The sequence below is a fragment of the Streptomyces sp. NPDC001750 genome (assembly GCF_042892615.1).
GTDB lineage: Bacteria > Actinomycetota > Actinomycetes > Streptomycetales > Streptomycetaceae > Streptomyces.
Genome location: NZ_JBIAUE010000020.1, coordinates 1 through 165,308, shown reverse-complemented (window position 1 = coordinate 165,308; position 165,308 = coordinate 1). Strand labels below are relative to the sequence as shown.

At 69.1% G+C, this 165,308-nt stretch carries 173 protein-coding genes, 5 pseudogenes and 1 CRISPR repeat array; of the genes and pseudogenes, 93 read left to right on the top strand and 85 right to left on the bottom strand.

Annotated elements, in window-relative coordinates; all coding sequences use genetic code 11:
* Positions 1–1,144 precede the first annotated feature (1,144 nt).
* Positions 1,145–1,765, top strand: a complete 621-nt coding sequence (locus tag ACFYY6_RS27655) for a hypothetical protein (RefSeq protein WP_389195926.1) — start codon at positions 1,145–1,147, stop codon at positions 1,763–1,765.
* 55 nt (positions 1,766–1,820) lie between these two features.
* The gene (locus ACFYY6_RS27650) at positions 1,821–2,240 is read left to right on the top strand and encodes a helix-turn-helix domain-containing protein (RefSeq protein WP_389195923.1); all 420 of its coding nucleotides are present in this window, start codon (positions 1,821–1,823) and stop codon (positions 2,238–2,240) included.
* Between the two features lie 746 nt (positions 2,241–2,986).
* Here ACFYY6_RS27650 and ACFYY6_RS27645 read toward each other — a convergent pair.
* The gene (locus ACFYY6_RS27645; RefSeq protein ID WP_389195920.1) at positions 2,987–3,772 is read right to left on the bottom strand and encodes a hypothetical protein; all 786 of its coding nucleotides are present in this window, start codon (positions 3,770–3,772) and stop codon (positions 2,987–2,989) included.
* Positions 3,773–3,918: 146 nt separating this feature from the next.
* Here ACFYY6_RS27645 and ACFYY6_RS27640 point away from each other — a divergent pair, with 146 nt between their 5' ends.
* The 3 genes from ACFYY6_RS27640 (at position 3,919) to ACFYY6_RS27630 (ending at position 5,905) form a co-directional block, all read left to right on the top strand.
* The gene (locus ACFYY6_RS27640) at positions 3,919–4,680 is read left to right on the top strand and encodes a hypothetical protein (protein ID WP_389195917.1); all 762 of its coding nucleotides are present in this window, start codon (positions 3,919–3,921) and stop codon (positions 4,678–4,680) included.
* A gap of 173 nt (positions 4,681–4,853) precedes the next feature.
* Complete coding sequence (locus ACFYY6_RS27635; protein WP_389195914.1) at positions 4,854–5,378, top strand: hypothetical protein; 525 nt, start codon at positions 4,854–4,856, stop codon at positions 5,376–5,378.
* Between the two features lie 110 nt (positions 5,379–5,488).
* Positions 5,489–5,905 carry a hypothetical protein gene (locus ACFYY6_RS27630; RefSeq protein WP_389195911.1) on the top strand — a complete coding sequence of 139 codons (417 nt, stop codon included), beginning with the start codon at positions 5,489–5,491 and terminating at the stop codon, positions 5,903–5,905.
* A 268-nt stretch (positions 5,906–6,173) separates the two neighbouring features.
* Here ACFYY6_RS27630 and ACFYY6_RS27625 read toward each other — a convergent pair whose 3' ends face one another.
* Positions 6,174–6,617, bottom strand: a complete 444-nt coding sequence (locus tag ACFYY6_RS27625; RefSeq protein WP_389195908.1) for a hypothetical protein — start codon at positions 6,615–6,617, stop codon at positions 6,174–6,176.
* 139 nt (positions 6,618–6,756) lie between these two features.
* Between ACFYY6_RS27625 and ACFYY6_RS27620 the strand changes: the two genes are divergently transcribed.
* Both ACFYY6_RS27620 and ACFYY6_RS27615 read left to right on the top strand, forming a co-directional pair.
* Positions 6,757–7,254 carry a hypothetical protein gene (locus ACFYY6_RS27620; RefSeq protein ID WP_389195905.1) on the top strand — a complete coding sequence of 166 codons (498 nt, stop codon included), beginning with the start codon at positions 6,757–6,759 and terminating at the stop codon, positions 7,252–7,254.
* Positions 7,255–7,373: 119 nt separating this feature from the next.
* Positions 7,374–7,910: a hypothetical protein gene (locus ACFYY6_RS27615; protein ID WP_389195902.1), complete on the top strand. Its 537-nt coding sequence runs from the start codon at positions 7,374–7,376 to the stop codon at positions 7,908–7,910.
* Between the two features lie 71 nt (positions 7,911–7,981).
* Here the strand turns inward: ACFYY6_RS27615 and ACFYY6_RS27610 are convergent, their stop codons facing one another.
* The 3 genes from ACFYY6_RS27610 to ACFYY6_RS27600 form a co-directional block, all read right to left on the bottom strand.
* Positions 7,982–8,245, bottom strand: coding sequence for a hypothetical protein (locus ACFYY6_RS27610; protein ID WP_389195899.1), 264 nt, complete (start codon positions 8,243–8,245; stop codon positions 7,982–7,984).
* A complete protein-coding gene (locus ACFYY6_RS27605) occupies positions 8,242–8,547 on the bottom strand; it encodes a DUF6247 family protein (RefSeq protein WP_389195943.1) in 306 nt (101 codons plus the stop codon). The genes ACFYY6_RS27610 and ACFYY6_RS27605 overlap by 4 nt, the downstream gene beginning before the upstream one ends.
* Before the next feature lie 68 nt (positions 8,548–8,615).
* Positions 8,616–9,623, bottom strand: a complete 1,008-nt coding sequence (locus tag ACFYY6_RS27600) for a hypothetical protein (protein ID WP_389195896.1) — start codon at positions 9,621–9,623, stop codon at positions 8,616–8,618.
* Positions 9,624–9,920: 297 nt separating this feature from the next.
* On the opposite strand from ACFYY6_RS27600, the gene ACFYY6_RS27595 reads away from it, so the two are divergent.
* From ACFYY6_RS27595 to ACFYY6_RS27575, 5 genes are read left to right on the top strand one after another with little or no spacing between them, the layout of a single operon-like run.
* Positions 9,921–10,685 carry a TnsA-like heteromeric transposase endonuclease subunit gene (locus ACFYY6_RS27595; RefSeq protein ID WP_388968490.1) on the top strand — a complete coding sequence of 255 codons (765 nt, stop codon included), beginning with the start codon at positions 9,921–9,923 and terminating at the stop codon, positions 10,683–10,685.
* Positions 10,682–12,946, top strand: a complete 2,265-nt coding sequence (locus ACFYY6_RS27590) for a transposase (RefSeq protein WP_389195893.1) — start codon at positions 10,682–10,684, stop codon at positions 12,944–12,946. The genes ACFYY6_RS27595 and ACFYY6_RS27590 overlap by 4 nt, the downstream gene beginning before the upstream one ends.
* Positions 12,924–14,189, top strand: coding sequence for an AAA family ATPase (locus ACFYY6_RS27585; protein ID WP_389195890.1), 1,266 nt, complete (start codon positions 12,924–12,926; stop codon positions 14,187–14,189). Before ACFYY6_RS27590 ends, ACFYY6_RS27585 begins: the two co-directional genes overlap by 23 nt.
* Entirely contained in the window at positions 14,182–16,029 is a 1,848-nt protein-coding gene (locus ACFYY6_RS27580) for a TniQ family protein (protein ID WP_389195888.1), read from the top strand. Before ACFYY6_RS27585 ends, ACFYY6_RS27580 begins: the two co-directional genes overlap by 8 nt.
* Before the next feature lie 19 nt (positions 16,030–16,048).
* Complete coding sequence (locus ACFYY6_RS27575; protein WP_389195885.1) at positions 16,049–16,759, top strand: hypothetical protein; 711 nt, start codon at positions 16,049–16,051, stop codon at positions 16,757–16,759.
* A gap of 89 nt (positions 16,760–16,848) precedes the next feature.
* Here the strand turns inward: ACFYY6_RS27575 and tpg are convergent, their stop codons facing one another.
* The 4 genes from tpg to ACFYY6_RS27555 all read right to left on the bottom strand — a co-directional run bounded on the left by tpg (position 16,849) and on the right by ACFYY6_RS27555 (position 21,146).
* Positions 16,849–17,406: a telomere-protecting terminal protein Tpg gene (gene tpg / locus ACFYY6_RS27570; RefSeq protein ID WP_389195882.1), complete on the bottom strand. Its 558-nt coding sequence runs from the start codon at positions 17,404–17,406 to the stop codon at positions 16,849–16,851.
* Between the two features lie 3 nt (positions 17,407–17,409).
* Positions 17,410–19,521 (bottom strand): telomere-associated protein Tap, encoded by a 2,112-nt coding sequence (gene tap / locus ACFYY6_RS27565; RefSeq protein WP_389195879.1) that lies wholly within the window; start codon positions 19,519–19,521, stop codon positions 17,410–17,412.
* Between the two features lie 279 nt (positions 19,522–19,800).
* Positions 19,801–20,325: a hypothetical protein gene (locus ACFYY6_RS27560; RefSeq protein ID WP_389195876.1), complete on the bottom strand. Its 525-nt coding sequence runs from the start codon at positions 20,323–20,325 to the stop codon at positions 19,801–19,803.
* Positions 20,326–20,399: 74 nt separating this feature from the next.
* Positions 20,400–21,146, bottom strand: a complete 747-nt coding sequence (locus ACFYY6_RS27555) for a TIGR02391 family protein (protein ID WP_389195873.1) — start codon at positions 21,144–21,146, stop codon at positions 20,400–20,402.
* Positions 21,147–21,507: 361 nt separating this feature from the next.
* Here ACFYY6_RS27555 and ACFYY6_RS27550 point away from each other — a divergent pair, with 361 nt between their 5' ends.
* Positions 21,508–21,915 (top strand): hypothetical protein, encoded by a 408-nt coding sequence (locus ACFYY6_RS27550; protein WP_389195870.1) that lies wholly within the window; start codon positions 21,508–21,510, stop codon positions 21,913–21,915.
* A 173-nt stretch (positions 21,916–22,088) separates the two neighbouring features.
* Here the strand turns inward: ACFYY6_RS27550 and ACFYY6_RS27545 are convergent, their stop codons facing one another.
* The gene (locus tag ACFYY6_RS27545; RefSeq protein ID WP_389195867.1) at positions 22,089–23,036 is read right to left on the bottom strand and encodes a hypothetical protein; all 948 of its coding nucleotides are present in this window, start codon (positions 23,034–23,036) and stop codon (positions 22,089–22,091) included.
* 610 nt (positions 23,037–23,646) lie between these two features.
* Between ACFYY6_RS27545 and ACFYY6_RS27540 the strand changes: the two genes are divergently transcribed.
* Together ACFYY6_RS27540 and ACFYY6_RS27535 are read left to right on the top strand one after the other, a co-directional pair.
* Entirely contained in the window at positions 23,647–23,790 is a 144-nt protein-coding gene (locus tag ACFYY6_RS27540; RefSeq protein WP_389195864.1) for a hypothetical protein, read from the top strand.
* A gap of 126 nt (positions 23,791–23,916) precedes the next feature.
* Positions 23,917–24,306: a hypothetical protein gene (locus ACFYY6_RS27535; RefSeq protein ID WP_389195861.1), complete on the top strand. Its 390-nt coding sequence runs from the start codon at positions 23,917–23,919 to the stop codon at positions 24,304–24,306.
* 254 nt (positions 24,307–24,560) lie between these two features.
* Here ACFYY6_RS27535 and ACFYY6_RS27530 read toward each other — a convergent pair whose 3' ends face one another.
* Positions 24,561–24,962: a recombinase family protein gene (locus ACFYY6_RS27530; RefSeq protein WP_389195858.1), complete on the bottom strand. Its 402-nt coding sequence runs from the start codon at positions 24,960–24,962 to the stop codon at positions 24,561–24,563.
* A gap of 88 nt (positions 24,963–25,050) precedes the next feature.
* On the bottom strand, positions 25,051–26,211 hold the full coding sequence (locus ACFYY6_RS27525; RefSeq protein WP_389195855.1) for a pentapeptide repeat-containing protein: 1,161 nt from the start codon (positions 26,209–26,211) through the stop codon (positions 25,051–25,053).
* A 211-nt stretch (positions 26,212–26,422) separates the two neighbouring features.
* On the opposite strand from ACFYY6_RS27525, the pseudogene ACFYY6_RS27520 reads away from it, so the two are divergent.
* The 12 genes and pseudogenes from ACFYY6_RS27520 to ACFYY6_RS27465 form a co-directional block, all read left to right on the top strand.
* Positions 26,423–27,197 (top strand): annotated as a pseudogene (locus tag ACFYY6_RS27520) (transposase); the annotation flags it as partial.
* Between the two features lie 110 nt (positions 27,198–27,307).
* Positions 27,308–27,931 (top strand): transaldolase family protein, encoded by a 624-nt coding sequence (locus tag ACFYY6_RS27515; RefSeq protein ID WP_389195852.1) that lies wholly within the window; start codon positions 27,308–27,310, stop codon positions 27,929–27,931.
* Positions 27,931–29,163 (top strand): NAD(P)/FAD-dependent oxidoreductase, encoded by a 1,233-nt coding sequence (locus ACFYY6_RS27510; RefSeq protein ID WP_389195849.1) that lies wholly within the window; start codon positions 27,931–27,933, stop codon positions 29,161–29,163. The genes ACFYY6_RS27515 and ACFYY6_RS27510 overlap by 1 nt, the downstream gene beginning before the upstream one ends.
* Before the next feature lie 633 nt (positions 29,164–29,796).
* Positions 29,797–30,306, top strand: a complete 510-nt coding sequence (locus ACFYY6_RS27505; RefSeq protein WP_389195847.1) for a cupredoxin family copper-binding protein — start codon at positions 29,797–29,799, stop codon at positions 30,304–30,306.
* A 59-nt stretch (positions 30,307–30,365) separates the two neighbouring features.
* Positions 30,366–31,253, top strand: a complete 888-nt coding sequence (locus ACFYY6_RS27500; protein ID WP_389195844.1) for a metallophosphoesterase family protein — start codon at positions 30,366–30,368, stop codon at positions 31,251–31,253.
* A complete protein-coding gene (locus tag ACFYY6_RS27495; RefSeq protein WP_389195841.1) occupies positions 31,250–31,708 on the top strand; it encodes a hypothetical protein in 459 nt (152 codons plus the stop codon). Before ACFYY6_RS27500 ends, ACFYY6_RS27495 begins: the two co-directional genes overlap by 4 nt.
* Positions 31,709–32,120: 412 nt before the next feature.
* Entirely contained in the window at positions 32,121–32,285 is a 165-nt protein-coding gene (locus ACFYY6_RS27490) for a hypothetical protein (RefSeq protein ID WP_335937302.1), read from the top strand.
* 4 nt (positions 32,286–32,289) lie between these two features.
* Entirely contained in the window at positions 32,290–32,856 is a 567-nt protein-coding gene (locus ACFYY6_RS27485) for a DUF6529 family protein (RefSeq protein ID WP_351520707.1), read from the top strand.
* A 786-nt stretch (positions 32,857–33,642) separates the two neighbouring features.
* On the top strand, positions 33,643–34,929 hold the full coding sequence (locus ACFYY6_RS27480; protein ID WP_351520709.1) for a vanadium-dependent haloperoxidase: 1,287 nt from the start codon (positions 33,643–33,645) through the stop codon (positions 34,927–34,929).
* Positions 34,930–35,150: 221 nt separating this feature from the next.
* Positions 35,151–36,527: an IS1380 family transposase gene (locus tag ACFYY6_RS27475; protein ID WP_389195837.1), complete on the top strand. Its 1,377-nt coding sequence runs from the start codon at positions 35,151–35,153 to the stop codon at positions 36,525–36,527.
* 297 nt (positions 36,528–36,824) lie between these two features.
* Positions 36,825–38,396 (top strand): HNH endonuclease, encoded by a 1,572-nt coding sequence (locus ACFYY6_RS27470; protein ID WP_389195834.1) that lies wholly within the window; start codon positions 36,825–36,827, stop codon positions 38,394–38,396.
* A gap of 654 nt (positions 38,397–39,050) precedes the next feature.
* On the top strand, positions 39,051–39,725 hold the full coding sequence (locus tag ACFYY6_RS27465; RefSeq protein ID WP_389195832.1) for an HNH endonuclease family protein: 675 nt from the start codon (positions 39,051–39,053) through the stop codon (positions 39,723–39,725).
* A gap of 275 nt (positions 39,726–40,000) precedes the next feature.
* Here the strand turns inward: ACFYY6_RS27465 and ACFYY6_RS27460 are convergent, their stop codons facing one another.
* The 6 genes from ACFYY6_RS27460 to ACFYY6_RS27435 form a co-directional block, all read right to left on the bottom strand.
* Positions 40,001–40,444 carry a hypothetical protein gene (locus tag ACFYY6_RS27460; protein WP_389195830.1) on the bottom strand — a complete coding sequence of 148 codons (444 nt, stop codon included), beginning with the start codon at positions 40,442–40,444 and terminating at the stop codon, positions 40,001–40,003.
* A gap of 171 nt (positions 40,445–40,615) precedes the next feature.
* Positions 40,616–41,050: a hypothetical protein gene (locus ACFYY6_RS27455; RefSeq protein WP_389195828.1), complete on the bottom strand. Its 435-nt coding sequence runs from the start codon at positions 41,048–41,050 to the stop codon at positions 40,616–40,618.
* Positions 41,051–41,102: 52 nt separating this feature from the next.
* The gene (locus ACFYY6_RS27450; protein ID WP_389195825.1) at positions 41,103–41,366 is read right to left on the bottom strand and encodes a hypothetical protein; all 264 of its coding nucleotides are present in this window, start codon (positions 41,364–41,366) and stop codon (positions 41,103–41,105) included.
* A 156-nt stretch (positions 41,367–41,522) separates the two neighbouring features.
* Positions 41,523–41,876 carry a hypothetical protein gene (locus ACFYY6_RS27445; RefSeq protein ID WP_389195823.1) on the bottom strand — a complete coding sequence of 118 codons (354 nt, stop codon included), beginning with the start codon at positions 41,874–41,876 and terminating at the stop codon, positions 41,523–41,525.
* Positions 41,877–43,724: 1,848 nt separating this feature from the next.
* Entirely contained in the window at positions 43,725–44,675 is a 951-nt protein-coding gene (locus tag ACFYY6_RS27440; protein WP_389195820.1) for an ATP-dependent DNA ligase, read from the bottom strand.
* A 16-nt stretch (positions 44,676–44,691) separates the two neighbouring features.
* On the bottom strand, positions 44,692–45,621 hold the full coding sequence (locus tag ACFYY6_RS27435; protein WP_389195817.1) for a Ku protein: 930 nt from the start codon (positions 45,619–45,621) through the stop codon (positions 44,692–44,694).
* 461 nt (positions 45,622–46,082) lie between these two features.
* On the opposite strand from ACFYY6_RS27435, the gene ACFYY6_RS27430 reads away from it, so the two are divergent.
* The 3 genes from ACFYY6_RS27430 (at position 46,083) to ACFYY6_RS27420 (ending at position 49,204) form a co-directional block, all read left to right on the top strand.
* Positions 46,083–46,277 (top strand): hypothetical protein, encoded by a 195-nt coding sequence (locus ACFYY6_RS27430; RefSeq protein WP_389195814.1) that lies wholly within the window; start codon positions 46,083–46,085, stop codon positions 46,275–46,277.
* Between the two features lie 128 nt (positions 46,278–46,405).
* Positions 46,406–47,653 carry a helix-turn-helix domain-containing protein gene (locus tag ACFYY6_RS27425; protein WP_389195811.1) on the top strand — a complete coding sequence of 416 codons (1,248 nt, stop codon included), beginning with the start codon at positions 46,406–46,408 and terminating at the stop codon, positions 47,651–47,653.
* A gap of 213 nt (positions 47,654–47,866) precedes the next feature.
* Positions 47,867–49,204 (top strand): hypothetical protein, encoded by a 1,338-nt coding sequence (locus tag ACFYY6_RS27420; protein WP_389195809.1) that lies wholly within the window; start codon positions 47,867–47,869, stop codon positions 49,202–49,204.
* A 148-nt stretch (positions 49,205–49,352) separates the two neighbouring features.
* Here the strand turns inward: ACFYY6_RS27420 and ACFYY6_RS27415 are convergent, their stop codons facing one another.
* Positions 49,353–49,523, bottom strand: a complete 171-nt coding sequence (locus ACFYY6_RS27415; protein WP_389195806.1) for a hypothetical protein — start codon at positions 49,521–49,523, stop codon at positions 49,353–49,355.
* 213 nt (positions 49,524–49,736) lie between these two features.
* Between ACFYY6_RS27415 and ACFYY6_RS27410 the strand changes: the two genes are divergently transcribed.
* Together ACFYY6_RS27410 and ACFYY6_RS27405 are read left to right on the top strand one after the other, a co-directional pair.
* Entirely contained in the window at positions 49,737–50,009 is a 273-nt protein-coding gene (locus ACFYY6_RS27410; protein ID WP_389195803.1) for a hypothetical protein, read from the top strand.
* A gap of 635 nt (positions 50,010–50,644) precedes the next feature.
* A complete protein-coding gene (locus ACFYY6_RS27405) occupies positions 50,645–52,552 on the top strand; it encodes a SpoIIE family protein phosphatase (RefSeq protein ID WP_389195940.1) in 1,908 nt (635 codons plus the stop codon).
* Here the strand turns inward: ACFYY6_RS27405 and ACFYY6_RS27400 are convergent.
* Positions 52,538–52,867 carry a hypothetical protein gene (locus ACFYY6_RS27400; RefSeq protein WP_389195800.1) on the bottom strand — a complete coding sequence of 110 codons (330 nt, stop codon included), beginning with the start codon at positions 52,865–52,867 and terminating at the stop codon, positions 52,538–52,540. The two genes, ACFYY6_RS27405 and ACFYY6_RS27400, sit on opposite strands and share 15 nt — an antisense overlap.
* Positions 52,868–53,003: 136 nt before the next feature.
* On the opposite strand from ACFYY6_RS27400, the gene ACFYY6_RS27395 reads away from it, so the two are divergent.
* Positions 53,004–53,132: a hypothetical protein gene (locus tag ACFYY6_RS27395; RefSeq protein WP_389195797.1), complete on the top strand. Its 129-nt coding sequence runs from the start codon at positions 53,004–53,006 to the stop codon at positions 53,130–53,132.
* Positions 53,133–53,137: 5 nt separating this feature from the next.
* The gene (locus ACFYY6_RS27390; protein WP_389195794.1) at positions 53,138–53,419 is read left to right on the top strand and encodes a hypothetical protein; all 282 of its coding nucleotides are present in this window, start codon (positions 53,138–53,140) and stop codon (positions 53,417–53,419) included.
* A gap of 21 nt (positions 53,420–53,440) precedes the next feature.
* Here the strand turns inward: ACFYY6_RS27390 and ACFYY6_RS27385 are convergent, their stop codons facing one another.
* Together ACFYY6_RS27385 and ACFYY6_RS27380 are read right to left on the bottom strand one after the other, a co-directional pair.
* Complete coding sequence (locus ACFYY6_RS27385; RefSeq protein ID WP_389195791.1) at positions 53,441–54,433, bottom strand: hypothetical protein; 993 nt, start codon at positions 54,431–54,433, stop codon at positions 53,441–53,443.
* Entirely contained in the window at positions 54,430–55,110 is a 681-nt protein-coding gene (locus ACFYY6_RS27380; protein WP_389195788.1) for a hypothetical protein, read from the bottom strand. Before ACFYY6_RS27380 ends, ACFYY6_RS27385 begins: the two co-directional genes overlap by 4 nt.
* A 169-nt stretch (positions 55,111–55,279) precedes the next feature.
* On the opposite strand from ACFYY6_RS27380, the gene ACFYY6_RS27375 reads away from it, so the two are divergent.
* Positions 55,280–55,807 (top strand): hypothetical protein, encoded by a 528-nt coding sequence (locus ACFYY6_RS27375; protein WP_389195946.1) that lies wholly within the window; start codon positions 55,280–55,282, stop codon positions 55,805–55,807.
* A 148-nt stretch (positions 55,808–55,955) separates the two neighbouring features.
* Positions 55,956–57,509, top strand: coding sequence for a hypothetical protein (locus ACFYY6_RS27370; protein ID WP_389195785.1), 1,554 nt, complete (start codon positions 55,956–55,958; stop codon positions 57,507–57,509).
* A gap of 93 nt (positions 57,510–57,602) precedes the next feature.
* On the opposite strand, the gene ACFYY6_RS27365 is transcribed toward ACFYY6_RS27370, so the two are convergent.
* The 4 genes from ACFYY6_RS27365 to ACFYY6_RS27350 form a co-directional block, all read right to left on the bottom strand.
* Positions 57,603–58,880, bottom strand: coding sequence for a hypothetical protein (locus ACFYY6_RS27365; protein WP_389195782.1), 1,278 nt, complete (start codon positions 58,878–58,880; stop codon positions 57,603–57,605).
* Between the two features lie 272 nt (positions 58,881–59,152).
* On the bottom strand, positions 59,153–59,707 hold the full coding sequence (locus ACFYY6_RS27360) for a hypothetical protein (protein ID WP_389195779.1): 555 nt from the start codon (positions 59,705–59,707) through the stop codon (positions 59,153–59,155).
* Positions 59,708–59,840: 133 nt separating this feature from the next.
* Positions 59,841–60,239 (bottom strand): hypothetical protein, encoded by a 399-nt coding sequence (locus tag ACFYY6_RS27355; protein ID WP_389195776.1) that lies wholly within the window; start codon positions 60,237–60,239, stop codon positions 59,841–59,843.
* Positions 60,240–60,511: 272 nt separating this feature from the next.
* Entirely contained in the window at positions 60,512–60,799 is a 288-nt protein-coding gene (locus tag ACFYY6_RS27350; protein WP_389195773.1) for a hypothetical protein, read from the bottom strand.
* A 139-nt stretch (positions 60,800–60,938) separates the two neighbouring features.
* On the opposite strand from ACFYY6_RS27350, the gene ACFYY6_RS27345 reads away from it, so the two are divergent.
* Positions 60,939–61,196, top strand: a complete 258-nt coding sequence (locus ACFYY6_RS27345) for a hypothetical protein (protein WP_389195771.1) — start codon at positions 60,939–60,941, stop codon at positions 61,194–61,196.
* 175 nt (positions 61,197–61,371) lie between these two features.
* Here ACFYY6_RS27345 and ACFYY6_RS27340 read toward each other — a convergent pair whose 3' ends face one another.
* The 4 genes from ACFYY6_RS27340 to ACFYY6_RS27325 form a co-directional block, all read right to left on the bottom strand.
* The gene (locus ACFYY6_RS27340) at positions 61,372–61,518 is read right to left on the bottom strand and encodes a hypothetical protein (RefSeq protein WP_351518064.1); all 147 of its coding nucleotides are present in this window, start codon (positions 61,516–61,518) and stop codon (positions 61,372–61,374) included.
* Between the two features lie 345 nt (positions 61,519–61,863).
* Positions 61,864–62,295 carry a hypothetical protein gene (locus ACFYY6_RS27335; RefSeq protein ID WP_389195768.1) on the bottom strand — a complete coding sequence of 144 codons (432 nt, stop codon included), beginning with the start codon at positions 62,293–62,295 and terminating at the stop codon, positions 61,864–61,866.
* 17 nt (positions 62,296–62,312) lie between these two features.
* Positions 62,313–63,005 (bottom strand): hypothetical protein, encoded by a 693-nt coding sequence (locus ACFYY6_RS27330; protein WP_389195765.1) that lies wholly within the window; start codon positions 63,003–63,005, stop codon positions 62,313–62,315.
* Positions 63,006–63,194: 189 nt separating this feature from the next.
* On the bottom strand, positions 63,195–63,518 hold the full coding sequence (locus tag ACFYY6_RS27325) for a hypothetical protein (RefSeq protein ID WP_389195762.1): 324 nt from the start codon (positions 63,516–63,518) through the stop codon (positions 63,195–63,197).
* Between the two features lie 224 nt (positions 63,519–63,742).
* Here ACFYY6_RS27325 and ACFYY6_RS27320 point away from each other — a divergent pair, with 224 nt between their 5' ends.
* Positions 63,743–64,210, top strand: coding sequence for a hypothetical protein (locus tag ACFYY6_RS27320; protein ID WP_351518069.1), 468 nt, complete (start codon positions 63,743–63,745; stop codon positions 64,208–64,210).
* Positions 64,211–64,267: 57 nt separating this feature from the next.
* Here ACFYY6_RS27320 and ACFYY6_RS27315 read toward each other — a convergent pair whose 3' ends face one another.
* From ACFYY6_RS27315 to ACFYY6_RS27300, 4 genes and pseudogenes are all read right to left on the bottom strand, one after another.
* Entirely contained in the window at positions 64,268–65,548 is a 1,281-nt protein-coding gene (locus tag ACFYY6_RS27315) for a NucA/NucB deoxyribonuclease domain-containing protein (protein ID WP_389195759.1), read from the bottom strand.
* Positions 65,549–66,941: 1,393 nt separating this feature from the next.
* Positions 66,942–67,061 (bottom strand): annotated as a pseudogene (locus ACFYY6_RS27310) (hypothetical protein); the annotation flags it as partial.
* 133 nt (positions 67,062–67,194) lie between these two features.
* The gene (locus ACFYY6_RS27305; RefSeq protein ID WP_389195756.1) at positions 67,195–67,707 is read right to left on the bottom strand and encodes a hypothetical protein; all 513 of its coding nucleotides are present in this window, start codon (positions 67,705–67,707) and stop codon (positions 67,195–67,197) included.
* 19 nt (positions 67,708–67,726) lie between these two features.
* Positions 67,727–67,879: a hypothetical protein gene (locus ACFYY6_RS27300; protein WP_389195754.1), complete on the bottom strand. Its 153-nt coding sequence runs from the start codon at positions 67,877–67,879 to the stop codon at positions 67,727–67,729.
* A gap of 529 nt (positions 67,880–68,408) precedes the next feature.
* Between ACFYY6_RS27300 and ACFYY6_RS27295 the strand changes: the two are divergent.
* Positions 68,409–68,548 (top strand): annotated as a pseudogene (locus tag ACFYY6_RS27295) (IS701 family transposase); the annotation flags it as partial.
* A 179-nt stretch (positions 68,549–68,727) separates the two neighbouring features.
* Here the strand turns inward: ACFYY6_RS27295 and ACFYY6_RS27290 are convergent.
* The 5 genes from ACFYY6_RS27290 to ACFYY6_RS27270 form a co-directional block, all read right to left on the bottom strand.
* On the bottom strand, positions 68,728–69,345 hold the full coding sequence (locus tag ACFYY6_RS27290; protein WP_389195751.1) for a DUF6461 domain-containing protein: 618 nt from the start codon (positions 69,343–69,345) through the stop codon (positions 68,728–68,730).
* A 307-nt stretch (positions 69,346–69,652) separates the two neighbouring features.
* The gene (locus ACFYY6_RS27285) at positions 69,653–69,889 is read right to left on the bottom strand and encodes a hypothetical protein (protein WP_389195748.1); all 237 of its coding nucleotides are present in this window, start codon (positions 69,887–69,889) and stop codon (positions 69,653–69,655) included.
* Between the two features lie 298 nt (positions 69,890–70,187).
* Positions 70,188–70,703, bottom strand: a complete 516-nt coding sequence (locus ACFYY6_RS27280) for a hypothetical protein (protein WP_389195744.1) — start codon at positions 70,701–70,703, stop codon at positions 70,188–70,190.
* Between the two features lie 31 nt (positions 70,704–70,734).
* Positions 70,735–71,577, bottom strand: coding sequence for a helix-turn-helix domain-containing protein (locus tag ACFYY6_RS27275; protein ID WP_389195741.1), 843 nt, complete (start codon positions 71,575–71,577; stop codon positions 70,735–70,737).
* Positions 71,578–71,788: 211 nt separating this feature from the next.
* Positions 71,789–71,917, bottom strand: coding sequence for a hypothetical protein (locus tag ACFYY6_RS27270; protein WP_266501892.1), 129 nt, complete (start codon positions 71,915–71,917; stop codon positions 71,789–71,791).
* A 703-nt stretch (positions 71,918–72,620) separates the two neighbouring features.
* Between ACFYY6_RS27270 and ACFYY6_RS27265 the strand changes: the two genes are divergently transcribed.
* The 4 genes and pseudogenes from ACFYY6_RS27265 to ACFYY6_RS27250 form a co-directional block, all read left to right on the top strand.
* Positions 72,621–73,250, top strand: a complete 630-nt coding sequence (locus tag ACFYY6_RS27265) for a hypothetical protein (RefSeq protein ID WP_389195738.1) — start codon at positions 72,621–72,623, stop codon at positions 73,248–73,250.
* A gap of 306 nt (positions 73,251–73,556) precedes the next feature.
* Entirely contained in the window at positions 73,557–79,742 is a 6,186-nt protein-coding gene (locus ACFYY6_RS27260) for an RHS repeat-associated core domain-containing protein (protein ID WP_389195735.1), read from the top strand.
* Between the two features lie 113 nt (positions 79,743–79,855).
* Positions 79,856–79,999 (top strand): hypothetical protein, encoded by a 144-nt coding sequence (locus ACFYY6_RS27255; RefSeq protein WP_351635537.1) that lies wholly within the window; start codon positions 79,856–79,858, stop codon positions 79,997–79,999.
* 723 nt (positions 80,000–80,722) lie between these two features.
* Positions 80,723–80,899, top strand: a pseudogene (locus tag ACFYY6_RS27250) (IS6 family transposase); the annotation flags it as partial.
* Here the strand turns inward: ACFYY6_RS27250 and ACFYY6_RS27245 are convergent.
* The 10 genes from ACFYY6_RS27245 to ACFYY6_RS27200 form a co-directional block, all read right to left on the bottom strand.
* Entirely contained in the window at positions 80,899–81,333 is a 435-nt protein-coding gene (locus ACFYY6_RS27245; RefSeq protein WP_389195732.1) for a hypothetical protein, read from the bottom strand. The pseudogene ACFYY6_RS27250 and the gene ACFYY6_RS27245 overlap by 1 nt on opposite strands.
* A gap of 51 nt (positions 81,334–81,384) precedes the next feature.
* Positions 81,385–81,645: a hypothetical protein gene (locus ACFYY6_RS27240; protein WP_351635547.1), complete on the bottom strand. Its 261-nt coding sequence runs from the start codon at positions 81,643–81,645 to the stop codon at positions 81,385–81,387.
* Between the two features lie 122 nt (positions 81,646–81,767).
* Entirely contained in the window at positions 81,768–82,004 is a 237-nt protein-coding gene (locus ACFYY6_RS27235; RefSeq protein ID WP_389195729.1) for a hypothetical protein, read from the bottom strand.
* A 484-nt stretch (positions 82,005–82,488) separates the two neighbouring features.
* Positions 82,489–83,010 carry an HAD domain-containing protein gene (locus ACFYY6_RS27230; RefSeq protein ID WP_351635542.1) on the bottom strand — a complete coding sequence of 174 codons (522 nt, stop codon included), beginning with the start codon at positions 83,008–83,010 and terminating at the stop codon, positions 82,489–82,491.
* Positions 83,011–83,136: 126 nt separating this feature from the next.
* Complete coding sequence (locus ACFYY6_RS27225) at positions 83,137–83,283, bottom strand: hypothetical protein (RefSeq protein WP_389195726.1); 147 nt, start codon at positions 83,281–83,283, stop codon at positions 83,137–83,139.
* 224 nt (positions 83,284–83,507) lie between these two features.
* Positions 83,508–83,783 (bottom strand): hypothetical protein, encoded by a 276-nt coding sequence (locus ACFYY6_RS27220; protein WP_351632300.1) that lies wholly within the window; start codon positions 83,781–83,783, stop codon positions 83,508–83,510.
* A gap of 67 nt (positions 83,784–83,850) precedes the next feature.
* Positions 83,851–84,681: a glycoside hydrolase domain-containing protein gene (locus ACFYY6_RS27215; protein ID WP_351632302.1), complete on the bottom strand. Its 831-nt coding sequence runs from the start codon at positions 84,679–84,681 to the stop codon at positions 83,851–83,853.
* A 172-nt stretch (positions 84,682–84,853) separates the two neighbouring features.
* Positions 84,854–85,123, bottom strand: coding sequence for a hypothetical protein (locus ACFYY6_RS27210; RefSeq protein WP_389195723.1), 270 nt, complete (start codon positions 85,121–85,123; stop codon positions 84,854–84,856).
* Entirely contained in the window at positions 85,120–85,410 is a 291-nt protein-coding gene (locus tag ACFYY6_RS27205; RefSeq protein ID WP_389195720.1) for a hypothetical protein, read from the bottom strand. The genes ACFYY6_RS27210 and ACFYY6_RS27205 overlap by 4 nt, the downstream gene beginning before the upstream one ends.
* 28 nt (positions 85,411–85,438) lie before the next feature.
* The gene (locus ACFYY6_RS27200; RefSeq protein ID WP_389195717.1) at positions 85,439–86,683 is read right to left on the bottom strand and encodes a transcriptional regulator; all 1,245 of its coding nucleotides are present in this window, start codon (positions 86,681–86,683) and stop codon (positions 85,439–85,441) included.
* A 351-nt stretch (positions 86,684–87,034) separates the two neighbouring features.
* On the opposite strand from ACFYY6_RS27200, the gene ACFYY6_RS27195 reads away from it, so the two are divergent.
* Both ACFYY6_RS27195 and ACFYY6_RS27190 read left to right on the top strand, forming a co-directional pair.
* The gene (locus ACFYY6_RS27195) at positions 87,035–88,207 is read left to right on the top strand and encodes a cupin domain-containing protein (protein WP_384422284.1); all 1,173 of its coding nucleotides are present in this window, start codon (positions 87,035–87,037) and stop codon (positions 88,205–88,207) included.
* A 9-nt stretch (positions 88,208–88,216) separates the two neighbouring features.
* The gene (locus tag ACFYY6_RS27190; RefSeq protein ID WP_389195714.1) at positions 88,217–89,026 is read left to right on the top strand and encodes a hypothetical protein; all 810 of its coding nucleotides are present in this window, start codon (positions 88,217–88,219) and stop codon (positions 89,024–89,026) included.
* A 547-nt stretch (positions 89,027–89,573) separates the two neighbouring features.
* On the opposite strand, the gene ACFYY6_RS27185 is transcribed toward ACFYY6_RS27190, so the two are convergent.
* Positions 89,574–90,470, bottom strand: coding sequence for a hypothetical protein (locus ACFYY6_RS27185; RefSeq protein ID WP_389195711.1), 897 nt, complete (start codon positions 90,468–90,470; stop codon positions 89,574–89,576).
* 166 nt (positions 90,471–90,636) lie between these two features.
* Here ACFYY6_RS27185 and ACFYY6_RS27180 point away from each other — a divergent pair, with 166 nt between their 5' ends.
* Both ACFYY6_RS27180 and ACFYY6_RS27175 read left to right on the top strand, forming a co-directional pair.
* On the top strand, positions 90,637–92,568 hold the full coding sequence (locus tag ACFYY6_RS27180) for a hypothetical protein (RefSeq protein ID WP_389195708.1): 1,932 nt from the start codon (positions 90,637–90,639) through the stop codon (positions 92,566–92,568).
* Between the two features lie 207 nt (positions 92,569–92,775).
* Entirely contained in the window at positions 92,776–94,212 is a 1,437-nt protein-coding gene (locus ACFYY6_RS27175; RefSeq protein WP_389195705.1) for a competence protein CoiA family protein, read from the top strand.
* Positions 94,213–94,297: 85 nt separating this feature from the next.
* Here the strand turns inward: ACFYY6_RS27175 and ACFYY6_RS27170 are convergent, their stop codons facing one another.
* Positions 94,298–95,032, bottom strand: a complete 735-nt coding sequence (locus tag ACFYY6_RS27170; protein ID WP_389195702.1) for a ParB/RepB/Spo0J family partition protein — start codon at positions 95,030–95,032, stop codon at positions 94,298–94,300.
* 227 nt (positions 95,033–95,259) lie between these two features.
* Between ACFYY6_RS27170 and ACFYY6_RS27165 the strand changes: the two genes are divergently transcribed.
* The gene (locus tag ACFYY6_RS27165) at positions 95,260–95,607 is read left to right on the top strand and encodes a helix-turn-helix transcriptional regulator (protein WP_389195699.1); all 348 of its coding nucleotides are present in this window, start codon (positions 95,260–95,262) and stop codon (positions 95,605–95,607) included.
* A 56-nt stretch (positions 95,608–95,663) separates the two neighbouring features.
* Here ACFYY6_RS27165 and ACFYY6_RS27160 read toward each other — a convergent pair whose 3' ends face one another.
* The 22 genes from ACFYY6_RS27160 to ACFYY6_RS27055 form a co-directional block, all read right to left on the bottom strand.
* Complete coding sequence (locus ACFYY6_RS27160) at positions 95,664–96,533, bottom strand: DUF6924 domain-containing protein (protein WP_389195696.1); 870 nt, start codon at positions 96,531–96,533, stop codon at positions 95,664–95,666.
* An 83-nt stretch (positions 96,534–96,616) separates the two neighbouring features.
* Positions 96,617–97,636, bottom strand: coding sequence for a NucA/NucB deoxyribonuclease domain-containing protein (locus ACFYY6_RS27155; RefSeq protein WP_389195693.1), 1,020 nt, complete (start codon positions 97,634–97,636; stop codon positions 96,617–96,619).
* Between the two features lie 212 nt (positions 97,637–97,848).
* Positions 97,849–97,980: a hypothetical protein gene (locus ACFYY6_RS27150; RefSeq protein ID WP_389195690.1), complete on the bottom strand. Its 132-nt coding sequence runs from the start codon at positions 97,978–97,980 to the stop codon at positions 97,849–97,851.
* A 3-nt stretch (positions 97,981–97,983) separates the two neighbouring features.
* The gene (locus ACFYY6_RS27145) at positions 97,984–98,454 is read right to left on the bottom strand and encodes a hypothetical protein (RefSeq protein WP_389195687.1); all 471 of its coding nucleotides are present in this window, start codon (positions 98,452–98,454) and stop codon (positions 97,984–97,986) included.
* A 111-nt stretch (positions 98,455–98,565) separates the two neighbouring features.
* Positions 98,566–98,856, bottom strand: a complete 291-nt coding sequence (gene cas2, locus ACFYY6_RS27140; protein ID WP_389195684.1) for a CRISPR-associated endonuclease Cas2 — start codon at positions 98,854–98,856, stop codon at positions 98,566–98,568.
* On the bottom strand, positions 98,856–99,890 hold the full coding sequence (gene cas1c, locus ACFYY6_RS27135; protein ID WP_389195681.1) for a type I-C CRISPR-associated endonuclease Cas1c: 1,035 nt from the start codon (positions 99,888–99,890) through the stop codon (positions 98,856–98,858). The genes cas2 and cas1c overlap by 1 nt, the downstream gene beginning before the upstream one ends.
* Positions 99,887–100,555, bottom strand: a complete 669-nt coding sequence (cas4, locus tag ACFYY6_RS27130; protein ID WP_389195678.1) for a CRISPR-associated protein Cas4 — start codon at positions 100,553–100,555, stop codon at positions 99,887–99,889. The genes cas1c and cas4 overlap by 4 nt, the downstream gene beginning before the upstream one ends.
* On the bottom strand, positions 100,555–101,469 hold the full coding sequence (gene cas7c / locus ACFYY6_RS27125) for a type I-C CRISPR-associated protein Cas7/Csd2 (protein ID WP_389195675.1): 915 nt from the start codon (positions 101,467–101,469) through the stop codon (positions 100,555–100,557). The genes cas4 and cas7c overlap by 1 nt, the downstream gene beginning before the upstream one ends.
* Positions 101,470–101,517: 48 nt before the next feature.
* Positions 101,518–103,314, bottom strand: a complete 1,797-nt coding sequence (gene cas8c / locus ACFYY6_RS27120) for a type I-C CRISPR-associated protein Cas8c/Csd1 (protein WP_389195672.1) — start codon at positions 103,312–103,314, stop codon at positions 101,518–101,520.
* A complete protein-coding gene (gene cas5c, locus ACFYY6_RS27115; protein WP_389195670.1) occupies positions 103,315–104,010 on the bottom strand; it encodes a type I-C CRISPR-associated protein Cas5c in 696 nt (231 codons plus the stop codon).
* A 377-nt stretch (positions 104,011–104,387) separates the two neighbouring features.
* Positions 104,388–106,661 carry a CRISPR-associated endonuclease Cas3'' gene (locus ACFYY6_RS27110; protein WP_389195667.1) on the bottom strand — a complete coding sequence of 758 codons (2,274 nt, stop codon included), beginning with the start codon at positions 106,659–106,661 and terminating at the stop codon, positions 104,388–104,390.
* A gap of 260 nt (positions 106,662–106,921) precedes the next feature.
* A CRISPR array of direct repeats spans positions 106,922–108,652; the repeat unit is 37 nt; unit sequence GTGGCGGTCGCCCTTCGGGGCGACCGAGGATCGCAAC.
* A gap of 106 nt (positions 108,653–108,758) precedes the next feature.
* A complete protein-coding gene (locus ACFYY6_RS27105) occupies positions 108,759–109,532 on the bottom strand; it encodes a hypothetical protein (RefSeq protein ID WP_389195665.1) in 774 nt (257 codons plus the stop codon).
* Between the two features lie 360 nt (positions 109,533–109,892).
* Positions 109,893–110,120: a hypothetical protein gene (locus tag ACFYY6_RS27100; protein WP_389195662.1), complete on the bottom strand. Its 228-nt coding sequence runs from the start codon at positions 110,118–110,120 to the stop codon at positions 109,893–109,895.
* A 125-nt stretch (positions 110,121–110,245) separates the two neighbouring features.
* On the bottom strand, positions 110,246–111,082 hold the full coding sequence (locus ACFYY6_RS27095) for a hypothetical protein (protein WP_389195659.1): 837 nt from the start codon (positions 111,080–111,082) through the stop codon (positions 110,246–110,248).
* 429 nt (positions 111,083–111,511) lie between these two features.
* A complete protein-coding gene (locus ACFYY6_RS27090; protein ID WP_389195656.1) occupies positions 111,512–112,075 on the bottom strand; it encodes a DUF721 domain-containing protein in 564 nt (187 codons plus the stop codon).
* The gene (locus ACFYY6_RS27085) at positions 111,985–112,362 is read right to left on the bottom strand and encodes a hypothetical protein (RefSeq protein WP_389195653.1); all 378 of its coding nucleotides are present in this window, start codon (positions 112,360–112,362) and stop codon (positions 111,985–111,987) included. Before ACFYY6_RS27085 ends, ACFYY6_RS27090 begins: the two co-directional genes overlap by 91 nt.
* The gene (locus ACFYY6_RS27080) at positions 112,362–114,245 is read right to left on the bottom strand and encodes a hypothetical protein (protein WP_389195650.1); all 1,884 of its coding nucleotides are present in this window, start codon (positions 114,243–114,245) and stop codon (positions 112,362–112,364) included. Before ACFYY6_RS27080 ends, ACFYY6_RS27085 begins: the two co-directional genes overlap by 1 nt.
* Before the next feature lie 840 nt (positions 114,246–115,085).
* Positions 115,086–115,364: a helix-turn-helix transcriptional regulator gene (locus ACFYY6_RS27075; RefSeq protein WP_389195937.1), complete on the bottom strand. Its 279-nt coding sequence runs from the start codon at positions 115,362–115,364 to the stop codon at positions 115,086–115,088.
* 119 nt (positions 115,365–115,483) lie between these two features.
* Entirely contained in the window at positions 115,484–116,392 is a 909-nt protein-coding gene (locus ACFYY6_RS27070; protein ID WP_389195647.1) for an NAD(P)/FAD-dependent oxidoreductase, read from the bottom strand.
* On the bottom strand, positions 116,389–116,979 hold the full coding sequence (locus tag ACFYY6_RS27065) for an isochorismatase family cysteine hydrolase (RefSeq protein WP_389195644.1): 591 nt from the start codon (positions 116,977–116,979) through the stop codon (positions 116,389–116,391). Before ACFYY6_RS27065 ends, ACFYY6_RS27070 begins: the two co-directional genes overlap by 4 nt.
* Complete coding sequence (locus ACFYY6_RS27060; protein WP_389195641.1) at positions 116,976–118,145, bottom strand: helix-turn-helix domain-containing protein; 1,170 nt, start codon at positions 118,143–118,145, stop codon at positions 116,976–116,978. Before ACFYY6_RS27060 ends, ACFYY6_RS27065 begins: the two co-directional genes overlap by 4 nt.
* 207 nt (positions 118,146–118,352) lie before the next feature.
* Positions 118,353–119,108: a GntR family transcriptional regulator gene (locus ACFYY6_RS27055; protein WP_389195638.1), complete on the bottom strand. Its 756-nt coding sequence runs from the start codon at positions 119,106–119,108 to the stop codon at positions 118,353–118,355.
* Positions 119,109–119,513: 405 nt separating this feature from the next.
* Here ACFYY6_RS27055 and ACFYY6_RS27050 point away from each other — a divergent pair, with 405 nt between their 5' ends.
* The 24 genes from ACFYY6_RS27050 to ACFYY6_RS26935 all read left to right on the top strand — a co-directional run bounded on the left by ACFYY6_RS27050 (position 119,514) and on the right by ACFYY6_RS26935 (position 134,407).
* A complete protein-coding gene (locus ACFYY6_RS27050) occupies positions 119,514–120,122 on the top strand; it encodes a hypothetical protein (protein WP_389195635.1) in 609 nt (202 codons plus the stop codon).
* Positions 120,123–120,229: 107 nt separating this feature from the next.
* The gene (locus tag ACFYY6_RS27045) at positions 120,230–120,817 is read left to right on the top strand and encodes a WhiB family transcriptional regulator (protein WP_389195632.1); all 588 of its coding nucleotides are present in this window, start codon (positions 120,230–120,232) and stop codon (positions 120,815–120,817) included.
* Positions 120,818–121,003: 186 nt separating this feature from the next.
* Positions 121,004–121,273 carry a hypothetical protein gene (locus tag ACFYY6_RS27040; RefSeq protein WP_389195629.1) on the top strand — a complete coding sequence of 90 codons (270 nt, stop codon included), beginning with the start codon at positions 121,004–121,006 and terminating at the stop codon, positions 121,271–121,273.
* The gene (locus ACFYY6_RS27035; RefSeq protein ID WP_389195626.1) at positions 121,270–121,407 is read left to right on the top strand and encodes a hypothetical protein; all 138 of its coding nucleotides are present in this window, start codon (positions 121,270–121,272) and stop codon (positions 121,405–121,407) included. The genes ACFYY6_RS27040 and ACFYY6_RS27035 overlap by 4 nt, the downstream gene beginning before the upstream one ends.
* Positions 121,408–121,466: 59 nt before the next feature.
* Positions 121,467–121,640: a hypothetical protein gene (locus ACFYY6_RS27030; RefSeq protein ID WP_389195623.1), complete on the top strand. Its 174-nt coding sequence runs from the start codon at positions 121,467–121,469 to the stop codon at positions 121,638–121,640.
* A gap of 160 nt (positions 121,641–121,800) precedes the next feature.
* Positions 121,801–121,965, top strand: coding sequence for a hypothetical protein (locus ACFYY6_RS27025; protein ID WP_389195620.1), 165 nt, complete (start codon positions 121,801–121,803; stop codon positions 121,963–121,965).
* An 11-nt stretch (positions 121,966–121,976) separates the two neighbouring features.
* Positions 121,977–122,177: a hypothetical protein gene (locus tag ACFYY6_RS27020; protein WP_389195617.1), complete on the top strand. Its 201-nt coding sequence runs from the start codon at positions 121,977–121,979 to the stop codon at positions 122,175–122,177.
* Positions 122,178–122,282: 105 nt separating this feature from the next.
* Complete coding sequence (locus tag ACFYY6_RS27015) at positions 122,283–122,537, top strand: hypothetical protein (RefSeq protein ID WP_389195614.1); 255 nt, start codon at positions 122,283–122,285, stop codon at positions 122,535–122,537.
* Positions 122,538–122,540: 3 nt separating this feature from the next.
* Positions 122,541–123,809, top strand: coding sequence for a hypothetical protein (locus ACFYY6_RS27010; protein WP_389195611.1), 1,269 nt, complete (start codon positions 122,541–122,543; stop codon positions 123,807–123,809).
* A 325-nt stretch (positions 123,810–124,134) separates the two neighbouring features.
* Complete coding sequence (locus ACFYY6_RS27005) at positions 124,135–124,335, top strand: hypothetical protein (protein WP_389195609.1); 201 nt, start codon at positions 124,135–124,137, stop codon at positions 124,333–124,335.
* 80 nt (positions 124,336–124,415) lie between these two features.
* Positions 124,416–124,697 carry a hypothetical protein gene (locus tag ACFYY6_RS27000; protein WP_389195606.1) on the top strand — a complete coding sequence of 94 codons (282 nt, stop codon included), beginning with the start codon at positions 124,416–124,418 and terminating at the stop codon, positions 124,695–124,697.
* A 269-nt stretch (positions 124,698–124,966) separates the two neighbouring features.
* The gene (locus tag ACFYY6_RS26995; protein WP_389195603.1) at positions 124,967–125,332 is read left to right on the top strand and encodes a hypothetical protein; all 366 of its coding nucleotides are present in this window, start codon (positions 124,967–124,969) and stop codon (positions 125,330–125,332) included.
* The gene (locus ACFYY6_RS26990; protein WP_389195600.1) at positions 125,329–125,559 is read left to right on the top strand and encodes a hypothetical protein; all 231 of its coding nucleotides are present in this window, start codon (positions 125,329–125,331) and stop codon (positions 125,557–125,559) included. The genes ACFYY6_RS26995 and ACFYY6_RS26990 overlap by 4 nt, the downstream gene beginning before the upstream one ends.
* The gene (locus ACFYY6_RS26985) at positions 125,556–126,056 is read left to right on the top strand and encodes a hypothetical protein (protein ID WP_388969016.1); all 501 of its coding nucleotides are present in this window, start codon (positions 125,556–125,558) and stop codon (positions 126,054–126,056) included. Before ACFYY6_RS26990 ends, ACFYY6_RS26985 begins: the two co-directional genes overlap by 4 nt.
* Positions 126,057–126,091: 35 nt before the next feature.
* Entirely contained in the window at positions 126,092–126,616 is a 525-nt protein-coding gene (locus ACFYY6_RS26980) for a hypothetical protein (protein ID WP_389195597.1), read from the top strand.
* A gap of 139 nt (positions 126,617–126,755) precedes the next feature.
* Positions 126,756–129,206, top strand: coding sequence for a hypothetical protein (locus tag ACFYY6_RS26975; protein ID WP_389195594.1), 2,451 nt, complete (start codon positions 126,756–126,758; stop codon positions 129,204–129,206).
* 488 nt (positions 129,207–129,694) lie between these two features.
* The gene (locus ACFYY6_RS26970) at positions 129,695–130,537 is read left to right on the top strand and encodes a hypothetical protein (protein ID WP_351521489.1); all 843 of its coding nucleotides are present in this window, start codon (positions 129,695–129,697) and stop codon (positions 130,535–130,537) included.
* 161 nt (positions 130,538–130,698) lie between these two features.
* Positions 130,699–131,586, top strand: a complete 888-nt coding sequence (locus tag ACFYY6_RS26965) for a DUF6919 domain-containing protein (RefSeq protein WP_351521488.1) — start codon at positions 130,699–130,701, stop codon at positions 131,584–131,586.
* Positions 131,587–131,603: 17 nt separating this feature from the next.
* Positions 131,604–131,939 carry a hypothetical protein gene (locus ACFYY6_RS26960; protein ID WP_389195590.1) on the top strand — a complete coding sequence of 112 codons (336 nt, stop codon included), beginning with the start codon at positions 131,604–131,606 and terminating at the stop codon, positions 131,937–131,939.
* Positions 131,940–132,063: 124 nt separating this feature from the next.
* Positions 132,064–132,660: a hypothetical protein gene (locus ACFYY6_RS26955; RefSeq protein WP_389195587.1), complete on the top strand. Its 597-nt coding sequence runs from the start codon at positions 132,064–132,066 to the stop codon at positions 132,658–132,660.
* Between the two features lie 273 nt (positions 132,661–132,933).
* A complete protein-coding gene (locus ACFYY6_RS26950) occupies positions 132,934–133,332 on the top strand; it encodes an ATPase (RefSeq protein WP_389195935.1) in 399 nt (132 codons plus the stop codon).
* 84 nt (positions 133,333–133,416) lie between these two features.
* Positions 133,417–133,608 (top strand): hypothetical protein, encoded by a 192-nt coding sequence (locus ACFYY6_RS26945; protein ID WP_351521483.1) that lies wholly within the window; start codon positions 133,417–133,419, stop codon positions 133,606–133,608.
* A 92-nt stretch (positions 133,609–133,700) separates the two neighbouring features.
* Positions 133,701–134,000, top strand: a complete 300-nt coding sequence (locus ACFYY6_RS26940; protein ID WP_351521482.1) for a hypothetical protein — start codon at positions 133,701–133,703, stop codon at positions 133,998–134,000.
* Positions 133,997–134,407 carry a hypothetical protein gene (locus ACFYY6_RS26935; protein ID WP_351521481.1) on the top strand — a complete coding sequence of 137 codons (411 nt, stop codon included), beginning with the start codon at positions 133,997–133,999 and terminating at the stop codon, positions 134,405–134,407. The genes ACFYY6_RS26940 and ACFYY6_RS26935 overlap by 4 nt, the downstream gene beginning before the upstream one ends.
* Before the next feature lie 70 nt (positions 134,408–134,477).
* Here ACFYY6_RS26935 and ACFYY6_RS26930 read toward each other — a convergent pair.
* Both ACFYY6_RS26930 and ACFYY6_RS26925 read right to left on the bottom strand, forming a co-directional pair.
* Positions 134,478–134,720: pseudogene (locus tag ACFYY6_RS26930) on the bottom strand (transposase family protein); the annotation flags it as partial.
* Positions 134,721–134,821: 101 nt separating this feature from the next.
* On the bottom strand, positions 134,822–135,625 hold the full coding sequence (locus ACFYY6_RS26925; RefSeq protein WP_351521479.1) for a class I SAM-dependent methyltransferase: 804 nt from the start codon (positions 135,623–135,625) through the stop codon (positions 134,822–134,824).
* A 369-nt stretch (positions 135,626–135,994) separates the two neighbouring features.
* Here ACFYY6_RS26925 and ACFYY6_RS26920 point away from each other — a divergent pair, with 369 nt between their 5' ends.
* The 8 genes from ACFYY6_RS26920 to ACFYY6_RS26885 all read left to right on the top strand — a co-directional run bounded on the left by ACFYY6_RS26920 (position 135,995) and on the right by ACFYY6_RS26885 (position 139,826).
* Positions 135,995–136,582, top strand: a complete 588-nt coding sequence (locus tag ACFYY6_RS26920; RefSeq protein ID WP_351521478.1) for an AAA family ATPase — start codon at positions 135,995–135,997, stop codon at positions 136,580–136,582.
* Positions 136,583–136,739: 157 nt separating this feature from the next.
* Entirely contained in the window at positions 136,740–136,934 is a 195-nt protein-coding gene (locus ACFYY6_RS26915; protein WP_351521476.1) for a hypothetical protein, read from the top strand.
* A gap of 38 nt (positions 136,935–136,972) precedes the next feature.
* A complete protein-coding gene (locus ACFYY6_RS26910) occupies positions 136,973–137,743 on the top strand; it encodes a hypothetical protein (protein WP_351521516.1) in 771 nt (256 codons plus the stop codon).
* A gap of 119 nt (positions 137,744–137,862) precedes the next feature.
* Positions 137,863–138,216: a hypothetical protein gene (locus ACFYY6_RS26905; RefSeq protein WP_351521474.1), complete on the top strand. Its 354-nt coding sequence runs from the start codon at positions 137,863–137,865 to the stop codon at positions 138,214–138,216.
* A gap of 92 nt (positions 138,217–138,308) precedes the next feature.
* Complete coding sequence (locus tag ACFYY6_RS26900; protein ID WP_351521473.1) at positions 138,309–138,968, top strand: GGDEF domain-containing protein; 660 nt, start codon at positions 138,309–138,311, stop codon at positions 138,966–138,968.
* Complete coding sequence (locus ACFYY6_RS26895) at positions 138,965–139,402, top strand: hypothetical protein (protein ID WP_351521471.1); 438 nt, start codon at positions 138,965–138,967, stop codon at positions 139,400–139,402. Before ACFYY6_RS26900 ends, ACFYY6_RS26895 begins: the two co-directional genes overlap by 4 nt.
* On the top strand, positions 139,399–139,644 hold the full coding sequence (locus ACFYY6_RS26890) for a hypothetical protein (protein ID WP_389195580.1): 246 nt from the start codon (positions 139,399–139,401) through the stop codon (positions 139,642–139,644). Before ACFYY6_RS26895 ends, ACFYY6_RS26890 begins: the two co-directional genes overlap by 4 nt.
* Positions 139,645–139,661: 17 nt before the next feature.
* Entirely contained in the window at positions 139,662–139,826 is a 165-nt protein-coding gene (locus ACFYY6_RS26885; RefSeq protein WP_351521470.1) for a hypothetical protein, read from the top strand.
* A gap of 612 nt (positions 139,827–140,438) precedes the next feature.
* Here ACFYY6_RS26885 and ACFYY6_RS26880 read toward each other — a convergent pair.
* Positions 140,439–141,035, bottom strand: a complete 597-nt coding sequence (locus tag ACFYY6_RS26880; protein WP_351521468.1) for a TetR family transcriptional regulator — start codon at positions 141,033–141,035, stop codon at positions 140,439–140,441.
* Positions 141,036–141,099: 64 nt separating this feature from the next.
* On the opposite strand from ACFYY6_RS26880, the gene ACFYY6_RS26875 reads away from it, so the two are divergent.
* Complete coding sequence (locus ACFYY6_RS26875) at positions 141,100–141,978, top strand: SDR family oxidoreductase (protein WP_389195576.1); 879 nt, start codon at positions 141,100–141,102, stop codon at positions 141,976–141,978.
* 452 nt (positions 141,979–142,430) lie between these two features.
* Here the strand turns inward: ACFYY6_RS26875 and ACFYY6_RS26870 are convergent, their stop codons facing one another.
* From ACFYY6_RS26870 to ACFYY6_RS26850, 5 genes are all read right to left on the bottom strand, one after another.
* A complete protein-coding gene (locus ACFYY6_RS26870; RefSeq protein WP_389195573.1) occupies positions 142,431–142,898 on the bottom strand; it encodes a hypothetical protein in 468 nt (155 codons plus the stop codon).
* Between the two features lie 294 nt (positions 142,899–143,192).
* Positions 143,193–144,524 carry a ParB/RepB/Spo0J family partition protein gene (locus ACFYY6_RS26865; protein ID WP_351521458.1) on the bottom strand — a complete coding sequence of 444 codons (1,332 nt, stop codon included), beginning with the start codon at positions 144,522–144,524 and terminating at the stop codon, positions 143,193–143,195.
* A complete protein-coding gene (locus tag ACFYY6_RS26860; RefSeq protein WP_351521456.1) occupies positions 144,521–145,672 on the bottom strand; it encodes a ParA family protein in 1,152 nt (383 codons plus the stop codon). The genes ACFYY6_RS26865 and ACFYY6_RS26860 overlap by 4 nt, the downstream gene beginning before the upstream one ends.
* Positions 145,673–145,939: 267 nt before the next feature.
* The gene (locus ACFYY6_RS26855) at positions 145,940–146,365 is read right to left on the bottom strand and encodes a hypothetical protein (RefSeq protein ID WP_389195569.1); all 426 of its coding nucleotides are present in this window, start codon (positions 146,363–146,365) and stop codon (positions 145,940–145,942) included.
* Positions 146,359–146,619 (bottom strand): hypothetical protein, encoded by a 261-nt coding sequence (locus ACFYY6_RS26850; RefSeq protein WP_389195566.1) that lies wholly within the window; start codon positions 146,617–146,619, stop codon positions 146,359–146,361. Before ACFYY6_RS26850 ends, ACFYY6_RS26855 begins: the two co-directional genes overlap by 7 nt.
* 501 nt (positions 146,620–147,120) lie before the next feature.
* Here ACFYY6_RS26850 and ACFYY6_RS26845 point away from each other — a divergent pair.
* Positions 147,121–147,888 (top strand): hypothetical protein, encoded by a 768-nt coding sequence (locus tag ACFYY6_RS26845; RefSeq protein WP_389195563.1) that lies wholly within the window; start codon positions 147,121–147,123, stop codon positions 147,886–147,888.
* A gap of 427 nt (positions 147,889–148,315) precedes the next feature.
* On the opposite strand, the gene ACFYY6_RS26840 is transcribed toward ACFYY6_RS26845, so the two are convergent.
* From ACFYY6_RS26840 to ACFYY6_RS26830, 3 genes are read right to left on the bottom strand one after another with little or no spacing between them, the layout of a single operon-like run.
* A complete protein-coding gene (locus tag ACFYY6_RS26840) occupies positions 148,316–148,717 on the bottom strand; it encodes a DUF6009 family protein (protein WP_351521449.1) in 402 nt (133 codons plus the stop codon).
* Positions 148,714–150,240 carry a phage/plasmid primase, P4 family gene (locus ACFYY6_RS26835; RefSeq protein WP_389195560.1) on the bottom strand — a complete coding sequence of 509 codons (1,527 nt, stop codon included), beginning with the start codon at positions 150,238–150,240 and terminating at the stop codon, positions 148,714–148,716. The genes ACFYY6_RS26840 and ACFYY6_RS26835 overlap by 4 nt, the downstream gene beginning before the upstream one ends.
* Positions 150,237–151,235, bottom strand: coding sequence for a bifunctional DNA primase/polymerase (locus ACFYY6_RS26830; RefSeq protein WP_389195932.1), 999 nt, complete (start codon positions 151,233–151,235; stop codon positions 150,237–150,239). The genes ACFYY6_RS26835 and ACFYY6_RS26830 overlap by 4 nt, the downstream gene beginning before the upstream one ends.
* 682 nt (positions 151,236–151,917) lie before the next feature.
* On the opposite strand from ACFYY6_RS26830, the gene mobF (ACFYY6_RS26825) reads away from it, so the two are divergent.
* The 9 genes from mobF (ACFYY6_RS26825) to ACFYY6_RS26785 all read left to right on the top strand — a co-directional run bounded on the left by mobF (ACFYY6_RS26825) (position 151,918) and on the right by ACFYY6_RS26785 (position 161,805).
* On the top strand, positions 151,918–153,774 hold the full coding sequence (gene mobF, locus ACFYY6_RS26825) for a MobF family relaxase (protein ID WP_389195929.1): 1,857 nt from the start codon (positions 151,918–151,920) through the stop codon (positions 153,772–153,774).
* A gap of 498 nt (positions 153,775–154,272) precedes the next feature.
* Positions 154,273–156,084 carry a MobF family relaxase gene (mobF, locus tag ACFYY6_RS26820; RefSeq protein ID WP_389195557.1) on the top strand — a complete coding sequence of 604 codons (1,812 nt, stop codon included), beginning with the start codon at positions 154,273–154,275 and terminating at the stop codon, positions 156,082–156,084.
* Positions 156,085–156,188: 104 nt separating this feature from the next.
* Entirely contained in the window at positions 156,189–156,773 is a 585-nt protein-coding gene (locus tag ACFYY6_RS26815; RefSeq protein WP_389195554.1) for a hypothetical protein, read from the top strand.
* Positions 156,774–156,818: 45 nt separating this feature from the next.
* Complete coding sequence (locus ACFYY6_RS26810; protein ID WP_389195551.1) at positions 156,819–157,562, top strand: hypothetical protein; 744 nt, start codon at positions 156,819–156,821, stop codon at positions 157,560–157,562.
* A 196-nt stretch (positions 157,563–157,758) separates the two neighbouring features.
* Entirely contained in the window at positions 157,759–157,953 is a 195-nt protein-coding gene (locus ACFYY6_RS26805; protein WP_389195548.1) for a hypothetical protein, read from the top strand.
* 742 nt (positions 157,954–158,695) lie between these two features.
* Complete coding sequence (locus ACFYY6_RS26800) at positions 158,696–159,109, top strand: hypothetical protein (protein WP_389195545.1); 414 nt, start codon at positions 158,696–158,698, stop codon at positions 159,107–159,109.
* Between the two features lie 428 nt (positions 159,110–159,537).
* On the top strand, positions 159,538–160,785 hold the full coding sequence (locus ACFYY6_RS26795) for a replication-relaxation family protein (protein ID WP_389195542.1): 1,248 nt from the start codon (positions 159,538–159,540) through the stop codon (positions 160,783–160,785).
* Positions 160,786–160,882: 97 nt separating this feature from the next.
* Positions 160,883–161,410: a hypothetical protein gene (locus tag ACFYY6_RS26790; protein WP_389195539.1), complete on the top strand. Its 528-nt coding sequence runs from the start codon at positions 160,883–160,885 to the stop codon at positions 161,408–161,410.
* Between the two features lie 92 nt (positions 161,411–161,502).
* A complete protein-coding gene (locus ACFYY6_RS26785; protein WP_389195536.1) occupies positions 161,503–161,805 on the top strand; it encodes a hypothetical protein in 303 nt (100 codons plus the stop codon).
* Positions 161,806–161,864: 59 nt separating this feature from the next.
* Here the strand turns inward: ACFYY6_RS26785 and ACFYY6_RS26780 are convergent, their stop codons facing one another.
* The gene (locus ACFYY6_RS26780; RefSeq protein ID WP_389195534.1) at positions 161,865–162,122 is read right to left on the bottom strand and encodes a hypothetical protein; all 258 of its coding nucleotides are present in this window, start codon (positions 162,120–162,122) and stop codon (positions 161,865–161,867) included.
* A gap of 211 nt (positions 162,123–162,333) precedes the next feature.
* Here ACFYY6_RS26780 and ACFYY6_RS26775 point away from each other — a divergent pair, with 211 nt between their 5' ends.
* A complete protein-coding gene (locus ACFYY6_RS26775; RefSeq protein ID WP_389195531.1) occupies positions 162,334–164,286 on the top strand; it encodes a helicase HerA domain-containing protein in 1,953 nt (650 codons plus the stop codon).
* Positions 164,287–164,403: 117 nt separating this feature from the next.
* A complete protein-coding gene (locus ACFYY6_RS26770; protein ID WP_389195528.1) occupies positions 164,404–165,222 on the top strand; it encodes a hypothetical protein in 819 nt (272 codons plus the stop codon).
* Positions 165,223–165,308: the final 86 nt, after the last annotated feature.

The following is a 165,308-nucleotide window of genomic DNA, read 5'->3' as shown; positions in this document are numbered from 1 at the left end:
CCCCGCGGAGCGGGATATGCCCCGGCAAGCCGGGGCATAGAGGCGCGAATTGCGCAAGCGCAATTCGGATTCCGGCGCAAGCGCCGGAATGGAATTCCGTTTACGGAATTCCGACAGGGCGTCAATTCGCGCAAGCGCGAATTGCAGGCACCCGCGCAAGCGCGGTCGCCGAGGCTAGCGGCAAGGGGAGGTGCATCACGCGCGGGCCTGTGTAGGGCTTGGGGTTCCTAGGCACCACCCCCGCAACGAGAGTGACGGAGCATCGGCCTGACGGAGTGCCGGCCCCACCGCAGTGACGGGCTCCGCTGCGCTCCACCCGAACCCCTCCCCCACCCTCGAAACCGGCCGCTCACGTTCACCAATGCTCCGCCAGCATACATGCTTAACCCGCCAGGTGGCACAGAATCCACCACCGCATCACCCGAGCGAGCGAACCCGCTGCCGGAGTGATGCATCACGCTGCCTGACTGTGTAGCGTTTGGGCCCTTGCTCCACTACCCAAAATCCCAGCGAAAAACTACCGGAAGAATTCACGATTGCGCGGCCGTTAATTGCCGAGCCACAGAACGGAAGCCCCGATATGCGAGCGCCGAAATTCGATGGGCGGAGGCACCGGAGCCGAACGGCCCCCCGGGGCCGGGGCGGCGGAACTGTCCACCGGCACCAGCCACGCCTCCGTGCTTTTGAGCGTCACGGCCGGCACCACCCGAGACTCAGCTCCGCTGCTGCTGTCCACGACCCGCACCGGGGCGCGGCGCCGCACGCGAAGCGAGCTCAGCCACGGGGGTCGGTCTCCCCCATCCGGTGGTTGTCGACGGCAACACGCCCGCTGCTGTCGGCTGCTCGTGCCGCGCACCGCGCCGCGTGTCGGCGGGGGTTCGTGTGACAGCCGGGCTCTAGTGACACATAAGAGCGTTCCGCCTCGAAACCGGCTTTGACCTGCGGTGATCCGAAACCGTTTGTTCTAGGTTTCCAGAACAAACGCGTCGCGGGTGTTCTGGAGATCCAGAACAAACACCCTCCAAAGCTGACGGGCCGTCAGGTGACTGTGAGGCATCGTTTGTTCTGCCCCTCCAGAACAAGCCGGTTTACCTAGTGCTACCGTGCTCCTCGAAACGTTGATCATCTCTGGAGGACTGTGCTGATGGAACAGCTGCCGATCGTCCGCCCCGGCGAGCGCGTTGTCGCGCGGTCGGACGGCAAGGGCGGCTTGATCCTGGGCGTCGAGAAGATCAAGGGCCGCGAGTTCGCCGCGAGCGCGGAGTGCAGCGGCTACGTGCTGGACGCCCGGCTGCTGATGGACGTCCTCGGCAGTCTCAGGATGCCCGGCTCCTGGTTCCAGGTCTGGTGCAAGCTCGTGGCGCTGCAGAACGCCAACCGCGCCGACGACAGCCTCCGGGCCGCCGCTCGCGGCTTCGTGAAGACGAACCAGCGTGACCTCCAGGCCCGGTGCAACCTGTCGGCGGCCTCGGTGAACGAGGCGTCGCAGTTCTTCGCGCACATCGGCTGGATGCGCACCGCCAAGCGCGGGATCCTGCAGCTGAACCCGTGGCTCACGGTGGCCGGCACCTCCGGAGAGCAGGAGAAGTGGCAGGCGCTGTGGAACAGCGCGGAGGGTCCGGCCTGCATCATTCCGCACTCCGACTACCCCACCGAGTGGCGCCAGGCCCGCGAGGCGGAGAAGAAGGCCGCCGAGTCGGCCCGCCGCAAGGAGAAGGTCGTCACGCTGCGGCAGCGTCGGCCCGTGCGCAAGGCGAGCGCATGACCGCGCGCGGCATATCCTCGTTACACGTCAACCGGATCGGAAGTGGTGAGGCTCCGTGAGTAGCTCTTACGTCCCCAGCCCTCCCACCGAGGCACCCGTCACGATCACTCGTGAGGTCCTGCGCCTCCTGGCTCTGGTCGACGTCTCCACCGCCGGCCGCCGCGTCCTGGACCAGCTGCTGTACCTCAGCGACCCGGAGACCGGCACCGCCGAGATCAGCCAGAACGAGATGGCGCGCGAGCTGGGCGCGAGCAAGCCGACAGTGAACCGCGGCTTCAAGGAGCTGCGCGAGTGCGGACTCGCCTGGGGTCTCGAGGACGGCCGCTACCAGCTCCACCCGCTGCTGACCGGCGGTGCGGTCTCCTCCCCCGTCATGGCGGTGCCCGAGATCAAGGCCGCTGACCCCGAGAGCTTCACCGAGCAGCGACGGGCCCGGTTCGCCGCCCAGGTGGCCAATCTCGCCGCCACCGGCTAACAACCCCACCGAGGGCTCTGAACGGCCCTCCAGCGGCCTCCTGGCCCCCGCGAAGACACACAGGCGCTGCACCTCCGGGTGCGGCGCCTCCTTCGTGCCAGCCCGCGATCAAGTCGGTAGCACTACGTAAACCGGTTTGTTCTGGGAGAGCAGAACAAGTGCCAGCCGCTCCGACTCCCTCGCCCGTGTTGAGCACCGGGCGGCCGGTAGCACTAGGTGAACCGGATTGTTCTGGAGGAGCAGAACAAACGACGGCCCCTCGGAGTGCGGGCGCTGTATGCAGCAGCCGTGCATGGATCTCCTGCCGGACATGGCAGATCTGCGCTGTCATGCAGCAGCCGGGATGGGCCCGTGGTCCTGCTGCTTGCCCTGGGAGCAGCGGACGTCGGCTGGGTAGCAGCGGGGTCCGAGCAGCGTGCAGCAGCTGGTCGTGCTGCACCGGCCGGGGCCGGCCTGCTACCCGAGCAGCACCCGTGCCGCTTGGCCTATGCAAATGCTGCGCTGCACCCGCGACGCCGCCCTGCTACACCCCGAGGACCACCACCAGGACCATGAGCAGCACCCCGGTGACAACCGCTGCTGCCCGCCGGGTAGCAACCTGCTGCCCACCACGGCGAGCAGCACGACCAGGAGCAGCAGCAGCCCGTCGGCGCAGGCCCTCGCCTCACACCTCACACCCTCATACGCACCTCGCCCACCTGGGGAAACGGGCTGTGTGCCTCACAGGAGCAGCCGGGATCGGCGCTCTATAGGACGGTGCCGTGCAGGGCGCGGCGGTCGCCGGACATGGCGTAGCGGCGGGCGGCGAGGCCGTGTTCGAGGGGTTCGCCGATCTGGTCGCACAGCAGCGCCAGGGTGTCGGCGGCCTCGGTGTCGGAGAGGTAGGCCGGGGCGACTCCGAGCATCAGCTCGCCGATCGCGTGGGTGCTGGCGGCGAGGTCGTCGACGACGGCGCGCAGCGCGGCGACGGTCGGGTCCGCCGGTGGATCTGCGGGCGGTGGCGGCGGGGCGGTGCGGACGTCGCGGACGGCCTGGCGGACCACGGCGCGCACCGTGGCGGTGTCGAGGGCCTGGAGGCCGCTGTGGGCGAGCGTGGCGAGGCGGCGGGTGATCAGCTCCGCGACGTCCTCCGCGCGGCTGGAGACGGCGATCAGGGCGCGCTGGGACAGGCCGTAGTCGAGCGCGGCTGCGGCGGCCAGGTTGGTGTCTCGCGTGCGAGACGGATCGGCGTGGGCGGCGACGGCGCCGTGGATTGCGGTGAGGGTGCGGGCGACGTCCAGGAGCCGGTACGCCTGGGCGCGGCTGATGCCGAACTCCGCGGCGCAGTACGAGTCCCAGCTGCTGTGCCCGAGCGGGAGCCAGACGCGGGCGGCGTGCGCGTCGCGGACCCAGGCGGCGAGCACCGCCACGGAGCGCCGGACGTCGTCCATCGCCTCGCGCAGCGCGGCCGTCATCTCCCGGGCGCGGGCCACGGTGAGCGGCGGCCGCGCCGGTTCGACGGCGTGCTCCTGGTCCTGGCTGTGCTCGCCCACGACTTCATTGTCCGGCACGTGTCGACGGGCTGGACCAGGGGCGTGGCCGCTGGATGCACAGGCCTGTCACAGGAGCGGAGTGGCCCAAACGTGGGAACTGGGCTGTGGTGCCGCGTCGTGTACTCGTCGTTTGCGTTCTTCAGAGCATGAATCTGGTAGTCGAAGAGGCCGCGGTAACTATCAAGACGCTGTCGGTGGGTGGCAAGCGGATGTCGAAGGCGATCTACAGTCAGTTGCCTCGGCGCAGCCCCTTGAACGGTCGCGACTGCACGGTGCAGGGCCAGCTCTGGGGAACGGTGATCGATCCCAAGTGCTGTCACCGCATGAGCGGTGGGGAGCACTGGCACGTCGTGTATGAGCACAGTGGCGAGCTGGCGGTGTGGTGGGTGCGGCAGGGGGCGAAGAACGCGCCGTACAACCTGATCGCTGGTGGCCCGTACGAGCCGGGGTCCCATGTGGACAGGGATTTCCTGGATGCCTGCGCGTTGGACACGCACCGAGGCTCTGCTGGCTTCTTCCAGGGCCGGGTTTTCGATCTGATTCGTGAGGATCAGGTCGCAACGACGATCGAGGAGACCAAGGTCTACCTGACGTGCTCGGCTGCCATGCTGCGGCTGCGGACCGCCCGAAGGGAGCACGCCTCCGCTGAGGAAAGGGCCGCCGGTCTCGGCTGGCCCCGGCGTGAGGGCATGCCCGACTGGCGTGCCGAAGCTGTCGACAAGGCCAGGCAAGAACTGACGGCTGCCGAGGATGGCCTGGCGCGGATGTGCGAGGGGCGCGGGCGCAGCGCTCAGGAGCTGTATGCCGATCTCGTTGAGGATGTTCGTCGTATCAAGCAGGCACGGGAGAACTATGAGGCGGCCTTGAAGGCTGTTGAGCAGCTGCCGCAACTGTTCCTGGGCGCCTGATTCGTGTCCTTGGTTCCTGGAGTGTGAGGATGCGTGTGTTGCGCCGAGAGAGCCACTCGCCCCTGGTGGTCGTTCACGGGGACGTGGTCCTCGATACTGAATTGAGCGTCACCAGTCGCTTGCTCTACGTCGTTTTGCAGGCCCGAGTGGATGACGGCTTCAGCGTGGGGGACATGGTCCCGTTGGTTGGGCTGGAGAACGAGCAGCAGCTGCGGCCGTTCTTGGACGAGCTGGTCGAAGCCGGGCTCCTGGAGACTCGCCCTCACCTCGGCCGGCCGCCGAGCGTCCTGGTCTACCGCACCCCTCTGCCGCAGGAACGCCGTATCCACGGGTGCGTCCCATGCGAGCGGTGCGGGGAGTGCTCCTGCGAGTACACCAAAGGGCTCTGCCGCATCTGTGACCAGATTGGCCGCGTCGAGGAGGGGGCCCGGAAGGACGTCGAACGTTGGAAGAAGCGGCTCGACGAAGGAGCCACCTATGCCGTGGGACGGGGCGCGGCCCGGCTGCACCGCTGGGACTGCCCGAGTTTGAACTCCCCGGAGAAGAGCCTGGAACAACTGGAGCTCTCACGCCGCCATGCCCGCAAGGCCGGCGGACTGTACTGGCCTGGTTTGCCCGACCTGTACACCGCGCAGGAACTGCGGCTGAAGGGCTGCCGGAAGCGTCTGTGCGGCATGTGCGGGCCGGACCCGCTGTAGAACGCGCGGGGCCGCTCAGATGGCGCCGCCTTTCTCGTTGTCCTGATGCAACAACCCCGACATGATGCCGGTGGCGTCGCCCCGGTACCTGAGGCGAAACGGACCCGCCCGTGACATCTACCCCGGCCGCCGAAGCAGTGCAGTACGCCAGCGACGTCACTCTCGCCGACGTCGACGCGATGTGGTCCTTCCTTGAAGAGCGGACCAGCGGGCTGTTGCTCCGCCACGACAGCGGCTCCGCCGAGCGCCGGATTGCGAAGGCCCTGGACGCTGCAGCGTTCCATCACTTCTACGCCGCGCAGAAGGTCTTCGATGTGGACGACGGGTCTGCCGAGATGCTGCGCGCCCGGCAGCAGCGCTGGAACGAGCTGTGCCGAATCCTGGCACCGTGGCGGGACACCGAGGGCTACGACACCGCCCGTTGGCAGCAGGTGCGCCACTGTGACGAGCGACATGCCTCCGAGATGGCAGCGTACGAGGCCGAGCGGAAGGCCGAGATGGCGGCGTACTACCGGGAGCGGCTGTGACGACGGGCCTTCCCCGGACTCCGGCTCTGGGCTGATCGCTCAGGCCTCCGGCCGGCCTGCCCGTGTGGCAGTGGTCAGGGGCAAGGAGATCGGCGGCGATCAGCCGGGCTTCCAGACGCAGGGCTGTGGCTGCGCGCAGGGCGTCGGACAGGGTGAGTACGCGGCCGGCCTGGGCGCCGATGTGGGAAGGTCGAGCATGCCTGCGGGGCCCGCACAGGGGCACTCCTGGGCGTGGCTACGTCGTCTGGGAGTTGCCGCAGGCGGGTCGTTAGCGGCGCCTTCGGCCGTGGCCGGGCAGGCCGGCGGGGATCGCGTACACGCTGGAGCCACCGGTGCTGGGGACCGGCTCCGCCCGCCACCCCTGGGCCGGTGCGGGCGCCACCATGCGCAGCAGTCCGTCCACGGCGGGGCGGGCGGCGGGGGTCCGTATCGGTTCTCCGGACAGTGGGCACCTTTCGCCTTCGGGCATGAGGTGCTGGGCGAGTGTCTTCTTATGGGTGATGCGGGCCCAGGTGCCGCAGGCACACTCGTAGTTGCCCGTCAGCTCCTTGCCGGACAGGACGACTTGCCTGGACTTCGGGCACGGGTCGGGAAGGCCGGGCACCGGATGCTCGTAGAGGCGGCCGCTGCTCAGGCTCGCCTTGGTCCTGGCGCCACACTCGGGGCAGACATATGCCTTCGTCTTCGTCGGTGCATGAGCGTGCCTGGGCATGTCGTCACCCTTCACTCCGCCGTGGCCCCTGCCCTGTCCGTCAACTCGCCGCGCAGGTAGAACGGTGAGGTTCTCCCCCGCCCGGCCGCCGCCCACACTCGACAACCACACCACCGGCGTGCAGGCAAGGAGAAGCGTGATGTCCAAGAAGACCGACCCCGACAACCCGTACGGCTACGCCCCGGAGACCGACACCGTCCGAGTCGGGCGGCACGACCTGGCGCGCCTGCTGCTGGAGTTCCGCTCGCTGGTCCGCAAGCAGGAGCCGGGCAGTTGGGACCACATGGACGACTACGACCTGTCCTTCGAGCGCCTGGCCGACGTCGTCGACGCTGGCGCCAAGGCCCGGCGGGGCACCCGCTGGGAGGGCCCCGACCTCCGGCTGCGCTGCACCACTACCGAGGACGTCTACGAATGGCCGGAGGGCGCCCCCTACGACGGCGGGATGACGGTCACGTGGAACGTTCCGGGCTACGGTTCCCACGCCACCGGAGACGACTTCACGGACCTGCCTACCTCGCTGTGCGGCTTCCGGTGGTCGGCGAAGGAAGGCCGGCGGGTGAAAGGCCTGCCGGACTGCCTCGAGTGCCTGCGCGAGGTTCAGCTCGGTGCCGACCGCCCCCGCGGCCGCTGGTGAGGACCGCATGGAGCACAGCCGGATGGCGCAGCACCTCGACGTGCTCCTGACCGATGAGGCCCTCGCCTTGATGAAACGGTTGGTTCGGCTCGGCCCTCTGTACGGCAACAAGCAACAAGGTGCCGAAGGCAGCCCTGTATCTGGACGATCTGATCGACACCGGCCAGCTGCCGATCTTCGGGGACGGCGAGAAGGGCACGCTCCTACCCCTCGCAGAGGCTGCGGCGAGGTTCGGTTCCCAGGACGGCGACCTTCGCGCGTCGCTCCACAACCTGCATGCGGCGGGAATGCTGCTCCTGGACACGGACAACGACCACGACATCGCCGTCATCCGCGTGGTTGCCCAGAAACCCGGGGAACCCGGAGGTCCCTGGCGGTTCCAGGGAGACCCTGACGCGGTCACCGCGAAGACTTGTATCCCGGATGGCATCTGGGAGGATCTGCCCGCTGAGGTTGCCGGGGCCGTGATGTACCTGCGAATGTGCCGGTCCCAGTTGCAGGAGCCCGACCCCAAGAAGTTCGGCCAGCACGAGGGAGTGAATGGCATTGCGCACGCCAAGAAGCTGTTCGCCGCGGCGCTGGAGTCCGGTGCTGTCGACGAGAAGGGGTGCGAGGCGTGTCCGGCGGGCCACCTGTGCACCCGCACTGAGGACTGAGCGCGAGCGAGTGGAATGGGGCCGCGACCCCGGCAGTTGCGATGCCGGGGTCAGGGCGTTGTCACCGGTGGCTATCCGAGCCAGGTAATGGTGAGGACGGAGATGCGGCGCAGGGGCCGGTTCACCCAGTAGGTGAGGGAGAGCTGGCCGACGGAGGCGTGGCGGACGTCCTCGCCCTCGGGATCGTCGGCGTTCCACTGCCGGAAGCCCCACGGGTTGCCGGCGGCGGCGTCCAAGACGTCCCACACCATGTCTTCGACGTGCTCGGGCAGGGTGTCGAGGACCTTTGCGGCCGGGGCGGAGAAGCGGACCGCGTACGGCTGCTGTGCGGTCACCGGCGCCTGCCGCGGAGCTCCGCGATGTCGATGAAGTCGCTGTCGTCGTAGCCGGAGGCGACGAAGGCGTCGACGGCCGGGGCGGAGGCGAGGCGGCCCTGCCAGTCCTGGATGACCTCGTACAGCCCGCCGAGGGAGAACGTGCGCCGCGATTCCTCGAGTGCGGCCGCCCACTCCCGCTCGAAGGCCGGCGCCCACTGTGCGGCGCGCGGGTCGGCGCGCAGCTGGGCGAGGAGTTCGGCCGGAGCCCCGGGCGCGGGGGCGTAGGACGGGGTGGGCGTGTGCTCGGGCTGGGCGCTCATGGGCTCCTCCAGGCGGGTCTCATCGCCACGGTAGCGAGCGTCGGGGTGCAGGGAGAGGGGTTCGGCACTCATGGGAGTTCTCTCTCCCTTGCCAAGGCTGTCGTGCAGGGTGGGGGAATGTCGGGCAGCGATGGGGCGGGTTCGTTGTACACGTCGTGGACTTGGCCGTCCGTGCTCAGCAGCCAGGCGCGGTGAAGGGCATCAGGGTGGGTCGCCGTCAGCCTCGTCAGGACCTCGCGCACCAGTGGTGCCGGAAGGTCGAAGATGGGCGGAGGCGGCTTGCGTGGAGGCTGTCCGGGCGTGACGGGCCTCGGCGGCTCCCACCCCAGTCGCCCATCGATGAGGAGCGCGGTGTTCAGTCCGAGCTGACGCGCTCTCCTCAGTTGGCCCGGACGCCCATTCTGCTTTGCTTCGTTGATCTTCTCGACGATCGGGGCACCGACAAAGCCGCGAACGTGCGTTGCGTCGTGTCGCCAGCCCCATGGTGTGGGCAGCACGGGCCAGCGAAGGGCGTCAGCGGGGGCGAGGGCGATCGTCAGTTCCACGCGCTCGTCAGGGCCTGGGGGCTGCCAGGGTTCTGCCACGGGATAAGGGAGATCCGGATTGAAGTCGGGCGCGTCTGGGTCGTAGACAGGACGACCCGTGATGGCAGCCCGGTGGCCGAACGCGACGAGACGGTCGAAGTAGCGGCGCCGGTCCTTCTTGCTGCCGGTGTGCGGGGTGACCGTGACACGCAGACCACCAGTCGGACTGAGCAAGGCGGCGCCGGCCAGCTCCCGGTTCAGCTCGTCGTGTGCGGCCCGGATGGCGGCCGGCAGGTTGTTGCCGCCGGGCGCCCGCAGCGTGGTGTGATCCACGTAGAACTCTTGGCCGTCGACGCTGACGTGTGCATCGACCGTCAGCACCTCCGCCTCAAGGCCAAACCGTTCCGCGTAACGCCTGGGTTGGACATCGGGGAAGCCGAGCGGTACCACGGTTCGCCCCTGGGCCTCCAGGCCAGCCGCCCAGGCTCGGAAGGCGGATTCCTCCTGCGGATGCCCGGCCAGCATCCGCCAGGGGCTGAGGTCATGAGACATGGGGCACCACGTGAACCTCTGTGAGCCGAAGCTCAGGAGTTGTCACCAGCGGGACCAGCTGAGCTGGCGAACGGGGACGGTCGAGGCAACCTGGTTGTCACCCACGAGGCATCTGACTTGTCACAGACGCTCATTCAGCAGTCTTTCTGTCACCAGAAACGAAGATCGGGAGCCTGGGGACCTCCTCGGCGCTTCCATGGGCCCATGGCCGCTACACGTGCTGGGTCGGGAAGGGTAGTCGAAGCCGCTGACACCGGGTCCGTCTGGTCGCATCAGTGCAGCTGGGAGGACCTTTTCGTGCCGACGGACGTCGACGCGGGCAGGTCCGGCCTGGATCTGGGCGACGGCTGGACGAGACGGTGGACGGTCTCGTGGCGGGCAGGCGGGGACGATGCGTCCTGCTCGGTGCACGATCTCGTACAGGAGCCGGTGCTCACGAGCGACCCGATGCGGCACTTCACCTGGCGCCGGGACCAACGGCACCGTCCTGGCCTGCAGTTCCTGACCAGCACCGGTCGGCACCACGGCGCGGAGAGCCTGGAGGAGAGCCGGGTGCTGCTGGCCCTGGACTTTGCCGGCGACGTGGTCGACGTCGTCTCGCAGCCGCTGAAGATCTCCTTCGCAACCTGCGGGAAGCGCCGCGCCCACACCCCTGACTACCTCTCGGTGACCCGCCGCGGCGTCTGGCTGATCGACGTACGCCCCGAGCCGCTGATCAAGGAGCCGGACCGGGAGTCGTTCGCCGCGGCCGCCGAGGTCGCCGTCGCCTGCGGCTGGCGCTACGCGGTGGCCGCCCGCTGGCGCGAGCACGCCTTCGCGGGCCTGGACGCGATGGCATCGCGGCGCCGGCTGAGGTCCGATCCGCTGGGGCTTCGGCCGGTGCTGCTCGCCGAGGCCGGCGGCGGGCGGAGGTTCGGTGAGCTCGCGGCGGCGACGGGCTGCGAGCCGGTCGCCCGGGCCCAGCTGCTGCACCTGCTGTGGTCCCGGCAGCTGGGCGTCGATCTGGCCGGCCCGCTTGGGGACCGCTCGCTCGTGCTGCCCGCCGGGGAGGCGGGCCGGTGACCGCGGCGGCGGTGCTGGACCTTTCCCCGGGCGCCGGGCTGGTGCTGGACGGGACGGAGTGGACGGTCGAGCGCCGCGAACCGCACCTGGGCCGGGTGCAGTTGGTGAAGGACGACGGCACCCGCGAGCGGGTGACGTTCCGGTTCCTGGCCAACCATCCGCAGTGCCGGCCGTCGTCGCGGACGTCGGCGGCGGGGGCCGACCGGGGCCGCCAGCGCAAGGCGTCCGAGGACCTGAACGCGGGCCGGCTGGAGCTGACCGGGCTGCGGATGGCCCACCTGCTGGAAGTGGCGACCGGGTTCCGCTCCGGCGACCCGTTCCACCCGGGCCCGGGCGAGCCGAAGCCTGAGTACGACCCGAGAAGGACGACGCTCACCGAGCGCCGGCACGCGAAGGTGGCGGAGCTCGCGGCTCTGGACCCGCAGCACGCGAGGCTGCTGGGGCTTGGCTCGGTCGGCTACCGGACGCTGATCCGGTGGGAGAACGCCCGCCGCCGGTTCGGGCTGGTCGGCTGCGCGGACGACCGGTGGCTGCGCCGCAGCGGCGGGACCCGCACGGTTTCGGAGCCGGTGCGGGAGGCGGTCTGGGCGGTCCGCGAGGAGACGCAGCGGATGGCGAAGGTGTCGATGCGGACGAAGGACCGCATGATCCGCCAGTACGTCCGCGAGGAGTTCGGGCCCGAGACGAAGGTGCCCAGCTACGACACCCTTCGCCGGCTCTGGCAGGAGTGGTTCGGTCCCGGCGGCGCCCGGCAGCGCTACGCGCGGTCGGCCGACTTGCCGGAGTCTCAGGGGCACGTCCTGGTGCACCGGCCGGGCCAGGTCGTCGCGCTGGACACCACGGTGCTGCCGGTCATGGTCCGCGAGCACGTCTTCGGCGATCCGGTGAAGATGCACCTCACCCTGGCCCTGGACGTCTGCACGCACTCGCTGGTCGCCTTCCGGCTGACGCTGGTTTCCGACACCTCGGTGGACGTCGCGATGGTGTTGCGGGACGTGACGATGCCGCTGCCGATGCGGGCGGACTGGGGCGAGGACCTGGAATGGCCCTACCCCGGCCTGCCCGCCGCGGTGGTGGCCGAGTTCGCCGGGCACGCGGTGGCCGGCCTGCCGTTCTTCACCCCGGAGACGGTGACCACCGACCACGGATCGGTCTATCGCAACCACCACCTGGTCGAGGTCGAGCGTGTGCTCGGCTGCCAGGTCCTGCCTGCGCGGGTGCTGCGGCCGACCGACAAGGCCGCCGTCGAGCGGGCCTTCGGCGTGATCAGGCAGCTGCTGTTCGAGCACCTGGTCGGCTTCACCGGCGTCGACGTCGCCGACCGCGGGGCCGATCCGGCCGCGGACGCGGTGCTGACGGCCGACCAGCTCGAGCACCTGATCGCGACGTGGATCGTCGGCGTCTGGCAGAAGCGGGAGTTGGGCGAGTACGCCCCGGCCTGGGATCCGGACGGCTCGCACAGCCCGAACTCGCTGTTCGCGGCGTCGTTCGCGCAGACCGGCTTCGCGATGGACATCCCCTCCCCGGAGCTGTTCTACGAGCTGCTTCCGGCCCACTACGTCCGCATCGACAAGCGCCGAGGGGTGAAGATCCGCGGACTTTGGTACGACGACCCGGACGTCCTGCGGGACTACCGCGGCGAGCTGTCGACGCGGGGCGGCAAGCACAAGGGCAAGTGGCTCATCCGCCGCGACCCTCGGGATCGGCGCCAGGTGTTCTTCCAGGACCCGCTCAGCCATGCGTGGCACCCGCTGCCCTGGACGGGCATGCCCCGAGCCGGGCAGATGCCGGCCTTCGGGGACGCGCGGGCCAGCGCCCTGCTCGCGAAGGCCGCCGCGGCCGGGCTGAAGCCGAAGTCGGACACCGAACTGCTGCCGGTGCTGCTGGAGCTGATCGGCTCGAACATTCCGGTCAGCAAGTGGCCGACCCAGATGAAGAAGTCCCAGCGCACCGAGCATGCCCGCGAGACGCACCAGGCCAGGGCCGCGCAGGCCGACCGGCCGCCGAGCACGGCGGCCGCGGCCCCACCACCCGCCCCCACTCCCGCTGGGGAGGAGACGGCGACGGTGCTCAGCTGGCCGGGCCGGGCCCGCCAGATGCAGGACGCGGTCGCCGGGGAACGACGCCAGCGGCGGGAGGACGTCCGGCCCGCGCCCGTCCCGCCGCCCGAGCTGGGCCACAGCTTCCGGGCCCGCAGCGTGTTCGTCCTGCCCGAGGACGACCTGGAGGAGGACCGTGGTGGACCAGACAACGCCGGATGAGCACGCGGTCGTCCCCTTCCTGCGGGCCGGCCCGCCGCCGGACCGCACCCGCTGGGAGGGCTGGCAGCAGTGGCGGAAGATCCGCGGCACCTTCGTGCCCGCACCACGGCTCACGCCGGCGGATTACCAGAGCCTGAGCCCCCGGCGCCGGGCTCTGCACGACCTGCACCGCACCGCGACGCACGTCAACATGCGGCTGCAGGAGACGCCGATGAGCGCGCGGGTCGCGAACATGATGCGCGGCCGGCTGCAGAACAACGCGGTGAAGTTCATGCCCGGCACCCGCGACGGCCTGATGATCAACGGCGGCGGGTTCCAGGGCAAGACCGAGACCGCCTGCGACGCGGCGGCGTCCTTCGAGGACCTCTGGCGCGAGGTCCACCACCAGCTGCTGCCCGCATCGACCCCCGGCACCCGGGACGTGTTCGTCCCCGTCGCCTACTGCCGCCTGCCGGTCCGCGCGACACCCAAGGGACTCTGCAAGGCGATCTTGAACGTCTATGGCAACCCGCACCCCGGAACGCTGGACGACCTGGTCAGAGCGGTGCGGGACGCGATCCGGGACCATCACACCACCGCCCTGCTGATCGACGACATCACCCGGCTCCGGCTCCACCGTGAGGACGACCAGGACACCCTTGACCTGATCCGCGAACTGATGGACCTCAACGTCACCCTGATCCTGATCGGCGTGGACATCCCCGGCTCCGGCCTCCTGCGCGGCGCCTACGTCGACCAGCGCACCGGGCAGTGGGTCTTCCCCGACAACGGGCGGGGCGGGCGGCACCACGTCGCGGCCGCCACGCAGACCGGCCGCCGGTTCGACATGGTCGATCTCGATCCGTTCGACTACTCCACCCCGTCCGGCATCACCGCCTTCCTCGACCACCTGGCCGGCGTCGAGGACCAACTGCGGCTCCTGCGGTCCTTCGAAGGCATGCTGACCACCGGCGAGATGCCCGAGTACCTCTTCGGCCGCACCCGCGGCGTCGTCGGCCTGCTGCGGAGGCTGATCGAGGACGGCTGCACCGAGGCGATCCTCACCGGCGAGGAATGCCTCACCCCGGAACTGCTCGCGAAGACCACGATCCACCTCGGCAACCTGGACGACCTCGACCCCGGGGCCGGCGAGGTCCCCGACATCCCGCAGAACACCACCTCGCCCACGAAGCCCAAGCCCCGCCGGCGCGGACGCAACACGGTCCTCGACGACCGCGGGAACAGGCCGGCCGCGGGTGACTGACGCGACCGCCGGGCTGCGGCCCTTCGGACTCAGCCTCGATCCGCTGCAGGGCGAGTCCCTGGCCGGCTTCGTCCTGCGTCTGGCCCACCGCCTGCACGTCTCACCCAACGAGCTCGCCCGGCAGACCGGCCTGACCGAACAGGACCGGCTCGGCCGGGCCCGGGCCTCGCTTTCGACGTGGCTGAGCCCCAGCGAGGTCAGCAGCTTCGCCCTCACCACCCGGCTGGACCCCCGCGAAGTGCGCGCGATGACCCTGGAACCCTTCGCCTCCCGCTACCCGCCGGCGGCCCGCAGCATCGCCGACGTCCGGGCCGGGCGGGTCTACTCCATGCACACGGACCGATGGCTGTTCCCCACCACCGCCCGCTACTGCCCTCACTGCCTCGTCGGCGACGGCTCCGACATCCAGCACGCCCACGGCGGCCCCTGGCAGATCCTTTGGCGCCTGCCCGTCGTCTTCGCCTGCCCGCTGCACAAGGTGTTCCTGGAACACCTCTGCCCCCACTGCCGCAAGCCGATCAACTTCAGCAGCAGAACACAGCTGGTCCCCCGCCCCGCCGCCACCGGGGTCCACCCCGCCCACTGCCGGTCCTCCCTGACCCAGGACGTCCCGACCACCCGGCCGGGCGACCCCTGCGGGGCACCGCTCGCGCACGACCCACGGCACCACCAGCCTGGACCCGCCCTGCTCGAGCTCCAGCACAAGATCCTCGGCCTGCTCGGCCCCGGCCGGCCCAAACGGCAAGCACAGCAGTACTTCACCGAACTCATCCTGCTCGCCGGGCTCGTCATGATCAGCTGGCCGCGCATCCAGCCGGTCGGCACCACCCGCCCCCTCGCCGCCGCCGTCGACCGGCACCTCGCCATCCACGACGGAGTCGACTCCCGCCCCTACCGCTCCACCGCGGCACCCGTCGACGCGCTCGCCTGCGCCGCCCTCCTCCAGGTCACCGATCGCATCCTGACCGCCGACGACCTGCGCGAAGCGCTCTCCCCGCTCGCACCCGAGGAGAACCGGAACCGCAGCGGAATCGTGCCCACACGGCATCTGATCTGGGACAACGTCTTCAAGAAACAGCGCAACGCATGCTCCGAGCGCTTCCAACAGGCCGCCGACACGATCGTTCCCACCTTCAGACGCACTGGGAAAGGCGGACTCCGCCTCCCCTCCACCGGCGTCGGCCTGCGACCCGAACACATCCCTGCGTGCTTGCCCCACGACCTTGCCGAACGCCACCTCGGCTTCCTCTCGGACACCACGCCCAAGATGCGCCGACGCGCGGCCGCGGTCTTCCTCGTCCAGCGCGCACGCGGCGGTGGCTTGGACAAAGCCGCACAGTTCCTCGGGATCAATCCCGAGAACAAGAGGCTCGGTTACACCCAGCTGCTGAACCGCCGCCTCCGCACCAGCGGCATGGCCCGCGACTTCGAACAGGCCCTCGACGCCATCACCGCCGAACTCCTCGCCGGCCCGGTCATCGACTACCAACACCGACGCGAAACCCTCGCCACCTGGACGCTGGAACCCGAGAGCTGGCAGCACATGCTCGCCCGGCTCCCGGACCTCACCAGCCACCGAAAGCCCCTCAGCGACGACCGCCGGCGCCTGGCCGTCAGCGCCTACATCTGGACCCGCGTCACCGAAGGCGAGCCCGACTTCGCACCCTGCCCGCCGCACATCGCCCCCGACCCCGCACTACGCGCCGTCTGGACCCGGGAGCGACACAACGTCTTCCACTGGCTCCGCACAACTGACCATCAGCCCTACTACGGCGCCCTCAAGCCGCTGCTCGAAGACCACGCCGAGCGCCTGGCCAAGGCGACCGACCACCGTCAGTGACGGCATGCACAATGCGTTCATGAGTCACGACTACAGGCCCGGTGACGTGCTGTTGCTGGAGTGCCCGTTCACTGAGACCGCCGTCACCGGGGTCACCCCTTACTACGTATCCGTGCGGTGGCCGTGGTTGGAAGTGGACCCCCAGGCCGAGAACATCAGGTGGAACGGCCAGAGGGCGCTTCCAACGCCCGTGGCCCGCGAGTGGGAGATCTTCCGAACAGAACCGGCGGAGACCACCCTGAAGCCGGGCGATACCTGCCTGGTGGGAATCCCCACGACCGTGGTGCACGTCCAGGCGGTCCACCGCTTCGATCCGCCCCTGGTCACCGGCATGCTGCCCCGGCCCGCGTCCTACCTCGAGGTCCTGCAGCAGGGTGAGACCCACGACCCTTCCCTCGAAGACCAGGGCTACACGATCGATCCGGCCGGCGGCGAACCCATACGCATCGAGCTGTTCTTCCGTCCGTACGCCTTCCTCGAACTGGGTGATGAGGTTGCCGACAGGAACGGGCGCGCCTGGCGGTTCGATGCGGCCTGGAACTGGCACCCCTTCGACGGCGAGCAATCGGGCACTCCGACCTGGCCCCTGAAGTTGATCACCCGCCGTGGTGAGCCGACACCGAAGGAAGCCGAAGAGGTCGCCCGGGCAACAGCGGCCGGCAGCCACTCGGACGAACTGGAGCGGTGGAGCGTACTCACTCACGCGCAACCAGCCGCCCATCAGCAGTAGGCCCCGCAGGTGACAAGAAGCCTGCCTATGTGACAACTATCTTGCTTCGGCTCACTCTGGCACGAGTTTCTCGCTTAACGGGGGCACGGTCAGAATTCCAGGTCCAGGTAGTCGATGTCGTTGATTTCGACGTCCGTGAGTCCCATGGCGCGGCCTCCGCTGTCCTGGAAATAGACGTCCTTTAGTCCTTCCGCGATGATTCCACGCATTTCCTGGTCGCTGGCGCCCGTGTCGCGGGCGTCGAACAGGCGCTGCGCGTAAGCCGGAGGGAGGTGCACGGTGAGTCGCCGGAACCGCCCGTCGTCGGTCGTACCGACCGGCGCGGTGTACCCGAACCGGGCCCTGGTCTCCACGGTGATCCCGCCCGTGGTGGCGGCCTGGCGCTGCCGGCGCTTGCGCACCAGCGGCTGCCAGCGGGACCGGACGGCGCTGTCGATCTTCGCTGCGATGTCCTTCGGTGGGTGCTTGCGCTCGCCCTTGCGGTACCGCTCCACCGATCGCTGGCTGACCCCGAGCTCCGCCGCAACGGCCTTGGTCGTCTTGAGCTGCTTCAGCAGAAAGTTGATGCGGCCCTGGAGGGTCTTGGGCGGCTCCCGGGTGAATGCCTCGCGGTCGGCGCGCTCGATCGCGTCGTCAATCTCCCCCACGGCCTACTCCCCTTCGTCCAGGACAGCGTCGCCGCCCTTGATGTGGCGGGCCGGGTTCAGCCCCTTCTCCATGAGGTCGATCGCCCAGAGCATCTCCTGAACGCCTTCCAGCTTCGCCAGGCCCGGGGTGGGCCCGAGGCGGAACCCGCCCGGCTGCGGCTTGCCCGAGGCCGCGTACGGCAGGAAGTCCAGCGGGCTGTCGCCGGGGCTCGGGTAGACGACGCAGTCGGAGAGCACGGCGAGCGGGAACAGCCCGGTCATCTTCGCCATGTTGTTGAGCTTGCGGTGCATGTTGACCCGGGCCTTGCTGATGACGGCGGCCCGGATGTCGGGGCGCCAGGTCGGCCGCTCCAGGGCCGGCCACCGCTCGCCCTCCTTGTAGTGGCGTCCCTGGGGGCGTTCGCGGAGCTTGCCGACGCCACCCTTGACCGTGGCCTTGATGGCCGCGAGGACGGCGGCCAAAGCCGGGTCGACCTGCTTGTGTTGCTCCATCGCGGCGAGGAACTGACGGTCGTCCAGGCCCTTGGTGACGCCAAGGTCGGCGAGGGTGTCGACGTACGCCGTCTTGAGCCTGTCGTGCCACGGATCCAGATACGCCCCGGTCTCACGCCGCAGGTACGCCTCGATCGGGTGGACGTCGTAGCCGAGCTCCTGGGCGTAGGCGACAGTGTGCGTCTGGTACCAGGCCGGGCCCGTCGGACGGGAACCGTCCGGCGTGAACGGCGAGGGCAGCCGCGGGTCCAACTCGATGTGGGAGAGGTCGACCAGCCAGCTTCCAGGGATCTTCGGGTTGAACTTCACGTTGTGGAAATGGTCGGGAGCGGACAGACCGACGACCAGGCGGGCCGCGGCGGCCAGGAACGCGGTGTTGAGGTCGAGGCCGACCGCGAAGGGGAGCATGCACTCCTCATCCGAGAGCGTGTCCACCGACCGCACCCACTGGTACGCCTCCTCATTGAGGAACCCGCCGGACCAGCCGGACTGAACGACGACCGGGTGCTCCGGGGTGGCCTCCGGCGGCGCCGGGTCCATCGGCTCCGTCCCCAAGCTGCCGGAGTTGTAGCCGGAGATCCAGTTGCCGGTCTCCTCATCGCGCTCCGGCTTCGTCGGCGGGCGCATGGCCGTCATCAGCTCCAGCCCGGACACGGCGGTGGAGCCGCGCGGGGTGATGACCCGCTGGGCGTAGATGCCGAGGACGCGGGCGATGTCGGCTGGCTCCATCTCCGCAACGCCGGGCCAGGACCGCTCATCGAGGGCGTCCCAGGACAGGATCGCCAGCTGCACGCACTGCCGCTCGCGGCCCTGCGCCTTGCGGTAGATCCGCGCCCACGGACCGAAACCGCGCTGCGTCAACTGCCACTTCGCCTTCGCGACCTGCTTGACGACCGGGTGATCCTCCGGCAGGCGCAGGGAACGGCGCTGCTCGTGGCCCTCCAGGCGCTCGGGCAGCCCGAGCTTCACGGCGGCCGCCGCGGTGAGCACGATCAGCGGGTCGCTGTCCTTGCCGTAGCGGTGGAGCTTCGGCGCGCCGATGCCGGACTCGCGCAGCGTCCACTCGACCAGCTCGGGCACCGTGGTCGCCGGGCAGTCCAGCACGATCCCGCCCGTGCCGTACGCGGATCCGTCACCGTCCAGCACGGCGAGCGGGCCGTGCGGGAAGCGCGGGTCGACGGCGGGCTTGGCGGCCTTCTTCGCGGCCGGGCGCGAAGACGTTGCCGGGCGTGCGGCCGTGGCCGACCGGGCGGGGCGGCCCTGGGCGGCCGGAGCGGCGGGGACCTGCGCCGGTGCGGCGGCCTCCGTCTGCTCGGGGGCGGCCGGACCGGTGAACGCGGCCGGGGCCGGGGCGGGGGCGGCGGGGGCGCCGTGGGCGGGGTACTTCGCCGCCCACCCCTTCAGCAGCCGCTGGTACGCCTCCAGGCGCGGCGGCTTCGGCTCGGACCGGCCGTTCTCGTAGTTCTTGACCGTCTGCACGGTCGACTTCAGCGCGGTCGCGAGACGGGCCTGGGTGATGCCGGCGGCCTCGCGGAGGCGGGCGCGCTCCGCCGGGGGCGGGAGCTGCGGCTCCTCCGCCAGCAGGGCGTCGACCGACGCGAACAGCTCTTCCTCGGTTGCCATGTGGATCTCCTCTCGTGCCACCACCCTAACATCATTTACCTCAACTTTTAACCCACTTATTTAACCCGTTCGAACTTTTCTCGAAGGGGTGAAACGCCTGAAGGCCGCCCGGCGGGTGCCGGACGGCCTTCACGGAGAAGTCTCAACCCTGGGTGTGTGACCTGCCCTTTGACGGACTGCCAGGGACGGGTCCAAGGTCTTCGCCCCCAGCGTACCCGCGTGGCACGCCCTTGCGCAGGAAGCTCCGGCTGGCGCCGCTGAACCCCCATCAGGCGCTCGTCAGGTACTGGTGCTGGCGCTCGGGGACGTCTCGGGGCCGGCAGGGGCGACCGCGTCGTCCACGGTGGCCGCCGGGACCTCGGCGGGCGGGGCACCCTTCCGGATCCGGTCGACCACGGGCGCGATGGCCTCATACATCCGCCGCGACATCGGCTCGACGCTGCCCCTGCCGAGCAGTCCGCCGCTCATGTCCTCGTTCAGCTGCTTGAGGTAGTCCACGAGTTGCGAACCGGTGAGCGTGACTTCCACCAGCCCCCGTTCCCCGGCCGCGCCGCCGGACCTGCGGGGCTTGGCGTCCTGGAACGAGTCGATCGGCTTGTCCGGCAAGGCAGTGGTGCGTTCCCACATGTCCTTCGCGCAGGTGATCTTGAACGCGGCGACACCGGCGGCCTTGTGGAGACGCTCCTCGTGACCGGCCGGTGGATCGTCCGTGCAGCCGGTCACCAGGGCGAGGAGGGAAACGAGGGTCAGCGCCGTTCGGGCCGTGCGACGGTCGCGGCTGCGGGAAGGGGGCTGGGTGATCACCCGCCGATCATCGGTGCGCCCGTCGCGAGGGCGGAGCCTTTCGGCAGGTGATCACCGGAAAGGGTGAGGCCGGGTCACGTTCCTGACTGCGGGTTCTGGCGGTTCCTGGCCCGTTCGACCTGCCGCAGGAGCAGGTCGGCGAGCTGGATGATCTCCGCCGCCTCCAGCGGATCGTCGAAACTGACGGTGCGGTGGCTGGACGGATTCTTGTAGGCGCCCATGGCGCCGGCGAACAGGGAGGAGGCGGCTTCCTGCTCGCCGGGTTCGGCTCCGGCGTCGGCGAGCGGGCCCCCGCCCTTGCCGTCCTTGTAGGGGTGGAACGCCCTGCGCATCAGCCCCACGCCGACCAGGGAGCTGTCGAGTCCCGAGGCGTCCCGGACGGCAACCTCGACGGCCTTCATCGCGGCGAAGCAGGCCGTCTCGTAGTCGCCCAGATGGAAGTTGGTGCGCACCGTTCCGTCCAGGGCGGGGTGCAGCGGACCGGACAGCCGTCCGCGGGCTTCGAACTGTGCCAGGCCCTGCGGGTTCTGCGCCAGGTGTCTGCCGTCGCGGGAGAGCTGCCGGAAGCCGTCCGACTGACCCGGTGCCCGGGACAGCAGAGCGTGCGCCTCCAGCCAGGACCAGGCGTCGGACAGGCGGCTCAGGAGCGCAACGCTGTCCGGCTCCCCCCGGAACGCCTCCCGTGCTGTACCGATCGTCGCCCCGTACTGCGGGAAGCTGTCGGCCTTGGCGAGGTACTGCAGCAGAACGAGTGCGGCATCCCGGGTGGGCAGCTCCCGGAGTTGGTCCGCCGGAACCGCAGGTATGTAAACATATCGCATTTGCTAACTGTACGTCATCACTCGAATGCTGTATGTAATTTCCTGTGGTTGCGGTGAACGGCCCTCGTCCGTCGGTGATGTCTCCGTCCAGGGGGCCGTGACGCGCCAGCCGCCTTGCTCCAGGGCCCGACCTGGCGGCGTCGGAGTCGAACGGGAGGTCGGGGCCGATGCCGGGGCAGCAGCCGAGCGGACCGAGTTGCCAGGAGACGGCTCCTTCCGGCTCGCGTGCTCGCTACGGTGGCGGCCATGGCGGAGGGCAGCGGCCCCGGGAGGGGTGATCGCGTCGTCCGTTATCCGGACCGACAGGACGGCCATGACGTCCATCACCAGCAGTAGTCCGAACACGAGGAGACACCCCGTCATGCCGATCGATCTCCGTGCTGTCCCTTCCGCCCCCGAGGACCCGGCGTTCACCGTCGACCAACTCACCCCGGAGGACTTCGCCGCCATCACGGCGTTCCTGGACGCACGCCTGGAAGAGCTGGTTGCCGACGGCCACGCCGCTGCGGCTACGGCGCTCGCCATGGCCCTGGACCCGCAACTGGATACGCTCCGCGGGTCCTTCGAGTGGGAGGCCGACCGTCCCTCCGAGCCGGTACCGGACAACTGGCTGTCCGAGCGGCAGTTCGCATGGCAGCAACTGGCCATTGTGCTCTGGTCCGGGTGGTGCGATGCCGAGGGCTACGACACGGTCCGATGGACAGTGCCATCCCTGCGCAGGAAGCAGCCGGCTCCCGGAAGGGACCGCGTGTCACGAGCCGTCGAGTAGCCGGAAGCCCACGACCGGCGACGTCGGTCTCGTGAGTGCGCGCCCCGTGCCCGCTTGGGCCCGGGGCGCGCAGGAGGCGGATCAGCGGGTGCGGGGCGGGGTCATGCGGGCGTGGAGCAGGGTGGCGCGGGTGAGTTCGGCGCCCTGCTTGTGCTCTTCATTGAACAGGGCGGTCAGGCCCTTGGGAGCATCCCAGTGCTTGTGCAGGTCGACGGTGGCACCGAGGTCGTCCAGGAGCTGGTCGACGACGGCTGCGGCCTCGCTGGCCCGGTCGCCCCCTCCGTCTCCCCACCACGGGTGCTCGGTCGGCGTGCATGGCGCAGGGTGGACCTGGCCGTCGCTGGTGAGCACCCACAGGGTGTGGTGCAGGACAACCGAGGTGAGTTCCGCGCTGCCGGCCGGGAGGGACAGCGGTGCGTAGAACCGCCACACCTGCTTGCCGCCGTCGCCGAGGGTGCGCCGGCGGGCATGTCGGTGAGCGGGTCGATGAAGAACGCCTCCACCTTGGCGTCCTGGGCGAGGACGGCGTGGGCGGCGGTCGGGTCGCACATCGTCAGCCGGTGGGTCCACCGGTCGCTGACGGTGCCGTGCTGGGCGGGGATCTCGGAGACGGCCCCGAAGGGCAGCAGGTCCGGATCGCGGCCGACAGCAATCTCGAGCGCGGCCACGGCGTCGGGGTGGGTGTCCAGGGCGAGCCCCAGCCAGCCGGCCTGGAGAGCCTCGCGGTCCCCGTCGCAGGGCAGCGGGTGCTGGCTGGTGTCGGGCACGGCGCCGGGGACGACCTGGTTCGGCGTGTCGCCGTACCCCTCTTTGCAGAAGATCTCGATCTCGTGGCTCGTGGTGTCGATCCGGTTGTTGCGGATGCCGTTGGCCATGTCCATCGCGGCCGCCCGCGAAGTGACGCCGAAGCTCTCGTTGGCCGCGGCCCGGCGCAGGATCTTCTCGTTGCCGTTGGCCGGGACCTCGACCACCGCCGCCTGGGCACCGGGCCTCCACTCACGGACCAGGCTCGAAAGGCGCAGCAGGTCGGGCCACCAGGGCAGCACCTGGCCGACGTAGGCCGCGACGTCGTCCCAGCCGGCCTCGTACTCGATGCCCGGGTGCGCGGTATCGGCGGCCACCCAGCGCCGGCCCTCCGAAGCCCATGTCTCCGTACAGCGCGCACACGGTGACGACGCCGTCCTTGTTGCCGCCGCTGACGACGGCGGAGGCGACATCGGTCGCGGCCTTGGAGTCGTCACAGTGCACGAGGCGGATCACACCGATGTCGGTATGCCAGTCCAGGGCCGGCCCTCGCAGGGTGTCCCGATATCCGAGCCAGCGGCCCGGAGCCGGGTTCTCGGGCGCGGGGCGCAGCAGGACCGCGCCGCGGTGGGCGAACTCCGCCGTCCCGGCCGCCCATGAGTACACTTCAGTGCCGCCCCATACCTCCTCGGGCTCCGGCCGGTTGCGGTTGAACGGGCTGTACGGCCTCTCGTCCGGCTTCGGGAACTTGTCGTACTTCCGCGCCAGCCGCCACATCCCCTCGGCCACAGCCACCGCAACGCGACCCTCCACGACGGTCTGCACGCCGTCCTCGCCGCCCACGCCTCCCTGCAAGCCTCCCGTAATGGCGCCACTACGGCCGTCCCATCTCTCATCGACCTTGGTGCAGCTTGATCACCTTGTCCGCCACCGAAGGGGCGTGCTCGGTATTCCTTCGGCCATGTCCACTCCCTGCATGCCCAGGGCTTGCTCCTCATCGACGACGACGGCTCCGTATGGATGTCCGTGCCGCCCAGCACGCCGTACTCCGCACCGAACGGCGAGTGGGCCCTGGTGGAGAAGAAGATTGAGGCGCCTCCGGAGCTCCGCGAGGCAGCACTACATCCCTGAGCCTTCTACCCATCCCGGGCGAGACGGCACCGCCGCAGCGGGGCGGCCGACTCGGGCGCGCGTCGGCTCCACCTGCCGAGTGGCGGCGGCCGAGCACCCCTTGGACCACACCACCAGGAGGAACCAGTGTCATACCCGCAACTGCTCACCCCCGAGGAGAGGCTCACCGACGCGAAGAAGCTGTTGAGCCTCCCGCGTATCGTCGTGATCTGCGGCTCCACCCGCTTCATGACCGAGATGAACGAGGCCGATCTGCGGGAGACCAAAGCCGGAAAGATTGTCGTCAAACCGGGCTGTGACATGAAGTCGCCGCACGAACTTTGGTCCGATCCTGTCGAGGCCGAGGCGCTGAAGGTACGACTCGACGATCTGCACCGGGCGAAGATCCGGCTCGCTGATGAGGTGCTCGTAGTCGGCGACTACATCGGAGACAGCACCCGAGCCGAAATCGCCTACGCCCGGTCGCTGGGCAAGCCCGTGCGGTTCACGCACCCCGAAGTCGACCCTGACGCCTGACCGCCCGCTGCCACCTCAACAACCAGGGCCGGCAGCCCGCCGCCTGACCGTCTCGCGGTGGCTTCGGCCGCCGCCCACCCCACACCCTCCGCAGGCATCCTTTGGCTTTATCGACGTCACACGACAGCAGTCGTCGACGACCTCGGGAGGCACTCACAGCGCCCGGATCTCGATGTCGACGAGAACGGGAGGCACCCGCTGGCACTCGGCAACGGCGGGACGACGGCTGCCATTTGCGCCCGTAGCCAGCGTTTCTATCCCGGGCCCCGGCCGAGCGGCACACGGCGTCCTGCCCGTCGGCACCGAGCTGCTGTCCGAAGCCATCCACGTTCGACGCGGGCAGCGCCTCCCGAACTGCCCGAGAAACGCTGCTCTTCGTCACCGACAGAGCCAGCCGCCTTGAGCAGGTCCAGGGCGCCGCGGCCGAGGCGCTTCATCTCGTGCACCACCAAGGTCACCTTTGCGCCCGTGGCCCGGTACTCCCAGGCTGCGGCGAGCGCGGCCTTCATCTCGGGCCGCTCGCGGACGCGGGTGCTGACGTGCTCCTGGAACAACCGGTTGATGTTCGCCGCAGTGAGGGCGTCGATCTGAGACTGGATCTCCTGCTGCTTCGTGGAAACGCGGGCGTACCCGATGCGGATCTCGGCATCGAGCACAGGGCCGGTCGATGTCGGGGCCGACAGCTCTCGCTAGGTGGCCCCAGGATGGCGGACCACCTATGAAACTGGGCCCCCTATCTGGCCCCTACGGATGCCATGCAGAAGGAACCACCAGTCCGGTCGGCAGATGTGATCCACCGGACAGCAGACCGAGCGGTGCTGAACCGTGAGCGTCTGTGAAGTCGACCATGCTTCCGGAGAACGTCGCTCCGCCGAAGTCGACGGTTCCTCCAGAGAGCACCACGTGGCGGAAGTCGACAGTGCCTCCGGAGAACGTCACGCTTCTGAAGTCGACCCTGCCCTCGGTGAACGTCGCGCGGTTGAAGTCGACCAGGCCGTCGGAGACGGTTGCCCCGCCGAAGACGACCACGCTCCCGTCGAACGTTGCCTCGTCGAAGCTGGCCCTGCCGCCGGAGAACCTCACTCTGTCGAACTCGACCAGGCCGTTGGAGAACACCGCCTCGAAGAAGTTGAGCATGCCGTCGGAGACTGTCGCCCCACGAAAGTCGACCCTGCTCCCATCGAACATCGCCCCGTGGAAGCTGACCCTGCTTCCGGAGAATGTCGCACCATTGAAGATCGCTGTACCACCGGAGAACCACGTCTCGTCAAAGTTGACTTCGCCACCGGAGAACACTGCTCCGCTGAAGTTGACTGTGCCACCGGAGAACCTCGCCGCCGAGAGGTCCCCGCCGTCGAATGTGACCTCGGTCAGGTCAAAGTCGTGACCCTGCCAAGAATGCTGATGCTCATGGGGTAGCCGGAGATGGTCACGGATGAGCCGGATGACAGTCAGGCGGACTTCCCGCAAGGCCAGATAGGTGTGTCGGGCTTCCGCGTCGCCCGCTGGTAGGTCGGCCTCGGCGATGTAAGGCAGGCGGAGATAGGCGCACAGAACGTCGATACAGGTCTGCCGCAGGGCGCGAGTGGGGGCGTCGTCGGCGAGGCCAGCCAGAGCGTGCACGCCACCGAGGCGGACGGCTGCGGAGTCGTTGCCGAGCTGAGTAACGGCAGTGGTGAAGCGCTCGGTGTGCAGACGGGTGGCCTCGCGCAGGGCACCGTCCTCGTCCACGCGCTGGCGCCGGTAGGCGACAACCAGGGCGACCAGGGCGCCGGCACCGGCGACCACCCCGAAGGACAGCTTTACCAGGTCGAAGAGGGTCTTGGAGCCGATGCGACGCTCGGGCTTGAGCTCGCGGGCGCCGAGAAGGTCCCAGCCGGTATAGAACACCGCGGCGGCGACCAAGATCGCCGTGGTGAAGGTCAGGCTAACCTCGTGCTTTCACGAGCGGCTGCGTCCACTGCTTGATCAAAGACGCGAGGAGTGCTCCTGACCTGCAACGATGGGACTCGTCTAGGGTCCTGTTCGTCGCATGGGAAGAAGTACTCCTCAGGTGAAGAAGCGAATCGGCTCGTGTCCGCGTTGAGGGCGGTGGTCATGGGGTGGTCTCACAGGCCGGCGCGGTCCTGCTGGTGGAGACGGCCCGCCGTCCGCCGACCACATTGAAGCCGCCCGCCTGGCCCTGGCCCAGCTGCCCAAGAAATACCGGCGCGGAAGCTGGACACTGATCCGCACCGACTCCGGCGGCGGGACACACGAGTTCCTGAAGTGGCTCACCCAGCGGGGGCGGCGGCTGTCGTACTCGGTCGGCATGACCATCACCGACGCCATCCACCAAGCCGTGCTGAAGGTCCCGGCCGGCGCGTGGCCCCCCGCCGTCGAGCCGGACAGCGAGATCCGCGACGGCGACTGCCTCAAAGGTGGCCCAAGGGGATGCGGCTGATCGTCCACAAGGAACAGCCCCCACCCCGGCCTCCAGTTGCGCATCACCGACGCGGACGGGATACGGATCACCTGCTTCGCCACCAACGCCGAGAACACCCCGATTGCACAGCTGGAGCTGCGACACCGCCAGCGCGCAAGAGCTGAGGACCGCATCCGGGCTGCCCGTGACACCGGCCTGCGCAACCTCCCTCTTCACGCCGCCGCACAGAACCAGCTCTGGCTGGAGATCGTCCAGATCGCACTCGACCTGCCGGCCTGGATCCCAATGCTCGCGCTGACCGGCCAGGCTCGGCGGTGGCAGCCCAACCGCTACGGCAGCTTTCCGCTGCCGCACAGCTGGTCACCACCGGCCCCGCTGCTGCCTGCGGCTCGCCCGTCACTGGCCCTGGGCCGACATGACCACCAGCACGTTCGAGCGACTGCGAGCCCTGCCGAACCCTGGATGATCAGCAGAGAGGCCGACAGGGTTCGACGTGCGCCGCCCTGCTTGATGGGCGAGCCTTGACCCAAGGAGCCTTTCGCGCCTCGCCACGCCCGTGCCCGGGTAAGGAGGCACATGGTGTCCGACACTCTCGCCCGGCTCTCCGCGCCCGGGGTGTCGATCTGGTTGGACGACTGGCGGGTCTCGATCGGGGTCGCCCCGCGGCTGGCACATGACACCGCGCGCACCATCGCCGAGGCCCGGGCACTGTGGTGGCTGGCGGACCAGCCCAATCTGTTCGTCAAGATCCCCGCGGTCAAGCAGGGCCTGGGAGCGATAAGCGGATGTCTGGCCGAAGGCCTCAGCATCAATGTCACGCTGCTGTTCTCCCTGGACCGCTACGAGGCGGTGGCGGAGGCGTTCCTGACCAGGATGGAACGCGCACAGGACGCCGGGCGCGACCTGTCCAGGATCGCGTGGGTGGCGTCGTTCTTCGTCTCGCGGGTGGATACCGAGATCGACCGGCGGCTTGACCGGTTGGGCGGCGTCCGGCCCGCCGCGCTGCACGGGCGCGCGGCCATCGCCAACGCCCGCATCGCGTACGAGCACTACGCCGACGTGGTGCAGGTGCTGGAGGACGAGGGCGTGGAGAGGGTCGACGCCAGCTGGAATGAGTCGGTTGAGAAACTCGCGGTCAGCCCGCACGAATCCGACAGCGGCCGGCCCCACGGCACAGACCGCAGCGGGGAGAAGGTGTGATGGTGCAATCCACGTTCGTGATCGTCGGAGCGAGTTTGGCAGGAGCCAAGGCCGCTGACGCGCTACGGGAGAACGGCTTTGAGGGCCGGATCCTGCTCATCGGGGACGATCCGGACCCACCGTATGAGCGTCCGCCGCTGTCCAAGGGCTACCTGATGGGCAAGCAGGACCGCGAAACGATCTTCGTCCACCCGTCGCAGTGGTATGCCGATCAGGGCATCGATCTGCGGCTGAACACCGTCGTCACGGCCATCGACCGTGATCGGAAGGCGGTCACCGTCTCCGGTGGCAAGACGATCGGCTACGACAAGCTGCTGCTGGTCACCGGTGCCTCCCCGCGCCGCCTGGCCGTAGCGGGTGCGGACCTCGACAGCGTGCTTTACCTGCGCCGTGTAGGCGACTGCGAGCGCATCCAGCGTACCTTCCGCTCCGCGTCCCGCATCGTCCTCGTCGGCGGGGGCTGGATCGGCCTGGAGGTGGCCGCCGCCGCACGGGAGGCAGGCGTCGAGGCCACTGTGCTGGTGGCAGGCGAAGTGCCGTTGCTGCGCGTCCTGGGCCCGCAGATCGCGCCCGTCTTCGCCGACCTCCACCGTGAGCACGGCGTGGACCTGCGGCTCGGTGCGCGGGTCAGCGAGATCGTCGGCGAGGGAGGGAAGGTCGCGGGCGTCCGGTTGGCTGACGGCACCCGCATTGACGCGGACGCGGTGGTGGTCGGTATCGGCGCCACTCCCAACATTCAGCTGGCTGCCGAATCCGGTCTGCAGGTCAACAACGGCGTCGTGGTCGACGCCTCCCTGCGGACCTCCGACCCGGACATCTACGCGGCCGGCGATGTGGCCAACGCCCTTCACCCGATGTTGGGCAAGCACATCCGTGTGGAGCACTGGGCCAACGCCTTTCACCAGCCTGGGACGGCCGCGCGGTCGATGCTGGGCAAGCCCGCGTTCTACGACCGTGTTCCGTACTTCTTCACCGACCAGTACGACCTGGGCATGGAGTACGCGGGCTATGCCGAGCCCGGTAGTTACGAGGACGTGGTGGTGCGCGGTGATCTCGCAAGCCGGGAGTTTATCGCCTTCTGGCTGGCCGGCGGTCGCGTTCTGGCCGGCATGAACGTCAACATCTGGGATGTCAACGACGCGATCCAGCACCTGGTCCGTTCCGGCGAGCAGATCGACCGGGACAGGCTCGCCGACCCGGATGTGCCGCTGGAACTGCTGACTGCCGGGTGACGTACGGCCGCGGGCCGCTTCACGGGCTCGTCGGGCGCCCGCCCGCAGGGGTGGGCAAGCCGGCGATGCCCCAGCGAGGCTGAGTCCCCTGTTTCCTGCCCTCGCGCTCCGGCCGGTCGCGGCGCTTCAGTCAGCTCCGCATCGGTCAGGTCCGACGGACCCCGGCGTTGCTGATTCGGACGGTTGCCCGTGTTCCCATACCCGATGTGAGCCGCTGAGCCCTCGGATCACATGACCGGGGGCGTCGGATCGACAGGCGATCGCGGCTCCGGCGCGCATGCCGCCACTGGTGCGGGTGTCGGCTGAGGGTGCAGCAGGTCTTCGGTCGGGTCGAGGTGCAGTCTTTGTCCGTCTTTGCCTGCGGTCCAGTATGGACACCGCAGAAACTTTCCTGGCTCCAGGCGTACTGCTACCCGCCGTCGCAGTGAAACAACGAAGACTTCGCTGTGGGATTCGTTTCGCTGAATGGAATCCACTGTTTGCCCACTTAAAGTAACCCACCGGGTTACGCCCTTTCGAATACCCCCGGGTGGCGTAGCCCGGTCGCCTATCTGCCTGAAACAGGCCGATCGCGGATCGGTCTTGGATCACACCCGCCCGTGCGATGGGGAATGCGTAGAAGGAACGATGGCCATGAATGCGAACTTCTCTGTGCTGGTCCGGCGGTCGCGCACGTGCCTGGCTGCTGTCGCCGTTGCCGGAGCACTGGGACTGCTCAGCGCGTGCGGCGGATCGTCATCCAAACCAGCAGGAGCACTGAGTCCCGGCACTGGCCAGACCCTGCCCGGAACGCCCGGTGCCTCCGGAACGGGCGGTACGGTCACCCCACCACCAGGCACGCCCTCGACCTCACCGACCGCCGGCCAATCGTCCGCTCCGGCCTCGGCCAACGCGGTGACGATCAAGAACTTTGCGTTCTCCCCGGCCAAACTGACGGTCAAGGCGGGCACGAAGGTGACCTGGACCAACACGGACCCCGACACTCACACCGTCACCAGCAAACAAGGATCGGGCGGGCCGCTGAAGTCGGCAGGCCTGGCCACCAACGCCACCTACAGCTACACCTTCACCAAGCCCGGCACCTACGCCTATTACTGCAGCATCCACCCGTTCATGACCGCCACCGTGGAGGTGACCCCATGACCGAACCCACACGAGACTCCGACGGCGACGGCGAGCACGGTATGAACCGCCGTCAGCTCATGCGGCACACCGCCTGGTTCGGTGGCGCCGTCATCCTGACAGTCACCGGGGGAGAGGTGATCAGCCATATCGCCGGTTCGCCGGACCCCACCCCGGCGGGCAGCACAGACCTGCGATTCGTGCAGGTCTCCGACAGCCACATCGGCTTCCACGGCCCGCCCAACATGAATGTCACCGGAACATTCAGTGCAGCCCTCACCCAGATCAACTCCCTCGGGTTCCGACCCGACTTCGTCATGCACAGCGGCGACCTGACACACCTTTCCACCCCCGCCCAATTCGACCAGGTCAAGCAGATGCTGTCGCAGCTGCGCACGGACCGGATCTTCACCGTGCCGGGTGAGCACGACTCGATCGGAGACAACGGACGCGCATACCGACAGGCCTTCGCCAAAAACACCCTCGGCGACGGCTGGTACAGCTTCGACACCCATGGTGTGCACTTCATCGCGCTGGTCAACACTCTGCACCTCGAGCAACTCGGCCACCTGGGCAGCGATCAGATCGACTTCGTCCGCAAGGACATCGCCGGCCTGTCATCGGACACCCCTATCGTCGTCTTCAGTCACATCCCGTTGTTCGCGATGTATCCGAAGTGGGGCTGGGGCACCGACGACGCGGTGAAGGTGCTGTCGATGCTGCGCCGTTTCTCCTCAGTCACGTGCCTCAATGGGCACGTCCACCAGCTGTTCACCAAGACCGAGGGCAACATCACCTTCCACTCGGCCGCCCCCACCTGCTATCCGTTTCCCAAACCCGGCCACGGCCCCGGCCCCATTCCGCAGGTGCTGCCCGCCGGACGCCTCAAGGACGCACTCGGCATCCGCACCGTCAACTACCGGCAGGGCAGCCACGCACTGGCGGTCAAGGACGAGAAACTCACTTGAACCCCCAGAGCCTGCCCGCCCTCGCACTGCGCTTGGTCCTCGCCGCCACGCTCGCCGCAAGCGGATACATCCACGCCCAGCTCTACATCAACGGATACCGCTTCATCCACGTCATCGGCCCGTTGTTCCTGCTGCAGGCCGCCGCAGCCTTCGCAGTTGCCGCACTTCTCCTGTTGGCGGCACCCCTGCTGCTTCGAATCGCCGCCGCCGCGATCGCCATTGGCGCGCTCGCAGGGTTCGCCACATCCCGCACCATCGGGTTGTTCGGGTTCACCGAACGCGGTCTGCAGCCCGCCCCGCAGGCGCTGCTCAGCCTCATCGCCGAGACGCTCACCCTGCTGATTGTCGTGGTCTGGCAGGCGTTCGAGGTCCGGCGACACCGTAGCGCCCGGCCGCACCATGACGCGACCGGCCGAGTGCGGCCCGACCTCCGCACCATGGCACCGGACAGATGAACCAGACACCGACGCGCCTCCGCCCGCACAACGCGCTCCGATCGCCGTCGTGCACCTGCGAAGGGCCGCACTTCGGCGATGTCCGCCCGCTCGCGCTCGTCGTCCCGGCCGGTGCCGTAGGCGGTCCGACGACTCGGACACGTATGGCTCTACGGACCCGGCCTCTCCGTCACCTGGGTCGGCATGTCGCTCTCATCGGCCGTCCGGTCCAACCGCTCTCCTTGATCCGCGTACCTGCTGGCGCGCCGACTGGACCCGGACGGGACTGTTCGGACGTACTGGCGAGATCGGCCCGCAACGCCTGGAGAACCTGTTGAGAAACCCTCGCCTCGCGACCGGCTCGGTCGCCGCTGACGCCCTGCGTGCCACGGTGGACATCGGTTGCTCCGGTAGCAGAAGGACGACGATCGGCGTGAGCCCGCAGCCTGCACCGGCGGCAGTCGCATCCGCCCGCACCGATCCTCGCTTTGTCTCCGGGCCGTCGGACCGCACCACCGGCACTCCCAGCGCCGCGCTCGGCACCACGTGGAGTGCCCTCCAGCTCCAGGGCGGCAAAAACGAGAGCGTGGGCGGCTGATCACGTGGACGGTCTCGCTCACCCTGCCAACCACCGACGGCGCTACGGCGTCCTGTGGATGCTCCTGCCCGTGGCGGTCACGGCCGGCCTCTACTGGTACGGCCGGGTACACACCCCCGCCTACGAGAACAGCCTCTTCGGGCAGCGCGGCGACGACGCCAGACTGCTCAAAGCCCAACTCGGCTCCGCACTGCTGGGCCTGGCGCTGATTCAGCTACTTCTCGCCCTCTGGATGTACGGCCGCCTGCCCGCACTGCGAACCGCACCGCACCGGGTCCACACGACGCACCGCCTCATCGGTCTGACCGCCTTCCTCCTCTCCCTCCCCATCGCTCAGCACTGCATCACCACCTACGGCGTCCAGCTGACCGACACCCGCGTGGCGGTGCACTCGCTCACCGGCTGCTTCCTCTACGGGGCCTTCGTCGCCAAGGTCATCGTGGTCCGCCACCGCCACTGGCCCGGCTGGGCGCTCCCGCTGGCCGGAGGCACCCTCGTCACCGCGATCGCCCTGATCTGGTACGCCGCCGCCTTCTGGTACCTGAACGGCTTCCAGGCCCCCGGCCTGTGAGCAGAGCACGAGACGTCTCTTCCAGCAGCCAACGGCGGCCCCGGCCGGACCGACAACACCACGGTGAGCGACACACTGCCCAGCGACCCCCCAGCACAATCGTGGCCGCGGTGGCCGCGGCCTCTGCCGGGGTGGTCATCTGCTTCGTCTACAGCCACCACGCCGGAGGCAGGCTTCTGCGAAGGGCCTGCGGACCAACCATGCCCGTCTCCGACCCAAGCGTTTCTCCGCTGCCCGCTCTGCGGGAAGCCGGCCGCCGGCTCGTGCCCGAGTGGAAGCGGCCGTAGGCGGCGCTTTGACCTTGCCGTCGTACCAGTGCGAAAGGCGGGGCTCGGCGGGCACCGACCAGCAACCGGCGCAGCTGGCTGTAGCCAGATGGCCACAGTCCGGAGTTGCGGCGTGCTTCCGGAACCCGCAGGCTGTATCTGGCAAGCGACCTTGATGACGCAAAGAGGTGATCAGGTTGCAGGACCACTCGCGCCCGGTCAACCCCTCGAAACATGGGCGCGGGTGACGCGCGCCGCCTCAAGGGCCGGTACCCCGGTGAGTCCAGTCGCAATACTCCGACGACCGCCCCGGCACGGGACTCAGGCAGACGGAACTGGCTTCATACCCCAGTCGGACTCCCGATCAGGTGCCCGGAGTACTTCTTTGCGGCACACGCTGCGGACTCCCCTCTCGCTCAGTGGTGCCCGTTGACCGTCTGGCCCGAAGCGGCCCACGTGGTCGAGGTGTAAGACCCACCGGTTGCCCCAGCCCACCACCCACCACAGGGAGCCACAGCACATGGACGGAAAGCACAAGATACTCGCTGCACTGACCGGAACTGCGCTGACAGCCGGACTCACTGGCCTGACCCTCGGGCCCACCGCCACCACACCTGCTCACTCCCCAACCCTGCGCGCCGCCGCCGGGCCCTCTGGGATGTCGGTCGTGGAGTGGAACCGTGAGCTCATCACCGTCCTGAGCGATCCGAAGGCCCAACCGCCCACCGTCCACCCCACGCGCAGCTTCGCGCTCCTTCAGGCCGCCGAGTACGACGCGGTGGTATCGGTCACCCGGGCCGGCCCTGCCTACATGTTCTCGGTGTCGGCGCCGCGAGACGCCCGTGCAGACGCAGCAGCGGACCAAGCAGCCCACGATGTGCTGGTGGCCCTGTACCCGGCCAAGCGCGCAAGCATGGACCGACGGCTGAGCAGCCAGTTGTCCGCGATTCCCAACGGCCCTGGCAAGCAGGCGGGCATTCGCGTGGGAGCCGAGGTCGCCCGCCGGCTGGTCAGCCTGCGATCCCATGATGGGTCCTCGACCAAGCCGCCGCCGTTCAGTCCCCGCAACGTGGCCGGCGGCTACCGGCCCACACCGCCCGACTTCCCCACACCGGTGTTCACCAACTGGGGCTCGGTCAAGCCGTTCGTGCTTGCCAAAGGAAGCCAGTTCCGCCCGGCGCCGCCGCCGGCCGTCAGCACCGCCGAGTACGCCACAGCCTTGAATGAGGTCAAGAGCCTGGGGAGAAAGACCAGTACCACCCGCACCCCCGATCAGACCGCAGCCGGGAAGTTCTGGGCGGCAGCGCCCGTCTGGAACGTCTGGAATCAGATCGCGCAGGGCCTCGTCACCTCCCAGCACGCAAGCCTGGAGAACGCGGTGAAGGTCTTCGCCCAGCTCAACCTGTCCCTCGCCGACACCGCGATCGCGATGTACGACGCCAAGTACACATACCGCGTATGGCGGCCCGTGACCGCCCTCCGGCTCGGTGGTACGCACTACAACCCGCGCATCGCCGGCGATCCCAACTGGACCCCCCTGCTGCCGACCGCCCCGGATCCGTCCTACCCCGCCGCCCACGGCGCTCTCAGCCAGGCGGCGGCAACGACGCTCACCAGGTTCTACGGTGCGCAGCACCACCTCGTGGTGACGTCGAAGGGCGTCACCCGAACCTTCGCCGGCTTTCAACGCGCCGCCACCGAAGCGTGGCTCAGCCGGATATGGACCGGCCAGCACACCTCCATCGACAACCGGGCAGGCCAACAACTCGGCACGCAGGTAGCCGATTTCGTGGCGCAACACATCTGACTGCCCGCACCCGTGCAGCGCCAACGCGACGCATGGCTGTGGCCAAGGAGCCAGCTGTACCCAGCATATCGGGTACAGCTGGCCCGAACCTTGTGCTAACCACGGGCTTTCATGTGGGCGGGTGTCCGAGGTGTGATCGGAAATGCGAAGAGTGCTCCTGACCAGCAACGATGGGACTTGTCTAGGGTCCAGGTCGTCGCATGGAAAGAAACACTCCTCAAGTGAAGAAGCGTATCGGGTCGTACCCGCGTGTCCGCATCGAGGGCGGCGGCCGGGCGGTGGTCTCGCAGGCCGGGGGCGTGCTGCTGGTCGATACCGTCCGCAAGGCTGGCTTGGACACCGCGATATCAGCGGCGCTGACGCCGTGGCGGAAGGCTCGGGCGGTGCACGATCCGGGCAAGGTCCTGCTGGACGTGGCCCTCGCGGTCGCCCTTGGCGGGGACTGCCTGGCAGATGTCGGGGTGCTGCGGGCCGAGCCGGCCGTGTTCGGGCTGGTGGCCTCCGACCCGACGGTCTCCCGCCTCATCGATAACCTCGCAGCCTCCGAGGAGAAGGCCCTGCGGGCCATCCGTGCCGCGCGGGCTGAAGTCCGCCAACATGTCTGGCGGTTGGCCGACCGGGAAGCGCCTGACGCGGGCGGGACGGTGACCGTGGACCTCGACGGGGTGCTGGTCATCGCGTACTCGGACAAGGAGGACGCCGCACCCACGTGGAAGCGAACCTACGGCCACCACCCGCTGATGGGGTTCGTCGACCACGGACCGGGCGGCACGGGTGAACCGGTCGCGGCCCTGCTCAGACCAGGCAACGCGGGATCGAACACGGCGGCCGACCACATCACCGCCACCCAACTGGCCTTGGCCCAGCTGCCGAAGAAGTACCGGCGCGGGCGCCGGACCCTGATCCGCACCGACTCCGCGGGCGGCACCCACGACTTCGTCGCCTGGCTCGCCCAGCGGGGACGGTGGCTGTCCTACTCGGTCGGCATGGTGATCACCGAGGCGATCCACCAGCACGTGCTGAAGGTTCCGGCATCGGCCTGGACGGCGGCCGTCGAGGCGGACGGCGAGATCCGCGACGGCGCCTGGGTCGCTGAACTCACCGGCGACGTCCTGGACAGCTGGCCCAAGGGCATGCGGCTGATCGTCAGGAAGGAACGACCGCACCCCGGGGCCCAGTTGCGGCTCACGGATGCGGACGGCATGCGGCTGACTTGTTTCGCCACCAACACCTTGGGCCGGCCGATCGCCGAGCTCGAGCTCCGTCACCGGCTGCGGGCCCGGGCCGAGGACCGCATCCGCGCCGCCCGTGCCACCGGCCTGCGCAACCTGCCCCTGCACCGCACGGCCCAGAACCGGATCTGGCTGGAGATCGTGCAGATGGCTCTCGACCTGCTGGCCTGGATGCCGATGCTCGCCCTGACCGGCAAGGCCCGTCTCTGGGAGCCCCGCCGCCTGCGGCTCCGCCTGTTCACCGCGGCCGGACAGCTCGTGACCACCGGCCGTCGGCGAATCCTCCGCCTGGCCCGGCACTGGCCCTGGACCGGTCACATCACCGCAGCCCTCGACCGGCTCACCCAACTGCCCGACCCTGGCTGACCAGCGGATTCCCCGTCCCTACGACAGCACCTCAACACCCGGAGCAGTGGAACCCGGCGCCACCCCGAGGCGACACTCGGGCCCTCGGCCTGCACAGCCTCAGCCCACGGCACGAAAACGGTCCACCGACCCCGTCGGCGGACCGTCACGAAACTTCGAGGCTAAGTGCGATTCCGACAGGCCAGAGGCGCAGGCCGCGCCGATCAGTTCGGCGTTGGGGCGGATGAAGGCTCACCGTTAACAAGACAGTCGAGGCACACGAATGGTTGCGGTCGGTCCGACTGCCGCTGACCTTTCATGAAACAGGCCCGGGTGCACTCTCAACGCCCAGTCCGCGCACCACGCCCCCCTCCGTCGAGCAGACCGACCGGGCCGTCGGGCCCCCGCCATCCACTCCAGACACGCATGCAGCGGCACACCGTCCGCCTCGCCTCCGTTGTCTGCCGACAGGAGCACAATGCTCTCCACGGCGGACGAGGAGGGGTGGGCATGCCTGTTGGACAGCGGCTTCGGTACGAGATCTTGCGGCGGGATGATCACACATGCAGGTACTGCGGCGCGAAGGCGCCAACTGTGAAGCTGGCTGTGGACCATGTGGTGCCTCAGGCGCTGGGTGGAACAGATGAGCCATCGAATCTGGTGACAGCATGCGAGGAGTGCAATAGCGGCAAGGCGTCCGTACCGCCAGACGCAGACATCGTCGCGGACGTTGCCAAGGACGCTGTGCGCTGGGCGACAGCAATGAAGGAAGCCGCTGCAGCTGCCCGTGAGGACTACAGCACGCGCCTCGCCTACCGGGACGGCTTCACGGCTCTCTGGGAGGAGTGGACGTACGGAGCGGACAACAAGACCTTTCCGCTGCCGGATGGTTGGGAAGGCAGCATCGACTCCTTTCGCGCAGCCGGCCTTGAAGCCTTCGCCTTCGAAGACGCTATCCGACTCGCGATGAGCAACACCAAGGTCACCGGCGCCAACAAGTTCCGGTACTTCTGCGGAGTGGCCTGGACACGAGTGCGGCAGCTGCAAGATCACGCCCGAGCCATCCTCGCCTCCGGCGGGGGGCCCACAAACAGCGCCGGGCCCGACCAGGAATATCGCCCGCAACACTCCTGGGCCGATTGCTTCTCGCTGACGGCAACGGCGATATGGCTCGCAGGTCGCCGGGGGCAACCGACGGTGGCGACGGACAACGAGGACGTGGAGCGGATCGTTCAAGCCACTGCACAGGGCACCAGGATCGGCGCTGTCTTGGAGGACAAGAATCAATGGCACCGACTCCACGAAGTGATGGCAGCGGTCCACGACGCCACATCCCGGTACCAGGTCGACCCGAACGAGCTTCTCCCCGACGTCCCGACCGGCGCAGACGCCGCACAGGTCACCAGCCTGGCTGATGAGTTCATTAGCCTGTGGTGGAGCGCCCATCAGGCACAGGGTGTTAGCCGGCTCACCGGCACAGGCGACGACAATGTCAGAGCAACGGCCACTGCCGAGATATGCGGCATGATCAACAGCCACTACTCGCCTGAAGAGATCACGGCAGCCTCGGCTCGTGCCGTCGGCGAGTTCAGCACACAGGTGTCTTCCTACACCGACGGCTCAGGCAACGTCCTCCACGACATCACCGCAGTGTGGCTTCACGCCTGGCGAAACGCACCCAAGGACACCGCCGGGCTTCAACGCCCCTGGGTGCCCCACCCCTCCGTGGAGAACTGGGCTTCCTTTACGAGTGAGGCCAGGGATCTCATCCGCAAGGGCCACGATCACCAGGAACTGGTACGCATGGCCCAGTCCTCCGGCAGTGATCAACTTCCCGGCCTATGGCTACACGGCGTGGATGACTTCCGGTGGCCTCCTCACCTCGGATGAAAAGCCCACTGTGGTGCAGCGGGACAGGCCCGGGGTGCTGCGCCTCTCGGACATCTCATCGAGCTGTCGGCGTACGAGTGGAGGAACTCGTACGCCGACACGCGTCAGCCTTCGGACTTCGGCCCCCGGCAAGGTCAGTTTGGTGAGAACTCTCCGTGCCAGTGGCTGGCGCCCAGAACAGGGAGTAGGCAATGGCGAAGACTGAACCCGCGAGAGTGATGACGCGGAGCGCTCGGCGTGCGGCAGGCGCGGCCGCTGATTCCTCAGTCATGCAACGGGCTCCCCCGGCAGCGCATCGTTCGGAACGACGTCGGGCTCGAGGATCTCGCGGAGGCGGAGCTCGCGCATCGCCCGGTTCTGGTGCTTCGCCGCCTTCGCGATGTCCGGGCCTGCCCGCGACGGCGACGGCACAGCAGGGCCCTGCGGGGTCCCTCCCCGGCACGTTAGACGCGTCGGCGGGCGCCGGTACGACCGTGGCGAAACACCGACCGTCCGAATGCGGCTGACATTCATTTCCGATGACGAAGACACCGGCCAGTCTGGTGTCGGCCCTCCTTCGGGGAATCGTTTCTCCGGTGAACCTGTTCACTCTTGCGGCTGATCACCGAGTGGTCCGGGTCGGGTGAGGGTCCGGCAGGGGCTATCACGGCGTGCGTGATCAAGAATCTGGTACGCGGTCTTGCGGCGCTCTCCCTCACCCTCGCCCCGCTCGCGGTCACCACCCCGGCCGCCCGCGCCCAGGCGGCCGAGCCGACCGTGCTGCCGATCGGCGCCGCGGTCTCCGCGCTGTCGCTGGGCACCGAGTCCCGCGACGGCTACACCCGCAGCGCCTTCCGCCACTGGAACGCCGGCGCCAACCCGGGCGACGGCTGCAACACCCGTGCCGAGGTCCTCATCGCCGAGGCCGTCACCCCGCCCACCGTCGGTGCCCGGTGCAAACTGACCGGCGGCACCTGGTGGTCGTACTACGACGGGAAGACGGTGACTTCCGCGAGTGGGCTGGACATCGACCACATGGTCCCGCTCGCCGAGGCATGGGATTCCGGGGCCTCGGCCTGGACCGCGGCCCGCCGTGAGGCCTATGCCAACGACCTCGGCCAGGACGCCAGCCTCGGCGCGGTCACCGGCAGCTCCAACCGGTCCAAGTCCGACCAGGACCCCGACGAATGGCTCCCCTCTGCCCCCGGAGCACTGTGCCGCTACGCGGCGGAGTGGACCGCGACCAAACTCCGCTGGGACCTGGCCGTCGACGAGCTCGAGAAGGACCGGCTTCTGGACATCGCGGCCGGCTGCGGCGGAACCCCCGTCACCTACACCCCCGCCCCCTGACCCAACACCCCACGAAACGGGGCCCGGCGTTCTGCCGGGCCCCGTTCCCACAACCAGCCGTTGACGCTACGCGGCGAAGCCGATGCTGGTGACGTGTACTCGTACTGGCCCCCTGATCAGCACCGACCGGTTCGCCCCGTACCTGGCCGCCTGCGGCGACGGGACGGCTGCGCTTGCGCTGTACCGGGGGACGATGCAGGTTCCCCGCTTGTGGCGGATCCGCCACAAGCGGGGACTGGAACAGCGAGGCCGCGGCCGCCTTCTAAGCCGGACAGTCAGCGGCGAACGGCCTTGCCGTTCTCGACCCGGGTGCGGCCATGCATCTTGTTCAGGAGGTCGCCGAGAACGGAGAGGGATTCGGAGTCGGCGTTACCGATCTGGTCCGTGACCGTAAGTGCCTGGAGGGCAGGGGCGATCTGCTGGGTCAGGGCGAGAGCGTCAGGAAGCTCGGCAGCGTACATGGCCTGCCCGTACGAAGGGCCGTCCAGGCCGATCAGGTACCGCGGTTCCGGGTGGGGGTGACACCGGAAGTAGACGTTCACGTGGAGCGGGGTGTTGTAGAGCTTGCCGGCGCCGAACCAGTGCACGAATCCGGCGGCTTTGAGGGAGTCCTCGTATCGGTCGCCTTTCTCCGAGCGGACCGGGTCGTGGTCCAGGCGGGTCCAGGTGCCGTTGGAGTACAGCCAGGGGCATGGGTGCTGCTGCTCGTTGTCGGGCATGTGGTTTTCCTTCGTGGTGCTGTCGGGCGGTTGCGGGCGTCTTCAGGAGAGGGCGATTGACGTGCGGGGCGGTGGAACGGCGCGCAGCGGCTTCCACCGTGGGCGTGAGCCGGCCGCCCACGCCAAGTCGTCTTTGCAGGGCACGACCCACGCCGAATCACACCGGGTGGGTCAGTCCTTTTCGGGTTCGCCGAGGGTCCAGCCGCTGATCTCCGAGATCGGGCCGCGCCAGGTCGGCAGGGTGTGGGTGGTGCGGCCGGAGCGGTAGGTCACATCCTGCAGGTGGAGGAAGCGCTGGTCGGTCTCGCGGGGGCGCCGGCGTTTCTCGGCGGCCTCGTCCAGGTGCCCGATCGCGTGGCGGGCGACCCGGCGCAGGGTGTCGTCGTGGTCACCGAGCTGGCGCAGATGCAGGCGTTCCCAGGTGTCGGTGGAGGCCAGTGTGCCGGTCACCAGCGCGCCGCCCAGGGCCAGGGTCACCACGATGTCCTCGGCCTCGATGTCCTCGTGCTCCGCGCCCAGGCGCAGGATCTCCAGGTGCGGGTCGATCCGGGTCTCGGGCTGGAGCAGCATCCGCAGGGCCGGCTGGACCGCGTCCTTCCACGACAACGTACTTCTCCCTTTCCTGAACCTGGACGTCCTGCTCGGCTTGTGCCTCTGGCTATGCGTCAGCCGTCTTCTCGGCCGTCGCCGTGAACAGCGCTTCGGCTGTCGGGGGTGTCGGGGTCCAGTGGCCGGTGACGCGCCAGCCGTCCCGCTCCAGGGCCCGGTTGGCGGCGTCGGGGTCGAACGGCTCGTCGGGTCCGGTGCCGGTGCAGTAGCCGAGGGGGCCGCGGTCGGGGTCGTCGATGTAGACGTGCCAGTCGGTGTCGTACTCGGCCCGCGCGGTCAACGCGGCTGTGGTGGTGGGGCTTCCGTGTGTCATGCCGACACCGTAGGACCGGCGACGGAACGCCTCACCGAACTTGCTGGTTCTGGCACACACCGGCTCGTTATGTGCTCAGGGGCTTGATGATCCGGGAGCGCGGGCACGACCGTCTGGTCGTGCCCGTCGTAGCGGCGATCCGGCCGATCCGCAGCATCAGGCCGTCGGAACGGCCTCGAGCCGGGTGGTTGCCTTCAGTTCCATCCGCCGCTTCACCAGGTCCTCGCCGGTGAACGAATCCCAGTACGGGTGTGTACCGACGGTCTCCGACAGGGCCAGGCACTCCTCACGGAGCTGGTCGACGTCCTTCTTCTCCTCGTCCGTCCAGCCAGGCGACGGCGGCCGACCACCCGTGACCTCACCGGTATGCGCATGCTCCTTGCCGGGCCAGCCCTCGTGCGGCTCCACCGACCAGGGCAGGGTCCGCCCGAGCGCGGCGAGCTCCGCGGCGGCCCGATGCAGGCGGACCTGCGCGGCGCGAAGATCATCGGGGAACGTCGTCTCAGCCATACCCGAACGATACGCGTGTTCGATTTTCGGGCTGGGGAGACACCGCTGGGGAAATGGGGGCTCGTCTACCGTCATCGCCGTTGGTGATGTCTCGGTGACGGTTGGCTGAGAGGATACGGGAGGCACGAACGGCCACGCCCCAACTGGCCACGCCCCAACTGGCCGGGCCGGAACCGACGACTGCACCGGGACCGGTGGAACGCGGGCAGCGGGAGCGGCCAGCGTCGTGTCGACGGTGGTAGGCGAAGGCATGGTGGCCGGTCGGCATGTGGGAGCACGGTGGCTGGCGCCCGTGGGAAGTTCTCGCTCCCCCTCCGGGCTGGCAGGCAGAAGAACTGGCCTTCCGTTGTTGTGGTCATCGAGGCGGTCCCGGTCCGTGTCCGTTACCCAGAACCGGTGCGTGCGTGTCCCCGTCCGGTGCTCGACTGGCACGATCAGCCCGGCCGCCGTCTTACGCACCAGGTCGTCGAAGAACACGTCCCGTGGCTTCGGCGTGACGTGCCACTTGCCGCACCGGTTCGAGGTGTCTGGGCATCGGTACAAGGCCCGGATATCGCACCGCCAGAAGTCCAGCACTCGGAAGCCCGAAACAACACGCAGGTCACCCGACTTCGCGATCACCTGCGTCGGCAGGTCGTCGCTCCGCGTCCAGTGTGTGTCGCTTCGGCTCGCATAGTCCGAGCGGTCCGTGTGCCACGCTGGCGTGATCCCGTACTTGGATGCTTTGTTCGCACGCGCTCGCACGCTCCGCGGCCCTTCGTGTCCGGCAGACGAAAGCTGAATCTCCCACCCGATCCGGATCCCGTTCGCACCCTCGACAAGTGTGTCGGTCTGGATCCACGATCGAGGCCCCACGGCCGTACGCACCTCGCTCGCAGCCCGATGCCCGTCCCCCTCCGACACTCGCACGATCCGCTCCTGGTACGCCTTGTGCTCGTCCGACAACGCCGCCTGGTGCCGTTCCTCATCCTCGGACCGCTCGTGCACAGCCTCCCGGCGCCCGTTCCGCTCCCGCAGATACATCCACGCGACCACGCCCGCGTCCCGGCACACCCCACCGCATTGCAGGCCCCGCTCAGGCACTGGCACGCCTCTGTCGGCGTACAGCCGATCCGTTTGATAGAGCAGCTCCCATAGGCCAGGCCTGCTCTCCCAGCCGAGATCGTCACGGGTCAGATCCAGCTCGATGCGCAGCTTCTCGTGCCAGACGATGTTTGCCAACGTGCACCGCCTTTCACCATCGGAGAACTATTTCCTCGACGGTAGAACCGGGCACTGACATCCCGTCAGGAATATTTGATCAGCCGCTCGAAGCAGGGTGTTCTGTTCGGGCGGGTGCGGAAGTAGCTGCGAGGAGAAATGCCCCACCCCTTTGTCGGCGGGGCGTTCTTGCGGGCGGCTGCCCGATCCAGATCACGGTAGCCACTGTGAGGTTCGCGGAAGAGGGGTTCGGGTGCCGCGGCCAGTCGATGGCGTCTCGTAAGACAGGTGCGCACCGAGTACCTGGATGGTGTACGGGCGCCCCCGGCCGGACCCGCCCCCGGTCTCCCTGCCGGGGCCCGGCCGTGGTGTGAGGGATCTTCTCCAGACCCGTGCCCGCTATGAGGAGTACGCCAGGAGCCTGCCGTGGTCGATCGAGCCCCTGCCCGGCTGGGAGGGCGAGAAGCAATTCCACAGCGGCTACCGGTCCGGCAAGGCCGACAGCCCCGGCTCGTCGACGCGCGCATGGCGCTCAAGCACATCCACGAAGACAAGGCGTAGCTGAGGCCCGGAGGGCGTCCAGCCTGGACGGGAACCGGGTTGGCTGAGCCGGACGTCAAGAGTGCTGCCCCTTGGCTGCGGGCCTGGTCACAGGATGTCGTCCGGGGTGAGGTCGGGGCGCAGGCGGTGCCAGGTGGGTTGGCGAAGGAGGCCGGCGCGGGTGCGGGTCGCGTAGCGGACTTCGCCGACGAGTCGGGGGAGCACCCATCGTGCTCCGGTCACGGCGGGTGGGGTGTCGAAGGGGCAGGTGTCCGTTGCAGCGGCCCGGAGGAGGTGAGCGAGAACGGCGCGTTGTTTGTCGCTCCATCCGGTGCCGATGCTGCCCGCGTACCGCAGGCGTCCGTGCTGGGGCTGGCCGACGAGGACGGCGCCGGGCAGGCCGGTGAGCCGGCCGCGGCCGGGGACCCACCCGCCGACGACCACGTCGGCGACCTGCAGGTTGCGGATCTTGATCCAGGCGCGGGAGCGGACGCCGGGTTCGTAGACGGAGGTGAGCCGTTTCGCGATCAGCCCTTCCAGGCCAGCGGTCCGGGTCATCTCCAGGGCCTGCGCTCCGTGCCCGGTGACGGCTGACGGTGTCGACCAGAAGGCTCCCTGCAGTTCGAGGCTCTCCAGCACGGCGCGGCGTTCGGTGTACGGCGCCCGCACCAGGGAGTCCTGTCCCAGGTAGACGGCATCGAACAGGACCAGATGCACGGGCACCGAGGCCGCCATGCGGGCCGCTTTCGTGGGGGATCCGGTCAAGCCCATCCGGGACTGGAGCCGCTCGAAATTGCTGCGCCCCTCGGGGTCCAGGGCCACGATCTCCGCGTCGAGAACCGCGGACTGGCTGAGAGCGGACCCGAGTTCCGCGAGCTCCGGGTAGGCGGAGGTGATGTCCGTCCCGGAGCGGGCCCGCAGGAGGACGGTGCCGTCGGCGGGCAGGTAGACCATGGCCCGCTGGCCGTCCTGCTTCACCTCGAACGCCCAGTGCTCGTCCCGGGCCGGCAGCGGGCCGGGGGTGGCGAGCATCGGCTCGATCCGCGGCAGTACAACCATGGCGGAGGGGACTCTGTCAGGATGCGCTGCGCTTCTTTGCGGCCGTCTTTTGGGCGGTGGTCTTCTTCGCCGCGGTCTTCCTGGCCGGGGCCGCCTTCGGCCCCGTCTTCTTGCCGGGCCGCATCTCGTGCACCGCCCCCTCCTTCGCCGCCTGGTCGACCGGCTCGCCGCGCGCCTCCCTGGCCGCCTTCACCGATGCGTTCAGGGCGGCCATCAGGTCCACGACCTTGCCCGGCTGCCGCTCCTCTGCGGCTGGGGCGGGGGGCCGCTTGCCCTCCGCCTTCGCTTCGATCAGCTCCTCCAGGGCGTCGCGGTACTCGTCCCGGAAGCCGGCGACGTCGTCCTGGGCCATGGTCTCGGCGAGCTGGACGGCCTGGTCGACCTCGGCCTCTTCGAGGTCGACGGACTTCGGGGCGAGGGAGGCGGGGCTGCGGATCTCGTCCGGCCACCGCATGCCGTGCAGCACGATCGCACCTTCCCGCACCCGCAGCAGCCCGAGCCGCTCCCGGCCGTGCCACGCGAATTTCGCAACCGCGACCTTGTCCGCCCGCTCCAGCGCTTTACGGAGCAGGGTGTACGGCTTGGCGGCGACCTGTCCGTCGACCGCAAGGTAGTAGCTGTCGCCGATCCGGACCGGGTCGATGCTGTCCGCGTCGACGAACGCGACGATCTCGATCGCCTTCGCGGTCGGCAGAGGGATCTCGGCGAGTTCCTCGTCTGTGACCGGCACCATCTCGTCCCGGGTGAACTCGTACCCCTTGCCGATCTCGTCCTGCGGCACAGTCTCGCCGTCGATCTCGCACACCTTCCTCGTACGCACGCGGCCCATGTCCTCCAGGTGGACCTGATGGAACCGGACCGAACGGTCCTCGGTCGCGGAGACGACCTTCACCGGAATCGTGACCAGGCCAAAACTGATCGCGCCGGTCCACACGGGCCTTGGCATACCGACCAACCTCCAGCCCCCGCACACCTTCTACCCCGATCCTGATCCCGGCCCGGACCGTACGCATCTGGATCAGCTGGCCGCACCAGTCATAGTCGTCTCCGCCCTGGTTCGGGGCCCGGCGACGCGATCGGCATGGCGGAGGTCATACCAAGATCACTCCCAGTATGGGTGTTCTTTTCGAGATTGCGTGCCGATTGCCCGTTGGGTGCCGACGGAACTGTCCGATCAGGACGGACTTATATAGAAGATGGGAGCAAATGCCCGAATGGCATTGGTCAGAGCGTGTCACTACGCTCACGGAGCGCGAACCCCGCTCTTCTCACGGACCAGGGGTTCGCGCTCCCAATGTGATGACGACCCAGGAGGTCGCAATGCCTTCGTCCCCGGATCACTCCCGAGCCAAACGCCCCTGGCATCGGCTCAGGGGTGACAGTAACAAACTGGCTGCGGGCGACAACATGCCTGTCAACAACAAGGAGTTCGCAGGCAACACCGCCCGTCGTTCCTCCGCCGCCGCCGGTGTCGCTCTCCCGCCGGTGTTCATCGTTCCCGGCTCGCCCGGATACGCAGCCCTGGCTCTCATGCTGGCCCCGGTGGCCCTCTGGGCGCTCGTCGTATGGCTGAGCAGCCGCAGCGGACCGACATCCGGCTGACGGCCTCTCAGCCGTGAATCGGGCCGCCTCGCCTACGAAACGGTCAGGCGGCACCACTTTTGAACACGCCACCCGGGCGACGGAAGCCCCTTTCGTCGCCCGGGCCCGACCTGGCAGAGAGCAGCACCATGGGGAACACATTTTCGTCAGACAACTGTAAATGGTGTGGCGGCGACCGAACACCGAAGCACACCGGGCGGCCTGGGCAGTACTGCAGCACGAAATGCCGTCAGGCGGCCCACGCCGAACGGCACAAGGCACCGCCGCCCGACACCTCCGTCTTCGACCACTTCCTTCACGGCGAACTGGAGGCGGCCCGCGCGGACATCCGCGCTCTTCAGCACGAGCTGGCCTCCCCTGCCTTACCAGCTGAGCAGCCGCTGGAGCGGCTGCTCAGCCTGCAGCGGCGCATCGAGCAACTCGTGCCGGCGACGGTGGGCCGCACGAAGCAGGCGGGCAAGTCCTGGGAGGACATCAGCCAGATGCTCGGCCTGAACAAGGACACCGCCCGCAAGAAATACAACCCCTCGGCCGTGCAGCGGTCGCTGTCCCGCCCGCACACCAAGGGACCCGCGGCCCGGCCGGCGCCGCGAACCACCCCGGCGTCCTCCGCACCGCCGGGCCCCCTCCCGCCCATCCCGGCCGCACGGCCCTCCCCTGCCGACGACGGCCCCCGCACCGAGGCGATCGTCGAAGAACCATCGGACAGAACCGCCGCCCCCGACCCGACCGACTTCGCCTGCGTGCTGAGCAGCCTCCAGCGTGCCTCCCGCCACAGCCTGCGCACGCTCAGCAAGAAGGCCAGGCTCTCCCCGAGCTTCCTGTCGCGGACGATGAACGGCGAGCGGTTCCCGAGCTGGGAGGCGACGGTAGCGATCGCCTACGCCTGCGGCGCCGACCCCGAAGCCCTCAGAAAGGTCTGGGAAGACGCCGACGCCCGCCGCCGCAAGGCCACGCCCCAGGACCTCGCCTGCGCCCTGCGCTACCTCCACCAGCGCGCAGGCAACCCCGCCCTTTGGTCGATATCCGTCACCAGCGGGTACGCCCTGCACCAGAACCACATCGCCGCCCTCCTCAACGGCACCACCCCCGGAACCTGGGAAGACGTCCAGAAACTCGTCCAGACCCTCGATGGAGAATGCTCCTACTTCGAACCTCTCTGGCAGCAGGCCGCCGCCAAGCAGCCACCCATGCCTCCGCCCGCCCCGACAGCCACCCGGGGAACCGCCACCCGGCTCGAAGACCTCATCGCCGCCTTCGGGAAGGTCCTCAGCACCACCGGCCGCCCCACCACCCCGCGGCGCTTCCTTCCCACCCCCATCGAGGCCGCCACCGCCTGGTACAGGACCACCCCCCGCCCCCACCCCACCGCATGAACCGGCAACCCAGACCGCGCGGGTGACACTCCGCCCGCGCGGTCAGCATGTCCGTGTCGTGGCCGTCGGCCCCACCGCTCTCCGGACACGGTGCGCGCCGCCGCGCCGTCCTTCATCCTTGATCGGCTGTTTTGCGGCACTGTTGGCCGGATGATGCCGCCCGGGGAACGAGTTCCTCCGTATCGACCGTAGCCGTCAACGGAGTTGGGCAGCATGCGCATTGAACTCACACAACTACTGCATGCAACCACTGGGGGGCAGATGGTACGGCCGAAGGAAACCGACTACACCGGCACGCTGACGATGCTGCACACCGCCGTGACAAGCACGGGGACCGATCTGCGGGACGCGATCGGCAAGGGCATCGAGAAACTGGAAGCGAGCGGTCAGGCCGCCCAGGAGACCACGAAACAAGCCGTGGTCGACGAGCTCAGCCGGATGCGCACAAACCTGCGGGAGGCCCGGGACCGGCTGACGGCCGGCGGGGAGATGCTGAACGCGGAGGTACATTGGGCCGTCGCCGAGCTCCGGGACGAGATGCGCGAGGTGCGGGAAGCAGTCGAAGCTCTTACCCCACCCGGCCCGGCTGAGCCGACGGCTCCCTTCACCGCCGACGGGTCCGGGCCGTTTGTGCACGAGGCTCCGCCGCCGGAGACCACCGGGTCCCTCACCGTCGCAGCCGGACCGGCCCCGGCGGCCGTGGCCGTCCAGAACACCACGCCGCAGAGCACGGCGACCGCCACGGTCCCGGAACAGCGCAACGGCAACGACACGGGCGACGCGGACAATCCGGTGGTACCGGTGGAGGAGATCCGGCGCGCCGTCCGCGAGGCCATGACCGAGGAGCTCGCGACGCTGCGATCAGCCCTGGAGAAACAGTCCCTCGCGTCGCTGACCAGTGTCCGTGACGACGTGCGGGCGCAGCTGGGCGGGGCGGTCGGTGTGCTGCGAGGGCAGTTGGAGGCGGCGCGGGAGGAATCGCGTGCCGGGCTCGCTGCTCTTCGTGAGGAGGCGGCCAAGTGGCGGGCGGAGGCGGAGCAGAAGGCGGCCGCGGAGCCAGAGGCGGTCAAGGTGACCGAGGCGCACAGGGCGCTGCTGCGGGAGGCGGCCCGAGTGTCGTCGGCGACGGTGTTGTGTCATCGGGACGCGTGGGAGTTCATCACGGCCCACGCGGGAGGGCAGCCGCACTTCCGGGCGCCGACGCAGGTTCTCGACCAGGGTGAAGAGCGTGTCCGTGCGGCGCTCTCCGGGCGATCGCTGATCGCTCTGCTGATCGCTCTGTACTCGGTCAGGGAGACCGCGGTCGAGGGGGACGGCGACCAGGAGCTGGCCACCGCGCTCTACGAGCGGGTCCAGGAGAGCCTGTCCGACCTGTCCACGGCGGGCCACCCCGTCACCATCACGCTGGACGACCGCGTTCCGGCCGAGGACGCAGCGCCGTCCGTGGAACCCGATGCCCCGGCCCCGGGCCCGGCGGGTGCGGATGAGCCGCAGGCCGGGCCCAGCCGCGGCACCGGTGAGCCAGACGGCGTCGAGGGCGAGAAGGAGTAGCCGGCCGCCTTCGGTCCGACGACGCCAGGAATGGGAGGGCCCGTGCGGATCACGTATCTGTACGGGCCTTCACGCGGGAGCTGTGGTGGTCGCCGCCGTGCCTACCAATCGTCAGCGACCTCCTCGCTCGTTCCGGGGCCCTCGGGCTCTACAGGTGCTGCTGGATCCACCAGAAACCGAGGCCGACGAGTCCCGCACCGGTGGCGTATGCGGCACCGCGAAGGGCGCTGGAGAGCAGGGCGTGGCGTCGGCGTACGAGCCAGTGCTTCGTGTGGTGGATTCGCTTGGTTGAGGCTGCGGTGCGGGGGCTACTCTGCACGAGGCGCTCCGTTCTTTCGGGTGCTGTGTTGAGGTCCGGCGGGGGCTGGGCGGCGTAGGAACCTTCGGCCCCGGCCGGACCTTCGCTGGTTGAGGGATGCCCGACGCTGGGCTATTTGAGGATCCACCTGCGGCGGGCATTCACGCGCGGGTTGGATGTTGTTCTGCTGACAACGCCGGGTTGTTCGCAATAATCCTTGAAGGAACGTCAAGAGTGAGTGGGACCAAGCGGCCGGGCCGCCCGTGGGCGGCTGCGAAGGGGCACTGCTCCGAGATCAATGATCTTGTCGGCATCGTCAGGTCGTGGCTGGATGAAGCAACGATGAACGTTTCGCAGTTGCACGCCCGACTCGTTCCGGACCACTTTCACGACAAAGCGGTCCCCTCGCTTCGGAAGCTGCGTGAGCGGCTTGCCGGCGACGGACTGACATGGGACCTGGTCGAGGCGGTCGCGGACACGTGCTTTCCCACGAGCCCCAAACAGTGACGAATCATCGCTTAGGTCCCGCCCGTGCCTTGTGGGACGCCGCTCAGGCGCACCCCACCGTGCTCGCTTTCGACGGCGAGCCAGCAGTATCCGCCCGCGAGGTCTTCCAGGCCCAGGAGCGAACCCTCAACGCGCTGGAGGAGCTCAACCGAGTACGACAGGCCTACGAAGCCAGCGAGCGTGCACGTAACCAGTCGCTGCAGGTTGCCACGGTCCTCTTCAATCTGCTGGGCCAGGCGCAGGCTCAGATCTCCGGGCTCACACGCCGCCTGGACGCCCTGACCGCAAACCCAGACCCCGACACCACAGATGTCGGCTCCCTGCGGCACCGTCTGGGACGGGCCACGGCGCAGAAAGGAGACCTGGAACTCCAACTCGCCCGTGCGGAAACCGAACGAGCAAAAGCACAGGCTGTCGCAGACATGGCAGCACGCCGGATCCTCGTACTGGAAGCCGAGATCCAGGAGCTCCGCACCACAGGCAATCCGGGCGCCTCACCCCAGCCGGACCCAAGCATCCAGCTTCCTCAGCAGCTCACCGGCCTCCACGACGAGGACACCACACTCGACCGAGTAGACGAAGCGCTCCAGACCGCCCGATTCGTACTCGACCGTGAGCATGACACGGTCAAGGAAATCGCCGACGAGCTCGGGTGGAGCGGCTCCCTTGCGGCCCCACGAGAGACGAGGCAGGAAGTCCCGGCCTCTGGCGAGCTTAGAGAGGACAGCTGGGGTGCCGTCACAGGGTTGTCCGGAACAACCCCGAACAACCCTCCCAGCAGGAGCGAAGGGCCGGGAGCCGAGCTGGTCGCGCGGGGGGAATCAGACCGATTTCGCTTCGTCGGGGCCGCGACTCGGCGCATCGCTCGCGGGATCGACCTCGACGAGATCATGCTGGGGCTGTGCCGGGCCAGCGTGCCGACGTTCTCCGACGCCATACTGGTCTACCTCCGCGACCCGCTGCCAGTCGGTGACGAGCGGCCGGTCTCCCCGTTCGTGCTGCGGCTGCGCCGCTCGGACGGCCTGCAGCTGGACGAAGACGAGGCAGATACCCTGGCCGAGGCCGAGCGGCTGGGCCTGCCGATCGTCGCCCCGCACAGCGACCTGCCACTCCCTGTCGAGCTGTGCGAGGTCCGCTCGGGCGGCGCGCTGGCAGAGGTGCTGCGCGGGGTACGGCCGGTCTTCGGGGACTCCGCGGCGGCCCGCGCGGCGCTTCCCGAGCTGCTGGGCGCCGACCCGTCCGTTCCCACCGGGCATCGCGCGATCCTGGCCCCGCTGCGCGGCCGGCGGCGCGTGATCGGCGCCGCCGTTTTCCTGCGTGCCCCCGAACGGCGCGCGTTCGAATGGGACGATCTCTTGGCCGCCGCCCAGCTCGCTACCCAGGCCGCGCTCGGCATCGACAAAGCCGTGCTGTACGGGCGCGAGGCGTACATCGCCAGCGAGCTCCAGCGCACCATGCTGCCCGACTCGCTGCCGCAGCCGACCGGCGTCCGCCTCGCCTCCCGCTATCTCCCGGCCGCCGAGACGGCCCGGGTCGGCGGCGACTGGTACGACGCGATCCCGCTGCCCGGCAGCAGGATCGCCCTGGTCGTCGGCGACGTCATGGGCCACTCCATGACCTCCGCAGCGATCATGGGCCAGCTGCGCACCACCGCGCAGACCCTGGCCCAGCTCGACCTGCCGCCCCAGGAAGTACTGCACCACCTCGACGAACAGGCCCAGCGGCTCGGCAGAGACCGCATGGCCACCTGCATGTACGCGGTGTACGACCCCGTCGCGCACCGCATCACCATCGCCAACGCCGGGCATCCGCCGCCCGTCCTGCTCCACTTGGACGGCCGTGCCGAGGTGCTGAAGGTGCCGCCCGGTGCCCCGATCGGCGTCGGCGGAGTGGACTTCGAGGCGGTCGAACTGGACGCACCGGCCGGAGCCACCCTGCTCCTGTATACCGACGGTCTGGTGGAGTCCCGGAAACGCGAGGTCTGGACCGGCGTCGAGATGCTGCGCGAACGGCTCGCCGCCGCCCGGCTGACCGGCCGGGACCACTCGCCGCCGCTGGAGGCGCTGTGCGACGACGTCCTGGACATGCTCGGTCCCGGTGACCGGGACGACGATGTCGTCCTGCTCGCCGCCCGTTTCGACGGCATCGCGCCCAGCGATGTCGCCTACTGGCACCTGGAACCGAAGGAGACCGCCCCGCGACAGGCCCGCAGTTTGATCCGGCAGACGCTGAACCGATGGGGGCTCGACGAGCTGTCGGACTCCGTGGAGCTGCTGGTCAGCGAAGTAGTCACCAACGCGGTCCGTTACGCGGAGCGCCCCGTGACGCTGCGGCTGCTGCGCACCGACTTCCTGCGCTGCGAGGTCGGGGACGACGCCCCACAGCTGCCCCGGCAGCGCCGCGCCCGCGGCATGGACGAGCGCGGGCGCGGCCTTGTCGTGGTGAACCGACTGGCCAGGCGATGGGGAGCGACCCGGCTCTCGACCGGCAAGGTGGTCTGGTTCGAACTGACCCTGCCATCAGATCGACTACGGCCTAGTTGATGCAATGCCAGTTAGCCGAGCGGAGCCGCCATGCTGGGCGGCGCGCTCGGCCCGAGCGCGCCGGAGCGCGGTTTCCTGGGTAGCGGCGGCCTGACGACGGTGTAGGAAGCGGGCCGCCTTGATCGGGGCCGGCGCATCATCCGCCACGACGTCGGGCTCGGGGAACGCCCGGCGCGACAGCTCCCGCATCGCGGCAGTCTGCCGCTCCACCGCCTCCGCGATGCCCAGGTCCGCCAGGGACGGCCGGGCGGCCTGCCGGTGCGCATCGATCGCGCGGCGGTAGCACTCCGGCGGGGTCCGGCGCTCCACCGTCACGGCGGGCACGGTCGGTTGCGAGGCCGGGTCGGCGGCCGCCGTAGCAAGGCCAGCCTTCGCGGGCGCGGGCGCAAGGACGTGGACGGCGCGGACGTTCTGCGAGCTCGGGCGTGGCCGCGGCAAGGATGTCGTCGAATTGGGCGAGGACGCTGCCGCCGACGGCCGGGGCGACCATGCCACGCTCGGTCATCATCATGCCGATCGCCGCACCGAGCCCGACCGGGCCCCGGCCGTCGCGCCGCACGACGGCGCCGGTGCGCCCTGAGTACGTTGGCGGCCGCCAACCTGACCGCCTGCCAGGGCCTGCTCCTCGCCGCGACTGACTACGCCCACCGCACCTTCAACTGCGCCGGGCTCAGCGCCCTGATCCATGAACTCACCCAAGGCCCCCGCGCCACGTTCGAGCCTCCCGCGCTGACAGCCCTCCTGGACCGCGTCCGTGCCGCGCACCGGGCCGAGAGCGGCCACGCCGGGCACAGCCGTGTCCCGGACGCCATCACCTGGCCGAACATCGCAACGGCTTCCATGCCCGAGCTGAACCCCACCCCCTGAACCCGTCCACTGGAAGTGCGATTACCAGGGGCGGAGCTCGGTGGTCAGTTCCTCCCACCACTGATGTTGGCGTTCGTCTTCGGGGTCGGGGCAGGGGCCGAGGGCGAGGACCTGGTCGTCGACGTGGTAAGTGAGGCGGTAGAGCAAGACACGGGTCGCACACTCGAGCCAGCGTTCAGTGTCTCGTGCTGGTGGGGCCGGGCCGAGCACGGTCGCAAACCACGCGGGCAGGAGCAGGCGGTTGCTAACTGCGTCGGCCAGATTGCTGCGTAGCGCCAGGGTCAGCCGCTGCTCCGCACGCTGGCCGGCGGCGATGGCCGGCTGTTTGTCGGCGTTGGCCGCCCGGTCCGCAGCGAGGGCCGCGGTGGACGCACGTGCCTCGAAAGCCTGCCGGGCAAGGCCCTGGTGCTCGGTTGCCTCGCGCGCGATGACGGAGCGCAGCTTGGTGGCGGCCTTGGCATGGGGCTGCGTGTTGTAGCGGGTGGAGAGCAGCGTGCCGACCAGGGCGACGGCTTCCTCCCGGGTCGCCTGGTGCCGCGCCTGGGCGTCGTGGAAGCGTTGCACCCGGTTCTGGTGGTAGGCGCGGAGGGCGCTGGTGAGGAGGACATCGGCGGCGTCCCACCCCGACTCCATCGTGGCGGCCAGGGCGCGCTGGTCCTTGGTGAAGGTGTCCAGGTCTGCAGGAGGGACGTTCCCGACCGCCATGATCTGGCCTTCCAGCAGCCGAACGTGCTGGGTGAGCCTCTTCACCGTCCGCTCCGCAGTGTCGACGCGGTCGTCAAGCTCGTCGACCCGGCCGTCGACTTCCCCGGTCGTGGCCTCCAGGCCGGAGATGTCGTCGCGAAGAGAACGAAGCTCGTGGTCCAGGTCCTCGGTATAGCCGAACCGGGACTTCAACCGCTCGTGCTCGCCCTCGAGGTCGTCCAGCCGACTGTCGAGATCGTTTACGCGCCGGTCGGTATCGCGGACCCGCCGGTCGGTGTCCCGGAACTGGGAGTCCAGAGCGTCGCTCACTTCCCTGCCTCCTGTCCGTCTGCGGCAACTGTTCCCACGAAGGCCCAGCCGATCACGAGGGCGACGATGAACCAGGGCGACAGGACGCCCAGGACGATCAGGACGAGCAGGACCCCCATCGCGTGCAGGGCGATGGACGCGGTGCGGCGGGCGAGGTGGTTCTTCACGGTCGCCTTGAGCGGCCAGCCGAAGAAGGTGGCCACCAGGTGGGGCACGACCAGGGCGTACCACCCGTCCGAGTACCCCAGCAGACGGAAGGCGAGGATCAGCACGATCGCCACCGCGCTCTGGATCCGCCAGGACCAGAAGATGACCTTCTCGCTGCGTACCCGCTCCGGTTCGGCCAGGAGGGCCGGCATCTGCTGCTCGTACGCCATCAGCGTCTGCGCGCGTTCCATCAGACCGTCGAACGCCTCGTCCGGAATACTCTCATCCTCGCCTTGGACGACGGTGAGAGCGTGCTGATCGGCCAGAGCACGGACCAGCTTCTCGTGCTGCTGGTGCACCTCGTGTCCCGTCTGCGCCTCGCCCACCGGGCCCCCTCGCTCCGAGCCCTCCCCCTGCTTTCCGAAGGCGAGCGAAACGAGTATCGCGACAGCCGGACGGGCCCGCTGGATCTTGACGAAGGATGGCGCGAACCCCACCATCCCGGCCTGAACCAGGCCTGCCGGGTGCATGCCTTCCCCGTGGTGTAGGTTCTCACTTTCAATGTCAGGCGCCGACGTTGTGACCTGGACGTTCCCCTGCAGCCTTACGACGTGACGGCCATCGGCTGTCTCAGGGCGATGTCATTTCCTCAGGCTGTCCGTCAGCCATCCGTTCCATCCACTCGCGCACGGTCACTGCGTGCTCGATGCGGTTGACGATGTCCTTCTTGGATGCCGGGTCCAAGGTCTCCGCGATCTTGTCGAAGGTGTCGGGAAGGACGTCGAGGAGACCCCCAGATCTGGCCCCGACTGGTTCCTGGCCGCGGCGGCCGTCGTCCCGGTGCCCGATGACGAGGACGACGGTGTGGTGCGGCTGGTGGACGACGACGAACTCGGCAAACACCCCAATCCTGCGGCCGTCCTGCAGTCCTGGCTCGACTCCCCCGCCACCGGTGAGATCCTCTCCCGCTCCGAGGTCTACCGCGCCGTCGTGAGGTCCCGCTACCGCACCCTGGAACACCTGCGCCAGATCCCCGCCGACGAGGTCCTCGCCAACCACGAACCCGACGTCACCCTGAAGATCCTGCTGTACCGCTGCGGACGCAGCACCGACCGGTGGGAGGCGCTCGCCGCTGCCATGACCTTCGACTACAACGACGAGAAGATCACCTTCGGGGAACTCCTCGACTCCCTGGACCCGACGCCCGCAGAGGCGCAGACATCCTGACAGGCTGCTTCGACTATGTGCCGCCAGGGCGAGTTCACCATCCTTCGACCCTTGCACCGCATACGGTGGCCTCGCCGCCCGCACACACGCCCGGCACGGCGGGGAGCGGCGGCATGCATCGCAGACACGGCACGGGAGGAAGACCGGGATGACGCAGGCCGCGGTGAGCGAGCTGGACGAGCGGGTGCCGGGGCGCCGTTGGACAGTGCGTCTGGACGCCGCCGGCCGGGGCAGTGCGGCCGTACGCATCTCATGCAGCCGTCCCGCCTGCGCCGAGCAGCGCCTGCCGTCCGCGGCCGCCGGCCGTGCGGCCGCCATCGCCCACCTCAAGGCCCACCTCCGCGCCGCCCCCGCCCCCAGGCCCCAGGCGTACTGCGTATGCAAGCTTCAGGGCTGCCACACCCACCTCCCGGACACCGGCCGGCATACGCGTACCGAGCCCTGGTGGTGCGGCGGTCCGGTCGTTCTGGCCGTGATCACGGATCGGGAAGGGCGCTGGTGGCAGGCCATGGAGTGCTGCTCGAGGTGCGCGGCCGCCACTCCCGGAGGAAAGATCGCCGCCACCGCCCAGGCGTCCAGCCCGCCAACCACCGGCCGCCCGGCCCTCACCGCCACGGACACCGGCGCGGGCGCAGGTGGGCCGCAGTTCTCCGACCGCCCGGTCGCCGTCGGGGCGGGGGTTCCGGCTCCCCGCTCGGTACCTGCGCGGTGCCGCCCGCCGCAGGCGAAGATCGCCCAGCGGGTCATCCCCCACGACCTGCGGCCGGTCACCTTGCGGGACGAGCTCATCGAACTCGGCGACCTCTTCCGCGCCTACCAGCAGCGCACCGAACCCGACTTGGCGCTGCTCGCCGACCTCCAGGAGCGCAAGGCACGGGCGTTCTCCACCTGGGCCGATGTCACCTGCGACGGTGCCCTGCGGTTGGAGGCCCGGCGTGCCGAGCAGGCCGCTGCCGCTGCCCGCCTCCAGCACCAGCAGCGCACCGGCAACATCACCGGCGGCACCACGGACAACGACGGGCCGGCCGTGACGCGGGTGCTGACCGTGGCACCACAGTGGGAGCACGCGCGCTCGGTCCTCGCATACGTGGCCGACCACAGCCCGCTGCCCGGCCCGGAGGCACGGCTGCTGGTGCTGATGCTGACTCTGCGCACCGCGCACACCGGCACCGGCAACCTCGTCGGACAGGACATCGCTGCGCTGGGCCTGACCGGCCCGGAGGACCTGGTCGAGGAGCTGACCGGCTGCGGCTGGCTCACCCTGCCCGGCACCGCCGGGGACCTGCTCGCCTCCCGGCCGGAGAACCCCACTCCGGTCCGTGTTCCCTCCCTGGTGCCCCGCGAGGACAAGGCGGGCCCGTTCACGTTCGGCAAGAAGATGCGGCCCAAGCTCTCCGGCTGGGCCCAGAAGGTCATCTCGGACAAGAAGCTCCGCAAGACCAAGGCCACCGCCGCAACCCGGCTGCTCGCCCTGACGCTGGCCACCCAGACCAACGCCTCGGGACGCCTCGGCCCCGGCGGCCAGGGCATCGACCTGACCGCCCTCGCTGCTTGGGTGCCGGTCGGTTCCGAGGAGCTGCAGCACCTGGTCGACCAGCTGGCGCAAGCGGACTGGCTCACCAACGTCGGCCTCACCGGCACCCACCTCACCGGGCAGCTGACCGAACGAATCCTCCCGCTCACCTGCCCCCTCCGGGCGTGAGGCACAGCAGCCGTCCGAGTGAGCCCGCGACGCAGTCATTTTCTGGCCCGCCCATCGGCTCCGGTGTGGAGGTGGGGTGTCAGTTCTCGTGGATCACCCGTCGCGCAGTGCTTCGAGTTCTGCCCGGGTCAGGGTGAAAGGAGGGGTGCGGCCCTTCCAACCCTGTTCGACGGCGTGCCGCAGGCCGGCCGACGGTAGTTGTCCGTCGTAGCCGGGGGCCGTATGGGTGATGTCGTCCAGGAGCAGGCCGATGAGCCTGGCCAGCGCGATCGGGCCGCCGCCTGCGTACCCGTAGGTGTAGCCGCCGCCGATCTGCGGTGCGGGGAACACCGTCCCGTCCTGGGTGGTCACCCATACCGAGTTGTGGCCGCGGCCGATGGTCAGATCGGCAAGCGGTGAGTGCGCCGGCAGCCGCTGCGGGGCGACGGTCTCGATTACGTCGCCGGTCCGCGCGGCGGGCATGTCGGTCACCGGGTCGATGAGGATGTCCCTTTCCTGGTCGTCGCCGAGGTACGTGGCGAGCGCGATCCGAGGGCTGGCCTGCAATCGGGACGCCCACCGCCTGGCCTGGACGCAGGAGGACGGGTCCACGGTGATCTTGCAGGAGCCGGGGAAGTACCGGGTGGCGCCCAGGACGTGTCCCAGGCGGGCGCATTCGGTGGCGAGGACGTCGGTGCGGTGCAGGATGCTCCTCCAGCCATCACGCAGGATCTCCTCGGCGACCGGTTGCGGCGGGTGCGGCATGACGGGGCGGGCGGCCACCGCGATGGACGCGATGCCGTCGCTGGCATCGACGTACTCGGTGATCTCCTTGTGTGCGGAGTCCGCACAGTCCCACAGTGCGCGCCGTGCGGTCTCGAGCGCGGCTGCGGCCGCGTGGGAGCCGTCGGGTTCTTCCGCGGCCAGGCGCAGCAGCGGCGCCGGGTCCGGAGTGACGACGGCCGGCATGTGCAAGGTGGGCGCGCCGGGCTTCCAGGCCATCATCAGCTCGGGGTCGCGCAGATTCGAATGCCAGTAGGGGGCGGGCATGCCGAGCACCCGCTCCAGGCGGTGCCAGGTGGTGCCGTAGTGCTTGTCCGGGCCGGCGGCGTCGATCGCCTCCAGGCTCGGTCCGTCAGGAGGGCCGTAGTCGGGTTCGACCACGGCCAGGGCCACAGCGTTCTGGGCCAGTTCGCGCAGCAGGGCGAGGCTCGGGAAAGTCATCCCCGTCTCACCGTCAACCCCGTGGGCGAGCACGACGATCCCGAACTCCGTGTCCCACCGGTACAGCACCCAGTCTTGGCGCCGCTGCGCTCCCAGGAATTGGGACGGTCTGGTCGCCGCCGCGTTCCACAACAGCCGCGTCGTGCTCCCGGAGCGTTTGAACACCACGAACCTGGCCCCCTGACTTCACCCAGTGACTCAATACCGAAGGACCATCCAAGCCGAGTCGGCGGTCGTATGTGGTCAGATCAGCGGAGTGCCGAGGGAGAGTTCCCTGTGAGAGGTCTGCTGGGTGCGAGTGCTCGGGTTGCACGTGCCGGCAGTCGTCGGGGGACGCAGCCGGTCAGCTGGCCCGGTGTCCCAGCCCTGTTCCCGGCCACGGCTCATCAGGCGAAGGCCGATGCGCGCTCACACCTCTCCCTCTCCCGCCGTTCCGGGACTCAGGCGTCCTTCCATGCCCGGAGGAACTTCTGCTGGTCGTCCCAGGCTGTCCGGCTGCGGCCGGCGTGCAGGACCTGCCAGGCCGCGCTTTCCACCTCGCGTAGCCACAGCTCGCCGACGTAGCCGGCGTCGTAGCCGCTCAGGTGTTCCGTACCGATTTCTTTGCCGATCACTCTGGCGACCGCGGAGCGCTGCTCGCTGCTCATCTCCGCCACTGCGCTCAGGAGCTGGTCGGCCAGGGCGGTGCCGTCGCCGTCCACGGCGCGCAGCAGCTGGTGCCGCAGGTTTCCCGGCAACAGGACCGGGTCGTCCGCCGCCCGCCACAACTCGAACCAGAAGTCGTGTGGTTCATCGCTGGGCACAGGCAGGCTCGCCATCAGCGAGACGAGCCGGGCCGTTCCCGCGTAGGCGGGTGCGTGAGCCAGGGCCAGCAGCGCCAGGTCGGCAATCCGTTCCACGCTCAGCTGCCCGGCTTCCAGCTCCGGAGTCATGTTCATCTGGTGCGAGAGCAGCTCCGCGAACGGCTCGGCCTGGTACACGCGGGGAACCAGCATGCCCCACCCTTTCCGTCGTGAACGATCCAACAGCCCCTGATCTTCGCAGTGGTGATCGCACTCCCGCTTGCATTCGCGCGAGTTGGCTTGATCAGCTGCACGGCTCAAAGGCAACCCTGCCGCCGGCCGCGGGTCAGTTCTTTTCGGGTTCGCCGAGGGTCCAGCCGCTGATTGCCGAGATCGGGCCGCGCCAGGTCGGCAGGGTGTGGGTGGTCCGGCCGGAGCGGTGGGTCACGTCCTGCAGGTGAAGGAAGCGGGGGTCGACCTCTCGGCGGCGCCGGCCGTTCTCCGCGGCCTCGTCCAGGTGCCCGATCGCGTGGCGCGCGACCCGGCGCAGGGTGTCGTCGTGGTCGCCGAGCTGGCGAAGGTGCAGGCGTTCCCAGGTGTCGGTGGAGACCAGGGTGCCGGTCACCAGCGCGCCGCCCAGGGCCAGGGTCACCACGATGTCCCGGGCCTCGATGTCCTCATGCTCTGCACCCAGGCGCAGTATCTCCAGGTGCGGGTCGAGCCGGTTCTCCGGCTGGAGGAGCATCCTCAAGGCCGGTTGGACGGCATCTCTCCACGACAACGTACTGATCCCCCTTGCCAGTTGAACGTCTGGGTCGAGTATGTCCCGCTCGCGTGCCGGTGATGCGGGGCCGACCATGGTCCGGTGGGCTCCTCCGGTGAAATGCGCCAGGCAGGCTGAAGGTGTAGCGCCGACGGTACGGTGTCCGCCGGCTGGACCTGATCCACCACTGGTGATCGGCGTTTCACCCCAGCCCTCTGCGCCCCCAAACCAGTGCGCTCTGGCCGGGGGCGCAGCTATGTCTCCGCTGTCACCCCGCTCCGCTCCCCGGCCCGTTCAACCGTCGCGGTGAACGGCACCTCGGCCGTCGGCGAGGTCGTCGTCCAGGGGCCGGTGACCCGCCACCCGCCCCGCTCCAGCGCCCGGGTGGCCGTGGCGGGGTCGAAATCCTCGTCGGGTCCGGTGCCGGTGCAGTAGCCGAGCGGGCCGTCGACGGGGTCGTCGACATAGACGTGCCAGTCGGTGTGGTACTCGGCCCGCGCGGTCAGCGCCGCAGCAGGCGCGGTGAGGTGATCGCGTGTCATGCCCTCACGGTAGGGGCGAGGGTTGGGGCCGTGGCCGGTCTTCCGGATTCCGGTCCGCCGGTCCCTGAGGACAGGTATATGCGGTGGTTGCAGAACGTGGCGACGGCCTCATCGGCGGTGGTCCGTACGATCGGGGAACATGACGACCCGCCGCCAGCTGGGCCCCGGCCCCGCCGAACACCGCTCCCCCGCCGAGGCGAACGCCGACGTTCCCGGTCCCGTTCGTCCCCGGGTCCAGGCGGCCGACGCGGATCTGGACGGGGGCACCCTGTACCGCCCCGACCTCGACTCGCTCGCCGACATGCGCGCCCGCGGAGTGCTCGGCCACCGCCCCGCAGCACCGGATCCCGACTCTCGGACCTACGGCCACGGTGCAGGGCCGCGGGCGGAGAGCTGACAGGGCAACCGCCGCCCCGGGGCAGAGCTGGCCTCGCCGCCAGCGGGCGCCACCGAGCAGTCGCCGGTCGCGCTGAGAATGGGCAGCGTCGGGTCAGGCCGCGTCAGCTGGTTGGGCGCCGGTGCCGCAGGCCTCTCTGCCCCCGCGGGAAACAGCTCCCCTTCCGAGAGCCGGTTCAGGTGGGGTTCAACGGAGTGATACCGGTACCGGCGTACAGCTCGGGCTCAAGCGACAGGACGGTGAGCGGCTCCCCTGCCTTCACCGCGTGCCAGGCGATCGCAGCCGCGTGCGCCACCGGCCAGTCCACGTTCCTCCAGTCCATCGCGTCCACCGCGTGCCGGGTGGTGAACGGGACGTTCTCCGCCGCAGGGACGCCCCGTGCCTGCCCGCGCCCATGACCTGCTGCTCCGCAGCGAGGACCGACAGCGACGGAATGATGACGCGGCCGGTGCCGCGGGAGGCTTCGATGTACAGGCCGGTGAAGAAGGGATCCGCACGGTACAGAGCACGCGACGATGACCTCGTGGTGGTGTTCATGGCGCCTGGGAAAGCAGGGACGCGGCCGACGGTACGGGCGTACCCCGGCGCTTGTAGGCAAGGGCGGCATGGATGCTGTCATCGACAGTGCCGTCGGTGTGGGTGGGGTCGGTCGTTCTGGGCCCGCTGGTCACCCAGGCCGCGCGCCGGTGTCTGCCGGTGCCCCTTCTGAGGGGGAAGGGTGCGCCTCGGAATCGGGGCTGCCGTCGGTCGCCGTGCCATTGTCGCTGAGTGAGGCGCTGTACTGGGGCGCTGCCGGGTTGCAGGCGGGGCATTTGGCCATGCGGACGGGTTCTTCGTCGGGCAGTGTGACCTGGATCCATCTCAGGGAGAGGTCGGGGCCGTCGCAGTTGCCGCACCATTCCGGCAGTGGGCCCAGGCGGGCGGTGGGTACGGGAGCGGGCTCGGGGATGATCCGTTCCCTGGCGCTGGCGGCCTCGAGGAAGGCGGATGCGAGCTGGGCGTGCCCGGTGGCGGTGCGGGTGCGGCCTTCTTCAAGGAGTCGTCGGGCTTTGTGAAGGAGCTCTTCTGCTGTGGTCAGGTGGTCGTACGGGGAGGGCATGGTGTTCGCCTTGTCTGTCAGCTGGGGGATCCGGGTGGCTGGCGCCGGGGGAAGGAACGCCGTGGTCGATCGCGGATCTGCGGAGGCGGAGGGGCACCTCCGCGTCTTTCGGCGATGGTGCAGAACAGGCAGCGCGGGCCTCCCGGGGCATCGGGGTCGAGAGGGGCGCCGGGATGCCGCGGGCACCGGGAGGAGGAACGTGGCCGGGACAGTTCACGGGCGATGATGAACGCCCCGTGCACGAGGTCCGCCGTGAGAGCGAAGTCTTCTTCAGGCGACCGGAAGTTGAGTTCGAAGACGACCTCGTTGATCTGGCGCATGCGCGCGAGCAGTGCTTCGTGGGTGTAGGGCGGGGGTGGTACCTCGTACTGGAGCGGGGTGTTCTGCACTTCCTGCCGGGCGCGGGGATCACCGATCCTGCGGTTGCTGTTGCAGAACAGGCACTGCCCCCACCCTTGGGGGGACTGGGGATCGACCGGGCCGTACGGGTGGATCGAGCAGTTGGTCGAGTGGCGTGCCGGCGCGAGGTTGCGGGCCGTGATGAACACCCGGTACAGCGCGTCCGCGATCGCGTCGTACTCGGTTGGGTCGCCGTATCCGAGGAAGGCCCGGACGCGGTCGTCCGCGCTCGGCAGCCGGGAACGTAGCTCCTTCAAGAGCAAGGGGCGCTTGGTCGGGACGCGGTATGCCGAGTGCTGCGTGAATTCCACAGACGGCACACCACCGTACGCGGCGTGCCGCGTACTGCTTCTGCTGGTCGATGTCACCCCGGGGAACGAACCGATCCATCCCTCTGGATTCTCTCGCCTGGGGCGAGTTGACGTCCAAAGCGATACCCGGGCGGACACCTTGCCGACCGCAGCGGTCAACTTCGCTACACCACAGAAGTGTCTGGTCGATCACGCCGCCTCGTCCGGCCTTCGGTGGCGGGTCAGTACGCCGGCGGACTGGGCGGCGCGTTCGGCGCGGGCACGGCGCAGGGCGGCGGCCTCCGTCGCGGCGGCCTGGCGGCGACGCTGTGCACGGGCCTGATCGATCGGGGCCGGCGCATCGTCGGGGATGGTGTCGGGCTCGGGGAAGGCCCGGCGGGATAGTTCCCGCATCGCGGCGGTCTGCCGCTCCACCGCTTCCGCGATGGCCGGGTCCGTCCGGGAGAGGCGGGTGGCCTGGCGGTGCGCCTCGATCGCGCGGCGGTAGCCGTCCGGCGGGGTGCGGCGCTCCACCGGTGTGACGGGCGTGGTCGGCTGCGGGGCCGGGTCGGCGGCCGCCGGGGCGGTGCTGTCGGTGCGCGCAATACCGGCTGGCGAGGCGGGGGCGCCGGTGTTCAGCCGCTGCCTTCACCGTCGGCGGCCAGTGGTTCCCACGATCATTGCGCGAATGAGAGGCGGTGCAGAGGCGCGGCTTACCATCTCGGAGAAGACCGGCAGTACCACCGAAGGGAACGTTCGTGGCGCAGATCGTCCGGCAACAACATGTGGAAGCGTATGTGGGGTACCACGCGTTCGGGTTGCAAGAATCCGACGACGCGGACCTACCGGTTGCTTTCCCGGACGAGTTCGACTTCGGCGTATTTCTCAGCGCCCATCCCGGGCGCCTGGACATCACCAGCGGCGGCCACACCCACACCGCAACGGTGAACGTCGAGGTATGGGACGGGCCTCCTCCCCCGCAGGATCCGGCTGGCTGGGACGAGCAGGCTGAAGCCGGTCTCGAGTCCACCAGCGGACAACTGGCCATCTGGTCCATGCACACGGGCCGGATGGACGATGTCATCACGCTGGCAGACTCCGGCAGCTCCTGGCGGGTCCGGGTCAGCTGCGCCGGCCGGGCAGAGGCCGCTGCCCTGTCGGAGGGCGAGGGCACCGGAGTCGGGGTGGAGCGCTACCTCATCCAGTTCTGGCCAGCGGACACGTAGACGAGGCGCGCGTCGGCGGGGTGGTCTGGCGTCCGCACCGCCGACGCGCATCTCAGGTCAGGAAACGATCTTGACGATGAAGCCGTCGTCGAGTCCGTCGAGGATGCGGTTCTTGCCGTAGAAGCTCTTCAGGATCAGGCCGCCGGCCTGGTTGTCGGCTTTCGGAATGGGCTTGGCTGAGAAGTTGAACTTCCGGACTTCCGGGTCGTACTCGGGTTCCGCCGCTCCTTCGTAGGTACTGGCGAACGGGTACTCGTCGCACTCCTTGCCGCCAGTGGTGTAGTTGGGTCCCCAGTACCGCTTGCACTGCTTGACAGCCGCAGCGCGGTTCTTGTCATTGCGGCTCTGGCTCACCGTGCGGTGCAGCGGGTCCTTCGCGGCCTGTCCGGGCACCTTCTTCGCCGACATGTACGGCTTGGTGTCCTGTGGGACGAGAAACGCCTGACGGATGTGCGCGGCCTCGGCCTGCTCCTCCGCGCCCTTCTTCGCGCTCAGGGTGAGCGCGGTGAGGTAGCTGAAGGTAGCCGCGCCCTTCTTCTCCGGCTTGCCGCCACCGGTCGAATTGGCCAGGTACGACGCCGACTCCCAGCGGGGGGCGAGCATGAACAGCTTGCCGCCCAGCGCCCCTTGCAGTGTCCACCCTGGCGGAGGCGTGTAGCTGATGGCCGGCTCGTAGACCGCGAAGAGCAGGTCCAGGTTCTTCTTGCTGCCCTGCCCGGGCTTGGCGGTCACCGTCTCGTTGAAGGTCCGCTGCGCCTTCAACTGGGCGAATGTCTTCGTGCCTGGCATCTTGCCGCCGCGGATGTACTTCGCGCCGGCAGGCCAGCTCTGCGGAATGTTGCCCTTGGTCGTGATCGGCATGGCTGATGCACCGGTCGTACCGGTGGTCAGGAAGTCGGTGAAGTAGTACTGGAAGTTGATGACGCGACTGTTCTTGGCGATCGTGCCCACGGCGCGGACGTTGAACATGCTCTCGCCAACCGGCTTGTTGTTCCGCATCCATGTCTGCAGGAACGACGCCCCATTGCACACCGCGAACCGCGACTTGACGAAGAACGACTTGTCGCTGCCCAGCCCCTTCTTGCACTCCTCAAACGTCATCGTCCGGGCCGGTTCCGGAGCGGCCGCCGAAGGTCCCACCGCCGGCTGTGCCGCAGAAGCGCTCTGCGCGGGAGCCGTACCAGACGGTCTGTGCGACAGCGGTGCGTACGTGGCCGCCGGGCCGACCGTTTCCAACGGCAGACGCGCCCCGGGCTCCGCTTGCGCCACCAGATCCCGCAGGCGCCGCATCCCGGAGCCGCCCTGCAGGTCCTCCAGCGACGGCTTGGCCACGCCCACCGGCAGGACGTACGACTCCACCCTCAGATCCCCCGGACCGCCTGTGCCCGCCACCGCAGGAGTTGCCGCTGACACTACAGCCAGTGCTGTTGCGGCCGTCAGCAGCCGTGTGCCGAACCGCCACCACGCTCTGTACATCAAACAACCCCCGAACATGCGTCATGCCAGGCCTCACACCTGGCACTGGTCACATCCCACCCTTCCGAACAAACGACCGAAAACAAGAAGGGCGCGCCGTTGCTGTCTTGATCACCTCGGAACCTTGTCCGAGACCATCACCAGGTCGGCGGCCGCCGGCTCCTGACCGAACCGCTCCCGACGGGCCCGCCGTGCGCGCCGCGGGCTGCCTACGGGTTCCGCCGCGATCTGTCCATCAGCAGCTGGCCGAGCATGGCGGTGGCTGGTCAGTACGAGGTTTTGCCTGACGTTCGGCGCCGGAAGAGTTGGTCGAAGGCCGCCAGGCCCAGGAGACGCCTTCCGTATCCACTTCGCTCTGCAACGTCGTTTCGCGCAAGGCAGCGCTCGGACGCGCTTCCTACGCCGCAACAGTTCCGAGCTGCAGCCGGGCGCGCTGCTCCGTCTCCCGCACTCCAAAGGGAGGGCCTGAGCGCAGGGGCCGGTTCACCCGGTAGGTGAGGGAGAGCTGACTGACGGAGGCGTGGCGGACGTCCTTGCCCTCGGGGTCGCCAGTACACCGACGAGGTCGAGCGCGTACGCCTGCTGTACTGGGTGACGGCTTTGCGCACCGTGGTCGTCGTCGCGTACATCGAGGTCTGAAGTGCGGTCGATCGCCCAAGAGCTCTCCGGTCACCGCGACATCAAGGAACTCCGCGTGGTGGTGGAGTGCCCCGCCAAGGCCGCCGTGCTCCGCGAGGGCCCGGCACAGGAGTCCGGGCCCGGCGCGGCCTGGCTCGCCTACCTGTGCCCCATGCACACCGCGGACCTGGGCGGGTGGCCCGGTGCCGCGGACCACCCGGACACCGGCACGATGCCGTGCGGCACCATGCTCGACTACCGCCCGCCCGAAGCACAGCTCCAGTCGCACGCCGACCTGTGGCTGACACCCCTGGCCGGCATCGACCCGAAGAAGTACGGCGGCGTGTGGTCCGACGTCCTGGACCAGGCCGACCGCGTACTGCTCGCCCAGGTCGAAGAGGCTGCCGCCGCCAGCGCGGACAGCCCGCTGCAGAGCATGCTGGCGGTCATGGACCTGGCCCGGCGCTCCGCAGCCGAAGGCGATCTCAGGGGGGGCGGCAACGGCCCTCGGGTACTGCGAGACCCTCGCCTCACGCTTGTAGCCGCTGTTCGTGCTCCTGGCCGTGCGGGCGGGGCAGGGCAGGGACGACGAGGCGCGACAGCAACCCGACCACGCGGGGTCGTTCTCTGCGCACCCCACCAGGGACCGCGTGGAGGCATCCAGCCCCGGTACGACGGCGCCCTCGGTGAGCACAGGCTCGACGCGCTTGGCCAGTACCTTGCCCAGCGCCACGCCCCACTGGCCGAAGGAGTCGATACAACCGGGCCGAGAACCCAGACCGCCGATTTCGGCCGCATGGTAAGCGGGTCGGGGTTGGCCGCGTGCAGTTTCTCTTCGACGGGGCTCAGGCCGCCGCTTGTGCGGCGGCGGCCCGGCTGTTCTTGCGTTCCTAGAGCTGGCGCCATTGGGTGCCGACCTGGTCGGTCTGGCGGATGACTTGCTCGTCAGCCATCGGGGCAGGCCATGCCTGAAGCAGGTACGCCTCGACCGGGTCGTCGTCCGGGCCGAGGCTGTCCTCGGCCCGCCCGGCATCGCGGCCGCGGGCGTGGACACGCATGCGGTAGCTTCCCGGGCCGGCGGAGGCGAGGTCCGGCAGATCCTCCACCTCGCCGTCCTCCCACGAGGTGACCAGGGCCGAGCCGGTACTGGAGGTGAAGGACGTCTCCACCACCTCGTCCCAGTCCCCCTCAAGCGGCGGCTCGGACTGGTGTGTGGTGACGGTGACCTCAACCGGACCGACGGTCAGCCCCGTCAGGATGCCGGCCCCGTCCTCCGCCACAGCGACCAGCCCGTTGCCCGCATCGGAGATGTCCGGTGCCTGATCGGTGCCCAGTTCGGGGTCGACGACGTAGAACTGACGGGCATACACCCACACACGGGCGACCCCGCGTCCTTCCGGCATACCGGGTTCCTCCTCGGTGTCAGGAGATGGCGACCCAGAAGGCGTCACCGTTCAGGATCCTATTGTCCTTGTACGCCTTGAGCAGGTACTTGGATCCCCCGGCCGTGCTGTTGTGCTTCTCGTTTGACCCGCCGTCCGGACAGCTGCGCCAAGTCGCGAGCGCCAGGATCACGAACACAGAGTGGTCGGGCCCTCCGCTACTCGCATCACATGTGCGTGCCCGCCCAAGGCGGTTCCGCCGCAGGCCCGACTGGAGTAGCCGGCCGGGTGTTGGTCTGCTGTTGTCCGTACCGTCGGGCGTGAGTGCCCTGACAGGACGGCGCTCTGGTTGGCCCTACGGTCACTTCGCACGCCCCGCAGGGCCAACCTCGTTGCCCTCAGCCACCGCCGCGGAGGTTGCCGCAGTCGCCGTTGGCGTCGCCAGGCCGGAATCACAGCCACCGTTCGCCGCCCGCCGCATGCCGTCCGTTTGTCGGCTGGGCTCGGCCGGTATGCGGTACAGTTGATCTTGACGGTTCGCCACAACTTACGGCAGCTGACGTTGCGTTGGTGGTCCAAGGAAAGACGCCCCGCTTCCTGCGGGGAAATGCAGGTGCAAGGCCTGCCCAGCGCTCGCACACGAAGCCCTTCCCTCCACCGTGGGAAGGGCTTCGTCATGTTCCCCCGCACACCCTGGAGGAGTAGCCGGCGGTCTTCCGCCCGATGACGGCTGGCGCGATCGACACGTCCGGGCGGCAACCGGCATCGCGGGGTGCATTGAGAACCGCAGGTCAGCCGTGTGTTCCTCGCCTGCGCCCCCAGCCGGGGAAGGACTCTGATCGACCGACGGCTTTACCTCCCCGAACATCTCCTGGTTCAGTGATCCCGGACGTCGCACCGCGGCCGGAACCCACTGACACCGTACGGGCTGACATCGCGACCACACTCATGAAGTTGGCCCAAGACGCAGGCAATGTGCCCTACTGCGCGACGCCGAGTTCGAGAAATGATGGGACTCCGCATGCGGTCGGACCGGCAATTTCATGTGGTCGGTGGCGGGTCGGTCTGGGTGAGGCATATTCCGTAGCCGAGAGACCTCACGGGCTCGGGTTGTGGCGGGCCGTATCCCTGACTGTTTTCCTGTAGTAGCACGGTCAGCAGTGGGCTGTTGACCGTCTCGTTGCTGAGTGTCGCCCCTGTGTGCTCGGACACAGCCCGCAGCACGGGGGGCCAGCCGGGGAATTCCTCTGCGGCTTCGCTTCGCCGGAGTTCGACAGCGTCCCACCACGGGCGAGGTGGTTCGGGCCGGGTGCTGGGCATGCCCGGCTCGAATCGTTCTGCCAGATGCCCGTCACGCCAGAACTGGAACGCCTGACGGCCGCGGGCGTCCTGCTGAAGGCTGAGTGTTTCGGTGCCCTGGGAGAGCCGGGTCAGCAGAGTGGTCATGGAGCCGAGCCAGCCCCACTCCTCAAGGCAGAACGACCAGTTGCCGATCGCTCCGACGCGCAGGACCGTTGCCGCGAGTCCTTCGTGGCCGATTCGCTGGCCGAGTCGGTAGGCTTCCTGCGGGTCCAGCAGTCGTGCCTCCTCGGGCCGGGCGCCGTACCGGGTGAGCAGCCCTGACGGGGCCAGGCCGTTGGTGAACGTCAGGCACCACATGATTTCGTGGTCAGCCCAGGACGTCGACGACCGGGGATCGGTGTGATCGCTTTGCACTGTGGTGTCTCCTAGCTGGGCGTCTGCACCGGGCCGGGCAGTTGTCCGGCCCGGTGCAGACGATGCTTTTGGGGTCAGGGGGTGAACTCCAAGCCGAACGTGGGTGCGCAGGCCGTCGTCTTCTACAGCACAGGCACCAGTGATGCGGTGTCACCCGTGAGAGCGGATCAGGCCGGTGCTGAAGAAACCCGGGGCGTGGCCACCCGTCGGTAGGCGCAGGGAACCAATCCACGACCACCTGCAGGGGGACCTACATCACCCCGCCTTTCTTCACTTTGTACAGTTCGAGATCTCTGTTCACGAACAGCTGTACGTAGCCGCAGTCCCAACAGATCAGCCCGGTCGCCGACTCGTTCGCCCAGCCGAAGTTCAGGAACTCCATGCCGGTGCTGTTGAGTTTCACCTCACGGTCCCGAAACAGATCGCCTTGGCAGAAGCGGCACTTGATCCACACGCCCCCGAGAGCCGCACGCACAGGCTTGGCCACGCCCCCACCCCTTCTTCCCAGAGCAACCGGAGTGGCGCAACCGCCGCGCACACCCCGCGCGTTGATCAGCATAGTCAGGGCCCTCGAACCGGGCCGTGAGCGGGAGGGACCCCGGGCGGCGTGCGGCCAGGACCCGGGACGCGAGAACTCCCACGGCACGCCGGACGTCCTCCAGCGCTTCCCACAGCCCAGCCGTCACCTCACGGCCCGTGCCGCGCTCAGCGGCGGCAGCACCGGTCCGGCGACGTCCTGGTCGCGCTTACCCATACCTCCAGTGTGCGCCGCACCAGTGTGGCGGCTATTCCCCGGCGAGGCCCTGACGGGCAGCGTCGATCGCGTCCTCCAGGGGGTCCCGCACGGCCACCGGGGCGAACTCACGGGCCGGAACAGGGACCGAAACGGGCGCAGCAGGGACCGAAACCGGGGCCGGAAAGGTCCGGTCCAGGGTCTGTTCCCGCCGGGCAGCTGCCAGGCGGGCGCAGACGGTTGCGGGCTCGTCTCCGGTGACGGTGGCGATCTGATCGATGCTCAGCAGCAGTTTGTGGTGCAGGAGGTGGGTGTCCTCGACGGCGGTGGAGGTGCGGCCGCTGCGGCGTGCGACGGTCTGGGTAAAGCGCTGCCATGCCCAGGCCGAGGGGCGCCGTTCGGCAACCACGGAGGTCCAGGTGCTGGCCACGGTCTCGAAGAGCTTCGATGTGGCTATCTGGGCCTCCTCCGAAGGAAGGTGGGCGGCGGCGTAGGCATGGTAGGCGCGTCGGTGGAGGTCGTAGAACGCGTAGTAGGCGTTTGTGAGGACGGCGAGCGAGGGCTTCATGGTCAGCGTTTCCTGGTTCTGCCGTTCCCGGTCAGCCGAAGGCCTCTGCGGGGAGGCTGCTGCCAGGCCCATGGGCGGACGTGGCGTTGCGCCACAGGGGCAGGGCGATCTCGGGCCTGCTCAGCAGGGCGGTCGCGAGCCGGTGGTACACACCCCATTCCGGCACCCCGGGGCCGTGGAAGGCCCGCCGGAGTTCCTCGATGGTGATGCTGCGCTGGGTAGAGCTGAGGATCCGGTCCTCGCGGGGGGAGCCTGCGGCGTAGTTCAGGGCCTGGAAGTAGGTGCGCAGGGTGTGCACTGGGTCGGCGGTGCTGACGGGCTCGTCGGCGGCGATCTTCCAGAGCAGTGTGGCGAACTCGGTCTCGGTGACGTCGCCGCACTGCCCGGCGATCAGCTCCACGTACAAGAGGGTGGCGGACCGCTCGCCGGAAAGGATGCGCGAGAGGTAGGAGCGGTGGATGTTCATGTGCTTGGCCAGCTCCTGCTGCGGAATTCCGGACCGTTTCCACATGAGGGTGAGCGCACAGGCCAGGCGCTGGTGGGGGTCTCGCAGCGAGGCCTTCTTGGGCATGGCCCGTTTGGCGGCGCGCTGTGAGCCGAATGCCAGTGCGGGGCGTTTACGGGTGGCGAGATCGCGGTCGACGGATCGCGGCGGGTACTTCCTGCGTAACCGGTCCGCGCTGACCTTCAGCACGGGCTCGAGGTCGGTGAGCGGTTCGCCCCGAGACCGCTGGCGCACGACGAGCGCGGCGGTCGTGTCCTCCATGAGGTGGGTGAGCTGGACTGTGCATTCAAGGAGGTCGGTGGTGGGCGCGTTGGGGTCGGAGGCGCGTGCGGCGAGTGTCTCGGCGATCCGGACGGCGTCTACGGCCATGCCACGTACCGCGGTACTGCAGCGGGCGGCGCGCTCGGTGTCGGCGGCCGGCTGCCTGGGAATGGGGGGCGGTTTGTGCGAACTGGTGGGCACTGCGAACTCTTTCGTGGGTGTTTGAACGGGTATCTGGACCGGTTCTGTCGTCGGGCTCTGCGTGGCCTGGACTTCGGCCGTGGCGAAAGGAGCAGCCGCGGCCGAGCCTTGTTTCAGGTCAGCGTCGACGCACCCACTGGCGGACCAGGGAAGATCCGTGAGCGGCTGTCAGGAGAAGCATCAGGGCGGGCAGTACCTCGGGCGTGAGAATGCCCGGGATCACGAGCAGCGGCAGAGAAATCGCCACGACGGGCATGCTTCCGCGCATGGTGACAGAGGTGACAACCTCGCACGAGGTTTCAACCATGCGCGGGGCAGAAATGATAGGTTCGCGGCTCGTTTCCCCTGCAAGCGCGTGAGCGGGAAGACGGGTTCGGCGTCGGTTGGCCATGGAGGGGCGTCCTTTCAGGGTTCGGCTGAACGTTGAGACAGCGACAAGAGACCCCGGCGCCCCGGCTACCAACCTGCGGCCGGGGTCTTTGTCTGCCCCGACGGAGAGTCGGGGAAAACGCAACCTACTACCTCGGCTCATGGTTGGTGCCGCAATGTAGTGGTCAATGGGTGCGTGCACCCACCCCGCCCACCACGGTCAAACAGTCACGTAACTGACCAGTAAGGCCTAAAAGCCGACCAAAATCAGTCGGATGAAACGGACAACGGTAGCGAAGAGCTCGAATCCACTGGAGCGGAGTGCCCCCGCGCAATGTCGCGCCACCCCCACTCCCCCCGGCCGCGCCCGGACGGTTTCCACGGAACTTGGCACCAACCGCATAGCTCGAACGGGTGAACGGCCGTACCCGCGACCGGCGAACCGGGTACCGATGCCCAGCGGCGTCGCAGTCCTCGCCCCGGCGAAGCCACTGCAAACGCCTATATGACGATGCGTCAGCCTCCGTTGTTGCTCTCTGAAGTCATGAGGCTGTATCAGCCCTCGACTTCGGAGCACCGCCGTGAAAGCACGCCGCCTCGCACCCATCGCCGCCATCTTCCTCGCGGCTTCGCTTGCCGCCTGCAACCCAAGCTCGGCGAAGAGCGAGACCGATTCGAAGCCGTCAGCCCCCGCCGCCGCGGCCAGTGCTCCCGGCGCCCCGGCCGATGGAGCCTCTGCTGCCCCGGGCGCCCCTGCCAGCGGCAGCGACCTGTCCCTCGTGGAGGCAATCGCACAGATCCCGGCCGCGGACGAGAGCCGGACCGGCTACAAGCGCGTTCCGTACACGGCCATGCACGTTCACGTGTACGCCGACAGCGCGGGAAGACGTGTGGTGCTGCGCCTGCAGGTCCGCAGGTTCATCTGCGCGGACACCTCCTGTGGACGGCAGACCTTCGTTGAGCAGATCCCGGGACTGACCTGCCGTCACGCTCAGCGGACTGACCGGCTGCGTTCGACCTTGGCCGAGGTGGGTCTTGCGTTGGCCGGCCGTCGCGGTGGTGGAGCGGCTGCTCAGCCTGCAGTGGCGCATCTGCGGGACCTGGAGCTGAATGCCCTCGGCGTTGAGGTGTCGCCGGTGTTGATCGGTCTGGCCCGTGAAGTCCGGGCCTGCGATTCGAGCCCGATCCATAGACGCGTGTCTACTGCTTGAGGGTAATAAATGAGCCATTCTCGAATGATTTGACGATGCGCGCATGATTTAGACTTATCCGGGTAACTGTTCACCTTTTCATTACGAAATGATCAAGATCCTTTGAGGCTCCGCAATTTTGTGCCTGCATGTCAGGATTTTTAATCAATCCATCCTCAGTAACTTCACAGGCACATCACATCTGTGGTGTAAATGCACTCAAGAAGCTGAGGGATGATGAAGAGTCATATACGTGCGCCGGAGGCGCGTGGTCGGATCTGGTCGGGGAGGAGCCTGCGTTACATAGCAGGCAGTCTTGCCGTTGCCTTGTCCGTCACCCTTCTTGACGGTGTGAGTCCTGCGGCTGCAGCCCCGTCTCAATCTGTTGCCGCACCGGAGAAGCCAACGGTCACGCAGGCGGCGGACATTGCTTCGGCGCGTGTGGCGGCGCGGTTGTCGGGCCAGCGGGTCGAGGCGCTGTCGGAGCGGACGGAGACGTCGACGACCTGGGTGAACAAGGACGGGTCGCTCACGACGGAGCTGTCCGCTGGCCCGGTCCGGTTCCAGGATCGGGCCTCGGGCAACTGGCGTGATGTGGATGTCGAGCTGGCCGCCGAGGCGGATGGCTCGGTCGTGTCCAAGGCTCACCCGCGTGGGCTGAGGCTCGCGGGCAAGTCCGGTACCCGGGCCGCTTCGCTGCGCGCCGCCCAGTCCGCCCCTGCCACGGACCTGGTCACCCTGGGCAGTGGCGATGAGGCGATCACTCTGCAGTGGCGTGGCGGTCTGCCGGCTCCGAAGCTGGACGGCACCCGCGCCACGTACGAGAACGCCGTTCCGGGGGCGGATGTGGTCGTGGAGGCCACACGTACCGGTTTCGAGCAGTTCGTCGAGGTCAACACCAGACCCGAGGCCGGCTTCTCCTACACGCTGCCGCTGCTGACCAAGGGCCTGAAGGTCCGGCAACAGGCGGACGGCAGCATTCTCTTCACGGACAAGAAGTCCAAGAAGAGCGCTGTGATGCCTGCCCCGGTCATGTGGGACGCCACCATCGACAAGCGCTCCGGGGAGCACACGAACCGTGCCAGGGTCGGTCTGAAGGTCGTCAAGACCAAGGGCGGCGTCGACCTGGTCATCACCCCGGACGCCGACTTCCTCGCCGCCCCGGACACCGCCTACCCGGTCACCATCGATCCGTCCACCTCATCACTGGGCAACGTCTTCGACACGTATGTGCAGCAGGGCGAGACCGTCGACTTGTCCACCGACAAGGAACTGGACTGGGGCAACCCCGGAACGAAGAACGCCAACGGCACTCCGCGTACCGCGGAGTCCTTCATCTCCTGGAACACCACTCCCATCCAGGACGCGCTGGTCCTCAGCGCGAAGCTGAGCCTGTGGAACTTCCACTCGGCCAACGCACCGGACTGCAAGCTCTTCCCGTGGGAGGTCCATGCGACCGCAGCGGCGTCCACGGCCAGCCGGTGGACGAACCGTCCCGCGATGACGGCGCTGAGGGCCACTTCCACCGAGACGCGTGGCAACACCGGCTGTGCCTCTCAGCCCGCCGGATGGATCAACGCCGACGTGACGACGCTCACGCAGGAGTGGGCCTCGGCCAAGGCCACCCGCGGTCACATGGGCATCCGCGCCGCCAGCGAGTCCGTTGTCGCTCAGTGGAAGCGGGTCAACTCCGCGAACGCGGCCTCCAACCCGCCGAAGCTGGTCGTCAACTACAACTACCGGCCGCGTACCGGCACCAAGCAGGAGGCGGGCCCGCCGTACTTCTCCTACGGCGGCGCCTACATGGTCAACACGCTCACGCCGACCCTGCGCGACACCTTCATCGACCCCAACGGCGACAAGGTCAACGGCACCTTCCAGATCTTCGACAACGCCACCAACACCCAGGTCGGCGATGTTCTCGTTTCGAAGTTCGTGCCCTCCGGGCAGGTGGCCTCGGTCACCGTCCCCGCCGGGAAACTGACCGACGGCAAGACGTACAAATTCCGCACGTCACCGTACGACGGCACGCACTACAACACGGGCTGGTCGGCATGGAAGACGTTCACCGTCGACACCAAGGCCCCGTCCGCCCCGACCAAGATCACGTCCACGGACTATCCGTCGGACAAGTGGGTCAAGGGCGCCAGCCAGGCAGGCACGTTCACCGTCACCCCGCCGGGCACGGACCACAACTGGCTTGAGTGGTCGCTGGACGGGGTGACCTGGACCAAGGTCGCGACTGGTGGTGCCACTGCCGACAAGGCCATCAGCGTCGCCCCGCCGAAGGACGGCACCCACATGTTGCAGGTGCGGGCTGTCGACAAGGCCGACAACAAGTCCGAGGCGATCGAGTACACCTTCCACGCCGGTCCCGGAGGCTTCGTCCAGCCGAGCGAAGGCGAGCGCACCGCGCGCCGCCTGCCGCTGGTCGCCGAGGCCGACGGATCGAAGTACGACAAGGTGTCCTTCTCCTGGCGCCGCTCCGAGGCCGACCCCTGGGTACAGATCCCCGCGGGCCAGGTGACTTCGGGTGGTACCGCGCTGACCGCGTGGCCGGTGCCGATGACGGGTGGCAAGAACGCGCCGCTGGTCTGGAACGCCACCGACACCGTCGACCCCGACGGAACGGTCCAGATCAAGGCCGACTTCACCGGACCCGGCGGCACCGGTGCCACGGAGCCGCTGTCCGTCGTCGTCGACCGTAACGCCTCCGGAGCGGCGTCCAGCGAGGTCGGTCCGGGGTCGGTGAACCTCCTCACCGGTGACTACACCCTGTCCGCCGACGACGCATCCGCCTTCGGGCTGTCGGTGTCCCGCACGGCCTCCTCCCGCGCCCCGGACAAGGGCGCCAAGCAGGAGGGCCAGGCCCCGATCTTCGGCAAGGAATGGGTCCCGGGCACAGCGGCCGAGGAAGCGGAGTCGGACTACTCCCACGTCCGCCGGATCACGGACACCGCCGTGGCGATCGTGGACTCCGAAGGCGACGAGACACACTTCACCGCCAACAGCGGCAAGACGGGCTGGATCCCGGAGACCGGTGCCGAGGACCTGACCCTCACCGGCAGCGTGACCGGTTCGTTCACGCTCACCGACACCGAGGGCACGGTCACCCAGTTCACCAAGCCCACCGGGGCCACCACCTGGCAGGTCTCCAGCGTGCTGCTGGACGGCCTCACCAACAGCACCACCACCGTCGTCTCCGAGACGGTGACCGTGGACAGCAAGAAGCTCGCCCGCCCCAAGCGGGTCATCGCACCGACCTCCGCAGCCTCCGCCGCCACCTGTACGGCGACCCCGGCCACCGCCGGGTGCCGGGCCCTGGAGTACGTCTACGCGACCACCACCACCGCCACCGCCGACACGTTCGGCGACTACACCGACCAGGTCAGCTCGATCCGCATGTGGTCGACCGAACCCGGCGCCACCGCCGCCTCGTACAAGACCATCCAGGCCTACCGCTACGACAACACGGGCCGACTCCGCGAGGCGTGGAACCCGCTCATCTCCCCGGCGCTGAAGACCGAGTACCGCTACGACGCGGCCGGCCGCATCACCAGCCTGACACCTCCCGGCGAACTGCCCTGGACCTTCACCTACGGCAAGGCAGGCAACGCCGCCACCGCCGGTGACGGCATGCTCCTCAAGGCATCCCGCGCGGGCCTGAAACAGGGCACCAAGGATGTCGAGGAAGGCACCGCCACCACCTCGGTGGTCTACGACGTGCCGCTGACCGGCACCACGGCCCCGTACAAGATGGGCGTCGCAGACGTAAAGGCATGGGGCCAGACGGACGCCCCGACCGACGCGACCGCCATCTTCCCCGCCGACGCCGTCCCGCCCTCGAACGCCGGAAGCGGCCTGACCGCAAGCTCCTACGCCCGCGCCACGCTCACGTACCTGGGTGTATCTGGACGTTCGGTCAACAGCGTCACCCCCGGCGGGCACGTCACCACCACCGAGTACGACCGCTTCGGCAACACGGTACGCGAGCTGTCCGCCGCCAACCGCGCCGTCGCCCTCGGCACCGCCGCCGACGACAAAGCCACCCAGGCCGACCTCGGCATCGCGCAGCTCCCCAGCACGGAGCGGGCGAACCTGCTGGCCACCACCTCTGTCTACAACGAGACCGGCACACGGGAGCTGGAGGAATTTGGTCCGCTGCACCGCATCGACCTGGCCGCCGACCTGAAGTCAGGGACCACGACTTTGGTCACGGCTGGCACCTCGGTCACCGCCCGTTCCTGGACGGTCAACGAGTACGACGCGGGTCGTCCGACGGACGGTACGGCCAAGGTCAAGGACCAGGTCACCAAGGTCACCACGGGCGCTCAGGTGCGTGAGCACCCGACCGTCCCCGGCGACACCCGAGTCGTGCAGACCGTCTACGACTGGGCCAAGGGCCTGCCCACCCAGACGATCAAGGACCCGGGCGGCCTCAAGATCACCGAGACCACCGAGTACGACGCCCAGGGCCGCGTCACCAAGCAACTCCTGCCCGGCGCCACCGGCACCGACGCCGCGACCCGGGTGACCACCTACTGGTCCGCCCCCGGCACCGGCACCTGCCAGGGCCGCCCCGAATGGGCCGACCAGGTCTGCTCCACGGGACCGGCCGGTGCCATCACCGGCGGCGGCACCAACCCGTCACAGCTGCCGACCAGCACCACCGAATACGACTGGTGGGGCAACACCACCAAGGTCACCGACACCGCGAACGGCACCACCCGGACCACCACGACCACCTACGACAACGCCGGCCGCCAGACCAAGACCGCCATCACGGGCGGCCTCGGGCAGGCAGTCCCCGAGTCGACCACCGAGTACGACCCCGCTACGGGCCGTGAAGTCAAGGTGACTTCCCCAACCGGCGGCACCATCACCAAGGCGTTCGACAAACTCGGCCGGCAGATCTCCTACACGGACGCCGACAACGGCGTGACGACCACCGAGTACGACCTGCTCAACCGGCAGGTCAAGGTCACCGACAGCGTCCCCTCGACCGTCACCTACACCTACGATCACGCCGTCGAGCCGCGGGGCCTGGCCACCAAGACCACCGACTCCATCGCAGGCTCCTTCTCCGCCGCCTACGACGCCGACGGCTCCGTCAGCAGCGAAAAGCTGCCGGGCGGCTACACGCTCAAGCAGACCGAGGACACCACCGGATCGGCTGCCGACCGCACCTACACCCGCGACAGCGACGGTGCGATCGTCTACTCCGACACAGTGACCGAGTCGATCCACAGCCAGGTCACCAACCACGCGGGCTGGGCGGACCAGACCTACCGCTACGACAACGTCGGGCGGCTCACCACCGTCGAAGACACATCCGAGACGGTATGCACCCGCCGGGCGTACGCCTTCGACACACGCACCAACCGCAAATCGCTCACCACGACGACAGCCGCACCCGGCCTCGACTGCGCCACTACCGGAGGCACTACCACCAACCACGCCTACGACAGCGCCGACCGGCTCGTTGACACCGGCTACACCTACGACGCCTTCGGCCGCACCACCGCCCTGCCCGGCAGCACCATCGGCTACTACACCAACGACCTCGCCCACCAGCAGACCGCGGACGGCAAGCGCCAGACCTGGCAACTCGACGCCAACCTCCGCTTCCGCTCCTGGAAAACCGAAACCGGCAGCGGCACCACCTGGACCCAGACCAGCTCCAAGCTCAACCACTACGACAGCGACAGCGACAACCCCCGCTGGATCACCGAGGACACCGCCACCGGCACCCTGACCCGAAACATCGAATCCGCCTCCGGAGACCTCGCCGCCACCACCACCAAAACCGGCGACACCGTCCTCCAGCTCACCACCATCCACGGCGACGTCGCCCTCCAGCTCCCGTTGGACACCAGTAAGGCCCCCATCGCGCTGGACTCGGACGAGTACGGCAACACCCGTCCCGGCCAGGCAGCCACCCGCTACAACTGGCTCGGCGCCAAGCAGCGCTCTGCCGAAACCCTCACCGGCCTCACCCTCATGGGCGTGCGCCTCTACAACCCCACCACCGGCCGTTTCCTTTCCATGGACCCGGTCTACGGCGGCAACGCCAACGCCTACGACTACGTCCGCGCCGACCCGCTCAACCGCTACGACCTCGACGGTAAGTGGGGCTGGTTCAAGAAGAAGTGGAAGCGGTTCAAGCGCAGTGGCGTCGGCCGATGGGTCAAACGGCACCGAGTGGGCCTGGCCGCAGGAGCCGCTGGAATCGGCTGCGGCCTGATATCCATGGGAATCGCTGGCACCGCCTGCGCCGCAGCCGCTGGAATGCTGGCCGCTGGAGCTGCCAAGAAGTTGGGCAACCGGAGAGCGTCCTGGGGATCCGTGGGCCGCGCAGCCCTGTACGGCGGAGGAATAGCTTCACTTGGCTGGGGACTCAGCGCAGGCGCCCGCTATGGTGCCGGCCGGGCAGCAGTTCGATGGGCCCCACGCGGCGGTCGCCACGCCAAGCGCTTCTACAACCACAGGAGATCCCGGTCATGGCGCTGGTGACGCGTACCTGAAGAATCCGAAAAACGCTCCCCGGGGCTGGTCGCACAACCTGAACGACCAGCCCCGGGTCGGGAGGAATTGTGGCAAACAAAGCAAAGCAAACTTCACGAGCGATGTTCTGGGCCGGGGCACTCGTCTTCGCGCTAGGGATCGCCGCATCTCTGCTCTACGGACACATGGACGGCGAGCGGCTCTTCTTCTGCTCGACGATCATCCTCGGATTCGGCTGGGTGGTCGAAAGGACATCAAACGGCTGAACAGCACACCCGCCTCAGCGACAGTGCCGTCCTGTTAGCGAGCAACCAAACGGAACTGTGGAAACGAGGACCGTTACCGCTCGATAACGACAGCCCTGAGCACAGGGAAGCCGGGTGCAGCTAACCCGTCGCAGGCGCTACCGGCCGTAAGCCTGGCCGGTAGCGCCGTCCGCGTTCCGCTTGCGGGATACGAATGCTTGTCCGCGGTGAGGCGGAGCCAGGGCCCCGGTCTTCCTTGGGCGTAGGGACCGCAGTAAGGAAGCTGAGGGCGTCAACCTCGCTGACCGCCGACGCTGCGGAGGCGGTTCTGGCGGCGCCGTTCCGACAGAGCAGTCAAGCCGAAAATCAAGCCCATGACGAGCCCTGCGCTCAGGGGCAGCAAGAGATCGCCAAGGAACTCGTGAGTTTGGCTCAAGGCCATACAAAAAAGGGTGAAGGGTAGGCTCACACACAAAGCCACGAGAAGGGGGTGCCGGGCACCCCACCGCTGCAACCGTGTAGGAGGCTGCTCGCCGCCAAGAGCGCGATCGACGTCCCTGAAGCCGTTCAGTACTGCCCGACGCATACTTGCCATGGTCGCGATCATAAGGCGGCCCGCAGGCATCGATACCAGGGGCTGCCGCCTCGGGGAAGATCCCGCGGCTGAAGCCGCTTGGCGGCGCTGTCACGTTGGCTGACGGGGTGGGATGATCTTCGGGTTGATCACGGTGGAGGGGGTTGTCCGTGGGTAGTACGCCGCCGTCGTACAAGGGGCACCGGTACCCGGTCGAGGTGATCTCCCACTGCGTGTGGCTGTACTTCCGCTTCCCGTTGTCATTCCGTGAGGTGGAGGAGCTGATGCTGCAGCGCGGCGTCATTGCGTCCTACGAGACGATCCGCCGGTGGTGTCTGAAGTTCGGTCAGTCCTTGTCGGATGCTCCGAGAGTCCAGCCGCTGATCGCGGAGATCGGGCCGCGCCAGGTCGGCAGGGTGTGGGTGGTGCGGCCGGAGCGGTAGGTCACATCCTGCAGGTGGAGGAAGCGCTGGTCGGTCTCGCGGGGGCGCCGGCGTTTCTCGGCGGCCTCGTCCAGGTGCCCGACCGCGTGGCGTGCGACCCTGCGAAGGGTGTCGTCGTAGTCGCCGAGCTGGCGGAGGTGGAGGCGTTCCCAGGTGTCGGTGGAGGCCAGGGTGCCGGTCACCAGTGCGCCGCCCAGGGCCAGGGTCAGCACGATGTCGTCGGCCTCGATGTCCTCGTGCTCCGCGCCCAGGCGCAGGATCTCCAGGTGCGGGTCGATCCGGGTCTCCGGCTGGAGCAGCATCCGCAGGGCCGGCTGGACCGCGTCTTTCCACGACATGTACTGCTCCCTTTCCTGAACCCGGACGTCCTGCTCGGCTTGTGCCTCTGGCTATGCGTCAGCCGTCTTCTCGACCGTCGTCGTGAACAGCGCTTCGGCTGTCGGGGGTGTCGGGGCCCAGGGGCCGGTGACCCGCCAGCCGTCCCGCTCCAGGGCCCGGGTGGCGGCATCGGGGTCGAACGGGGCGTCGGTGCCGGTGCAGTAGCCGAGCGGGCCCTGGATGGGGTCGTCGATGTAGACGTGCCAGTCGGCGTCGTACTCGGCCCGCGCGGTCAACGCCGTGGCGGGCGCGATGAGGTGGTCGTACGTCATGCCTTCACCGTAGGGGCGAGGGAGGGGCCGACGGCGGGCCTTTCGGATTCTGGTCCGCCAACCCCCTGAAAACACGTGACGGGCATCGGTCGCTGCCCCTGACGCTTCGAGCTCCTCCCTCTTCACGCGGTCCTGCCCAACGGCGCCGGCTGCGGAACCGAGGCCACCACCACCGCTCCGGCGTCCATTGCCGCGCGCTCCGCACAAGCCCGGCGCAGAGCCGCCGCGTGGGAGGTGTCGGCCTGGCGGCGCCGCTGGAGGCGGACCTGCTCAATCGGGGCCGGTGCGCCGTCCGACGCGGGCGGCTCGGGGAACGCGCGACGGCTGAGCTCGCGCAGCGCGGCGGTCTGCCGTTCCACCGCTGCCTGATGTCCAGGTCCGTCCGGGAGGGGCGGGCGGTTTGCCGGTGCGCCGACGACCAGGCCGTGCCCGTCGGCGAGGACACCGTGCGGCCGGACGCCAGCATCTGACTCTCCATCATGGCGGGCTACTGGCTCTCACGCCTTGCTGGCTTCCTCGAGAGCGCCTTCCGGTACGTCTGGTGTGCAGATCTTGCACAGCCGGAACTTCGTTCCCCCTCTGGGACCGGTACGGGCGCGAATCCACTCACGGCGACGGCCCGCCTTCCGCAGCGGCTGGCGCGGCACCGGCCGGGCCGGCGGCCGCTGACCGGCACCGACTCCTACCGCCTCGCCAGCACCAGGGCCCGAGCCGAAGAACCCGCCACGGCCAGCTGACTCCTGCGGGTTTTGTCCCGGCGGCTCGCCGTCCTCACGGGTGGCGAGCCGTCCCACACAGCGCAACCGGGTCGTTCTCGCGGCCTCTTCACGTTCTCCAGCCGTGTCAGGCCGGCTGTCGCAGCCACGAGTCGAGAGCCGTGTAGTCGCTGCCAGTCAGGCCATGGCGGGGATCGACACGATGGAGCAGGGCTTTCCCCTGATGGTGGGCAGCGACCCAGGCCCGATCGGTGTCGGTGACCTCGTCGTCGACCCAGGCGAACCGGCGTCCCGCGGCCCATTCGACAAGGGCGCGGGTCTTCCAGTGCAGTCCGTTCCGCTCGTCCTGGTCGTCGATGTCGGACGGCTCCGGCCAGACCACCACTGCCAGCTGCGGCAGACCGATGCGGGGCGCGATGCACTCATTCGCGTCCGCCATCCATGTCGTCGCCCAGACCACCTCGCACGGGAGGGCCGCCAGCCGGGGTCCATGCTCGGGATTGATCCTGGTCAGGAGCGGATTCGCGTCGGCACCATGCAGTTCAGAACCCGTCGCATAGGTCGGATACGGCTGGGACACCGCGCCGAACGGGATGAGTGGCCCATCGACATCGAGAAACAGCAGTGCACGCTGCGCGGAACCAGTCACGGAAGCACGATAGCGGCGGATCCCGCCGGTGACCGCCTCGATGCCCCAGGCCCGACAACCGACCGCCGCCCCGCCTGCTGCTATTTCGCGTGAACATCCACGGGTCCCAAGATCCGCAACTGCTGCTCAAAACAGCAGACAAACGCTGCTGCCGGAAGTGAACGAAGCCAACCCCTCGTCGCCGAGCACGAAGCCTTCCGCGACATGCTCCTCGGCCACAGCCACCGCAACGCGACCCTCCACGACGGTCTGCACGCCGTCCTCGCCGCCCATGCCTCCCTGCAAGCCTCCCGTAACGGCGCCACTACGGCCGTCCCATCCCTCGTCGACCTTGGCGCAGCTTGATCACCCTGTCCGCCACCGAAGGGACGTGCTCGGTATTCCGTCGGCCATGGTCGATGAGCGACCATGGCCGGAGTGGTTGGCCGAGGATCCCCTCCAGCGGCCCGCACCCAGGCCCTGGACGCTCCTCGGCGCCTACACGTCACTGACCGAACTCAAAGATGGCGAGGAGCACCGTGGTGCCGACGGCACGCAGGACGATGATCCCATCGGGCGACCAGCCGCATACGGGGCTTCCGGGGAATCCTGAGCAGCCAGGTGATCCCGATGGAGGCGAGGGCGCAGACCGTGAGCCAGGCGAGCTGGGCCTGCCCGTGCGGCTGCGGGGCGCTGGGGTCGAGGTCGTACGACTCCATGTACATCGCCAGAGCGGGCATCAGCCAGCACCCCGACAGAAACGCGGTGACACCGAACACGGTGATCGCAAGCACAAGTCGGCCCTTGTTGCACGTTCCGGGATGCTAAATATTCCCCTTACGCACTATCTGTGCTCTCAGATCAGCCGATGATGGCGACGGGAGCGTCCCAGGTGTTGCGGTCGACGTTGATGGTGTAGCCGCCGCGGGTTTCCTTGCTGTTGGCCTTGTACTGATGGCCGCGGCTGTGGTCGGTGTACAGCTTCGGGTCCCACGGCCAGTCCTTGGTGGTGGTCTCCTGGCCATTCCACAGGGCGTACCAGAGGTTGCCCGGCAGGTCCGTGCGGTCCTTGGCGGTGGCGATCGCCTTGGCGCTGGAGCTGCTGAAGCCGTAGAGACCGGCGCGGTAGGTCTTGGCACGCAGGGTCTTGGTGAAGGACCTTACGTAGGTGAGCGTGGCGTCGTTGCACGCGTTGTTCGTGATGTCGTACGACTCCATGTTGAGGTAGATCGGACTGCCGGGCTTCATCCCGAGCGCGGCCGCCTTGGCGACCGCGTCGTTTGCGTTGGCGGCACCGACCGAGGTCGCGGTGGCGGCGGTGAACCTGTCCTTGTTACCGCTCTGCTGACACGGCGGCTGGGCGCCGACGTACAGAGGGATGACCCGCCAGCCGAGCGTGTCGACCGACTTCACCCAGGACTTCGTCAGGTTGGCCTGGGCGCAGCCGCGGTTCTTACCGCCAATGTAGACGGCGACACCGCTGTAGTAGCCATCCTTCTTCCACGCCGTCATCGCGCTGAGCGAGGGCGCCGCGCAGGCGTCGAACGCCCGGCCCGTGTACGTCTTCTGAGCCGGCCACGCCGTCGCGGCCATCGAAGTCTGCGCCGCAACCCCGGCACCGACGACGACCGCGACCCCCGTGGTCGCCAGCGCTATGTAACGGCCTCTCTTGGAAAGCCGGTGCTTTGCCATATTCCCCACCCATCTGCTGTGTGGCCCCAGGACTCTGGAACCGATTCACTCTATCCGGAGGCGGCGAGCCTGCAGCGATTGCCAGACTCGGCCCTGCCCAGGCTGGCAGCGGCCGTGTGGTCCATTGGCACCTGCGGGTGCGCCACCACGCGTGGCAGCGGCTGCGAGCTCGTCATGCTTCCTGCTCCATCCGCCGGGCGGCCTCGACCTCGGCACGGGCCCTGGCGCGGAGTGGATGGCGTGTCACCGGCCCCTGGGAGAAGATGCGCGCCGCGCGCGGCAAGGTCACGGAGCCGGGGGGCTCGCGGAGCACTGCAGGCCGGGGGCGGATCTCGCCTCCGAGTCCGCGCGGCCGAGGACCGCCGTTGGCGCGTGCCGCTTCCATCGCGGTCCGCAACGCGACCCGGGCCAGGTCGAGCCCGGACGTCTCGCTGCCGCTCATGCCTGCCCCCACGGGGTGTAGCCGAGGTCCAGGTGACCGAGGCCCGCGAGGCGCTGCACGGTCGCGACGAACGCCCGGGTGAACAGGCGCTGCGCGGAGTGCTCGCCGTAACGGGCGATGTGGTCGTGGACGATCTGGTGGTCGGCGGCGGCGCGGTTGCGCCAGTCCAGCACCTGCTCGCGCGTCAGGTCCTCGATGACCAGCTCCTGGTCGTCGTCGACGTCCGCGACCTCCGGGGCCGGGGCGGCGACGGCCGGACGGGGCGTGGGCAGCACGAGCGGGGCCACCGGCGGCCGCGCCTTTGCACCGCGGCTCTCAGGCGAGGGCATCACCGAGTAGCCGGCGCGGGGCACCGTCCAGGTGCCGGTGGAGCAGTTGGGCGCGGGAGTGCACCAGGCCGGTCCGGTAGGCGGGTGGCAGTCTGTCGTAGACGGCGGCCGCCATCGCGGCGGCCTCGCCCGGATCTCCGTCGACCCGCAGACACGCGGCGGTATCCATGGCGATCAGGGCGCGGGTCATCACCGACGGCGAGGTCGTCAGGGCCAGGGCGTCGTCCTGCGCGCGGGACGCGGCGCGGGTGTCGCCGAGCAGCGTGTACGCCTGAGATAGGTGGACGTGGTGCTTCTGGGCCGGGTAGCCGAACCAGGTGTCCGCCGACTCGGGGCCGTCCAACTGCTCGGCCAGGGTGCGAACGTCGTCCACTGCGCGGCGGGCGCCGGGCAGGTCGCCCACGGCTGCCAGGGCACGGGCGTTGACGGCGGCCGCGAGCGCGGCCGCGCCGGACGGGCGGGCACCGGCCTCCCGGCGGGCCTGCGCAGCGATGCGAGCGGCCTGCCCTGGGGCGCCGTAGTTCAGGCCGACCATGGCGTGACGGCCCAGGACCCAGGCAGTCATCCTCCGGTCCCCGGACTCTCTGGCCGCCTTCGCCGCAGTGGCGAACCAGCGGTGTGCATCGGCCTGGTCGCCACGGTCGTGCTGGACGATCGCCACCAGGCCGGAGATCCCGGCAGCCGTGCGCGCCAGGTCGGTGCGTTCCTTCGCAGGGTGGGGCCGGCGCAGGACGGCGGCGAGGAGCGCCAGGTCCTCACGCATCTCCCCGAGGACGGCATCGGGCGCCCGCCCGTTGTAGCCGCCCCGGTGCCGCTCGAACGCTCCCTCCAGGTAGGCGAGGTCCCCGGCGCCGTCAGCGTCCAGGCCGGTGTCGATGCCCTCCCGGGCCTGCGCGATGCCGGGCAGCACGGCGAACCCCGCCGTGGCCGCCGCCAGGGTGAACAGCTTGCGTCGCTTCACGTCGTCGTCCTCCAACCTCTGCTGCCTGCGGTATCTGCGGGTGTTCTCCAGGGCCTGGTCCAGCTGCTCGTCGGTCAGGCAGTAGACGGCGCGGATCGCCGAACGCCAGACCGGAGTCGGTAAGCGGCGCTCGGTCTCCCACCTCTTCAGGTTCTCGACCGTGCACACCAGGCCGGCGGCCGTCATGCGCTTGGCCTGCTGCTCGCGGGTCCGGTCCGCCCTCTCCCTGATGGTGCGGAGCAACTCGCCGATTCCGTCCGGGCTCACCATGCCGGGGCCTCCCCTGTCCAGGTGTCGAAGACCATCCTGGCCCCCCAACGCGGCACCCCGCAGCGGGAATCGGCCCCCCGCAGCGGCACTCCCTTGTGGTCTTCCCCGGACCTTCAATGGTCGAACGGAACCGGCCGGAACAACGCCTCCAGGGGCTCCCCCTCCCAGCCGGCCCCGTACTGGCGCCCGCCTCGCCTGGGGGCGACGGGCGCCGTCCACGCTCCATCCGACACGAAGGAGTACGTCATGAACGGTCTGATCCTCTCCAGCCGCTCCATCAAGGGAGCCGCGACCCGGACCCCCGACGGCGGGGGCACCGGCAAGGGCGACGGCAACGACTGATCGCCGACCATGACCTCCGCGATTGATGCGGCGGTCCGGAGCCTCGGCGGGGACTTCCTCGCCGGGGCTTTCGGCCGCTCGTACCAGCACTGGTCACAGGCCGCCGATCTGAGGGGCCTGTTCACGTGGGACGACCTGAACGACCTGGTCGCCCGCCACCGCCTCGACGCTCCGCGGCTGCGCCTTTTCAACGACGGCACGCAGGTCCCGCCGTACGAGTACCTGCACACCTCGGTCACCAAGCGCACCGAGGTCCGGCACCGGGTCGAACCCTCCGGCCTTCACCGGCAGATCAGCGCCGGCGCCTCCTTGGTCCTGGACGCCGTCGACAAGCTCCACCCCGGCGTCCAGGTCCTGGCCGAGGCGCTGGAGCGGCACTTCCGTACCGACGTCCAGGCCAACCTGTACGCCTCCTGGCACCCGACCGAGGCTTTCGGGATCCACTGGGACGACCACGACACGGTGATTTTCCAGCTCGAAGGTGCGAAGCGCTGGAACCTGTACGGGGCCACCCGCACGGATCCGCTACGCCTGGACGTGGAGGCGCCCGAGAAGCCCGAAGGGCCGCCGCTGGCCGAAGTGATCCTGCAGGCCGGGGACATGCTGTACGTGCCAAGGGGCTGGTGGCACGCGGTGGTCGCCACCGAGGGCCGGTCCCTGCACCTGACATGCGGCCTGACCCCGGCGACCGGGCACCACCTCCTGGTGTGGCTCGCCGGCCAGCTCCTCCACTCCCCCACCCTGCGCGCGAACGTGCCCACGGTGGCCGGCTCGGCCGAGCGCACCGCGTACGCCGAGCAGCTGCGCAAGGAGGTATCCGAGGCGCTCCACCCCCACGTCGTCTCGGAGTTCGCCGCCTCCCTGGACGCCCGCGACCCCGGCCGTCCGGCCCCCTCCCTCCCGTACATCGGCGACGTCCCCGCGGATCCGGGGCTGGTCCTGGCCCTCACCACCGCCCGGGCCGCGCTGGAGGGAGCCGACGAGGCCGTCGTACTGCGCGCCGCCGGACACGAATGGGAGCTCCACCCCTCCGTGCGCCCCGTGCTGGAGGCTCTGGTCTCCGGCGCTCGCCTGCCCTTCGGGGAGCTGGCCGAGCGCTCCGGTCTCACCGTGGAACAGGTCGCAGCCCTGGCCACCGAGCTGGTATCCAAGGACGCGGCAGCCGTCTCCCAGCCGAGGTAGGACCCGCCCATGTTCGAGACCCCCACCCCCGCCACCGCCGACCGGATGCTGGCTGCCCAGCAGCACGCCGCCGATCAGTTCGGCCTGCGAGCCACCGGCCGCCGGGTGTGGGGGTACCGGGGCCGGACCCTCTCCAGCGCAGCGGGCCCGCACTGGCTGCGTGTGGTCTGCGCCGAGGCCGGCACCGAGGGCGGCACGCTGTGGAACGGCCCATCCACCTCCCGCGCCCTCCCCGCATCGGTGCCGCGCCCCGACCTGTTCCGCATCCGGGACTGGACCACCGACGGCTACGCCTACCGGGCCGAGCTCTACGCCCTCGCCCCCGACCCGATGGTCTCCCCGCGCCCCGTCCTCGACGAGGACCCGGCCCTGCCCGAAACGTGGTGGAAGGAGATGGCCGCCGCCCTGGACGCCCTCGCCGACATCCCGCCGCCCGCGGACCGTGAAGCCGTACGCGAGGAGTACCTGCGCCGCGTCATCCCTCAGTTCACCGGCCACCAGGCCGACGCCGCCATCACCTGGAGCACCGCCCACGGCGACCTCCACTACGGCAACATCACCCGCGGCCCGCACATCCTGGACTGGGAAGGCTGGGGCCGCGCCCCGTACGGCTACGACGCCGCCACCCTGTACCTGTACGCACTGCTGGCCCCCGCCACGGCCGCCCGCATCCGGACCGAGCTCGCCCCCGTCCTGGACCGGCCCGAGGCGCGGACCGGCCTACTGACCGTGGGCGCCCAGATCCTCCAGGCCCAGGACCGCACTGACTTCTACGCCGAGCTCGTCGGCCCCGTACGCGAGCGGCTGGCTCACCTGTAGCGGAGCTGCTGCACGTCGCCCGCCGTTTCCAATGGAAACGGCGGGCGCAGCGTCATGTGGCCGCCCCTCACCCATTGGGGTCACGGCGGCTGTGGCGCCTTGCACCGCCGCCTCACTGCGGGCTTCGATGTGCCTGGGCTCGTGAACGCCCGGCCGCGCGATGGAAAACGCCCCCGCACTCTTTCGCCGAGGACCGGCCAGAAGCATCACCATCCGCACGACACCTGTTGGACCACCTCAGCAAAGCGCTCGCCGCCGGGGGCCGGTGTGGCGCGGAACAGCAACCACGATGCCTCAGGCCGCCCTGGCCCTCACCGAAGACCGCCGCCGCTGCACCGGCGAGCCCCACCAAGCACTCCATGCACTCCTCCCGGACACCGACCAGCCGCTCACCATTCCCGCGGCTCGGCACCCGGAGCAGGCACAGCTGGAGGCCGCGGTCATCCTTGCCTGCTGCAAGATCGGCAGCCTCTCCGAGCACCCCCTGGGCATCATCCAGGTGTGTCCAGAGGAGGACCGGACGGCCGGGCGGATTGCCTTCGTCAGGTCACGCCTCTGCGTCAGGCTCGGGCCGGGGCTTTCGAAGTCGGGTGAACTCCTTGGCCCGTTCGACGCGTGAGCGGTGCGGGCCGCCCGGCGTCGTGCACCGGGCGTCAGCGCCCTGGCCGCAGTCAGGACAGGTCACCTCATACACCCGCCACGGGGGCGGCGGCTTCGGCTGGTTCCTCTGTCGTTCCCTGCGTTCGTCGATGATCGGCTGCAGCCGCTCGTCATGGGGCACGTGCCGCACCTGACGACTGCGGCTCCCGTCGTCGACGACGCACTCCTGGCCGCTGCCCACCCGGCACCGTGGACAGCTCGTCTTCATCCAGTGCCGCCGCGCGACCTGCTTGTGCAGCTGCGGGCGCCGACGCGGCTGCTCAACCGACGCGCGGGGCGCGGCGGTCTGGACCGGGGCCGGCTTGTTGAGGCCCGCGCGCGCCTTCCACGCAGCGATCTGGGCCTCCTGGCGCGGCCCGAGACCGCCGGCCTCGGCCGCTGCCTGAATCAGCTGCTGCACCCGAGGGCGCAGAAGGTACGCGGCCACGTCCCGGGGAAGGCGGCGAAGGTCCTCCAGGAGGGCATGTACGCGCTCGGCTGCCGCCGAGGCGACCGAGGCGACGTGGTCGGCGGCCGCGCCGACCACGCGGTTCTCCTCCTCGGTGCGGTCGTGGCTGGCGGTCGCGTTGACGCGGGTGAGCAGCGCCCGAACCTGCTGGGTGTGGCCTGTGGCAACTGCGGCGTCCAGGTCGGCGAAGAGGCTGCGGCGGACCTCGGTCTGCTGCTCCAGCCAGTGCCTGGCGTCCGCGGCGGCGGCCGCCAGCTGTGCCTGCGTCTCCTGCGTGGCGCCGGTGACGTCGGCGATCTGGCCGCACAGCCGGGTCACGACAACGACGGCCTCCACCTTGCGGGCGTCGGCGAGCTGGCGCGGCCGAAACCTCCGCAGGGCGGGCGGCGGCCTGCTCGCGCAGCTGCTCCAGCCGCGTGGCCAGCAGGTGCTCGGCGGTGCGCTCCCGGGCCGCGGTGGCGGCCTTCGTCGCGGCGGCGATGGCGTCCGCACCGTTCGGGTTGTGCTGGAACCAGCGGCGCCCCTGCTCGGTCTTGTACGCGCGCCGGGCCTCCGCCTCGGCTTCCTCGGTCCGTCCGAGCGGTCCGAGGGCGCTGCTGAGGTACTCAGGCAGTGCCTGCTCCACGGCCTGGAGGGCGGTGAAGGCGACCGCGGACGCCGCGGCGACCGGCTCTGCTTCAAGCTCGCCCGGCTGCATCAGTCCCAGGAACTGCTGGGTGGCGGACTCGATGCAGAAGTTCAGGTGCGCCCGTACGTCGGCGGTGACGTCGGCGGGGTCGGTCAGGTCGGCCGACCAGGCCGCGGCGACCAGTCCGGCCTCCACGATCATCGCGTCGGTCCGGCGCCGGTAGCCGCACGCCGCGCACAGCCCGCCGGCCTGCTGGAGCCCGCAGTCCTCGCATGCCAGGGCCTGGCGCACCGCGTCGGCGGCGGCCGCGGCCGAGCGCTCGCGCTCCGCCCGCTTCTGGGCGGCCGCGTCCGGCAGGAATCGAACCGCGTAGGTATCAGGCCGTTACGCAGGATCCGGCCATTCGCTCCAGAGGCCAAGGAACTGGCTGTGCGAGAAACGGCGACACGGAAGAGTGTCTCTTGTAACTGTATGTCTACTCAAAGTGAGGGTGGCGTGTTCTTCGGCAAGAACGGCGGGGACGATGAGGGCGGCAACGAGGAGCGCAACGAGGCCTCCAGTGGTCTGACCATGCTGCACCAGGCGATGCTGCACAGCAGCACCACGCTGAGCGAGACCCTCGACCGGGGTCTCAAGGATGTGAAGAGCACCAACACGGAGGCTCATGGTGCCGTGGCCAAGGAACTCGCCGGCATGACCAAGGCGCTCCGGGACACGCAGAAGCTTCTGCCTTTGCCGTACTCGGCCCGGAACCCGGGTGAGGACGACGCCACCGCTGACGAACTGCGCCAACTGCGGGAGCTCGTGACCACCATGCAGTTGACCCTTGCCGATGTCGCGCAGAACATCGCGTCTTTGACGCCCGTACCGGTTTCGGTGACGGCCACGGCCAGGAGGGAGAGCAACGGACACACCACGACGGCGGCCGGGCCTGCGCGAGCCGTGAGGTCCCTGCTGGACGGGGTGCCGGAGCAGCGGTCAGACAGTGACACCGGTGGTACTCCGTCGTCCGGGGAAGGCCCCGTCCCGGCAGGCGATGCCGGAACGGTCGGCGGGCCGGCTGCCGGAACCGGGACCGCGGTCGAGACTGGGCCTGATGAGGAGGGCGGCGAACGGGCCGGACTTGAGGCGGAGGCACCACTGACGCGGGAGCAGGTGGCCGAGGCTGTGCGTGAGGTGCTGGCAGAGGAAGCGGAAGCCTCTCTGTCGCGGAACCAGGAGATGGTCGACGCCGTACGTGGGGTGCTGGTGCGGGAGGTCGCGCCGTTGGTCGCCGCACAGCCTCGTATTGCTGACGATGCGGCTTCCGCTGCTGCGGAGCTGAACGAGAAGATTGCCGCCTTGCACGCGGAGGTCACCGGCTTTGTCGAGCGTTTCCCGTCCGCGCGGCAGTGCGAGGGAACCGAAGGGCAGGAGCAGCCTGTCGCTGATCCGGAGCACAGCAGGGTGCTGACGCAGGCCGCGGGGATCTCTTCCGCTGTGCTGGTGTGCCACCGCGACCTGTGGGAGCTCCTGTCCGGCTGGGCCGGCGGGCACCCTCACTTCCGGATGCCTCCGCAGATCGCCGACCAGGGCGAGAACCGCATCGCGGCGGACATCTCGGGGCGGTCCCTCATCGCCGTCCTCATCAGCCTGTCCCGCCTGCGGCACACCGCCACCGAAGGCGACGGCGACCGGGAACTCGCCGAGGCCGTCTACCAGCGCATCAGCAATAGCCTCGCCGCTCTCTCCCCCGACGACGGCCCGCTCGTCACCATCGCCCTGGACGACCGCACCCCCCACACCGGCGACATCTCCGATTCCTGACCGCACCACAGGCGCGGGAGGGTGGCCGTCGGTCGGCCACCCTCCCTGCCAGCAGGAATGGGCGCCCAGGAGCACGCACTGCGGCCGGGGCACGGTGTCAGGGTCTTACCGATGGGGTCGTCGTCGGCCCTGAACGTGGTGCGGACGATCGGCGCCCCGTCAGATCGACTGTCGTACGCGCCAGATCCTGCAGGAGGTGCGATTCTCATGCCTTTCGTTGCTCTCCACCCAGAAGTGGGCCGCCTTGATGCCACCCAGCCCGGTCTCGGGGCCGGTCTGGAGTGGTCCCGGGTCTACAAAGTCTCGCCTCGCGTCGCCCTCACCTGTCCCGAATGTGCGTGGGGTGTGCACGCCAAGCACTCGCCGAGCCGGGTGCGGTTCTTCTGCCATGACAGCGGGCGGCCGCCGGAATGCTCACTGGCGAACGAGTCCTGGGAACACCACATGCTCAAGCTGGAGATGGCCGGGGCCATCCGCGCGGCCGGCTGGTTCGCCGAGCTTGAGGTCGCGGCAGCCGACGGCTCATGGCGGGCCGACGTGATGGCGGTCTCGCCCGACGGCGAGCGACGGATGGCGTGGGAGGCGCAGCTGTCCCCGATCACGGTGGAGGACATCCAGGCGCGGACCGACCGGTACACGGCCGAGGGGGTCACCGTGTGCTGGGTCTCCCCTCACAGGCGGCCGCCGGTGTGGCTCGGATCCGTTCCCTCCGTCCGGGTGCGAGTACCCGAGGAGGACGGCGAGCCCTGGGCCGTGGACGACGGGCTCGGGGGCTTCGACTCCGGCAGGTGGCTCTTCCAAGAAGCGGAGCTCACCCAGTTCGTGAGGTGGGTACTACGCGGGCAGCTGCGTCCGTGCCGGAGCCTGCCGCACCACCGCCAGGTGCTGCGGCCCGTTGACGGGGAGAGCCGCTGGTTCCTCCGCGATCTGTGGTGGACATCCCGTCAGTCCGCCGAGGCGCAGAGCTCGCACGAACGGGAACGGCGGCAACGCGAGGAGGCCGCTCGGCAGCGTGAGGCCCGGAGGCAGGAACTGGAGGACACGTCCCGGGCCCGCCGCAAGGCCTGGCTGGCCTCGCCGGCGGGCCAGAAGGCCCAGAGGAGGCGCCAGGAGATCAGAAACCAGAAGGAGGCACGGAAGCGCGAACAGAAGGCGGACAATCGCCGGGCGCAGGCGCAGGCGCAGCGCGACGAAGAAGTCGCCCGCCATCGAGCGGAGGTCCGGGAGCGCCGGGCCCGGGAGTTCGCGCTGGCACAAGAGCGCGAGGCCCAGCGGCGGGCCGCTATGCAGGACCTGGAGTTGCGTGCGCACGCCGTGGCGGAGGCCTGGTGGGCGCGGCTGTCCCGCTCTGAGGTGGAGGAGCTGTTCAGGGCAGTCTTCGACACCGCGTGGAAGCGCGAAAGGCTCCGGGCCCGGATTCCCAAGGCCGGCGGGGTCACGGCGAGCTTCGCCTACGGAATCCCGGTCCACGCCTTCAACCGCCTGTACGGAATCGTGCGACCCTGCCCGGAGCTGCTTCCACTCTCCCCCCAGCTGGCCTACCACCAGGTCTTCGTCCGCGATGCGCGGGAAGCACAAGCCCTGGAGGAAGGCGGTCTGCGGAGCACTCGAATCACCCACTTCGGGCTCGCCGACCGCTCGTAGGCGGCCCCATGTACGCGCAGCAGGTGCACCGGAAGGTGATGGAGCCCGGCAGGTCATGCCAGGTTGCACGCCGTCGGCGTTCGGCTTACGTGTCCTCGAGGAGTCGCTGCGCGAGTTCATTCCGGAACTCCGGGTCGACAGCAGCCTTGATGTCCTTGGCGGCCTTCTCCGGATCACCGACCAGCTCGTAATAGCGTCCCAGCGCGTCCGACAACTGGCCCGCGACGCTCAGCTTCTGAAAGAAGATGTCCATGGCGGCGCGTCCGTCGTACCCCGGCATTTCGATCGGGGGATGTTCCGTGTCCGGAAGCTCCGCCGGAACAAGGCTGGCGGTCCCTGAAGGAGCGGGCTGTTGAGCTCGAGGTGCCCGCAGTGATCTGCTCGGCACCTGCGGCGCCGGTACCGGTTCGTCAGCAGGGATCGGAGCAGTGGGGGATGGCTGCGCGTATACCGCGGTATACGCAGGCTCTTCTGCGGCAGGCGGCTCCGCTCGAGGAGCCGGAGCACTCGGCTTCCCCGGACGCTTCTCCTCCTCGGTTGCTTGCCGATCTGCTTCCCAGGCGGCCATCTGCTCACCAGGGGGAAGAGCCGAGTACTTCCGCATGTCCCGGAACGCTGTGAGCTTCCCCTCGAGCACGAGGGCCTGCATCTCTTCCGTGAGCCGCAGAATCCCGATGCGCTGGCTGAACCACTGCTTGGACTTGCTCAGATGCTCTGCGGCCTTGGTCTGGTTGCCGTCGCTCATTTCCAGCATCTGCTGGAGACCGCGGGCTTCCTCGATGAAGTTGAAGTTCGCTCGTTCTACGTTCTCCGAGAGCACCGCCGCGAGGAAGCCAGGCGCGCGGACATGAACGGTTGAGCAACCTCATCTGACGCCGCATCGGCACCCGCGCGATACTCACCAGGCCCTGAGTAGAGCGGACGTGCGGGCATAGGCGTAATGCGCTTTCGAGCAGTACCCAAGCGCACTAGGTTGTGAATGGTTACCGCCGCACCCGGAGCCACGGGGGTCTTCCGGGAGAAGTGCGGTGGTCAGGAAGGACCGGAATGACTGAACGGTCCATTGCGGGCGGTCACGCCTGCGCCTACCGCCGGATGGACGCCGATCCGGTACGGGGTCTTTGGAAGCTCGCCAGGCTGACGGACCGCGAACGGGAAGTGTTCCTTCTGGTGGGCACGGGTGCAGGAAACCGGCATCTTGCGCGGGAGCTGGGGATTACGGAGCGCACGGTGAAGGCGCACATTGCGCGGATCGTGGAGAAACTGGAACAGCAGACGCGGCTTCAGGTCGCGGTGCTGGCTGTGCTCGCCCACGAGCAGCTGTGTTCCGATCCGCGGTGCGAGTGCCATGAGACCGGTGTCCCACCGGGGTTCTCGGTGGCGGCGGCTGCCTGATGTTTGGGGTGTCCGTGCTCGTGCGAAACGGGTACGGACACCACCGATCAGCACTGTCAGTAGTGTTCTTCCCGGTAGACGCCGTCGGCGTCTACACCACGGCCCCACTCACCAAAGCTCGTGTTCGCCAGCTCCAGGTTGACGACGAAGGATCCGGCCGCTGCGAGGGTGATCCTGAACGGATCGTCGTCTTCGTCGGGCAGGTTGTTCAGGGCCAGCAACGGGAAGTTTGCGGAGGCCAGCGTGCGCTCGTCGGCGATCAGGACGAGAGTACTGCTGGGCCATTCCTCGTCATCTCGCCCGATCCGCGACAGGATCTGATCCGGTGTGAAGCCCGCGTAGGCGCGGGTGTCGATGACGGTAATCGACTTGTAGTGCTCCGATCCTCCTTCAAGGACCTGGAGCAAGCGTGTCCACTCGTCTGGTTGCTCGAAGGATGTCCGCACCAGGAGCGGACCGGCGGACTCCTCGATCGTGGAGAAGGTCGGCTCGGGCTCGGCTCCCGTACGCTTGCCGGGGATGACCTGGATGAGGAAGCGGGGCTTCTTGCCGTCCGACGACCGGTCACTGGCATGGACGCGGATCAGGTAGGGACCGGCTCCCGCAGTGGCGAGATTCTCTTTGCGTAGTGGCTCGTATCCGCTGTCGCACAGGGCGAGAAAGCCGGTCGTGGAAATCACGGTGATCTCTTCGACCTCGTCCCAGCCGCTCTCCGTTCCCGGGTCGTCTCCGGTGTAAAGGGTGACGATGGGGTTCTCCAGGGCGTTTCCGGCGTCGATGTGCAGCCAGTCCTTCTCGGCCGCCAGGAACCCGTGTCCGCGCGGCTGCTTGCCGGCGTCGGGGTCCATGATGGCCAGGTCGCCCCACTCCTTCATCTTGAGCGGCCGGGTGCGGCCGTCAAGGAGTGGCCAGTTGGAACGCTGCATGGAGAACCCCCATCGTGCTTACGGTGCCTGCCAGTCACGTCATGGAAGGGTAGACGGGCCCTGTGGCAGGCACGTTGCGTCTCCTACTTGATGCGGACGTAGTAGCCGTCGCCGTTGAGGACGCGCTGGGCCTTGTAGAAGCCGCCGAGGCGGGCTCCGGCGCTGCGGTTGTCACCGGCGGAGATGATGCGGGTGCTGCCGCGGGCCGGGTTGCCGCCCTCCTTGCTCGCGGCGAACGGGTACTCGTCGCAGTCGTACTTCTTGGGGTCGGGGTTGGGCACCTTCGCGCACATGGCCTTGCGGTTGGCGTTGATGGTCTTCTCGTTGGTGATGCGGTGCAGCGGGGTGGAGGCGCCCGGGTGACCGGCGATCTTGCGCTGGGCATCGAAGATGTGGTTGGCGGACTGCTTCACCTTCGCGTCGCTGCGGGAGAGGGTGAAGACTGGGGAGTAGGAAGGGAAGACGCAGCCGGGGTTTTTGGTGCGCTTCTTGGGGCCCCAGAACGTGTCGTCGCAGCGGTACTTGGCGGAGTTGTAGGTGAAGCCGCCTATCGTGTAGCCGGGCTTGGTGAAGGTGAACCGATAGGAGGCCGGGCTGGCGAGCTGCTTCTTCTTTCCGACGCTGGCGGCGTAGCCGACGGTTCCCTTGTGGGCGGGGCCGAGGGTGGACCCTTGCGGAAACTTGACGGCGGTCTTGACACCCTTGCCGCCGCCGACGGACACGTTGACGTGGATGCCGCTGGCCTTGACGAGCTTGGCCTTGCCGACGGTGAAGCTCTCTGTCCACTTCAGCTTGTTGGTCTTCAGCGTCATGGCGTGCTTGATGTCGAAGGTGGCAGAGCCGAACGGCTTGCCGTTCTTGAGCAGGTCGATGCGGGCGCCGACATCCATGCACATGCTGGTGCGGGTGATGGTGATGGTGTTGAGCTTGCAGCTCGCGGCGGCGCTTGTGTTGGCGTAGACAGTCTTGGCAGCCGGGGCCTGGGTGACGGTGATGCTGTACTTCTCCGGTGCGGCTTGTGCGGTTGCGGCGCTCATGCCGGTGAGGAGGAGGGCGCCGAGAGCGGCACCGCTGGCGGCTTTTCTGGGCGCGCTGATGCGCATAGGTGTGTGTCCCCTCGTTGGTGGAGGGACGGCACCGCGTCGGGCTGCCGTCCGCCAGGCGAGCACGTTATGCGCTTCAACAGCTGTGGATCTATTGGCTGTTGGGACACTGCCGGATAGGACAAGTCGGGATTCAGTCAAAAGCGGTGACAGTTGACCGGCTGTATGGGATTGGGTGTCGGGCCGTCAGGCTTGACACCCCCCTGCGGCGACTACTTCCCCCGAACGGACTGCTCGCCCAGTGCCTCGTGACGCAGGATCTGCCGCCGACCGTGTACGCGTTCCCGTGCGCGGTCCTGCCACTCGCGGAGGGTCGCGGTCGGCACGGTTTCGGTGCCGGGCACGGCTCAGCTCTCCTTGGTGAGGACGGTGGCTTCGGCGGGGGCCTTGTCGGCGGCGATGCCCTGGGCGAGGGCGCGCTGGCGGCCGGTGTGGCGGCGGTGCTCGGTGGCGGCGAGCGGTTCCACCTCGGCAAGGCGGTCGAGAACGGCCGCCTTGCCGAGGTGGACGGCGGCCCACTCCCTCATCCGGGCCGGGCGCTCGGGGGTGCCGGTCGCCTCGAACGCGCGGTTGAACGCCTCCTTCTCCAACGCGGGGTAGGAGTCCAGCTCGGCGTGCAGGCGCCGGGCCTCCTCGCGCCGGTCCTGGGCCTGCTGACGTGCTGCGTGGTCGTGCAGGGAGGGCAGTCCGGAGCTGACCGTGTCCGGGCGCTCGGGGTTGATCTCGACGTACCAGCTGTCCAGTTGGTACGCCGAGAGGTCGGAGGCGCCCTGGCGGTGACGGTCGCGCATGACCCAGCCCTCGATGCGCCGCCCCACTTCTCCCAGCGGAATCCAACTGTGAAGGGTAAAACCACCCAATGGGCACATATTCCTTGGGTGTGATCCGCGTGTCGCGTGCTTGCTTGGGGTTCCGAAGCAGTCTTCTTCCTACAGGACAAGGTCTGCTCGGTGGGGGTGAGCAGCGGCGACGCCAAGCGTGTGGACGTCTTCCGGACCCGCGTGGGGCAGGCGGTAAATACGGATGCTGTCGGTGTTGACGTCGATCAGTTCTTCGAGGTCGTACATGAGCGTCAGGAACGTCTTGTCGTTGGTGACAACTTCGAAGACGGATTTCTGCACGCGTATGCCGTGGCCTTCGCAGAGCTTGGCTACCCGGCGGAGTCGGCGTCGGCCTTCGGGTGTGGTGGTGTCGACGTCGTAGGTGACGAGTAGTTCCATCAGGCAGCTGTCCAGGGGAGGTATGCGGGAAGTTCACCCCGGAGATGGCGCGCGAGGATGCGGGCCTGGACCACTGGCAGTAGGCCTGCGGGGACATCCCGTCCTGCGAGAGAATGCTCCCAGACTTGGGCCTTCCAGTCTTGCCAGGCAGTGATGACGATCTTGCGGCCTTCGTCGGTGAGGCGGACGGCTCCGCCTGGAGTGGTCTCGAAGTGGGCGGGCCGCAGTTGGCGGCGGTTGAGGAGGGTGAGGACGAAGCGGTCTGCGAGGACGGGGCGGAATTCCTCCATGAGGTCGAGTGCGAGTGCTGGTTTGCCGGGGCGGATCCCGTGGAGGAAGCCGATGTATGGGTCGAGGCCGACTTGTTCGGCGGCTCCGTGGACGAGTCCGCGCAGCAGTCCGTAGGTGTAGGAGAGCAGAGCGTTTACCGGGTCGGTGGGCGGTCGACGGTTGCGGTGGGTGAAGGCAGGGATGCCTTCGGTAGGGCGGATGGTGTCAGCGAGGGCGGTGAAGTGCGTGCGGGCGGCGTTTCCTTCGGTGCCCATGAGGCCGTCAAGGGATGTGCAGGTACTGGTTGCGGTGAGGCTTGCGGCGAGAGCGTCGGCTGCATCGCGTATGCGGGACTTTGCTGTGGGGGCGGCGTCCCGGGCGGCTCTGAGAAGAATCCAGCGGCTGTTGCGGATCTTGCCTGCGGTGATGGTGCGGGCGATGGCAAGGCGGCCCTCGGTGTCCTCGTACATCTGGTGCTGGGCGTGTCGGAGGAGGACGTTTCCGTGGACGGCGCCGTCGAGGCGGGCGAGATAGCGCCCTCCCCTCGTCATCCAGGTTACGGATCTTCGGTCTTGGGCGTAGCGGCTGATCAGTTCGGTGGAGAGGTTGATGTGGCCGTAGAGGACGATGGCGTCGATGCGGCGCAGTGGGAGGATCTGGCGTCCGGGAGTGTCGGGAAGGTGGACGCGCAGGCTGTCCTGGTCGAGGCGGAGGTCGGCTCCCTGTGTTTGCACGTACAAGGTGTTCAGCAGTTCGGTGGTCACTCGTCGGTGTCCTGTGGGTCGGTGGGTAAGTAGAGAGTGGTGAGGGCTTGGCGGTAGCGGCGTGTTCCGGCGAGCAGTTTCGGCATGCAGTCGGTGGCCATGGAGCAGCGGCGGCATCGGTTGTCGGCTGCGGGGCCGGGTAGGTGGCTGGTTTCGAGGAGAGCCCGTACGGCTTGGGTGGTGTCGAGCACGCGGGCTCGCAGTGCGTTGTCGATGGTGATGAGGTGGCGTCGTCGGTCGGTTGCCGAGAAGACCGCGGCTTCAGGTACGGGTTGTTGGAACATTGCTTCGAGGCAGAGGGCCTGTGCGGCTGCTTGAATGTCGGCCGGTCCGCCGGGGATGTAGCGCCCCGATTTGTGTTCGACGGGGAGGATGCGGCCGTCGTTGTGCAGCTCTACGGTGTCGCAGATTCCGGTGAGGCCGTAGCCGTCGTGCCAGACGGGCAGGGCGTGCAGGGTGCGCACGGTTCGGCGCCCTCTGTTTCCGGGGGTATCGACGCGCTGGTGGAGGTGGGTCCCGCGGATGGTGGCGGCGTCGTCGGTGAAGGAGTCTTCGAGGAAGATGAGGCCGCATTGGCGGGGGCAGTAGGCGTAGTGCTCCAGGGCGGAGAGTGTGACCTGCAGGAGGTCTCCCTCTCCGCCTTGGGCGGGAAGAGATGCTGTCATCAGATGGGGCGCGGGATGAGGGTGGTGAGGGTGACGCCGGCGGGGAGGTTGGCGTCACGTACCTCGACGGTGCCGTAGTCGGAGAAGCTGCGTGCGCTGACGTCGTCGCGGGCTTTGACGGTGATCCGTTCGAACAGTTCGTGGGAGGGTGCTCGGCCGAAGGCATCGTCGTGGGTGAAGACGTACAGGCCTCGCAGGGCGAGGTTGGCGCGTGCGGCGGCGCGGTCATGTTCCAGCATGACTTCGAAGGCGCGCCAGAAGAGGGCGAGGTCGTCGGAGGTGACGCCCGTGCGGCGGGCGAGTGGGGCGCTGAAGTGGCCGGTGCCGCGGTAGAGGGCGTAGGGCACGACGTGCTTGGAGCCCATCTCGGTCTCCTTACCCTTGTTTTCGGCGTCCTGGCCCTCTGCTCGTTCGTTCCACGCCTTGAGGTCTTCTTCCTTGGTGGGGGTGACGCGGGTGATTCCGATATCGAGGGGGGTGATGCGGTCGATGGAGCGGGAGAACCCGATCTGGATGGGGCCTTGGACGCGTCCGGCCTGCTTGTCGCGTTTGCCGGTCGTCATGACGGCGCCGAACATGCGTACGTCGAAGAAGTTGTGGCACATCCATTCCTGCGCGGATTTCTGGTCGCTTGCGGACCCGGCGGTGTAGGCGCGCTCGTGCTGGCTGTTGAGTGCGGTGCCGGCTTCGACGTAGATTTCGTAGCCCTCGCGGGGTTCGTAGGAGTTGATGAGAGCGACGGTGTTGCGGATCTTCCGCTTGATCGCGACGTCGGTGATCAGGCCGTGGCCGCTGACCGGGTCGGTTCGAGGCAGGCCGCCGTTGTCGGGATCGCCGTTGGCGTTGGAGTCGACGGCCTCGATGAGGAAGACAAAGTCGTGCTTGCGGGCGGGGTCCAGGTGGGCAGCGGTCATGACAGAACGTTCTCCTTGAAGGGGTTCGTGACGGTGTGTGGGTACGGCTCAGGCAGAGGCGGTGTCCTGGGCGGGTTCGGCTTGAACGGGAACCGCGGCGAGCCTGCGTTCCTTGGCGGCCTGCTTCCGTGCCAGGTCCTCGTGACGCTGGTGGGAGTAGCCGATGATGAAGCGGCCCTGCTGGACGTCGGTGAGATGGCCGGGAAGGTCGTCGCTCACCTTGCTGTAGATCTCGAAGAGCCGCCTCTCCAGCGCATACCGGGCGGCGGGCTTGTCCCGGCGCAACCGCTTGAAATGTGCTCCGGAGTCAGCGAAGAGCCGGCGAAGAGTGATGCTGGGCGCGGCGACCGCAGCACTGAAGTACTTGTCTCGCAGGGTGGTGTTGATGTCTGGGAGTGCCTCGTCCTGTACAGACTCAAGAACTGCGAAGAGCCGGCCGCAGAGGTAGGCGGGATCGGTGCTGTCCTTGTCGAGCTGTGGCATCAGGTGGTCCTGGGGGTCTGGGGAACGGTTGAGGATCAGGCGCAGCACGGCCAGGCGCGGTGAATCGACGCGCCGGTCGGCGTGGACACGTTGCAGGAGAAGAGGCAGAGCTCGGGCAGGCGGGCGGGTGCCGTGCAGGGCGCAGTGGAGCAGATCAGCCTCCATACCCTGGGGGGCGCTGTCAGGTGCGTAGCGTTCGCCCTGCCAGCGGCCGCAGGAAAGGGCCAGCTGCCAGAGCGGGAAGTACCGGGTCCTTCCAGTCCATCCGTCCCAGACTCCATGGTCGGCATACCAGGCAGCCAGATTCGTCTTCGCCGCGGGCAGGGGGACATCGATCCAGTTTCGGACGACGAGGCGGGCATTGTTCAGACCGAGAGACAGGCCGTAGAAGGCATCGGTGTCCGCCCGTTCCGCAGCAGCAGGACCGGGAGTGGTGATCACCGAATCGATGAGGTGCTCGATGTCGGCGGCTTCCGGCCGGTCATCGAAGAACATGGCGAGTGCAGAATCGGGCTCAGTTTGCTTCGTCCACCACAAAAGCACTCCGTCGTCCCGGAAACGGCGCCTGTGACGGTCCGAGGCGACAAGGTGGTTCAGGACCGCCATGGCGCGACCACCGCACCGATGGCATACGGGGGTGTTCACCAGCTGAGTCAGACCCTCGCGGCCCTGAGCCGCGGTGTTGATACTGACGAGCTGGCCTTCGTTGCTGCCACCTGCGGTCGGGATCGCCCCCTTCTTCACGGGCTCCGGAATCGTCGCCAGCAGCGGACGGTACTCACCGCACACCAGGCACAGCCCCGCACGCTCCGCAGCACCGCCTTTACGGGCCCGCACTTCCTCGCACCACATCTGCTGCACCGAACCCAGCTGGTGCAGCCAGCAGGTACCGACCATGATGGCGACCGTGTCCTTCGCCTCGACCCCCTCCGGGAGGTCGAGCGCGACCGGGCCGGAACTGAAGAACGTCCTGGCCGCCTCCGCCGCAGGCTCACCATCCGCAGACGACGCCCAGCGCAGAGCGAGATCACGGTAGGCGCCGTGCCGGCGCGACGCCTCGTCCCGGTCCTTCTCCGAGACACTGCCGTCCTTGGCAGCCTTCGGCACCCCGAGCACGAACTCAGCAGTATCGACCAGCAGGTAGGGAGGCACCTTCGTCCCCGACCGCTGTACGTACGGCACCGGCATGGTCAGCATCTGGTCGCGCTGACGCCCCGACACCTTTCGGTTCAGGAGCTTGGCACTCAGACCGTCGGCGGCAATATCCAGCACCCAGTGAATCTGCTTCTCGCGGTAGAACTCAGCAGGAAGCTCCCCCGCGATCCGGTCCCCGTACTCGGTCAATCGCTGTAACAGCACCACTCAGCCCTCCGCCTCATCAGCCCGCCAGGCAGTCAGCGGCATAGCCACCGCCTCGTCCGGCAACGGTTCCTCCGGAACCTCCAGAACCCCGCCGACGACGGAAGCACGGAACCACCGGTATCGCTCCCCGCTGGGCCCATACGCGATCGAGTGGAGCATCACACCGAGCTCCTCGCTGAACTCCACCACTCGCTGCCGCGGATCCGGCTTACCAAAAGACGCACCGAACTCCCGGCAACCGAGAAACGGCTCCGAGAAGCAGGCACCCCGCTCCACCCTGCGGCGCAACTGCTCGCGGTACTTCTCCTCCGACGCAGGCGGATACTTCGCCGACCCGGCCAGAGCCTCGGGAGCCACCACGATCTGCGCATGGATCCGGTAACGGACATCTCTCAGAGCAAGCGTGCTGCGCTGGTCCCGGTCCGTCTCGACGTCATAGCGGTGACACCGGTCGGACTGAAGCTTCCGCACCTCCTGGGCACTGATCACCGACTTCACCTCGTTACGACGCACCCGCATCCAACTCACCGGCCGCAACACCTCAATCCTCCGCACCACATAACGGAACTGAGGCTTCCAAAAGATCGCCTCCAGCACCCCCCTGGCCGCAGACGGCGTCATCACCTGATAACTGACCCGCTCAGCCTTCAGCTCCGGCCGCGTAAAACACGCCGCATCGCCCCAGACCTCCACCACCAGATCAGGGAATGCCCAACCCCCATTGCCGCGCCGCGTCCTGCTGGATGCGGGCACCATCGTTCTCATCCGTCGTCCATTCCTGACAGTCCACCCCGTCGGGCCTGCCCCTGGGCAGGCCCGACGACGGCACACGGAACCAACGGGACATCAAGTCACTGCCTGTCCCCTAGTGATCCCGCACTGTAGGCGCAGGCACTGACAATGCGCCCGGGAAACCGAAAACCACTGCTCACGAGGGCTTCAACGTGCTACCGGCCAAGCGAATGCGACCCTTGACCGACAACCAAACACAGTCGGTCGTCCAGAGGCCGTCAAACGGGCCTCCAGCGCTCATAGCCGCACGCGCCAGCAAGCAATGTGCCAGCGCTGCCAACTCAGAATACGTAGCCGCCCCGGTCCTCAGGATCATCCGCGTCCAGCCCGCGCACCGGATCGTAGTACCCCCGCCACACCACAAGATCACCAATCACCGGCTCGGCCAGCCCCGCGCGCAGCGCTGCAGCGACCTCGTGTCTCGGCAAAGTGGCCATGTGAGGCTGCAGACGACGCAACGGTCCTGGCCCCGACGGGAAGCGGCCACGCAGCGAAGCAATGTCGGTCTCAATAGTGTCCCGCTCCTCATCCGGTTCCTCCGGACGGATCACGACGACCGACTGGGCGTACCTGTTGTCGATCATCTGGAACTCGTCTGCAACAGCGGGAAAGTCCCATCTCTGACGCAGCTCCTGGACCCCCTCCCCCATCGACCGCCCATCGATGCCCTGCAGCGCCCAGCGCTTCTCGTAGTAGAGGCCCAGAGCATCCAGATCATCTGGAGCCGACATATCCGGCCCGAAGAACTCCGCGCTCGCGTCCATAGCCGCCTTGTACGACAAATCCTTCGGAACCCCACCGTCCACCGGCCGGAACACCACGACCGTGCCCCCCTCCGCCAACCGACCGTCGCGGTTACAGCGGCCCGCCGCCTGCTGCAGCGCCTCTGCCGGAGCCCACGCCCGGTACACCCGAGGGAAGTCCACGTCCACGCCCGCCTCGATCAACGACGTGGACACCACATGCACCCCACGCCCGGCCGCAAGCTCACCCCGCACATGCCTGATCACCTCACGCCGGTGCCCAGCAGTCATCCTCGTCGACAAGTGCCACACCGGAACCGCTACCCGGATCCTGCCGTTGCCCGCCCCCGTCAGAAGACGATGCAGCCGCGCCGAATCCCGCGTCGTGTTCACGATCGTCAGAACTTGATCCCCGCCCTCGGACGCGATCTCGTCCGCGATCGACTCCCACGTCACCTCCGGCCCCAGACGCCACTCATACCGAACCCGCCGCAACGCCTCGAACAGCCCTGCCACGTCCTCCACCATGCCGCGACGCGGAACCCCATCCAACTGCGCCAGAGACCAGAACGACGGCTGCGTCGCGGACGCCAACACCACCGACGCCCCGAAGTGCTCCACCAGGTCACGCAGCACGCTCAAGATCGGAATCAGTAACCGGTCAGGGAGCGCCTGAACCTCGTCCAGCACGATGACCGACCCCGCCAGCCGATGCAGCTTCCGCATCGCGGAAGGCTTCCGCGCAAACAAGGACTGGAACAGCTGCACCGTCGTCGTCACCACAACCGGCGCATCCCAGTTCTCAGCGGCCAGGCGTGCCCAGGCCCCCGCACCGTCCCCTTCGTCCAACTCCACCGAACTGTGGTGCTCCAGCACGACAGGCTCGTCCTCGCTGCCCTCAGGAGGATCGAGTAGATCCCGGTACACATCAGCGTTCTGCTGAGTGATGCTGATGTACGGAACAGCGAACACCACACGCCCCAGGCCATGCTCAGCCGCATGCCGCAGCGCGAACCCGCCTGCCGCGATCGTCTTCGCCCCGCCCGTCGGCACATGCAGCACATACATCCCCGGCACACCCGCAGCCGCTGTCAACGCTTCCTCATACACCCGCTCTCGCAGCCCATCCACCGGCGACGCCACACGCCGGGTGAGCAACCGCGCCCTCCCCCGCTCAAAACGCCTCAGCAACTCCCCCATATCAGCGTGCACACCAACGCGCGGCCTCCCACCGGCGAAATGGGCCGCGGTATCGAGGTAGTCCGCATCAACCACACAGCTGAACACCATGCGAGTGAAAACATCCAGGGCCAGCGCCCTTCGGTGCGGCGACTCAAGCCCAGCGAGCCAGGCTGGCGGCAGAATCCGGTCGTCCCGCAAGATCTCCGGCACCACCCGGGCCACCGCCCGTGTCGCCTCCCGGGCACGGTCCGCGTCCTGCCCAGCCCCCCGGAGCTCGGCCAGCACATCCTTGATCTTGTCCTGATCCGGCAGCCCTCCGTGATGCCCTTGCACCACAGCGGCAAGCTGACGCCCCACCGTCCGCGCGGCAAGCACGGTACCCGCTTCCTTGTGAGGAATCCCTACCGGCTTGCCCATCGGCTCAGAATGAAAGACCAGCCGGTCCTGCCAGGCACAGCACCCTTTCCCAACGTCATGAACCAGCGCCAGGTACTCAGCTGCCTCGCCGGCGCCGAAAACCTCGGCGAAAGACCGAGCCAAGGCTGCTGAGCCACGCAGATGGTCCGCAAGCCGGTGCCGATACCCCGACCGCGGGCTACGACTATGGGCGAATAACTCACGCTCCGGCATTGATCCCCTGAGGTTCCAACCGCAGAATCCTTCGAAGCAACCACCCTAAGATGAGCCACTGACACGATCGCAGATGAGCGTGGCTGAGCAGGTACGAATCCGGCCATCCCCACCCCGAACCGCTTTGGCACTTCGGAACCTCAAGCATGCACGCGACACGCAGGTCGCACCTAAGGAAAATGTACCTATTGAGCGATTTTGTCCTTCACGGTTGGGTTGGAGGGACACTCCCTCTAGCATGTTTCCGCTGGTCATTTACCGTGGCGGTCGCCCTTCGGGGCGACCGAGGATCGCAACCTCAAGGCGATCCAGGTAGCCACCGGCCCCCGGGGAGTGGCGGTCGCCCTTCGGGGCGACCGAGGATCGCAACCTCACGATCGGCTGCATCGCGGCCGACGGGCGGCCGGTGGCGGTCGCCCTTCGGGGCGACCGAGGATCGCAACGCAGCGAGTGTCCCCGGGCGCCTGGAGGACGACGCCGTGGCGGTCGCCCTTCGGGGCGACCGAGGATCGCAACCCATGCCGGAGACACGGTCGGCAAGCGGGCAGCCGGTGGCGGTCGCCCTTCGGGGCGACCGAGGATCGCAACACCAGCACCCTGCGCGGGGTGACTGCGGCAGCTGGCAGTGGCGGTCGCCCTTCGGGGCGACCGAGGATCGCAACGGCAGCGCTCTGGAATCGCTCCCTGCGGGGTATCGGCGTGGCGGTCGCCCTTCGGGGCGACCGAGGATCGCAACACGCGGTGCGTACGCGGCTCGTCGTCGCGCCGCGCGGTGGCGGTCGCCCTTCGGGGCGACCGAGGATCGCAACTTGTCTGCGGTTACGGCGCCTCGGCGGCACCAGGTGGTGGCGGTCGCCCTTCGGGGCGACCGAGGATCGCAACAGCTCGCTGACGACTTCGTGACCGGCCGCCAGGCAGGTGGCGGTCGCCCTTCGGGGCGACCGAGGATCGCAACAGCGCCTGAACAGTATGGAGTAAGGGAAGCCGCCCGGGTGGCGGTCGCCCTTCGGGGCGACCGAGGATCGCAACTTGCCCGCCCAACGGGTGGACGTCATAGAACCTTAGAGTGGCGGTCGCCCTTCGGGGCGACCGAGGAACGCAACTATGAGTTCTCGCCCCAACCACGGGAGGGGGCAACGGTGGCGGTCGCCCTTCGGGGCGACCGAGGATCGCAACGCCTCCAGGTGGTACGGGGAGGAGGCCGACAGCAGCGTGGCGGTCGCCCTTCGGGGCGACCGAGGATCGCAACTCCCAGCCCTCGGCCACGTGCGCGCGGACGTACGGGGTGGCGGTCGCCCTTCGGGGCGACCGAGGATCGCAACCCAGCCTTTCCGGCGCAGAGCAGTCTGCGGAGGCCGGTGGCGGTCGCCCTTCGGGGCGACCGAGGATCGCAACATCTCGTTCATGACGTGGGGCGTCGCGGCTGGGATGGGTGGCGGTCGCCCTTCGGGGCGACCGAGGATCGCAACCTCGATCCACACGAGCATCGCGTTGAGCGTCGACTTGGGGTGGCGGTCGCCCTTCGGGACGGCCGAGGATCGCAACCGCAGAAGGCGGGCTGCCCGGCCCGTGGCCCCGGGCCGGGGTGGCGGTCGCCCTTCGGGACGGCCGAGGATCGCAACTCATCCGGGCGTCCACCATGTCCGCGATGACGTCCGGAGTGGCGGTCGTCCTTCGGGACGGCCGAGGATCGCAACCTTCCGGACCTGGTCCATCGAGGACGCGTTGAGCTGGTGGCGGTCGTACTTCGGGACGGCCGAGGATCGCAACTCCGCCCGCTCCCGGCAGGCCGAGCAGGGCCCGCGCGTGGCGGTCGTCCTTCGGGACGGCCGAGGATCGCAACGTCGTGATCGTGGAGCTGTACGCCAAGGGCGAGCCCGGTGGCGGTCGTCCTTCGGGACGGCCGAGGATCGCAACCACCCGACCCTCGTAGTACCGGTTGATGTAGATCCCGGTGGCGGTCGTCCTTCGGGGCGACCGAGGATCGCAATGCGTCCTTGAGGTAGTCGCTGCCCCAGGTGAAGCGGATGTCCCTGATCGGCTCGTCGCCGATGCTGAGGTTCGCGCGCATCGTCTGCACAGTCCTTACCTTCCTGGTCAGGAGGTCTCGTCGAGCTTGGCCCGGATCAGAGCTACGAGGTGCTGGGGGTGCGCCGTGGTGTCGTCCACCCCCAGGTCGTGCCATCCGGTGTAGACCGTGCTGCCGTCCTCCAGCACCTCGCCGTCCTGCTCGCGCACGAGATCCCAGCTGGAGTCGCCCCGGTGGAAGTTCCATACCTGGCTGTGGTGCTCGAAGCTGATAGCGCAACCGCAACCGGCCCCGCTGTCGTCCTCTTTGTATTCGCCGGGGCCGTGGTGCTCGATCATCTTGGCAGCGAGACCGAGGAAGGCGGCGACGGCGGCGAGGGTCTCGTGTGCGTCGCCAGGGAGCCGGGTGAGGTCCGGGCACTCGTTGAGGGCGCCCACGACGCCGGGGGCGAAGGTGTGGGTAAAAGTGACGGCTGCGGCGGCGTTCCTCAGGCTGTCCACTGCAGCAGTGGTGAACGCGGTCTCGCGACGGTCTTCAGCGTGCTGGATCAGGCGGCGGAGCGACTCGAAGGTGTCCGCGGTCGCGTTCAGCTGAGCGAACAGGGCCGAGGCGACGACGGCAGCCTGCTGTGGGGTATAGAGGGCCCAGTCGGATTCCAGGGCGTCGCGGATACCCTCGGCTGCTTCCGCTCCGGCGATGGCGAGGGCGATCGTGGCTGCGGGTTCCGAGACGTGGTCTTCGGTGAAAATCCGGATGCCGTTGCAGGCGTCTCCGACGGCACCGCGGTCCTCGGGTTCCTCGTACTCTTCCCAGAGCGTGCGCCACGGCTCGGTGCCCGTCATGGATTCGTCTCCTCGTGTGGTGGCGGCGCAGGGTCTCGCCGCCGTGGCCTACGGCGATTTCGCGAACTGCTTGCGCGGACTCGCGCCGTGTCAGTTACTCAGTCTTAACGAGCGGACCTGAACCGTTGGAACGAGCACGACGCCCTGAGCATTTCCTCGAGCCTCCTCCTGGACCAGCTGGCAGGGACAGCCGTTGATCGCACCGCGGACAGACGATCGGCGTGGGCGGTCAAGGCCGCCGAGTCAGGCCGCAGGCGTGACCTCGGCTGCCGGAAAGGCCTCCAGCCGTGGCCAGCTTCAGTTCCATCCGCCAGCCCACCAGGCCCCTGCCGACGAAACGGTGTTGGGGGCGGCCTCGTGCTACTCGCCGGCCCGCTCGACCGTCGTGATGAACGGCGCCTCGGCCGTCGGCGGCGTCTTCGTCCAGGGGCCGGTGACCCTCCACCCGCCCTGCTCCAAGGCCCGGGTGGCCGCGGCGGGGTCGAAATCCTCGTCGGTGCCGGTGCAGTAGCCGAGCGGGCCGTCTACGGGGTCGTCGATGTAGATGTGCGAGTCGGAGTGGTACTCGGCCCGCGCGGTCAGCGCCACGACGGCGGTGCGGTGAGGTGATCACGCGTCATGTCCTCACGGTAGGGGCGGGACCGGGACCCTGGGCGGTCTTCCGGATTCCGGTCCGCCGGTCCCTGGGAACATGTATGCGCGGTGGCTGCAGGTCAGTCTTTTTCGGGTTCGCCGAGGGTCCAGCCGCTGATTGCCGAGATCGGGCCGCGCCAAGTCGGCAGGGTGTGGGTGGCCCGGCCGGAGCGGTGGGTCACGTCCTGCAGGTGAAGGAAACGAGGGTCGACCTCGCGGCGGCGCCGGCCGTTCTCCGCGGCCTCGTCCAGGTGCCCGATCGCGTGGCGCGCGACCCGGCGCAGGGTGTCGTCGTGGTCACCGAGCTGGCGCAGGTGCAGGTGTTCCCAGGTATCGGTGGAGATCAGGGTACCGGTCACCAGGCCGCTGCCCACGGCCAGGGTCACCACGATGTCCTCGGCCTCGATGTCCTCGTGCTCCGCGCCCAGGCGCAGCATCTCCAGGTGCGGGTCGGTCCAGGTCTCCGGCTGGAGCAGCATCCGCAGGACGGGCTGGACAGCGTCTTTCCACGACAACGTACTGCTCCTTCTGCTTTCCGGCCGCTTGTGGATCGGCATCGGTTGAGGGGTGGCCGGCCCGGCGTCAGATGCCGGGCCGGTTCTCCTGTCGGTGATCGACTCCCGGCGGGCGTATGCGCGGACCATGCCCCGCTCGCTGTCGGTGCAGTCGTCCTGCAGCGCGACGGGGATGTCGCCGGTGGTGCTGGTGCCGTGTTCCCGGTCGTGGCGCACGAGCTGGTCCGCCATGTCCGAGGCGTCGGTACGCAGCTCCACGTCCAGCGGCACCGGGTGGCCGGTCTCCTGGTAGGGGCGGGGCAGGTAGCTGCCGTGTCCGTGGCACAGGGCCAGCGCGTCCAGGACGGCCGCTGCCTCCAGCAGATCGTCCCGGGGAGATCGAAGGGGCGGAGAAACTGGCACGCATGGCAGAAGAACTGTCTCGCTCGCTCTCGGCCTGCGTCGCCGCCATCAGCGCAGCCTCCCTAGGGCAAGGCGCGGGCCATACCTCCGTCGGCACAGATCCCCAAGGCGTCAGACGGTTTCTGGACCATGCGTCTCGAAGCGCGCCCAGTTCGTTGAACACGCTCGAAGAACCATCGACGTATGAAATCCGCCATCGGCGCCGTCATCCGGGTATCGAAGGGCAACAGCCTGGTCAGCCGTTCGTTCAGTAGAAGGGCGGTAACAACAACCGTGCCAAACGGCCGCCGGTGACAAGTAGCGTGCCGATCGGGTGCCAACAAGCTCGCTTCGCCAATGTCAGTAGGAAGTCTCGGTGCCAAATAGCGTGCTTCGGCACAGCAACCGATGCCGGCCCCGCTCGCCGCCTGACTTCTCGGCTCTTCCTTCTCACGCGGTCCTGCCCAGCGGTGCCGTCTGCGGGACCGCGGCCGCCGTCCCGGCCTCCCTCGCCGCGCGCTCCGCGCGGGCCCGGCGCAGCGCGGCGGCCTCGGATGCTGCGGCCTGGCGGCGGCGCTGGACAAGGGCCTGCTCGATCGGGGCCGGCGCATCGTCCGCCACGGCGCCGGGCTCGGGAAAAGCCCGGTAGGACAGCTCCCGCATCGCGGCGGTCTGTCGCTTCACCGCGTCCGCGATGGCCGGGTCCGTCCTCGATGGGCGGGCGGCCTGACGGTGCGCCTCGATCGCGCGCCGGTAGCCGTCCGGCGGAGTGCGGTGCTCCGGCGCGGCGGGGCCGGCCGGGTGCGGACCCGGGTCCGGGGCGGGGGCCTCCGCGGCGGTGGGGCCGGTCTTCATCGGTGCGGGTGCCAGGACGTTCAAGGAGCGGACGTTCGCCTCCGGCACCTGCTGGTTGGCCGCCTCGATCAGTTTCGGCGCGCTCCAGCGGAGCTTCGTGCCGGCTGCCGGGGAGTCGGGGACGACGTCCAGGCGGCCGGTGTCCGCGTCGAGCGCCACGGCCTGGACCCGCCCGGCAGCTCCGGCGCGGCCGCGGCGAGGACGGTGTCGAACCGGGCCATGAGGTTGCCGCCGGCGGCCGGGGCGACCAGGCCGCGCTCGGTCATCATCCGGCTGATGGCGCTGCCGAGTCCGAGCGGCTCGCGGCCGTCGCGTCGCAGGGTGGCGCCGGTGCGCCGTCCCGGTTTGTTCTTCCGGGCGTGCCCGGCCTGCTTCGCTGCTTCGCGGGCGGCGAGCAGCGCCTGGCGGGCGAGGTCGACACCGGAGGGCTGCGGGGTGCTGGTCATCAGGCCACCACCCCGGCGATCTGCTGGACCATGTGCCGTCGGCACAGGCGGCGCAGCGGCAGGGTCTCGCGCGTGCACGGCACGCCCTGCTCCTGGCCCTGGCAGGTCCGCGGACCGGGCTCCTCGACCAGCTCGACCGGCCCGGCCGTCGCGGGCGTCGCGGGCGTCGCGGTGCGGGGCTCGGCGGGCGCCGGAACCCCCGCGACGGTCCGGGGCGCGGAGGCGGTGTCCGGGTGGAGCTCCTCGCGGCAGGGCTTGCACAGGCTGTCGGTCAGGGCGGGGCCGGTCATGAAGATCCGCGCGCCGCATTCGCCGCACGTCCCTCGCTCCGGGCCCTCCACGGTCCGCCGGGCCGGGACGTCGGCAGGCCGGGCGGCCGCGGTCTCGAGGTCGCAGTCGTCGCACCGGCCGGACAGGCCCGGGCGGGTGCCGTGCTGGAGACACAGGCCGGCAGCGGCACGGCGGGCGCGCTCGCGGGCGGCGGCCTTGTCCTGGACGATCTCGGCGCACAGCTCGCAGGCCGTGCGGGTGCGCCAGATGGTGCCGGACTCGCAGTCGGCGTAGCCGCAGCCCCAGCGGGGCAGGGCCACCCCGAGCAGCCACCGGCCCGGGTCACGGATCTCGTCCGACATCGTTCTGGCCAGCCGGGCCGTCAGCCGGTGCCGCAGGCGCTCGGCACTGGTACCGGCGGCGATCTGGCGGCCGACCTCACGGGCGATCTGCCGGGCGACGAACGCGGTGGTCACCTGGGTCAGGAGGTGGTGCACCGGTTCCAGCACGGCGTAAATCTCCGGGCTCATCGCCAGCTGCGGACCGGTGTACGACGAGCCGTGGCCGCCCCCGGCCCTGTTGCGGCGCTTTTCGACCACCGGCTTCTCCGACGAGGGCTGGGTCTTCCCACCCGCGCGAAGCGCGAGACCAGGCCCGCCCCGCCCCGCAGCACGGTCGTCACCGGCCGGGCTTTCCACAGGCGCAACGCCCCTACCCAGCTGTACCTCGCCTACGGCGGATGAGAAGAACGCGCGCTCGTCATCGGGTGAGTCAGTCCTAGGTGATTCCTCATTCGCGAGGGATCCCTCACCAACCGGGGAACCCGATCCCTCACCAACCGGGGAACTGGGCGCCCCGTCAGAAAAACCCGGAACAGGGGGCTCGGGAACCTCGTCAGCAGCCGGGCAGAGACCTGCCGGGCGGGCCTCTGGGGCGATGTCGTGCGCGAGGTACAGGTGCCGTCCCCGCTCCCCCGCACGCCGCCGTACCGTCACCCACCGAGCGGCCTCCACCTCGTCGACGACCGCCGACGCCGCCGTCACCGACAGCGCCTGCCCGGCCTTCTTGCCCGAGTGGTGCCGCAGATGCGAAGCGAGCTCCGCCTCCGTCACCGCGATCCCCCGCGTCTGCGCGTACGCGATCAGCGCGTACACCCGCAGCTGCCGCGGCGTGAGGTCCTCCGCAGCCGCAACCGGCACCCACACGAACGCCTCGTCATGCGACATCGGCCGCACCGTACGAACTGCCGACTGCCCCCTCCCGCCCGGCAACGTCCGGCGCAGCGAGCGCATCTCCACCACACCATCCGGCCCCGGACGCCGCAGCTGCCCCATCCCCCGCTCCACCGACGCCGCCGACAGCCCCAGGTACGACGCGATCGTCGCCGTCCGCGCCTGACACCCCTCCGGCCGCGACGCCAGCGCCTTCACCTTGACATACGCCATCAGCGCGACGTCCTGGTAGTACGGTGACCAGACCAGACGCATCGGCACCCGCACCCGCTGCGTCCGCTTCCCGCCGATCACGCCCTGGCCGACGGAACCCCCGCCAGCATCAGGCGCCGAGCGCCGGGCGGGCACCATCACGGCGGCCGACGCCGCCCCGGCACTCACCGGCCCGCCACGACGGCGCGGGCGAACATGCCCATCACTGCTGTCATGCGGCCGGTATATGCGGTAAACCGGACACCCCCCGTGAGAGCCAGGAAAGCTCCCGCACGGTGGTCAAGAATCTTGAAACGGGTCCCGTTACACGGGAAACCGTCCTTGCGAGCACCGCCGTCGACGGAGTCGTCGATGAAATCCGAGGGCCGGTGCACGAGCCGGGCGGCCGACGCTGCGACCGCGTCCGGCGAGCTCGCCCCGAAAGCGTTGCTCTTGTAGCTTCGTACCGGAAATCCAGCTTCCGGTACGAACCGCGCAAATACGGATGAACCACACGTCGATCCCGTCACACAGGAAGGCCGCCATGCCTGAACCGGGGTGAAACGGACAGGGGCAAGCTGACAGGGGGCACCACTCTCAGGCACTATGAGAAACGACCTGCTCTCCATATAGCTGGACCGACCAGAGCTCTCGGGCCCGGCCGAACCAGATGTGCGGATGTGCGGGGACCGCCCCCTTCGTGAGAAGAGGGCGGACACCGATCGGGTGGGGGGAGATTTCTCCGTCCCTCCCGGTCCTGCTGAACCGCGTGGCCCCTGTGGTGGGGGCTCCGCGGGTAGTGCGGGTCGGTACTGATCTGGCTGTGGTGGCCGTGGTTAGTGGCCGGTGGTGCAGGTGGCCCTGATAAGGGGCCGGGTATAGATGAGCGGCCTGATAAGCCGCGGCTCAGGACCAGCTAGGAACTGGGAACTGAGCGACCGACGCGGGTTAGCCCGGTCGGAGACGGGCCGCGCGAGGCCAGCGGGAGGTTAGTCCGCTTCTTGGCGCGCGCGGCCGATGGCCGCTAGGTCATCCCGACCCCCTTTCGGAGGCCGGCGTCGTGCTGCCTGCATCCAGCTCAGCAACCTCGGGGAAACGCTCCGCGAGTCCCTTAAGCAAGTGGATGTAGACCGCGCGATGGGGCCTCCGGGGGTGGGCTTGACCTAGCTCCCAGCGGGCTACGGCCAGACGTTTCACGCCTACGGCGTCCGCGACTTCCTGCTGAGTGAGCCCCGCGGCGAGGCGCAGCCGTTGCCGCACGCGCGGCGTCGGCAGGACGTCATCGAGGAGAGCGTTGACCCGCTGCATGGGATCCGCGTCGGACATGCCCCAACCTCTCATGATCACCGAATTCCTGAAAGATACACCACGGGATCGATCTTGGCTAGCGCGCACCGATACGCCGATAGGGCGGTGGGCATCAAGCCTCAGCATGGCTTCAGGACCGAGGCGTAGTAGGACGCGAGCACAGCTTCTGCCCCAGAGCCCTGTGCTGTCGTGATGCGCTGGAACTGGGCCGACCGCAAGTCGCCGGCGACCCGGATACGAGGGTGCTGTTTTCCGGGAGGGCAGTAGCCATCCTCGCTCGAGGCGAGGCCCTCCAAACCTGCTGGTGCGTTGCCGAGGTTGTTCAGCACAGTCTTGGCGACGTAGGACTTGTACTCACCCTGCCGGTTCTTGACCTGCAAGCTCCACTCGTCTCCGTAGGCCATGGGCGACAGTGCGACGTGAGCGACGGGCACGACGCGCACGCGCTCGTCCCCCGCGACTTCAGCGATCTTGTAGTCATCTGCCGGCGGACAAAGGACATACAGCGTTGTTGAGGAGTGCGGATGGGTGCGGAGCCACGTTCCGAGGGGACGGTCCCCTCCGAGAACGTAGGTCCGACCCGCTAGGTCTGCAGGCTTCGTACGCCACAGCGGAGGAACGGACAAATCTGCAGGAGCGCTGATCCAGTCGGCATCGGGCGGAGCCAGGGCAGCCACGCCGGTGGCGACCACGATCAGCTGTGCGCTCAGTGCGCGCCCGTCCTCGAGTACGAGCTCCGCCCGGTCGTCGTAGCCGGTGACGCTCACTGCACGGCCCTGCATGACGGAGCATCGGTCAGCCTGCTGTAGGCGATCCAGGTCGGCGGCAAGGGCTTCAGCAAGCTGGGGACCGGTCGACCAGTTGCCAGGGACGTTCTCCAACGCCCCGATGACATGCAGCTTGCCGCCTATTGCACCGGCCTCCACGACGACCGTTCGAAGATTCAGGCTGGCCGCCATCACGGCGGCCGCCACGCCTGACGGGCCGGCGCCGACTACCAGCACATCTGTCTCGTGCGGCGTGTTCATGCGTGGGCTCCCTGGGTTCCACTGATTCGGGACAAGACGACCTCGCTCGTGACCAGTTGCGCAGCGCCGATGTTTCGGGAGGCGAGCAGGAGCGCGGCGTCGTGGTAGCGAGCTCCGCCGGTGGAGGCACAAGCGTCGGTGACGATCCACGGCCGGTATCCGGCCTGATAGGCCGCAACAGCGGAGTCGTATACGCACGCGTCTGTGTCGATGCCGCACAGCACCAGATCGGTCCAGCCCGCCTCACGGATGGTCCGGGCCCCCCCGGGGGTGAACACTGACGCCTGGGGCTTGTCGATGATCGCGGCGGCGCTGGCAGCGAAGGGGACCAGGTCAGTAACTAGGGCTTGTTCTTCGGGAGTACGCAATCGCGTCCATCCCGTGATCGTCTCGTACGGTGACCCGGGCTCGTTGTGGAACCGCGACAGCACCACGGGAGCGCCGGCTGCTTGCCAGCCCTGCACCAGCCGAACAACCGCGGGGATGACTCCGCGGCTGTGCTGGTTGACAAAGCCCTGCTGCACATCAATGACCAGCAGCGCTGTCGATCGAGGGTCCACCCACTCCGCCTTCCACATGGCCGTCACGGATTGCTGTCTCGGAGAGCGTCCTGGGCGGCGCGCAGCCGATCAGGAAGTTCGCTGGTGGCCAGGATGGCCTCGCGCATCACCCGGTGTTGAGCGGTCTCAGTGGGGCGCGCGGTAGTGAGCCGGAAGTATGCGCTGCGCAGAAAGCGCCAGCCGTAGGCCGTCGGCATCACTGGGTCCTGGCCGTCTTCGATCGTGTGCAGGATGTGCGACGAGAGGGCCCAGAGGGCCTGCACGTCGAGCTCAAGGGCCACGATCTGGCTCATGGTCAGAGCCCGCTCGTCCGACTGCGGGTGATAGGCGACACCGGACCAGCCGACGACGCCGCGGGAGACTCCGCCGTCGAATGTCACGGCCTCGGGGTGGGCCCAGCTGTCTCGGAACTTGGCTTCCTCTACCCCCGGCCCGAGCGGCACAACGTCTGCTGGGTTCTGCCGATTGACCAGCACTGATGGCGTCGCGAGCAGCTGGAGAGCCGTGTCCAGACCGGCGCTTGACCAGGAATGTGCGCGGAGCTCGTAGGCCGACAGCACGTACTGCGGAATGAGCGACTGGGCAGGCTGGTCCTTGTCGTCGCTGTGGCGGGCCAGCAGGTGAGCCATCCACTCGCCCACCCAGCCCGGTTCCTTCAGGTAGGTGCGGTAACGCCACAAAGCCAGCTCGGTCAACGACTCGAGACGGTGGTGCTCCTCGAGATGCACCACTGCGACACCGCAGGCGTAGATGTGCACCGTCGACGACTGCGCGGAGTGGTGGTCAGCCGGCAGGACTCGCTGCTCCAAGCCGCCTGGCCCTGGCTCGCTTGGCGAACCCGCAGCGTAGAGGGGCGCACTGCACTCACCGAGGTACACCGGCAAGAACTTGTGGGAGACGACCGTGCACGGTGCCGGACGCGCTGCCGACTCCGCGTTGAGGGGAGCTGCCGTTCCACGCAGCGCTGCCAGGCGGAGGCTGAACGCCTCCTGCTCAGCCGGGGTGCACTGGAGGAGCGCCGTGTCCAGGATCTGCGCCATCTGGGGACGGCAGACGCTCGTCTTGTTCCGCTGCCAGTTCGAGACGGTCCGGGGGCTGATGCCGAGGCGACCGGCGAACTCGCGCACAGACGCTCGCATCACCGACCGCAACAGCAGCGCCTCCTCACCTGTCCACCTGTCCACAGCGATCACTACACACCCCCTTGGCGGTCACCTTCCAGGTATCAACGGCGCTATTGCCACACTGTTGCTACACCACTTCCACGGTCGGACATCTCGCTCAAGACCCCTGGTGCGGATGCTGATTCTTGTTGATCCACACCCGCGATTCCGGCCGGAGGAACCATGGCGATCCCGGGCACAACCCAGTGCCGCGCTCGCATCGAGTCCTGCGTGCCGTCAGGCATCGAACTCGTAGTCCAGGACGTACGACGCGGAGTCGAGGGTCATCTCGTTGACCTCAACAACTCGCTGCTGGGCGTCGAAGGCTGTCCGGCACATCTTCAAGACAGGGCGCTCAGGGGACATGCCCAACGTGGCTGCTTCCTCAGCAGTGGGCAGCCGTCCGCGGATCTCCTCCCGGAAGCGAACCGGGCCGTGTCCGAGGTCAGCGAGGCGAGCGTAGGTTCCTCCCGGACCTGTGTCGGCCTGAGTGATCGCCGAACCTTCCACCAGGGCGTAGCTCAGGTACGAGGTGGCGAGCATGACCGGCCGGCCGTCCAGGACGAAGCGCCGGGACCTGGCGCAGGCGGTCTCGCCGGCGTCCAGGCCGAGCATCTCGGCAATGTGCGCCGGCGGAACGACCTCCTGTACGGAGACCTGGTCGACGGTCAGGGGCCGGTCTTCGTCCGCCGACCAGATCGACTTCCCCGAGCCCCAGCGGTCCTGTGCCAGACGCTGAATGCCGCGCCGCCGGATGGGGCGGAAGGCCTGAACGAACACCCCGGCGCCCTTTCGGGACTCTGCGAGCCCTTCGTTGGTGAGCGCGCGCAGTGCTCGCCGAGCCGTCATCACGGCGACGCCGTACTGCGGCGCAAGGGCATTCTCCCCTGGCAGTCGATCACCGGGTCGGTAGTCCCCTCGCTCGATCGCAGCCTTCAGCTCGTCAGCGATCTGGAGGTATCTGGGCTGCTGAGAGCCCTTTCCGCCTGCCATGTGTCTCCTAACTTCGCTAGCGATCCTAAGGGCTTCGATGCTCAGCGTCAGCTACGGCTCGCGACTTGCATAGCGAGGTGACATCTCTATCGAAGTGCTTGACATCGATAGAGAGATCGCGCATCATCGTGCTGCAACTTCGATATCGAAGTTGCCCAGGTAGTCGTCCGCCCCTCGGGGCGGCCGGGGTAGCCCTCAGCGAGCTGAGGGCACGTCATCAGGCGAGCTGAGGACGCGAGAGCACCATCGAACTCCCCCGGAGCCTGACGGCCGCGACGACTTGTGTGCACGTCGCAGCGCTGTGCGCTGTCTGTCCTGCGGGACGCCGGCCTCGTGCCGTGCGGCCCGGAGGGCAGAGAGAGCATCGCGACGCTCCCCCTGCCGCTCCGCCCGTGAGGAGTTCAGATGTCTGCTTCGACCCTTGAGCGCACCGCCCGCCCCCGCCGGAGCAGGACCCGCTCCCGCACCGTCAACTCCCGCCCAGCGCTGACGCTGTCCACCCTCAAGCCCCACCAGTACGACCTGCGCCGGGATTGCGCATCGCTGATCTGCCCCGACTGCGAGACGTGGGTGCCGATCACCAGCCTCCGGAGCAAGGCGCCCAAGATTGTGCCGCATGACACCGGCCGCACGTGGAAGGACGCGGCCGTCCGTTGCCGCCTGGGGAGCAACCGTCTGGTCACGGTCGACGTGACGGTGAAGAAGTGGCAGGAGCGCCTGGAGGACGGTCACGCGGAGACCGGTCACCGCCGCAAGACCACCGTGCGGTGCAAGCCGAAGGTCGCGGTGGCTCCGGCCGTCAGCCAGATCGCCGCGCAGAAGCAGACGACCACGGTCGGCCAGCCCGGCGACGGTCAGCCCAAGTGGCTGCTGCGCAAGGAGCAGTGGGCGGCGACCGAGTCCGCGGTCCGCGACGCTGACACCCGCCGCGCGCAGCTGCTGGAGGGCGATGCGCCGCTGGGCGCTCCGCCGGTCCCCGTCAAGACGCTGCACCCCCAGCGCCGCGCGAGCTGACCCGCTCCAGACGAACGACCACGGCCCCGGCTGCTCCGCATCTGCGGGGGCGGCCGGGGCCGTGGCTGCTCGTACGAACAGCCACCAGTCCACAACGGAGGAACGCCATGACGCTCAACCGCCTTTCCCCCACCGCCGCCCGCCTCGCCCGCCGCCCCGTGCTCCAGGCCGCCGTCGACGCTGGCTCCCGCTGCGGCGACCGGGAGCAGTACCGCGATCTCCTCGATCGCAACCGCAGCGCGCCGACCGCGATGTGGGCGGCGCAGCAGGCGGCCGCCCAGAAGTTGTGCGCGGGTTGCCCGGTCCGTCCGGCGTGCGAGGAACTCGCGCTGCGGTACGGAGAGGGCGACCGGACCAGCGACGACCTGGTCCGCGGCGGCCGCAGCGGCCTGGACCTGGCCATCGACCGGGAGATCCGGCAGGCCTACCGCATCACCGTCGCCGTATCGGCCGACCGGTACCTCCAGGAGCTCGCCGAGGAGGCCCGCCGCGAGAGGGTCACGCTCACCTACACCACGACCGCCGGCCCCGTCACCAAGCCGGGCCTGCGGCGCGCCATCGCAGAGCGGATCGGGGCGATGGCCATGCGCGCCGCCGACCGCAGCGAGGCATGGGACATCGCCGTCTACGACACGGCCGGGGGCGACATCACCCACGAGTTCGCGTTCGCCCAGGACGAGCTGGTCGCGGCCTGACCTTGTGCTGCCCGCTCCTGTTCTGCACGTCGTCCCCAGCCCGTCAACTAGTGGGCTGGTGTCGGCGTGGAGGTCACAGGAGACCCCCACGTGCGCCGCCGAACGGCGGCAGCCCCCGGCACGGCGTTGCACCGCCATATGTGCCGGGGGCCAGCACGGACCAGCGATCTCACGGAGATGATCCGCATGACCATTATGGCAACTTCCCCGCACCCCGGACTCATCGGCGACATGACCGAGGACGACAACCAGCGCGGCTACGAACGCGACGAGACCGACGCCTTCCGCCGCCTGGTCCAGCACCTCGCTGCTGACGGCGACGACCGTGCCCGGACGGCCGGCCGCCGCACCCGCCGGACTTACGCCGAGATGGTCCCCGGCGCGTACGACCGCCAGCCCATCCTCCGCATGACCACCGCCACCATCGTCTACTGCGGTGGATCGGGGGAGCGATGACCTGCACCTCCTGCGGCGGTACCGGCCAGAAGATGGTCACCGTCAACCACGTAGGCGCGGATGGCACCCCCTACCAGGGCGTAGAGATGCAGACCTGCAGCTCCTGCAACGGCAGCGGCAAGCAGGGCAGCTGACCCCACACCTCATACGCGCGGCCCGGAACCGCACCAGCCGAAAGGTCCATCCCGCCGCCATGGCTGACGACCTCTACACCCGCTACCAGCACGCGCACAGTGCCTGGCGCACCCATCGCGAGACCTGCCCGGCCTGCCAGGCGAACCAGCCGTGCGCGGCCGGTCAGCCGATCCACGACCGGTTCGTCCGACTTCAGGACGCCTACATCGCACGCCAGCAGAACCGCCGCTGACCTCACCCCATTCAGCAGATCTCGGAGGAACTCTCATGCGTACCACCCTGCGTCGGCTCACGGACGTCATCGCCGTCTGGGCGTGCCAGAAATGCGGCTGCCTCAACGCCGACGGCGACGTGAGCTGCGCCTACTGCTAGTGCCCCCGCAGCACATACGGATGGCCCGGGCCGCGCAGCACCGCGCGGCCCGGGCCATCGCCGCACACGGCCTGGCCCACCCAGTCGCCCTGGTCTTGCTCGCGGCCGCCGCCACGGCGGCCGCCCACGCCTGGGACGCCGGCCACGCCGTCAACGAAACCCACCCCCGCACCACGCCCCGATAGGGAAAGACGCCATGCGCCCCGTCCCGACCGACCCCCGCACCCCGCAGCAGCGCACTAAGGACCAACTCGCCGCCACCGGGGCCAAGTTGATGGGCTCGGCCCTGTCGCGCCGAGAGCGGCGTGACCTGGCTGACCGCATTTACGACTTGGAGCAGCAGGACGCCCATCTCGCCAAGGTGGCCCGCCTGACCGGCGTGCCTGCCGCCAGCTGATCCGCCCACGCCCTGTTGAGGGGCTGGCCGCCCGCACGACGGGCGGCCAGCCCCTCAACACCATGCCGGTCCGGGTACAAGTCCGGCCCGGCCGAAAGGAATCCCGTGATTGTCGCGAAGTACCGCGCTCGCCGCCGCCATGCCCGTCTGATGGAGATCGCCGAACACCTGGTCAGGCAGGCAAGCGCCGAGGCCGAGAAGGTCACCTGCGCGCAGCTGGCCGCCGTCGTGTTCGGCCGCTACCAGCTCCGTGTCGAGGAGGCGGAGGCCGCCGACTTCCTGGCTGCCGCGCTGGTCGAGGGCGGTTACAGCATCGACCACCTCCAGGCGGTCCGAGACCAGAAGAAGAAGGAGCAGTAAGCAATGGAGCACGTACAGAAGGAACCCGTACAGGAAGAACGGGACCTGAGCACCGGCCAGGGGGTGATCCTGGGGCTTGCGGCGGTTCCGATGCTTGTTGTCGGCGGCATCGGGGCCGCGGGTACCTACACCAACATGAAGACGCACTTCGCCGAGTCCGCGACGGCGCTCGGGGTCGTCGCGGCCGGTGAGGGCGCCACCCTCGTCCTGGCCCTCGTCCTGGTGGGTCTGACCCTGCTGGGCCAGTCCTCGCCCGCCGTGGTGAGGCTCGGCCTGTGGGCGCTGCCCGCGGTTGCCTCCGCCACCGGTGCGGTCGTCGCCAAGACCACGACGGAGGCCGTCGTCTACTCGGTCACCCCGATGGCGATGTGCGTGTCCGCGGAGGGCATCGGTCTCCTGGCCCGCCGGATCGTGATCTACCGCACCCGCGTCGACATGGAGGCGCAGCGCCGCAACGCCAGGACGATGCAGCGCCTGGCCGTGTCGCGGGCGCTGGCCGCGAACCACCCGTTGGGGCTGGCCAGGAAGTGGGCGGAGCTCAAGTCGTGGCGGCTGGCCCGCAAGGTCGGTGTCGGCGACGACGGTCTCGGGGCCGGCCTGGTGACGGTGCAGCGCGACCGGATGACGCAGGGCGCGGACAACGCGCTTGCCGCCATGTTCGCCCCGGCCGTCACACCGGCCCTGGCCGCGTCCGTCACGCCTGCCCTCGAAACGGGGGCACCTGCCGCCCTGTCCGTCATGCCGACCGTGACGGATCAGGCCGACCGGGACGGCACCGTCACGGTGCCGGGGCGGCGAGTCACGCAGGTCAGTGCGGTGACGGGCAGTGGACCGTCACGGTCCGCCGAAACCGTCACGGGTCCGGTCCGTGACACCGTCACGGCCACCGGCACGGCCCGTGTGACGGAATCCGAGACGGACACCGCCGACGAGGCCGAACCCGTCACGGATCACCGGACCGTAACGCTGGACGAGATCGCGGCCGTCGCGGGTGTCCCGACCCCCGTTCCGGGCGAGCGCCTGACCGACGCGCAGCTCGCAGTCGTCCTGCGTCACTTCCGCTACCGGGAGGACCCGCCCGCCTCCTACCGCCAGGCCGTGGCCGCCTTCCGTGACGCGGGGTTCGTCGGCAGCGAGGAGCGCATCCGTCGCGTCTGGGCCGAGGTGGTGTCGGGCGAGGAGGCCGACGAACCGGCCACAGGACCGGGATCCGACCCGCACGCGAAGGACGAAGAGGAAGAGGAAGAGGAGGAGGCCGGCCCCCGGCCCTGACTCTCCCTGCCCTCCGGCACCACCAGTGATGGCCAGCCCGGTACCCCGGGCTGGCCGTTGCTGCGACTGCCGGAAGCAACGCAGTCGACCAGAGCGGCAGCAGACCCGGCGTGCAGACCCGGCGAGCGACCGGCGAGCGGAGCAACGCTTCGCAGACCCGGCGGCAGACCCGGCGAGCACGCCCTGGAGGAGCCCCGCCAAACCCACCCGCCCCAGCCCGACAAGGGGCACCCCCTAGCACATTGAGCCGCTCCCGGCCCGCTTTCTCAGGGCCTGGCCAGGAGCGGCTCACCACCCCCAACCCACAGTCAGGAGCGGCATCACCATGGCTCTTTTCGGCCTGATCGGCAACGACCGACAGCTCGCACAGCAGTACAGCGGCCGTGAGTCCGCGAGTGAGAAGGCAGCCCGCAAGCGCCGCGAGGGCCACCGCCGCAACGCCGCGGCGGCGGACCGGCAGGGCCAGGCCTGGGAGGACACCCAGCGTGCCCGGCAGGACCGCGGCGGCTGGTGGCGCACCCGCTGAACCCCTCGCTCCATTCCATCCCTCGGAGGGCCGCACCAGGTGCTGGTGCGGCCCTCCCCCAAATTCCAGGAGTTGAGCCCATGCTCGCCTGTCTGCACGTCCGCCGCCCCCGCCGCCTGCGCCATCTGCGACGCCTCGCCACGCCCGGCCCGGTCACCGTGACCCGCCTGCCCGGCCCGCTCCTCCCCGCCCCGCAGCACACCACCACGCTGCCGCGGCTGCCCGCCGGGTTCCACCCCGCCACCGCCCCCACGCCCGCTGCCGCCGACCCGGCCGCCGTGGACGCGGCCGAGACCCAGGCGCGGGACTGGCTCCACCACAACCAGTACGGCACCGGCACTGGGGCGGAGGTCCCGCGATGACCGACACCACATCCTCGGCCCACCACGGTGAGCCGATCGAGCCGACGAACGTTGAGCTCTCCGGCGAGCGCACCGACGGCGGCAAAACCCCGCCCCCGCCGCCGCCTCCGCCGACCGCGCCGCCGACACCACCCCCGCCGGCCCCGTCACCGGTGCCGGACCCGTTCCTCCCGCCGCCCCGGCGCAGCACTCCGCCTCCGGCCGGGCCGCCATCCGGTCCTCCGGCGAGGCCTCCGGCCGGTCCTCCGTCGTCCTGGGACGGTGGTGGTGTGGCGGTGGCGGCCCCGGCGCCCGCGCCCGTGCATCACCACCACTACTACCCCGCCCAGCCCGTACAGCAGGACCGGCCGTCAGGGTTCAGCGTCTCCCGGCTCAGCCCGCTTCGGAACGGCGCCGCCCTCGTCGCGGGCCTGATTCTGCTTCCGGTGTCCGGCAAGGTGTTCCACATCTGCGGGGACGAGCCGGGCGTGCTGATGGCCGCCCTGGCCGTCGCCGGAATCCTGGAGCTGCGCACGCACAGCCGCGTCCGGTCCTGGCTGGTGCGGGTCCTGACCTGCAATCTCCTCGCGTCCAGCGTGGCCACGCCGGCTGGCCTGTACCTGTACGGCTACCTCCTGACCGGGGTGTGGTCATGACCGGTGTGCGGATCCTTCTCCTGACCGGGAATGTCGTCCTGGGCGTTCTGACCCTCGCTCTCCTCCGCAGAGAGGAGCAGCGGGCCCTGCGAGCAATCTTCCGGGCCGAGGCGGTGGCTGTGCTGCTTGTCGCCGGGTTGGGGGTCGTTGACCTGTGCGGCGGCGGGAGTCTGCTCGGGCGCCTGAGCAGCCTCGTGCTGTCCGTCACCGCGGTGGTGCTGCCGTGAGCGTGACACCGGCCCAGTTGTCCCTCGGCGGCCTCGCCCTGGCGGCCGCGGTCCTGGTGTTCACGCTGGTGCGGTGGTGGCGGGCCGGGCATGAGATGCCGTCGGCGGCCGCCATCGCGGGCGGTCTGCTGATCGGCCTGCTCAGCGCCCTGTGCTCCGGGGGTCTGCTCGGCTGGGCCGCCCGCCGCACCGTCTCCAGCCTCACCAACCCTTTGGGCGACGCGGTCTCGGGCGAGGGCAGCAGTTGGCTGCTGCCGCAGACCGCGCCGTCCGGGATGAGCCCCGGTGGCGCTGTCGCCACGACCGTGCTCCTGGCCGTCCTCGTGCTCGCCTGGCGTTGCTGCGACAACTATCTGCGCGCCCGGATCGCGGCCGGTGCGCTCGTGGGTTCGGCGGCCGGGCTGATCGGTGCGGTGTCCGGCCTGGCCGCCCGCGCGCTCATCCCGGCCGTCAACCACGTCGGCGACCAGATCGTCGCCCACCTGCCCTTCCAGTAACCCCCTTTTCAATTCCCTGATCGGAGAGCCACTTCATGAATGTGCCCGCCGCTTCTTTGACCATTGGTGGTCTGTTCGTCGGCATGGCGATCCCGACCTGGCATGTCGCTAGATTCGCCATCGCCCACATCAAGAACCCCGCCGGCGCCCTCAAGGGGGCGAAGGAGCTGATCCCGCTCGCCGCAGGCCTCAGCTACGGCGGCCTGGCCACCGCCACCACCAGCGGCTTGATCGGCTTCGCGACCGGTGCCATCACCTGGCTCGGCAACGGCATCGGGTCGTTTGCGATGTGGGGCGCTGCCGGTGGCGAGACCACCCTCGCCGCCCGCAGTAACGCTGTCGCACTGACCGGCATGGGCAACTTGGTCCTTCTGCTGATCACCGTGGCCATTCTCGGCGCCTGGAAGGCCATCCCCGCCGATGCCAAGCCGGGCATGCGTCAGGGCATCATCGCCGGAATCCTCCTCGGCCTCTCCGCGACCTTGGGCGGCTGGTTCGCGGCTCTCGTCATCCCAACCGTCAACGGATGGGGCTCGTCCCTGGTCGGCTCCATCGCCTGACCAGGGCCTCATTCCCCCCTTTTTTTGCTCGGACGCCATCGGTCGCCCACGCCCCACACCACACCACGATCCGTGGGTGGTCGTGGCGCGCGGGCGGCCGTCACCGCCCGAACCCCGCCCAGCGCACGGAGGCGCACCCTTGTCCACGCACCTGCCCGACCGCATCATCATCGACCTCGAAGAAGAGGGCGAGTTCCTCACCGACGACCAGCCCGGACCCACTCGGGACGGCCACACCACCGACCGGCCCGGCAACGGGCCTGGCAAGAGTGATTCCCAGGGCGGCACCCGGCCGGGCACCAGCTCCCGCCTGGCCACCGGCCTGCTCACCCTGGCCCGCCGCGAAGCCGCCGCCATCCGCACCGGCGCCAGAGTCCTTGCCGCCGAGCGCGCCGCTTGGCTCAACGCCTCCGCGGAAACGCCCGCCCACCTGCGCGCCGCCTTCCTCAACCACCGCTACAACACCTGGATCTCCCGCAAGGACAGCGAGGTGCAGAGCCTGGAGGAGAAGGCCGCAGCCCTGGACAAGCGGGCGACCGGGCTCGACCGGCAGGCCGAGCAAATGCTTACCACCGCGCCCGCAGACCCCGAGGGCACCGCCAAACGGGCCGACGGTCTGCGGAAGGAAGCCGCCCGACTGCGGAAGGAAGCGGCGGGGTGGCGGAAGCAGGCCCGCGAGGCTGCTCAGCGGCCCTACACCGGCCACCAGGAGCCCGGGGAGATCGAGTTGAAGCGGCACCGCGGCCGGACCGCCCGGCGCCGCTGGGCGTCCACTGCGGCCCTCGGCCTGGCCATCGGCTGGGCCGAGCTCCGCATCGGCGGCATGCTCCCCGCCCTCACCGCGACCGGCGCCACCACCGTCGCGTGGGCGAAGGGAAGGTTCCCCGGCTGGCGCCGCGAGCTCCCCGAAGTCCCCCCGCTCGCCTACGAACTCGACACCGGCTCCGGCTCTGGTACGACCGGAACGGACCAGACGCCGCCGGCCGGACAGGCCGACACGGCCGACCCCGGCGACACAGGTAAGCCGTTCCCCATCCACGACGTGACCAGCCCCGCCATGGCCACCGAGTGCGTCCGGCGAGCCCTGCTCACCGAACGCATCCCGCTCGCACACGTCGACGACGCTGTCTCGTACTCGTGGGGATGGGAGTCGGTGGTCCGGGTGTCCGAGGGAACACCGGGCGTCATCGCTGACAAGCTCGGGGACCTGGAGACCCGCTTCGACGTCGGCGACGGGGACGTGATCCTCCAGCCCAACCGCAAGCGCACCGCCGAAGCCCTCCTGCGCGTGGTCACCGGCGACCTGTTCGGCGAGATGAAACCGCCCCCGTACCGGGCACCGCACTCGGTCGACATCACCCAGGCCGGCGTCTTCGGGATGAGCGCGGACGGAACCGACCTCGCCTTCTCCCTCGCCGAGCTGATGGGCGAGGTCATCGCCCGCTCAGGCGGCGGCAAGTCCACCATCATGCGGGCCCTGCTCGACTGGACCACCGCCGCCCACAACGCGACCACCGTGTTCCTTGACCCGTCCGGCGACGGACCCGGCCAGTTCACCGACGCGGTCAAACTCACCGCCACGGGCCCGATCCAGATCGAGTTCATCCTCCTCTCGCTCTACCGGCTCGCCGCCGGCCGCGCCCGGATCCGCCGCAAGCTCGGCATGGGCGACGCCTGGACATGCACCCGGGAGCACCCGGCGGTCATTGTTTTCATCGACGAGTTCCCCAAGCTCACCAAGCGCAGCAAGCAGATCATCGCCGAGCTGATGCTGGTCGGCCGGAAGGAAGGCGTCTGGGTGCTCTTCGCCGCCCAGGGCGCCACCAAGGAACTCCTCGGCAGCAACATCGCCCAGCACCCCGCACTCAAAATCGTTGGTGCGTGCCGGGACGTCGACACCACCGGCGCCCTGAGCAGCGGCGCGGCCGACTTCGGCTACCTGCCCCACCGGCTCCGCCCCAAGTCCGGCAAGGAACTCAACCACTGCGCCCAGACCTACATCGTCGGGGCACCGGGCCTGTCCGAGGACCCGATGCTCCACAAATGGCACTACATCCCCGACGACGAGGGCGGCCGACGGGCGGCCGAACGGCTCGCCGCCGGCCTCGTCGACGTCGACCAGGCGTCGATCGACGCCGCACTCAAGGCCCCGAACCCACCCGGCCTCAAGTTCGCCGACGAGGAAGAGGAGTACCTGCACTACATGCCGTGGCCCGACCTCCTCACCATGGCCGCCGAACCCGACGACTACGAGGACGAAGACGGCGAGGAGTCCGAAGACACCGGCGCGGACCTGCCCCCGGTCCTGCGGACGATCCGGGACGCGTTCGAAGCCGCAGGGGACCCCGAGTTCCTGCTCACCGATCAGGTCCTGGAGCAGCTCGCCATCACCGGCCCCGAGTGGCGTCAGTGGGACGACAAGGAGCCTGCCGACCGCCGCCGCGAGGGAGCTAAGAAGATCGCCCGGGAGCTCAAGAAGACCGGCATCGACACCCTCAAGACCGTCCGCCGGACCGACCTCGACAAGGAGAACCCTCCCTCTGGTTTCCTCCTGGAGCACGTCGAAGCAGCCATCGACAACATCCCGTGAAATCACGCAACGTGACGACCGGCAGTCGACGCTGATCTGTCGCTGATCCGTCTCCCACCTGTCGCCGATCCCCTCTGATCCGTCCCGCGAGACAGATCAGGGACAGATCGGCGACAGATCAAAAATGGATCACCACCTGCGGAAACAGATCAGACGGATCAGATCCCGAACACCCCCCTCAGACGGCACTGGAGCCCCGCCCAGGCCGCTCTCAGGCCGTAGCGGCCACCAGCAGCCTCTGATCCCCACCCCTCCAACCCAAGGGCGACACACAGTGACGAAGAAGCCTCTGGCTCGCCCCACCCCGCCCACCCGCGCGACCGCGGTGAACAACGCGGAAACCCCCAAGGTTCGAAGCCGCTGACGCGAACTCTGTCCGCGTGCTGCCGCTGCCAGTTCAAAAGACCGCCCAGCACCTCAGCACTCCACGACCTGGCCGCGACCGCGGCCGCGGAACTCGCCCACCACTGCCGGAAGGACACCCACGCATGAGCATCACGATCCGGAACACGTACGGCACCGCGCACAACGTCAGCGAGACCAACCCGGCCCACGTCACGAGCTGCGACTACTACCGGCTGCCACTCGTCGGCACCATCGCCCCCGGCAACCCCGGCTACGAGGACATGGTCGAGGTGCTGAAGGACAACGGCCACGACACCCGCCCCGAGGGATACGGGCTGATCTTCCTCGAGTCCGAGGAGTTCAGCGCGACGTACTTCGGGTCGATCGAGCAGATCGAGAAGTACAAGCGCGAGAACATCGACGGCAAAGCGACCTTCGACACCTCGCAGGGCGTCATGTACGCCCAGTGGCCCCACGGCAAGGGCTGGGACGACTTCGTCCCCCGCGTCTTCTGGAACCAGGCACAGCGCGGCGCGATCACGGACGGCGTCGGCCTCGTCACCGCCTTCGAGCACCCGGTGACCCCGGGCGCCGAGGTCATCGTCTACGAGTTCGAAGGCGCGTGGATGCCCAAGAGCGGCCCGAAGCAGATGGTCACCTACCACTGCACCGCCTGCCACATGGACACGTTCCACGACGGCGGGCACGTGCACGAGAACACCGGCCCCGACAGCCGCCGCTGGACCGCCCGACAGGCCCGCCAGCACATCATCAGCGCCGCCCGCCACGGCATTGGCGACAAGAGCGCCTGCCGCCCCGACAACGGCGAGATGCTGCGCGTCGTGAACGCGGTCGCCCGCGACATGTGGGGCACCACGGGCAACTCCCTTCCGGACACCGACGACGCGTACTGCGCCACCAAGGGCCCCTGCTCGATCATCCGCGAACTGCGCGCCGGCGTCCGCCCGCCCGTCTACCGCGCCTGACCGACTGGCCACGGACGACCCGCGGTGCACCAAGTGAGCCACCGCTGACCGGCCCGCTTCCATCGGCCCCGGACCCCGCGCCCGGGACCGGTGGTGGCCGCCCGGAACCCCGCCCTGACAGCCCCGACCTCGTGTGAGGAGACGCCGTGTATTTGCCCTGGATGAGCCGCTCGGAACGCAAGCGATGGAAGGCCGCCCGCTCGCTGACCGATCTCGGACAACTGGCCGCCGACTGGTGGGAGGGCTCCGTGCGCCACCTGCCCGGACACCGCGCCAGCCATCGCCCCCACCCCGCGCTCGCCGACCACACCGCGGTTCTCGCCGCCGCCAACCGCGCCGGGTTCCTCGCCGTGGCCGCGCAGGCCGGCCTCGGTGACGGCCCGCTGCAGCAGAAGACGGCGGTGCAGGGCTTCGCGACCGACCCGGCCCTCATCCGCCGCCTGGTCGATGCCGCCGAGCAGGCGGGACTCAAGATCGTCCTCAACGACTTTCTCGACGCCGAGCACGGGCCGGGCGCCAGCATCACGGTCACCACCTGCAACGGCCAGGACGACAATGTCTTCGGCGAGGCCTTCAGCCTGGACGACATCAGGGCCATGTGGCCGCGTCTCCCCCACGCCGTGGAGGCGGTCGCACCTGCCCTGCAGATCACCCTCGCCGACCCGGAGTTCGGCCCGAGCGACCTGCTGTGGGACACGCTCGCCGCCGCGACGATCCCGGCCCCACCCGCGCCCGCCCCGAAGATCACGTGCCGGGAGTGCGGCTGCACCTACCGGGACAACTGCAGTGACGGCTGCTCCGGCGTGCAGGACCAGGACGACGGCCGCTGCGAGGCGTGCATCGACCCCAGCGTGATCACCGACTGGTCCAAGGTTCGCGACGGCGAAGAGTCCGAGTGCGCGCTGTGCGGCGCCCCGTTTTTCTCCGCCGGCAGGTACTGCACACCGGAGTGCGAAGACGCGGACGCCGACGACCCGGAAGAGGCGCCCGCGACGGCCGCAGTCCCGGCTGGAGACCCCGAAGACCCCCGACCCACCTGCCCTTTCTGAGCCCAGGAGGCCTTCTGATGGAGATCCGACCGCGCTGCAGCCTGCCGCGCCAACCCGCCGACGTGACCGCCCGCCGTCTGCGCGCCACCCTCCTGCTCGCCGCCGCCGTCCCGCTCGCCGCGGCGACGGCCGCCGCCGTGCTCAAGGCCAGCCACCTCAAGCTGTACGCCGACCGGCACCGCATCGAGATCACTGCCCGGCCCCGGCCCACTTGCCCGCGCTGCCACGGCAAGGGCGGCTGGTGGACCGGCGGCGCCTTCCCCGAGATGGAGGCGTGCGGCTGCTGGTCCAACCGGCGCGAGCTCCGCGTCCGGCTCCTCCCCGTCCCGGCCTGGGACGAGCCACCGTTCTGAACACCACCGTCCCCGGCCGGAATCCAGCCAGGAACGGGTAACGCCCGGGGCGCCCGCAGCATCCGCATGAGACCGGTCGCCCCGCACACCACTGCAGCCCGAACGTGAGATGAGGACACCCCGCATGACCGATAGCCTCAACACCATCGAGTCCCTCGCCCTGCTCGGCACCCTCGCCGCCGTCTTCGACGGCCTGCACCCGCTGTGCGACCAGTGGGTGCAACACCCCGACGACTCGGCCGCCAAGGGCATCCACGGCGACCACCTGGTCTACCGTGATGGCACCCCCGTCACCGGGAACCCCTGGCGCGGCGAACCGACGATGACCGCCTCCGCGTACGGCCGCCGAGCCGTGGCCCGGCACGTCGCCTCCTACAGCGCCGTACAACTGGCCGCGTCCGTCGCTATCACCCGAGCCCTCGGCTACCGCGTCCCGGCCAGGGCGCTGCTCGCCGGGGCCGCGATCAACGCCGCCACGCACGCCGTGATCGACCGCCGCGACCCGCTGGTCTGGCTCGCAAAGAAGTGCGGCAAGACCGGCTACCTCGAGCACGCGACCGTCGTCCGCAAGGCCTGCGAGGAGTCGCCCGAGCCGGTCCAGGACACCGCAGGCCCCGGCACCGCACTCATGGAGCTCGACCAAGCACTCCACCGCGCCATCGGCATCGGCGCCGCCGCCGTCACCACCTGGCTCGCCACCCGCAAGGCCAGTCGCCGATGAACCGCACCGGCCTGGCCGGCGCACCCTGTCCGCAGGCCGCCCGGATGCCCGCCCTGGCCACGGCCTGAGGGCTGCCTGATCCGCCCGCACCGCGCCTGTCGCCGTCGTCAAGCACGAGCGGCTGGCCCGCGCGGTCGACACAATCCTCACCGCGCTCGCCCCGCTCCTGATCGCCGCCGTCCTCGCGGTCACCGGCCGACCAGCCGACCCGCACACCCCGCCCCGGACCCCCCGCCTCCTTTCTCACGACCGAGCCAAAGGAACCCGATGAAGATCCGCATCACCATCACCTCCTTCGGACACCTCCACGGACCCCGCCCCGCCGACGCACACATCACGCTCGACCTGCGCGAACACTTCCGCGACCCGCACTGGGACACCACCCTGCGCGAACTGACCGCCCACGACCACCAGGTCATCCGCGCCGTACTCCGCACCCCCGGCATCCGCCCCATGATCGCCGCCACCGTCGCCCAAGCACAGGCATACGCCAGCGGCCCCAGCGCCGCCGAGCACCCACTGCACATTGCGGTCGGCTGCGCCGGCGGCAGGCACCGTGCCGGTGTCACAGCCCGCCTGCTGGCCCATCGCCTGCGCCGCCGCGGCCACCACGTCACCCTCCACCACCGGGATCTGCACCGGCCCGTCGTTCACCGCCCCCGATCCACCTGACGGTTCACCGCCGCCTCGGCCCCTGCATCGGACCGGGGCGGCACCGGACAACCAGTTCCGATCCACCCCTCAAGGAGAGCACCCATGAAGACCACGTTCCGCGGCACCATGCAGCCGCTCGACACGACCATCCCCGACCCCGCGCTGGCCGCCGAGGCATCCACGCCATTCTCGACGTCGAAACGGCCCTCGCCGCCGCCGACACCGCAGCCCGACTGCGTGACCGCGTCGCCGCCGGAGAGAACGTCTCAGGGCCCGCCGCCCGCCGGGCCCTGACCGCCGCCGCCCACACCCCTCGTTTCGAGGGCCGCATCGTCCTCCGCACCTTCGCCAGGAAAGCCAGCGACTTCCTCGCCCAGGACGGCATCGTGCTCTACGACAACCCCGATGCGTTCCTGATCTGCGCCTTCAAGCACGACAACGCGCTTTGCGAACCAGAACCCGGCGCGACCGCCCCACGTCAGTACGACTGCCGACCCAATTGCGGCAACACCGTCCGCACTGACACCCACGCCCGACAACTCCGCGAACGCGCCGACGAACTTGACCAGTTCGCCGCCCACGCCCCCGGACCAGTCAGCAAGCGCCTGCGGGCCAACGCCAACCGACTCCGCGAGACGGCCGCCGCCCACGACGCCACCGCACACTCCGCCGAGGCCGTCACATGAACCAGCAGCACCAGGACGAACGCGCCCGCATCCGCGAGGCCATGGACCGGCTCCTGACCGGACAAGCCATCGCCTCCAACGGCAGCCTCACGATCGTCGCCCTCGCCGCCGAGGCCGACGTCCACCGCATGGCTCTCCTCAAACGCCACGTCGACCTGAAGAACGAGTTTTACGAACGCGTTCGCGCCGAAACCCGCCAAGTCCCGGAGACCGAGAAACGACTCCGGGAAACCGTCACCAAGCTGAAGAAGACCATTGCCAATCAGAGAACCGAGATCGAAGAGCTCCGCCGGCAGGTGACCAGGCTCGCTCTCGCCAGCGCTGTGCTCACTCAAGAGGACGACAGGCAAGCTGGACACGCACTTGAACCGGACAACGTCGTTCTGTTCCGCCCGCCGAAGGCCTGAACCCGTCCAGCTCCCAGGGCTGTCATTGTGCGTGACTGCGGGAGCTGCTTCGAAGTGACAGCGGGGGTGAGCGGCGCGGGGCCTTGATGTCGTGGACCGCGCCGGGCAGTGCAGGCGGTGCCCACACCAGTCGTCCGGCGGGATCGGTAATGATCTGCACGTTCATGCCGTGCTTCTCATGTTTCCCAGAGTAGAAGGGCCGGTCGGCCGCGATTCGGTCGATCGGCAGCAGAGTGCCGTCCAGGGTCACGAAGGCCTTGGTGGACGCCGTGCAGGCCGCGGTCCGCAGCTCGGAAGCCAGCGCGGCGAGGACCGCACCCGCAGCAACCGCTTCAAGCGCTGAACACTTCGCGAAGAACCCGCTGCAGGCGGTCGCGAGCCCACAGGTCGGCAACGACAACGACGAAAGGCGGATCAGCGCGCCGGCTCAGACGTGCCTCGCGCCTGGTCGCCGCTGGCGACCACCAGGTATCCATCGCTCTCGGGGTCGAAGGTGGTGGACTGCACCGTGAGCCCGACACTCCGCAACTGCGCCACGAGGTCCTCGTACCGGTAGGGCCAGATGGACAACCGCTCCGAGCAGGCTCGCACTGCCCCATCCGGCTCGATCTGGGCGACCACGATCTCGAGGAAGTGTTCCTGCTCCCAGCGCTGCTCGATCTGCCAGTAGTAGCTGACGACCGCATCGCGGTCGTTGCGGCGGATGAGTCGATCGCGGACGTCCACCCGTGAGCCGGCGGAGCGCACGAGCTCCCAGTTGCGTGAGTGGAGCACAAGGCGTCCGCCGGGATTCAGCAGCCGCGACATCGCTTCCAGTGCGGTCAGGCGCCCGGCTGCGCCCTCGGCGTGCCCGAGCGAGTTGCCGACGCAGAACACCAGATCGAACGTGGAGTCCTCCAGGTGGTCGGGCAGCTCGTCCCAGCTCGCGCGGAGGGCTCGAAGCGAGACTCCCTGCTCGTCGGCGGCCTTCTCGGTCCGGCGAACCATCCCACTGCTGGCATCTGCGGCGACCACGTCAAGGCCAAGACTCGCGAGACCGACGGCGAGCTGGCCGGTTCCACACGCGCAGTCGAGGACGCGCGCGTTGGGCGACAGAGAGCCCACGACATCGCTGTAATAAACCGCGGCTGCATTGGCGGGGGTCAACCTGTCGTCCCCGATCAGCCACTCGTATACGTCAGAAAGCGCCCCATAACCAGCCACCGCGATAACCTCCATCACTCGACGACACGCGGGCTAGACCGCGCCTGCGATTCGGACCTTGCGCCTCGCACTGTGCCGGGCCGTATCAGCGAAGCATTGAGCAGGACCCAACCACTTCCGGCCGCTCAGACTCCACCGGATTTCGTGGGAAACCGCGACACGCCGCACCGACGCAGGTCCCTACTCCACCGGCGCCCCATCGGCCCACGATGGGGACCGCGGCCGGCCAGCGCGCGTTCACTGCCGAGCACTTTAGGCACAGCCGTCCAAACCGATTGCCGAAACCCCGCGTCCGGATGAAGGGCCGTCAGCGATCGCCTCTACTGCCGTGAGCCAACCGCGTTCACGGCCCCGCCGGGATTCGCTCGACGTGAACATTAGAACTTGACAGGGAACGCCACGAACACCGAAAAGGCCGTCCGTACCGGCCTGGTGCAGGCCGCCCGCCGTCACGGCGTGCCCGCCGTCGCGCTCCTGGTCTCCACCCCGGCCTCCGCCTGCGCCGACCGGCAGGCCGACCGCAGCCCGGACCGCGCCGTGCCCGAAGCCGTCGTACGCCGCCAGCACGCAGAAGCCGTCGCCGCCTTCCCCCACCTGCGTAGCGAGGGCTTCAACCACGTCGTCTTCGCCAACAACATCCACCGCCTGGAGCCGCTGCTCCAGCGCGCCAGCGACACCCGCCGCCGTGAGCTCGGCTGGGACGGCAGCGACGGCCTCGGCGACCTGCTCCTGGTCCGCCGCACGTTCGGTGCGGAGGTGCTGCCGCTGTGGCGGTGGCGGGACAACTCGCCGCTCGCCGGCGGCGACCGCGTCGGCGAGATCCGCCTCGGGCCCGACCACATGGTCCTCGCCCTGCGCACCGACGTCGACGGCGAGGGCGACGTGGGCTTCGACCTGCTGGTCGGCTGCCCGTACGACGACGACTGCGACGCCCGGCGTGGCAGCCGGTCTTCTCGGTCACCGACCTGCTGAAGGCGCACACCAGCGACACCGGGCTGCACCCGGACGCCGTCTGCTCCGTCCACGGCGGCCCCGACGACGTCGACCAGGAGGCCGACTACCACGACCAGGACGACGACCCCGAGGGCCGCGCGGACCTGGAAGAGCAGTTCGCGGTCGCGGTCCGCGAGTGAGCCGCGCCGCCGACGGTCCGCACCCGCACCCGCTCACCCCGGCCGAACTCCCGGCCGGGGATGAGTGGGCCCACGGCTGCCCCGACTGCCACCTCCCGATCCAGGGCGGAAGCGCCGGCCTCGCCGCGCACCGCCGCACCGTCCACACCGGCGCGGGCGACCCGCGCCGCCAGATCAACATCCAGTTATGAGCGGCCCGGCCGCTCTCACCCCCTTCTCGGAGGCCCGCATGGCCCGCAAGCCCGTCACCTGGTACATCGCCACCCCCGCCGACGGCATCATTGAGATGTCCCGCGAGGCCGGGACCCCGGTGAACCTCTCCGCCAACGTCGGCAAGGTCGTCGACCACCCCAACCCCTGCCGCAACAAGTGGTACGACGAGAGCCGCTTCTCCTACTTCCGCATGGTCAAGCGCGTCGGCGAGGCGCTGGAGGACACCGGCATCTGGCCCGTCACCTGGCCCGTCCGGCTGTGGATCGTGGAGCCGCTGGGCGAGACCGGTAACTGGAGCCAGCGCTACTACCCCTACCGGCTGCTCTCCCACCAGATCCGCGTCCTCGAGGAGACCGACGCCCACCCGGCGCTCGGGCCCGCCGGCCGCGACGTCCTGAACGTCATCCAGCAGCAGATCCCCGAGCGGGCCGCGCGCTGGGCGGCGGACTGGGACGCCGATCCCGAGGGCATGCGCGACCGGAAGTGGGACTGGGAGCAGTGCGGCGGCCCCACCTGCGGCAGCGGCCGGTGGGCGGACTCCGTCGCCACGGCGACCTCGCACGCACGCCGCGAATCGGCAGCCCAGACCTGGATCGAGCACCTCGCGCGGAAAGCCGTCGACCAGGCCCTCGCCGTCACCGACGCCAGCATGATGGCGCGCTGCTACGCCTACAGCCGCGCCACCGGCCACGCGGTCGCCGCCCAGCACCAGAACCGCTTCGAACCGTACGTCCTGGACGCGCTCCGCGGGGTGGGCCTCGACTCCCCCGCCGCCGTCGCTGCCTGACGGTTCACCGCCGCCCTCGCCCCTGCCCCTGCCCCTGCACCGAGCCGAGGCGGGGCGGGGCGGGGCCGGGCGGCACCGAACAACCCAGTTCCACGATCCACCCCTCAAGGAGAACTGTTATGAAGACGTCGCTCCGCCACCAGTACCCGATGAGCGGTACCGGCACCGGGACGCGCGACGACCCCGTCACGACCACCCCCGACACCATCCCGACGGGATGCTTCTGGTTCCTCGACCCCGACGGCACCCTCTGCCTCGCACCCGGCTGCATGGCCCGCATCCAGGACCCCGACGCGGAATGCCTGTGCGACACCCTCACCGCCCGTCACACCCACCTCAAGCAGCAGATGCGAGAACTGAAGAACCGGCAGAAGTACGCGGACACCTGGTGGCACGCCCTGCGCGCCGCAGTCGACGCCCACCCCGACAAGCAGGCCATCCTCGCCGACACCCAGCGCCGCACCCGCCGCTGACCACCCACACGCACAAACGCCCAGGGCCGCCGTAGCGCCGGCGGCCCCGGGCACTTCCAACCCATGTCGCAGATGAGAAGGAAGCCACCAGTATGACGACGACCCTGTTACCGCGTAAGGCCCTGCACATCACCGCCATGGCCCTCCCGCTGGCCGGATGGACCCTGCACACCACCGTCCTGCACCGCCGCCTCACCGCCGCTCACCGCGACCCGCTCACCACCACCTGGCGCCGCGAAGCGTTCACCACCCGGGCGCAGCGGCTGCTGGAGCGCCACTCCGACGAGGTGGTCCTGGTCCTCGCGGACGCAGACCATTTCAAGGAACTCAACGACCGCCACGGGCACGCGGCCGGGGACACCGCGCTCGCCGCGATCGGCGCCCGCCTGACCGAGTGGGCCGGGCCTCGCGGTGTCGCCGGCCGCCTCGGAGGCGACGAGTTCGCCGCCCTCGCCCGCATCGAGCCTCGCCACCAGACGCTGCGCCTGGAGCACTTGGCTCGCCTCATGACCCGCCCTGTCCCCTACGAGGACGGGTCGCTGCCGCTGGCCGTCTCCCTCGGTGCCGCCACCCCGGCCGCCGTCGCCAGCAGCGACTTGCCAACCTTGATGCGTGCTGCAGATGCGGCGATGTACGAGGGTAAATACACCGGCGACGTCGTCCGGGCCCGCCCCGACCATGCGCGTGTTCCGAGCGTCAACGGCCGTCGGGCCGGCCGCCGGGGCGCCGCGGTACGGGGGCGAGCCGCATGACGAGCGAACTCGACGGCGGCGACTGGATCCGGGGCATCACGATCCGCCAGCCCTGGGCCACCTGCATCCTCGCCGGAAAGAACCCGGAGAACAGGCCCGCCAACTGGCCGTGGCGAGGCTGGCTCCTACTGCACGCGGGCCTGAAGCTGGACCGGCCGGCCCTGCGCGACCCGCTGGTCGCCACCACGATCCGCGGCCGCGAACTCCACCGCGGCGCGGTCATCGGAATCGCCCGGCTCACCGACTGCCACCCCGACCAAGGCCCCAAGCGCTGCATCAGCCCCTGGGCGCAGCGCGACGCCCACCACCTGGTCCTCGCCAACGTCCACGAACTGCCGCTGCCCCTACCCGCCACGGGCGCGCTCCCCGCCTGGAAGCCGACGCAGGACCTCGTCGACCAAGTTCTCCAGCAACTGCCCGACCTGCGACCGTGACCCGCCGAAAAGAGCCGCTCTGGGAGCCGGGCCAGATCCCGGCCGCCGGCGGCCTGCTGGACTGTCGCGACGCCCGGCACTTCGACCGCTGGCAGGACCACCCCTGCGCGCTGTGCGGCACGCCCACCCCCATGCGCTCCCACTCCGGAGAACTCGCACACAAGACCTGCGCCGAGAACTGGATCGCCGCAAACCCGACGGAGGCACGCCGCAGAAGCCGCCACGACGACGACCACGCCTGAACTCTCGGAGGCGCCCCGTGAACCGCACCCCGTGCGACACCCGCCCCTACCCCGAACCCCCCGCCCACCCCCTCTGGCACCAGCACAGCCCCCACCCCCGGCCGCTCACGGCCAAGCAGCAGCGCCGCAACCGCGCCCTTTTGGAACTCGCGTCGCGCAGCCATCGCTCCGTCGCCGCGTAGGACCGCGGAGACTCCAGCCGCCCAGAGACCGGTCCGGAACGCCGGTGACCCTGCGGCCGCCGGACTCGAGCCAGCCATCTCCTCTGCACCCCACCCAACTCACAGAACACCGTCCTCGGAAGAAGGAGCACGAATGAGGATCGACGGCGTCGACGGTTCACACGCTGGATCGAGCAGCGGTCAACAGGGCCCACCTATCCGGGACTGATCGAACTGGTCGGCATCGCGGCCCGCGGGCGCGGCCTCGCCCCCGACGAGGTCGCGCCCGTCGCCAGGATGACCGGCACCACCCCCCGAGGCGGTGATCCGGGAGTACAAGCGCGACAACACCGCATGGGCGCAGACGCAGGCCGCGCTGGATCAGCCAGACCTGGCCCGCCTGGACACACACCTGGACGAGATTGCCCGGCAGGGCCAGGACCCGCCCTGCATCCCCTGACCACCACCCGCCCGGCGGCCGGGACCAACTGGTCCCGGCAGACCGCCGAAGCTGGCGGAACCTGCACCTGTACCCGGCTGACGACCCCTCGGTGCTTATACCCCGCATCCCGTGCGCAGTCCCCCGTGCCTGCATCGGGCCGCAGAGGCTTCTTCGACTGGGAGCGTCGCCTGTCACGGCAGTTGGTTGAATGCCTGGTCGGCATCGGCTACGGCTTCGGGGTGGACGTCGTGGGCGGTGCGACCGTCGGCGATCTTCTGCCAGTTGGTCCGGGCGAGCACCCGTTGGACCGCGAGTACCTGGGCGGCTAGCAGGCGTGCCTGGATGCCTTCGCCGAGGGCGTCTGCCAGTGCCTCTTCGTCCTCGAGCTGGTACCGCGTGAGCCGTCCTGCCAGGCTCGGTGTGGTGAACACCAGCCGATGGAACGCCACCACCTCGGGATGATTGCTGAGGCCGGTGACGGGGTCGTGCCGATCGAGGCCAGCCCGGAAGTGCCGGTGCAGCGCCGTCACCGGCTTGATGCCGGACTTACGGTCACGTACGACGCGTGCTGCCTCGCCCTGGTGGTCCGCAAACCGGTGCAGCACCAGGTCTTCCTTGGTGGGGAAGTACCGGAAGAGAGTCGGCTTGGAGATCTCGGCTGCCGCGGCGATGTCGTTGACCGAGACGCGGTCGAAGCCGCGCTCCAAGAACAGCGAGACGGCTGCGTCTCCAATGGCGTCGCGCGTCCGCTCCTTCTTGCGGGCTCGCAGTCCCGTCAACTCGCTCATCTGATCACTGTAAAGCATTTATGACCGAGTTGCTTTTTTAACCAGGTAACGTTTTCATGGCGGCATGAATCAAATAGACATTCCCCCCGTGCTCGTCACTGGGGCGACGGGCCGGGTCGGCCGCGTCGTCATCGACCAACTCCTCGACGCGGGCGTGCCGGTCCGTGCCCTCACCCGTCGCTCTGAGGCGGCGGCGTTGCTGCCGGCGAAGGTCGAGGTCTTCGCCGGTGACCTCACTGTGCCCGAGTCGCTCGATCCGGCGTTGAGTGGCGCCGGTGCGGTCTTCCTCGTCTGGACCGCCCCACCTCAGACCGCCGCGGCAGTCGTCGAGCGGCTGGCAGCCCACGTGCGGCGGGTCGTCTTCCTCTCCTCCCCGCATCAGACGCCGCACCCCCTCTTCCAGCAGCCCAATCCCATGGCGGTGCTGCACGCCGACATCGAGCGGCTCATCGCGGCCACCGGACTCGAGTCGACGATCATCCGGCCGGGGATGTTCGCGTCGAACTCGCTGGCCTGGTGGGCGCCCGCGATCCGGGCCGGCGAAGTCGTCCGGTGGCCTTACAGCGCTGCCGAGTCGGCACCGGTCGACGACCGCGCCATCGCAGCCGTCGCGGCGCGGACGCTCTATCAGGACGGATACGTCGGAGGCGACTACGTCCTTACCGGCCCCGAATCACTGACCCAAGCCGCGCAGGTGGACGCCATCGGTGACGACCTGGGGCGCCGGATCGCATTCGAGGAGATAACGCCAGACGAGTTCCGAAGCCTGTGGGAGGGTACGGTGCCCAGCTCGGCCGTCGACATGCTGCTCGCCGCGTGGAGTGCGGCGGTCGGACAGCCCGCGTACATCACCACTGCGGTGGCTGACATCCTCGGGACGGCGCCGCGAACGTTTCGCCAGTGGGCCGTTGACCACGCCATCGCGTTCACGGAGGGTTCGTAACCTCGTCGACCGCGACCTGAGCCCCAGGCCGCAGCCCTCAGTCCGCCGTCGCCCGGCCCTCGCCCCCCGGAACGTGCCGAGCGCGTGGGCGCGTGAGGCTCATGCAGCCCGAGGCATCGTGCGTATCGACAGGACGCGCGCGCCTCCGGTCCAAGTGCGCGACATCGAGCGGCGCCTGCTGGCCCGACTGAATAGTGCAGGGTTAGAACACCGCCTCTTCACCAGTCCCAGCACCGATCCCGGCGCCGTCCCGGTCACCGTCCTGCGGCACCCGGCCGCCGCGGTGACCGTCGCTGGCATCCTCAACCCTGACACAGGAACACCCGCGACCTGGGCACCCTGGCACCTGCTCACCATGAAGCCCCGCTCCCCGGCCGCGTGCCGGGGAGCGGGGCTTTTTCCGTTTCGAGCGTCTGTACGGCGTCTCAGTTCGCTATTGGGGCGAATGACGGTCAGGTGGCTGCTGCCTGCTCAGCGAGCCGGGCCCGCTTCTCGGCGCGCGGTACGGCCTTCCAACCGGGCAGGAACGCCGACAGCATCGGGTCGCTTTCGATTCTCTGTTGGGTGAGCCGCATGCCTTCGTCGATGACCGCGTCCCACTTTTCCGCGGCGAGTTCGATGCGGCACGGCAGGTCTTTGACGATCTTCGTGTCAACAGTCAGGTAGTTCGACGCCCGGCTCCTGCCGCCTCGGCCAGCAGCGACGTAGGCGTCGGGGCCGGCCTGGTCAGGAAGGAGCGAGATGAGGACGGCGTCACCGTCCTCAGCGATCTTGCGAGCCGCCTTGCTGGCCGCAGAAATCTCCGTCTTGGAGGGCGCACGTCCGAGTACGCCGATCAGTGTGCCGCGGACACTGACTGTGTCCCGGTCGGCCAGGGCGCTGCGCAGGGCTGCCAGCAGGGTCTCCGTTGTCGATGCCATGACCGTGATTGTTGCGATCGGTCAGCTCACAGTGGCGCGCTCATGGGCGTGCTCCGTGTGTGTTCCCCCATACGTGGGTCGCCCGTCGTCCGCGGTGCCACCTGGGTGAGTGCTCCGATGCCGAGCTTCGGGCCCGCACTTGTTGCGTTCAACCGAGGCGTGTCCAGGGCCACCTGCACAGACGTCGCACTACAGACAGCCCGCTCCCCCTGCGAGCGCAGAAGGAGGGGGCTGTCTGTGTGCTTGTGGACGGCATGTGGCTGGGAAAGTAGTCACAGCCATTCGGTCTGTGTACTACTCCGCAGCGGGCAGCGCCGAGCCGCGGCGCTGCCGGGCCATCTCGTTCAGTGTGTCCACGAGGATCAGGAATTGTGCATCGTCCATGCGGGCGTTGAGGAACTCGGCGGCTTGGATGGCGTTGTCGTACGGGAATTTGACGCCTGTGACTACCGGTTGCGGAGCTCCAGAACCGGGTCGCTCCTCACGAGGAACGGGTACCCCGTCCGAAGCGTCCTCCCCCAGGGCCTTGGGTGCTGACATGCCCGTCGAGTTGTTGCGCAGCGCGCTACCACTGGCACCTCCAGCCGCAGAGCGTCCCGCGTTGTTGTCCGCGGACAACAACGCGGGAGAGCTTGCCGTCGCGGATGGTGCGTCCGCGGTCACATTCGCAGTGGGGCCTTCGCTGGTGGAAGGAATGTTGTCCGCGGACAACAAGTCGCGGTTGCCGTTCGCGGCGATGGAGGATTCTGGTGCCACATCCGTAGCGGCCTCAGGCCTGGAGGCGTGTTCGTTGTCCGCGGACAACGAACCAGAGGAACCAGCTTTCGCCAATGCTTCGCGACCAGCAGCCAGAAGGCGCTGTTCCTCCGCCTTCTGTTGCTCCACGGCCTCCTTGGTGTTCGCGAGGCCGGCGAGCAGCTGCGCCGAGTCCAGGCCCGGGTCCTCTTTGAGGCGTCGGGCCAAGGAACGTCCGTCTCGCTCTGAAACCTCGCCAGCGCTGAGCATCGCCTGGATCTCCGACGGCAAGGTCAGCAGGGCCAGCTGGTTGGTGACCCAGGACCGGTCCTTGTTGAGCCGCTTGGCGGCCCGGCTCCGCGCTCCCCGGTCGCCGCCGTCCTCTGCGCAGACGCTGACGAGTTGCTCCACACCTCGGGCCCGCTCGATGACGTCGAAGTCCTCACGGTCGAGGTTCTCCGCCAGGAGGTGATCGACGAAGTCTTCCCGCGTCGTGGCCAGATCGTCTCGGACCACGAAGTCGAGTCTGTCCAGACCCACATGGACGGCGCTACGGAATCGGCGCTCACCGTTCACGAGCACGTAGAGCGCGTCTGGCCCGATCGTGGTCTCATGCGCAGGCCACAACTTCAGGTAGGCCTCGCGGGTGACAGCCACGCACGCGGCAAGCTGTGCCTCGCGCAACTCCTCGCCGAAGCGCGCCTTCTCCTCGTCAGAACCGAAGTTACGACGCGGGTTGAGCGGTGTGGGCGCTACCTGATCGAGGGAGAGCCGCACCAGCTCGTACGCCGGAATCGCCCCCTCGGTCAGTGCCTTCGCCCTCCCCCGCGCACTGCGGCTGCGGGTACGTCCGAACGAGGAACTCTCGCCAACCTTGTCCGCGATGCTCATCCCTGAATCCTCCTGGCGATCGATCGCAGGACGTTTGCCTGCTCACAGTCCGGCTCATAAGCCAGCAACGGCTCCTTGCGACGAACCGCCTCCCGTTGCTCCTTGAGCTCTGGGACGATGCCGAGGACCGGCTCTTCCATGCTCTGCCAGGACTGGAGTGACGAGGTAGCGATGAAGCCATTGCGCGCGTCGTAGAGGTTCACGACGAAGCCCAAAGTGGCGATCTCCACCTTCAGGTCCTCGCACAGATCGTCCATCTGGTCGGCGAGCATGTCGTACGCGTCGCCGGAGGTGTCCTCGGCCTGGACCGGGATCACGATGCCGGACTGTCCGGACTCCTCGCCCTCGCGAGTGCGCCCGTAGTACAGGGCGGTGTCCATCGTGTAGCCCAGGCTCGGAGGACAGTCGACGACGATGAAGTCGAAGTCCTGTTCCAAGTCGGCCAGTACGCGCTCAAGCGCGGTCTCCTTGATCCGGACAGCGCGGGTGGTGGCGAGCTTCGCGTCCAGCAGGAACGCGTCCTTGCACGCGGGGAGCAGCCACAGCCGGTCTTCGAAGTCGCCACCCTTTATCGCGACGAGCAGCGCCTGGAGATCACCCTCAGCGTCGGCCAGCATGTGCTTGGCCAGGCTGGCCGCGCCGATGTCGAGCATCTCGTATCCGAGCTGCCGGGTGAGGTGTCCCTGCGGGTCGAAGTCGATGAGCAGGGTGCGCTTGCCGGTCTCCGCCAGTGCCTGAGCGACGCCGGCCGATACTGAGGTCTTGCCCACGCCGCCTTTCTGGTTACCAAACACCAGGCGCCGTGCACCGGTCGTCCGCGGGGGAGCCGGGCGAGGGGAGGGATGGGCGTCGAGCCAGCATCGGATCGACTGAGCCATCCCCTGGTTGTAGGAAATCTTGCGGGACTTGCAGGCGCTCTTCAGCTTCTCGTACAGCCCGGTCGGCAGGTACGTCGAGAACGAGGCGCCGCCACTGGTGTCGACGACCGGATGGTCCTTCAGGCCCATCCACGCGGTGACACCCCCGGTCACCGCGTCTTGGATGTCAACATCCAACTCGGCTGCTCGTACCTTGAGTTCGCGACGAAGAGGTGACGGCAGCTTGGCAACTACCTTTTCACGATCTTCAGGGCTATATGGAACAGTCATGGCGCTACCTTAGTACCGCCCAATGGGTTACAGGTGACTTCTCGGCCCGTGTCGCTCCCCCGCCCGAGTCATGCCGACATTCCTGGTGCCGATCCAGCGGACGAGCCAGCACCGTAACCACACCCCACCCCGCCAATGGGCCGACCAACTCAAGCCGAGGGACGTGTCACGCCGCCTGACGCCGCGCGCCGACGTACACGCATGGGAAACGGCGCACAGGCCCGGCCACCCTCCTCGGGTGACCGGCTCTCCCTCTGTCCGCCGACTTCAACGCCCGGCGTCAATGCCTTTCCAGCCGTGCCCAAGCCCGCGGCGCCGGGCCTGCGTCGCGGGGCAGTTCCGATCCGGGCGGGTGTTCAGCGCGTCGATCACCTGCCGGGCAGTAGTCGGGGTGAGCCCAGCGGATACGTGCCCAGAGGCGAGGACCCGGGCGTACGTCCCCGGCCCGTAGGCGGCCAAGGCCACCGCGAGCGAGGCCGCAGCCGTCTCGGCAGGCCCCGCGCCCCACCGGCCTTCGTCCTCGGCAGCGGAGTCCTGGCGGGGGAGTGCACGGCGGGCGGCGAGGAGCACGGCGAGAGCCTGGGCCTGGGCTGCGCCCAGAGTGACAGTCAGCAGGGCGGGGCCGAGCTGGTGAACCCGGTGCCCGGCGAGGCCGTGGGTGGCGAGAGCCCGCCGCAGGCCCATGCTCAGCACCGCCGGGTCCTCCGCGCGGCCGGGGTGTGCTCGGCGCGTTCACGCAGCACGGCGACGGCAGCCGGGATGACCTCCAGGAGCTCGGCAGCCTCCGGACTGAGCTCGGACAGTGCCTCGGCGAGTACCTCCGGTGCCGTGGCCGCGTCCTCGACGGTGCCGCTGCTCCGTCGCTCCGGCCCGGCGGCGTCGGCGAGAGCGCACACGGCGATCACCGCGCTCTCGGCCACCGTGCCGAAGCGACCTACCGGGCGCATTGAGCGTCAGTGGGAGCTTCGGCGGTGCGCGCTTAGGATCGTTCCTGACGAAGTTTCGGAGGCCCCCTCCGTATCGCCGCAGCGGAGGGGGCGACGAGACCAGGTCCGCTTGCTTCCCCCCCGGTCGCCACTCGCAGAACTGCCGCAGGCGATGGCTATCTACTCATTGCCTCGTTCGCGGCCAATGCCGGGCTGCCGCACCCACGTGACCTGGACTTCCCGTTGTCGGTGCACGTGTCGGTCGCCATCGCCATCTGCCTGGTCGTTGGTGCGATCGGCGTGTCAATTGTCTGGAAGGCGGGGGAGACCAGCTCGTACTGAAGAACACGGCTGTCCGCGCGGGCCGCCCTCGTCCAGTACCGCCTCGGGGGCCAGCCGAGGGTGTCTCGCACCTCAAGGCCCCCGTCGGGCCGCCATCCTGTGGCCGGATCGCCCTCATCATCCGGGCCCGGCACGGTATGACATGAGCGCCACGCGATAGCTGAGAGGGAGAGTGAAGGCATGCGCGCGCTGCTGCTCGTTCTGCTGGCAGCCACGGCCTGGACAGCCTGGTACTGGAGCCGGTTCCCCGGCAGGTGGATCTTCACCTTCAGTGCGAAGTACGCAGATGAGCGGGCGCAGCTCGCGGACTGCCGACGGAACCTGCGCGAGGTGGACAAGACAGCCGCCCGGACGGAGAAGTCCGCCCGCGACAGGGCCAACGCGGAAGAAACCAAGTACCAGCAGGATATCCAGGCACTGGAACACGAAATCGAGGGGCTGCTCCACCCTGGCCTCGGTAGGCATCTGAAAGGTCCGATCGGCGAAATCACGTTGTATGAGCACGGGGTGAAAGTGGCTGGCAGGACAAAGCCGATCCCGCTTGCTGGGCTACAGGTCCAGTTCAGATCTGGCCCGAACCACGTGATCGACCTGGTAGAGCCCAGCCGCCGGATTCACCGGGCGAAGTACCCACTGCGCCGACCACCGGACAACGAGGAGACACCGTTCTTCACTGAGGAACAGCTGAGCGATTTCGCAGTCGAGATCCAGAACGCGGCCGCGGATGAAGACGAGTTCCGGACACACCGGAAAGTACGCCTGCCACGTGCACGACAGGAACTCGACAAAGCCGAGAAGAACACCGCATCCCGGGATGCCGCCCTCAAGAACCTCGAACGTGTCTGTGCCCAACAGAAGCGTGATCCCCGCCGCAAGGAGGCCCTCGCCGCGCTGGAAGTCCGGCGCGATCGATGGCAGGAACTCACTGGGAAACGCCCCCCGCAGTAGGTGAACCGACTGGTCGGTCCCTGCGCGGGCCAGGCACGGGCCCGGCGTCGACCGGGGCCTGATTGACCGCGTCCTGCCCGCGCAGGTGGGTGGAGGCGGTGTTGCCGTCGGCTTTCGACCCGGCGGCACGCGGCCCGGGCGCTCGGCAGTTCTGCGCTGTGCTCGGCGCAGGTGCTGCGCGAACCGTCGGCAAGGCATTACGAGTTGCCTGGTGAATGGAACTGCTGGGCATGTGGTGCCATCAACGCCGCGCCCGATATGACGTACAGGCATCCGCGCTCACCCCAAGCCGTCCTGGGCTGCTGAGCTCCTGGAGCCGGATCCTTTGCCCGTTCCGAACACCAGCAGGGGGCCTCGGGCCTCGTCCGTAGTTTGTTCTATGTCCAGGGTTCGGTCGCTTGAGTCGCTTTGGTCGCTGTGCGGGACGTCAGAGCGGGAGCGTTATGCCGAGATCTCGCATGGCGCTGGACGGAGGGCTGCCTTCGGAGCGCTCGGTCTTCCTGCCCTTGGCCCGGGGTGTGAGTGTCTGGGGATCGATGGCTTCGGCTGGTGCGGAGCTGGCGTAGAGGCCTTCGGGTTGGCTGTCGCGATCGTGGGGGAGCAGCCAAAAGACGCGGCGGCGGAAGGTACCGGAGGCGCGGGAGGCCTTGGCATCGCTGGTGAGGGTGGCGTATCCGACCATGCGGCCGTCGCGGTGGTAGGGGGGTTTGCCGACGCGGGTGGGTAGGCGGTCGAGGCTCTGCCGGACGTAGTCGAGGCGGGAGATGTCCTCGAGCCAGACGAGTTCGGCCTCGTGTTTGAGATCGTTCTCGCTGATCAGGGAACTCATGCCGTCTCCTCCTGGGCGAGCAGTCCGATGCCAGGGTAGTACTTTCTCGAGTTGGACAAGATCATCTGTTTCGGGGAGGACAGCCCGAGAAGTTCGCGGGCCCGGGCGGCGAAGGTGCGGTTGCTCATTGCGAGGCAGCCTTCGCTGCTGCACCAGGCACGGTAGGCGTCGTAGAGGGTTTTCTGTTCAGTGCGGTAGTCGGGGCCTTGGACACAGGCTTCGTCGAAGAAACGGCCGGTGTGGTCCTCGGTTTCGGCGTAGGCGGTGGTGGCGATGCGGACCTTGTCCGGGCCGGTGAGGTCTCTCTCGCCTTCGAGGTAGCGGCGGGTGCCGTCGATGAGCCAGTTGAGGATGCCAGGGCCTTCTTCGGCGACGAGGATGTCAGCGAGGTTATCGATGCGCCGGTCGTCGGAGACGGTGCGCTCGAAGGGGATCAGCCTCATGCGCCGCCAGAAGGCGAAGCCGCCGGTGCCGACTTCGGGTCGGTGGTTGCCCAGCAGCCAGAGCTTGTGGGTGGGGTTGAAGGAGAAGAAGTCCTGTCGCATACGGCGGGCCTTGATGCGGTCGCCGCCGGTGAGGTGCTTGACGCGGGCTTCGTCGAACTTGTCACCGGGCTTGACCTCGGAGCAGACGACGACGCGTCGCCCGTGGAGTTCTGCGAGGTCGGTGGGGTGGCTTTCGTAGAGGCGGGCCATGAGGAAACCGGGTGGGGCGGCGTCGGCGTAGTCGCCGAGAAGTTTCATCGAGACGTCGAGAAGGACGGATTTGCCGTTCTTGCCGGCACCGAAGAGGAACGGCATGACCTGTCCGCCGACGTCGCCGGTGATGGAGTAGCCGAGGAGCAACTGCAGGAAGGCGATCATCTCGGTGCCTTCGGCGTCGTCGCCGAAGGTGTCTGTCAGGAACCGCTGGAACCTCGGGATCGGCATGGTGGCCGGTCCCACGGTGGTCGAGCGGGAGTGGAAGTCCTTGTTCGGGTCGGGTTTACGCAGGAGCCCGGTATGCAGATCAACGATGCCGGCGGGGGTACACAGGGCGTACGGGTCGGCGTCGAGGTGCTCGGCCTTGAGAACCATGCCTGGGGCGGACTTGGCCTGGGCGAGCATCGCGTTGATGCCTGAGGTGCTAAGTGCGCGTCGGCGGTGCTTGCGGAGGGCTTCGACAAGGTGCTCGCCTGTCGGGTCGGTGGTCGCGAGGTGCTCGCCGATTTCGCCTGCCGCCCAGATCACGGCGTCGTCTTCGTCTACCTGCCAGCGGGTGGTGTCCCAGCGGTACCAGCCCAGGCCGGGGACGTACCGGAAGTCGGTCTGGTAGAGCTTCACGAAGAGTTTGGCGTTGCCTCGGTCGGTGAGAGAGCCGGGGATCAGGCCGTGTGCGGTCGCTCCCATGGCCGTGGGTGTCGGGTTGTCGGTGGTCTGCTGGGGCGGCAGGACCGGAGTGGATTTCGCGATGATCTGGGCGGCTAGGTCATGGGGGTCGAAGTCGAAGAGCATATTCGGCTCGTGGCCGGAGGAGCTGGTCATGGGCGGCTCCCGGGGTGAAGGGGGCGTCGGGCGCCTGCGGTCATACCGCCGCGGATGATTGCCTCGGCGCGGCGGTCCTGCCCGGGGCGGGTATGGCGGGCCGTTTCCATGAGGGCGTCTCGGGCGTCGTGCTCGGTGAGTTGTCCGCTGGCGACCAGTCCGCCAAGCGTGAAGGCCGCCCGGTTGAGCTTCTCGGAGAACCCTGCTCCTTCGGGGGTGCCGGCGCAGTCGGCGACTTCGGCAAGGACCTTGGTAACAGCGGCAACAACGGGGTTGCCGCCGTGGCGTGCGGCCGCGACGGCCTGGCGGGCACGGCCGGGCACGGGGCGCGGGGCCGGTACGTGCGCGGCGGGGAGGTGGTGCGTGCGCTGGAGTTCCTGGGCCAGCCAGGCCGGAAGTGGGGCAGGGGTCCGTACGGTGCCGAGCGGTGTGTAGAGGCCTGCCTCGGTGGTGGTTCCGGGCGCGATGATGTATCCGCCGTCGGCCCGCACGTCGACCTGCCAGGCGAGAGCCCGGGTCTTGCCGGAGCCGGAGGAGCACTGCCAGCGACGGGTGTCGGTGCTGCGGTACCAGACGTGCAGGCCGCCCGAGGGTGTTCGGACCCTGAGAGTTGTGACGTCGTCGGCGGGGCTGTGTTGCCCACGAAGTGCGGCAAGGACGGCCAGGGTGTGGAAACCGGTGGTCATCTGGGAGACGTCGATGTCCTCGGCGATGTCGATGCCGGGCAGAAGCCGATTCCTGGAAGGGGGTGGCGCGGGGTGGGCGTCGATGTCGATGACGACGAGGTTCGCCGGCCCGCAGGCAACGGCGACGCCCATCTGCGGGCGTGGTCCCCACCACTGCTGGATGCGGTTGCCGTCGAGGGTCGCGGCGTAAAACCCGTGGCACCAGCGTCCTGCGGCCCGGCAGGGACAGGCATGGTGGTCATGCCCAGGCTCGCGGCAGGCCGGACAGTTCGCAGCGGGGGTCTTCCTGCCTGGGGCGAGTGGATGCACGGGCCAGCCGTTGCTTGCGCACCAGTGGGCGAGCGTGAGTGCGTTCGGGCCAGTGACTTCTGAGTCGCTGGAGGAAACCCGCAGGTCAGCAGGCATCTCGTTCCCCCAATAGCGACTGAAGCGACTCAACAACGGAGACAGACTAGCGAAAACGCGCGTTCGATCAGGTCATCTCGTCGACAGGCGAGTCGCGACAGGTTGGGGCTTAGCGACTGAAGGTATGGGTGAGTGACTGAGTCGCTTCGGTCGCTGGCTTGAGTCACTGGAAGAAACCGCAGGTCAGAAGGCACACTCAACCTAGAGCAGCGACTGAAGCGACTGAAGACGCCTATATATGACGCGCACGCGCGCTAGCTACACAGCTGATATGTGGGGCGACAGTCGCTTCAGTCGCTGCCGCAGCCCCGCAAGAGCTTTGACCTGCGATTTCTCGCAGTGACTCAAGCCAGCGACCGTCGCTTCTCTTCGGTCGCTGGGCCCTACTTATGCAGCGACCGAAGCGCGGGTCCACTGCCACGGGTCCTACACGTCTTGCCGTGCGGAATCGGACGGCTACGCACGGCAGGAGGCGGTCCGGCACGTTCTCGCCTCGCGCTCCTGGCGGCCCCGGCCGCCGACCCCGGCCGGGGCCGGTCGAACCCGGTGGTCCTCGGGCCGCGGCCGCGCGAAGACACCGGCCTTGGTGGTAGCGGCGTTCCGGCACTTCGACAACCGGGACGGCTTCCCGCTCCTGCACGACCACTGCCTGGTCCTCAACCGCGTGCAGCGCCCGGACGACGACGGCGAACCGGTGTGGGGTGCCCTGGACACCTTCCGCCTCTACCGGAACGTCGTGGCAGCCGGGACGCTCTACACCCTCGCGATGACAACCGAGGTGTGTGAGGAGCTGGGACTGGCGACGGTGCCCCGGGAGGTGACGCCGGGCCTGCGCCCGGTGATGGAGATAGCCGGTGTCGACTCCGAGCTCATCGACTGGTCCTCCACTCGCCGTCAGCGGATCGAGGACGTCCTGGAAGGCCTCACCTACAAGTTCGCGCAGGAACACGGGAGGCTGCCCGGCGAACGTGCCCGCCACGGCCTCGGGTGGCAGGCGGCGCAGGACACCCGTCCTGAGAAGAAGACCCCGCGCCCGTTGAAGCAGCTGCTCGCATGGTGGAGGGCGTCCGCGCTGCTGAAGTTCGGCAAGCAGATGGTCGACGGGCTCCTTCGGCGCTGCCGCGCGGCGGGGGCGGCGATCCGGGCCCGGGTGGATCCGCACGTCGATGCCATACTCGCCGCTGTCGACATCGCCGCGGTCGTCTCCATCGTCTGCGGCAAGTTCGCCCGCCGCCACGTCCTGGCCGAAGCCCGCCGGCACCTGCTGGAGACCCTGCGCGGCCGCGAGTTCACCCGCGGCCTGGACGACTACATCGCCCACCGGGCCCTGCTCCGCTACTCCCGCCAGTCCACCGTTCCCCAGCCCGGCCGCCGGACCCCGGCCGCCGACCAGCTCTTCTACAAAGCCGATTTCGCCGAGCCCGACAGATGGTGGATCGCCGGCACCGACGGCAAGCCTCCCCGCGAGTCGAGCCGGTACGAGCGGGCCCGGGTCGCCAGCCTCGCCGTACGCAACGCGATCCGCGCCGCCCGCACCCCGGCCGCGACTGCGTCAGCCGCCACGCACGCCGACGACCACCGCCGCGACCAGCCGTCAGACGCGCCGCACGCCGTCGACCACCCGGACCGGGGCGCCGCCTCACTCCGGCGCAGCGGGCCGTCGCCATTTACACCCACCAACAGGCCGCGATGCCCGAGGAGTACCTGGAGGGCCGCACGACCGACCCGGCGACGTGGCTGCGCACACCGGAGAACCTGGAACGGCTCGCCGCTTTCACCCGCGCGGCCAACGCCCGCGGCCGCGCCATCGAGAAGGGAGAGATCCCGGCCCCGGCCGCCGACCCGGCCGGGCCGGTCGACCGGCGCCGCCAGGAGCATGAGCAGCAGCACCAGCAGCCCGGCCCCGGCCAGGGCCTTCGGCCGTGACGGCTGCGGACCCGTCCGGCGGGACGGAGGACGAAGTTGTCGCTCCAGCAGTCGGGACCCGGCCCGCCGCCCAGCCTCAAGGCTGGCGGAGAGAGGTGAGTCACCCGCTTGGCGGGTCGTCACAGAAGGGCACCACATGCGATCGAACACGGTGAAGGCGCTCGCGAGCATTGCGGCGCTGCTCGGGATCACCGCCGGGACCCTGTCGGCCTCCGGGACCGCCGTCGCGGCGACGCCGGAGAGGCACCAGAGTGTGGTCTCCGGGCCGGCCGCGGTCACCGAGGTCGAGAACCTGGGGCTGAATACTTCACAGGCGAAGAGAGTCCAGTCCTATCTCCGCTACTACGCCGGGGTCTACAGCGGAGCGATCGATGGTCTCCTCGGGACCGAGACGATCAAGGCCCTCCAACGGTTCCTGAGAAGTGCGGGGTACTACTCCGGCGCAGTCGACGGCATCGCAGGGGCGGGGACCCGGGCCGGGTTCGCGGCTTGGGCCAATCAGCTGCCCATGGACTGACGCCCGAACAGCCGGGGCCAGATCCCGGTTGTTGCGCCGACGGGCCGCGGGGGGCACGTGCCCCCCGCGTTCGTGCGCGCGCTGGTTGAGTGTGAGGCGGCGGTGGTCGGCGGTGAAGCGGGACGTGGTCTCGTACGTCGGCACGTCGGTCCTCCAGGAAGCACGAAGCCCCCGGCGCTGCCGGGGGCAGTGGGTGTCTCTCTTGGGTTGAAGGGAGTCGGTGACGTGGTGCGGGGCTGGCATCTATGGCCGTTGGTGGGGGGTACGCAGATGTGCGCTCGTTGACGGCGGAGTCGCTTACTGGCGGATTTCGGGGCGCCTGAGGCGGGTGTGACTGGGTGGTCGCGCAGCATTTACATGGCCCTGGTGGTGTCCGCCGGGCGGGCACGGCATCGCCACGGATGCCCGCTGGGCGGGATCGGCCGTGAAGTTTCAGTGAACTCTCCCGCCTCACGGGATCGTGCTTTCGGGGACGGCCGCCGCCCGGTCGGACAGTCGTTGAAGGACGCCCAGGAGCTGGCCGGGCTCCCACCGGGACGGTGGCTGGGGCGTGGTCTGCGTGCGCTGGGGCTCACCGAGGGCGCGGAGGTGTCCGAGCGTCAGCTGGAGCTGCTGTTCGGCGAGGGCCGGCACCCGGACGCCGACCGCATCGAGCGCGGCCTGCTGGACGACGGCGTCGACCCGGTGACGGCCCGCTGGCTGACGGTGCTGGGGCAGCCGATCGAGGAGATCGAGGCTCGCAAGCAGACTCCGCTGCTCGGCATGGACTTCACCTTCCGGCCGCAGGCGTCGCTGGTCGTGCTGTGGGCGCTGGGCGACGCCACCGTGCGCCGGGTCATCGAGCGGGCCCACGAGCGGGCCGTCGCCACGGCGCTGCGCTGGCTGGAGGATGAGGTTGCCGAGACCCGGTGGGCGTCAGGCCGCGGCCGCGCGAAGACGCCCGCGCTCGTGGTCGCCGCCTTCCGGCACATCGACAACCGCGACGGACTGCCGCTCCTGCACGAGCACTGCCTGATCCTCAACCGCGTCCAGCGCCTGGGCGCCGACGGTGATCCGGTCTGGGGCGCTCTGGACACCTACCGTCTCTACCAGAACGTGGTGGCCGCCGGGACGCTCTACACCCTGGCGATGACGACCGAGGTGTGCGAGACCCTGGGGCTGGCGACCGTGCCGCGCGAGGTCACGCCGGGCCTGCGTCCGGTCATGGAGATCGCCGGAGTGCCCGAGGACCTCATCAACTGGTCGGCGTCCCGCCGCCAGCGCATCGAGGACGCCCTGGAGGTACTCACCGACCAGTACGTGAAGGACCACGGCCACCTGCCCTCAGAGCGGGGCCGTCACGGACTGGGCTGGTGGGCGGCGCAGGAGACCCGGCCCGCGAAGAAGAAGCCGAAGCCGCTCGCGCAGCTGCTCGCGTGGTGGCGCGCCTCCGCGATCCTCCGCTTCGGCCAGCAGCTCATCGACGGCCTTCTGGACAGGTGCCGGGCCGTGGGGGCGGCGATCCGGGCGCGGGTGGATCCCACCGTGGACGTGGCGCTCGCCGCCGTCGACGTCGCCGCGGTCGTCTTCACCGTGCGAGAGAAGTTCTCCCGGCGCCATATCCTGGCCGAAGCGCGTCGGCACCTGCTGGAGACGCTGCGCGGCCGCGAGTTCACCCGCGGCCTGGACGACTACATCGCCCACCGGGCCCTGCTCCGGTACTCCCGCCGCCACACGGTCACCAAGCCCGGCCGGGAAGCGCCGGCGGCGGACCGGATGACCTACACCGCCGACTTCCCGGTGCCGCACCGGTGGTGGATCGCCCCCGCCCAAGGCACACCGCCACGGGAGTCCAGCCGCTACGAGCGGGCCCGGGTCGCCAGCCTTGCCGTGCAGAACGCGATCCGCGACGCCCGCATCCGAGCCGACACTGCCACCGCCACCGAGGCGACAACCTCGGCCGTCTCCGCACCCGCCGATCACCGCGACCTCGAGGGCGAGACGGCGTCCGCTCCCCACGCCGTCGACCACCCGGGCCGGGACACCGCCCTGACCCCGGCGCAGCGAGCCGCCGCAGTCCAGCTCCATCAGCAGGCCGCGATGCCCGAGGAGTACCTGGAGGGCCGCACAACCGACCCGGCGACGTGGCTGCGCACACCGAAGAACCTGGACCGGCTCGCCGCCTTCACCCGCGCCGCCGACACCCGCCGCCGCGCCATGGAGGACCGGCCGAAGCCCGAGCAGCCGGCTGACGCGGTCAAGCCCGCCGACCAGCAGCAGCACCATGTGAACCGGCCCGACCAGGGCAGGGGAGCAGGCCGCAACCAGTGAGGGACGGCAACCGGCCAGCGGGTGGCCGATCTGCGACTTCACCCGCGAGCTCCGGCGGGCCGGACTGAGAATCGGGGACGTTGGCACCCGGCACGGGAGGAACCTTGACCGACCTGCACGAACCGCTGGAACCGCTGGAGAGCTACCCCGACGAACTGCCCCCGCCCCGCCAGCGCGGCGACGTGAACCTGGTGGGCCTGCTCAGCGTCGCCGACGACCTCGCCCGCAGCCTGGCGGCGCTGAAGATCCGGGTTCAGCCTCACGACCCGAAGACCTCGCTCGTCAGCCCCGAGAAGGCCCGCGAGAACACGGAGAAGGAAGTCGACCGGCTCCTGGGCACAGCCGTCTACCTCCAGCGCCACGCCCACGCTGCGATGCTCGGGCGGCGCGTCCTCGGTGCGGACTCCAAGGAGGACTGCTCCACCAAGGGCGCCAACCTCCAGCTCAACATCTGGGACGACAAAACGCGCCGGGACATCGTCGAAGACGGCACCACCGGCTGCGTCGCCCACACCGTCGAAGCCGCCCGCCGGACCATGTCCGACCCCGCCACCCGCAAGATCCTCCTCGCCTTCGTCCGCGACGACGAAGGCACCGCCGTCGCCGGCGCCCTCGGACTCGGACCGGACGACACCGCGCAGTTCTTCGATCGCGGCCTCACCCTGCGCCCGGAACACCGCGCCGGCTGACCTCACCGTTCCCCGCGGCCGCGCCCCGGCCGCCAGACACCCGCATTGGAGCGCCCGTTGCCCTACGAGGCCCGCGATCTGAACCTGACCGACCCGACGAAGGGCTACCTGAACTTCGTCCTCTACACCGAGCCCCAGCGCGGCGCCGCCACATCGTCGCTGAACGCCGTACTGGACATCGAGGCCCAGCAGACCGTGACCCCTCACTTCCAGGAGTGGCTGGGCAGGCTGGTGCGCTGCGAACCGAACGCGATGCACTGCACCCTCGTGCAGTCCACGGACATCCCGACCCTGTTCCACCCGTGCGTCACGGAGGACCCCAGCAGCCCGTCGGCGATCAGCGGCTCAGGCTGCATGTGCCGCCGGACCTTCTACGACCCCGAGTACGGGCTGCCCGTCGTCAGCAAGCACTTCAAGCACCGCGGCGAGGGCGGCACGGACCAGTGGAGCTACACGACGTACGCCCCGCTCGAACTACGCCCGGACGACACCTTCAGCCGCTTCCACACCGGCCGCGGTCTGTTCTGGGCCCGGACTGACAAGGGCGTCCTGTCGTTCCTTCCGCAGAGGAACGGCCTGGGCTACGAGATCGGGTACAACGGCGGCGGCCCGCACGCCCTGGCCGCCTACCTCACCCAGGTCGCCACGACCGACGGGCAGCACACGACTGCCGGCGCCCAGTACGAGGATGCGCACCCGGCGATCGTTGCCTGGACGCAGAGCAAGGCGGCGGACCGTGGCACGAACGAGCTGTCGCTCAGCGACATCGAGGCCATGATGCAGAGCTGACCGCCGCCGCATCCGGGCGCCCCACGGACCAGCCGTCCGTGGGGCGCCCGCGCGTACGCCGGACCGGCCGCGCTCCGCCTCGCGGGACACGGGGCGAAGTCGTCGGCGCACCTGCCGGGACACGGTCGACGCGGACGTCCCGGAGGCGACGGTCAGGGGCGAGGGTGCAAGGCCACACCCGACTATGGAGGCCCGCATGGTTGAACCGGTCCGGTTGTCCCTCTCGCCGGAGCAGCGTGAGCGCCTGGAGCAGCTCGCCGACGCCGCCCGGCTGCGTATGGCGCTGTCCCCGTCGCCGACACCGCCCGCCCGGCGCCCCTCCCGCTCCCGGCAGTACCCCGGCGGCCGGCCGAACCCCTGGCGCACCGCGCGGGCCCGCCGCCGGGGATGAGCGGACCCGGTGGACTCCACCGCGCGCCGTGCACGGAGGGAGTGGAGACCACGGTGGTGCGGATCGGGCGGTCCACTCGGTGCGGTACATCGGGCGCACCGGTGCGCCCGCCGACGATGCCGTGTACTCCCACCGCACCACCGCACGCTCCCGGCGCGCGTCGGAGTGGCCGCCACTCCCGCCCGTTCCACCCGGTGTGTGTACAGAGGGTGACGGTGCATCGGATGCGGTGCATTCGATGCACCCCCCTTGACCGGGTGTGCCGCCGGATTCCACCCACCCCATCGGATGGAAAGCAACCCTTGTCCACCCATGAGTTTCCGCGTGATCTTCGACGTTTTGCCTTGACACACTCCGCTACCGCCACGGAGACACCCCCGCGCCGTGCCCTTGATGCCCGGTGCGGGAGGGGAGATCTCTCCCTCCCAGCGCACCGCGCACCGTCACCGTTCGTAGGGGCGCGCGGCGCGGACGATGCTGAGCATCGCCGCATCGTGGTGCGTTCCACCCGGGTGGGAGTGCACGACATCGTCCGCACCGAGTGGAGAGTGGAGGCCACCGCGAAGCGCACCAGGGGTGGGTGGAGTCCACTCGGTGCGCTCCACTGGGTGGGGGAGTGCGTTACATCGCGCGCGACTCAACGCACCATGCGCGCGCCGGTCCGCATCAGCGCGCCACCGCCCCGGCCATCCGATGCGCGTGGCGCGCGCCGCCCGCCGCGCGTGGCCTCTACGATCCGCGCGTGGGACAGACCCCGGCACAGAAGGCCGCCCAGGCGGCACGCGGGCAGCAGCCGAAGAAGCGGCCCGGCAAGGCGCAGCGCGAGGCGATCAAACGGGCGCAGGCGGCGAAGAAGAAGGCGGGCGGCGGGAAGCCGGCCGCGAAGAAGGCGGTGCCGCTGCCTCGCGGATCGGTGCGGGCCGCCTGTCCGGGTACCTGCCCGGCCTGCTTCAAGGACTACGCCAAGGGCGAGGTCATCACGAAGGTGACCGATGGCTGGGGACACCCCGGCTGCGCGCCCCGGCAGATGTCGGCAGCCGAGCGCGAGTTCGCCCGGAACAAGGCCCGGATCGAGAGCGGCGAGACGTTCCGCGGACAGAAGCCCTCGGACTGGCGGCGCGGAGCCTCGCCGTCCAGCACCCGGCCCGCCCGCTGAACTCCAGCCGGAAGATGTGGCGTCGGCCACGGACAAACCCACACGACATGGGGGTGGTCAGGGAGGAATCGGGCACCCGTGGTCGCTGACCGTCAGACGACGGTCAAGGGGTGCTTCCTCACGGTGGCCCCGGCCCGTGCGCACATCCGCGTGCGGGCCGGACGACTGCCGACCCGGCCCGCAGGCCGGGGGAAACCGAGGACACCGTGCCCGCCGACCACACACCCCGCCCCGCTCAAGCCCTTCGCAGCGTGCCCGGCCAGGCGCTCGCCAGCGACCTGGACCAGGTCCCGCAGGCCCCCTCCATCGCCCCCTCCACGGCCACTTCGCCCGACTGGCGCGTATCCGCAGGTCAGACCCGGAAGTCAAGGTCGGACGACGCGTTCGACAACCCTCCTAGGTCGACACAGGTCTGGAAGCCGACCGGAGTGCGACGCAAGGAAGTGCTGAAGGCTCTGGGAATCTTCCAACGGGCTACCGCCGATCAGCTCTGGCGGATGCTGCGCCCCACCGACCGGCACGACCGGATCACCAGGGACACCCTGAACGCACTGAAGAAGGCGGGCCTGGTCCGGGTGGAGACGCGACTGGAGTCCGGACATCAGCTATGGGTGCTCACCGAGAAGGGCCACAAGGAAGCCAAGGTGCTGCTGCCGAAGAACGTACGGGTCTCCGCGCTGCGCAAGCTGGAGTACGACGACGAAGGCCAGCCGGTGGAATCCGACGGCTACGACGAACACGCCGCCGCCGTCACCTCGACCGCGGCCGTGCTCACCGGGGCCGGGTACGGCACCCCGCTGTCCTGGCAGACCGAGATCGCCCACCGCCTCCCGTACGGGTACACCCAGTACGCCGACCTGACGATGCGCGCCCCGGACGCTTCAGTGCCCGCGATGCTCCTGGAGGTCGACCGCGTCACCGAGCCCGTCGACGACCTGGTGGACAAGCTGCGCCGCTACCACGACTGGTTCGAGCTCCTGGCGCCGAAGGCCGACGCGAACAAGGAGAAGGCGGCCCGGGGAGGAGCGGTCCACGACTTCCGGCTGTGGTCGCGGATCTACCCGCCGACCGGCCGGGAGGGCTACGTCCCCCTCGCGTTCGTGTTCACCGGGAAGACCGATGCGCAGCGCGAGAGCCGGATGCGGCGGCTGGAGCAGGCTGCCCGCCCCTACTTCGCCGGCACCCCGTACCCGGGCCGCGGCGCGGGCATCACGGCCGTCGACTACCACCAGGCGGTGCCCGTGGTCGTCACCGAGCTGGAGCGGATCACCGCCGACCCGGCCGGGGCAGCAGGCCGGGTGTGGCGACGGCTCGGGCGCGAGGAGTGGCAGACCCTCTCCGAGGCCCTGGGCAACCCCGACGGCGACCGCCTGTATGCCGCGCAGCGGAAGGAGGCCCGCGACCGGCGGGCGGAACGGGAAGCCGCGGAGCGGGAGGCGAAGCGGCCGGTGTGCACACAGTGCGGGGCGAAGTTCACCGACGAACGCTGGCGGGAGAAGGAGCGGTCCTCGTGGCACGGGAAGTGGGACGTCCTGTGCGGGGCGTGCGCGGAGGCGTCCGTCGCTCGTGCGGAGGCTGAGCGCGTCGCCCGCCGCCAGGCGGAGGAAGCCGCGGCCCGCGAGGCGGCGGAAGCGGAGGGGAAGAAGAACCGCGGCTTCTTCGGCCGCCGCAGGTAGCCGGCGCGGGGCGGCGGCCGAAGGACGTCTTGTCCGCTGCCGGGCCGGGGCGGAAAGATCGGATGCGGACCATCCACAACCGAGGGGGAAGAACACGGTGAGCAACAAGCTGCTGGCACCGGACGGCTGGCTCGTACTGGGACTGCCCTGGCCGGAGCAGACCCGAGACGGCTGGGGCGAGTGCGCGGTGGCCATCGCCCCGACGATGATCCCCCGCCACCTCGTCAGCAAGGGCGCCGGCATCGCGCTCGATCTCGCGACCGGCCTGGCCCGCGACCCGAACGACGGGCCGGGCAAAGCGGTCTTCTTCTCCGACGTCACCCTCTGGCTCGACAAGCAGGGCAAGGACTGGGCGGACTTCGGGGCCGACTACGAAGCCGTCATCGACGAACTCATCAAGGCACCGGTCCCGCAGCTCTACATGACGCTCGTACAGAAGGCCCACGCCATCCTGTGCGACGCCAGCCGCGACGGGGTGCGCCTGTACTACCCGGGCGGCGACGTCGAACACGTCACCCCGCAGGTCCGCGCCGACGTCCACGCCGCCATCACCACCAGCCTGGAACGGGACTGGCCGCCCTACATCCAGGGCCTCATCGACCGCGGCGCCCTCCAGACCCAGTAACCGCGCCCCCACGCCACGGGCCCGGCCTCTACCCAGGCCGGGCCCGTTGCTGTTCCCACCGCGCTGTCGGTGGTGGCTGCAAGGCTGGTCGGATGAACGCCGATGACGAGCAGCTGCTGCGCGGCCGGGTGTACGGCCACGACCACGACGACCCCAACCCCGGCCCGCTCCCGCACCAGACATACGCCGCCCTCGTCGGCGGGCCGCTGGACGGACTCCTGCTCGACATCACGGGCTGGCGGCCGGAGGAAGTAGAAGGCGGCGTCGCCCTGTCCACCGAGCTCTCGCGGTGGCCCGGCGGCCGCGCGCTGTACGACCCGCTCCCCGGCGAGCCGCGCCCACCGTTCGGCCCGGGTGTGGTGTGCCGCTTCCACTACTCCGGCGACACACCCTGATCCGAGGACCCGACCAGACGCCGGCCGCAGGCGGGACGACAGGCCGCGCGCCGTAGGGGTCAGCGGTCGGGCAGCTTGCGGCGAAGAAGGTCCATCGCTTTCTTCACGTCTCCGAGCTGGTCGCCCAGCACCCGCATGCGCCAGTCCATGCGTTCCAACCGGGCGGCGGCCGCGAGCGACGCGAACGTCTGCGCCATCTGTGCCGCGCCTCCCTCGCCCGCCATCGCCTTCTTGATGTACCGGGCGGCCATCGCCTCGTACCGCTTCGCGCGATCTGCCGCGCTTTCGTACTCGGTGTCGTCTTCGTGCTCGGTCACGCAGTCCCTCCCCAGTAGATCTCTCCCTCCGTTGTACCGACCGCGCCGCGCAGGCGGGGCGACTGCGGATTTTCGGTCCGGAAAGTTATCCACAGATCGCAGGTCAGGGCCCACTTTTCGCCGCGCTCTATCCACAGGCCGACAGCCCTAGAAGGGAGGTGTCCGCTTCCGGGTGTGCAGTGCCCGGACGCACACCGAAAGGGCACGGCCGATGGCACAGACGAAGTTCGACAAGCAGGTGGAAGAGACCGCGGAGTCGCTGGCGTTCGGCATCGGCCGGTTCCTGGCCGGCCGACCGATGGACGGGGAGCGGAAGACCGACGCGACGTTCTGGCGCAAGGGCACCCGCGTCCTGCCCAAAGTCGAAGCCAAGGTGTCCCGTTCCTCCTACCGGGCCGGGTGGCAGCGCCTGGTCTTCCGCATCAGCTGGCTCGCGGCGGCCGGTGAGGGCGCCTACCTGGTCGGCAGCCACCCGGACACCACCGTGCAGACGGTCCAGGACCTCTGGGAGAACCCGGACCCGGCCATCGCCGCCGCGCAGACGGGCGGCATCGGCCTGGCTTCCGCCCTGACCGTCGGCGGAGCGGCCTACGGCCTGGCGACCCGCAAGCGCCGGGAGTTCATGCGCGAGTGGGTGACCCCGTTGCACGAAGCGCTCGCCGTGCCGCTGGGCATCTCGGAGCTGACCGACCCCCGCCGCTACCTCCACGTCCCACGCAAGTTCTCCGACGACGACGCGGAGATACGCATCGACGTCCCCACCCACATGCGGTTCAACGAGGACCTGGTCGCCGACCTCATCACCAAGAAGCTCGCCCTGGAGAACGTCTCCTTCACCTGGCGCCGCGCGGGCAAGGACACCCACGTCGTCATCAAGAAGCGCCTGGCCCCGCCCAAGATGCTGCGCCTGTCCGACCCGGGCGTGAGGGAGATCCTGGCGAAGATGCCCGAGTCCGCGCCGCTCATCGGTCTCGGTGCGGGCAAGAAGAAGGTCTCCGTCGACCTGGACGCCGACTCCCCGCACGTCCTGATCTCCGCAAGTACCGGCGGCGGCAAGTCGACCATCCTGCGCGCGATCTGCTGCCAGTTCATCCACAACGGCGCGCACGCGTTCGTCCTCGACTTCAAGCGGATCTCCCACACCTGGGCCCGCGGCGTGCCCGGCGTCACCTACTGCCGCGACATCGCGGAGATCCACGAGGCCCTGATCCGTCTCGCACAGGAAGGCCGGCGCCGACTCGGCCTCGCGGAGCAGCTGGCCGATGACGTCCTGGAGCGCGAGCCGTGGCGGGTCGGCCCCCGCCTGGTGATCCTCCTCGAAGAGGTCAACGCCACCATGGCGCAGCTCAAGCGGTACTGGGCGAAGATCCGCGAGTCCGGCGACCCGAAGACCTCCCCGGCCGTCGACGCGCTTGCCGAGATCCTGTTCATGGGCCGCCAGGTCCGCCTGCACGTGCTCCTGGTCGCGCAGTCCGCCACCGCCCGCGCCATCGGCGGCCCGGAGATGCGCGAGAACTTCTCCACCCGGATCCTGGTCCGCTACACCCTCAACGCCTGGCGCATGCTCGTGCCCGAGGTCAGCCCCATCCCAATGCCCACCGAGCATCCCGGCCGCGTCCAGGTCGTCACCCGCGGCCGCGCCCAGGAGACGCAGGTGCTGAACCTGTCGAACGCGGAAGCCCGCGAGTGGGCGATGTCGGGTGCCCACGCGAAGGGCACGACGGGCCCGGCCCTGCAGAAGCAGGCCGCGCCCACGGCCCCGACCGCCGACCTGCTCGCCGACCCCTGGAGCCTCAGCGCCCCCGAACCCCCGCCCGCCTCCGCCACAGATCCGGCCGCCGACCGGGACGCGCTCGCCGACGCCTGGAGCCTCACCCCGCCGACCCCGGCCCCGGCCGCCGACACCACGGTGCCGCCGCCGGCGAACCCGGCCCCGGCCCCGGTGCCCGACCCGGACGACGCGGTGGTCGGACTGCGCAAAGCCCAGCAGGACCACCTGCCGGAGATCACGCTCGCCGCCCTGCGCTGGGCGCGGGCCAACGACCCGGACTTCCCCGGCTCGGTCGACAAGCGCGGCGCCGAACTCCTCTACCGCGTCGGCGACCTCAAGAAGTGGGCCCGCAACCGGCCCCGCGGCGCGGTCGGCAACACCGACCTGGACTGACCAGTCCCGGCCCGCCGACGTCCGCAATCCGGCCCTGTCCGGTTCGGACGACACGATCCCCCCATCTGGAAGAACACCCGGTTCACCAGGCACCGCACGGAAGAGGAACACCGCACCATGACGAACGAGACCACCACGACCACGATGCCGCGCCTCACGGACCCCGCCGTCCGCGAGCAGCTGGAAGCGCTGCCCGCCTCCCTGGTCCTGATCGGCTTCACCCCCGACGGGCAGCCGGTCTGCGTCGACCTGGACGCCGAAGGACCGCACGTCCTGGTCTGCACCGGCACCGGCGGCGGGGCCACGACCATCCTGCGCACCCTCACCGCCCAGCTCCTGCACCACGGCTCCCACGCCCTGGTCCTCGACCTCAAGCGGGCCTCGCACCGGTGGGCCAGCGGCGTTCCCGGGGTCACCTACTGCCGCGACATCGCCGACATCCACGACGCCCTGGTGGGTCTGCGGGCCGAACTCCAGTACCGGCTCGGCCTCTTCGACCAGCACGGTGACATCGACGACCTGCCGCGCCTGACGGTGGTGTTCGAGGTCGCCGACAACACCCTGAGCCAGCTGGCCCGCCACTGGGACACGATCCGCGAGAAGGGCGACCCCAAGAAGTCCCCGGCCGTCGACGCCCTCGAGTACGCGCTCCTCGCCGGCCCCCAGGCCCGCATCCACGTCCTCGCCACCTCCCAGCTCGCCACCGGCATCCTCGGGGAGGTGCGCGAGCACTTCGCCACCAAGGTCCTGGGACGGGTGACCACCCGCACCTGGGAGCACCTCGCCCCGCAGATCCACCCCACCCCGGAGCCCAACACGCAGCCGGGCCGCGTCCACGTCGTTCAGGGCTGGGACGTTCACCCGACGCAGGCGCTGCTCCTGACCGACGACGAAGCCGCCGCCGGGATCACCGCCACGGAGACCACGGAGGACTGACAGTGAGGATGTGACGTGGCTTCTCCGACGGGTCTGACTCACGGACTGACCGACGTCTCGACTGTCTTGTTTGGGATTTGTCGATC

What these genes read in the sequence shown, in the direction of transcription:
- ACFYY6_RS27655 (WP_389195926.1), top strand. Translation starts at nt 1,145, where the DNA reads ATGGAACAGCTGCCGATCGTCCGCCCCGGCGAGCGCGTTGTCGCGCGG.
- ACFYY6_RS27640 (WP_389195917.1), top strand. Translation starts at nt 3,919, where the DNA reads ATGAATCTGGTAGTCGAAGAGGCCGCGGTAACTATCAAGACGCTGTCG.
- ACFYY6_RS27635 (WP_389195914.1), top strand. Translation starts at nt 4,854, where the DNA reads ATGGTCCCGTTGGTTGGGCTGGAGAACGAGCAGCAGCTGCGGCCGTTC.
- ACFYY6_RS27625 (WP_389195908.1), bottom strand. Translation starts at nt 6,617, where the DNA reads ATGCCCAGGCACGCTCATGCACCGACGAAGACGAAGGCATATGTCTGC.
- ACFYY6_RS27620 (WP_389195905.1), top strand. Translation starts at nt 6,757, where the DNA reads ATGTCCAAGAAGACCGACCCCGACAACCCGTACGGCTACGCCCCGGAG.
- ACFYY6_RS27605 (WP_389195943.1), bottom strand. Translation starts at nt 8,547, where the DNA reads ATGAGCGCCCAGCCCGAGCACACGCCCACCCCGTCCTACGCCCCCGCG.
- ACFYY6_RS27600 (WP_389195896.1), bottom strand. Translation starts at nt 9,623, where the DNA reads ATGTCTCATGACCTCAGCCCCTGGCGGATGCTGGCCGGGCATCCGCAG.
- ACFYY6_RS27575 (WP_389195885.1), top strand. Translation starts at nt 16,049, where the DNA reads ATGAGTCACGACTACAGGCCCGGTGACGTGCTGTTGCTGGAGTGCCCG.
- tap (WP_389195879.1), bottom strand. Translation starts at nt 19,521, where the DNA reads ATGGCAACCGAGGAAGAGCTGTTCGCGTCGGTCGACGCCCTGCTGGCG.
- ACFYY6_RS27555 (WP_389195873.1), bottom strand. Translation starts at nt 21,146, where the DNA reads ATGCGATATGTTTACATACCTGCGGTTCCGGCGGACCAACTCCGGGAG.
- ACFYY6_RS27550 (WP_389195870.1), top strand. Translation starts at nt 21,508, where the DNA reads ATGCCGATCGATCTCCGTGCTGTCCCTTCCGCCCCCGAGGACCCGGCG.
- ACFYY6_RS27515 (WP_389195852.1), top strand. Translation starts at nt 27,308, where the DNA reads ATGGTGTCCGACACTCTCGCCCGGCTCTCCGCGCCCGGGGTGTCGATC.
- ACFYY6_RS27510 (WP_389195849.1), top strand. Translation starts at nt 27,931, where the DNA reads ATGGTGCAATCCACGTTCGTGATCGTCGGAGCGAGTTTGGCAGGAGCC.
- ACFYY6_RS27505 (WP_389195847.1), top strand. Translation starts at nt 29,797, where the DNA reads ATGAATGCGAACTTCTCTGTGCTGGTCCGGCGGTCGCGCACGTGCCTG.
- ACFYY6_RS27500 (WP_389195844.1), top strand. Translation starts at nt 30,366, where the DNA reads ATGCGGCACACCGCCTGGTTCGGTGGCGCCGTCATCCTGACAGTCACC.
- ACFYY6_RS27480 (WP_351520709.1), top strand. Translation starts at nt 33,643, where the DNA reads ATGGACGGAAAGCACAAGATACTCGCTGCACTGACCGGAACTGCGCTG.
- ACFYY6_RS27470 (WP_389195834.1), top strand. Translation starts at nt 36,825, where the DNA reads ATGAAACAGGCCCGGGTGCACTCTCAACGCCCAGTCCGCGCACCACGC.
- ACFYY6_RS27460 (WP_389195830.1), bottom strand. Translation starts at nt 40,444, where the DNA reads ATGCCCGACAACGAGCAGCAGCACCCATGCCCCTGGCTGTACTCCAAC.
- ACFYY6_RS27450 (WP_389195825.1), bottom strand. Translation starts at nt 41,366, where the DNA reads ATGACACACGGAAGCCCCACCACCACAGCCGCGTTGACCGCGCGGGCC.
- ACFYY6_RS27445 (WP_389195823.1), bottom strand. Translation starts at nt 41,876, where the DNA reads ATGGCTGAGACGACGTTCCCCGATGATCTTCGCGCCGCGCAGGTCCGC.
- ACFYY6_RS27440 (WP_389195820.1), bottom strand. Translation starts at nt 44,675, where the DNA reads ATGGTTGTACTGCCGCGGATCGAGCCGATGCTCGCCACCCCCGGCCCG.
- ACFYY6_RS27435 (WP_389195817.1), bottom strand. Translation starts at nt 45,621, where the DNA reads ATGCCAAGGCCCGTGTGGACCGGCGCGATCAGTTTTGGCCTGGTCACG.
- ACFYY6_RS27430 (WP_389195814.1), top strand. Translation starts at nt 46,083, where the DNA reads ATGCCTGTCAACAACAAGGAGTTCGCAGGCAACACCGCCCGTCGTTCC.
- ACFYY6_RS27425 (WP_389195811.1), top strand. Translation starts at nt 46,406, where the DNA reads ATGGGGAACACATTTTCGTCAGACAACTGTAAATGGTGTGGCGGCGAC.
- ACFYY6_RS27420 (WP_389195809.1), top strand. Translation starts at nt 47,867, where the DNA reads ATGCGCATTGAACTCACACAACTACTGCATGCAACCACTGGGGGGCAG.
- ACFYY6_RS27380 (WP_389195788.1), bottom strand. Translation starts at nt 55,110, where the DNA reads ATGCACCCGGCAGGCCTGGTTCAGGCCGGGATGGTGGGGTTCGCGCCA.
- ACFYY6_RS27370 (WP_389195785.1), top strand. Translation starts at nt 55,956, where the DNA reads ATGACGCAGGCCGCGGTGAGCGAGCTGGACGAGCGGGTGCCGGGGCGC.
- ACFYY6_RS27360 (WP_389195779.1), bottom strand. Translation starts at nt 59,707, where the DNA reads ATGCTGGTTCCCCGCGTGTACCAGGCCGAGCCGTTCGCGGAGCTGCTC.
- ACFYY6_RS27355 (WP_389195776.1), bottom strand. Translation starts at nt 60,239, where the DNA reads ATGCTCCTCCAGCCGGAGAACCGGCTCGACCCGCACCTGGAGATACTG.
- ACFYY6_RS27350 (WP_389195773.1), bottom strand. Translation starts at nt 60,799, where the DNA reads ATGACACGCGATCACCTCACCGCGCCTGCTGCGGCGCTGACCGCGCGG.
- ACFYY6_RS27345 (WP_389195771.1), top strand. Translation starts at nt 60,939, where the DNA reads ATGACGACCCGCCGCCAGCTGGGCCCCGGCCCCGCCGAACACCGCTCC.
- ACFYY6_RS27340 (WP_351518064.1), bottom strand. Translation starts at nt 61,518, where the DNA reads ATGGACTGGAGGAACGTGGACTGGCCGGTGGCGCACGCGGCTGCGATC.
- ACFYY6_RS27335 (WP_389195768.1), bottom strand. Translation starts at nt 62,295, where the DNA reads ATGCCCTCCCCGTACGACCACCTGACCACAGCAGAAGAGCTCCTTCAC.
- ACFYY6_RS27305 (WP_389195756.1), bottom strand. Translation starts at nt 67,707, where the DNA reads ATGCCGGAAGGACGCGGGGTCGCCCGTGTGTGGGTGTATGCCCGTCAG.
- ACFYY6_RS27290 (WP_389195751.1), bottom strand. Translation starts at nt 69,345, where the DNA reads ATGTGGTGCCTGACGTTCACCAACGGCCTGGCCCCGTCAGGGCTGCTC.
- ACFYY6_RS27280 (WP_389195744.1), bottom strand. Translation starts at nt 70,703, where the DNA reads ATGAAGCCCTCGCTCGCCGTCCTCACAAACGCCTACTACGCGTTCTAC.
- ACFYY6_RS27275 (WP_389195741.1), bottom strand. Translation starts at nt 71,577, where the DNA reads ATGGCCGTAGACGCCGTCCGGATCGCCGAGACACTCGCCGCACGCGCC.
- ACFYY6_RS27255 (WP_351635537.1), top strand. Translation starts at nt 79,856, where the DNA reads ATGTTCTGGGCCGGGGCACTCGTCTTCGCGCTAGGGATCGCCGCATCT.
- ACFYY6_RS27245 (WP_389195732.1), bottom strand. Translation starts at nt 81,333, where the DNA reads ATGTCGTGGAAAGACGCGGTCCAGCCGGCCCTGCGGATGCTGCTCCAG.
- ACFYY6_RS27240 (WP_351635547.1), bottom strand. Translation starts at nt 81,645, where the DNA reads ATGACGTACGACCACCTCATCGCGCCCGCCACGGCGTTGACCGCGCGG.
- ACFYY6_RS27225 (WP_389195726.1), bottom strand. Translation starts at nt 83,283, where the DNA reads ATGGGCGGCGAGGACGGCGTGCAGACCGTCGTGGAGGGTCGCGTTGCG.
- ACFYY6_RS27215 (WP_351632302.1), bottom strand. Translation starts at nt 84,681, where the DNA reads ATGGCAAAGCACCGGCTTTCCAAGAGAGGCCGTTACATAGCGCTGGCG.
- ACFYY6_RS27210 (WP_389195723.1), bottom strand. Translation starts at nt 85,123, where the DNA reads ATGAGCGGCAGCGAGACGTCCGGGCTCGACCTGGCCCGGGTCGCGTTG.
- ACFYY6_RS27200 (WP_389195717.1), bottom strand. Translation starts at nt 86,683, where the DNA reads ATGGTGAGCCCGGACGGAATCGGCGAGTTGCTCCGCACCATCAGGGAG.
- ACFYY6_RS27195 (WP_384422284.1), top strand. Translation starts at nt 87,035, where the DNA reads ATGACCTCCGCGATTGATGCGGCGGTCCGGAGCCTCGGCGGGGACTTC.
- ACFYY6_RS27190 (WP_389195714.1), top strand. Translation starts at nt 88,217, where the DNA reads ATGTTCGAGACCCCCACCCCCGCCACCGCCGACCGGATGCTGGCTGCC.
- ACFYY6_RS27175 (WP_389195705.1), top strand. Translation starts at nt 92,776, where the DNA reads ATGCCTTTCGTTGCTCTCCACCCAGAAGTGGGCCGCCTTGATGCCACC.
- ACFYY6_RS27165 (WP_389195699.1), top strand. Translation starts at nt 95,260, where the DNA reads ATGACTGAACGGTCCATTGCGGGCGGTCACGCCTGCGCCTACCGCCGG.
- ACFYY6_RS27160 (WP_389195696.1), bottom strand. Translation starts at nt 96,533, where the DNA reads ATGCAGCGTTCCAACTGGCCACTCCTTGACGGCCGCACCCGGCCGCTC.
- ACFYY6_RS27155 (WP_389195693.1), bottom strand. Translation starts at nt 97,636, where the DNA reads ATGCGCATCAGCGCGCCCAGAAAAGCCGCCAGCGGTGCCGCTCTCGGC.
- cas2 (WP_389195684.1), bottom strand. Translation starts at nt 98,856, where the DNA reads ATGGAACTACTCGTCACCTACGACGTCGACACCACCACACCCGAAGGC.
- cas4 (WP_389195678.1), bottom strand. Translation starts at nt 100,555, where the DNA reads ATGACAGCATCTCTTCCCGCCCAAGGCGGAGAGGGAGACCTCCTGCAG.
- cas7c (WP_389195675.1), bottom strand. Translation starts at nt 101,469, where the DNA reads ATGACCGCTGCCCACCTGGACCCCGCCCGCAAGCACGACTTTGTCTTC.
- ACFYY6_RS27110 (WP_389195667.1), bottom strand. Translation starts at nt 106,661, where the DNA reads ATGCCGGAGCGTGAGTTATTCGCCCATAGTCGTAGCCCGCGGTCGGGG.
- ACFYY6_RS27105 (WP_389195665.1), bottom strand. Translation starts at nt 109,532, where the DNA reads ATGACGGGCACCGAGCCGTGGCGCACGCTCTGGGAAGAGTACGAGGAA.
- ACFYY6_RS27085 (WP_389195653.1), bottom strand. Translation starts at nt 112,362, where the DNA reads ATGACCAGCACCCCGCAGCCCTCCGGTGTCGACCTCGCCCGCCAGGCG.
- ACFYY6_RS27075 (WP_389195937.1), bottom strand. Translation starts at nt 115,364, where the DNA reads ATGCAGCGGGTCAACGCTCTCCTCGATGACGTCCTGCCGACGCCGCGC.
- ACFYY6_RS27070 (WP_389195647.1), bottom strand. Translation starts at nt 116,392, where the DNA reads ATGAACACGCCGCACGAGACAGATGTGCTGGTAGTCGGCGCCGGCCCG.
- ACFYY6_RS27055 (WP_389195638.1), bottom strand. Translation starts at nt 119,108, where the DNA reads ATGGCAGGCGGAAAGGGCTCTCAGCAGCCCAGATACCTCCAGATCGCT.
- ACFYY6_RS27050 (WP_389195635.1), top strand. Translation starts at nt 119,514, where the DNA reads ATGTCTGCTTCGACCCTTGAGCGCACCGCCCGCCCCCGCCGGAGCAGG.
- ACFYY6_RS27045 (WP_389195632.1), top strand. Translation starts at nt 120,230, where the DNA reads ATGACGCTCAACCGCCTTTCCCCCACCGCCGCCCGCCTCGCCCGCCGC.
- ACFYY6_RS27040 (WP_389195629.1), top strand. Translation starts at nt 121,004, where the DNA reads ATGACCATTATGGCAACTTCCCCGCACCCCGGACTCATCGGCGACATG.
- ACFYY6_RS27035 (WP_389195626.1), top strand. Translation starts at nt 121,270, where the DNA reads ATGACCTGCACCTCCTGCGGCGGTACCGGCCAGAAGATGGTCACCGTC.
- ACFYY6_RS27030 (WP_389195623.1), top strand. Translation starts at nt 121,467, where the DNA reads ATGGCTGACGACCTCTACACCCGCTACCAGCACGCGCACAGTGCCTGG.
- ACFYY6_RS27025 (WP_389195620.1), top strand. Translation starts at nt 121,801, where the DNA reads ATGGCCCGGGCCGCGCAGCACCGCGCGGCCCGGGCCATCGCCGCACAC.
- ACFYY6_RS27020 (WP_389195617.1), top strand. Translation starts at nt 121,977, where the DNA reads ATGCGCCCCGTCCCGACCGACCCCCGCACCCCGCAGCAGCGCACTAAG.
- ACFYY6_RS27010 (WP_389195611.1), top strand. Translation starts at nt 122,541, where the DNA reads ATGGAGCACGTACAGAAGGAACCCGTACAGGAAGAACGGGACCTGAGC.
- ACFYY6_RS27005 (WP_389195609.1), top strand. Translation starts at nt 124,135, where the DNA reads ATGGCTCTTTTCGGCCTGATCGGCAACGACCGACAGCTCGCACAGCAG.
- ACFYY6_RS27000 (WP_389195606.1), top strand. Translation starts at nt 124,416, where the DNA reads ATGCTCGCCTGTCTGCACGTCCGCCGCCCCCGCCGCCTGCGCCATCTG.
- ACFYY6_RS26990 (WP_389195600.1), top strand. Translation starts at nt 125,329, where the DNA reads ATGACCGGTGTGCGGATCCTTCTCCTGACCGGGAATGTCGTCCTGGGC.
- ACFYY6_RS26980 (WP_389195597.1), top strand. Translation starts at nt 126,092, where the DNA reads ATGAATGTGCCCGCCGCTTCTTTGACCATTGGTGGTCTGTTCGTCGGC.
- ACFYY6_RS26970 (WP_351521489.1), top strand. Translation starts at nt 129,695, where the DNA reads ATGAGCATCACGATCCGGAACACGTACGGCACCGCGCACAACGTCAGC.
- ACFYY6_RS26965 (WP_351521488.1), top strand. Translation starts at nt 130,699, where the DNA reads ATGAGCCGCTCGGAACGCAAGCGATGGAAGGCCGCCCGCTCGCTGACC.
- ACFYY6_RS26960 (WP_389195590.1), top strand. Translation starts at nt 131,604, where the DNA reads ATGGAGATCCGACCGCGCTGCAGCCTGCCGCGCCAACCCGCCGACGTG.
- ACFYY6_RS26955 (WP_389195587.1), top strand. Translation starts at nt 132,064, where the DNA reads ATGACCGATAGCCTCAACACCATCGAGTCCCTCGCCCTGCTCGGCACC.
- ACFYY6_RS26945 (WP_351521483.1), top strand. Translation starts at nt 133,417, where the DNA reads ATGAAGACCACGTTCCGCGGCACCATGCAGCCGCTCGACACGACCATC.
- ACFYY6_RS26935 (WP_351521481.1), top strand. Translation starts at nt 133,997, where the DNA reads ATGAACCAGCAGCACCAGGACGAACGCGCCCGCATCCGCGAGGCCATG.
- ACFYY6_RS26925 (WP_351521479.1), bottom strand. Translation starts at nt 135,625, where the DNA reads ATGGAGGTTATCGCGGTGGCTGGTTATGGGGCGCTTTCTGACGTATAC.
- ACFYY6_RS26910 (WP_351521516.1), top strand. Translation starts at nt 136,973, where the DNA reads ATGGCCCGCAAGCCCGTCACCTGGTACATCGCCACCCCCGCCGACGGC.
- ACFYY6_RS26905 (WP_351521474.1), top strand. Translation starts at nt 137,863, where the DNA reads ATGAAGACGTCGCTCCGCCACCAGTACCCGATGAGCGGTACCGGCACC.
- ACFYY6_RS26900 (WP_351521473.1), top strand. Translation starts at nt 138,309, where the DNA reads ATGACGACGACCCTGTTACCGCGTAAGGCCCTGCACATCACCGCCATG.
- ACFYY6_RS26895 (WP_351521471.1), top strand. Translation starts at nt 138,965, where the DNA reads ATGACGAGCGAACTCGACGGCGGCGACTGGATCCGGGGCATCACGATC.
- ACFYY6_RS26880 (WP_351521468.1), bottom strand. Translation starts at nt 141,035, where the DNA reads ATGAGCGAGTTGACGGGACTGCGAGCCCGCAAGAAGGAGCGGACGCGC.
- ACFYY6_RS26875 (WP_389195576.1), top strand. Translation starts at nt 141,100, where the DNA reads ATGAATCAAATAGACATTCCCCCCGTGCTCGTCACTGGGGCGACGGGC.
- ACFYY6_RS26870 (WP_389195573.1), bottom strand. Translation starts at nt 142,898, where the DNA reads ATGGCATCGACAACGGAGACCCTGCTGGCAGCCCTGCGCAGCGCCCTG.
- ACFYY6_RS26865 (WP_351521458.1), bottom strand. Translation starts at nt 144,524, where the DNA reads ATGAGCATCGCGGACAAGGTTGGCGAGAGTTCCTCGTTCGGACGTACC.
- ACFYY6_RS26860 (WP_351521456.1), bottom strand. Translation starts at nt 145,672, where the DNA reads ATGACTGTTCCATATAGCCCTGAAGATCGTGAAAAGGTAGTTGCCAAG.
- ACFYY6_RS26850 (WP_389195566.1), bottom strand. Translation starts at nt 146,619, where the DNA reads ATGCGCCCGGTAGGTCGCTTCGGCACGGTGGCCGAGAGCGCGGTGATC.
- ACFYY6_RS26845 (WP_389195563.1), top strand. Translation starts at nt 147,121, where the DNA reads ATGCGCGCGCTGCTGCTCGTTCTGCTGGCAGCCACGGCCTGGACAGCC.
- ACFYY6_RS26840 (WP_351521449.1), bottom strand. Translation starts at nt 148,717, where the DNA reads ATGAGTTCCCTGATCAGCGAGAACGATCTCAAACACGAGGCCGAACTC.
- ACFYY6_RS26835 (WP_389195560.1), bottom strand. Translation starts at nt 150,240, where the DNA reads ATGACCAGCTCCTCCGGCCACGAGCCGAATATGCTCTTCGACTTCGAC.
- ACFYY6_RS26805 (WP_389195548.1), top strand. Translation starts at nt 157,759, where the DNA reads ATGGTTGAACCGGTCCGGTTGTCCCTCTCGCCGGAGCAGCGTGAGCGC.
- ACFYY6_RS26785 (WP_389195536.1), top strand. Translation starts at nt 161,503, where the DNA reads ATGAACGCCGATGACGAGCAGCTGCTGCGCGGCCGGGTGTACGGCCAC.
- ACFYY6_RS26775 (WP_389195531.1), top strand. Translation starts at nt 162,334, where the DNA reads ATGGCACAGACGAAGTTCGACAAGCAGGTGGAAGAGACCGCGGAGTCG.
- ACFYY6_RS26770 (WP_389195528.1), top strand. Translation starts at nt 164,404, where the DNA reads ATGACGAACGAGACCACCACGACCACGATGCCGCGCCTCACGGACCCC.